This window comes from Streptomyces virginiae, from assembly GCF_040638905.1.
In the GTDB taxonomy this organism is placed as follows: Bacteria; Actinomycetota; Actinomycetes; order Streptomycetales; family Streptomycetaceae; genus Streptomyces; species Streptomyces virginiae_B.
Window position 1 is genome coordinate 113,627 of sequence record NZ_JBEZYV010000003.1, and the last position, 228,267, is coordinate 341,893.

199 protein-coding genes, 5 tRNA genes, 2 pseudogenes and 1 riboswitch (2 of these 207 only partly in view) are annotated in these 228,267 nt (G+C 71.8%); of the genes and pseudogenes, 70 read left to right on the forward strand and 136 right to left on the reverse strand.

Features of this window, described 5'->3' with window-relative positions:
- From AB0F82_RS06395 to nsdA, 3 genes are all read right to left on the reverse strand, one after another.
- On the reverse strand, nt 1-149 hold the 5' end (the start) of the coding sequence (locus AB0F82_RS06395) for a P-II family nitrogen regulator (protein WP_030844530.1). Its footprint begins 190 nt before the window's first position; only the first 149 of its 339 coding nucleotides appear in the window; it begins with the start codon at nt 147-149; its stop codon lies beyond the left edge, outside the window.
- Nucleotides 146-1,489 carry an ammonium transporter gene (locus AB0F82_RS06400; protein ID WP_362624587.1) on the reverse strand — a complete coding sequence of 448 codons (1,344 nt, stop codon included), beginning with the start codon at nt 1,487-1,489 and terminating at the stop codon, nt 146-148. The genes AB0F82_RS06395 and AB0F82_RS06400 overlap by 4 nt, the downstream gene beginning before the upstream one ends.
- A 355-nt stretch (nt 1,490-1,844) precedes the next feature.
- Nucleotides 1,845-3,335, reverse strand: a complete 1,491-nt coding sequence (nsdA, locus tag AB0F82_RS06405) for a transcriptional repressor NsdA (protein ID WP_356810534.1) — start codon at nt 3,333-3,335, stop codon at nt 1,845-1,847.
- A gap of 441 nt (nt 3,336-3,776) precedes the next feature.
- Here nsdA and AB0F82_RS06410 point away from each other — a divergent pair, with 441 nt between their 5' ends.
- Nucleotides 3,777-4,445, forward strand: a complete 669-nt coding sequence (locus AB0F82_RS06410; RefSeq protein ID WP_362624590.1) for a bifunctional DNA primase/polymerase — start codon at nt 3,777-3,779, stop codon at nt 4,443-4,445.
- 70 nt (nt 4,446-4,515) lie between these two features.
- Here the strand turns inward: AB0F82_RS06410 and ftsY are convergent, their stop codons facing one another.
- Entirely contained in the window at nt 4,516-5,730 is a 1,215-nt protein-coding gene (ftsY, locus tag AB0F82_RS06415) for a signal recognition particle-docking protein FtsY (RefSeq protein WP_362624592.1), read from the reverse strand.
- 63 nt (nt 5,731-5,793) lie between these two features.
- On the opposite strand from ftsY, the gene AB0F82_RS06420 reads away from it, so the two are divergent.
- On the forward strand, nt 5,794-5,928 hold the full coding sequence (locus AB0F82_RS06420; protein WP_362624594.1) for a hypothetical protein: 135 nt from the start codon (nt 5,794-5,796) through the stop codon (nt 5,926-5,928).
- A 62-nt stretch (nt 5,929-5,990) separates the two neighbouring features.
- The gene (locus tag AB0F82_RS06425; RefSeq protein ID WP_362624596.1) at nt 5,991-6,977 is read left to right on the forward strand and encodes an LLM class flavin-dependent oxidoreductase; all 987 of its coding nucleotides are present in this window, start codon (nt 5,991-5,993) and stop codon (nt 6,975-6,977) included.
- A gap of 42 nt (nt 6,978-7,019) precedes the next feature.
- Here AB0F82_RS06425 and AB0F82_RS06430 read toward each other — a convergent pair whose 3' ends face one another.
- From AB0F82_RS06430 to AB0F82_RS06445, 4 genes are all read right to left on the reverse strand, one after another.
- A complete protein-coding gene (locus AB0F82_RS06430; RefSeq protein ID WP_356810539.1) occupies nt 7,020-8,453 on the reverse strand; it encodes a sugar porter family MFS transporter in 1,434 nt (477 codons plus the stop codon).
- A 181-nt stretch (nt 8,454-8,634) separates the two neighbouring features.
- The gene (locus tag AB0F82_RS06435) at nt 8,635-12,609 is read right to left on the reverse strand and encodes an AAA family ATPase (protein ID WP_362624598.1); all 3,975 of its coding nucleotides are present in this window, start codon (nt 12,607-12,609) and stop codon (nt 8,635-8,637) included.
- A gap of 186 nt (nt 12,610-12,795) precedes the next feature.
- Nucleotides 12,796-13,014 carry a hypothetical protein gene (locus AB0F82_RS06440; RefSeq protein ID WP_030032603.1) on the reverse strand — a complete coding sequence of 73 codons (219 nt, stop codon included), beginning with the start codon at nt 13,012-13,014 and terminating at the stop codon, nt 12,796-12,798.
- Nucleotides 13,015-13,362: 348 nt separating this feature from the next.
- Nucleotides 13,363-13,644 (reverse strand): acylphosphatase, encoded by a 282-nt coding sequence (locus tag AB0F82_RS06445; protein ID WP_030032600.1) that lies wholly within the window; start codon nt 13,642-13,644, stop codon nt 13,363-13,365.
- A 138-nt stretch (nt 13,645-13,782) separates the two neighbouring features.
- Here AB0F82_RS06445 and AB0F82_RS06450 point away from each other — a divergent pair, with 138 nt between their 5' ends.
- Nucleotides 13,783-14,739, forward strand: a complete 957-nt coding sequence (locus tag AB0F82_RS06450; RefSeq protein WP_362624601.1) for a CAP domain-containing protein — start codon at nt 13,783-13,785, stop codon at nt 14,737-14,739.
- Nucleotides 14,740-14,884: 145 nt separating this feature from the next.
- On the opposite strand, the gene AB0F82_RS06455 is transcribed toward AB0F82_RS06450, so the two are convergent.
- Nucleotides 14,885-15,496: a flavodoxin family protein gene (locus tag AB0F82_RS06455; protein WP_362624603.1), complete on the reverse strand. Its 612-nt coding sequence runs from the start codon at nt 15,494-15,496 to the stop codon at nt 14,885-14,887.
- A 126-nt stretch (nt 15,497-15,622) separates the two neighbouring features.
- On the opposite strand from AB0F82_RS06455, the gene AB0F82_RS06460 reads away from it, so the two are divergent.
- On the forward strand, nt 15,623-16,027 hold the full coding sequence (locus tag AB0F82_RS06460) for a winged helix-turn-helix transcriptional regulator (RefSeq protein ID WP_356810543.1): 405 nt from the start codon (nt 15,623-15,625) through the stop codon (nt 16,025-16,027).
- On the opposite strand, the gene mutM is transcribed toward AB0F82_RS06460, so the two are convergent.
- From mutM to AB0F82_RS06505, 9 genes are all read right to left on the reverse strand, one after another.
- Nucleotides 16,000-16,869, reverse strand: a complete 870-nt coding sequence (gene mutM, locus AB0F82_RS06465; RefSeq protein ID WP_362624606.1) for a bifunctional DNA-formamidopyrimidine glycosylase/DNA-(apurinic or apyrimidinic site) lyase — start codon at nt 16,867-16,869, stop codon at nt 16,000-16,002. The genes AB0F82_RS06460 and mutM overlap by 28 nt on opposite strands.
- Nucleotides 16,870-16,983: 114 nt before the next feature.
- The gene (gene rnc, locus AB0F82_RS06470; RefSeq protein WP_362624608.1) at nt 16,984-17,829 is read right to left on the reverse strand and encodes a ribonuclease III; all 846 of its coding nucleotides are present in this window, start codon (nt 17,827-17,829) and stop codon (nt 16,984-16,986) included.
- Nucleotides 17,830-17,848: 19 nt separating this feature from the next.
- The gene (gene rpmF, locus AB0F82_RS06475) at nt 17,849-18,022 is read right to left on the reverse strand and encodes a 50S ribosomal protein L32 (protein WP_003965982.1); all 174 of its coding nucleotides are present in this window, start codon (nt 18,020-18,022) and stop codon (nt 17,849-17,851) included.
- A gap of 2 nt (nt 18,023-18,024) precedes the next feature.
- Nucleotides 18,025-18,672 (reverse strand): YceD family protein, encoded by a 648-nt coding sequence (locus tag AB0F82_RS06480; RefSeq protein ID WP_356810608.1) that lies wholly within the window; start codon nt 18,670-18,672, stop codon nt 18,025-18,027.
- A 139-nt stretch (nt 18,673-18,811) separates the two neighbouring features.
- Nucleotides 18,812-19,900, reverse strand: a complete 1,089-nt coding sequence (locus AB0F82_RS06485) for a cell division initiation protein (RefSeq protein WP_362624610.1) — start codon at nt 19,898-19,900, stop codon at nt 18,812-18,814.
- Nucleotides 19,901-20,003: 103 nt separating this feature from the next.
- Nucleotides 20,004-20,483 (reverse strand): pantetheine-phosphate adenylyltransferase, encoded by a 480-nt coding sequence (gene coaD / locus AB0F82_RS06490; protein ID WP_356810609.1) that lies wholly within the window; start codon nt 20,481-20,483, stop codon nt 20,004-20,006.
- Between the two features lie 14 nt (nt 20,484-20,497).
- The gene (gene rsmD, locus AB0F82_RS06495) at nt 20,498-21,076 is read right to left on the reverse strand and encodes a 16S rRNA (guanine(966)-N(2))-methyltransferase RsmD (RefSeq protein ID WP_356810547.1); all 579 of its coding nucleotides are present in this window, start codon (nt 21,074-21,076) and stop codon (nt 20,498-20,500) included.
- A gap of 73 nt (nt 21,077-21,149) precedes the next feature.
- On the reverse strand, nt 21,150-23,342 hold the full coding sequence (gene recG / locus AB0F82_RS06500; protein ID WP_362624613.1) for an ATP-dependent DNA helicase RecG: 2,193 nt from the start codon (nt 23,340-23,342) through the stop codon (nt 21,150-21,152).
- A gap of 26 nt (nt 23,343-23,368) precedes the next feature.
- Nucleotides 23,369-25,105 carry a DAK2 domain-containing protein gene (locus AB0F82_RS06505; RefSeq protein ID WP_362624615.1) on the reverse strand — a complete coding sequence of 579 codons (1,737 nt, stop codon included), beginning with the start codon at nt 25,103-25,105 and terminating at the stop codon, nt 23,369-23,371.
- Between the two features lie 243 nt (nt 25,106-25,348).
- Between AB0F82_RS06505 and rpmB the strand changes: the two genes are divergently transcribed.
- On the forward strand, nt 25,349-25,534 hold the full coding sequence (gene rpmB / locus AB0F82_RS06510; RefSeq protein WP_007266795.1) for a 50S ribosomal protein L28: 186 nt from the start codon (nt 25,349-25,351) through the stop codon (nt 25,532-25,534).
- A gap of 103 nt (nt 25,535-25,637) precedes the next feature.
- Here the strand turns inward: rpmB and thiD are convergent, their stop codons facing one another.
- Nucleotides 25,638-26,438 (reverse strand): bifunctional hydroxymethylpyrimidine kinase/phosphomethylpyrimidine kinase, encoded by an 801-nt coding sequence (gene thiD, locus AB0F82_RS06515; protein ID WP_362624913.1) that lies wholly within the window; start codon nt 26,436-26,438, stop codon nt 25,638-25,640.
- 20 nt (nt 26,439-26,458) lie between these two features.
- Nucleotides 26,459-27,442 (reverse strand): thiamine-phosphate kinase, encoded by a 984-nt coding sequence (locus AB0F82_RS06520; protein ID WP_356810551.1) that lies wholly within the window; start codon nt 27,440-27,442, stop codon nt 26,459-26,461.
- Between the two features lie 245 nt (nt 27,443-27,687).
- On the opposite strand from AB0F82_RS06520, the gene AB0F82_RS06525 reads away from it, so the two are divergent.
- Nucleotides 27,688-27,921 carry an Lrp/AsnC family transcriptional regulator gene (locus AB0F82_RS06525; protein ID WP_030028650.1) on the forward strand — a complete coding sequence of 78 codons (234 nt, stop codon included), beginning with the start codon at nt 27,688-27,690 and terminating at the stop codon, nt 27,919-27,921.
- Between the two features lie 23 nt (nt 27,922-27,944).
- Complete coding sequence (locus AB0F82_RS06530; protein ID WP_362624618.1) at nt 27,945-28,442, forward strand: DUF3515 family protein; 498 nt, start codon at nt 27,945-27,947, stop codon at nt 28,440-28,442.
- A gap of 71 nt (nt 28,443-28,513) precedes the next feature.
- Here AB0F82_RS06530 and AB0F82_RS06535 read toward each other — a convergent pair whose 3' ends face one another.
- From AB0F82_RS06535 to AB0F82_RS06545, 3 genes are read right to left on the reverse strand one after another with little or no spacing between them, the layout of a single operon-like run.
- On the reverse strand, nt 28,514-29,671 hold the full coding sequence (locus tag AB0F82_RS06535) for a D-alanine--D-alanine ligase family protein (RefSeq protein ID WP_362624620.1): 1,158 nt from the start codon (nt 29,669-29,671) through the stop codon (nt 28,514-28,516).
- Between the two features lie 39 nt (nt 29,672-29,710).
- Nucleotides 29,711-30,721 (reverse strand): NAD(P)H-dependent glycerol-3-phosphate dehydrogenase, encoded by a 1,011-nt coding sequence (locus AB0F82_RS06540; protein WP_356810554.1) that lies wholly within the window; start codon nt 30,719-30,721, stop codon nt 29,711-29,713.
- Nucleotides 30,718-31,470: a lysophospholipid acyltransferase family protein gene (locus AB0F82_RS06545; RefSeq protein WP_362624623.1), complete on the reverse strand. Its 753-nt coding sequence runs from the start codon at nt 31,468-31,470 to the stop codon at nt 30,718-30,720. Before AB0F82_RS06545 ends, AB0F82_RS06540 begins: the two co-directional genes overlap by 4 nt.
- Nucleotides 31,471-31,713: 243 nt before the next feature.
- On the opposite strand from AB0F82_RS06545, the pseudogene cofC reads away from it, so the two are divergent.
- Nucleotides 31,714-32,319, forward strand: a pseudogene (cofC, locus tag AB0F82_RS06550) (2-phospho-L-lactate guanylyltransferase); the annotation flags it as partial.
- A gap of 305 nt (nt 32,320-32,624) precedes the next feature.
- On the opposite strand, the gene AB0F82_RS06555 reads toward cofC, so the two are convergent.
- From AB0F82_RS06555 to leuC, 4 genes are all read right to left on the reverse strand, one after another.
- Entirely contained in the window at nt 32,625-33,299 is a 675-nt protein-coding gene (locus tag AB0F82_RS06555; protein ID WP_362624627.1) for an HU family DNA-binding protein, read from the reverse strand.
- 144 nt (nt 33,300-33,443) lie between these two features.
- Complete coding sequence (locus AB0F82_RS06560; RefSeq protein ID WP_033222859.1) at nt 33,444-33,671, reverse strand: hypothetical protein; 228 nt, start codon at nt 33,669-33,671, stop codon at nt 33,444-33,446.
- A 137-nt stretch (nt 33,672-33,808) separates the two neighbouring features.
- On the reverse strand, nt 33,809-34,402 hold the full coding sequence (gene leuD, locus AB0F82_RS06565; protein WP_356810557.1) for a 3-isopropylmalate dehydratase small subunit: 594 nt from the start codon (nt 34,400-34,402) through the stop codon (nt 33,809-33,811).
- A gap of 3 nt (nt 34,403-34,405) precedes the next feature.
- The gene (leuC, locus tag AB0F82_RS06570; protein WP_356810558.1) at nt 34,406-35,830 is read right to left on the reverse strand and encodes a 3-isopropylmalate dehydratase large subunit; all 1,425 of its coding nucleotides are present in this window, start codon (nt 35,828-35,830) and stop codon (nt 34,406-34,408) included.
- 183 nt (nt 35,831-36,013) lie between these two features.
- Here leuC and ndgR point away from each other — a divergent pair, with 183 nt between their 5' ends.
- Nucleotides 36,014-36,730: an IclR family transcriptional regulator NdgR gene (ndgR, locus tag AB0F82_RS06575; RefSeq protein WP_007266782.1), complete on the forward strand. Its 717-nt coding sequence runs from the start codon at nt 36,014-36,016 to the stop codon at nt 36,728-36,730.
- A 170-nt stretch (nt 36,731-36,900) separates the two neighbouring features.
- Here ndgR and AB0F82_RS06580 read toward each other — a convergent pair.
- From AB0F82_RS06580 to AB0F82_RS06620, 9 genes are all read right to left on the reverse strand, one after another.
- A tRNA-Glu gene (locus AB0F82_RS06580) sits at nt 36,901-36,973 on the reverse strand.
- Between the two features lie 14 nt (nt 36,974-36,987).
- Nucleotides 36,988-37,059: transfer RNA gene (locus AB0F82_RS06585), tRNA-Gln, on the reverse strand.
- 21 nt (nt 37,060-37,080) lie between these two features.
- Nucleotides 37,081-37,153 (reverse strand) — tRNA-Glu (locus AB0F82_RS06590).
- 63 nt (nt 37,154-37,216) lie between these two features.
- A tRNA-Glu gene (locus AB0F82_RS06595) sits at nt 37,217-37,289 on the reverse strand.
- A 27-nt stretch (nt 37,290-37,316) separates the two neighbouring features.
- A tRNA-Gln gene (locus AB0F82_RS06600) sits at nt 37,317-37,388 on the reverse strand.
- Nucleotides 37,389-37,473: 85 nt separating this feature from the next.
- Nucleotides 37,474-38,202 (reverse strand): HAD family hydrolase, encoded by a 729-nt coding sequence (locus tag AB0F82_RS06605; RefSeq protein ID WP_356810559.1) that lies wholly within the window; start codon nt 38,200-38,202, stop codon nt 37,474-37,476.
- Between the two features lie 257 nt (nt 38,203-38,459).
- Nucleotides 38,460-39,974: a glutamate--tRNA ligase gene (gene gltX / locus AB0F82_RS06610; RefSeq protein WP_362624632.1), complete on the reverse strand. Its 1,515-nt coding sequence runs from the start codon at nt 39,972-39,974 to the stop codon at nt 38,460-38,462.
- Complete coding sequence (locus AB0F82_RS06615) at nt 39,967-40,755, reverse strand: fumarylacetoacetate hydrolase family protein (RefSeq protein WP_356810561.1); 789 nt, start codon at nt 40,753-40,755, stop codon at nt 39,967-39,969. The genes gltX and AB0F82_RS06615 overlap by 8 nt, the downstream gene beginning before the upstream one ends.
- Nucleotides 40,756-40,850: 95 nt before the next feature.
- Nucleotides 40,851-41,039: a hypothetical protein gene (locus AB0F82_RS06620; protein WP_030029864.1), complete on the reverse strand. Its 189-nt coding sequence runs from the start codon at nt 41,037-41,039 to the stop codon at nt 40,851-40,853.
- A 577-nt stretch (nt 41,040-41,616) separates the two neighbouring features.
- Between AB0F82_RS06620 and AB0F82_RS06625 the strand changes: the two genes are divergently transcribed.
- The 8 genes from AB0F82_RS06625 (at nt 41,617) to AB0F82_RS06660 (ending at nt 51,910) form a co-directional block, all read left to right on the forward strand.
- Nucleotides 41,617-45,267 carry a nitrate- and nitrite sensing domain-containing protein gene (locus AB0F82_RS06625; RefSeq protein ID WP_362624635.1) on the forward strand — a complete coding sequence of 1,217 codons (3,651 nt, stop codon included), beginning with the start codon at nt 41,617-41,619 and terminating at the stop codon, nt 45,265-45,267.
- Nucleotides 45,268-45,276: 9 nt separating this feature from the next.
- The gene (locus AB0F82_RS06630; protein ID WP_030846990.1) at nt 45,277-45,690 is read left to right on the forward strand and encodes a roadblock/LC7 domain-containing protein; all 414 of its coding nucleotides are present in this window, start codon (nt 45,277-45,279) and stop codon (nt 45,688-45,690) included.
- A 152-nt stretch (nt 45,691-45,842) separates the two neighbouring features.
- On the forward strand, nt 45,843-46,235 hold the full coding sequence (locus tag AB0F82_RS06635; RefSeq protein WP_030037344.1) for a DUF742 domain-containing protein: 393 nt from the start codon (nt 45,843-45,845) through the stop codon (nt 46,233-46,235).
- Complete coding sequence (locus tag AB0F82_RS06640; RefSeq protein ID WP_046776286.1) at nt 46,216-46,797, forward strand: GTP-binding protein; 582 nt, start codon at nt 46,216-46,218, stop codon at nt 46,795-46,797. The genes AB0F82_RS06635 and AB0F82_RS06640 overlap by 20 nt, the downstream gene beginning before the upstream one ends.
- Nucleotides 46,798-47,093: 296 nt before the next feature.
- A complete protein-coding gene (locus AB0F82_RS06645) occupies nt 47,094-50,285 on the forward strand; it encodes a nitrate- and nitrite sensing domain-containing protein (protein ID WP_362624638.1) in 3,192 nt (1,063 codons plus the stop codon).
- A gap of 10 nt (nt 50,286-50,295) precedes the next feature.
- The gene (locus AB0F82_RS06650) at nt 50,296-50,709 is read left to right on the forward strand and encodes a roadblock/LC7 domain-containing protein (protein ID WP_030037347.1); all 414 of its coding nucleotides are present in this window, start codon (nt 50,296-50,298) and stop codon (nt 50,707-50,709) included.
- Between the two features lie 93 nt (nt 50,710-50,802).
- Nucleotides 50,803-51,345, forward strand: a complete 543-nt coding sequence (locus AB0F82_RS06655; RefSeq protein ID WP_356810564.1) for a DUF742 domain-containing protein — start codon at nt 50,803-50,805, stop codon at nt 51,343-51,345.
- Nucleotides 51,326-51,910 carry a GTP-binding protein gene (locus tag AB0F82_RS06660; RefSeq protein ID WP_007266770.1) on the forward strand — a complete coding sequence of 195 codons (585 nt, stop codon included), beginning with the start codon at nt 51,326-51,328 and terminating at the stop codon, nt 51,908-51,910. The genes AB0F82_RS06655 and AB0F82_RS06660 overlap by 20 nt, the downstream gene beginning before the upstream one ends.
- Nucleotides 51,911-52,084: 174 nt before the next feature.
- On the opposite strand, the gene AB0F82_RS06665 is transcribed toward AB0F82_RS06660, so the two are convergent.
- Nucleotides 52,085-52,285 carry an acyl-CoA carboxylase subunit epsilon gene (locus AB0F82_RS06665; protein WP_362624640.1) on the reverse strand — a complete coding sequence of 67 codons (201 nt, stop codon included), beginning with the start codon at nt 52,283-52,285 and terminating at the stop codon, nt 52,085-52,087.
- A 23-nt stretch (nt 52,286-52,308) separates the two neighbouring features.
- Nucleotides 52,309-53,892, reverse strand: coding sequence for an acyl-CoA carboxylase subunit beta (locus AB0F82_RS06670; RefSeq protein WP_356810566.1), 1,584 nt, complete (start codon nt 53,890-53,892; stop codon nt 52,309-52,311).
- 274 nt (nt 53,893-54,166) lie between these two features.
- Here AB0F82_RS06670 and AB0F82_RS06675 point away from each other — a divergent pair, with 274 nt between their 5' ends.
- Entirely contained in the window at nt 54,167-54,772 is a 606-nt protein-coding gene (locus AB0F82_RS06675; RefSeq protein WP_362624642.1) for a YceI family protein, read from the forward strand.
- Between the two features lie 43 nt (nt 54,773-54,815).
- On the opposite strand, the gene AB0F82_RS06680 is transcribed toward AB0F82_RS06675, so the two are convergent.
- The 6 genes from AB0F82_RS06680 to ureA all read right to left on the reverse strand — a co-directional run bounded on the left by AB0F82_RS06680 (nt 54,816) and on the right by ureA (nt 62,525).
- A complete protein-coding gene (locus AB0F82_RS06680) occupies nt 54,816-56,159 on the reverse strand; it encodes a hypothetical protein (protein ID WP_362624644.1) in 1,344 nt (447 codons plus the stop codon).
- 208 nt (nt 56,160-56,367) lie between these two features.
- A complete protein-coding gene (cimA, locus tag AB0F82_RS06685; protein WP_356810569.1) occupies nt 56,368-57,996 on the reverse strand; it encodes a citramalate synthase in 1,629 nt (542 codons plus the stop codon).
- Nucleotides 57,997-58,338: 342 nt separating this feature from the next.
- On the reverse strand, nt 58,339-58,962 hold the full coding sequence (locus AB0F82_RS06690; RefSeq protein WP_362624646.1) for a TetR/AcrR family transcriptional regulator: 624 nt from the start codon (nt 58,960-58,962) through the stop codon (nt 58,339-58,341).
- Nucleotides 58,963-58,992: 30 nt separating this feature from the next.
- A complete protein-coding gene (locus AB0F82_RS06695) occupies nt 58,993-60,042 on the reverse strand; it encodes an agmatine deiminase family protein (protein WP_356810571.1) in 1,050 nt (349 codons plus the stop codon).
- Nucleotides 60,043-60,072: 30 nt separating this feature from the next.
- Nucleotides 60,073-61,815, reverse strand: coding sequence for an urease subunit alpha (locus AB0F82_RS06700; protein WP_362624648.1), 1,743 nt, complete (start codon nt 61,813-61,815; stop codon nt 60,073-60,075).
- The gene (ureA, locus tag AB0F82_RS06705) at nt 61,812-62,525 is read right to left on the reverse strand and encodes an urease subunit gamma (RefSeq protein ID WP_362624650.1); all 714 of its coding nucleotides are present in this window, start codon (nt 62,523-62,525) and stop codon (nt 61,812-61,814) included. The genes AB0F82_RS06700 and ureA overlap by 4 nt, the downstream gene beginning before the upstream one ends.
- 147 nt (nt 62,526-62,672) lie before the next feature.
- Between ureA and AB0F82_RS06710 the strand changes: the two genes are divergently transcribed.
- Complete coding sequence (locus AB0F82_RS06710) at nt 62,673-64,097, forward strand: cytosine permease (protein WP_362624652.1); 1,425 nt, start codon at nt 62,673-62,675, stop codon at nt 64,095-64,097.
- Nucleotides 64,098-64,172: 75 nt separating this feature from the next.
- Here the strand turns inward: AB0F82_RS06710 and AB0F82_RS06715 are convergent, their stop codons facing one another.
- The 4 genes from AB0F82_RS06715 to AB0F82_RS06730 all read right to left on the reverse strand — a co-directional run bounded on the left by AB0F82_RS06715 (nt 64,173) and on the right by AB0F82_RS06730 (nt 67,878).
- The gene (locus AB0F82_RS06715; RefSeq protein ID WP_362624654.1) at nt 64,173-65,258 is read right to left on the reverse strand and encodes a branched-chain amino acid aminotransferase; all 1,086 of its coding nucleotides are present in this window, start codon (nt 65,256-65,258) and stop codon (nt 64,173-64,175) included.
- A 225-nt stretch (nt 65,259-65,483) separates the two neighbouring features.
- Entirely contained in the window at nt 65,484-66,524 is a 1,041-nt protein-coding gene (locus AB0F82_RS06720) for a 3-isopropylmalate dehydrogenase (protein ID WP_356810576.1), read from the reverse strand.
- Between the two features lie 81 nt (nt 66,525-66,605).
- The gene (locus AB0F82_RS06725) at nt 66,606-66,734 is read right to left on the reverse strand and encodes a hypothetical protein (RefSeq protein ID WP_356810577.1); all 129 of its coding nucleotides are present in this window, start codon (nt 66,732-66,734) and stop codon (nt 66,606-66,608) included.
- 211 nt (nt 66,735-66,945) lie between these two features.
- Entirely contained in the window at nt 66,946-67,878 is a 933-nt protein-coding gene (locus AB0F82_RS06730) for a LysR family transcriptional regulator (RefSeq protein ID WP_362624656.1), read from the reverse strand.
- Between the two features lie 100 nt (nt 67,879-67,978).
- Here AB0F82_RS06730 and AB0F82_RS06735 point away from each other — a divergent pair, with 100 nt between their 5' ends.
- Complete coding sequence (locus tag AB0F82_RS06735) at nt 67,979-68,992, forward strand: NADP-dependent oxidoreductase (RefSeq protein WP_362624658.1); 1,014 nt, start codon at nt 67,979-67,981, stop codon at nt 68,990-68,992.
- Nucleotides 68,993-69,159: 167 nt separating this feature from the next.
- Here the strand turns inward: AB0F82_RS06735 and AB0F82_RS06740 are convergent, their stop codons facing one another.
- Both AB0F82_RS06740 and AB0F82_RS06745 read right to left on the reverse strand, forming a co-directional pair.
- Entirely contained in the window at nt 69,160-69,696 is a 537-nt protein-coding gene (locus AB0F82_RS06740) for a GNAT family N-acetyltransferase (RefSeq protein ID WP_362624660.1), read from the reverse strand.
- A gap of 46 nt (nt 69,697-69,742) precedes the next feature.
- Nucleotides 69,743-69,838: pseudogene (locus AB0F82_RS06745) on the reverse strand (SMI1/KNR4 family protein); the annotation flags it as partial.
- A gap of 197 nt (nt 69,839-70,035) precedes the next feature.
- Here AB0F82_RS06745 and AB0F82_RS06750 point away from each other — a divergent pair.
- Entirely contained in the window at nt 70,036-70,737 is a 702-nt protein-coding gene (locus AB0F82_RS06750; protein ID WP_362624662.1) for a nitroreductase family protein, read from the forward strand.
- A gap of 88 nt (nt 70,738-70,825) precedes the next feature.
- Here the strand turns inward: AB0F82_RS06750 and AB0F82_RS06755 are convergent, their stop codons facing one another.
- The 3 genes from AB0F82_RS06755 to AB0F82_RS06765 form a co-directional block, all read right to left on the reverse strand.
- On the reverse strand, nt 70,826-71,218 hold the full coding sequence (locus AB0F82_RS06755) for a hypothetical protein (RefSeq protein ID WP_362624664.1): 393 nt from the start codon (nt 71,216-71,218) through the stop codon (nt 70,826-70,828).
- A 255-nt stretch (nt 71,219-71,473) separates the two neighbouring features.
- Complete coding sequence (pruA, locus tag AB0F82_RS06760; RefSeq protein WP_356810582.1) at nt 71,474-73,105, reverse strand: L-glutamate gamma-semialdehyde dehydrogenase; 1,632 nt, start codon at nt 73,103-73,105, stop codon at nt 71,474-71,476.
- Between the two features lie 31 nt (nt 73,106-73,136).
- On the reverse strand, nt 73,137-74,063 hold the full coding sequence (locus AB0F82_RS06765) for a proline dehydrogenase family protein (protein WP_362624666.1): 927 nt from the start codon (nt 74,061-74,063) through the stop codon (nt 73,137-73,139).
- A 159-nt stretch (nt 74,064-74,222) separates the two neighbouring features.
- Between AB0F82_RS06765 and AB0F82_RS06770 the strand changes: the two genes are divergently transcribed.
- Nucleotides 74,223-75,560: a PucR family transcriptional regulator gene (locus tag AB0F82_RS06770; protein ID WP_362624668.1), complete on the forward strand. Its 1,338-nt coding sequence runs from the start codon at nt 74,223-74,225 to the stop codon at nt 75,558-75,560.
- A gap of 133 nt (nt 75,561-75,693) precedes the next feature.
- Nucleotides 75,694-76,668 (forward strand): NAD(P)-dependent alcohol dehydrogenase, encoded by a 975-nt coding sequence (locus AB0F82_RS06775; RefSeq protein WP_362624670.1) that lies wholly within the window; start codon nt 75,694-75,696, stop codon nt 76,666-76,668.
- 131 nt (nt 76,669-76,799) lie between these two features.
- Here AB0F82_RS06775 and AB0F82_RS06780 read toward each other — a convergent pair whose 3' ends face one another.
- Nucleotides 76,800-77,378, reverse strand: coding sequence for a TetR/AcrR family transcriptional regulator (locus AB0F82_RS06780; protein WP_356810586.1), 579 nt, complete (start codon nt 77,376-77,378; stop codon nt 76,800-76,802).
- Between the two features lie 102 nt (nt 77,379-77,480).
- On the opposite strand from AB0F82_RS06780, the gene AB0F82_RS06785 reads away from it, so the two are divergent.
- Complete coding sequence (locus AB0F82_RS06785) at nt 77,481-79,037, forward strand: MFS transporter (RefSeq protein ID WP_362624672.1); 1,557 nt, start codon at nt 77,481-77,483, stop codon at nt 79,035-79,037.
- Between the two features lie 125 nt (nt 79,038-79,162).
- On the opposite strand, the gene serA is transcribed toward AB0F82_RS06785, so the two are convergent.
- From serA to AB0F82_RS06815, 6 genes are all read right to left on the reverse strand, one after another.
- Nucleotides 79,163-80,752, reverse strand: a complete 1,590-nt coding sequence (gene serA / locus AB0F82_RS06790) for a phosphoglycerate dehydrogenase (RefSeq protein WP_362624674.1) — start codon at nt 80,750-80,752, stop codon at nt 79,163-79,165.
- A gap of 309 nt (nt 80,753-81,061) precedes the next feature.
- On the reverse strand, nt 81,062-82,063 hold the full coding sequence (gene ilvC / locus AB0F82_RS06795; protein ID WP_030664757.1) for a ketol-acid reductoisomerase: 1,002 nt from the start codon (nt 82,061-82,063) through the stop codon (nt 81,062-81,064).
- A gap of 142 nt (nt 82,064-82,205) precedes the next feature.
- Nucleotides 82,206-82,730, reverse strand: coding sequence for an acetolactate synthase small subunit (gene ilvN, locus AB0F82_RS06800; protein WP_069922074.1), 525 nt, complete (start codon nt 82,728-82,730; stop codon nt 82,206-82,208).
- A 32-nt stretch (nt 82,731-82,762) separates the two neighbouring features.
- Nucleotides 82,763-84,649, reverse strand: a complete 1,887-nt coding sequence (locus AB0F82_RS06805; RefSeq protein ID WP_356810589.1) for an acetolactate synthase large subunit — start codon at nt 84,647-84,649, stop codon at nt 82,763-82,765.
- Nucleotides 84,650-84,853: 204 nt separating this feature from the next.
- Nucleotides 84,854-87,742 (reverse strand): putative bifunctional diguanylate cyclase/phosphodiesterase, encoded by a 2,889-nt coding sequence (locus AB0F82_RS06810; RefSeq protein ID WP_436842047.1) that lies wholly within the window; start codon nt 87,740-87,742, stop codon nt 84,854-84,856.
- 282 nt (nt 87,743-88,024) lie between these two features.
- Nucleotides 88,025-88,972, reverse strand: a complete 948-nt coding sequence (locus tag AB0F82_RS06815; RefSeq protein ID WP_362624676.1) for a 2-hydroxyacid dehydrogenase — start codon at nt 88,970-88,972, stop codon at nt 88,025-88,027.
- Nucleotides 88,973-89,044: 72 nt separating this feature from the next.
- On the opposite strand from AB0F82_RS06815, the gene AB0F82_RS06820 reads away from it, so the two are divergent.
- From AB0F82_RS06820 to AB0F82_RS06830, 3 genes are all read left to right on the forward strand, one after another.
- Nucleotides 89,045-90,052, forward strand: coding sequence for an aldo/keto reductase (locus tag AB0F82_RS06820; RefSeq protein WP_362624678.1), 1,008 nt, complete (start codon nt 89,045-89,047; stop codon nt 90,050-90,052).
- A gap of 109 nt (nt 90,053-90,161) precedes the next feature.
- Nucleotides 90,162-91,397, forward strand: a complete 1,236-nt coding sequence (locus AB0F82_RS06825; protein WP_356810592.1) for a PQQ-dependent sugar dehydrogenase — start codon at nt 90,162-90,164, stop codon at nt 91,395-91,397.
- 39 nt (nt 91,398-91,436) lie between these two features.
- Complete coding sequence (locus tag AB0F82_RS06830; RefSeq protein ID WP_362624918.1) at nt 91,437-91,616, forward strand: DUF6191 domain-containing protein; 180 nt, start codon at nt 91,437-91,439, stop codon at nt 91,614-91,616.
- On the opposite strand, the gene AB0F82_RS06835 is transcribed toward AB0F82_RS06830, so the two are convergent.
- From AB0F82_RS06835 to AB0F82_RS06860, 6 genes are all read right to left on the reverse strand, one after another.
- Entirely contained in the window at nt 91,579-94,659 is a 3,081-nt protein-coding gene (locus AB0F82_RS06835; protein WP_362624681.1) for a helix-turn-helix transcriptional regulator, read from the reverse strand. The two genes, AB0F82_RS06830 and AB0F82_RS06835, sit on opposite strands and share 38 nt — an antisense overlap.
- Nucleotides 94,660-94,718: 59 nt before the next feature.
- Complete coding sequence (locus AB0F82_RS06840; protein ID WP_362624683.1) at nt 94,719-94,949, reverse strand: hypothetical protein; 231 nt, start codon at nt 94,947-94,949, stop codon at nt 94,719-94,721.
- A gap of 115 nt (nt 94,950-95,064) precedes the next feature.
- Nucleotides 95,065-95,655, reverse strand: coding sequence for a hypothetical protein (locus tag AB0F82_RS06845; protein WP_362624685.1), 591 nt, complete (start codon nt 95,653-95,655; stop codon nt 95,065-95,067).
- 97 nt (nt 95,656-95,752) lie between these two features.
- The gene (locus AB0F82_RS06850) at nt 95,753-96,307 is read right to left on the reverse strand and encodes a GNAT family N-acetyltransferase (protein WP_356810596.1); all 555 of its coding nucleotides are present in this window, start codon (nt 96,305-96,307) and stop codon (nt 95,753-95,755) included.
- 39 nt (nt 96,308-96,346) lie between these two features.
- Nucleotides 96,347-98,596, reverse strand: coding sequence for an MMPL family transporter (locus AB0F82_RS06855; protein WP_362624687.1), 2,250 nt, complete (start codon nt 98,594-98,596; stop codon nt 96,347-96,349).
- Between the two features lie 207 nt (nt 98,597-98,803).
- Complete coding sequence (locus AB0F82_RS06860) at nt 98,804-99,235, reverse strand: signal peptidase I (RefSeq protein WP_356810598.1); 432 nt, start codon at nt 99,233-99,235, stop codon at nt 98,804-98,806.
- Between the two features lie 55 nt (nt 99,236-99,290).
- Here AB0F82_RS06860 and AB0F82_RS06865 point away from each other — a divergent pair, with 55 nt between their 5' ends.
- Both AB0F82_RS06865 and AB0F82_RS06870 read left to right on the forward strand, forming a co-directional pair.
- A complete protein-coding gene (locus tag AB0F82_RS06865; RefSeq protein ID WP_362624689.1) occupies nt 99,291-100,130 on the forward strand; it encodes a GNAT family N-acetyltransferase in 840 nt (279 codons plus the stop codon).
- A gap of 62 nt (nt 100,131-100,192) precedes the next feature.
- On the forward strand, nt 100,193-100,693 hold the full coding sequence (locus AB0F82_RS06870) for a DinB family protein (protein WP_390076098.1): 501 nt from the start codon (nt 100,193-100,195) through the stop codon (nt 100,691-100,693).
- Between the two features lie 235 nt (nt 100,694-100,928).
- Here the strand turns inward: AB0F82_RS06870 and AB0F82_RS06875 are convergent, their stop codons facing one another.
- Nucleotides 100,929-101,663, reverse strand: coding sequence for a siderophore-interacting protein (locus AB0F82_RS06875; RefSeq protein ID WP_362624693.1), 735 nt, complete (start codon nt 101,661-101,663; stop codon nt 100,929-100,931).
- A gap of 179 nt (nt 101,664-101,842) precedes the next feature.
- Between AB0F82_RS06875 and AB0F82_RS06880 the strand changes: the two genes are divergently transcribed.
- A complete protein-coding gene (locus AB0F82_RS06880) occupies nt 101,843-103,939 on the forward strand; it encodes a penicillin acylase family protein (RefSeq protein ID WP_362624920.1) in 2,097 nt (698 codons plus the stop codon).
- The gene (locus AB0F82_RS06885; RefSeq protein ID WP_362624695.1) at nt 103,936-104,553 is read left to right on the forward strand and encodes a GNAT family N-acetyltransferase; all 618 of its coding nucleotides are present in this window, start codon (nt 103,936-103,938) and stop codon (nt 104,551-104,553) included. Before AB0F82_RS06880 ends, AB0F82_RS06885 begins: the two co-directional genes overlap by 4 nt.
- On the opposite strand, the gene AB0F82_RS06890 is transcribed toward AB0F82_RS06885, so the two are convergent.
- Nucleotides 104,519-105,322, reverse strand: coding sequence for an alpha/beta fold hydrolase (locus AB0F82_RS06890; protein ID WP_362624697.1), 804 nt, complete (start codon nt 105,320-105,322; stop codon nt 104,519-104,521). The two genes, AB0F82_RS06885 and AB0F82_RS06890, sit on opposite strands and share 35 nt — an antisense overlap.
- 214 nt (nt 105,323-105,536) lie before the next feature.
- Here AB0F82_RS06890 and AB0F82_RS06895 point away from each other — a divergent pair, with 214 nt between their 5' ends.
- Nucleotides 105,537-107,426: a protein kinase domain-containing protein gene (locus tag AB0F82_RS06895; RefSeq protein ID WP_362624699.1), complete on the forward strand. Its 1,890-nt coding sequence runs from the start codon at nt 105,537-105,539 to the stop codon at nt 107,424-107,426.
- Here AB0F82_RS06895 and AB0F82_RS06900 read toward each other — a convergent pair.
- From AB0F82_RS06900 to AB0F82_RS06955, 12 genes are all read right to left on the reverse strand, one after another.
- On the reverse strand, nt 107,416-107,955 hold the full coding sequence (locus AB0F82_RS06900; RefSeq protein ID WP_362624701.1) for a hypothetical protein: 540 nt from the start codon (nt 107,953-107,955) through the stop codon (nt 107,416-107,418). The genes AB0F82_RS06895 and AB0F82_RS06900 overlap by 11 nt on opposite strands.
- 115 nt (nt 107,956-108,070) lie before the next feature.
- Entirely contained in the window at nt 108,071-109,585 is a 1,515-nt protein-coding gene (gatB, locus tag AB0F82_RS06905; RefSeq protein WP_356810693.1) for an Asp-tRNA(Asn)/Glu-tRNA(Gln) amidotransferase subunit GatB, read from the reverse strand.
- Nucleotides 109,586-109,601: 16 nt separating this feature from the next.
- Nucleotides 109,602-109,847: a hypothetical protein gene (locus AB0F82_RS06910; protein WP_030961279.1), complete on the reverse strand. Its 246-nt coding sequence runs from the start codon at nt 109,845-109,847 to the stop codon at nt 109,602-109,604.
- A complete protein-coding gene (gene gatA, locus AB0F82_RS06915; protein ID WP_362624704.1) occupies nt 109,844-111,337 on the reverse strand; it encodes an Asp-tRNA(Asn)/Glu-tRNA(Gln) amidotransferase subunit GatA in 1,494 nt (497 codons plus the stop codon). The genes AB0F82_RS06910 and gatA overlap by 4 nt, the downstream gene beginning before the upstream one ends.
- A 5-nt stretch (nt 111,338-111,342) precedes the next feature.
- Entirely contained in the window at nt 111,343-111,639 is a 297-nt protein-coding gene (gene gatC, locus AB0F82_RS06920) for an Asp-tRNA(Asn)/Glu-tRNA(Gln) amidotransferase subunit GatC (protein WP_030030671.1), read from the reverse strand.
- A 235-nt stretch (nt 111,640-111,874) separates the two neighbouring features.
- On the reverse strand, nt 111,875-114,055 hold the full coding sequence (locus tag AB0F82_RS06925) for a putative bifunctional diguanylate cyclase/phosphodiesterase (RefSeq protein WP_436842048.1): 2,181 nt from the start codon (nt 114,053-114,055) through the stop codon (nt 111,875-111,877).
- A gap of 386 nt (nt 114,056-114,441) precedes the next feature.
- Nucleotides 114,442-116,643 carry an NAD-dependent DNA ligase LigA gene (ligA, locus tag AB0F82_RS06930; protein ID WP_362624706.1) on the reverse strand — a complete coding sequence of 734 codons (2,202 nt, stop codon included), beginning with the start codon at nt 116,641-116,643 and terminating at the stop codon, nt 114,442-114,444.
- Between the two features lie 30 nt (nt 116,644-116,673).
- The gene (locus tag AB0F82_RS06935; protein ID WP_356810690.1) at nt 116,674-117,657 is read right to left on the reverse strand and encodes a methionine synthase; all 984 of its coding nucleotides are present in this window, start codon (nt 117,655-117,657) and stop codon (nt 116,674-116,676) included.
- Nucleotides 117,654-118,343, reverse strand: a complete 690-nt coding sequence (locus AB0F82_RS06940; RefSeq protein ID WP_362624708.1) for an SDR family oxidoreductase — start codon at nt 118,341-118,343, stop codon at nt 117,654-117,656. Before AB0F82_RS06940 ends, AB0F82_RS06935 begins: the two co-directional genes overlap by 4 nt.
- A gap of 190 nt (nt 118,344-118,533) precedes the next feature.
- Nucleotides 118,534-119,484 carry a hypothetical protein gene (locus AB0F82_RS06945; RefSeq protein ID WP_362624710.1) on the reverse strand — a complete coding sequence of 317 codons (951 nt, stop codon included), beginning with the start codon at nt 119,482-119,484 and terminating at the stop codon, nt 118,534-118,536.
- Nucleotides 119,484-119,828: a DUF1330 domain-containing protein gene (locus AB0F82_RS06950; RefSeq protein ID WP_356810687.1), complete on the reverse strand. Its 345-nt coding sequence runs from the start codon at nt 119,826-119,828 to the stop codon at nt 119,484-119,486. Before AB0F82_RS06950 ends, AB0F82_RS06945 begins: the two co-directional genes overlap by 1 nt.
- 94 nt (nt 119,829-119,922) lie before the next feature.
- Nucleotides 119,923-120,951: a GlxA family transcriptional regulator gene (locus AB0F82_RS06955; RefSeq protein ID WP_362624712.1), complete on the reverse strand. Its 1,029-nt coding sequence runs from the start codon at nt 120,949-120,951 to the stop codon at nt 119,923-119,925.
- 127 nt (nt 120,952-121,078) lie between these two features.
- On the opposite strand from AB0F82_RS06955, the gene AB0F82_RS06960 reads away from it, so the two are divergent.
- Complete coding sequence (locus AB0F82_RS06960; protein WP_362624714.1) at nt 121,079-122,002, forward strand: NADP-dependent oxidoreductase; 924 nt, start codon at nt 121,079-121,081, stop codon at nt 122,000-122,002.
- Between the two features lie 24 nt (nt 122,003-122,026).
- On the opposite strand, the gene mnmA is transcribed toward AB0F82_RS06960, so the two are convergent.
- The gene (mnmA, locus tag AB0F82_RS06965; protein ID WP_356810684.1) at nt 122,027-123,163 is read right to left on the reverse strand and encodes a tRNA 2-thiouridine(34) synthase MnmA; all 1,137 of its coding nucleotides are present in this window, start codon (nt 123,161-123,163) and stop codon (nt 122,027-122,029) included.
- Between the two features lie 69 nt (nt 123,164-123,232).
- Between mnmA and AB0F82_RS06970 the strand changes: the two genes are divergently transcribed.
- Complete coding sequence (locus tag AB0F82_RS06970; protein WP_362624717.1) at nt 123,233-123,898, forward strand: N-acetylmuramoyl-L-alanine amidase; 666 nt, start codon at nt 123,233-123,235, stop codon at nt 123,896-123,898.
- A 13-nt stretch (nt 123,899-123,911) separates the two neighbouring features.
- Here the strand turns inward: AB0F82_RS06970 and AB0F82_RS06975 are convergent, their stop codons facing one another.
- The 11 genes from AB0F82_RS06975 to AB0F82_RS07025 form a co-directional block, all read right to left on the reverse strand.
- Nucleotides 123,912-125,075, reverse strand: a complete 1,164-nt coding sequence (locus AB0F82_RS06975; protein ID WP_362624719.1) for a cysteine desulfurase family protein — start codon at nt 125,073-125,075, stop codon at nt 123,912-123,914.
- A 112-nt stretch (nt 125,076-125,187) separates the two neighbouring features.
- Entirely contained in the window at nt 125,188-126,042 is an 855-nt protein-coding gene (locus AB0F82_RS06980) for a thioesterase family protein (RefSeq protein WP_356810681.1), read from the reverse strand.
- A gap of 46 nt (nt 126,043-126,088) precedes the next feature.
- Entirely contained in the window at nt 126,089-126,745 is a 657-nt protein-coding gene (locus tag AB0F82_RS06985; protein WP_356810680.1) for a trimeric intracellular cation channel family protein, read from the reverse strand.
- A 188-nt stretch (nt 126,746-126,933) separates the two neighbouring features.
- Complete coding sequence (locus AB0F82_RS06990; protein ID WP_356810679.1) at nt 126,934-128,040, reverse strand: ABC transporter ATP-binding protein; 1,107 nt, start codon at nt 128,038-128,040, stop codon at nt 126,934-126,936.
- On the reverse strand, nt 128,037-129,161 hold the full coding sequence (locus AB0F82_RS06995) for an ABC transporter ATP-binding protein (RefSeq protein WP_356810678.1): 1,125 nt from the start codon (nt 129,159-129,161) through the stop codon (nt 128,037-128,039). Before AB0F82_RS06995 ends, AB0F82_RS06990 begins: the two co-directional genes overlap by 4 nt.
- Nucleotides 129,158-130,156 carry an ABC transporter permease gene (locus AB0F82_RS07000; RefSeq protein ID WP_356810677.1) on the reverse strand — a complete coding sequence of 333 codons (999 nt, stop codon included), beginning with the start codon at nt 130,154-130,156 and terminating at the stop codon, nt 129,158-129,160. The genes AB0F82_RS06995 and AB0F82_RS07000 overlap by 4 nt, the downstream gene beginning before the upstream one ends.
- Before the next feature lie 132 nt (nt 130,157-130,288).
- The gene (locus tag AB0F82_RS07005) at nt 130,289-132,067 is read right to left on the reverse strand and encodes an ABC transporter substrate-binding protein (protein WP_356810676.1); all 1,779 of its coding nucleotides are present in this window, start codon (nt 132,065-132,067) and stop codon (nt 130,289-130,291) included.
- A gap of 74 nt (nt 132,068-132,141) precedes the next feature.
- Entirely contained in the window at nt 132,142-133,137 is a 996-nt protein-coding gene (locus AB0F82_RS07010) for an ABC transporter permease (protein ID WP_356810675.1), read from the reverse strand.
- 462 nt (nt 133,138-133,599) lie between these two features.
- Nucleotides 133,600-134,340: an enhanced serine sensitivity protein SseB C-terminal domain-containing protein gene (locus AB0F82_RS07015; RefSeq protein WP_030826595.1), complete on the reverse strand. Its 741-nt coding sequence runs from the start codon at nt 134,338-134,340 to the stop codon at nt 133,600-133,602.
- 96 nt (nt 134,341-134,436) lie between these two features.
- On the reverse strand, nt 134,437-135,171 hold the full coding sequence (locus AB0F82_RS07020; protein WP_362624724.1) for an enhanced serine sensitivity protein SseB: 735 nt from the start codon (nt 135,169-135,171) through the stop codon (nt 134,437-134,439).
- 88 nt (nt 135,172-135,259) lie between these two features.
- A complete protein-coding gene (locus AB0F82_RS07025) occupies nt 135,260-135,919 on the reverse strand; it encodes an AAA family ATPase (protein WP_436842049.1) in 660 nt (219 codons plus the stop codon).
- Between the two features lie 206 nt (nt 135,920-136,125).
- A riboswitch (glycine riboswitch) is annotated at nt 136,126-136,229 on the forward strand.
- A gap of 171 nt (nt 136,230-136,400) precedes the next feature.
- Here AB0F82_RS07025 and gcvT point away from each other — a divergent pair.
- The 4 genes from gcvT (at nt 136,401) to AB0F82_RS07045 (ending at nt 140,907) form a co-directional block, all read left to right on the forward strand.
- Nucleotides 136,401-137,516 carry a glycine cleavage system aminomethyltransferase GcvT gene (gcvT, locus tag AB0F82_RS07030; protein ID WP_362624726.1) on the forward strand — a complete coding sequence of 372 codons (1,116 nt, stop codon included), beginning with the start codon at nt 136,401-136,403 and terminating at the stop codon, nt 137,514-137,516.
- A gap of 103 nt (nt 137,517-137,619) precedes the next feature.
- Nucleotides 137,620-138,000 (forward strand): glycine cleavage system protein GcvH, encoded by a 381-nt coding sequence (gene gcvH, locus AB0F82_RS07035; RefSeq protein ID WP_030655701.1) that lies wholly within the window; start codon nt 137,620-137,622, stop codon nt 137,998-138,000.
- A 15-nt stretch (nt 138,001-138,015) separates the two neighbouring features.
- Nucleotides 138,016-139,272 carry a serine hydroxymethyltransferase gene (gene glyA, locus AB0F82_RS07040; protein ID WP_356810672.1) on the forward strand — a complete coding sequence of 419 codons (1,257 nt, stop codon included), beginning with the start codon at nt 138,016-138,018 and terminating at the stop codon, nt 139,270-139,272.
- Nucleotides 139,273-139,524: 252 nt separating this feature from the next.
- Nucleotides 139,525-140,907, forward strand: coding sequence for an L-serine ammonia-lyase (locus tag AB0F82_RS07045; protein WP_030826603.1), 1,383 nt, complete (start codon nt 139,525-139,527; stop codon nt 140,905-140,907).
- Nucleotides 140,908-141,019: 112 nt separating this feature from the next.
- Here the strand turns inward: AB0F82_RS07045 and AB0F82_RS07050 are convergent, their stop codons facing one another.
- Nucleotides 141,020-141,487 (reverse strand): hypothetical protein, encoded by a 468-nt coding sequence (locus AB0F82_RS07050; RefSeq protein ID WP_362624729.1) that lies wholly within the window; start codon nt 141,485-141,487, stop codon nt 141,020-141,022.
- Between the two features lie 383 nt (nt 141,488-141,870).
- Between AB0F82_RS07050 and AB0F82_RS07055 the strand changes: the two genes are divergently transcribed.
- On the forward strand, nt 141,871-142,383 hold the full coding sequence (locus tag AB0F82_RS07055) for an AMIN-like domain-containing (lipo)protein (RefSeq protein ID WP_362624731.1): 513 nt from the start codon (nt 141,871-141,873) through the stop codon (nt 142,381-142,383).
- A 72-nt stretch (nt 142,384-142,455) separates the two neighbouring features.
- Here AB0F82_RS07055 and AB0F82_RS07060 read toward each other — a convergent pair whose 3' ends face one another.
- Together AB0F82_RS07060 and AB0F82_RS07065 are read right to left on the reverse strand one after the other, a co-directional pair.
- Nucleotides 142,456-143,100, reverse strand: a complete 645-nt coding sequence (locus AB0F82_RS07060) for a dihydrofolate reductase family protein (RefSeq protein WP_362624733.1) — start codon at nt 143,098-143,100, stop codon at nt 142,456-142,458.
- 52 nt (nt 143,101-143,152) lie between these two features.
- Nucleotides 143,153-143,884: a flavodoxin family protein gene (locus AB0F82_RS07065; protein WP_030826618.1), complete on the reverse strand. Its 732-nt coding sequence runs from the start codon at nt 143,882-143,884 to the stop codon at nt 143,153-143,155.
- 111 nt (nt 143,885-143,995) lie between these two features.
- On the opposite strand from AB0F82_RS07065, the gene AB0F82_RS07070 reads away from it, so the two are divergent.
- Complete coding sequence (locus AB0F82_RS07070) at nt 143,996-144,544, forward strand: PadR family transcriptional regulator (protein WP_356810667.1); 549 nt, start codon at nt 143,996-143,998, stop codon at nt 144,542-144,544.
- 79 nt (nt 144,545-144,623) lie between these two features.
- Here the strand turns inward: AB0F82_RS07070 and AB0F82_RS07075 are convergent, their stop codons facing one another.
- The 10 genes from AB0F82_RS07075 to AB0F82_RS07120 all read right to left on the reverse strand — a co-directional run bounded on the left by AB0F82_RS07075 (nt 144,624) and on the right by AB0F82_RS07120 (nt 154,657).
- Nucleotides 144,624-144,836, reverse strand: coding sequence for an EF-hand domain-containing protein (locus AB0F82_RS07075; protein WP_356810666.1), 213 nt, complete (start codon nt 144,834-144,836; stop codon nt 144,624-144,626).
- A 121-nt stretch (nt 144,837-144,957) separates the two neighbouring features.
- Entirely contained in the window at nt 144,958-146,145 is a 1,188-nt protein-coding gene (locus AB0F82_RS07080) for a YncE family protein (protein ID WP_362624736.1), read from the reverse strand.
- On the reverse strand, nt 146,142-146,954 hold the full coding sequence (locus AB0F82_RS07085; protein WP_436842050.1) for a polysaccharide deacetylase family protein: 813 nt from the start codon (nt 146,952-146,954) through the stop codon (nt 146,142-146,144). Before AB0F82_RS07085 ends, AB0F82_RS07080 begins: the two co-directional genes overlap by 4 nt.
- Nucleotides 146,955-147,317: 363 nt before the next feature.
- Nucleotides 147,318-147,830 (reverse strand): ATP-binding protein, encoded by a 513-nt coding sequence (locus AB0F82_RS07090; RefSeq protein ID WP_362624738.1) that lies wholly within the window; start codon nt 147,828-147,830, stop codon nt 147,318-147,320.
- A gap of 246 nt (nt 147,831-148,076) precedes the next feature.
- Nucleotides 148,077-148,844 (reverse strand): enoyl-CoA hydratase/isomerase family protein, encoded by a 768-nt coding sequence (locus AB0F82_RS07095; protein ID WP_030826632.1) that lies wholly within the window; start codon nt 148,842-148,844, stop codon nt 148,077-148,079.
- An 87-nt stretch (nt 148,845-148,931) separates the two neighbouring features.
- A complete protein-coding gene (locus tag AB0F82_RS07100) occupies nt 148,932-150,173 on the reverse strand; it encodes a L,D-transpeptidase (protein ID WP_436842051.1) in 1,242 nt (413 codons plus the stop codon).
- A 123-nt stretch (nt 150,174-150,296) separates the two neighbouring features.
- Nucleotides 150,297-151,004 (reverse strand): L,D-transpeptidase family protein, encoded by a 708-nt coding sequence (locus tag AB0F82_RS07105; protein ID WP_362624741.1) that lies wholly within the window; start codon nt 151,002-151,004, stop codon nt 150,297-150,299.
- A gap of 96 nt (nt 151,005-151,100) precedes the next feature.
- On the reverse strand, nt 151,101-151,970 hold the full coding sequence (locus tag AB0F82_RS07110) for an MSCRAMM family protein (RefSeq protein ID WP_362624743.1): 870 nt from the start codon (nt 151,968-151,970) through the stop codon (nt 151,101-151,103).
- 83 nt (nt 151,971-152,053) lie between these two features.
- The gene (locus AB0F82_RS07115; protein WP_362624745.1) at nt 152,054-153,298 is read right to left on the reverse strand and encodes an MSCRAMM family protein; all 1,245 of its coding nucleotides are present in this window, start codon (nt 153,296-153,298) and stop codon (nt 152,054-152,056) included.
- 138 nt (nt 153,299-153,436) lie between these two features.
- Nucleotides 153,437-154,657: a L,D-transpeptidase gene (locus AB0F82_RS07120; protein ID WP_436842052.1), complete on the reverse strand. Its 1,221-nt coding sequence runs from the start codon at nt 154,655-154,657 to the stop codon at nt 153,437-153,439.
- Between the two features lie 357 nt (nt 154,658-155,014).
- Between AB0F82_RS07120 and glgX the strand changes: the two genes are divergently transcribed.
- Nucleotides 155,015-157,210, forward strand: a complete 2,196-nt coding sequence (gene glgX, locus AB0F82_RS07125; RefSeq protein ID WP_362624928.1) for a glycogen debranching protein GlgX — start codon at nt 155,015-155,017, stop codon at nt 157,208-157,210.
- Here glgX and AB0F82_RS07130 read toward each other — a convergent pair.
- Complete coding sequence (locus AB0F82_RS07130) at nt 157,176-157,766, reverse strand: MarR family winged helix-turn-helix transcriptional regulator (RefSeq protein WP_362624749.1); 591 nt, start codon at nt 157,764-157,766, stop codon at nt 157,176-157,178. The genes glgX and AB0F82_RS07130 overlap by 35 nt on opposite strands.
- 94 nt (nt 157,767-157,860) lie before the next feature.
- Between AB0F82_RS07130 and AB0F82_RS07135 the strand changes: the two genes are divergently transcribed.
- Both AB0F82_RS07135 and AB0F82_RS07140 read left to right on the forward strand, forming a co-directional pair.
- On the forward strand, nt 157,861-159,063 hold the full coding sequence (locus tag AB0F82_RS07135; protein WP_362624751.1) for an MFS transporter: 1,203 nt from the start codon (nt 157,861-157,863) through the stop codon (nt 159,061-159,063).
- Nucleotides 159,064-159,097: 34 nt separating this feature from the next.
- Entirely contained in the window at nt 159,098-159,820 is a 723-nt protein-coding gene (locus tag AB0F82_RS07140; protein WP_362624753.1) for a CDP-alcohol phosphatidyltransferase family protein, read from the forward strand.
- Here AB0F82_RS07140 and AB0F82_RS07145 read toward each other — a convergent pair.
- Nucleotides 159,801-160,289, reverse strand: coding sequence for an adenylyltransferase/cytidyltransferase family protein (locus tag AB0F82_RS07145; RefSeq protein ID WP_356810656.1), 489 nt, complete (start codon nt 160,287-160,289; stop codon nt 159,801-159,803). The genes AB0F82_RS07140 and AB0F82_RS07145 overlap by 20 nt on opposite strands.
- Nucleotides 160,290-160,455: 166 nt before the next feature.
- Here AB0F82_RS07145 and AB0F82_RS07150 point away from each other — a divergent pair, with 166 nt between their 5' ends.
- Genes AB0F82_RS07150 through AB0F82_RS07160 form a run of 3 tightly spaced genes read left to right on the forward strand, consistent with a single transcriptional unit; the run spans nt 160,456 to nt 164,647 of the window.
- Nucleotides 160,456-161,667 carry a glycosyltransferase family 4 protein gene (locus tag AB0F82_RS07150; protein WP_356810702.1) on the forward strand — a complete coding sequence of 404 codons (1,212 nt, stop codon included), beginning with the start codon at nt 160,456-160,458 and terminating at the stop codon, nt 161,665-161,667.
- The gene (locus tag AB0F82_RS07155; protein WP_362624756.1) at nt 161,664-163,418 is read left to right on the forward strand and encodes a lipopolysaccharide biosynthesis protein; all 1,755 of its coding nucleotides are present in this window, start codon (nt 161,664-161,666) and stop codon (nt 163,416-163,418) included. The genes AB0F82_RS07150 and AB0F82_RS07155 overlap by 4 nt, the downstream gene beginning before the upstream one ends.
- Nucleotides 163,415-164,647 carry a hypothetical protein gene (locus tag AB0F82_RS07160; RefSeq protein ID WP_362624758.1) on the forward strand — a complete coding sequence of 411 codons (1,233 nt, stop codon included), beginning with the start codon at nt 163,415-163,417 and terminating at the stop codon, nt 164,645-164,647. Before AB0F82_RS07155 ends, AB0F82_RS07160 begins: the two co-directional genes overlap by 4 nt.
- Before the next feature lie 151 nt (nt 164,648-164,798).
- Here AB0F82_RS07160 and AB0F82_RS07165 read toward each other — a convergent pair whose 3' ends face one another.
- Nucleotides 164,799-166,322: a hypothetical protein gene (locus AB0F82_RS07165; protein WP_390076059.1), complete on the reverse strand. Its 1,524-nt coding sequence runs from the start codon at nt 166,320-166,322 to the stop codon at nt 164,799-164,801.
- Between the two features lie 96 nt (nt 166,323-166,418).
- On the opposite strand from AB0F82_RS07165, the gene AB0F82_RS07170 reads away from it, so the two are divergent.
- Both AB0F82_RS07170 and AB0F82_RS07175 read left to right on the forward strand, forming a co-directional pair.
- On the forward strand, nt 166,419-166,958 hold the full coding sequence (locus AB0F82_RS07170; protein ID WP_362624760.1) for a WcaF family extracellular polysaccharide biosynthesis acetyltransferase: 540 nt from the start codon (nt 166,419-166,421) through the stop codon (nt 166,956-166,958).
- A gap of 8 nt (nt 166,959-166,966) precedes the next feature.
- The gene (locus tag AB0F82_RS07175) at nt 166,967-168,082 is read left to right on the forward strand and encodes a glycosyltransferase (RefSeq protein WP_362624930.1); all 1,116 of its coding nucleotides are present in this window, start codon (nt 166,967-166,969) and stop codon (nt 168,080-168,082) included.
- A 51-nt stretch (nt 168,083-168,133) separates the two neighbouring features.
- On the opposite strand, the gene AB0F82_RS07180 is transcribed toward AB0F82_RS07175, so the two are convergent.
- The 4 genes from AB0F82_RS07180 to gmd all read right to left on the reverse strand — a co-directional run bounded on the left by AB0F82_RS07180 (nt 168,134) and on the right by gmd (nt 173,287).
- Nucleotides 168,134-168,349, reverse strand: coding sequence for a DUF6458 family protein (locus tag AB0F82_RS07180; RefSeq protein ID WP_030026053.1), 216 nt, complete (start codon nt 168,347-168,349; stop codon nt 168,134-168,136).
- Between the two features lie 131 nt (nt 168,350-168,480).
- Nucleotides 168,481-169,155: a hypothetical protein gene (locus tag AB0F82_RS07185; protein WP_356810653.1), complete on the reverse strand. Its 675-nt coding sequence runs from the start codon at nt 169,153-169,155 to the stop codon at nt 168,481-168,483.
- Nucleotides 169,156-169,250: 95 nt separating this feature from the next.
- Nucleotides 169,251-171,920: a DNRLRE domain-containing protein gene (locus tag AB0F82_RS07190; RefSeq protein WP_356810652.1), complete on the reverse strand. Its 2,670-nt coding sequence runs from the start codon at nt 171,918-171,920 to the stop codon at nt 169,251-169,253.
- A gap of 353 nt (nt 171,921-172,273) precedes the next feature.
- The gene (gene gmd / locus AB0F82_RS07195; RefSeq protein WP_356810651.1) at nt 172,274-173,287 is read right to left on the reverse strand and encodes a GDP-mannose 4,6-dehydratase; all 1,014 of its coding nucleotides are present in this window, start codon (nt 173,285-173,287) and stop codon (nt 172,274-172,276) included.
- Between the two features lie 378 nt (nt 173,288-173,665).
- Here gmd and AB0F82_RS07200 point away from each other — a divergent pair, with 378 nt between their 5' ends.
- Nucleotides 173,666-174,610 carry a GDP-L-fucose synthase family protein gene (locus AB0F82_RS07200; RefSeq protein ID WP_356810650.1) on the forward strand — a complete coding sequence of 315 codons (945 nt, stop codon included), beginning with the start codon at nt 173,666-173,668 and terminating at the stop codon, nt 174,608-174,610.
- Between the two features lie 22 nt (nt 174,611-174,632).
- On the opposite strand, the gene AB0F82_RS07205 is transcribed toward AB0F82_RS07200, so the two are convergent.
- Entirely contained in the window at nt 174,633-176,108 is a 1,476-nt protein-coding gene (locus tag AB0F82_RS07205; RefSeq protein WP_362624763.1) for a sugar transferase, read from the reverse strand.
- A gap of 381 nt (nt 176,109-176,489) precedes the next feature.
- Here AB0F82_RS07205 and AB0F82_RS07210 point away from each other — a divergent pair, with 381 nt between their 5' ends.
- Nucleotides 176,490-178,757: a M4 family metallopeptidase gene (locus AB0F82_RS07210; RefSeq protein ID WP_356810648.1), complete on the forward strand. Its 2,268-nt coding sequence runs from the start codon at nt 176,490-176,492 to the stop codon at nt 178,755-178,757.
- A gap of 294 nt (nt 178,758-179,051) precedes the next feature.
- On the opposite strand, the gene AB0F82_RS07215 is transcribed toward AB0F82_RS07210, so the two are convergent.
- Together AB0F82_RS07215 and glgP are read right to left on the reverse strand one after the other, a co-directional pair.
- On the reverse strand, nt 179,052-179,330 hold the full coding sequence (locus AB0F82_RS07215) for a hypothetical protein (protein ID WP_362624766.1): 279 nt from the start codon (nt 179,328-179,330) through the stop codon (nt 179,052-179,054).
- A 602-nt stretch (nt 179,331-179,932) separates the two neighbouring features.
- Nucleotides 179,933-182,569 (reverse strand): alpha-glucan family phosphorylase, encoded by a 2,637-nt coding sequence (gene glgP / locus AB0F82_RS07220; RefSeq protein ID WP_362624768.1) that lies wholly within the window; start codon nt 182,567-182,569, stop codon nt 179,933-179,935.
- 1,537 nt (nt 182,570-184,106) lie between these two features.
- On the opposite strand from glgP, the gene AB0F82_RS07225 reads away from it, so the two are divergent.
- From AB0F82_RS07225 to glgB, 4 genes are all read left to right on the forward strand, one after another.
- Nucleotides 184,107-186,101, forward strand: a complete 1,995-nt coding sequence (locus AB0F82_RS07225; protein ID WP_362624770.1) for an alpha-1,4-glucan--maltose-1-phosphate maltosyltransferase — start codon at nt 184,107-184,109, stop codon at nt 186,099-186,101.
- Complete coding sequence (gene treS, locus AB0F82_RS07230; RefSeq protein ID WP_356810644.1) at nt 186,098-187,816, forward strand: maltose alpha-D-glucosyltransferase; 1,719 nt, start codon at nt 186,098-186,100, stop codon at nt 187,814-187,816. Before AB0F82_RS07225 ends, treS begins: the two co-directional genes overlap by 4 nt.
- Before the next feature lie 177 nt (nt 187,817-187,993).
- Complete coding sequence (locus AB0F82_RS07235; protein ID WP_362624772.1) at nt 187,994-189,430, forward strand: maltokinase N-terminal cap-like domain-containing protein; 1,437 nt, start codon at nt 187,994-187,996, stop codon at nt 189,428-189,430.
- Nucleotides 189,427-191,715: a 1,4-alpha-glucan branching enzyme gene (gene glgB, locus AB0F82_RS07240; protein ID WP_356810642.1), complete on the forward strand. Its 2,289-nt coding sequence runs from the start codon at nt 189,427-189,429 to the stop codon at nt 191,713-191,715. Before AB0F82_RS07235 ends, glgB begins: the two co-directional genes overlap by 4 nt.
- On the opposite strand, the gene trxA is transcribed toward glgB, so the two are convergent.
- A complete protein-coding gene (gene trxA / locus AB0F82_RS07245; protein WP_356810641.1) occupies nt 191,705-192,049 on the reverse strand; it encodes a thioredoxin in 345 nt (114 codons plus the stop codon). The genes glgB and trxA overlap by 11 nt on opposite strands.
- 22 nt (nt 192,050-192,071) lie before the next feature.
- Complete coding sequence (locus AB0F82_RS07250) at nt 192,072-192,464, reverse strand: MerR family transcriptional regulator (RefSeq protein ID WP_362624775.1); 393 nt, start codon at nt 192,462-192,464, stop codon at nt 192,072-192,074.
- A gap of 386 nt (nt 192,465-192,850) precedes the next feature.
- On the opposite strand from AB0F82_RS07250, the gene AB0F82_RS07255 reads away from it, so the two are divergent.
- Entirely contained in the window at nt 192,851-193,474 is a 624-nt protein-coding gene (locus AB0F82_RS07255; protein ID WP_436842053.1) for a helix-turn-helix domain-containing protein, read from the forward strand.
- 24 nt (nt 193,475-193,498) lie between these two features.
- Here AB0F82_RS07255 and AB0F82_RS07260 read toward each other — a convergent pair whose 3' ends face one another.
- The 3 genes from AB0F82_RS07260 to AB0F82_RS07270 all read right to left on the reverse strand — a co-directional run bounded on the left by AB0F82_RS07260 (nt 193,499) and on the right by AB0F82_RS07270 (nt 196,796).
- Nucleotides 193,499-193,720 carry a hypothetical protein gene (locus AB0F82_RS07260; RefSeq protein ID WP_362624779.1) on the reverse strand — a complete coding sequence of 74 codons (222 nt, stop codon included), beginning with the start codon at nt 193,718-193,720 and terminating at the stop codon, nt 193,499-193,501.
- A complete protein-coding gene (locus AB0F82_RS07265; RefSeq protein ID WP_362624781.1) occupies nt 193,630-195,516 on the reverse strand; it encodes a hypothetical protein in 1,887 nt (628 codons plus the stop codon). The genes AB0F82_RS07260 and AB0F82_RS07265 overlap by 91 nt, the downstream gene beginning before the upstream one ends.
- A gap of 254 nt (nt 195,517-195,770) precedes the next feature.
- Nucleotides 195,771-196,796, reverse strand: coding sequence for an ATP-dependent 6-phosphofructokinase (locus AB0F82_RS07270; RefSeq protein ID WP_362624783.1), 1,026 nt, complete (start codon nt 196,794-196,796; stop codon nt 195,771-195,773).
- Between the two features lie 273 nt (nt 196,797-197,069).
- Here AB0F82_RS07270 and pta point away from each other — a divergent pair, with 273 nt between their 5' ends.
- The 3 genes from pta to pyk all read left to right on the forward strand — a co-directional run bounded on the left by pta (nt 197,070) and on the right by pyk (nt 201,922).
- Complete coding sequence (gene pta, locus AB0F82_RS07275) at nt 197,070-199,160, forward strand: phosphate acetyltransferase (protein ID WP_362624785.1); 2,091 nt, start codon at nt 197,070-197,072, stop codon at nt 199,158-199,160.
- A 55-nt stretch (nt 199,161-199,215) separates the two neighbouring features.
- Complete coding sequence (locus tag AB0F82_RS07280; RefSeq protein WP_362624787.1) at nt 199,216-200,430, forward strand: acetate/propionate family kinase; 1,215 nt, start codon at nt 199,216-199,218, stop codon at nt 200,428-200,430.
- A 61-nt stretch (nt 200,431-200,491) separates the two neighbouring features.
- Nucleotides 200,492-201,922, forward strand: coding sequence for a pyruvate kinase (pyk, locus tag AB0F82_RS07285; RefSeq protein WP_356810635.1), 1,431 nt, complete (start codon nt 200,492-200,494; stop codon nt 201,920-201,922).
- 98 nt (nt 201,923-202,020) lie between these two features.
- Here pyk and AB0F82_RS07290 read toward each other — a convergent pair whose 3' ends face one another.
- The 4 genes from AB0F82_RS07290 to AB0F82_RS07305 all read right to left on the reverse strand — a co-directional run bounded on the left by AB0F82_RS07290 (nt 202,021) and on the right by AB0F82_RS07305 (nt 206,205).
- Nucleotides 202,021-203,268 carry a hypothetical protein gene (locus AB0F82_RS07290; RefSeq protein ID WP_362624789.1) on the reverse strand — a complete coding sequence of 416 codons (1,248 nt, stop codon included), beginning with the start codon at nt 203,266-203,268 and terminating at the stop codon, nt 202,021-202,023.
- The gene (locus tag AB0F82_RS07295; RefSeq protein WP_356810633.1) at nt 203,258-203,830 is read right to left on the reverse strand and encodes a DUF6114 domain-containing protein; all 573 of its coding nucleotides are present in this window, start codon (nt 203,828-203,830) and stop codon (nt 203,258-203,260) included. Before AB0F82_RS07295 ends, AB0F82_RS07290 begins: the two co-directional genes overlap by 11 nt.
- A gap of 108 nt (nt 203,831-203,938) precedes the next feature.
- Nucleotides 203,939-204,580, reverse strand: a complete 642-nt coding sequence (locus tag AB0F82_RS07300; RefSeq protein ID WP_356810632.1) for a DUF6230 family protein — start codon at nt 204,578-204,580, stop codon at nt 203,939-203,941.
- A gap of 626 nt (nt 204,581-205,206) precedes the next feature.
- Nucleotides 205,207-206,205: a tetratricopeptide repeat protein gene (locus tag AB0F82_RS07305; protein WP_362624792.1), complete on the reverse strand. Its 999-nt coding sequence runs from the start codon at nt 206,203-206,205 to the stop codon at nt 205,207-205,209.
- A 240-nt stretch (nt 206,206-206,445) separates the two neighbouring features.
- Here AB0F82_RS07305 and AB0F82_RS07310 point away from each other — a divergent pair, with 240 nt between their 5' ends.
- Nucleotides 206,446-207,069, forward strand: a complete 624-nt coding sequence (locus tag AB0F82_RS07310; RefSeq protein ID WP_362624794.1) for a TetR/AcrR family transcriptional regulator — start codon at nt 206,446-206,448, stop codon at nt 207,067-207,069.
- Nucleotides 207,070-207,109: 40 nt separating this feature from the next.
- Here the strand turns inward: AB0F82_RS07310 and AB0F82_RS07315 are convergent, their stop codons facing one another.
- The 5 genes from AB0F82_RS07315 to AB0F82_RS07335 all read right to left on the reverse strand — a co-directional run bounded on the left by AB0F82_RS07315 (nt 207,110) and on the right by AB0F82_RS07335 (nt 211,690).
- Nucleotides 207,110-207,580, reverse strand: a complete 471-nt coding sequence (locus AB0F82_RS07315) for a hypothetical protein (protein ID WP_362624796.1) — start codon at nt 207,578-207,580, stop codon at nt 207,110-207,112.
- 56 nt (nt 207,581-207,636) lie between these two features.
- Nucleotides 207,637-209,337 (reverse strand): acyl-CoA mutase large subunit family protein, encoded by a 1,701-nt coding sequence (locus tag AB0F82_RS07320; protein ID WP_356810628.1) that lies wholly within the window; start codon nt 209,335-209,337, stop codon nt 207,637-207,639.
- An 87-nt stretch (nt 209,338-209,424) separates the two neighbouring features.
- Nucleotides 209,425-209,754: a DUF3817 domain-containing protein gene (locus AB0F82_RS07325; protein WP_356810627.1), complete on the reverse strand. Its 330-nt coding sequence runs from the start codon at nt 209,752-209,754 to the stop codon at nt 209,425-209,427.
- Nucleotides 209,755-209,905: 151 nt separating this feature from the next.
- Nucleotides 209,906-210,415: a MarR family winged helix-turn-helix transcriptional regulator gene (locus AB0F82_RS07330; RefSeq protein WP_362624798.1), complete on the reverse strand. Its 510-nt coding sequence runs from the start codon at nt 210,413-210,415 to the stop codon at nt 209,906-209,908.
- A 21-nt stretch (nt 210,416-210,436) separates the two neighbouring features.
- Nucleotides 210,437-211,690 carry an MFS transporter gene (locus tag AB0F82_RS07335; RefSeq protein WP_362624800.1) on the reverse strand — a complete coding sequence of 418 codons (1,254 nt, stop codon included), beginning with the start codon at nt 211,688-211,690 and terminating at the stop codon, nt 210,437-210,439.
- 93 nt (nt 211,691-211,783) lie between these two features.
- On the opposite strand from AB0F82_RS07335, the gene AB0F82_RS07340 reads away from it, so the two are divergent.
- On the forward strand, nt 211,784-212,779 hold the full coding sequence (locus AB0F82_RS07340) for an ArsR/SmtB family transcription factor (RefSeq protein WP_362624802.1): 996 nt from the start codon (nt 211,784-211,786) through the stop codon (nt 212,777-212,779).
- A gap of 98 nt (nt 212,780-212,877) precedes the next feature.
- Nucleotides 212,878-213,927, forward strand: a complete 1,050-nt coding sequence (locus AB0F82_RS07345; RefSeq protein WP_362624804.1) for a glycoside hydrolase family 6 protein — start codon at nt 212,878-212,880, stop codon at nt 213,925-213,927.
- 15 nt (nt 213,928-213,942) lie between these two features.
- Here AB0F82_RS07345 and AB0F82_RS07350 read toward each other — a convergent pair whose 3' ends face one another.
- The 5 genes from AB0F82_RS07350 to AB0F82_RS07370 form a co-directional block, all read right to left on the reverse strand.
- Nucleotides 213,943-214,575: a TetR/AcrR family transcriptional regulator gene (locus tag AB0F82_RS07350; protein ID WP_362624806.1), complete on the reverse strand. Its 633-nt coding sequence runs from the start codon at nt 214,573-214,575 to the stop codon at nt 213,943-213,945.
- Complete coding sequence (locus AB0F82_RS07355) at nt 214,572-215,252, reverse strand: DUF4166 domain-containing protein (protein ID WP_356810621.1); 681 nt, start codon at nt 215,250-215,252, stop codon at nt 214,572-214,574. Before AB0F82_RS07355 ends, AB0F82_RS07350 begins: the two co-directional genes overlap by 4 nt.
- The gene (locus AB0F82_RS07360) at nt 215,249-215,947 is read right to left on the reverse strand and encodes a hypothetical protein (RefSeq protein ID WP_362624808.1); all 699 of its coding nucleotides are present in this window, start codon (nt 215,945-215,947) and stop codon (nt 215,249-215,251) included. The genes AB0F82_RS07355 and AB0F82_RS07360 overlap by 4 nt, the downstream gene beginning before the upstream one ends.
- A 204-nt stretch (nt 215,948-216,151) precedes the next feature.
- A complete protein-coding gene (locus tag AB0F82_RS07365; RefSeq protein WP_362624810.1) occupies nt 216,152-216,448 on the reverse strand; it encodes an MTH1187 family thiamine-binding protein in 297 nt (98 codons plus the stop codon).
- The gene (locus AB0F82_RS07370; protein WP_356810618.1) at nt 216,445-216,789 is read right to left on the reverse strand and encodes a DUF3817 domain-containing protein; all 345 of its coding nucleotides are present in this window, start codon (nt 216,787-216,789) and stop codon (nt 216,445-216,447) included. Before AB0F82_RS07370 ends, AB0F82_RS07365 begins: the two co-directional genes overlap by 4 nt.
- 186 nt (nt 216,790-216,975) lie before the next feature.
- Between AB0F82_RS07370 and AB0F82_RS07375 the strand changes: the two genes are divergently transcribed.
- From AB0F82_RS07375 to AB0F82_RS07395, 5 genes are all read left to right on the forward strand, one after another.
- Nucleotides 216,976-217,614: an AIM24 family protein gene (locus AB0F82_RS07375; protein WP_356810617.1), complete on the forward strand. Its 639-nt coding sequence runs from the start codon at nt 216,976-216,978 to the stop codon at nt 217,612-217,614.
- The gene (locus AB0F82_RS07380; RefSeq protein WP_030768970.1) at nt 217,614-218,264 is read left to right on the forward strand and encodes an AIM24 family protein; all 651 of its coding nucleotides are present in this window, start codon (nt 217,614-217,616) and stop codon (nt 218,262-218,264) included. The genes AB0F82_RS07375 and AB0F82_RS07380 overlap by 1 nt, the downstream gene beginning before the upstream one ends.
- A 14-nt stretch (nt 218,265-218,278) precedes the next feature.
- The gene (locus AB0F82_RS07385) at nt 218,279-219,079 is read left to right on the forward strand and encodes an AIM24 family protein (RefSeq protein WP_362624932.1); all 801 of its coding nucleotides are present in this window, start codon (nt 218,279-218,281) and stop codon (nt 219,077-219,079) included.
- Between the two features lie 68 nt (nt 219,080-219,147).
- Entirely contained in the window at nt 219,148-219,624 is a 477-nt protein-coding gene (locus AB0F82_RS07390; protein WP_030660375.1) for a MarR family winged helix-turn-helix transcriptional regulator, read from the forward strand.
- A gap of 115 nt (nt 219,625-219,739) precedes the next feature.
- Entirely contained in the window at nt 219,740-220,309 is a 570-nt protein-coding gene (locus AB0F82_RS07395) for a PepSY domain-containing protein (protein WP_356810615.1), read from the forward strand.
- A 74-nt stretch (nt 220,310-220,383) separates the two neighbouring features.
- Here AB0F82_RS07395 and meaB read toward each other — a convergent pair whose 3' ends face one another.
- Nucleotides 220,384-221,346 carry a methylmalonyl Co-A mutase-associated GTPase MeaB gene (gene meaB, locus AB0F82_RS07400; RefSeq protein ID WP_356810614.1) on the reverse strand — a complete coding sequence of 321 codons (963 nt, stop codon included), beginning with the start codon at nt 221,344-221,346 and terminating at the stop codon, nt 220,384-220,386.
- Between the two features lie 129 nt (nt 221,347-221,475).
- Entirely contained in the window at nt 221,476-222,675 is a 1,200-nt protein-coding gene (locus AB0F82_RS07405) for an acetyl-CoA C-acetyltransferase (protein WP_356815990.1), read from the reverse strand.
- Between the two features lie 135 nt (nt 222,676-222,810).
- Between AB0F82_RS07405 and mce the strand changes: the two genes are divergently transcribed.
- The 3 genes from mce to AB0F82_RS07420 form a co-directional block, all read left to right on the forward strand.
- Nucleotides 222,811-223,239, forward strand: a complete 429-nt coding sequence (mce, locus tag AB0F82_RS07410) for a methylmalonyl-CoA epimerase (protein ID WP_030030807.1) — start codon at nt 222,811-222,813, stop codon at nt 223,237-223,239.
- 179 nt (nt 223,240-223,418) lie between these two features.
- The gene (gene scy / locus AB0F82_RS07415; RefSeq protein WP_362624815.1) at nt 223,419-227,975 is read left to right on the forward strand and encodes a polarized growth protein Scy; all 4,557 of its coding nucleotides are present in this window, start codon (nt 223,419-223,421) and stop codon (nt 227,973-227,975) included.
- 196 nt (nt 227,976-228,171) lie between these two features.
- Nucleotides 228,172-228,267, forward strand: partial view of a cellulose-binding protein gene (locus AB0F82_RS07420; RefSeq protein ID WP_356815651.1) — the 5' end (the start) only. It continues 843 nt past the right edge of the window; 96 of the gene's 939 nt are visible here — the first part of the coding sequence; it begins with the start codon at nt 228,172-228,174; the stop codon falls past the right edge of the window.

Below are 228,267 nucleotides of genomic sequence, written 5' to 3' on the forward strand. Positions count from 1 at the left end.
TCGGCGCCCCGGTAGACCTCGGTGTGGCCGCGCTGGCGGCCGTAGCCGCTGGCCTCGCTGACCGTGAGGCCCTGCACTCCGAAGGCCTGGAGGGCTTCCTTGATCTCGTCCAGCTTGTGCGGCTTGACGATCGCGGTGATCAGCTTCATGCGTCAACCTTCTTGCTCGCGGCGGAGGGGAGGGGGGCGGCGGTGCTCCGCGCGGCGGCTCCGCCACCGGCGCCGCTGAAGTCGTATGCGGTCTCGGCGTGTTCGCTCTGGTCGATGCCGGCGACCTCGACGTCTTCGGCGACGCGCATCCCGATCGTCTTGTCGAGCAGGAAGGCGAGCCCCGCGGATGCCACCAGAGAGTAGGCGAGGACCGAGAAGACTCCGATGGCCTGCTTGCCGAGCTGCTCCAGGCCGCCGCCGTAGAAGAGGCCGGCCACGTCGGACTGGACCCCGCCGGTGGCGAAGAGGCCGACGAGCAGGGAGCCGGCGATGCCGCCGACGAGGTGGACGCCGACGACGTCGAGGGAGTCGTCGTAGCCGAACTTGTACTTGAGGCCCACCGCCATGGCGCACAGCACACCGGCGATGGCGCCGACGGCGATCGCGCCGAGCGGGCTGACGGCGCCGCCGGCCGGGGTGATGGCGACGAGGCCGGCGACCGCGCCGGAGGCGGCGCCGAGGGTGGTGAAGGAGCCGTGCCGCAGCTTCTCGTAGGCCAGCCAGGCCAGCATGGCGGCGGCGGTGGCGACCTGGGTGTTGACGAACATGACCGCGCCGACGCCGTCGTCGTTGCCGAGCCAGGAGCCCGCGTTGAATCCGAACCAGCCGAACCAGAGGAGACCGGCGCCCAGCATCACGAGGGGCAGGCTGTGGGGGCGCATCGGGTCCTTCTTGAAGCCGACGCGCTTGCCGATGACGAGGATCACGCCGAGGGCGGCGGCGCCGGCGTTGATGTGGACGGCGGTGCCGCCGGCGAAGTCGATGACGCCCAGCTCGAAGAGCCAGCCGCCGGCGCCCCATACCCAGTGGGCGACGGGGAAGTAGACCACGGTGACCCACAGCGCGGTGAAGAGGACCCAGGCGCTGAACTTCACGCGGTCGGCGAGGGCGCCGCTGATCAGGGCCGGGGTGATGACGGCGAACATCAGCTGGAAGACGGCGAAGACGTAGACCGGGATGGTGTAGCCGTCCCAGAGCTCGGTGATGCCGATGCCGCTGAGGCCCACGTAGTCGGAGTTCCAGCCGATGAGGGAGCCGGAGTCGGTGCCGAAGGCGAGGCTGAAGCCGTAGAGCACCCAGAGGATCGTGACGATCCCGAGGCTGATGAAGCTCATCATCAGCATGTTGAGGCTGCTCTTGACGCGGACCATGCCTCCGTAGAAGAAGGCGAGTCCCGGGGTCATCAGCATGACCAGGGCGGAGCAGATGAGCATGAACCCGGTGTTCGCGGCAGACAGCGTCGGGGCGTCTGCAGCGAGGGTCGTGATGGCTGATGCCATCGGCGTCTCCTCGTCGTCGGTACGTTCGCGTGCGGGCGATCGTGAAAGCCTGAGCGGCGGCAGAAGGAACTGGCCGGTTATTGGCCATGAGATTCGCGCAGGCCGGTTTCCGGCGGCGCCGCCCGATGTTTCGCGCCCGTGACGAAGAGGTCCGTGCTGTTACGCGGCGATGAACACCGCGGCGATCGATTGGGCAACCACGACGGCGGGCGACCGCCTCCGCGAGGCGGCGGCGGAGCGGCCGCGAAGAACAGCCGGCCGCGGCAGCACCCGGGCGTCCTGGCTGGGGGAGCCTGATCGGGCTTCTCGGGGTGACTGCCGCGGCCGGGGCCTCGGGAACGGCCTTACAGGGCCGTCAGACGGCCTCCGCGGCTTCGGGGAGCCGGGAGGCGAGGTGATCGGTGAGCCGGACCACCTCGGCGACGTCGCCGTATTCACGGGCGGCGCTGTCCACGGTCTTGCGCAGGCGGGTGTTCACCCGTTCGGAGCGAACCTTTCCCGCCACGTCGAGGGCCCGGCCGACGAGGGAGGCAGCCTGCTCGGGCTCGCGCTGGAGCAGGTGGACGGTGGCCATGCCGATGAGGTTCAGGGCGTAGGAACGCTGGTGCTCCTGGTCCTTCTCGAAGAGCTCGACGGCCCGCTCCATGACGGGTTCGGCGAGGGACGCGTACATGGGGCTGCGCCCGGCGACGTAGGCCAGGTCCCGGTACGAGTGGGAGTTCTCGCCGTTCAGCTCGGCCTCGGAGAAGAAGCGGATCCAGTCCGGCTCCGGCTCGTCGGCGAAGCCGACGTCGGAGAAGGTGTCCTCGGCCATCCGCACGGCCCGCTTGCAGCGGCTGGGCTGGCCCATGTTGGCGTAGGCGCGGGCCTCCATCGCATACAGCATGGCCTGGGTCCGCGGGCCGGCGCAGTCGCGGCTGCCGTACTGCGCGAGGTGGACGAGTTCGAGGGCGTCCTCGGGCCGGCCCAGGTGGATCATCTGGCGGCTCATCCCGGAGAGGATGTAGGAGCCGAGCGGCTTGTCCCCGGCCTCCTTGGCGGCGTGCAGCGCGAGGACGAAGTACTTCTGCGCGGTGGGGTGCAGGCCGATGTCGTAGCTCATCCAGCCGGCCAGTTCGGCCAGTTCCGCGGCGACCTTGAAGAGCCGCTTCATGACGGGGGCGGGGTGGTTCTCCTGGAGCAGGTCGGTGACCTCGTGGAGCTGGCCCACGACGGCCTTGCGGCGCAGGCCGCCCCCGCACTGGGCGTCCCACTGGCGGAACATCACGGTGGTGGCGTCGAGGAGGTCGAGTTCCGGTTCGGAGAGCCGGGGCGGGCGGTGGCCGCCGAGGGCCCCCGTCGGCCCCGCCCCGCGCGGTCCCGGGTCGGCGGCCGGGGCGGGAACGAGCCAGCGCTGCATGGGCTCGATGAGGGCGGGGCCGGCGGAGAGGGCGAGGGAGGTCCCGAGGAAGCCGCGGCGGGCCAGCATCAGGTCGCTGCGGGAGAACTCGCCGAGGAGCTCGACGGTCTGCGGGCCGGCCCAGGGCAGGTCGACCCCGGAGACGGAGGGGGTCTGGTGGGCGGTGCGCAGGCCGAGCTGTTCGATGGCGACGACGGAGCCGAAACGCTCGGAGAACAGCTCGGACAGGATGCGCGGGACGGGCTCACGGGGCTGTTCGCCGTCCAGCCAGCGGCGCACCCGGGAGGTGTCGGTGCTGATGTGGTGGGCGCCCATCTGCCGGGCCCTGCGGTTGACCTGCCGGGCGAGCTCGCCCTTCGACCATCCGCTGCGGACGAACCACGAGGTCAGCTGGTCGTTGCGCGCAGCAGCATCCTCGATCGTTCCGCTTGCGCCGTTGCCGCTCACTGGAACGCCCCCATCCGCTCAGCCTCTTCCATACGAAACCCTGGCCGGTAGGCCCAGCGTCACCACGGACCTTCACAGGTCCTTCACGCATTGCCTCCGGCATACCCACGCACGGGCCCGCCTCAGGGTTCGTGTACCGAAAGTAATCCTACGATCACCCCTGCGGCGAGGTTGTTTCCAGAAACGCCACCATTCGCCACCCCTTCGAATGAACCCGCCACCGGCCAGGCGCGATTCACTTGACACCAAGGTGAAACGGACCGGTTGGACTGGAGTGCGCTTGGGGCGCGCGCGGCGAGGAGTGCGCCGGGCAGCAACGGCGGGCACTCCCCGGCGACCCCGCGGCCGACCGCCGTGCGGCCCCGGCGGCGGACTCCGCCGACGTCCTCACCAAGGCGTCGTAACCACCGGCGCGTCCGACCCGTTGGAGGGGGCATGGGCATGGGCTTCACGATCGGCGGCAGCCGCGGTACCAGGGAGTTCCGTTCCGGCACCCGGCGCCGCGGCCGGACCTCGGAGTGCACGGCGGTGGCGGAGTACACCGGGCTGTGGGGCTGGGACGTGGTCCCCGGGGCCCGCGCCGCGGCCCCCTCGCGCGACTGCTCCTGCGGGGACGCCCGGTGCGCCGCGCCCGGCGCGCACCCCGTGGCCTTCGCCCCGACGGTCCCGGCCGGAGCCACCCTCGACGAGGTCACCGAGGCCTGGGGCCGCTACCCGGGCGCCGCGGTCCTGCTCCCGGTGGGCCGCGCCTTCGACGTCATCGAGGTCTCCGAGGAGGCCGGGCGGCGCGCACTGGTGCGACTGGAGCGGATGGGGCTGCCGCTCGGCCCCGTCATCGTCACCGCGGACGGCCGGGCGCAGTTCTTCGTGGCTCCCGGCGCGGCGGCGGAGCTGCCGCAGCTGCTGTACCGGATGGGCTGGGACGACGCCGATCTGGACCTGCGCGCCCTGGGGCCGGGAACCTTCGTGACGGCCCCGCCCCCGGACCGGTCCGGGCTCGGCCAGGTCGGCTGGCTGCGGCCGCCCGCGCTCGACTCCGCCGGGGGTCCGCCGCAGGCCCGGCTGCTGCTGGGCACCCTGGCGTACATCTGCCACCGTTTCCGTCGCTGAGCGGTGCACACGCCGGTGCCCCCGCGTTCCGTTCGGAAGGCGGGGGCACCGGCGTGTGCGCGGGCCGTGCTCAGTCGCCGATCAGGGCGTCCACGAACGCCTCGGGCTCGAACGGGGCCAGGTCGTCGGCGCCCTCCCCGAGTCCGATGAGCTTGACCGGGACGCCCAGCTCGCGCTGGACGGCGACGACGATGCCGCCCTTGGCCGTGCCGTCGAGCTTGGTCAGCACGATGCCGGTGATGTCCACGACCTCGGCGAAGACGCGCGCCTGGGCCAGGCCGTTCTGCCCGGTGGTGGCGTCCAGGACCAGCAGGATCTCGTCCAGCGGGCCGTGCTTCTCGACGACGCGCTTGACCTTTCCGAGCTCGTCCATGAGGCCGGTCTTGGTGTGCAGGCGGCCGGCGGTGTCGATGAGCACGACGTCGGCGCCCTCGGCGATGCCCTCCTTGACCGCGTCGTAGGCGATCGAGGCCGGGTCGCCGCCCTCGGGGCCGCGCACGGTGCGGGCGCCGACGCGCTCGCCCCACGTCTGCAGCTGGTCGGCGGCGGCGGCGCGGAAGGTGTCGGCCGCCCCGAGCACCACGCTGCGGCCGTCGGCGACGAGCACCCGCGCCAGCTTGCCGGTGGTTGTGGTCTTGCCGGTGCCGTTGACGCCGACGACCATGATCACGCCGGGGGTGTCCTCGCCGCTCTCCGTCTTCACGGCGCGGTCGAAGTCGGTGCCGACCAGGGTCAGCAGCTCCTCCTTGAGCAGGGTGCGCAGGTCCGCCGGGGTACGGGTGCCGAGGACCTTGACCCGCTCCCGGAGGCGCTCGACGAGCTCCTGGGTCGGCACGACGCCGACATCGGCGATGAGGAGGGTCTCCTCGATCTCCTCCCAGGTGTCCTCGTCGAGGTGCTCGCGCGAGAGCAGCGTGAGCAGCCCCTTGCCGAGGGAGTTCTGCGACCGGGCGAGGCGGGCGCGCAGCCGGACCAGGCGGCCGGCGGTGGGCTCGGGCACCTCGATCTCGGGGGCGGCCGGGACCTCGGGCTCGATGACGACGGGCGCCGCGGCGGGAGCCTCGGCCTCCGGGAGTCCGACCTCCTCGATCGTGCGGCGCGGCTCTTCCGCCGTCTCTACGGCGTCCTCCCCCACCTGCGGCTCGGCAGGCGGGGCAGTGATGGTCGGCGTACTCGGCGGTGCCGGGGGCGGCAGCTGCTTCTTCTTGCGGCTGCTGACCACGAGCCCGCTGATCGCACCGACCGCGACCAGGGCGATGACTACAGCAAGGATGAGGATGTCCATAACCCCACCAGTATCGGCTACGGCCACCCCGGAGCCGCTGAACCCGGGCGTTCGGACCGGGACGTGAGCCTGTGGATCGGCGTCTTCGGCGTGGACGTGCCGCGCCGGCTGTACGCCGTACCGCCGCGCACGGCGCCCGCCGGGCCGGCTCCCGCGCCGGAGCAGGAGCCCGAGCTCGCCGGACCACTGTCCAACTGACGTCGCGTCAGCTAACGTCCCCCTTCGCCAGCCCACCCCATCCGGCGAAGGGGGACTTCTCCATGCCCATCACCGTGGCCCGGTTCAATCTCGTCGACCCCGGCGGCACCCCCGAGTCCCTCTCCGCCCGCTACAAGGCGGCACTGGAGATGGCGCGCTACGCCGACGGCCGGGGGATCGACACCGTCCAGACCGAGGAGCACCACGGCACGGACAACAACTGGCTGCCCTCCCCCTTCGCCTTCGCGGGCGCGGTCTTCGGCGCGACCCGCCGGATCACCGTCACCGTCTCGGCGATCATCGGTCCGCTGTACGACCCGCTGAAGGTCGCCGAGGACATCGCCGTCCTCGACCTGCTGAGCGGCGGGCGCCTGGTCACGGTCGCGGGGATCGGCTACCGGCCCGAGGAGTACGAGCAGCACGGCGTGGAGTGGGGCCGGCGCGGCCGGCTCCAGGACGAGCTGCTGGAGACCCTGCTGAAGGCGTGGACCGGCGAGCCCTTCGAGTTCCGCGGCCGCACGGTACGGGTCACCCCGACGCCCTTCACCCGGCCGCACCCGCTGCTGCTGGTGGGTGGCAGCTCCGAGGCGGCAGCGCGCCGCGCCGCCCGGCTCGGGCTGCCCTTCTTCCCCAGCGCGCACCTGCCGGAGCTGGAGGCGTACTACACGGCGCGGCTGGCGGAGTACGGCACGGAGGGCTTCTGCATGATGCCCGCGGCCGAGACCCCCCTGCTGCACATCGCGGAGGACCCCGACCGGGTCTGGGCGCAGTACGGGGAGCACTTCCTGCACGAGGCGGGGATGTACGCGTCCTGGCAGTCCAAGGACATCCGCAGCGCCGTACGGTCGGCCGCGCGGTCGGTGGCGGAGCTGCGCGCGGAGGGCGTCTACCGGGTCCTCACTCCGGACGAGGCGGTCGCGTACGGGCGGAGGGCCGGCGAGGCGGGGAACCTGGTGCTGCACCCGCTGTGCGGCGGGATGCCGCTGGACGAGGGCTGGCGCAGCCTGCACCTGCTGTGCGAACAGGTACTGCCCCGGCTCAAGGGCTGAGCCGGGGCAGTACCGAGGAGAAGGGGTGGTGGCGGGGAGGGGTTACCCCATCTCCTCCAGCGCCTTGCCCTTGGTCTCCGGCACCCACTTGAGGACGAACGGGATCGAGAGCAGTGCGAAGACGGTGTAGATCACGTATGCGCCGGACAGGCTCCAGTCCGAGAGGGACGGGAACGAGACGGTGATGACCCAGTTGGCGATCCACTGTGCCGAGGCGGCGACGCCGAGCGCCGCGGCACGGATGCGGTTCGGGAACATCTCGCCGAGCAGCACCCAGACCACCACGCCCCAGGACAGGGCGAAGAAGAGCACGAAGGTGTGCGCGGCGACCAGGGCCACCGCGGCCTGGGCGTCGGGCATGGTGATGTCGTCGCCGGTGCCGGAGGTGAAGGAGAACGCCCACGCGCACAGGCCGAGGGAGACGGCCATGCCCGCCGAGCCGATGAGGGCGAGCGGCTTGCGGCCGATCCGGTCGACGAAGATCATCGCGATCACCGTGCCGACGATGTTGATGATCGACGTGGTGAAGGAGTAGAGGAACGAGCTGGACGGGTCGATGCCGACGGACTGCCACAGCGAGGAGCTGTAGTAGAAGATCACGTTGATGCCGACGAGCTGCTGGAAGACCGAGAGGCCGATACCGATCCAGACGATCGGCAGGAAGCCGAAGCGGCCGCCGAGCAGGTCCTTGAAGGTGGACTTGTGCTCGGAGTGCATCGCGTGCTCGATATCGCGGACGCGCCCGTCCAGGTCGACCTTGGAGCCCTCGACCTCGGCCAGCACCTTCTTGGCCTCGTCGGTGCGGCCGACGGAGACCAGGAAGCGCGGGGACTCCGGGATGACGAAGGACAGCAGCCCGTAGAGGACGGCCGGGACGACCATGACGCCCAGCATCCACTGCCAGGCCTCCAGGCCGCCGATCTCGCCGCGCTGGTCGCCGTCGGCGAGGTTGAGGATGCCCCAGTTGACGAGCTGGGAGACGGCGATGCCGATGACGATGGCGGCCTGCTGGAAGGAGGCGAGCCGGCCGCGGTAGGCGGGCGGGGACACCTCGGCGATGTAGGCGGGGCCGATGACGGAGGCCATGCCGATGCCGAAGCCGCCGATCACGCGCCACATGGCGAGGTCCCAGAGGGCGAACGGCAGCGCCGAACCGATGGCGCTGGCGGTGAAGAGGACGGCCGCGATCTGCATGCAGCGGATGCGGCCGATCCGGTCGGCCAGCCGGCCCGCGGTGGCGGCGCCGATGGCGCAGCCGATCAGCGCGGCGGCGATCACCTGGGCGAGTGCCTCGGAGCCGACGTGGAACCGCTCGCGGATCGCGACGACGGCTCCGTTGATGACGGAGCTGTCGTACCCGAAGAGGAAGCCGCCCATGGCAGCGGCCGCCGTGATGAAGATGACGTGGCCGAGGTGGTCGGGCTGGGGCGAGGCTCCGCCGCCGGGCGCCGAGGCCCGCGATGTGCTGCTGGTCAAGGTGTGCTCCGTGGGGTTTCGTCCGTCTTCACAGTGGCGCACAGTTCAAGATCGGGCACCACTCGAAGCCGGGAGACAGCGGAGCGAGCCTATGCGTTCAGTTTCTGAAGTCAAGACCTGACGCGAAGGTCACATACCGCAGAGTCGGGCACCTTTGAATTCACTTCTTGAATTTATGCGCTCAGCGGAGACGTTGGCTGATGACCTTCGATACCCCGTCGCCCTGCATGGAAACGCCATAGAGGGCGTCCGCGACCTCCATGGTCCGCTTCTGGTGCGTGATCACGATCAGCTGCGAACTCTCCTGGAGCTCCTCCATGATCCGGATCAGCCGCTGCAGGTTGGTGTCGTCGAGCGCGGCCTCGACCTCGTCCATCACGTAGAACGGGCTGGGGCGCGCCTTGAAGATGGACACCAGCATGGCCACGGCGGTCAGCGAGCGCTCGCCGCCCGACAGCAGCGACAGCCGCTTGACCTTCTTGCCCGGCGGGCGGGCTTCGACGTCGACGCCGGTGGTCAGCATGTTGTCCGGGTCGGTCAGGACCAGCCGGCCCTCGCCGCCGGGGAACAGGCGCGCGAAGACACCCTCGAACTCCCGGGCCGTGTCCCGGTACGCCTCGGTGAACACCTGCTCGACGCGCTGGTCGACCTCCTTCACCACTTGAAGGAGATCGGCCCGGGTCTTGCGGAGGTCCTCCAGCTGCTCGCTGAGGAACTTGTGGCGCTCTTCGAGCGCTGCGAACTCCTCCAGGGCGAGCGGATTGACCTTCCCGAGCTGCTGGTAGGCCCGTTCGGCCGCCTTGAACCGCTTCTCCTGCTGCGCCCGTACGAAGGGCCCGGGCCGGTTGCGCGGGTGCTCGGGGTCCTGCGGCAGCTCCTCGCCGTCGGCCGGCGGGGACGGCGGCACCGGCTGCTCCGGCCCGTACTCGGCGACGAGCGCACGGGGCTCCATGCCGAACTCCTCCAGGGCCCTGGCCTCCAGGGCCTCGATGCGCAGCCGCTGTTCGGCGCCGAGCACCTCGCCGCGGTGGACGGAGTCGGTGAGCTTGTCGAGCTCCCCCTTCAGGTCGCGGCCGCTGTTGCGCGCGTCGGCGAGCTCGCGCTCGCGCAGCCCCTTGGCCCGTTCGGCCAGGATGCGTTCCTCGTCGGCCCGAAGGAGGGAGACCTCCACGTGGGCCAGGAGCTGGCGGGACCCGTCGGCCACCGCGCGGGCCACGTCCGCCTCGTGGCGCCGACGTGTCCGGCGGCGTTCGGCGCGGGCCCGGGCCTCGCGTTCCGCCCGGGCCGCCCGGTCGAGGGAATCCGCTCGTCCGGCCAGCCCCTTGACCCGCTCCTCGTGGGTCCGCAGCTGGAGCCGGGCCTCCATCTCGGTCTGGCGGGCGTTGGCCCCGTCGGCCGCGAGCCGGTCGCGGCGCGAACTGTCCGGCTCCTCCTCCACCGGCATCTCCTCGGCGGTGGCGAGCCGCTCCGCGCACTCCTCGACCTCGGCCAGCGCCTGCTCCAGGGCCTCCTGGGCCCTGGCCGCGGCGGCGGCGGCGCGCTCGGCCTCGCCGACGGCCCCCTTCGCCTGTCCGGCGAGCCGGCCGAGCTGCTGGGCGACCCCGGCCCGGGCCTGCTCCGCGGCGCGCCGGCGCTCGGCGAGTTCCTCCACCAGGGCGGCCGCGTCCTGCCGGCGGGCCTGTGCGGTCCCCTGCGCCTGCGCGAGCTCCTCGCACCGCGCACCGAGCCGGGTCAGCTCCGCCGCGGCCTCGTCGACGGCGGCCTGCACCTCGATCAGGCTGGGCGCCCCGGCGGATCCGCCGTGCGCGAGGTGTGCGCCGAGGACATCGCCCCCGACGGTCACGGCCACCGCGTCGGGGCGCCGCGCGACGAGCGCCTCTGCCTCGTCGAGGGTGGCGACGACGACGTGGTCGCGCAGCACCCACGCCAGGGCCCGGAGCACCTCGCCGTCCCCGGCCACCAGCGCGACGACGGGCACGGGCAGGGCCATCCCGTCCGAAGCGGGGGCCGGGTGGGGCACGCCTCCCCCGGCCGGCACGGACACCCGCTCGCCACCGCCGCCGACGGAGGTCCCGGAGACAAGCCCAGCGTCCCACCCCTCGGCGACGGCGTCTGCCGGAGCGATGCCGGGTTCGGCACACGGACCGGGTGCTGCCGGTCCGCCCGCAGGCCGGGCCCGCCAGTCAGCGCCGGCGTCCGGCGCGAGCCCGGACGCCGGCTCGGCACCCCGGCCCGGCTGGGCCCCGTCCGCCGGAGCGGCGTCAGCGCCGAGCCCCTGACCCGGCAGCGCGACCGATCCGCCCGCGTCCGGGGCGTGACCTGCGCCGGCGGCGTCCGGCGCGGACGCCGGCTCCGGCGCCGGGTGCACCGGAACGGCTCCCGGCTCGGAACCCTGCCTCGGCAGGACAGCCGAACCGCACGCACCCCCGCCCGACAGGGCAGCCGGCGGGGTGATCAGGAGCGTTGCCCGGCCGGCGTCCGCTTCGCGCAGGTGGCGGATGGCGTCGGCCGCCGCCGCCGGGGAAGACACCGCCAGCGCGTCCGCCGCCGAGCCCAGGCCGGCGGCCACGGCGGCTTCGTAGCCGGGGGTCACCGACAGCCGTTCCGCCGCCGGTCCGAGCACACCGGCCAGCCGTTCGCGGGCCGCGAGCAGCGCTCCCGTACCGTCCTTGCGGCGCAGCCCCATCGCCAGCGCGTCCCTGCGGGCCGACACCGCCGCCCGCGCGCGCTCCGCCGCCGCCAGCTCCTCCCGCGCGGCACCGAGGCCGGCTTCGGCCTCCTTCAGCTCCACCCGCGCGGCCTCGTGGTCCGTCTCCGCCGACGGGTCGTCGAACCCGCCGACCTCCTCCGCCAGTGCCTCGTACTCGGCCTGCGCGGCCTCGGCCCGGGTCCGCGCCTCGTCCCGCGCCAGGGCGAGCCGGTCGATCTCCGCCTGGGCCGCACCTGCGCGGGAGCGGGCCGCGCCGAGCCGGCCCGTCAGCCGGGCCAGTCCCTCGCGCCGGTCGGCGATGGCCCGCGCGGCGTCCCGCAGCCTCCGTTCCTCCTCGGCCAGTTCCCGCTCCAGCTCCGCGCGGTGCCCGGTGGTGTCCTCCAGGGCGCGGGAGGCCGCCTCCAGGGCGGCCGTCAGCTCGGCCTCCTGCTCGCGGATCCGCTCGGCCTCCCGCTCCATGTCCTCGGGGTCGCGGCCCCGGCGCTCCTCCTCGACGGGGGCCGTCGCGCTCTTGACCCGCGCGTCCGCCAGGGAGGCTGTGCCCCGTACCCGCTCGGCGAGCTGCGACAGCTCGTACCAGGTCTGCTGCGCCCGCTGGAGCCGCGGCGCGAGTTCCCGTACCGCTTCCTCCAGCTCGGCCTCGCGCCGCAGCGCGGCGGCGAGCTGGGCCTCGGCGGCCTCCTTGCGTTCCTTCAGCGCGGCCTCGTCGGCGATCTCCGTGTCGAGCGCACGCCGCAAAACGACCAGGTCGTCGGCGAGCAGGCGCAGCCGGGCGTCGCGCAGGTCGGCCTGGATCACGGCCGCCCGCCGGGCGACCGCGGCCTGCCGGCCCAGGGGCTTGAGCTGCCGGCGCAGTTCGTCGCCGAGGTCCTGCACGCGGGCGAGGTTGGCCTGCATCGCGTCGAGCTTCCGCAGCGCCTTCTCCTTGCGCTTGCGGTGCTTCAGGACGCCGGCGGCCTCCTCGATGAAGGCGCGGCGGCCCATGGGGTCGGCGTGCAGGACGGAGTCCAGCTGGCCCTGCCCGACGATGACGTGCATCTCACGGCCGATGCCGGAGTCGGAGAGCAGTTCCTGGATGTCGAGCAGCCGGCAGGTGTCACCGTTGATCTGGTACTCGCTGCTGCCGCCGCGGAACATGATCCTGGTGATGGTGACTTCGGCGTAGTCGATGGGCAGCGCGCCGTCGGCGTTGTCGATGGTCAGGGAGACCTCGGCGCGCCCGAGCGGCGGGCGTCCGGTGGTCCCGGCGAAGATGACGTCTTCCATCTTCCCGCCGCGCAGGGACTTGGCCCCTTGTTCGCCCATGACCCAGGACAGCGCGTCGACGACGTTGGACTTGCCCGAGCCGTTGGGACCCACGACGCAGGTGATGCCGGGTTCGAAGCGCAGGGTGGTGGCGGAGGCGAAGGACTTGAAGCCACGCAGGGTCAGGGACTTGAGGTGCACGCCGCCGGACTCTACCTTTCACGTTCGGTTTCACCCGTGAAGGTGCAGGGCACGAGTGACGTCAAAGGCATCAAGCACCCCACCCGGCCCTGGGGCCCCTGATGCGGAGTCCAAAGAAAGAAGGGACGCCGGAGCGTCCCTTGCAGATCATGCGGTGCTGGATTCGAGCGACGAGTGAGCGCGTGATCAGGTGAGCGCAGGCTCCGCCTGGGGTACGTCGATGTCGATGCTGTCCAGCAGCGAGTCTCCGTCGTGCTGAGCGGCGGCCGCGTTCAGCGCGTCATTTTCGGACTGAATCCGTACGAGCTCGGACTCGAGGTCCTGGACGCGCTGCTGAAGCCGTCGCATCTCGGCGAGGAGTCGCGGATCGGAACCGCCGACGTAACCGAGAAGCGCCTTTGCCATGATGGATGGTCCTCCACACTGAGTGACCGACCGAAGCGGTGTGGGTCGTGAGGGAATCGCACCCGCGGATGTCCGGCAGCGACTGTCAGTCACTGCGCTTACTACTGCCAGCACTGCCAAACAGCTCAGGTGCGCGGGGCTTCCAGCGTCTCACCAAAAAGTTTGACGGTCAACACGATCACGCCCCGTATCGGCGGGCACCCCGGCCCCCGCGAGGGGCGTGGAGATCATCCTCATCTCCGAGCCTTCCACGAATCGTCCGCGGCGGCAACGCGTCGGCGACGAATGCCCAGTTCCGACCGGGTCCGGGCGATCAGAGATGTGATGAGTCCATGATCAGTCGATCGCTCACCGCATCCCGAACCCCTCGTAGCCACCGCGCGGTGTCCCCCAGATCTCTGTCACCCCGTCCACCCGGCCGGGCGTGTCGGCGGACCGCAGCCAGTCGAGCAGCCGGTGGCAATTCTCACGTTGACCTTCGGCGACCACCTGTACTCGCCCGTCGTCGAGGTTGAGCGCGAAGCCGACCACCCCGCCGATCTCCAAGGCGTTCTCCCTGGTGAACCAGCGGAAGCCCACTCCCTGCACACGGCCGCGCACCCAGGCGGTCAGACGGACGTCTTCGTTCATGCGTGAACGCTAACCGGGCGGCCACTTTCCGGTCACATCGCCCCAGGGCCCCATGGCGTACAGTCGCCGCACCAATGAACTCACCCATTTTGGGTGGGTTAGGGATGATCTTGATCCGGTCAGGAAGGCACGACACCGATGGGACGTCACCGACTCCCCGCCCCGCCGCGCCGCGGCGGCTCGCACGGCACCGCCCTGCGCACCGGCCTGCTCGGGGTCTCGGTGGCCGTCGCCCTCGGCACCGCGGCCCTCACCACCGGCATGGTGCCGGTCGGCGATTCGTTCCCCTATGTGGGCGTCAGCGCTACGGACACGACCGCCGCCACGGCCCGGGCCAAGGCCAAGCCCGGCCCCGACGATTCCGTCCTCCAGAAGCAGGGCGGCCTCGCGAGCCTGTCTGGCCGCGGCTCCGCCACGACCGGTACGCCGAGCGCCTCCGCGACCCCGCCGGCCTCGCCGACCCCGTCGGTTGCGCCGACCCCGCCGGCCTCGCCCACCCCGTCGGGCTCCCCCGCGCCGTCGGCTTCGCCGACCCCCTCCGCGCCGCCCGCCCCGCCGAAGGCGAAGCCGAAGCCGAAGCCGAGCACCGAGCGCCCGGTCCCGGCCGCACCCTCCCCCTCCCCCTCCCCCTCCCCCGAGGTCCCGGAGAAGACCCGGCCCCCGGCCCCGTCCACGCCGGCTCCCACCGCCACGGCGACCCGGCCGAGCCTGGACGGCCACTCCGCGCAGGAGGCGGCCGTGGTCACCCTGGTGAACCAGGAGCGCGCCCGGGCGGGCTGCGGCCCGATCCGCGCCAACCCGCCGCTGGCCGCGCTGGCCGGCGCCTTCAGCAAGGACATGGCCACCCGCGGCTTCTTCGGCCACGACGACCCCGACGGCAACACCCCCTGGGACCGCGCCGCGAGGGCCGGCCTCTCGGGCCTCGGCGGCGAGAACATCGCCCGCGGCCAGGGCGACGCCGGGTCCGTGATGAAGGCCTGGATGAACAGTCCCGGCCACAAGGCGAACATCCTCCACTGCGAGTTCCGCACCCTGGGCGTCGGCGCCCACTTCGCCGCTGGCGGCCCCTGGTGGACCCAGGACTTCGGCTTCTGACGTCCCCGCAGGTCAGAGCGTTGACCGCGCACAGGCCGCAGCGCTCAACGCCCGGAAGGGGCCGGGTCACCAGACCCGGCCCCTTCTTCGGCTTCCGGCATCGCCCTGCGGGCGATGCCGCGATACCGGCCAGACCCCCGGGGGATCAGACCGCTGCGGTCGCCAGGGCGGCGCGGCCCGCGACGATGACGCGGGTGTGCTCCGCGACGCGGCGGCCGAGGTGCTCCGCCGTCGCGATGTCGGCCTTGTGGACCGCGTCCGCACCCTCGTCGGAGTTGGACTGGGCGGCGGCGCCGGAGAAGAAGCCGAGGCGGTTGAGGTCGTTCTCGGAGGCCGTGCTGGAGTTCCAGCCCGGCTTCAGCCCCAGGTTGACCCAGTTCATGCCGTGCTGCGCGGCCAGGACCTGGAAGAACTGCAGCGTGTGCAGCTTGTCGCCGCTCTTCGAGGCGGAGTTGGTGAAGCCGGCCGCGACCTTGTCCTGCCAGGCGTCGCCGAACCAGCGCTTCGAGGAGGCCTCGGCGAAGACGTGGAAGGCGCCCGAGGCGGTGCCCATGTACGTCGGGGAGCCGAAGACGATCGCGTCGGAGGCGTCGAGCAGCTCCCACTGGGCGTCGTCGATCTCGTCGACCTTGATCAGGTGGACGGTCGCCCCGGCGTCCACGGCGCCGCTGCGGACGGCCTCGGCGACGACGGCGGTGTGGCCGTAGCCGGAGTGGTAGGCGATCGAGACGACGGGGCTGTGCGTGATACCGGACAAGGCTGATCTCTCCCTCGGGAAGACTCCCGCCGCAGCACGGAGCGTGGTGCGACGAGGAAAAGAGAACCACTAACTTTTCGAAAGCGCAAGCTTCGAGTTAGCGCTGCCTCGGAGTACGCTTGTCCTATGGAGACACCCGTCTGTACCGATGCCTGCGATTCCGAGCAGCCGTTCGACGTCTTCGCGCGCGCCTGCCCGTCCCGCGAGACGCTGGAGCACGTCACCGGCCGCTGGGGCAGCCTCACGGTGGGCGCCCTGCGCGAGGGCCCGTGCCGGTTCAACGAGCTGCGCCGCCGGGTGGAGGGCGTGAGCGAGAAGATGCTCTCCCAGACCCTGCACGCGCTGGAGCGCGACGGCATCGTCAACCGTGAGGCGCAGCCGACCAACCCGCCGCGCGTCGACTACGAACTGACCCCGCTCGGCGTCGAGGTCGCGGACCGGCTCCTCGCGCTGATCCATTACCTGGAGGGGAACATGTCGGCGGTCCTGACCGCCCGGGAGACCTACGACGGCACGCGCGGCGGCCGCTGACAGCGCGGGCAGAAGTAGCTCGACCTGTTCATCCAAGGCCGGCGCCGCATCGGCGTGCCACAGCGCCGGCAGGGCTCGTCCTCGCGCCCGTACGCGTCGAGCGACCGGTCGAAGTATCCCGACTCCCCGTTCACGTTGACGTACAGGCTGTCGAAGCTCGTGCCGCCCACGGCGAGGGCCGCGTTCATGACGTCCCGGACATGGCCGAGGAGTTCCGCGCTCCGGGGACGCGTGAGGTTGCCCGTGGGGCGCTCGTAGTGCAGCTTGGCGCGCCACAGGGCCTCGTCGGCGTAGATGTTGCCGACCCCGCTGATCAGGGACTGGTCGAGCAGCGCCCGCTTGACGGTGGTCCGCTTGGCGCGCAGCGCCAGGTGGTAGGCCGCCTCGTCGAACAGCGGGTCCAGGGGGTCCCGTGCGATGTGCGCGATGACGTCGGGCAGTCCTTCGGCGCTGCCGGCCACGGTCTCGTGCAGCGAGAGCCCGCCGAAGGTCCGCTGGTCCACGAAGCGCAGCTCCGTCCCGGCGTCGTCCCCGAAGCGCACCCGGATCCGCAGGTGCTTCTCGTCGGGGGCGTCCTCGGGCTGCACGAGCAGCTGCCCGCTCATGCCCAGGTGCCCGAGCACCGACAGGTCCCGTCCCGCCACGGGCAGCCACAGGTACTTCCCGCGCCGCTGCGGCACCCCGAGGGTCTCTCCCCGCAGCCGTGCCGCGAAGTCGGCCCCGCCGCCCGGATGGCGCCTCACCGCACGCGGGTGCAGGACCTCGACGGCCTCGACGGTCCGTCCGGCGACCCAGCGCTCCAGCCCCCGCCGTACGACTTCGACTTCGGGCAGCTCGGGCACGGGGTACCTCCGTGGGGTGCGGATCTGGGCGTTGCCGCGAGCGTACCGGCCGCCCGGAAACGGCATCGCCCGCCCCTGCGGTGCAGGGGCGGGCGAAGGGATACCGAAGGAAGGTCAGGCGTCCGGCGCCGATTCGGCGGGCGTCGGCACCCCGCCGTCCACGGCCTCGGCCGAAGCCGGGACCTCTGCCGGAGCGGCCGCCGCTGCCGCCGCCGCCGCGGTCCGCTCGTCCGCCGCGGCGCGGATCCCGCGCCATGCGGACTCCGCGGCCTGCTGTTCCGCTTCCTTCTTGCTGCGGCCGGTGCCGGTGCCGTACGAGACACCACCGACGCGGGCGGCAGCAGTGAAGGTCTTCTCGTGGTCCGGACCGGTCTCGGTGACCAGGTATTCCGGTACGCCAAGACCTTCGGCCGCCGTGAGCTCCTGGAGACTGGTCTTCCAGTCCAGGCCGGCCCCGAGGTTCGAGGACTTCTCGATGAGCGGGTCGAAGAGCCGGTGGACCAGCTCCGAGGCCGCGTCGAGGCCCTGGTCGAGGTAGACCGCACCGATCACCGCTTCAAGGGTGTCGGCGAGGATGGAGGCCTTGTCCCGGCCGCCCGTGCCCTCTTCGCCCCGGCCGAGCCGGATGAAGGAGCCGAGGTCGAGGCCGCGTCCGACCTCCGCCAGTGCGCGCGAGTTGACCACCGCGGCCCGAAGCTTGGCCAGCTGGCCTTCGGGAAGATCGGGGTGGGTCGTGTACAGCGTGTCCGTGACCACCAGGCCCAGCACGGAGTCCCCGAGGAACTCCAGGCGTTCGTTGGTGGGCAGACCGCCGTTCTCGTACGCGTACGAGCGGTGGGTCAGCGCACGCACCAGAAGGGCGGACTCGAGTCGGTACCCGAGCCGCCCTTCCAGAAGCGTGTGGGACGAGGCCGCGTTGTTACTGTCTGCCTGCTTCTCAGCGTTGGACAGCTCAGACATTGCGCCTCTCACCAGCCGCTCAGACCTCGAGGACCTGGCGCTTGTTGTAGGTGCCGCAGCTCGGGCACGCGATGTGCTGGAGCTTCGGCTCCTGGCAACGCTCACACGAAACCAGGGTGGGGACCGCAGCCTTCCACTGCGACCGGCGGTGGCGCGTGTTGCTGCGCGACATCTTCCGCTTCGGAACAGCCACGGCTACTTCTCCTGCTTCTCGGCGGCGCTCTGAACTCCGTCAGACGCAGTGCCGCTCATGTTGTCCTTCTCATCGCCCTGATCGGTGACGAGTCCCTGCAATGCCGCCCAACGGATGTCGACGGCGTCGTGGTGGTGGTCCGGGTCGTCGTTCAGGCCGGCCCCGCATTCAGGGCACAGTCCCAGACAGTCCTCCCGGCACACCGGCTGCATCGGCAGTGCGAGCACCACCGCATCCCGCAGCACGGGTTCGAGGTCGAACAAACCGTCCTCGAGGAAGAGCGTGTCCTCGTCGTCCTCGGCGTCGTCGGCCGGCTCCGCTTTGCCGCGGCCCCGGTCGTCGGCGTCAGGGTACGAGAACATCTCCTGGAAGTCCGCCTTGAGCTCACGCCGGACGGCCTCCAGACACCTTACGCACTCCCCCTCGGCCGACGCACGGACGGTGCCTGTGACAAGCACCCCTTCCATGACCGACTCCAGGCGGAGGTTGAGCTTCACCGGGGCGCCTTCCGGCACCCCGATCACGCCGGCGAGACCGAGGTCCGCCGGTGCGTCGATCTCGCGGGACAGCCGCTGCATGGCACCAGGACGCCGACCCAGCTCGTGCGTGTCGAACACGAGGGGGTTGCGGTGGTCGAGGCGGGTGTTCAGGGCCGTTCCTGCTTTCACAGATCGCTGAAGATCGAAAATGCTGCGTAGATCCCGCACGTACGGGCAGCACGGATCGCGGTGCATACGCGCGACCGAAGAGCCAGGATACCCGGCGCTTCGCTCTGAGCCCAATCCGGCCCTAGCGCCCCTGTTCGTACTGGCGCAGCTGGTCCAGGTTGATCATGCTCGTGTCGAAGAAGCTGGTCTCGTCGAGCGAGGGCTGCTGCGCGTGCTGCGGGTGCTGGGCCTGCGTCGGCTGCTGCGGCTGCTGCTGATATGCGGCGTAGGGATCGGGCTGCTGCGCGTCGTAGTGCGCGGCGTAGGCCGCTCCGGTGGAGCCGCCCGCACCGGCGTACGGGTCCGGCTGCTGCTCGTAGCCCCCGTACGGGTCGTGGTACGCATAGGCGTCCTGCCGCTGGGCGGCGGGCTGCTGGTAGGCGTACGAGTCGTACAGGGGTTCCGGCCGGGCCGGGACCGGCGCCGGCGCGTGCGGGGGCTCCGGCTCCGCCAGGCCCGCCAGGAAGTCCGAGTCGCTCGCCGAGCGGGAGGTCTGGCCCGCGGCCGCGTCCTGGGCCGCCATGTGCACGCCCAGGTCGTCCGTCGGGACCCGGCCGAGCAGCTTCTGGCGGCCGCGCCCCACGGCTTCGAGGGTCTTGGACAGCACTGCCTCGAAGGTCGCGAGCTTGGTGTCCACGTACGCGTCCGCCTGCTGGCGCTGCGTCTCGGGGTCGTGGCTGCGCTCGGGGGCGTCCGCGTCCGGGTAGCCGTCCTCGTCCAGCCCCGGGCCGCGTCCCAGCAGCTTCTCCCGGCCCCGGTCCACCGAGCCGATCGTCTTGGTCAGCACGACCTCGAAGTTCGCGAGCTTGCTGTCGACGTAGTCGTCGGCCTCGGCCCGGATCTCCTCGGCCTCCCGGCGGGCCTCCTCCAGGATCCGGTCCGCCTCGGCCTGGGAGCGCCGCGCGATCTCGGTGTCGGCGATCAGCGAACCGCGCTGGTCGTGGGCGGCACCGATGATCCGCTCCGCCTCCCGGCGGGCGTCCTCGACCATCTGCTCCCGGCCGCCGATGAGCTCCTGAGCCTGGGCGAGCGAGCCGGGGAGCGCCTGGCGGACCTCTTCGAGCTGGGCGAGCAGCTCGGCGCGGTTGATCACGCAGGAGGCCGACATGGGCATGGACCGGGCGCCGCCGACGGCCGCGACGATCTCGTCGAGCTTCTTCTGCACGTCCATGGGGGCTCGCACTCTCTCGGCCTCGGGCGGTTCCTGAGACGGACGGGACGACTGTAAGGCCACCGGGCGGGCGCCCGACACCGCCTGATGCCCTGTCAGCCGGTCAGCGGTTGCGCAGCCGCTCCAGGAGCGCCGCGTGGACGTGCTCCGGCAGCAGGTGGGCGACGTCGCCGCCCCAGGTCGCGACCTCCTTGACCAGCGAGGAGGACAGGAAGCTGTAGGTGGGGATGGTCGGGACGAACAGCGTCTCGACGCCCGACAGGCCCAGGTTCATCTGGGCCATCTGCAGCTCGTAGTCGAAGTCGCTGACCGCGCGCAGGCCCTTGACGATGGCCGGGATGTCCCGCTGCTTGCAGAAGTCGACGAGCAGGCCGTGGAAGGCCTCGACCTTGATGTTGCCGTAGTCGGCCGTCGCCTCGCGGATCAGCTCGACCCGCTCCTCGACGGTGAACAGGCTCTGCTTCGACTTGTTGATCATCACGGCGACGTGCACGACGTCGTACAGCCTGGAGGCGCGTCCGATGATGTCGAGGTGTCCGTTGTGGATGGGATCGAAGGACCCCGGACAGACGGCGCGGCGCAACTGAACTCCCTCGTTCATGAGTCTTCGCTTCGGCTGGCGGCGCGGCCGTACCAAAGGGTGCCCTCGCCGTACTTGCGCGATCGGAGCGGCTCGAAGCCCTCGGGCCACGGGAAGGCGCCGCTCCTGGTGCTGCGCTCCACGGTGACGAGCGCATCGTCCGTGATCCAGCCATTGGACCGGAGTGTGAGGAGGATCTCCCGCAGGTCCGCACTGTCCACGGCGTACGGCGGGTCCAGGAAGACGACGTCGTACGGGTCCCCGGCGGCGCGGGCGGCCACGATCTGCTCGGCCTTGCCGGCGCGGAACTCGGCTCCGGGCAGGCCCAGGGTCCGGATGTTGTCCCGGATCGCCTTGGCGGCCTTGGCGTCGGCCTCGACGAGCAGGGCGTGGGACGCGCCCCGGGAGAGGGCCTCCAGACCGACGGCGCCGGAGCCGCCGTACAGGTCGAGTACCCGGGCTCCTTCGACCCCGTGCAGGGACTCCCAGGTGGAGAAGAGGCCTTCGCGCATCCGGTCCGAGGTCGGCCGGGTGCCGGTGCCGGGGGGCACGGCCAGCCGTCGCCCGCCGGCGCTGCCGGCGATCACGCGGGTCATCTGGGTCCTTCGGTACGGCGGTAGGGGGCGTGCGGCGGGGCTGCCGCGGCACTCCAACGATAGGTCGTGCCGCTCAGCCCTTCTCCAGGTACTGCTCGCGCTCGCTGTCGAGCAGGGCGTCCAGCGCGGTCCGCAGGCCCGGCAGCCGCTCCAGCGCCGGGTCCTCGGCCACGACGCGGGTGGCCTCCTCCCGGGCCTGGGCGATGACCTCCTCGTCCTCGATGACGGCGAGCATGCGCAGCGAGGAGCGCACTCCGGACTGGGCCTGGCCCAGGACGTCGCCCTCGCGGCGCTGTTCCAGGTCGATCCGGGAGAGCTCGAAGCCGTCGAGGGTGGCGGCGACGGCGGCCAGCCGGGCCCGGGCGGGGCTGGCCTCATGCATCTCGCTGACCAGCAGGCACAGGCCGGGGGCAGAGCCTCGGCCGACGCGGCCGCGCAGCTGGTGGAGCTGGGAGACGCCGAACCGGTCCGCGTCCATGATCACCATGACGGTGGAGTTCGGAACGTTCACACCGACCTCGATGACGGTGGTGGCGACCAGCACCTTGACCTCGCCGGCCGCGAACCGGCGCATGACGTCGTCCTTGTCGGCGGGGTCCATCCGGCCGTGCAGCACCTCGACGCTCAACCCGGCCAGTGGTCCGCGGCCGAGCTGCTCGGCGATCTCCAGGACCGCGAGCGGCGGCCGCTTGTCGGCGTCGTCCGCGGCCTGCTTCTTCTTCGGGTCGTCCTCCCCGTCGCCGATGCGCGGGCAGACCACGTACGCCTGGTGGCCCTTCTCCACCTCCTCGCGGACCCGCTCCCAGGCCCGGGCGAGGAAGTGCGGCTTGTCCTTGGCCGGCACCACGTGGGTGGCGATCGGCGAGCGGCCCGCGGGCAGCTGGTCGAGGACGGAGGTCTCCAGGTCGCCGAAGACGGTCATGGCGACGGTGCGCGGGATCGGGGTGGCGGTCATCACCAGCAGGTGCGGGGGCTGCTTGCCCTTGGAGCGCAGTGCGTCGCGCTGCTCCACGCCGAAGCGGTGCTGTTCGTCGACGACGACCAGGCCGAGGTCGTGGAACTGCACCTTGTCCTCGATGAGCGCGTGCGTGCCGATGACGATCCCGGCCTCACCGGTGACCAGGTCGAGCAGGGCCTGGCGGCGCGCGGGCATCCCCATCGACCCGGTGAGCAGCACGACCTTGGTGCCCTGGTCGGATCCGCCGAGCATGCCGCCCTCGGCCAGCTCGCCCATCATCTCGACGACGGAGCGGTGGTGCTGTTGTGCGAGCACCTCGGTGGGCGCGAGCATCGCCGCCTGACCGCCGGAGTCCACGACGGCCAGCATCGCCCGCAGGGCCACCATCGTCTTCCCGCTTCCGACCTCGCCCTGGAGGAGACGGTGCATGGGGTGGCTGGTGGCGAGGTCGTCGAAGATCTCCTTCGACACGGTCCGCTGGCCGTCGGTGAGGGTGAAGGGCAGCTTGGCGTCGAAGGCGTCGAGCAGGCCGCCGGGGGCGGGGCGGCGCGGGACGGCCGGGAGCTGGGCGTCGGCGTGGCGGCGGCGGGCCAGGGCGACCTGGAGGACGAAGGCCTCGTCCCACTTCAGGCGCTGCCGGGCGTCCTCGATGTCGGCCTTGGTGGCCGGCCGGTGGATCTTCAGCAGGGCCTCGGTGAGCGGGACGAGGCCGCGGCCCTCGCGCAGGGCGGGCGGCAGCGGGTCCACGGCCTCCCGGGCGCTGGGCAGCACGGCGTCCACGCACTTGGCGATCTTCCAGGACTCCAGCTTCGCGCAGGCCGGGTAGATCGGGATCAGCTGGTTCGCGAAGGCGGTGGCGGCGTCCCGGTCGGAGGCGTCGCCGCCGAGCGGCTCGTACGCCGGGTGCGCGAGCTGGAGCTTGTGGTTGAACTTGGAGACCTTGCCGGCGAACATCGCGCGGCTGCCGGGGAGCAGTTCCTTGTGCGGTTTGTGTACGCCGGCCCCGAAGAAGACCAGCTGGAGCCGGCCGCTGCCGTCGGTGATGGTCACCTCCAGCCGCTTGCCCCGGCCCCCGTTGAAGGTCAGGACGCGGGCGTCGGCGACCTGGGCGACGACGGTGACGTGCTCGTCGATCTGGTCGGCGAGCTCGGCCAGCGAGGTCAGCTCGCCGCGCTCGGCGTACCGCCTCGGGTAGTGGTGGAGCAGGTCCAGGGCCGTGTGCAGGCCGAGCTGCTCGGCCAGCACCTTGGCGGTGGCGGGACCGAGCGTCTTCTTGAGGTCTTCGTCGAGCGCGGGCACGTGTTCCATTGCACACCATGGCGCTGACAAGCCCGCTATTCCACCCCGATGAGGAGCGGCGCCGAGTACCGGCCGCCCCGGTAGGTGACGGTGTCCACGGCCAGGTGGCCGGACTGGACGTACGCCTCCAGGCGTTCGGCGACGGCGTCCGGCACCTCCGGTCCGAGGACCAGGGTGACGAGTTCGCCGCCGGAGCCCAGCATCCGGTCCAGCACGGCCTCCGCGGTCTCGGGCAGCCCCGCGCCGATCAGGGCGACATCGCCGTCGATGAGGCCGAGCACGTCGCCGGCCTGGCAGATGCCGGCCGAGGTGAAGGACTGGCGTTCGGCGACGGCCAGTTCCCCGTACCGGGTGGCGCCGGCCGCGGCGGTCATGGCCACCACGTCCTCGTCGAAGCTGCCGTCCGGGTCGTGGACGGCGAGGGCTGCCAGGCCCTGGACCGCGGACCGGGTGGGGATCACGGCCACCCGCACGCCCTCGGCGCGGGCCTGTTCGGCCGCGGTGGCCGCGGCGGCACGCAGCTCGGTGCCGCCCGGCAGGAGCACCACCTCGCGGGCGTGGGCGCGGCGGACGGCGTCGAGGAGTTCGGCGGTGGCCGGGACCTCGCCGGGGCGCACGAGCACGGTGGTCGCGCCGGCCTCGGCGCACAGGCCCGCCAGTCCCTCGCCGGGGACCACCGCGACCACGCCCCGCTGGGCGCGTTCGCCGCGGCCCCGGCGGCGCTCGTCGCCGAAGTGCGTGATCCGGATCCGGTACGGCCGCCCGGCGACGACACCCGCCTCCACGGCCGCGCCGGGGTCGTCGACGTGGACGTGGACGTTCCACAGCCCGTCGCCGCCGACCACGACCAGGGAGTCGCCGAGTCCGTCGAGGTGCGCGCGCAGTTCCGCGACCGCCGCCTCGGAGGCCTCCAGCAGGTAGATCACCTCGTACGCGGGGCCGTCCTCGTGCTGCTCGCAGGGGTCCGCGGGCCCCGGCGCCGGGGTCGCGGCCCGGCCCGTGGGCGGTTGGGCGGCCGGCTCCTGGCCGGACAGTGCCTGCCAGAGGGCGCCGAGTACGGCGACCAGCCCGCAGCCGCCGGCGTCGACCACCCCGGCCCGCCCCAGCGCGGCGAGCTGCCCGGGGGTCTCGGCGAGTGCGGCGCGGGCGCCGTCGTAGGCGGCGCGGGCCACGTCGGCCGCGGTGCCCGCCGCCGACGAGGCCGCTTCCGCGGCCCGCGCGGCGGCGCCCGCGACGGTGAGCATGGTGCCCTCCACCGGGTGCGCGACGGCAGCGTAGGCCTCTTCCGCGGCCCGGGTGAGGGCGTGTGCCAGCAGCCCGCCGGGGCCGGTCTGCCGGCCGTCGGGCTCGGCGCCGAGTACGTCGGCCACTCCGCGCAGCAGCTGCGCGAGGATCGTGCCGGAGTTGCCGCGGGCGCCGACGAGCGCGCCGTGCGCCCAGGCCCGTACGGCCTCGGCCAGGGAGGTGGGCTGCGCGGCGCCGGTCACGTCCGCGGTGCCGCTCCCGGCAGCGGCACCGGTCCCGGCACGGGCCCCGGCCCCTGCCCCGGTGGAGCGGGCGGCGTTCTCGAAGGTCTCGGTGAGGGCGCGGTCGGCGGACTCTGCGGTGAGGTAGAGGTTGGTGCCGGTGTCCGCGTCGGCGACCGGGTACACGTTGATCGCGTCGATGTCGTAGCGGGCCCGTCCCAGTGCGGCGAGGGCGAGCGAGCTCCAGGTGCGCACGGCCTCGGCGTCGAGCTCGTCGGCGGGCTGCGGCTGAGCCTCGTGCGGCACCGGGCGTTCCTCCTTGTGCGGGCCAGGGTTCACCGCAGGGTAACGAAGGACCGCGCCCCCGGGGTCCGGACCGCGGAGCGGGGCCGCCGGGCGCCATGGTAGTTTTCTAGGGCGGGCGCAGACGTTGTATGCTGCTCCGGTTGCCCGATGAAAGTCGGGCCTTTTCCCCGGCAAACCACCTCAGATCTCTGAACCGGTGCGCCGGTTTCACTGTAAGTGCATCTGAAGTCTTTGGAGTGACCTGTGGCTGCCAACTGCGACGTTTGCGCCAAGGGGCCGAGCTTCGGCAACAACATCTCCCACTCGCACCGCCGCACCTCGCGTCGCTGGAACCCGAACATCCAGCGCGTCCGTGCCGTGGTCAATGGGACGCCGAAGCGCCTCAACGCCTGCACCTCGTGCATCAAGGCCGGCAAGGTCTCGCGCTGACGCCCGTCGTAGCGCAGCCCCTTCCGGTTGCCAAGAAGGCCGGTCCACCTCTGGTGGACCGGCCTTTTGCCTTGTCCGGGGAATCCCGGGGGTCCGGGCGGGGTCAGCGCTGACGCCAGGCGTGGTCCACGGGGCCGATGCCCCCGCCGAGCGCGAAGCCGGCGGCGATGCCGCCCGTCACGTACTCCTTGGCGGCTGTGACGGCCTCCGGGACGTCCAGCCCCTTGGCCAGGCCCGCCGTGATCGCGCTGGCGAGGGTGCAGCCGGTGCCGTGGGTGTGCCGGTTGGAGTGGCGCGGGGCGCGCAGCCACCGCTCCTCGGTGCCGTCGGTGAGCAGGTCCACGGCCTCGTCGCCGTGCGCCGCGAGGTGCCCGCCCTTGATCAGCGCCCAGCGGGGTCCGTGGCCGAGGATCGCGTCGGCGGCCCGGCGCATGTCGTCCTCGTTCTCCACGACGACTCCGGTGAGCTGGGCGACCTCGTCCAGGTTGGGCGTGGCCACCGTGGCCCGCGGCAGCAGTTCGCCGCGTACGGCGTCCAGCGCCGAGGCGGCGAGCAGCGCGTCCCCGTGCTTGGAGACGCCGACGGGGTCCACGACGGTCGGCGCGGCCGTGTCGGCGAGCAGCGCGGCGACGGTCTCCACCAGTGCGGCGGAGGACAGCATGCCGGTCTTCACGGCGTGCACGCCGATGTCGTCCACGACGGCCCGGTACTGGGCCGTGACGGCCTCGGGGGACAGCTCCCAGGCTCCCCGTACCCCGAGCGAGTTCTGAGCGGTCACGGCGGTCACCACGCTCATGCCGTGCACGCCGAGGGCCAGCATGGTCTTGAGGTCGGCCTGGATGCCCGCGCCGCCGCCGGAGTCCGATCCGGCGACGGTCAGGCACAGCGGCGGTGCGGTGTTCACTGCGTGCCGTGGTGCGGTGTTCACTGCGTGCCGTCCTGGGCGGCCGGGTCGGCCCCGAAGTGGTCCCAGCCGCCGGTGCTGGTCCAGGGTGCGCCGTCCACGGTCACCTGGGGCAGCGCGGAGCGGTTCAGCACCTCGCCGATGACCTTCCAGCGGGCGGGGAGCTTCACGTCGGGCGGGAAGGTCGCCACGATCGCGTGGTCCTCTCCCCCGGTGAGCACCCACTGGAGCGGGTCCACGCCGACGGCCTGCCCGATGTCGTGCATCTGCGTCGGGATGTCGACGGCCGCCGAGCGCAGGTCGATGCGGACCTTGCTGGCCTCGGCGATGTGTCCGAGGTCGGCGATCAGGCCGTCGCTGACGTCGGTCATGGCGGTGGCGCCGAGCCCGGCCGCCGCGGGACCCGCGTGGTACGGCGGCTCGGGGCGCCGGTGGGCCTCCACGAACGCCCGCGGGGAGCGGAAGCCGCGCGAGAGCACGGCGAAGCCGGCCGCGGACCAGCCGAGCCAGCCGGTGACGGCGACGACGTCGCCGGGCTGGGCCCCGGAGCGCAGTACGGGCTCGTGGTTGCGCAGGTCGCCGAGGGCGGTGATGGAGACGGTGATGGTGTCTCCGCGGACGACGTCGCCGCCGACCACGGCGGCGCCGGCGACCTGGCACTCGTCACGGATGCCGTCCATCAGCTCGGTGGGCCAGGTGACCGGGAGTTCGGCCGGCACGACGAGGCCGAGGAGCAGTGCGGTCGGCACGGCTCCCATGGCCGCGATGTCCGCCAGGTTCTGCGCGGCGGCCTTGCGGCCGACGTCGTAGGCCGTGGACCAGTCGCGCCGGAAGTGCCGGCCCTCCAGCAGGATGTCGGTGCTCGCCACGACCCGCCGGTCGGGGGCCGACACCACCGCGGCGTCGTCGCCGGGTCCGAGCCGGACCGCCGGGGTGGTGGTGAGCCGTGAGGTGAGCTCCCTGATCAGCCCGAACTCCCCCAGCTCGCCGACAGTGCCCTTCATCGCTGTGCCCCTTCTTGCCCAGTCCGCTTGCGGTCGCGAGCCGTCACAGCTCTGGGTACCGTCAACAGATACGTCAACTTCTGCTCTCCGTACGCCCCGCTGTGCGTGGCGCCGGGCCCGCAGGTCTCCCCGTGGCGCACGGCGACGCGGTACCGTGGCGTCCCTTCTTCCCCCGGCCCTGTCCATCGTGTGGGGTCCACCCGAAGATTAGGGGAAATGACCCTCGTGGCCGCCCTGGAGGTTCCGTGGTACAGGCGTACATCCTCATCCAGACCGAAGTGGGCAAGGCGTCGTTCGTCGCCGAGTCCATCGGCCAGATCCCGGGGGTGATCCAGGCCGAGGACGTGACAGGTCCGTACGACGTGATCGTGCGCGCCCAGGCCGACACCGTGGACGAGCTCGGCCGCATGGTCGTCGCCAAGGTCCAGCAGGTGGAGGGGATCACCCGCACCCTGACCTGTCCGGTGGTCCATCTGTAGCCCCCGTCTACTCTTGGCCGGTGATGTCCCTCCACCGCCGGCCCCTCCGTGTCCTGGCCCTGCCCGTCGCCCTCGCCGTGTCCGCCGCCGCCCTGGCGGCGTGCTCCCCGGGCGGTTCCGGGGCCCGGGTGGAACCGCCGCCCGCGCCGCCGACCGACGTCGCTGGGTTCTGTGCGGCACTGCACAAGGAGCTCCCGGAGACGGTGGCCGGCCTGGCGCGGACCCGGACCGAACCGGAGTCCGACCTGACCGCCTCGTGGGGCGGCTCGGCGATCGTACTGCGGTGCGGTATCGCCAAACCCCCCGAGATGCTGGATCCGAAGCAGGAGGGCGTCCATGTGAACGGCGTGGCCTGGCTGCTCCAGAAGGTCGGCGACGGCGGATTCCGTTTCACCACCGGTATGCGGCTGGCTTACACGGAGGTCCGGGTCGACAAGGAGCATGCCACGGACGCGGGGATGCTCGTCGGTCTGTCCGCGGCGATCGCCGCGACCGTGCCCGAGGGCTTCTCCTCCTACTGAGCTCCGGCACACCGCCGCCCGCCGGCCGCCCCCGTTGGAGGGCGGCCGGCGGGCGGCGGCTGTAGGTGGTGCTAGCGCAGCCCCGTGGAGCGGCGCAGGGCGGCCTGGATCAGGCGGTCCACCAGCTCCGGGTAGGCGATGCCCGTCTTCTCCCACATCAGCGGGTACATCGAGATCGGCGTGAAACCGGGCATCGTGTTGATCTCGTTGATGACGAACTCGCCGTCCTCGGTGAGGAAGAAGTCGGCGCGCACGAGGCCCTCGCACGACGCCGCCTCGAAGGCCTCGATCGCGAGCCGCTGGACCTCGGCGGTCTGCTCCGCGGTGAGCGGGGCGGGCACGATCCCGGAGGCGGAGTCGATGTACTTCGCCTCGAAGTCGTAGAAGTCGTGGCTGGAGACCGGCGGGATCTCGGCGGGCACGCTGGCCCGCGGTCCGTCCTCGAACTCCAGGACGCCGCACTCGATCTCGCGGCCGCGCAGCAGCGCCTCCACGATGAACTTCGGGTCGTGGCGGCGGGCCTCCTTGACGGCGGCCTCCAGGCCGGAGGCGTCGTCGACCTTGGTGATGCCGATCGAGGAGCCGGCCCGGGCGGGCTTCACGAAGAGCGGCCAGCCGTGCTCGGCGGCGAAGTCCAGGATCTTGGCGGTGGCGGCGTCCCGGTCGGCTTCCCATTCGCGGGGGCGGATGGTCACGTACGGGCCGACGCTCAGCCCGAAGGACGTGAACACGCGCTTCATGTAGTCCTTGTCCTGCCCGACGGCCGAGGCGAGGACGCCCGAGCCGACGTACGGGATGCCGGAGAGCTCCAGGAGGCCCTGGAGGGTGCCGTCCTCGCCGTAGGGGCCGTGCAGCACGGGGAAGACGACGTCGACCTCGCCCAGGGCCTTCGGGACGGCGCCCGGCTCGGTGTAGACGACCTGGCGGCTGGCCGGGTCGACCGAGAGCACGACGGCGCCGTCCTCGGACTCGGCGAGCTCCTCGACGCTCGGGAGCCTGCGGTCTGCGATGGCCATCCGCGCGGGCTCGTCGGCGGTCAGCGCCCACCGGCCGTCCGTGGTGATGCCGATGGGCAGCACCTCGTACTTGGACCGGTCGATGGAGCGCAGTACGGCGCCCGCCGTGACGACCGAGATGGCGTGTTCCGAGCTGCGGCCGCCGAACACGACGGCCACGCGGGGCTTGCGGCCCTGCTGCTCAGGGGTCTGGGGGAGGTTCTCGCTGCTCATATCGGCATGAGAGTACCCGCTCATGCGTCCGGAAAGGAGTTAGCGACGTTCCGGTTTGGCGCTGCGGCTCATCAGTTCCTTCAGGGCCACGAGGGTCGGCTTGCCGTGGTGGACGATGTCCACCACGGTCTCGGTGATCGGCATGTCCACCCCGTGCCGGCCCGCCAGATCGGCCACCGACTGACAGGACTTGACTCCCTCGGCGGTCTGCTTGGTGACCGCGATGGTCTCCTCCAGGGTCATCCCGCGGCCGAGGTTGGTGCCGAAGGTGTGGTTCCGGGAGAGCGGCGAGGAGCAGGTCGCGACGAGGTCGCCGAGGCCCGCGAGGCCGGAGAAGGTGAGCGGGTCGGCGCCCATGGCCACGCCGAGGCGGGTCGCTTCGGCGAGGCCGCGGGTGATCAGCGAGCCCTTGGTGTTGTCGCCGAGGCCCATGCCGTCCGCGATGCCGACGGCGAGGCCGATGACATTCTTGACGGCGCCGCCGAGCTCGCATCCGATGACGTCGGTGCTGGTGTACGGGCGGAAGTACGGGGTGTGGCAGGCGGCCTGGAGGCGCTGGGCCACAGCCTCGTCCACGCACGCGACGACGGAGGCCGCGGGCTGGCGGGCGGCGATCTCGGCGGCCAGGTTGGGCCCGGTGACGACGGCGATCCGCTCCGCGGGGACCTTGGCCACCTCCTCGATGACCTCGCTCATCCGCTTGGCGGTGCCGAGTTCGATGCCCTTCATCAGGGAGACGAGCACCGTGTCGGGGGCCAGCAGCGGGGCCCAGGCGGCGAGGTTGTCGCGCAGGGTCTGGGAGGGGACGGCCAGGACGGTGAAGTCGGCGCCCGCGGCGGCCTCGGCCGGGTCGTGGGTGGCCCGGATGTTCCCGGGGAGTTCGACGTCCGGGAAGTAGTCCGGGTTGGTCCGGCCGGTGTTGATGGCGTCGACGACCTCGCGGCGGCGGCCCCAGAGGGTCACCTCGCAGCCGGCGTCGGCGAGCACGATGGCGAAGGCCGTGCCCCAGGAGCCTGTTCCGAAGACGGTCGCCTTCATGGGACGTGTCACTTCAAGCCCTCCCCTGCGGCCTTGCGCCGCTGTTCCGCCCTGGCGTTGCGATGGTCGTACGGCTGCTCGGGCGCGGTCTCCCCCCGCACCTCCTCCAGGAGGCCGGTGACGGCCGCCATGATGGCCTCGGTGGCCTCCTTGAGGATGTCCGGGGTGGGTTCCCGGTCGTAGAAGGGCGAGAGGTCGACGGGCGGTCCGGCGAGCACCTGGAGGGTCTTGCGCGGGAAGAGCCGGACCTTGTTCTCCTTGGCGTACGGCGGCATCGCGAGGTTGGCGCCCCACTGGGCCACCGGAATGACCGGCGCCTTGGTGATCAGCGCGACGCGGGCGACACCGGTCTTGCCGGCCATCGGCCACATGTCGGGGTCCCTGGTCAGGGTGCCCTCGGGGTAAAAGGCGACGCATTCGCCGCGCTCGATGGCGTCGACTGCGGCCCGGAATGCGTCCAGGGCGTTGGTGCTCTCCCGGTAGACGGGGATCTGCCCGCTGCCGCGGAGGATCGACCCGACAAAGGGGACCTTGAAGAGGGCGGCCTTGGCGAGCAATCGGGGCACCCGGCCGGTGTTGTACTGGAAGTGCGCGTAGGAGAGCGGGTCCAGATACGAGTTGTGATTGACGGCCGTGATAAAGCCGCCGTCGGCCGGAATGTGCTCCATTCCCCGCCAGTCCCGCTTGAACAGCACTACCAGCGGCGGTTTTGCGATGACCGCCGCCAGGCGGTACCAGAAGCCGATTCTGCGGCGGGACACTCGGACACCTTCCTCTAGGACCGGAGCGCGGCTGGGGCACCTCGTCGTCGGCCGGACAAGTGTCGCCCCGGGCCCCGTCTCTGTCGAGAACACCGTACGCCCCGCTCAGGACGCCGGACTCCCGGGCTGCCCGGGCGGGGGCGACAATGGGGCGACACATGACCCGGCCGTGACCCGGCCTCGGCCCGGGGAGGGGCCGGAGCGCACCGGAGGGAAGGGGTCGTCACGAACGCCGTCTGGAGTCTGGTGGTCCCCCTGAAACCCCTGGCGGTGGCCAAGAGCCGTCTTGCCGCTGCCGTGGGGGCCTCCCGGCCGGGGCTCGCCCTGGCCTTCGCCCAGGACACCGTCGCGGGGGCGCTGGCCTGCGCCGCGGTCGCGGATGTGGTGGTCGTCACGGACGACTCGGGGGCCGGTGCGGAACTGGCCAGGCTGGGGGCGCGGATCGTCCCGGACGCCCCGGCGGCCGGGCTCAACGCGGCGCTGGCGCACGGCGCGCGGGCGGCGCGCGAGGGGCGGCCCGGCACCGCGGTCGCGGCGATGAACGCCGACCTGCCGGCCTTGCGGCCCCCCGAATTGCTACGCGTGCTCGAAAACGCCTCGGCATTTCCACGGGCATTTCTGGCGGATGCGGCCGGAATCGGGACGACCTTGCTTTCCGCCGCACCGGACGTCGAATTGGCCCCGTCCTTCGGAGGGCCGTCGCGGGCCAGGCATTCCGCCTCGGGAGCGGTGGAAATCGCACTGGCGGGCGTGGACAGCGTGCGCCGGGACGTGGACACCGCGGCCGACCTGCGCAGGGCCTTCGCCCTCGGTGTGGGTCGTCACACGGCCCGATACAGTGCGGGTATGCAGGCGACCGCGTACACGTACGACTCCCAGACCCGCAGCGGCAGTGTGCTGCTGGACGACGGCACCCCGGTGTCCTTCGACGCCCCGGCGTTCGACGCGGGCGGCCTGCGGCTGCTGCGGCCGGGGCAGCGGGTCCGGATCGAGACGGACGGCAAGGGCGCGGAGCTGCGGATCACCCTGATCACGCTCCAGACCTTCTGAACCGGTCGGCCGCGGCGCCCAAGGGGCGGCCGGCGGCCCGGGAACGCACCGCGGGCCGGCTTCCCCGGAGGGGGAAGCCGGCCCGGCGTGTGTGACTCGTGCCCTTACTTCTTGCGGGCGGTGGTCTTCTTCGCGGTGGCCTTGCGGGTCGCCGTCTTCTTGGCCGGCGCCTTCGTCGCTGCGGTGGTCTTCTTGGCCGCCGGGGCGGTCTTCTTCGCGGCGGCGGTGGTCTTCGCCGCGGTCGTGGCCTTCTTGGCGGGGGTGGCCTTCTTGGCGGTGGACGTCGCCTTCTTCGCCGTGGCCGTGCTCTTCACGGCCGACTTCTTGGCGGTGGCGGTGGTCCTCTTCGCCGGGGCCTGCTTCGCGGCCGTGGTCTTCGCCGCGGACTTCTTGGCGGTGGTGGCCTTCTTCGCCGCGGCCTTCTTGACCGTCGCGGAGGCACCGCCGGTGAGGCTGCCCTTCGGCGCCTTCTTCACCGACACCTCGCCGCCCTTGGGCAGCTTCTTGGTGCCGCTGACCAGGTCCTTGAAGCCCTGGCCGGCGCGGAAACGAGGCACGGAGGTCTTCTTGACCCGGACGCGCTCACCCGTCTGCGGGTTGCGGGCGTAACGGGCCGGACGGTCGACCTTCTCGAACGAGCCGAAGCCCGTGACCGAGACCCGGTCGCCCGCGACGGTAGCGCGGACGATCGCGTCCAGTACCGCGTCGACAGCGTCCGCGGCCTGCTGGCGGCCGCCCAGCTTGTCGGCAATCGCTTCTACGAGCTGCGCCTTGTTCACGTCTTCCCCTTCGGAGACATCGCCAGAACGAATGTGTTCAAGCTTATTTCGCACGTTAGGCGGATATATACCGCAAATCAAACACGAAACGGGCTAATCACCCTAGTGCCGCAACGCCGGAGGCGGTTACGGAGTTCCTTCGCATCAGTCGCCTTCAGGGAATCGACCCTCGTCGAGGTCCTTCATCAACCTGTCCAGGCGCCTTGCCGCATCGGCGAGATCATGCTTCGTCGCGGCCGTGACGACCAACAGCTTCCGGGACAGCGCCATCCTTACGCCCTCCGGGACTTGCAGTGAGCGCACCCGTGTGTGTGCTTCTTTCAGCCGGTCCGCGACGAGTTCGTAGAGCTCGAGTTGACTGTCGCGTTCCATGCACAGATTGTGCCATCTGGGGCGAGTTGTCGCCTCACGGGGCCTCAACAAACGGCTGTGCCCCCCGCCGGAGAGCGGGGGGCACAGTGTTGGTGATGTGATCACCCGAGGGTGAATAAGCGCTGATCAGGCAGGAATCAGGCCTGAATCGTGCGCGGCTTGAAGGCCGGGCGGGCGCTTTCGTAGGTGGCGATGTCCGCTTCGTTCTGAAGGGTGAGCGAGATGTCGTCCAGGCCTTCCAGCAGACGCCAGCGTGCGTTGTCGTCGAGTTCGAACTCGGCCACCACGCCTTGCGCTCGCACCTGGCGGTCGACCAGGTCGACGGTGATCTCGGCGGTGGGGTCGGCCTCGGTGAGCTTCCACAGCTGCTCGACGGTCGCCTGCGGGAGCACGACGGTCAGCAGGCCGTTCTTCAGCGAGTTCCCGCGGAAGATGTCGGCGAAGCGGGAGGAGATGACCGTCTTGAAGCCGAAGTTCTGCAGGGCCCAGACGGCGTGCTCGCGCGAGGAGCCGGTGCCGAAGTCGGGGCCTGCGACGAGCACCGTCGCGCCGGCGCGCTCGGGGCGGTTCGTGACGAACTCCGGGTCCTTGCGCCAGGCCTCGAACAGCCCGTCCTCGAACCCGTCGCGGGTGATCTTCTTGAGCCAGTGGGCCGGAATGATCTGGTCGGTGTCGACGTTGCTGCGGCGCAGCGGGACGGCCCGGCCGGTGTGGACGGTGAAGGCTTCCATGGTTCAGACTCCGGCGGTCGCGTCGGCGGCGGACAGGTCGGCGGGCGAGGCCAGATGGCCCAGCACCGCGGTGGCGGCGGCCACCTGCGGGGAGACCAGGTGGGTGCGCCCGCCCTTGCCCTGCCGGCCCTCGAAGTTGCGGTTGGAGGTGGACGCGGAGCGCTCACCGGGCGCGAGTTGGTCGGGGTTCATGCCCAGGCACATCGAACAGCCCGCGTGCCGCCACTCGGCGCCGGCCTCCTTGAAGACCTTGTCCAGGCCCTCTTCCACGGCCTGGAGGGCGACACGGACCGAGCCCGGGACGACCAGCATCCGTACGCCGTCGGCGACTTTGCGGCCGTCGATGATCCCGGCGACGGCGCGCAGGTCCTCGATCCGGCCGTTGGTGCAGGAACCTACGAAGACGGTGTCGACCTTGATGTCGCGCAGCGGCTGCCCGGCGGTCAACCCCATGTACTCCAGGGCCTTTTCGGCCGCGAGGCGCTCCGAAGGGTCCTCGTACGAAGCCGGGTCGGGGACCTCCGCCGACAGCGGCGCGCCCTGGCCCGGGTTGGTGCCCCAGGTGACGAACGGCGACAGCCCGGCGCCGTCGATGACGACCTCGGCGTCGAAGACCGCGTCCTCGTCGGTGCGCAGGGTCTTCCAGTACGCGACGGCCGCGTCCCAGTCCTCGCCCACGGGGGCGTGGTCGCGGCCGCGGAGGTAGTCGAAGGTGGTCTGGTCGGGGGCGATCATGCCCGCCCGGGCGCCGGCCTCGATCGACATGTTGCAGATGGTCATGCGGGCTTCCATCGAGAGCTGCTCGATGGCCTCGCCTCGGTACTCCAGGATGTAGCCCTGGCCGCCGCCGGTACCGATCTTGGCGATGATCGCCAGGATCAGGTCCTTCGCGGTGACCCCCTCGGCCAGCTCGCCGGTGACGGTGATCGCCATCGTCTTCGGGCGGGCCAGCGGCAGGGTCTGGGTGGCCAGCACGTGCTCGACCTGGCTGGTGCCGATGCCGAAGGCCAGCGCGCCGAAGGCGCCGTGCGTGGAGGTGTGCGAGTCACCGCAGACCACGGTGGTGCCGGGCTGGGTCAGGCCCAGCTGCGGTCCCACGACGTGGACGACACCCTGCTCGACGTCGCCCAGCGAGTGCAGGCGCACGCCGAACTCGGCGCAGTTCGCCCGCAGCGTCTCCAGCTGGGCCCGGGAGACGGGGTCCGCGATCGGCTTGTCAATGTCGAGGGTGGGGGTGTTGTGGTCCTCGGTCGCAATGGTGAGGTCGAGGCGTCGGACCTTGCGGCCGGCCTGGCGCAGTCCTTCGAAGGCCTGCGGGCTGGTCACCTCGTGCAGCAGGTGCAGATCGATGAAGAGGAGGTCGGGCTCGCCTTCGGCGCGCCGGACGACATGGTCGTCCCAGACCTTCTCCGCGAGTGTCCTACCCATCGCTTTCCCTCCGGCCGGCGGGTTGTGCCGGCGCTTCATAGAGATCTCGTGCGCCGGACGCCCGTACCCCACGTCCCGGACGACGGCTCGGACCCAGTGGTTCGTGGACCCGCACATACAGACTCGCTGGTTCTTGGAAAAATTGAACTTGCGTTTCACAGTGTGAGACGCGAATATCGTTTCATGGACAACTCTAGCGGCGTCGGCGTTCTCGACAAGGCAGCTCTGGTATTGAGCGCACTGGAGTCCGGTCCGGCCACCCTCGCCGGGCTGGTCGCGGCGACAGGGCTCGCACGACCCACGGCACATCGCCTCGCCGTGGCACTGGAACACCACCGGATGGTGGCGAGGGACATGCAGGGCCGGTTCATCCTCGGTCCGCGGCTGGCGGAGCTCGCCGCCGCGGCCGGCGAGGACCGCCTGCTGGCCACGGCAGGACCGGTACTCACCCACCTCCGTGACGTGACGGGCGAGAGCGCGCAGCTCTACCGCCGTCAGGGAGACATGCGCATCTGCGTGGCGGCCGCGGAGCGGCTGTCCGGCCTCCGGGACACCGTCCCGGTGGGCTCGACCCTGCCGATGAAGGCCGGTTCGGCCGCGCAGATCCTGATGGCCTGGGAGGAGCCCGAGCGGCTCCACCGCGGCCTTCAGGGGGCGCGCTTCACGGCGACGGCGCTCTCGGGCGTACGGCGCCGCGGCTGGGCGCAGTCGATCGGCGAGCGGGAGCCCGGCGTGGCGTCCGTCTCGGCGCCGGTGCGCGGGCCGTCGAACCGCGTGGTGGCCTCCGTGTCGGTCTCCGGGCCGATCGAGCGGCTGACCCGCCACCCGGGCCGCATGCACGCACAGGCCGTCATCGACGCGGCCGCCCGGCTCACGGAGGCGCTGCGCCGCTCCGGCTGACGCCCGACCCCATCCGTTCACCCCCGGGTCCGGGGGCGCGTTCGACGCCGCACACGTCCGAACACGCGCCTCCGGGCCCGTACTTACGTCACGTACGTCCGCGCGGGGAGAGCCGCCGGCGCACAGCGAAGAGGCCCTCCGCGATGAACGCGAAGGGCCTCTTCGATGCGTACCCCCGACCGGATTCGAACCGGCGCTACCGCCTTGAGAGGGCGGCGTGCTAGGCCGCTACACAACGGGGGCTTGCTTGTACTGCGCTGGGCTACCAGGACTCGAACCTAGAACAAAGGAACCAGAAACCTTCGTGTTGCCAATTACACCATAGCCCAATGTGGTCTATACCAGACCAGTACCCCCGACCGGATTCGAACCGGCGCTACCGCCTTGAGAGGGCGGCGTGCTAGGCCGCTACACAACGGGGGCCCTAGCGATCCTGCATCAAGACGTCCGGGAGCTACCCAATGAAGATCTTGCGGGAAGGATCTGTACCCCCGACCGGATTCGAACCGGCGCTACCGCCTTGAGAGGGCGGCGTGCTAGGCCGCTACACAACGGGGGCAAAGCACTGCGTCACTACTGCACTGCGCTGGGGTACCAGGACTCGAACCTAGAATAAGGGAACCAGAAACCCTCGTGTTGCCAATTACACTATACCCCACCAAAAGTCAAGCCCTTGTGGACTTTTCTTTCGAGTGGCGCCTCCGTCCGGCCTTTCGGCCCGCTCCGGCGGCGCAGAAAGAACATTACCGGATGCCTGACCGTGCTCCAAAACGGGTATCCCGTCCCAGCAGCTCCGGCAGCCGGTCAAGGCCTTCGATCCGGTGCGCGCCCTCGGGACCGGCCCCTCGGCGGCCGTCCCGGTCGATCCAGACGGCCAGCAGCCCAGCGTCACGGGCGCCGCGCGCGTCGATCTCGGGCTGGTCCCCCACGTACGCCACCTCCTCGGCCGGCAGTCCCAGGGCCTCGCAGGCGGCGAGGAACGCCTCCGCCTCGGGCTTGCTGACGCCGAGCTCCACGGCGCAGACCAGCACCTCGAAGCGCTCGCGCAGCCCGAGGTGGCGCAGTTTGGGGTCCTGGTTGGCGGTGGAGGAGTTGGAGAGCACCCCGTGCCGGTAGTCGGCCGCGAGGGCGTCGAGCGCCGGCACCACGTCGGGGAAGACGGCCCAGGCGGCCTTGTAGTGCTCGACGTACTGGTCGAACCAGGCGTCCGCCTCGGCCGCGGTCATGCGGGGCTCGTCGAGGAACTCCCGTACCCGCTCCTGCCGCTGCCCCTGGAAGGTGCCCACCCCGGCCGCGAAGCGCGCCCAGTGCCGGTCGGTGATCTCCCGCCAGCGCGCGAGGGCCTGCGCGGGGGTGCCGTACCGTTCCGCGAGCCGGACGGCCTCCAATTGCGCCGCGAGTCCGGCCGCGTCGGCCCCCGTGTAGTCGAAGAGGGTGTCGTCGATGTCCCACAGCACGGCGCGGATCGGCATGTGCCAGAGCCTACGCCGCGGGCACCCGCTCGGTGGGCACGACGAGGAAGTCCGCCAGGAAACAGGTGACCCGCCACACGAAGGGGTCGCGGGCCACGACCCGGCCCGTGGGCGGCGTCACCCGGCCGATCCCGGGGAGGCGCGGGGTGCTCGGTTCCGCCGGAGCCTGTGGGACGCCGCCGACAACGCCGCAGGGGGCGGCTGCCCGGAGGTACGGGCAGCCGCCCCCTGCGGGACGTGCGGGTCGTGCGGGCCGGTCAGCCGGCCAGCTTGGCCAGGGCGGAGTCGATGCGGGCCAGCGAGCGCTCCTTGCCCAGGATCTCCAGGGACTCGAAGAGCGGCAGGCCGACCGTGCGGCCGGTGACGGCGACGCGTACCGGGGCCTGGGCCTTGCCGAGCTTGAGGCCGTGGGCCTCGCCGGCGGCCAGGACGGCCTGCTTGAGGGACTCGGGGTCCGACCAGTCGGCGTCGGCGAGCTTCTCGCGGGCGCTGGTCAGCAGGGCCGCCGGCTCCCCCTTCATCGCCTTGTCCCAGGAGGCCTGGTCCTCGACGGGCTCCTTGCGGAACAGGAAGTCGACGTTGGCGGTGATCTCCGACAGGACGCCCACGCGGGTCTGGGCGTACGGCGCGATGCGCTCCCAGGCCTCGGTGTCGAAGTCCTCGGGCGCCCAGTTGGCGTGCGGGGCCTGCAGCCACGGGGCGCAGCGGTCCGCGAAGACCTTCGGGTCGAGCAGGCGGATGTGGTCGCCGTTGATCGACTCGGCCTTCTTCAGGTCGAAGCGCGCCGGGTTGGCGTTCACGCCGTCGATGTCGAACCTCTGGACCATCTCCTCGATCGAGAAGACGTCCTGGTCCTTGGAGAAGGACCAGCCGAGGAGGGAGAGGTAGTTCAGCAGGCCCTCGGGGAGGAAGCCGCGCTCGCGGTACAGGTTGAGCGAGGCCTCGGGGTCGCGCTTGGAGAGCTTCTTGTTGCCCTCCCCCATCACGTACGGCAGGTGGCCGAAGGCGGGGGTGCTCTTGGCGACACCCAGCTCGATCAGCGCCTTGTAGAGGGCGATCTGGCGGGGGGTCGACGAGAGGAGGTCCTCGCCGCGGAGCACGTGCGTGATCTCCATCAGCGCGTCGTCGACCGGGTTGACCAGGGTGTAGAGCGGGGCGCCGTTGGCCCGGACGATGCCGAAGTCCGGCACGTTGTCCGGGGTGAAGGTCAGCTCGCCGCGGACCAGGTCGGTGAAGGTGATGGGCTCGTCCGGCATCCGGAAGCGGACGATCGCGGGGCGGTGCTCGCCCTGGTACGCCTCGATCTGCACGCGGGTGAGCTCGCGGCAGTGGCCGTCGTAGCCGGAGGGCTTGCCGGCGGCACGGGCGGCGGCGCGGCGCGCGTCCAGTTCCTCGGTGCTGCAGTAGCAGTGGTAGGCGTAGCCGCCGTCGAGGAGCTTCTGCGCGACGTCCTTGTAGATGTCCATGCGCTCGGACTGGCGGTACGGGGCGTGCGGGCCGCCGACCTCGGGGCCCTCGTCCCAGGTGAAGCCGAGCCACCGCAGCGAGTCGAGCAGCTGCTCGTAGGACTCCTCGGAGTCGCGCGCCGCGTCGGTGTCCTCGATGCGGAAGACGAACGTACCGCCGTGGTGGCGGGCGAACGCCCAGTTGAAGAGGGCGGTGCGGACCAGGCCCACGTGGGGGTTGCCGGTCGGGGAGGGACAGAAACGTACGCGAGGGGGTACCCCCTGCTCCAGCGGAGCCGAGAGCTTGGGGGAGGGTCCGTTAGCCACGCTTGATCACCTTGTTGGTGAGAGTGCCGATGCCTTCGATGGTGACGGCGACCTCGTCGCCGACGTTGAGGGGGCCGACTCCGGCCGGGGTCCCCGTGAGGATGACGTCGCCGGGGAGCAGCGTCATGGCCTCGGTGATGTGGACGATGAGGTCCTCGATGGAGCGCACCATGTCACTGGTGCGGCCCAGCTGGCGCTGCTGGCCGTTGACCGTGCACTGGATGGTCAGGTCCGCCGGGTCCAGGTCGGTCTCGATCCAGGGGCCGAGGGGGCAGGAGCTGTCGAAGCCCTTGGCCCGGGCCCACTGCTTCTCCCGCTGCTGGACGTCACGGGCCGTGACGTCGTTGGCGCAGGTGTAGCCGAGGATGACGTCCTTGACGCGCTCCTTGGGGACCTCGCGGCACATGCGGCCGATGACCACGGCGAGCTCCGCCTCGTGGTGGAGGTCCTGGGAGAAGGAGGGGTAGGTGATCGGGTCACCCGGGCCGACCACGGAGGTGGACGGCTTGAAGAAGGTGATCGGGGCGTCCGGGACCTCGTTGCCGAGCTCCGCCGCGTGCTCCGCGTAGTTGCGGCCGATGGCCACGACCTTGTTCGGGAGCACGGGCGGCAGCAGCCGGACCTTGCTCAGCGGGACCTTCGTACCGGAGAGCTCGAAGTCCGCGAACGGGATGCCCTTGATGATGTCGAGCACGAGCGACGCTTCGTTGCCGGGGGCGGCGTCGCCCTCGACCGCGCCGAACGCGACATTGCCGTCGATCGAGAACCTGGCGATGCGCACGTGTTGCGTCTGCCCCTCTGTTTCCGCTGGCTGGAGTCTGCGTTCCCCAGGCTAACGCGGCCGGCGGCGGCGCTTGACGTTCCGTGCGGGGCGGATTACTGCGCGGCGGCGGCGACCGGCGCGTCCATCAGGACCGTGCGCCGGGGGTTGGCGGTCTGCGTCGGCAGCTCGACGGCGTGCTCCGGGGTGGCCGGTGCCGCCTGCAGCTCCTCGGCGTCCTTGAGGTGCGCGAGGGTGGTGCGGCGGGGGTTGGCTATGTTGCGGAACATCGTCGTCGTCTTCATCGGAGTTCGGGGTCCTCGGTTCGGTCTGTGGATGTCGGCCGGCGCCCGCACCAGCCCTGGCGCCAACCCTTTAAGGGGCAAGGCTAAACATCTGAATCCCCTGCCGAACCAGGAAGTAATGGCCACGGCTATGTGAGTTTGCTCACCCGTGACCAGACATTTCCGCCATAATGGACAGTCAATCAGACGCAACGAAACGGACATTGCGCCACTGAATGCGCCATTCCGCTCCTGATCATCTCGACTGGGACACCTTGCCAGCCGTGTTGTTTACATGGCGTAAGTCCGATTTCGACCGAATGCGGTCGCACATCGCGTAATGGGTCGGTCACAAGTCGTGACCGACTCTCCGGGGTGACACACGCACCTTGTTGGAGATCCGCCACTGTGCTGGAATTCGCGGGACCGCCGCGGGACTCAGTCCGGCGCGCAGGTGGCGCGACTCAGCGCCGTGCGGCGGAGAGAAAGGGAGACGCGCCGGTCACCGACGACCACCATGGGGCCGAAAGTGCCCCACGACTCGACACCGTTCCGCCGGTCGCCCGGCGGGACGCCTGGTCCAGAGGTTGCGACGCTAGTGCAGGGACGATTCAAGAGGGATGGCAGCGCTGCGGCGGAGCAGGAGCCGCGCGGCGGGACCGACCGTGGCTCCTCGCCCCAGCACGCCCAGAACCGCGGGCCGGCTGTCGAAGGCGCAGGCCCCGACGCCTCCGCCGCGGTGAAGGCGAAGGGCCGCGCGAGGAGCCTGAAGGCCAAGTCCAAGGACGGCAGGTCCAAGGAGAAGGCGGCCGGGTCGGCTGAGCAGGACGTGGCGATACCGAAGGCCCCCAGTGGGCCCGGATCCCGCCTCGCCTTGCAGAACTGGCGCATCAGCACGCGACTCGTGTCGCTGCTGACCCTGCCGGTCGTCGCCGCCACCACGCTCGGCGGCTTCCGCATCAACGACTCGCTCAACGACATCGCGCAGCTCGAGCACATGCAGCTGCTGACGACGATGACGCGACAGGCCACCAACCTGGCCGCCATGCTCCAGGAGGAGCGCGACCTCTCCGCAGGTCCGCTCTCGATCTCCCAGGGCAAGAGCAACAGCCAGGTCGACAGTGCCCGCGCGCAGACCGATGTCGCCGCCAAGGCCTTCACCGCCGCGACCGACCGGGTCGACAGCACGGGCAAGAAGGACGACACCCTCAAGTCGATCCGCAACAACGTGCTGCAGATCGGCCGTCAAATCGCGAACATCGAGACGGTCCGCAACAAGGCGTACACCACCGGCGCCCAGCAGACCGTCAGCGAGTACAACGCGATGATCGTCTCGCTGCTCTCGCTCTCCCAGGACATGGCGCAGGCCACCTCCAACCCGGAGATGATCAAGCGTACGCGTGCCCTGGCCGCGTTCTCCGCCGCCAAGGAGTACGCCTCCATCCAGCGCGCGATCATCGCCGCCTCGCTTCCCGACACCAACGAGAAGCAGGGCAAGCTGCAGGAGAACGACCGGCTCTACGCCCTCTCCGCGCAGAAGGGCGAGCAGCAGGCGAAGACCACCTTCGAGCTCGTCTACCAGGGCCGCACCGAGGAACTCCTCGCGGGTCTGGGCGACAGCAACTCGGAGATCTCCAGCGCCGACCACTACGCACGCCGCGTGCTGACCAGCCAGGACGCCTTCCTCCGCGAGAAGAACCGGTCCTGGCTGGACTGGTACGACGCGGACGGCACCAAGCTCCAGGCGATGAAGGTCATCGAGCTGACCCTGCTCGAGGAGATGGAGCAGAAGGCCCGCGAGCTGAAGAGCGAGGCCCAGCAGGACGCCATCATCAACGGTGCGCTGATCCTCCTCGTCCTCGGTGTCTCCCTCGTCGGCGCCTTCGTCATGGCCCGGTCCATGATCCGCTCGCTGCGCCGCCTGCAGGACACCGCGACGCGCGTCGCCCAGGACCGCCTGCCCGAGCTCGTCAAGCAGCTGTCCGAGTCCGACCCGCAGGACGTCGACACCTCCGTGGAGTCGGTCGGTGTGCATACCCGCGACGAGATCGGCCAGGTGGCCGCGGCGTTCGACGACGTGCACCGCGAGGCGGTCCGCCTCGCCGCCGAGCAGGCCCTCCTGCGAGGCAACGTCAACGCGATGTTCACCAACCTCTCGCGCCGCTCGCAGGGCCTCATCCAGCGTCAGCTGTCGCTCATCTCCGAACTGGAGTCGCGCGAGGCCGACCCGGACCAGCTCTCCTCCCTGTTCAAGCTCGACCACCTCGCGACCCGCATGCGCCGTAACGGCGAAAACCTCCTCGTCCTCGCGGGCGAGGAGCCGGGCCGCCGGTGGACCCGCCCCGTCCCGCTGGTCGACGTGCTCCGCGCCGCCGCGTCCGAGGTGGAGCAGTACGAGCGCGTCGAACTGGCCTCGGTTCCCGGCACCGACGTCGCCGGCCGTGTCGTCAACGACCTCGTGCACGTCCTCGCCGAGCTGCTGGAGAACGCCACCTCGTTCTCCTCCCCGCAGACCAAGGTCAAGGTCACCGGTCACGCGCTGCCCGACGGCCGCGTGCTCGTCGAGATCCACGACACCGGCATCGGTCTCTCCCCGGAGGACCTCGCCGCGATCAACGAGCGGCTCGCGTCGCCGCCCACCGTGGACGTCTCCGTCTCCCGCCGCATGGGTCTGTTCGTGGTCGGCCGCCTGTCCCTGCGACACGGCATCCGCATCCAGCTGCGCCCCTCCGACTCGGGTGGTACGACGGCACTCGTCATGCTGCCGGTGGACGTCGCCCAGGGCGGCAAGAAGCCGGGCCCGACGCCGGGCCAGGGCGGTCCGGGCGGCGCCCAGGGCGCTCCCGGTGCCCAGGCCTCGGTGCCCGGTCCGGGCGGACGTCCCTCCGTGGGCACCGGCCCGCAGCGCGGTCAGGTCGCGGGGGGTGGCCAGCGCGCCGCCCTGCCGGGACGCGACGGCGCGCCCGGTCAGCAGCGTCCGCAGGGCGGACGGCCCCAGGGCGGCCCCGGTACTCCCGGTGCTCCCGGTGCCCGTCCGCAGCAGGGCGGTCCGACCACCGCGGGCCAGGGTCAGGGCGCCTTCGGCGCCGGCGGCCCGCTGCCGAACCGCGGTCCGGTACCCAGCGTCGGCTTCGGCGGTGGCCCGCAGGGCCGTCCCGCGTCCGGCCAGCCCGGGTTCCCGCAGGGCAACGGCTTCGAGCGTCCGCAGCAGCAGGCTCAGCAGCCCCAGCCACAGCAGGCTCAGCAGGCTCAGCAGGCTCAGCAGCAGCCGACCGGTCCCCGGCCGCAGCTGCCGCCGCGCGGTGGCGCCGGCGCCCGTCCGGAGCTGCCCGGCCCGCAGGCCACCAGCTGGGGTTCGGACCAGGCCCGTGGCCACGACGAGCTCTCGGGCCCCGGCTCGACGGCCGAGTTCGCGCGCCCGGACTTCAACGCGCCGATGCCCCAGGGCGACGGCGTGGGCAGCACCACCGGCCAGTTCGAGCGTCCGGACGTACGGGGCCCCGTCGACCCGTCCGCCACGGGCCAGTTCGAGCGCCCGGGCTACCAGCCCCAGCGGCCCGGCGGCCCCGGTGTCGGCGGGTTCGCCCGCCAGCCGCAGGCCCCCCAGCAGCCTCAGCCGCAGCACATGCAGCCGCAGGCTCCGCAGCCGGGCGGCGAGTACGCACCCGTGCCGCCCGCGCGCCCCGAGGCGCCGCGGCTGCCGCAGGGCCACCGGCCCGAGGCGCTGCCGCCGGCCCAGAACTCCGGCGACGCCCGCAGCCCGATCTTCGACACCCTGGAGTCGAACTGGTTCCGCGAGGAGGGGCAGCAGCCCCCCGCGCAGGGCCCGGCCGTACCCCAGCAGCCGCAGCAGTCCTCCCCGGCCCCGCAGCAGCAGCTGCCGCAGCGCGGCCAGGAGCAGGCGGCCGAGCCCGCCGCAGCGACGACCGGTGCCATGCCGACCGTCAGCTGGAAGTCCTCGCCGAACGACGAGCTGATGCGGCAGGCCGAGCGCGTGCGCCAGCCCGCCGCCGGCGGCATCACGACGTCGGGGCTGCCCCGCCGGGTACCGCGGGCGAACCTCGTGGCCGGCACTGCGCAGCAGCAGGCCGACGCGCAGGCGGGACCGCAGGTCTCGCGGGCGCCGGACGACGTCCGCGGCCGTCTGACCAACCTCCGACGCGGTATCCAGCAGGGCCGTCAGGCTGGCAACAACAGCCAGACGACCGGCAGTTACCACATCGACCCCACTTACCAGCAGGAGCGATAGTTGAGTTCGATGAGCCAGGCGGCACAGAACCTGAACTGGTTGATCACCAACTTCGTGGACAACACCCCAGGGGTGTCGCACACGGTGGTGGTCTCCGCCGACGGCCTCCTTCTGGCGATGTCCGACGGGTTCCCCCGCGACCGCGCCGATCAGCTGGCGGCCGTGGCCTCCGGACTGACCTCGCTGACCGCCGGTGCCTCCCGCATCTTCGAGGGTGGCGCCGTCAACCAGACCGTGGTCGAGATGGACCGGGGATTCCTCTTCCTCATGTCCGTCTCGGACGGATCCTCGCTGGCCGTGCTGGCGCACCCGGAGTGCGACATCGGCCTCGTGGGCTACGAGATGGCTCTTCTGGTGGATCGCGCGGGCAGTGTCCTGACCCCGGACCTGCGCGCCGAACTGCAGGGAAGCCTGCTCGGCTGACTTCCCAGCTCCCGGCCGGACGGTACTACCGGCCGGGAGACCGGGGCCCGCGCCCCGGAATCCAGTACCACCGCCAGGCCGTCATACCGTTCCCCCCACCGGCCGCCCCGTCAGACGGCACGCTGACCACTGCTGTCCAGCCCGGAGGATCAATGACCCCGCCCCCCGCCTATCCCGATGCGTACGGAGATTCGTACTCGGAAGGCGATCAGCCGCTGGTGCGTCCCTACGCGATGACCGGCGGCCGGACCCGGCCCCGCTACCAGCTCGCCATCGAGGCGCTGGTCAGCACCACCGCCGATCCGATGCACCTGTCCGGCCTGCTCCCGGAGCACCAGCGCATCTGCACCCTGTGCCGCGAGGTCAAGTCGGTCGCCGAGGTCTCCGCGCTGCTTTCCATGCCGCTCGGCGTGGCACGCATCCTCGTCGCCGACCTGGCGGAGGCCGGCATGGTGGCCATCCACCAGCCGGGCAATGGAGAGGCCGGCGGCACGCCGGATGTAACGCTGCTCGAAAGGGTGCTCAGTGGCCTTCGGAACATCTAGCGGAGCGGCCCCCCGCTCCACCACCTCCGCGAAGATCGTGGTGGCGGGCGGCTTCGGCGTGGGCAAGACCACGTTCGTCGGAGCCGTGTCCGAGATCAACCCGCTGCGCACCGAAGCCGTCATGACCAGCGCCTCCGCCGGTATCGACGACCTCACGCACACCGGTGACAAGACGACCACCACGGTCGCCATGGACTTCGGTCGCATCACGCTGGACCAGGACCTGATCCTGTACCTCTTCGGTACGCCGGGCCAGGACCGCTTCTGGTTCATGTGGGACGACCTGGTCCGCGGCGCGATCGGTGCGATCGTGCTCGTCGACACGCGCCGTCTCGCCGACTGCTTCCCCGCCGTCGACTACTTCGAGAACAGCGGCCTGCCCTTCGTCGTGGCGCTCAACGGCTTCGAGGGACACCAGCCGTACACGCCGGAGGAAGTCCGCGAGGCGCTGCAGATCGGTCCGGGCGCTCCCATCATCACCACGGACGCCCGCCACCGCGCGGACGCCAAGAGCGCGCTCATCACGCTCGTCGAGCACGCCCTGATGGCGCGGCTCAAGTAGCGGAGCGGCTCCAACTGCCGCACGGGACGGGCGGGCTGTGTCGTATGACACGGCCCGCCCCTGTCGTTCATAACGTTTCGACAGAGAATTGAAGCCGGTTGGCAACGGGTTGCGTTCGGTCGGTACCGCTGCGCTCACAACCGCCCCGGTTTTTGCAGCGGGACGCTCTTTTTGTCCGATTTATGTGAGGCATAAGTCTCTAGGAACGGCGGATTTCAACTGTTTGGAACAGGGCCGTCAACCGTGCTGGAATTCAACGAACTAGCTAGTAGCACCGCCGAGAGGTTGTTGGTCGAGTGAGGCGAAGCAACGCAAGCCCCGCGGATGAACCCGCGCGCGGCAACTTCACCCCGCCGCCGCGAGCGGCCGCGTCGCCCGCCGACGTGCCCGTGGAACCGCCTGTGAAGAGTGGGAGCACCAGCCGGTTCTCCCCCCGCAACTGGCGCGTGCCGACCCGCCTGAACGCCATCCTGCTCGTGCCGGCCCTCGTGGGCCTGGTCATGGGCGGCTTCCAGGTGAAGGGCTCCATCGACACGTGGAACGAGGCCCAGGACGCCGAGCAGATAGCCCGGGTCGTTCAGGCGGCCTCGGAATACAGCCAGGCACTGCTCAACGAGCGTGACCTCACGGCCGAGCCGCTCCTGAACGGCCTGACCAAGGACGACAAGGTCAGCAAGGCCTACGCGGCGACCACCGCCGCGAAGGAGAAGTTCGACAAGGTCGTCCAGGACATGCCCAAGAACCAGGGCATGGAACGGCGTCTGGAGCTCTTCCGTACGGAGGAGCCCAAGCTGACGGACGTCCGCCAGACCGCGTACCAGGCGGGGATCGAGAGCCCCAAGAAGAACCCGCCCACCTCCTTCGGTCCCATCCCGACCGAAGAGGGCTACGTAACGGTCCAGCACTACCTCATGCAGTTCGCCAACGAGCTCGGTCTCGGCACCGGCAACGTGACCTCGTACGGCCGCATGGTCTACGCGATCCAGCTCGCCAAGGCGGCGAACTCGCTCCAGCGCTCCGTCGGCACGCACCTCCTGGTGCGCCCGAGCGCCGACGAGAACACCCGCAAGGCCCAGCTCGTCGCCTTCTCCTCCTACGCCTACCTCGAGGAAATCGCCATCGGCGAGTACGTCGCGGCGGGTACCGAGGAGGACGTGGCCCGTCTGAAGACGGTCATGGGCAAGAAGGCCGAAGAGGGCGCCGCCAAGCTCGCCGAGGCCAAGGGCGCCGCCGAGCAGGCCGGCACCCCCTTCAAGTCCCCGCCTGTCTCGCCGATCAACAAGTCGATCCTCACCGGCATGACCGAGGCCATCGCCAGCGGCGACCCCAAGAAGAAGGTCATCGAGGGCGGCACCACGCCGACGGCCTGGCAGTACGCCGCCACCGCGAAGTTCGACGGCTACGACGAGATCGAGAAGGAACTCCTCGAGAAGGCCGTCAACGACGCCGTCGCGGTCTCCGACGACGCCCGCACCGACGCCATCACCAACGGCGCCATCGTGGTCGTGGCCCTGCTCGCCGCGTTCATCCTGGCCGGCATGATGGCCCGCCAGATGGGCCGTGCGATGAGCCGCCTGCGCAGCGCCGCCTTCGACATCGCCGAGCAGCGCCTGCCGTCGCTCGTCGACCAGCTCTCGCGCACCGACCCGGGCAAGGTCGACACCCGCGTCCACCCGATCCCGATCGACTCCCAGGACGAGATCGGCGAGGTCGCGCGCGCGTTCGACCAGGTCCACCGGGAAGCGGTCCGGCTCGCAGCCGAGCAGGCGCTCCTGCGAGGGAACGTCAACGCGATCTTCACGAACCTCTCCATGCGCAACCAGTCGCTGATCGAGGGCCAGCTGACCCTCATCACCGACCTGGAGAACAACGAGGCCGATCCGGACCAGCTGGAGAACCTCTTCCGCCTGGACCACCTGGCCACCCGTATGCGCCGCAACGGCGAGAACCTCCTCATCCTCGCGGGTGAGGAGCCGGGCCGCCGCTGGGACCAGCCCGTGCCCCTCGTGGACGTGCTCCGCGCCGCCTCCTCCGAGGTGGAGCAGTACGAGCGCATCGAGCTCTCCGGCGTCTCCGAGGCCGAGATCCACGGCCAGGCCGTGACCGACCTCGTGCACCTGCTCGCCGAGCTGCTGGAGAACGCCACCACGTTCTCCTCCCCGCAGACCAAGGTGCGCGTCAACGCCACGCGTCTGCCCGACGGCCGCGTCATGGTCGAGATCCACGACAAGGGCATCGGCCTCACCGCCGAGGACTTCGCGGACATCAACCACAAGCTCGCCAACCCGCCGACCGTGGACGCCGCGATCTCGCAGCGCATGGGTCTGTTCGTGGTCGGCCGGCTGGCGGACCGCCACAACATCCGCGTCCAGCTGCGCCCGTCGGGCGAGGCGGCCGGCACCACGTCGCTGATCATGCTTCCCGACGCCATCACGCACGGTGGCGGTGGCGAGGGCATCCCGGACGACGACTTCACGGTCTCCCAGATCATCCCGGAGCAGAAGGCCCAGCAGGCCGCCCCGATGCGCACGGCGGCGGAGCTCGGCTTCGACGACTCGCGCTACGAGCAGGGCGGCGAGGGGCCCGGCCTGGACCCCGTGGTCCGTTCCCTCGGCCGCGAGGAGCGCCGCGCGGCCCTGGAGGCCCAGGTCGGCTTCCCGCAGGAGCAGCAGGGCTACGCCGACCAGGGCGGCCAGGATTATCCGGAACCTCAGCCTGAGCACGGCTACCAGCCGTACCAGGGCTACGAGCAGCAGTCCGAGCAGGGTTACGAACCCTCGTACGACGGACAGCGCACGGAGCAGGGGTACGAGGCGTACCCGCAGCAGGACTACGCCTATACGGAAGACGGCTACCCGGACCAGCAGTCGAGCACTCAGGGCTACGACGGCGGGTACGACGCCCGGTCGGGGCAGGCCGAGTGGCCCGAACAGAACACGTATCCGGCTGCCTACCAGCAGGATTACGGGACTGAATCGGAATCCCAGGCCGTCCCCGAACCGGCCGCGGAGCGCGTAGGCTTCGACCGTCCGGGCGCCGCTGCCGACACCGGTCACCACATGACCGGAGCGGGCCTGCCGCGACGCGGCAGCCAGCAGCAGTGGCAGCCGGCACAGCAGGAAGCGGAGTCCTCCGGGTCCCTCTTCGAGCAGCGGCCGCAGCGTCAGCGGCAGGACGCGGCGCCGAAGCAGGACCAGGACCAGGACGGTGGCACGGCGTGGCGCTCGGGCAACGACGAGCGCTGGCAGCAGGCCGCCAAACTCCGTGAGCCGAAGGCGGGCGGGGTCACCCCGTCCGGTCTCCCTCGGCGCGTGCCCAAGGCCAACCTGGTCGAGGGCGCAGCGGAGACGACCCCGCAGGGCGGCCCCCAGGTCTCCCGCGCTCCGGAGGACGTCCGCGGCAGGTTGAGCAACCTGCGGCGAGGTGTCCAGCAGGGACGCAGCGCGGGTACTGAGCAGTCAAGTAACAGCTATGACCAGGAGCGTTAGTGTGAGCCCGATGAGCCAGGCGGCACAGAACCTGAACTGGTTGATCACCAACTTCGTGGACAACACCCCAGGGGTGTCGCACACGGTGGTGGTCTCCGCCGACGGCCTTCTTCTGGCGATGTCCGACGGATTTCCGCGCGACCGCGCCGATCAGCTGGCGGCCGTGGCCTCCGGACTGACCTCGCTGACCGCCGGTGCCTCCCGCATCTTCGAGGGTGGCGCCGTCAATCAGACCGTGGTCGAGATGGACCGGGGATTCCTGTTCCTGATGTCCGTCTCGGACGGATCGTCCCTCGCGGTGTTGGCGCACCCGGAGTGCGACATCGGCCTCGTGGGTTACGAGATGGCTCTTCTGGTGGATCGTGCGGGCAGTGTCCTGACCCCGGACCTGCGCGCCGAACTGCAGGGAAGCCTTCTCAACTAGCAAACAGGCAGTGCGTTTCGCGCCATCGCACCGTAGGGTGCGGTGGCGCGGTTCCACAGGGAGTACTGCGTTCTTGGAGTCGGAGGAGGAAACGTGACAACACCCGGAGGACATCCTTATGGCGGCGCGCAGCAGCCGCAGGGTGGGCACGACCAGAACCGCTTCAACTTCCCCTCCGCGCCAAGCCGGCCCGTGCCGGAGCAGAACCATTACCAGCAGTACGGCCAGCCCCAGCAGCCCCAGATGCCTCCGCAGCCGCCTCCGCGCGCCGCGCGGCAGCCGGCCCCGAAGGCCCACAACCCGCTGGTGCGCCCGTACGCGATGACCGGCGGCCGTACTCGGCCGCGCTACCAGCTCGCCATCGAGGCGCTGGTCAGTACCACGGCGGATCCCGCGCGCATGCAAGGGCAGTTGCCCGAGCACCAGCGCATCTGCCGCCTGTGCCAGGAGATCAAATCCGTCGCGGAGATCTCGGCACTCCTCTCCATTCCTCTTGGTGTCGCCCGCATCCTCGTCGCCGACCTGGCGGAGGCGGGCCTTGTCGCCATTCACCAGCCCGGCGGCGACGAGTCTGCCGGTGGCCAGCCAGACGTGACACTGCTCGAAAGGGTGCTCAGTGGACTTCGCAAGCTCTAACGGCGGAGCGGCTCCCCGCTCCACCACCTCCGCGAAGATCGTGGTGGCGGGCGGCTTCGGCGTGGGCAAGACCACGTTCGTCGGAGCCGTGTCCGAGATCAACCCGCTGCGCACCGAAGCCGTCATGACGTCCGCGAGCGCGGGCATCGACGACCTCACCCACACCGGTGACAAGACGACCACCACGGTCGCCATGGACTTCGGTCGCATCACGCTCGACCAGGACCTGATCCTGTACCTCTTCGGCACCCCCGGCCAGGACCGCTTCTGGTTCATGTGGGACGACCTGGTCCGCGGCGCCATCGGCGCCGTCGTGCTCGTCGACACGCGCCGTCTCGCCGACTGCTTCCCCGCCGTCGACTACTTCGAGAACAGCGGCCTGCCCTTCGTCATCGCCCTCAACGGCTTCGACGGGCACCAGCCCTACACGCCGGAGGAAGTCCGCGAGGCCCTGCAGATCGGCCCCGACGCCCCCATCATCACCACGGACGCCCGCCACCGCGCGGACGCCAAGAGCGCGCTCATCACGCTCGTCGAGCACGCCCTGATGGCGCGCCTGCGGTAGGACCGCCGCCGCGGCCGCATCGGACAGGCCCCTGTGTCCACGACGCGGGGGCCTTCGCCTTGGGCGGGTACGGTCCGGGCGTTGTCCGCGGCGGTACGTACGAACGGCAGTACGCGGAAGGCCCCGCACCCTGGACGGGTGCGGGGCCTTCCGGTCTTCCGGGAGCTACGGGGCTCAGCCCTGCCAGCTGTGCGGGGCGCGGAAGCCCGGGGTGCGCTCCAGGCGGCGCCAGCCGGCCTGGCGCGGCAGGCGGACCGGGGTCTCCTCGGGCGCGGCAGCGGCGCGGGCGAGCAGGATCGCGGTGATCGCGGCCAGCTCCTCGGGCTCGGCATTGCCCTTCTCGACGCGGAGCAGGGTGTCAGAGGCGTGGGTCATGGGGTGGCAGATCTCCTTCGCGGTTACTGCGGCGGGTTGCCGTGCTTGCGGGACGGCAGATCGGCGTGCTTGTTGCGGAGCATCGAGAGGGCGCTGACGAGCACCTCGCGGGTCTCGGCAGGGTCGATGACGTCGTCGACGAGGCCGCGCTCGGCCGCGTAGTACGGGTGCATCAGCTCGGCCTTGTACTCCTTGACCATGCGCACGCGCATGGCCTCGGGGTCCTCGGCGTCCGCGATCTGCTTGCGGAAGATGACGTTGGCCGCGCCCTCGGCGCCCATCACGGCGATCTCATTGGTGGGCCAGGCGTAGGTGAGGTCGGCACCGATGGACTGGGAGTCCATGACGATGTACGCGCCGCCGTAGGCCTTGCGCAGGATCAGCGAGATCCGCGGGACGGTGGCGTTGCAGTACGCGTACAGCAGCTTGGCGCCGTGGCGGATGATGCCGCCGTGTTCCTGGTCGACGCCCGGCAGGAAGCCGGGGACGTCCAGCAGCGTGATGATCGGGATGTTGAAGGCGTCGCACATCTGGACGAAGCGCGCGGACTTCTCGGAGGCCTCGATGTCGAGGACGCCGGCGAGGTGGGCGGGCTGGTTGGCGACGATGCCGACGACCTGGCCGTCCATGCGCGCCAGGGCGCAGATGATGTTGCGGGCCCATCGCTCGTGGATCTCCAGGACGTCGCCGTCGTCGACGAGCTCCTCGATGACCTTGTGCATGTCGTACGGGCGGTTGCCGTCCGCGGGGACCAGGTCCAGGAGGACCTCGCTGCGGCGGTCCGCCGGGTCGCTCGTCTCGTGGACGGGCGGGTTCTCGCGGTTGTTGGAGGGCAGCATCGAGATGAGGTAGCGCACCTCGGAGATGCAGGTCTCCTCGTCGTCGTACGCGAAGTGCGCGACACCAGAGGTCTCGGCGTGCACGTCGGCGCCGCCGAGGCCGTTCTGGGTGATCTCCTCGCCGGTCACCGCACGGACCACGTCCGGGCCGGTGATGAACATCTGCGAAGTGTCTCGGACCATGAAGACGAAGTCCGTGAGGGCCGGGGAGTACGCGGCTCCGCCGGCGCACGGGCCGAGCATCACGGAGATCTGCGGGATGACGCCCGAGGCCCTGGTGTTGCGCTGGAAGATGCCGCCGTAGCCGGCGAGGGCGGAGACGCCCTCCTGGATACGGGCGCCGGCGCCGTCGTTGAGGGAGACCAGCGGGGCCCCGGCCGCGATGGCCATGTCCATGATCTTGTGGATCTTCGTGGCGTGGGCCTCGCCCAGGGCGCCGCCGAAGATCCGGAAGTCGTGCGCGTAGACGAAGACCGTGCGGCCCTCGACCGTGCCCCAGCCGGTGATGACACCGTCGGTGTACGGCTTCTTGCTTTCGAGGCCGAAGCCGGTCGCACGGTGGCGGCGCAGCTGCTCGACCTCCTTGAAGGAACCCTCGTCGAGGAGCAGTGCGATGCGCTCGCGCGCCGTCAGCTTGCCCTTCGCGTGCTGGGCCTCGGTCGCACGGTCACTCGGTCCACGCCGCGCCTGCTCGCGCAGGGAGTGCAGCTCGGCCACGCGCCCACGGGCGTCCGTCGGCTCGCTCGGGATCTGGTCCACAACGGTCATGTACCGACCTTACGAAGATCGTGATGAAAAACCTCCGTTCATTCCGCACAGTCTCGGGAGTCTTCCGCTGTCCGGCCCGCACAGAACCACCAGTGGAAGTAAGGACTCCGCCAGATGGGGCCATCTCCGGTTGTAGGACCTTCACAGAAACCGCAGGCGCGTCCCCCAGTGGTTGAAATTTGAACAGAATGGCTCTAGTGTCTGTGGCGTCGAAGTCGTTGAACGTTCAACAGCTACGGCGCCCCCACACAGACCCACTAGCAAGGAGTAAGTCATGGGCCTCTTCAACCGCCGGACCCAGGAGAACACCGCCGTCGCCACCCTGGACGTGGACCCGGCTCTCGCCGCGCTCACGGGCGACTACGTTATTGACGCCGCCCACAGCCGCATCGGCTTCACCGTCCGCCACGCCATGGTCACCAACGTCCGCGGCGCCTTCGAGGAGCACGAGGGCACCCTGCACCTGGACGGTGCCGACCCGGCCCGCTCCGCGGCCTCGATCGACGTGAAGATCGCCTCCGTGGACACCGGCATCGCCGACCGCGACGGCCACCTGCGCAGCGGCGACTTCTTCGACGCCGAGGCCTTCCCGCTGATGACCTTCCGCTCCACCGAGGCCGCGTTCCTCGGCGGGGACACCTACCGGATCACCGGCGACCTCACCATCAAGGACGTCACCCGGCCGCTCTCCATCGACCTTGAGTTCAACGGCTCCGCCACCGACCCGTACGGCAACCAGCGCGTCGGCTTCGAGGGCAGCGCCGACATCCTTCGCTCGGACTGGGGCCTGACCTGGAACGCGGCCCTGGAGACCGGCGGCGTCGTGGTCAGCGACAAGGTGAAGCTGACCTTCGACATCTCCGCCATCAAGCAGGCCTGACCGGCCGCACGGCGACCGGGGGCGGCCCGCTCGAGAACACCGCCTAGAAGCCGCCCCCGTCGAAACCACCGCCGTCGAATCCCCCTCCGCCGCCGAAGTCCCCGCCGCCGAAGTCGGACGGGTTGAAGTCGGCCCCGGAGACGTCCCCGCCGTCGTAGCCGCCGCCGTAGTCCGCGGCGTAGGCGGGGGTCGACATCATCGAACCGAGCATCGTGCCCATGAGCAGGCCGGGCAGGATGCCGCCGCCGAAGTAGCCGCCGGCCCAGGGACCGTACGCCGGGCCGGCGTCGTAGTACGGCCGCGGTCCGCGCTCGGTGTCGACCGTACGGACCGCCGGGTCGAGTCCGTCGCGCAGCCGCACGGCGTCCGCCGTACAGACGGGCACGGTACGCGCCGCACCCGATGCCGGGGCCCAGCTCGCGTCCTGCGCACTCGGACCGTGGCGCGGGTCGAAGAAGCAGGGCGCGCGGCGCTCCGGCACGGGCCGGCCCTGCCGGCGCGCGTCCAGACAGGCCAGGGCGTACCGGCCGTCCTCCAGGGCCCGGGTCACCCCGGTGACCTCTTCCGGGTACCGCACGGAGGCCATGATCTGCTTGGCCTTCTCGTACGAGTCGAGCCCGCGCTCGTAGTCCTCGCGCATCGCGTCGTCGGCGCCGGGCTCGCCGGGGTGGAAGTCCAGGCGCTCCAGTTCCTCGCCGAAGGCCGTGATGTCCTCGTCGACGACCACGCCGAGCCGCTCGACGGCCTCGCGCCGGGCCTCTTCCTTCTTCTGGCGGTTCCTGCGGACCAGCGCGTACGCACCGCCGCCGCCGATCACGGCCACGGCACCGAGGGTGATCAGCCCGCCGACCGGGACGCCGTCGTCGGCGCCGGTGGTGCCCCAGGAGGCGGGGGCACTGCCCCTGGTCCGGGGCAGCGCCTGATCCACGAAGTTGTTGAGCTGGGTGCTCGCGTCGACCGGGGCGCCGGTCTTGACCGCCTCGGTGAGGTTGCGTACGGCGTTGGCCGGCATGACCGCCCGGTCGGCGCCGGCGTTGAAGCCGTCGCCGAGCCGGATGGCGTAGAGCCCGGTGACGCCGGTCTCCGCACGGACGGCGGCGAGCACCTTGTCCTGCGGGAACTCGGCGGTGGCCGGGAGCACGGCGACGAAGACCGGCTTTCCGGCGTCCTTGATCTTCTTGGCGAGTGCGTCGGCCTCGGCCTTCGGCAGCTGCGCCTCGGCCCGGGGGTCGACGTACACGGGACCCTCCTTGAGGGCCTCTCCCACGGCGGCGACTCCGGTGGCGGCCACTGCCTGCGGAGCGGCCGTCAGGGCCGTCGCGGACAGGGCCAGCAGCAGACCGGACAGCAGCGATCCCCAACGTACGGATGTCAGCCTGGTCCTCATATCCATGACGCTACCCGAACCGGCACTTTCCCGTGTAAGCAGGACATAAGGGCATCTTCTGCCGGTTCGGGCCCCGCCGCGTCCGGGCGTGCCGGCGTTCGCCACGGAGGACCTCGACGGCCTGCCGGCCGGCGAGGTGGGGGCGGAGGGCAGGGCCATGTCCCGGACGGAGCCCCGCCGGCCCGCCGGGGTCTCGTGCTGACGGCGGCTACTCGGCCGGTTCGACGCCCGCGTGGAGGAGACCGTAGGTGAACGCGTCCTCCAGGGCCTGCCAGGAAGCGGCGATCACGTTCGGGGCGACTCCGACCGTCGACCACTCGCGGACCCCGTCCGTCGTGGCGACGAGCACGCGGGTCGTGGACGCCGTACCGTGCGTGCCCTCCAGGATGCGGACCTTGTAGTCGACCAGCTCGAACTTGGCGAGCTGCGGGTAGAACCGCTCCAGCGCCACCCGCAGGGCCCGGTCGAGCGCGTTGACCGGGCCGTTGCCCTCGGCCGTCGCGACGATCCGCTCGCCCTTGGCCCACAGCTTGACCGTGGCCTCGTTGGCGTGGGTGCCGTCCGGGCGGTCCTCGACGATCGCCCGCCATGACTCGATGCGGAAGTACTTGCGGGCCCGCCCCTCCGCCTCGGCGCGCAGCAGCAGCTCGAAGGAGGCGTCGGCCGCCTCGTAGGTGTAGCCCTGGAGCTCGCGCTCCTTGACCCGCTCCACGACCCGGGAGATCAGCGCGCGGTCCCCGCCGAGTTCGACGCCGAGCTCCTTGCCCTTGAGCTCGATGGAGGCGCGGCCGGCCATGTCGGAGACCAGCATCCGCATGGTGTTGCCGACCCGCTCGGGGTCGATGTGCTGGTAGAGGTCCGGGTCGACCTTGATCGCCGAGGCGTGCAGGCCGGCCTTGTGCGCGAAGGCGGAGACGCCGACGTACGGCTGGTGGGTGGAGGGCGTGAGGTTGACGACCTCGGCGATGGCGTGCGAGATCCGGGTCATCTCGGCGAGCGCGCCGTCGGGGAGCACCTTGCGCCCGTACTTGATCTCCAGTGCGGCGACGACGGGGAACAGGTTGGCGTTGCCGACGCGCTCGCCGTAGCCGTTCGCGGTGCACTGGACGTGGGTGGCGCCGGCGTCGACGGCGGCCAGGGTGTTGGCGACGGCGCAGCCGGTGTCGTCCTGGGCGTGGATGCCGAGGCGGGCGCCGGTGTCGGCGAGGACGGTGGCGACGGTGGCCGACACCTGGGCGGGCAGCATGCCGCCGTTGGTGTCGCAGAGGATGACGACGTCGGCGCCGGCCTCGTGGGCGGTGCGTACGACGGACTTCGCGTACTCGGCGTTGGCACGGTAGCCGTCGAAGAAGTGCTCGCAGTCGACGAAGACCCGGCGGCCCTTGGCCACGAGGTGGGAGACGGTGTCCCGGACCATCTCCAGGTTCTCGTCCAGGGTGGTGCGCAGGGCGAGCTCGACGTGGCGGTCGTGGGACTTGGCGACGAGCGTGATGACCGGGGCGCCGGACTCCAGCAGGGCCCGCACCTGCGGGTCCTGGTCGGCCGAGCCGCCGGCCCGGCGGGTGGCGCCGAAGGCGACCAGCTGGGCGTTCTTGAAGTCGATCTCCGCGCGGGCGCGGGCGAAGAACTCGGTGTCGCGGGGGTTGGCGCCGGGCCAGCCGCCCTCGATGAAGCCCACTCCGAAGTCGTCCAGGTGGCGCGCGATCGTCAGCTTGTCGGCGACCGTGAGGTTGATGCCCTCACGCTGGGCGCCGTCGCGCAGGGTGGTGTCGAAGACGTGGAAGCAGTCGTCCAGGCCCCCGGACAGCACAGTTGCCGCCTCTGGTGTCGTCGTCATGCTGATCTGACTCCTGTCGGATGAGTGGTTCCGGAAACCCGCCAATGGGGAAGGCCGCCGTCACTGCCCCCATCATCGCGCGCAGTCCGGTCCCGGCAGGGATGGGCCGGGAAACGAAAAAACCTCTCGCGGGTAGCGAGAGGTCTGCACGCGGGTCCGAGGCACGGTGGCCGCGTCCGCGAAGTTCTTCCACGGTTCAGCGGCCACTGGGGACCGGCGCGCTGCTGGCGATAATCATGAGCTGAGCAGGCACGGTCGCAGTGTGGCACACCGTTCGCCGCGGATGGACAGGCGTCTCACCATACGGGCGCTGCCCGTCCGTCCGGGGCGGACCGCCGCGCCTCAGTCGGCGGCGGGGCTGAGGGTGTCGGTGAGGAACTCGCGGACGTGGGCCAGGATGGCCGGCCGGTCGAGCGTGGGCAGGCCCACCGCCAGCTGGATGCTGAAGCCGTCGAGGAGGGCACGGATGCGGGTCGCGACGCGTTCGGCGTCCACCGGGCGGAACTCACCGCGGGAGATGCCCTCGGCCAGCAACGCCACCAGGTCGCGGTGCCAGGCTCCCTCGATGGCCGCCTGCCGGTCGCGTTCCTGGGGGCCGGCGTTCTGGGAGCGGTTCCACACCTCCAGCCACAGCGTCCAGTGCGGGTCGCGGGCCTGCGTGGGGACGTACAGGTCCACGTACGCCCGCAGGCGCTCGGCCACCGGACCGCGGCGGGCCAGCAGGGCCCGCCGCGCGCTGCCCAGTTCGGCCTCGCTCCACTCCAGGGTCTGCAGCAGGAGCTCGTCCTTGCTGCGGAAGTAGTAGAGGAGGTGGCCGCTGCTCATGCCGACCTCGCGGCCCAGGCCGGCCATGGTCAGGCCTTCGAGCCCGCGCTCGGCGATCGTGGCCATGGCGGCGACGAGTACGTCCTCGCGCGGGGGCGCGTTCTTGCGCGCCGCCCGTACCGGTACTCCACCCGCCGCCATGGGCCACTCCTTCGTGAGGTCCGCCGTTGGTCAGACCTTCGGCTGCTGCTGGGTGATGCAGTGGATACCGCCACCCCCGGCGAAAATCGTACGTGCGTCAACGAGGGTCACGGTCCGTTCGGGGAACAGACCGCGGAAGATCTCCGCTGCCTCCTCGTCGCGGGGGTCGTCGAAGGAGCACAGCACCACGCCGCCGTTGCACAGGTAGTGGTTGATGTACGAGTAGTCCACCCACTCGCCGTCCTCCTCCAGCACGGTCGGCGCCGGGATCTCCACGACCTCCAGCTGCCGGCCCCTGGCGTCGGTGGACGCGCGGAGGATCGCCGCGATGGTCTTGCAGCGTTCGTGGTCCGGGTGGGACGGGTCGGGCTGGGTGTGCACCATGACCACGCCCGGGCGGGCGAAGGCCGCGACGATGTCGACGTGGCCCTGGGTGCCGTAGGTGCCGTAGTCGCCGGCCAGGCCGTACGGCAGCCAGATCGCCTTGGTGGTCCCGAGGTGGGCGTGGATCTCGGCCTCGACCTGCTCGCGGGTCCAGTCGGGGTTGCGGCCCTTGCCCAGCTGGACGGTGTCGGTGAGCAGCACGGTGCCCTCGCCGTCGACGTGGACCGCCCCGCCCTCGTTGACCAGCGGGGTGCTGAACGTGCGGGTGCCGAGCACGTCCGAGACCTGCCGGGCGATCTTCGAGTCGTGGTCCCAGCGGGCCCACTCCTGGGCGCCCCAGCCGTTGAACGTCCAGTCGACCGCGGCCAGCTCGCCCGTGTCGTTGGTGACGAAGGTCGGGCCGATGTCGCGCATCCAGGCGTCGTCGAGTTCGCGCTCGACCACGTCGAGTGCGTGGCCGTCGCCCGCGCCGGCGATCGCGCGGGCGCTGTCCGCATCGCCCGGGGAGACGACGAGGGTCACGGGCTCGTACCCGCGGACCGCTCGGGCGACGGCGCCCCACGCCTCGCGGGCCTCGGCGAGCTCCTGCTCGTTGGTGAAGGTCGGGTTCGGGCTGGGCCAGGCCATCCAGGTGCGCTCGTGGGGCGTCCACTCGGCGGGCATCCGGAATCCGTTGTGCACGGGCTTGGTGGTCATGGCAGGCAGGTCCTTCCGGGCTGTGCTGACTTACAGGAAGTACAGGCGGTTGAGGGAGACCGATGCGGCGGCTTCGGAGCGCAGGGGTTCGCCGTCGAGGGAGACGAGCCCGCTGCGCGCGTCCACGTCGACCGCGCCCACCCGGGAGTTGAGGAGCAGGTCGCCGGGGCCGATGCCGCGGGTGCCGCGGACGGCGACGCGACGCCGGCGGGTCGGCATCTCGTCGCCGCCCAGGGCCGCTGCGGCGGCCGAGACGAAGGCGACGGAGATGTCGGCCGCGGTGGCGCCGTACGAGCCGAACTGCGGTCCGAGGACGAGGGGTTCGCAGGTGTCGGTGGCGGCGTTGGGGTCGCCGGTGACGCCGTGGGCGGGGAAACCGGACTTCAGGACGAGCTGCGGTTTCGCGCCGAAGAACTGCGGCCGCCAGAGCACGATGTCGGCGAGCTTGCCGACCTCGATCGAACCGATCTCGTGCGCCAGACCGTGCGCGATCGCCGGATTGATCGTCAGCTTCGCCATGTAGCGCAGCACCCGGGCGTTGTCGTCGCCGTCGCCGTCTCCCTCCAGCGGGCCGAGTTCGCCCTTCATCTTCGCCGCCATCGCGAAGGTGCGCCGGATCGTCTCCCCGGCCCGTCCCATGCCCTGGGCGTCGGAGGAGGTGATCCCGATCGCGCCCAGGTCGTGCAGGACATCCTCGGCGCCCATCGTCCCGGCCCGGATCCGGTCGCGCGCCATCGCGGCATCACCCGGCAGGTCCGGCTTGAGGTCGTGGACGGAGACGATCATCCCGTAGTGCTCGGCGACCGCGTCCCGCCCGAACGGCAGCGTCGGATTGGTCGAGGAGCCGATCACGTTCGGCACGCCCGCCATCTTCAGCACGTTCGGGACGTGTCCGCCGCCGCAGCCCTCGATGTGGAAGGCATGGATCGTGCGGCCCTCCAGCACCCGCAGCGTGTCCTCCACCGACAGGCACTCGTTCAGGCCGTCGGAGTGCAGGGCGACCTGCACGTCGTACTCCTCGGCCACCCGCAGCGCGGTGTCCAGGGCCCGGGTGTGCGCGCCCATGTCCTCGTGCACCTTGAAGCCCGAGGCGCCGCCCTCGGCGAGGGCCTCGACCAGCGGGGCCGCGTCGGAGGAGGAACCGCGGGCGAGGAAGCCGATGTTCACCGGCCACGCGTCGAAGGCGTTGAAGGCGTGCTTCAGGGCCCAGGGGGAGTTGACGCCGACGCCCCAGACCGGGCCGAACTCCTGGCCGATGACGGTGGTGACCCCCGCGGCGAGGGAGGCCTCCATGATGCGCGGGGACAGCAGGTGGACGTGGGTGTCCACGGCGCCGGCGGTGGCGATCAGGCCCTCGCCGGAGACGATCGAGGTTCCGGTGCCGACGACGACGTCGACGCCGTCGAGGGTGTCGGGGTTGCCGGCCCGGCCGATCGCGTGGATACGGCCCTCGCGGATGCCGATGGAGACCTTGCGGATACCGAGGACGGCGTCGATGACCAGGACATTGCTGATCACGACGTCGCAGGTGTCGCGGACCGCGGCCCCCTTCAGGTGCAGGCCGTCGCGGGCCGTCTTGCCGAAGCCCGCCAGGAACTCGTCCCCCGGCTTCTGCGCGTCCGACTCCACCCGCACCGTCAGCCCGGAATCGCCCAGCCGCACCCGGTCACCCGCCCGGGGACCGAACACGGCCGCGTACTCGTGCGGATCGATGTGCCGGCTGCCCGGCGCGCAGTGCGCACTGTGATCGGTGTGCGGGGTCTGCCTGCTCATGCCGTCGCCCCTTCCGGGCGGCCGTCTCCGCGTACGCCCAGGTAGCCGCAGGCCGCCGCGCGGCGCAGGGCCTCCTCCTTCGCACCGGGGGCGTCGAGCGGGCCGTCGACCAGACCCGCGAAACCGATCGCGATCCGGTCGCCCCCGACGGGGACGAGGCAGACGTCGCCCTCGCCGTGCGGGTCGAACCGCACGGACGAGCCCGCCGGCACGCACAGCCTCATGCCGTAGGCCGCGGCGCGGTCGAAGTCCAGGCGCGGGTTCGCCTCGAAGAAGTGGAAGTGCGAGGTGACGCTCACGGGCACGTCGGCGGTGTTGCGCACGTGCAGGTGCAGCACCGGTTCCGGCTGCGGTACGCCGGGGCCGGGGACGACGGCGCCAGGGGCGTCGTCGCCGAGCGGCACCGCGCCCCGGACGGGGGACGAGACCACGGCGAGGCGGGATCCGTCGTCGAACACGGCCTCCACGTGCACCTCGGTGACGACGTCGGCGACGCCGGGCAGGACGTCGTCCGGCCCGAGCACACTGCGGGCCTCCTCGATGGCCTCGGCGAGCCGTTTGCCGTCACGCGCGGCCTCGCAGACCGTGTCCGCGATCAGCGCGGTGGCCTCCGGGACGTTGAGTTTCAGGCCACGGGCCCGCCGGGCCCTGGCCAGTTCCGCAGCGCTGCGGAGCAGCAGCCGGTCGCGCTCCGTAGGGGTCAGCCGCACGCCGATCCACCACCTCTTGAGTCGATAGGTTAGAGCATCACTCTAACTCTTCAATTCGTTGCGGGGAATCATTGACCTGGACGCAAGGCGTGAGCCACATTGAGTGTCGCTCAAACACCACCCCCCGCCCTGCCAAGGGAGTCCCCCATGCCCATCGAACAGCGCGGAGTCGACACCATCCCCGAGGAGGAGCGGACCAGCGGTCCCCGTGACCTGATATCGATCCTCCTCGGCTCCAACCTGTGCCTCGGTGTGATCGTCTTCGGCTGGCTGCCCCCCTCCTTCGGGCTGGGCCTGTGGCCCTCGGTCACGGCCATCGTGACCGGCACCCTCGTCGGCATCGCCTTCACCGCGCCGCTGGCGCTCGTCTCCCTGCGCACCGCGACCAACCTCTCCACCTCCAGCGGTGCGCAGTTCGGCGTGCGCGGACGCCTCGTGGGATCGGTGGTGGGGCTGTTGCTCTCGCTCGGCTACACCGCCCTCACGCTGTGGATCGGCGGCGACGTCATGGTCGGCACCCTCGCGCGGCTCACCGGGCTCCCGAACACCGGCCTCTCCCGGGCCGTGATGTACGGCCTGCTCGCCGCGTGTACCGTCGTCACGGCCGTCTTCGGCTACCGGCTGCTGCTGCGCATGAGCAAGGTGCTGTCCATCGGCATGGTGGTGCTGCTGGCGGTCGGCGTCGTCGCCTACGCCCCGGACTTCACCACGGCCGCGCCGCCCGAGACCTCGTACCTGCTCGGCTCCTTCTGGCCGACGTGGCTGCTGGCCGCCGTCGCCGCCGGGCTCAGCGGGCCCGTCGCCTTCATCACCCTGCTGGGCGACTACACGCGCTACATCTCCCCGCGCCGCCACGGCTCGCGCAAGGTCCTGTGGGCCACCGCGTTCGGTCTGCTGATCGGCCTGCTGATCCCGCAGCTCTTCGGCACGTACACGGCGCTGGCCGCCCGGGCGGGCCTGGACTACGCCGGTCCGCTCGTCGAGGCGGCGCCGCTGTGGTACCTGGTGCCGCTGCTGGCCGCCGCCGCGGCCGGCTCGGTCGGCAACGCCGGGCTGATGCTCTACTCCATGGGCCTGGACCTCGACGCGATCGTCCCCCGCGCGACCCGCACCACGGCGACCGTGATCGCCGCGGTCGTCGCCACCGCCTTCGTCTTCTTCGGGTCCTTCGAGTGGGACGTGCAGTCCGCGATGACCTCCTTCGTGCTGGTGCTGACCGCGATCGGCACCCCGTGGGCCGTGATCACCCTGATCGGCCACGTGCGCCGCCGGGGGCTCTACGACGCCGACGCGCTGCAGGTCTTCAACCGCCGCTCGGTGGGCGGGGTCTACTGGTACCGCTCCGGCTGGAACGTCGCGGCCACCGCTTCCTGGGCGGTCGGCGCGGCCGTCGGCCTGCTGGCCGTGACCACCCCCTTCTACGAGGGCCCGCTGCTGGCCCTCACCGGCGGCGTGGACTGCTCCTTCGTCCTCTCCGGCCTCACCGGCGGGCTCGTCCACACCGCGCTCACCGCCCGCCGCGCGCCCGCCCCGGCCCCGGTGGCCGCCGCCGAGGAGCCCGCGAACGCCTGAGCCCTCCCCCGTACGCGAGCGGGCCCGCACCCCGGGGGTTTCCGGAGTGCGGGCCCGTTCGTGTACGGGGGAGGGTCAGCCCAGGGGGTGCATCCAGCCGTGGGTGTCGGCGGCGTGGCCGGTCTGGAGCTCCAGCAGCGCCTTGCGCAGCCGCATGGTGACGGAGCCGGGCTCGCCGTCGCCCTGGATCCAGTTGGCGCCCTCGGACTTGACCGAGCCGACCGGGGTGATCACGGCGGCCGTACCGCAGGCGAACACCTCGGTGAGGGTGCCGTTGGCGTTGTCGCGCTGCCAGTCCTCGGTGGTCAGGCGGCCCTCCTCGGCGGTGTAGCCGAGGTCGCGGGCGATGGTGAGGAGGGAGTCGCGGGTGATGCCGGGAAGGAGCGAGCCGGTGAGTTCGGGGGTGACGATGCGGTCGCCGTACACGAAGTACAGGTTCATCCCGCCCATCTCCTCGATCCAGCGGTGCTCGACGGCGTCGAGCCAGACCACCTGGTCGCAGCCGTGCGAGGCGGCCTGAGCCTGGGCGACGAGCGAGGCCGCGTAGTTGCCGCCGGTCTTGGCCGCACCGGTGCCGCCCTTGACGGCGCGCACGTACTCCTCGGAGAGCCAGACGGAGACGGGCTTGACGCCACCGGGGAAGTACGCGCCGGCGGGCGAGGCGATGACGATGAAGAGGAACTCGTTGGCCGGGCGGACGCCGAGGCCGACCTCGGAGGCGAACATGAACGGGCGCAGGTAGAGGGAAGCCTCGCCGGAGTCCGGCACCCAGGCGCGGTCCTGCTTGATCAGGGCGTCGCAGGCCTCGATGAAGAGCTCGACCGGCAGCTCCGGCATCGCCATGCGGCGCGCCGAGGCCTGGAAGCGCTCGGCATTGGCCTCGGGACGGAAGGTGGCGACGGTGCCGTCGGGCTGGCGGTAGGCCTTGAGGCCCTCGAAGATCGTCTGCGCGTAGTGCAGGGTCATGTTCGCCGGGTCGATCGAGAGCGGCGCGTACGGGACCAGTTCGGCGTCGTGCCAGCCGCGTCCCTCGGTCCACTTGATCGTCACCATGTGGTCGGTGAAGTGGCGGCCGAAGCCGGGGCTGGCCAGGATCGCCTCGCGCTCCGCGTCGGACAGCGGGTTCGAGGAGGGCTTGAGCTCGATCGTGGGCGTCGTCATGAGTGCTTGTCCTTCACCGGTTGTGTATGGCGGACCGCGCTCACGGCGTACTAGGACGTCCGAGCTTCCCCGCATTCCGCGGCCTCGCGTTCGATTATCGCCCGCGGGCAGGCTTCGGAGAAGCGGGGGATTGCGGCCCAGGGAGATGGTGGCACCCGGGGCCGCACAGGAAAAGCCGCCAGGTCCCATTGTGACCCGGCGGCTTCCTGAGGTGGAGCGGCCGGGTCAGCCGGCTACTCGCGCGGCGAGGGCGTCGCCGATCGCGTCGGTGGAGCGGAAGGTCCCGTCGCGTTCCGCGAGGTCGGCGCAGACCGCGTCCTCGATCCGGACGGCCTCGGCCTCGTGGCCCAGGTGCCGCAGCAGGAGGGCGACGGAGAGGATCGTCGCGGTGGGGTCGGCCTTGCCGGTGCCGGCGATGTCCGGGGCCGAGCCGTGGACGGGCTCGAACATGGACGGGAAGGCGCCGGTCGGGTTGATGTTCCCGGAGGCGGCGAGGCCGATTCCGCCGGTGACGGCGGCGGCCAGGTCGGTGAGGATGTCACCGAAGAGGTTGTCCGTGACGATGACGTCGAAGCGCTCCGGCTGGGTGACGAAGAAGATCGTCGCCGCGTCGACGTGCAGGTAGTCGGTGGTGACCTCGGGGTACTCCTGGCCGACCTTGTCGAAGATGCTCTTCCACAGGTGACCCGCGTACACGAGGACGTTGTTCTTGTGGACCAGCGTCAGCTTCTTGCGGGGGCGGGAGTTGGCCCGCTCGTACGCGTCACGGACGACGCGCTCGACACCGTACGCGGTGTTGACGCTGACCTCGGTGGCCACCTCTGCGGGCGTACCGGTGCGCAGGCTGCCGCCGTTGCCGGTGTACGGGCCCTCGGTGCCCTCGCGGACGACGACGAAGTCGATGTCCGGGCGGCCCGCCAGCGGGGTGGCGGTGTTGGGGAACAGCTTCGACGGGCGCAGGTTGATGAAGTGGTCGAAGGCGAAGCGCAGCTTCAGCAGCAGGCCGCGCTCCAGCACGCCGGACGGGACCGAGGGGTCGCCGATGGCGCCCAGCAGGATCGCGTCGTGGTGCTTGAGGGCTTCGAGCTCCGCGTCCGGGAGGGTCTCGCCGGTGCGGTGCCAGCGCTGGGCGCCGAGATCGTATTGCCTGGTCTCCAGCTTCACATCCTGGGGCAGGACCGCGGTAAGGACCTTGAGTCCCTGAGCCACGACTTCCTGGCCGATGCCATCACCGGGGATCACTGCGAGATTGATGCTGGTCGACATGGCGAAACCGTACTCCGTGTCCAGCCCTCAGACATTTCACGTCCACCATGTGGACGTGAAATGTCCCGGACCTGCGTTGTCTCAGTGGCCGGTCGAGCCGCCGTTGTCACGGCGGTCGAGGGCTCGCTGCAGGGCCGCGGCGGCGTTCTTGCGCTCGTCGGCCGAGGCGGAGGCGTGGCGGACGCGGCGGGCGGCGGTGGTTGCGGTCATGGTGATCGACTCCTTGAGATCACGGCGTGGCGGGGCCACGGATGAGGGGTTCCTTCAAGGCGCCGGAAGAGGCGGGGAGCAGTGCGCCGCAGGGGTTGCCTGCCAGGGGCGCGCGCTCTCGACCGCCATTCGCCTGATCGGCGAGACGTTCGGCTTCTACAAAGCTAGGCCAGGTCCAGCTGTATGTCTCGGCAATTACTCGGACTTCCTACTATCTGAGACGGGAATCCCCGCGAAACGCGTCGCCCCGAGGCTCCGTTTCCCCCCCCTCGGAGCGGAGTTCCCTGATCAGAGCCCTGACGATGTGGGTTGCGGCGGCTTCCGCCGTAGTGACGTATCCCACCTGCCTCACCGGCCCCTCCGGGCCCAGACCGGTGATTTCCACCGCCTCGGTCGCATCCCGCAGGGACAGCTCCGGCATGATCGCCATGCCGAGGCCGCGGCCGACCATGGTCAGCACCATCGCGTCGTCCTCCGCCTTGACCGTGGCCCGGGGGATCCAGTCCTGGGCCCGCCACCAGGCACGGGTGTAGGAGCCGCAGTTCTCGTCCCAGTCCATGAGGGGCAGCGACCTCGGGTCGGGGTGCCCGGCCGGGTGGACCAGGTGGTACGCCTCCCGTGCGAGCACTCCGGTCAGCAGGCCGGGCGGCGCCGCGTCCTGCGGGCCGCCCAGGGTGGCGATGCCCAGGTCCGCACGGCCCGCCGCCACTTCCCCGGCCGTGCCGGCGCCGATCTCGCGCACCACGCGAACCTCGGGACGGATCCCCGGGTGGCGGGCGGTCAGCCGTTCCAGGGCGGGTGGCAGCAGGTGCAGGGCGGCACTGCGGAAGGCCGCGATCCGCAGCACGCCCCGGAGCGTGTCGCGGCCCCCGGCCCGGCCCGCGCCGCGCGCCTCCGCGCGCATGGCCTCGTACATCCGCAGGATGCGGCGGGCGTGGCCTACCGCCCGCTCCCCCGCCGGCGTGGGCAGGGCCCCGGAGCGCCCCCGCTCGAAGAGCACCGCGCCGAGCTTGGCCTCGCTGCCGCGCACCGAGTGGGACACGGCCGACTGGGTGAGGCCGAGCGCCGCGGCGGCGGCGGAGAAGCCGCCGGCTTCGGCGACGGCGACCAGGATCCGCAGTTCCTGCGGGAGGAGATCGGACACCGGGGCCCCCACCTCGTTGTATGAGTGTCGTTCATGGATGAGTGACTTCCATGAACCCAACTCCCTGCCCGGCCCGGTGATTCCTTCCTAGCGTCGGGCCATGACCACGCACACCGCTCACGCCGTCCACCAGATCGCCCGCCCCGACGGCTTCCCCGCCGCCACCGACTTCGCCCACGTCTCCTCCCCGGTCCCCGAGCCGGGGCCCGGCACCGCCCTGGTGGAGAACCTGCTGCTCTCCGTGGACCCGTACCACCGCGGCCTGATGGACGGCGGCGAGGGCGGCTTCGAGCTGAACACCCCGCTGGAGGGCCGCTCGGTGGGCCGCGTGATCGCCTCCCGCGACCCGGGGTTGCGCGAGGGCGACCTGGTCTTCCACCGCGAGGGATGGCGCACGCACGCCCTCGTCACCCTCGGCGAGGCCGGTACCCGCAAGCTGCGCGGCCACGCGGGCGTCCCGCTGGAGGCATACCTCTCGATCCTCGGCGGCACCGGCCTGACGGCGTACGCCGCCCTGACGCGGACCGCGGCGCTCCGGGAGGGCGAGGACCTGTTCGTCTCCGCCGCCGCGGGCGGGGTGGGCACCGCCACGGGGCACATCGCGCGGCTGCTGGGCGCCCGGCGGATCGTCGGCAGCGCCGGCTCGGCGGCGAAGGTCCGCCACCTCACCGAAGTCCTCGGCTTCGACGCGGCGTTCGACTACCACGACGGCCCGGTCGGCGGGCAGCTCGCGAAGGCCGCCCCCGAGGGCATCGACGTCTACGTGGACAACGTGGGCGGCGAGCACCTGGAGGGCGCGATCGGCGCACTGCGCGAGTTCGGGCGGATCGCCTGGGTCGGCGCCGTCTCGACCTACAACGGCGACCGCTCCCCCGCCGCGCCCCGCAACCTCTTCGAGGTCGTGCACAAGTCGCTGCGCCTGGAGGGTGTACTGGTCCGCCATCACACCGATCTGCAGGACGAGTTGGAGGACTTCCTCGTCCCGCATCTGCGCAGTGGCCGGATCGGTACCGACACCACCATTGTGCAGGGGTTCGAGCACACGGTGGATGCCTTCCGGGGCATGCTCCGCGGGGACAACGTGGGCAAGATGCTGGTGCGGATCGGCGTCTGATTCCGACCACCCCGAAGTTCACGGTGGAGCCCGGTACCGGCAAGGCGGCCATCTGGTTCAAGATGACGGACTCCTCCGCCTCGCCCGTGGCCTTCACGATCCTGGCCCGCCTCCGACGGCACCTGGTCGCGCCGCTGCACGAGCCACATCGAGACGGCCCGGGTGTCCTAGAGGACGTCCCCGTCGCGCCAGTCGAAGTCGAGCGGTGCGGCGGGGTCCAGCCGGACGCCGCCGGGCGGTGTCCACACATAGGTGGAGCCCTCCTCCTCGGGCAGCCGCACCGGCCCGGCCGGCGAGAGCGCGCCCACCCGGCCCGGCCACACCGACCAGCCGCGGGCGAGGTAGAGCCCGGCCCCCTCCTCGGACGCCGAGAGCGCGCCGAGCTCGTAGGCGCCCGCGACGACCTCCTCCAGGCGGGCCATCACCCGCCCGCCGAGGCCCTGGCGTCGCAGGTCGGCCCGTACGGCCACGGCCTCGACGTACCCGGTGCGCAGGGCGCGTCCGCGGTGCACTACCCGCCGCTGCACGACGCTGCCGTGGGCGACGAGCCGGCCGTCGACGCCGATCACCACGTGCATCCCGCCGAGCGCGTGCTCGAAGTCCTCGTCGGCGAAGTCCCCTTCGAAGGCGTCGTCGAGCAGGGACCTGATCGCCCGGAGCTCGTCCGCGGTCAGTTGCGAGGTGTGCGCGGTCAGCGTGTCCATCAATGCTCCAGCCAGTCGGTGTACCAGGGGGTCCGGAGCCGTCGCCGACCGCCGTGACGAACGTCCGGTACTCCTCGGGCAGCCGGATGCCGTGCTCCGTCTCGAAGGCCCGGATCTCCGCCTCCGGCAGCGGCGGCCGCAGTGCGTAGCGGAAGGCTCTTCGCCCGCAGCCGTGCCCTCACCACGTCCGCGCCCGCGCCCCCGCCCGCGCCCGCGCCCCAGTCGCTCATCCCGCGACCGTACCAAGGACCGCATTGCGGACGCCGAACGCCGAACACCGGCCGCCATCGGCCGAAGCGGCTCTAGCGGTCTGGACCAATCCGTCGGCAGACTCGGCCCATGTCGCCCGATACCCAGCAGTGGACCCCCACCCACGGCCAGCCGTACCGCCCCACCGCCTACCGGCCCGAGCGGCTGCCGCAGCACGAATCGCTCGCGCGGGCCGCCGAGTTGCGGGCCAGGATGGAGGAGCGGCGGACCGTACGCCACTTCTCCCCCGACCCGGTGCCCGAGCAGGTCGTCCGGGACGCCATCGCGTGCGCGGCGACGGCGCCGTCCGGGGCGCACCAGCAGCCGTGGACCTTCGTCCTGGTCAAGGACCCGGCCGTTCGCGGGCAGATCCGCGCGGCGGCGGAACAGGAGGAGGAGCTCTCCTACGACGGCCGCCTCGGCGACGAATGGCTGGCGGCCCTGCGCCCGCTCGGCACGGACGCCGTGAAGACCCACCTGACCGACGCCCCCGCGCTGATCGTGGTCTTCCAGCAGCGGTACTGGCTCGGCCCGGACGGCACCAAGCGCAAGCACTACTACGTGGACGAGTCGGTCGGCATCGCGGTCGGCATGCTCCTGTCCGCCCTGCACCTGAGCGGCCTCGCCGCGCTGATCCACACGCCGAGCCCGATGCGCTTTCTGGGGCACGTCCTGGACCGCCCGGCGAACGAGAAGGCCTTCGCGGTCATCCCGGTCGGCTACCCGGCGGACGACTGCGTGGTCCCGGACCTGGTGCGCAAGTCCCTCGACCAGGTCATCGTGGAGGTGTGACGCCCTCCCCGGCGGGCTGCTCCGGGGGCGGCCCGGACGGCCCGCCGCCGAGGGCTTCCGCGTACCGCGGCCCTCCCCCGCAGGTGGGTCAGGGCCAGCTGCGCCCCGCCGGGACGATGCGCAGCCCTGGCACCCCGCGGAGTCCGCCGTAGTACTCGTCGATGCGAGGCAGCACCGTGGAGAGGACCCGGTCCGCCATGGCCGGGTGCAGGCCGAGGGACAGTCCGGTCCGGGCCGGCCGGGCGGAGGTGAAGCCGAAAAGGGCCCCGTCGCGGCGCTCGCTCTCAGGGAGCCCGTCGGCGAGCTCGGCCACCAGAAGCGACTCCAGAAGGCGCTGCGCTTCGTCCTCGGCATCCGGGACGGGTTGCCGGTAGTCGATCAGCCCCGCTTCGGCCCAGCCGAGGCACGTGCGGTGCGGCAGTCCGGTGGCTGCGCGGCAGATGGTCGCGGCGCGGTGGTGGTTGTCCGTACGCCTGGACATACGTCTCCCCGGGCGCCGGTCCCGGTACGGGCGCGTAGAGGTTGCGTATCTCCCAGCGGTCTGTCCCACCCCGTACGGGAACTCGTCAGAGCCCTTGGCTCCCCCAGGTCACCGGGACCGGGTATCGGAGCTGGTCGCCGTACGCGACAACTGGGCCCAGGCTGGCAGGAGTTGCCCGGCCGGGAAATGGATACCGCCCCCGCTCCGGACTTGGGGGTACCGGAACGGGGGCGGGGTTCAGCAGGGGGCCGGAGGTCAGCCCATGTGGGGGTAGCCGTACTCGGTCGGCGGGACCAGGGTCTCCTTGATGGAGCGGGTCGAGGTCCAGCGGAGCAGGTTGGACGCGGCGCCGGCCTTGTCGTTGGTGCCCGAGGCGCGGCCGCCGCCGAAGGGCTGCTGGCCGACGACGGCGCCGGTGGACTTGTCGTTGATGTAGAAGTTGCCCGCCGCGAAGCGGAGCTTCTCCATCGCGTCCGCCGCCGCGTAGCGGTCCGCGGCGATGATCGAGCCGGTCAGGGCGTACGCCGAGACGGACTCCATCTGCGCCAGCATGGCCTCGTAGTTGTCGTCCTCGTAGACGTGGATCGCCAGGATCGGGCCGAAGTACTCGGTCGTGAACACCTCGTTCTCCGGGTCGCTGCACACGATGACGGTCGGGCGGACGAAGTAGCCCTCCGAGTCGTCGTAGGTGCCGCCGGCGACGATCTCGCAGGTCGGGTCGGCCTTGGCGCGGTCGATCGCGGCCTTGTTCTTCGCGAAGGACCGGTCGTCGATGACGGCGCCGATGAAGTTGGTCAGGTCGGTGACCGGGCCCATGGTGATGCCGTCGACCTCGGCCGCGAAGGCCTCCTTGAAGCCGTCGTTCCAGATCGAGGCCGGGACGTAGGCGCGCGAGGACGCCGAGCACTTCTGGCCCTGGAACTCGAAGGAGCCGCGGGTCAGGGCGGTCTTCAGGATCGCGCGGTCCGCGGACGGGTGCGCGACGACGAAGTCCTTGCCGCCGGTCTCGCCGACCAGGCGCGGGTAGGACTTGTACTTCTCGATGTTGTTGCCGACCGTCTTCCACAGGTGCTGGAAGGTCTTGGTCGAGCCGGTGAAGTGGATGCCGGCCAGCTCGGGGTGGTTCAGGGCCACCTCGGAGACGGCGATGCCGTCGCCCGTCACCAGGTTGATGACGCCCTTGGGCAGGCCGGCCTCCTCCAGGAGCTCCATGAGGAGGACCGCGGAGTGGGTCTGCGTCGGGGACGGCTTCCACAGGACCACGTTGCCCATCAGGGCGGGAGCGGTCGGCAGGTTGCCGGCGATGGCCGTGAAGTTGAACGGCGTGATCGCGTAGACGAAGCCCTCGAGCGGGCGGTGGTCGCTGCGGTTCCACACGCCGGCGGAGTTCGCGACCGGCTGCTCGGCCAGGATCTGGCGGGCGAAGTGGACGTTGAAGCGCCAGAAGTCGACGAGCTCGCACGGGGTGTCGATCTCCGCCTGCTGGGCGGTCTTCGACTGGCCCAGCATGGTGGAGGCGGCGAGCTTCTCGCGCCACGGGCCGGACAGCAGCTCGGCGGCGCGCAGGATGATCGCGGCGCGGTCGTCGAAGGACATGGCGCGCCAGGCCGGGGCGGCGGCCAGGGCGGCGTCGATCGCCTCCTGCGCGTCGGCCTCGGTGGCGTTGGCGTAGGTGCCGAGCACGGACTTGTGGTCGTGCGGCTGGACCACGTCGAAACGCTCGCCGCCGCCCATCCGCTTGACGCCGTTGATCGTCATCGGAAGGTCGATCGGGTTCTCGGACAGCTGCTTGAGCTGCTCTTCGAGGCGCGTGCGCTCCGGGGTGCCGGGGGCGTACGAGTGGACCGGCTCGTTGACCGGAGCGGGGACCTGGGTCACAGCATCCATGGGGGTGGTAACTCCTTGACCTGGTTCTTGGCTAGTTCTTGGTGATCATCGAGCGGACGAAGAAGAGCAGGTTGGCCGGCTTCTCCGCGAGGCGGCGCATGAAGTAGCCGTACCAGTCCGTCCCGTACGCGGTGTAGACGCGCATGCGGTGGCCCTCGGCGGCGAGCCGCAGGTGCTCCTCGCTGCGGATGCCGTACAGCATCTGGAATTCGTACTCGTCCAGTTTGCGCCCGGCCTTGCGGGCGAGCTCCTGGCCGATGGCGATGAGGCGCGGGTCGTGGGACCCGATCATCGGGTAGCCCTCGCCATCCATCAGGATCTTCAGGATGCGGACGTACGCCTTGTCGATCTCCGCCTTGTCCTGGTAGGCGACCTCGGCGGGCTCCTTGTAGGCGCCCTTGACGATGCGCACGCGGCTGCCGTCGGCGGCCAGGCGGCGGGCGTCGGCCTCGGTGCGGAAGAGGTACGCCTGGATCACGCAGCCGGTCTGCGGGAAGTCCTTGCGCAGCTCCTCGTGGATGGCGAACATCGAGTCGAGGGTGGTGTGGTCCTCGGCGTCCAGCGTCACGGTCGTGCCGATGGCGGCGGCCGCCTCGACGACCGGGCGGACGTTGGCGAGGGCCAGCTCGTGGCCGCCCTCCAGCGCCTGGCCGAACATGGACAGCTTCACGGACATCTCGGCCTTATCGCCGAGGCCGAGCTCCGCGAGGCGCTCGATGAGCTGGAGGTAGGCGTCACGGGCGGCGTGCGACTGCGCCACCTCGGTGATGTCCTCGCCCACGACGTCGAGGGTGACCTCCAGGCCCTTGCCCGTGAGGTCCTCGACGATCGGGATGACCTGGTCGACGGTCTCGCCGGGGATGAACCGGTTCACCACGGGCTTGGTCACCGGGGCGGCCGAGACGATACGACGCATCTTGTCGCTGCGCGAAGCGGCGAGGATCACGGGACCCAGCACGGGGCACCTCCAGCGGGTGGCAGAAGAAAAGCGCAAGTAAAACCACCGTGAAACCTAAGGATCGCTTTGATCCTCTGCCATCGACAGCTGTCACGCATCCGTGTCCGCGATCTCATACATCTGTCTGAAGAGCGGGGCCGCGGGTGGGAGAATGGCCGGGTGAAGGGCGATTACCAGGACCTGGTGGACGAAATCTCGGCGCTCCTCGGCGCCCCGGCGACCCTGGAGAACCGGGACTTCCGCCTCATCGCCTTCGGTGCCCACGACAGCGACGACGATCTCGCGATGGACCCGGTCCGCACCCGATCGATCCTGACCCGGCAGTCGACGGCGGACGTCCGGTCCTGGTTCGAGGGCTTCGGCATCGCCCGCGCCACCGGCCCCGTCCGCATCCCGGCGGCCCCCGACGCCGGGGTGTTCCGGGGGCGGATCTGCCTGCCGGTGCGCCACCGGGGCATCGTGCAGGGCTACGTGTGGCTGCTCGACCAGGAGCCCGGCGCGCCGGGTCCGGAGCCGGCGGCGCTGGACGCGGCCATGGACGTGGCCCAGCGGATCGGGGTGCTGCTCGCCGAGGAGGCGAAAGCGGGGGCGGACCTGTCGCGGGAGTTCCGGGCGGTGCTCACTGCCGGGCGGGGGTGGCAGCAGGACATGGCGGTGGCGGCGCTGCGGGCCGCCCTCGGGCCGGGCGGGGACGGCCTGCACGCGGCGGTGTGCGTGGCGCCGTGGCCCGGCGAGGCTCCGGCGTCCGTGCCGGGCGCGGCGGCCGTGTGCCTCGTGCCCCGGCGTGGCGGCGCGGGCGAGCCGGGCGACGCGCCGGGTGCCGGACCGGCGGGCGCGGGCCCGGCCCTGGCGGTACTGCTCCGGCTGCGGTCGACGGACGCACTGGCTCCGGCACTGACGGCGGTGGCACGGCTGCTGCCGCGCACGGCGGAACCGGCGGCGGCCACGGCGGCCGGCGCGGGCACCGCGGGATCGCGGGCGCAGGGGGCGGCCGGCGCGGGAGCGGCTACGCGGGCAGCGGGGTCGGGGGGCTCGGCGGGCTCGGCGGGCGCCGCTCCGGCCGGGCGCCCGGGCGGCGCGCACCGGATGACCGCGGGGGTCGCCGACCCCGTCCGCGGCCTCGCAGAACTGCCCGCCGCCTGGGAGCAGGCCGTCGCCGCGGCCCGCGCGGCCGTCGCCGAACCGCGGCTCGGCCCGGTCGCCCAGTGGTCGCAGATCGGCCCGTACCGGCTGCTGGCGAGCCTGGCCTCCGACCCGGTGGACGACCCGGCGGCCCGGACCCTGCTCTCCCCGGCCCACCGCGAACTCGCCCGCACCGCCGAGGTGTTCCTGGACTGCGCCGGCCAGGCGGGCCGCGCCGCCGCCGCTCTCGGCATCCACCGCCAGACCCTCTACTACCGCCTCGGCCGCGTGGAGCAGCTCACCGGCCTCGACCTGGACGCGGGCGAGGACCGCCTGCTGCTCCACATGGCCCTCAAGGCCTCCCGCCTGGCCTGAGGGTAATCCCCGAGCCCGTCTCGGGGCTGTCCCCGATGCCCCGGTGGCCGCCGGCCCCCTACCGTCGCGAACAGCGCCGGCCGCCCGGTCCGCGGACCCCGTCCGCACCGGCCGGTGCGCTACGGAGGCCCCGATGAAGGCGATCGTCCAGGACCGGTACGGCTCCCCCGCCGTACTGGAGTTGAGGGAGGTCGAGCGGCCCCCGGTCGGCGACCGGGAGGTGCTCGTACGGGTCCACGCGGCCGCGGTCAACGCGCGCGACTGGCACCTCATGCGGGGGGACCCGTACCTGGCCCGGCCGGCGCTGGGCCTGCGCGGCCCGAAGGTGCGCATCAGGGGCACCGACTTCGCGGGCCGGGTGGAGGCGGTGGGCAGGGACGTGACCCGGCTGCGCCCGGGCGACGAGGTGTTCGGCGAGGCCGAGGGGGCCTTCGCCGAGTACGTGTGCGCCCCGGAGGACGCGGTGGAGCCGATGCCCGCGAACCTTTCGTTCGAGCAGGCGGCCGCGGTCCCGCTGGCGGGGAACACCGCCCTCATGGGGCTGCGCGACCTGGGGCGCGTGCGGCCGGGCCAGCGGGTCCTGGTCAACGGTGCGTCAGGCGGGGTCGGAACCTTCGCCGTTCAGATCGCCAAGGCGTTCGGGGCGGAGGTGACCGGCGTGTGCGGCACGAGGAACACGGAGCTGGTGCGTTCCCTGGGCGCCGACCACGTCGTCGACTACGCCCGGGAGGACTTCACCCGCGCCGGCCGGCGCTACGACCTCGTCTTCGACCTGGTGGGCAACCGGTCGCTCGCCGAGTGCCGCCGAGCCCTGACGACCGGGGGCACGCTGGTGCTCTCGGGCGGAGGCGTGTCCGAAGGGGGCACTCTGGTGGGGCCGATGGCCCTGCTGGTGAAGGGCCGGGCGCTCGCCCCCTTCGTCCGCCACCGACTGCTCGTCCTCACGGCGACGCCGGACCACCGGAACCTGGCGGTGCTCCGCGAGCTCATCGAGTCCGGCCGCCTCACCCCGGCCGTGGACCGCACCCACCCCCTGCACGAGGTGCCCGAGGCCATCAGGTACCTGGAGGTCGAACACGCCCGCGCGAAGGTGGTCATCACGCTGTAGCCGAAGACGTGCGGGTCCGGCCGCGGCTCCGGGCCAGGGCCGGATCCGGAGCCGGGGCGCTGTCACATCCGGGGGCGCGGCCAGATCGGGGGCCGCTGTCAGGTCCGGGGCCGCGTCCGGGTCGGCTGCGGCTACGTCCGCGGGCGGGTCATCGCCTCGGCGGCCCGGCGCATGCCCTCGGTGAACTCCTCGGCCGTGGCCGCCGACTCCGGGTCGAAGAGCCACTGGATCATCAGCCCGTTGAGCAGCGCCTGGTAGAAGGAGCCCAGGGTCCGCACGTCCCGCTCGTCGAGCTGGTCCTCCGGGGTGCCGGTCAGCATCGAGATCAACCCGCGGCGCCCCTCGGCCTGTGATGCCGCGAGCATCGCCCGCAGCTCGGGCCGCTGGTCCCGGCCGAGCGCGACCTCCAGGCCGGCCGCCCAGACGGGCGCGGACTTCTCGTGCTGCCCGAGGACCCCTTCCCAGAGCGCGCGGAAACGCTCCAGCGACCCGCCCTCACCGTCCAGGCCGTCGTGGAAGACCGCCCCCCACTCCTCCATGAGGCCGATGAAGGCCTCGGTGAGCAGCGCGTCCTTCGAACCGTAGTGGTAGCCGATGGACGCCAGGTTCGTCCCCGACGCGCTGACGATGTCGCGCGCGGTGGTGCGTACGAACCCCTTCTCCACCAGGCACTTCTTGGCGCCTTCGAGCAGATCTTCGCGATGTCCCATGGCCACACCGTAGCAAGACAACCGTCCCATACGTCAGTCCAAGACATCTGTTCCATACGGCTGTCATAGACAAGCGTTTTATACGTGTGTATGTTTCTCGGCATGACGAACCCCGCCGCCACAGCGCGACTCGCCGGCCGCCGCGAATGGACCGCCTTCACCGTCCTGCTGCTGCCCCTGCTCCTGGTCTCGATGGACGTCTCGGTCCTCTACTTCGCCATCCCGGCGATCACCGAGCAGCTCGACCCGAGCGCCACTCAGCAGCTCTGGATCTTCGACAGCTACGCCTTCGCCCTCTCCGGCCTGCTGATCACGATGGGCTCGCTCGGCGACCGGATCGGCCGCCGCAGGCTGCTGCTGATCGGCGCCGGCGCCTTCGGCCTCGCCTCGGTGGGCGCCGCCTACGCCACCAGCGCCGAGATGCTCATCGCGGCCCGTGTCCTGCTCGGCGTCGGCGGCGCGACCCTGATGCCGTCCACGCTCGCCCTCGTCCGCAACCTCTTCCAGGACGCCAAGCAGCGCGGCAAGGCCATCGCCATCTGGTCCGGAGCCATGACCGGCGGCATCGCCCTCGGCTCCGTGCTGAGCGGCGTGATGCTGAACCACTTCTGGTGGGGCTCCGTCTTCCTGATCAACGTGCCCGCGATGGTGCTGCTGCTGGCCCTGGTCCCGGTCCTGGTCCCGGAGTTCAAGGACCCCGCCCCCGGCCGCTTCGACCTGTGGTCCGTCCCGCTGTCCATGGCCGCCGTGCTGCCGGTCGTGTACGGCCTCAAGGAGATCGCCGCCGAGGGGTTCGAGCCCCTCCACCTGGCCTGCCTCGCCGTCGGACTGCTCTTCGGGTACGTCTTCGTCCGCCGCCAGCGCAGCCGTGACGACGCCATGGTCAGCCGCTCGCTGTTCCGGGGCCGCGGCTTCGGCGCAGGCATCGCCCTGAACACCCTCGCCGCCTTCGCCATGCTCGGCTCGGCCTACTTCACCACCCAGTACCTCCAGTCGGTGCTCGGCATGGGCACCCTGGAAGCCGCCCTGTGGAGCCTCGCCCCCTCGGTGGTCATCGGCGCGGCGGCCCCGGTCTCCGCGGCCCTGGCCCAGAAGACGGACCGGGCCTACGTCGTCGCCGGCGGGTTCGTCCTCGCCGCCGCCGGCTTCACGCTGATCGGCCTGGTGGACACCGACTCGCTGTGGCTGATCCTGGCCGGCGCCGGAGTCCTGGCCTCGGGCATCGTCACCGTGATGTCCCTGGTCTCCGACCTGGCCCTGGGCGCGGCCCCCGCCGAGAAGGCCGGTTCCGCCGCCTCCCTGCTGGAGACCGGTACGGAGTTCGGCGGCGCCCTGGGCATGGCGGTCCTCGGCAGCCTGGGCACCGCGGTCTACCGCAGCGACCTGGCGGACGCCGAGCCCGCCGCACGGGAGACCCTCGGCGGCGCCGTCGCCGCCGCCCACCAGATCGGCGGGGCTGCCGGCGAGCAGGTCCTGGCCCTGGCTCGCGAAGCCTTCGTGCACGGCATGCAGTACGCGGCCTGGGGCGGTACGGCGCTGCTGCTCGGGGCGGCCGTGCTCGCCGCCGCGCTGCTGCGGGGCATCGGCGCCCCCGCCCCGGCCGCGGCGGAGCCCGCCGGAGCCACCGGGGCGCGGGCCCACGAAACGGCGTACAACTGACCGGTAAGACACGGCACGACGCGACATGGCGCGAAACGGCGGGGCGCAGCGCGGCGCAGCCGGCGGAACGCGGAAGGGCCCGGGGTCTCCCCCGGGCCCTTCCGCATGTCACTGCCGTGGCGGCGTCAGGCGAGGCTGACGGTGCGCGCCGAGGCGGCGCCGATCTCGGAGGCGATGTCGGCGAGGACGCCCGCCGGCACCTCGGCGTCGACGGTGAGGACCGCGAGGGCCTCGCCGTGCTCCTCCGCGCGGGCGACCTGCATGCCCGCGATGTTCAGGCCACCCTCGCCGAGGACGCGGCCGACGGTGCCGACCACGCCGGGGCGGTCGGTGTAGCGCAGCACGACCATGTAGTCGGCGAGCGCCAGGTCCACGTCGTACTCGCCGATGCCCACGATCTTCTGAAGGTGCTTCGGGCCCGCGAGCGTGCCGGAGACCGACACCTCCTGACCGTCCGACAGGGTGCCGCGGACGGTCACCACGTTGCGGTGGTCCGGGGACTCCGAGCTGGTGGTCAGACGGACCTCGACGCCGCGCTCCTGCGCGAACAGCGGGGCGTTGACGTAGGAGACCGTCTCGTCGACGACGTCCTCGAAGACACCCTTGAGCGCGGACAGTTCGAGCACCTTGACGTCGTGCTGGGTGATCTCGCCGCACACCTCGACGTCGAGGCGGACCGCGACCTCGCCCGCGAGGGCGGTGAAGATGCGGCCGAGCTTCTCGGCGAGCGGCAGCCCCGGACGGACGTCCTCGGCGATGACGCCGCCCTGGACGTTGACGGCGTCCGGTACGAGCTCACCGGCGAGGGCCAGGCGCACCGACTTGGCGACCGAGACACCGGCCTTCTCCTGGGCCTCGTCCGTGGACGCACCGAGGTGCGGGGTGCAGACGACCTGGTCGAGCTCGAAGAGCGGGGAGTCCGTGCAGGGCTCCTTCGCGTACACGTCGAGGCCGGCGCCGGCGACGCGGCCCTCCTTGATGGCCGAGTACAGGGCGGCCTCGTCGACGATGCCGCCGCGCGCGGCGTTGACGATGCGGACCGACGGCCTGACCTTGCGCAGGGCCTCGTCCCCGATGAGACCGAGGGTCTCGGGGGTCTTGGGCAGGTGCACTGTGATGAAGTCGGCGACCTCCAGGAGCTCGTCCAGCGTCAGCATCTTGACGCCCATCTGGGCGGCGCGCGCGGGCTGGACGTAGGGGTCGTACGCGACGATCTTCATACCGAAGGCCGACATGCGCTGCGCGACGAGTACGCCGATGCGGCCGAGGCCGACGACGCCGAGGGTCTTCTCGCTGAGCTCGACGCCCGTGTACTTGTTCCGCTTCCACTCGCCGTTCTTCAGGGCGGTGTTGGCCTGCGGGATGTTGCGGGCGGTGGCGACGAGCAGACCGCAGGCGAGTTCGGCCGCGGTCACGATGTTCGAGGTCGGGGCGTTGACGACCATCACGCCGGCCTTGGTGGCGGCGGAGACGTCGACGTTGTCCAGACCGACGCCGGCGCGGGCGACGACCCTCAGCTTCTTCGCCGCGGCGATGGCCTCGGCGTCGACCTTGGTGGCGGAGCGGACGAGGATCGCGTCGACGTCGGCGATCGCGGGGAGCAGCTCGGCGCGGTCGGCGCCGTTGCAGTGGCGGATCTCGAAGTCCGGGCCGAGCGCCTCGACGGTGGCGGGCGACAGCTCTTCGGCGATGAGTACGACAGGTTTCGAGCTCACGTGGGTCATCCTCACAAGTCCAGTGCGGACGGCCGTCCCGACGGCCGCAGGCGGTGGAGGGGGTAGCCGCGTGGAAGACGCACGACACTGTGGGCCTGACGCGTATGTGTTGAGCAGTGTAGTGGCGCTGACGGACCGGTTTTCCGCCTGTACGGAAGGATCACTCTTCCGTGGTTGGCCGGGTTGGACAAGCCATGCCCGTGAGGGCCCCGTTCCCGGCACTCCGGCCACCGGCGCGGCATGTGCCGTACCGCCCGGTGATGCGCGGCGGGGCCGTGACTCGACCGTCCCGGCCCCACCGCCGCGAGATCAGCTCTCGTCGTTGTCCACCCAGCTCATCAGCTTGCGCAGCTTCTTGCCGGTGGTCTCCAGCAGGTGCTCCGAGTCGGCCTTCTTGTACTCGTTGTACTTGGGCAGACCGGCCTTGTACTCGGCCATCCACTCCTCGGCGAACTTGCCGCTCTGGATCTCCTCGAGGACCTTCTTCATCTCGGCCTTGGTGGCGTCGGTGATGACGCGCGGGCCGGTGATGTAGTCGCCCCACTCGGCGGTCTCGGAGACCGACCAGCGCATCTTCTCCAGACCGCCCTCGTACATGAGGTCGACGATGAGCTTCAGCTCGTGCAGGCACTCGAAGTAGGCGATCTCCGGCTGGTAGCCCGCCTCGGTCAGGGTCTCGAAACCGGCCTTGACCAGCGCGGACGCACCACCGCAGAGGACGGCCTGCTCACCGAACAGGTCGGTCTCGGTCTCCTCGGTGAAGGTGGTCTTGATGACGCCGGCGCGGGTGCCGCCGATGCCGGCCGCGTAGGAGAGCGCCAGGTCGAAGGCCTTGCCGGTGGCGTCCTGCTCGACGGCGGCGATGCACGGGACGCCGCGGCCCTCCTCGTACTGGCGGCGGACCAGGTGGCCCGGGCCCTTCGGCGCGACCAGGGCGACGTCCACGTTGGTGGGGGGCTTGATGAAGCCGTAGCGGACGTTGAAGCCGTGGCCGAAGAAGAGCGCGTCGCCCTCCTTGAGGTGGTCCTTGATGGACTCCTCGTAGATCTCGGCCTGCAGCGGGTCCGGGGTGAGGATCATGATGACGTTCGCCCACTCGGCGGCCTCGGCCACGGGGACGACCTTCAGGCCCTGCTCCTCGGCCTTGGCCTTGGACTTCGAGCCCTCCTTCAGGCCGACGACGACGTCGACGCCGGAGTCACGGAGCGACAGCGCGTGGGCGTGGCCCTGGCTGCCGTAACCGATGACCGCGACCTTGCGGCCCTGGATGATGGACAGGTCGGCGTCGTTCTCGTAGAACAGCTCGGCCACTGGGATATCTCCTTGGTGCGCTGGTGTTGCTCCCACCGTACGGCGGGGAACGGAATCTGAGTCTGTCGGTCTCGCTATGCGGGCCGAGCGTGTCTGCCGGGGCCCGGGGCGCCGCCGTGGCGCGGCCGCCGGGCCGGCCGGGTCAGGCGCTGCGGTCGAGCGCGCGCAGGCTGCGGTCCGTGATGGACCGTCCGCCGCGCCCTATGGCGATCGTGCCGGACTGCACGAGCTCCTTGATGCCGAAGGGCTCCAGCATCTTGAGCATCGCGCCGAGTTTGTCGGTACCGCCGGTCGCCTCGATGGTGACGGCCTCGGGGGAGACGTCGACGGTCTTGGCGCGGAACAGCTGGACGATCTCGACGATCTGCGAGCGGGTCTCGTTGTCGGCGCGGACCTTCACCAGGACGAGTTCGCGCTCGATGGCGTTGTGCGGCTCCAGCTCGACGATCTTGAGGACGTTGACCAGCTTGTTCAGCTGCTTGGTCACCTGCTCCAGCGGGAGGTCCTCGACGTTGACGACGATGGTGATGCGGGAGATGTCGGGGTGCTCGGTGACGCCGACCGCGAGGGAGTCGATGTTGAACCCGCGGCGGGAGAACAGGGCGGCGATCCGGGCGAGGATGCCGGGCGTGTTCTCGACCAGGACGGAGAGCGTGTGCTTGGACATGTGAGGCGTTCTCTCTCTCGGGCTCTCTCGGCTCAGTCGTCTTCGTTGTCGCCGAAGTCGGGACGGACGCCCCGGGCTGCCATGACCTCGTCGTTGGAGGTGCCGGCGGCGACCATCGGCCACACCATGGCGTCCTCGTGGACGATGAAGTCGATGACGACGGTACGGTCGTTGATCGCGTTGGCCTCGGCGATGACCTTGTCGAGGTCGGCCGGGTCCTCACAGCGCAGCGCCACGCAGCCCATGGCCTCCGAGAGCTTGACGAAGTCCGGGACGCGCGTGCCCTTGCGGGGGGCGATGGACTCGCCGAGCTGGGAGCCGACGGTGTCGTGACCGGTCTCGTCGGCGTGCAGGACGGTGTTGGAGTACCGCTGGTTGTAGAACAGCGTCTGCCACTGGCGCACCATGCCCAGCGCACCGTTGTTGATGATCGCGACCTTGATCGGGATGTTGTTCAGGGCGCAGGTGACCAGTTCCTGATTGGTCATCTGGAAGCAGCCGTCGCCGTCGATCGCCCAGACCGTGCGCTCGGGCATGCCGACCTTGGCGCCCATCGCGGCGGGCACCGCGTAGCCCATCGTTCCGGCGCCGCCGGAGTTCAGCCAGGTGCGGGGCTCCTCGTACTTGACGAAGTGCGAGGCCCACATCTGGTGCTGGCCGACACCGGCCGCGAAGACCGTGCCCTTCGGCGCGAGCGCGCCGATCCGCTCGATGACCTGCTGCGGCGAGAGGCTGCCGTCCGCGGGCAGGTCGTAGCCCAGCGGGTAGGTCTCGCGCCAGCGGTTGAGGTCGTTCCACCAGGCGGTGTAGTCGCCGGCGTTGCCTTCGGTGTGCTCGGCCTGGACCGCCTGGATCAGGTCGGCGATGACCTCGCGGGCGTCACCGACGATCGGGACGTCGACGGCGCGGTTCTTGCCGATCTCGGCCGGGTCGATGTCCGCGTGGATGATCTTGGCGAAGGGGGCGAAGCTGTCCAGCTTGCCGGTGACGCGGTCGTCGAAGCGGGTGCCCAGCGCGATCAGCAGGTCCGACTTCTGCAGCGCGGTGACGCCGGTGACGCTGCCGTGCATGCCGGGCATGCCGACGTGCAGCGGGTGGCTGTCGGGGAAGGAGCCGAGGGCCATCAGGGTGGTGCAGACCGGGACGCCGGTCAGCTCGGCCAGGACCTTCAGCTCGGCGGTGGCGCCGGACTTCATGACGCCGCCGCCGACGTACAGCACCGGGCGCTTGGCCTGGCAGATGAGCTTGGCGGCCTCGCGGATCTGCTTGGCGTGCGGCTTGGTGACCGGCCGGTAGCCGGGGAGGTCCTGGGAGGGCGGCCACGAGAAGGTCGTCTTCGCCTGCAGGGCGTCCTTGGCGATGTCGACGAGGACCGGGCCGGGACGGCCGGTGGCGGCGATGTGGAACGCCTCGGCGATCGTCTTCGGGATGTCCGCGGCCTTGGTGACCAGGAAGTTGTGCTTGGTGATCGGCATGGTGATGCCGACGATGTCCGCCTCCTGGAAGGCGTCGGTGCCGATCGCCTTGGAGGAGACCTGGCCGGTGATCGCGACGAGCGGGACGGAGTCCATGTGGGCGTCGGCGATCGGGGTGACCAGGTTGGTGGCGCCCGGGCCGGACGTGGCCATACAGACGCCGACCTTGCCGGTGGCCTGGGCGTAGCCGGTGGCGGCGTGGCCGGCTCCCTGCTCGTGGCGGACCAGGATGTGACGGACCTTCTTCGAGTCCATCATCGGGTCGTACGCGGGGAGGATGGCACCTCCCGGAATCCCGAAGACGGTGTCGCACCCCACCTCTTCGAGAGAGCGGATGAGGGACTGCGCACCCGTGACGTGCTCAACTGCGGCGGACTGCTGTCCGCCGGAACGGGGCCGCGGCTGCGGATGGTGGGCCCCGGTGGCCTGCTCGGTCATCGGCATTCTCTTCTCGAAGCTGAGGGTTTTACGCGGATTCGACTCTGTGCCAGTGCAACAAAAAACCCCTCGTGCCAGGAGGCAAGCGAGGGGAGCGCGTCGGGTGTGTTGAGCGGGGACATGCAGGTCCCAGCTTCAGCCGACGCGCTTTCCAAGTACGAGAATTCGGGTGCGCATGGCATTGACCCTCCCTCTGGCGGGAGGGTGATGTCAAGTAGGTGGGACGGGCGTCTCATTATGTGAGCCTCTGCGGATGACCATGGAGCCCCCGGAGGAGCCGCCCGCCAGTGCGGGCTGGGCCGCTCCCCCTGGTACTGGGAACGTACCGCGCACCAGCGCACGGCGCAGCCTGTACTCGTCGAGGGGGCCGGAAAAGGCCACCCCCTGGCCGTGTGTGCACCCCATCGCGCGCAGCGCGGCCACCTGCTCGGGCAGGTCCACCCCGTCGGCCACGGACCGCATGCCGAGGTCGTTTGCGATCCGCAAGAGACCCGCTGTGATCTTGTGCAGCCGGGCGGACTCGACCACCCCCTCCACCAGGCCCCGGTCCAGCTTGAGCATGTCCACGGGCAGGCGGCGCAGGGCGCTGATCGCGGCGTAGCCGCTGCCGAAGCCGTCCAGGGAGATCCCCACCCCGAGCCGGTGCAGGGCCGCCAAGCGGCGCTCCAGGTCGTCGAAGGGGACCCTTGGGTCGGACACGGCGAGCTCCAGCACCAGGGCCCCGGAGGGCAGGCCGTGCCGGTTGAGCAGGGCTTCCACGCTGCCGAGCGGCATGGCACTGTCCAGGAGCCGCTGGGCGGTCATCCGCACCGCCACGGGCACGTCGTGCCCGGCCCGGTGACGGTCGGCGGCCTGCTCGACGGCCTCCTCCAGCAGCCAGCGGCCCAGCTCGGCGGTGCGCGAGGCGTCGGGACCGGAGCCGGAGCCGCCGCCAGCCACGCCCTCGCTGTACTCGGCCACCCGGAGGAATTCCGCCGGCGTGAAGAGGATCCCCTGGGCCGAACGCCACCGGGCCTGCGCGGCGACGGCCGCGATCTCGCCGGTGGCCAGCGAGACCACGGGCTGGTGCAGCAGGGCGAACTCGCCCTCGTGCAGTGCGGTGCGCAGCCGGCCGGCCAGCTCGGCCCTTTGGACCACCTCGGCCTGCATCTGCGGGGCGTACGTCTCGACGCGGTCCTTGCCGCCCGCCTTGGCCCGGTACATCGCCAGGTCCGCGTTGCGCATCAGGTCCGAGGGGGTGATTCCGGGGTCGGCGAAGGCCACGCCGATGCTGGCGGCCACCCGTACCTCGCTGCCGCCGATCCGGTACGGCTGGGAGAGCCTGGTGCGCAGCCGGTCGGCGATCTCGCGGACCTGGTACTCGCGGGCGCTGCGGTCGCGGTTGCCGTCGCCCAGGATCAGCGCGGCGAACTCGTCGCCGCCGAGCCGGGCGGCGGTGTCCCCGGCGCGGACCGAGTCCTGGAGCCTGCGCGCGGCCTCGATGAGCAGCTCGTCGCCGGCCTGGTGGCCGATGGTGTCGTTGACCGCCTTGAAGCCGTCGAGGTCGATGAAGAGCACGGCGGTGCTGTGGTCGCCGGCGCGCCGGCCGGTCAGGGCCTGGCGGACGCGGCGGGTGAACAGAGCCCGGTTGGGCAGGTCGGTCAGCGGGTCGTGCTCGGCGCTGTGCTGGAGCTGGGCCTGGAGCCGGACGCGCTCGGTGACGTCGCGGCTGTTGAGGATGAGCCCGCCCTGGTGGCGGTTGACGGTGGACTCCACGTTGAGCCACTCGCCGCCGCCCGACCTGAAGCGGCATTCGATGCGGGTGGTGGGCTCCTCGGTGGGCGGTGCGGCGAGGAAGCGGCGCACCTCGTGGACCACCCGGCCGAGGTCGTCGGGGTGGATCAAGGTGGCCAGTTCGGTGCCGACCAGCTCCTCCGCCTCGCGGCCGTACACCCCGGCGGCGGCCGGGCTCACGTAGCGCAGGGTCCCGGTGGGTGCGGCGATCATGATGACGTCGCTGGAGCCCTGGACGAGGGAGCGGAAGTGGTTCTCCTTCTGGGCCAGTTCCTGCGTCAGGGCGATGTTGTCGAGGAGCATGATGCCCTGCCGGATGACGAGGGCGAGCACGACGGTGCAGCCGGTGAACACGACCATCCGATCGACCTTCCGGCCGTCCACGACGTTGTAGAGGATGCCGAGGGTGCACACGGCGGCCGCGAGGTACGGCGTGAGGGCCGGCAGGGATCCGGTGATCGGGCGGCTGTGCGGGCGGTCTCTGCGCGGGTGCCCGTGCGGCACCTGGGCCTGGTGCATGCGCCGGGCGCCCCAGGGGGCGTACGCGAGCAGCAGCGAGCCGGCGAACCAGCCGGCGTCGAGCAGCTGCCCGGACTGGTACTCGGCGCTCAGCAGGGGCGAGGTGAACAGGGCGTCGCTGAGGACGGTCAGCGCCAGCGCCGCGATGGCGGTGTTGACGGCGGAGCGGTTGGTCTCGCTCCGCCGGAAGTGCAGCACGAGGACCATCGAGACGAGCGCGATGTCCAGCAGCGGGTAGGCGAGGGAGAGCGCGGCGCGCGGGACGCTGCCGGGGGCGCCGGACTGCGCGGTCCGCGCCGCGTGGGCCAGGGCCAGGCTCCATGACAGGGTCAGCAGGGAGCCGCCGATGAGCCAGGAGTCGAGTCCCAGGCACACCCAGCCGGCGCGGGTGACCGGCCGTTTGGCGAGGACGAGGAGGCCCACGATGGCGGGCGGGGCGAAGCAGAGGAAGGCGAAGTCGGCGAGCGAGGGCTTCGGCACGTCCTGGCCGAGGACCACCTCGTACCAGCCCCAGACGGCGTTGCCGCAGGCGCCCATGAGGGAGGAGAAGGCGAAGAGCAGCCAGGCGGGGCGTTCCCGGCTGTCGATCGTGCGCGCGTAGGTGTAGCAGGAGACGGCGGCGAGCAGTCCTGCGGCGCTGAGTCCGAAGTCGCCCATGATCTCAGCGACTTCCTCGGACCCCCAGTTGAGGGCGGCGCCGACGGCGTACCCGCCGCTGACGACCGCGAGGATCAGCTGCATCGCCAGGCCCCTGCCTCCGCCCGAGACGGACGGCCGGTCCAGGAGCGCCGCCCCCGGCGTGCTCACCGGTCCCCCTCGCCGGCCGGTTCCGGCGCGGCCCAGTCTCGGCAGCGCCGCCTCCGGCGGCTGTGCCGCGTCGGATCCTTCGTCCATTGGCCGTGCATCGCCCGTCGCCCCCCAAAGTGTCCGATCACTCCCCAGCGCCAGACGTTCGTGGCGCAGCCCCTTCTTCCGGACGATACACCACTTTCGTCACTCAGGGACATAGTTGTTCTACGCTGCGTTACCGAGCAGGGAGTTGGGGCAACCGATCGCATTCGGATGGCTGCGGAGCGTACAGGGCAAGGTCTATTCGGTGATCAGCACCGTGTGTTCCACGGGCTCTCCGGCGGCGAAGCGGGTGAGCTGGCGGGCCACCAGGCGCCTGGCGCGGGGCTCGAACGCAGAACTGCTGCCGCCGACGTGAGGCGTGATCAGGACGTTCGGGGCGTGCCAGAGCGGATGGCCGGCGGGCAGCGGTTCCGGGTCGGTGACGTCGAGCGCCGCGCGCAGCCGGCCCGACTCCACCTCCGCCAGCAGGGACTTGATGTCCACGACGGGGCCGCGCGAGACGTTCACGAGCAGGGCCCCGTCCTTCATCCGGCCGAGGAACCCGGCGCCCACCAGACCCCGGGTGGCATCGGTCAGGGGCGTCACGAGGATGACCACGTCCGCCTGCGGCAGGAGCCGGGGCAGGTCGGCGATGGCGTGCACCGGCCCGCGTGCCGTGGTCCGCGCCGAACGCGCGACGCGTTCGATCCGCTCGCACTCGAAGGGTACGAGGCGGTCCTCGATGGCGGAGCCGATGGATCCGTAGCCGATGATCAGAACTGACTTGTCAGCGAGGGCGTCGTAGAAGCCGGAACGCCATTCCTCGCGGTCCTGCCCGCGGACCATGCCGGGGATGCCGCGCAGGGACGCGAGGGTCAGCGTGAGGGCCAGTTCGGCGGTGCTGGCCGTGTGGACCCCCACTGCGTTGCACAGCCGTACGCCCGGAGGCAGGTCTCCGAGGCGGCCCAGCACGTCGTCGATGCCGGCCGTCAGGGTCTGGACGACCCGTACGGCGGACATCGCGGCCAGCGGGCGCACGGTGACCTCGGCGGACTTCATGTAGGGGGCCACGTAGAAGACGCAGTCGGCCGGATCGGCCGGGAAGGCGTCCTCACCGTCCCACTGGCGGTACCGGAAGGAGTCGGGGAGGCCGGCGACCTCTTCGGCGGGGAAGGGGAGCCAGACGTCCCGTGGCGTTGCAGTCATGATCACGAGGCTATGCCAAGCCGTCTTGATCAAGCCGTTAGTTTGGTTGCCGGAGCGGAGGGGGACGCAGGGGTGGAGCGCAGGTCGATCGGGGCGGGGGCGCTGAGCGTGGGCGCCGTCGGCCTCGGCTGTATGCCGATGAGCTGGGCGTACACGCCTTCGCGGCGGCGGGGGCACGAGTCGCTGGCCGCCGTGCACGCCGCGTTGGACCTGGGGTCGAACCTGCTGGACACGGCCGATGTGTACGGGCCGTTCACCAACGAACTGCTGCTGGGGCGGGTGCTGCGGGAGCGGCGGTCCGACGCGTTCGTGTCGGCGAAGGTCGGGCTGCGGGCGGGCGACCAGCACGTGGTGGCCGACGGCCGGCCCGGCTACCTGAGGCGGGCGTGCGACGCCTCGCTGCGGCGCCTGCGCACCGATGTCATAGACCTCTACCAGCTGCACCGGGTGGACCCCGAGGTTCCGGTGGAGGAGACCTGGGGTGCCATGGCGGAGCTGGTGGGCGCGGGAAAGGTGCGGGCCCTCGGCTTCTGCGCACTGGGGGCGAGCGCCGGCCCCGGTGCCGGGCGGCGCGGTGACCGCGGGTACCGGACGACGCTGCGGCACCTGGAGCGGCTGCAGCAGGTCTTCCCGGTGAGCGCCGTGCAGGCGGAGCTGTCGGTGTGGTCGCCGGAAGCGGCGTGGCAGCTGCTGCCGTGGTGCGCGGCGCGCGGGGTGGGCTTCCTGGCGGCGATGCCGCTGGGCAGCGGGTTCCTGACGGGGACGCTCACGCCGGGCGAGGGCTTCGAGCCGCAGGACGTCCGGGCCAGGCACCCGCGGTTCACGGCGGAGGCGATGGCCTCGAACCAGGTGCTGGTGGCGGGGCTGCGGCGGGTGGCGCGGCGGTACGGGCCCGAGGTCACGGTCGCGCAGGTGGCCCTGGCCTGGGTGCTGGCCCAGGGGCCGCAGGTGGTTCCGGTGCCCGGGGCGGACCGCGCGCACTGGGCGGTGGAGAACGCCGGTGCGGCGCGGCTGCGGCTCACGGCCGCGGACCTGGCCGAGATCGCGGGCCTTCCGGTCGACGTGGGAGCCTGGGACTGACCCGCCCACGACCACTCGATCGGGTGTACGAGTGGTGGAACTTCGGCAACTGCCCCGGCTGTTGAGACAGGTGAAGGGCAGGATCGGAGGACCGGAAGGGAGCAGGGCGATGCGATACGGAAGTTCTCCCGGGCAGGTGGGGTACGAGGGGCCGGCCGCGCGGCGCCGGAGCGTGCTGGCGGCGGTCGCGCTGGCCGGGTGCGGTGCGCTGCTGGTCGCGGGGTGCTCGCCGGAGGGCGGCCCGGACACCGGGCGGGGCGGTTCCCCACCGGGCGCGACGGCGGCGGGGTCCGGGTCACCGGGCCCTTCGGGGAGCGGGGCCGCTTCGCCGCCGGCGTCGGGCCCGCCCGCGAAGGGGGCGGTGACCGTCGCCGGCGAGGCCGCCAAGGACCTGGAGTCGCCCTGGGGCGTGGCACCGCTGCCCGGAGGGGACCTGCTGGTCGCCTCCCGGGACAAGGGGACGATCAGCCGGGTCGCGGCGGGGTCGGGTGCGGTGACGCGGATCGGCGAGGTGCCGGGCGTGGATCCGGGCGGCGAGGGCGGGCTGCTGGGCCTCGCGCTGTCGCCGGCCTTCGCCTCGGACCGGCTGGTGTACGTCTACTTCACGACCGCGTCGGACAACCGGATCGCACGGTTGCGCTACGACGAGCAGAGACCGCCCGGGCAGCAACTGGGCGCGCCCGACACCGTGTTCCGCGGGATCCCCAAGGGGTTGATCCACAACGGCGGGCGGATCGCCTTCGGCCCGGACAAGATGCTGTATGCGGGGACGGGCGAGACGGGTGTCACCGGGCTCGCGCAGGACAAGAAGTCGCTCGGTGGCAAGATCCTGCGGATGACTCCGGACGGGGATCCGGTGCACGGCAATCCGGAGGCCGATTCCGTCGTCTACTCCTACGGGCACCGCAATGTGCAGGGCCTTGCCTGGGACAAGGACAAACGGCTGTGGGCGGCCGAGTTCGGCCAGAACACCTGGGACGAGCTGAATCTGATCGAGCCCGGCGCGAACTACGGCTGGCCCGAGGCCGAGGGGAAGGCGGGCAAGCCGGGTCTGCGGGATCCGGTGGCCGTGTGGCGGACCGACGAGGCCTCGCCGAGTGGGATCGCCTGGGCGGAGGGGTCGGTGTGGATGGCCGGGCTGAAGGGCGCGCGGCTGTGGCGGATCCCTTTGGCAGGGGCGGAGCCGGTGGCCGAGCCCGAGGCCTTCCTGGAGGGCGAGTACGGCCGGCTGCGGACGGTGATCGCTCTCGGCGGTGACCGGCTGCTGCTGGTCACGAGCGAGACGGACGGGCGCGGGTCGCCGGAGGCGGGCGACGACAGGATCCTGACACTGACGGTGCGATGACCGGCATGCCCCCGGCGGGGCGGAGGGTGCGTGGACACGGTGTTCAACATGATCGAGGAGCTGTTCAACCCGGGACGCAAGCACTCGAACGACGAGAAGAAGCGGTTGGAGCTGTCCCGGACCGACGTGGGTGACAGCGATCCGGGACGGGGTCCGATAGACCTCGACTCCGGCAGGGTGCTCATACGCCTGGACGAGGAGCCCGCGGAGGAGCGCTGACCGCAGGCGCGCCGGGTGGGCCGACCGGGCCGGTCGGGGTGAACAGCCGCAGCCGGTGGGCGAGGGCGGCCGCCTCCCCGCGGCCGGCGACGCCCAGCTTGGCCAGGATGTTCGAGACGTGCACGCTCGCTGTCTTCGGGGAGATGAAGAGCTCCTCGGCGATCTTGCGGTTGGTGCTGCCGGCCGCCACCAGGCGCAGTACGTCCCGCTCGCGGCTGGTCAGGCCGAGGGCCTCGGCCGGCTCCGGCTCGGGGGCGTGCGGAAGTGTGTCGTGAGCGGTCAGCGGGATCCGGGCGCGCCGGGAGAGCAGGGCCAGGTCCTCACGCAGCCGGCGTGAGCCGATCCGGTCGGCGGTGGCGTGGGCCTCGCGGAGCAGGGCGGCCGCGGGCTCGCGGTCGCCGAGGGCCAGCAGGGCCTCGGCGAGCCGGTGACGGGCCCGGGCCAGCAGGTACGGGCGCTCCAGGGGGCGGACGGACTCCTCCACGGCAGTCCACTCGGCGATGCTGTCCCGGCCCTCGGCGCGCAGCAGTTCGGCCCGCAGGAATTCGGCGTGCGCGCTCCACACCGGGGCCGGGGTGGCGAGGGTCCGGGCGGCGGCGCGCAGAACACCCAGGGCGGCGGCACGGCCGGCTTCGGCGGCGGGGAGCCCCCGGGCGTCCGCCTCGGCAGAGGCGGACGCGAGCAGCAGCGGCCAGGCGTAGCGGTGCTGCCCGAGCGGGAAGCCGTGGTCCACGGCGGCGGCCGTCTCGGTGCGGACGTCGGCGATGCGGCCCTCCCCCGTGGCGATCCCGATCGCCAGGCGGTGCAGCGGGATCCGGTGCTGGGGCTGGGTCTCGTGCGCGGCGAAGTGGGTGTGGGCGGCGGCGAGCTGTTGGGTCGCCTCGGTCAGCTCGCCCCGCGCCAGGGCCAGCTGGGCGAGCCGTGCGGAGGCGGAGCCGCGCGGGGCGGCGCTCTGGCCGACCAGCAGGGTGCGCCGTGCCGCTTCGGCGGCCTCGTCCCAGCGGCCGAGGCTGTAGAGGCTCTCGGCCATGTTTCCGAAGAGCCAGGCCTCGGTGTCCAGCAGCCGGGATCTCCGGGCCAGTTCGGCCCCTTGTTCGGACAGTTCCACCGCCTCGTGGGACCGTCCCAGGCTTTCCAGTTGAGAGGTGAGGTTGATATGCGCACGTCCTGCAAGCAGCGCGAGGCCGAGCTCCGTGGCCCGTTCCCTGACCGCGTGCATCTCGGCGAGGCCGCCCGGGCCGTCGCCGGCGTCGGTGAGCAGTGCGCCGACCGTGATCCGGGCGTTGAGCTCGGTCTCGGCCGCCCCGACCATCCGCGCGTACTCGACGGCGCGTTCGGCGGCGGCGAGGTTTCCGGGGCCCGGCTTGTGGAGCATGCCCCAGCTCGCGGCCCGGACCAGGACCTCGGCGTGCACCTGGGACGGGGGCAGCCCCCGGACGAGGTCCTGCGCCCTGGCTATCTCCTCCCAGCCGTCGCCGCGGCCGAGGCCGGCGATCAGGCGGGAGCGTTCGGTCCAGAACCACGCGGCGCGCAGCGGGTCGCCGTGCTCCTCCAGCAGGCGCAGCGCCGTCTTCGTGATCTTCAGGGCGCGTTCGCGTTCCCCTCCGTAGCGTGCTGCGACGGTCGCCTCGGCCAGCAGGTCGAGGCGCTGGAGCGGGGTGGTGGCGGGGTCGCATCCGCAGGGCGGGTACACGTCGGTGTAGTCGGCGGGGCGAAGCGCGTCGCGGACGTCCTGCGGGGCGCTGTCCCACAGGTCCAGTGCCCGCTCCAGCAGGTTCAGCTGCTCGGAGTAGGCGTGGCGGCGGCGGGCGGCGACGGAGGCGGCCAGTACGGCGGGCAGCGCCTTGGCGGGGTCGTTCGCGTGGTACCAGTAGCTGGCCAGCCGGATGACCCGTTCCTCGGCGCGGATCAGGTGGGCGTCGGCCTCCACGGCCTCGGCGTAGCGGCGGTTGACGCGGGCGCGCTCGCCGGGCAGCAGGTCGTCGCTGACGGCCTCGCGGACGAGCGAGTGCCGGAAGCGGTAGCCGTCGCCGTCGGGGGTGGCGAGCAGGATGTTGGCGCCGACCGCGGCTCTCAGCGCCTCGATCAACTCGTCCTCGATGAGCCCGGCGACGGCTCGCAGCAGCGGGTACTCGACGGTGGACCCGCCCTCGGCGACGATGCGCACCAGGCGCTGGGTCTCGTCGGGGAGGACCTCGACGCGGACGAGGAGGAGGTCGCGGAGGGATTCCGTGAGTCCGGTGCGGCAGCCTCTCTCCTGGGAGGCGACGAGTTCCTCGACGAAGAAGGCGTTGCCGTCGGACCGGTCGAAGACCGTGTCCACGAAGTCCTCGTCGGGCTGGGCGGCGAGGATGCCGGCGAGCTGACGGCGTACCTCCGCGCGGTTGAAGCGGGACAGCTCGATCTTCCGGACGGTGCGGAGCCGGTCGAGTTCGGCGAGGAGGGGGCGCAACGGGTGTCGGCGGTGGACGTCGTCCGACCGGTAGGTGGCGACGACGACGAGCCGGCCGCTGCCGAGGGTGCGGAAGAGGTAGGAGAGCAGGTGCCGGGTGGAGGTGTCCGCCCAGTGCAGGTCCTCCAGGACGAGGACGACGGTGCGGTCGGCCGCGAGCCGCTCCAGCATCCGGGCCGTCAGTTCGAAGAGCCGGGCGGTGCTCTCCTCGTCGTGCGGGCCCCGCGGGGTGTCGCCGAGTTCGGGGAGGATCCGGGCGAGTTCGTCCTCCTGGCCCGCGGCCGCCGCGGCCAACTCCTGCGGGAGCAGCCGGTGCAGGGTGCGCAGCGCCGTCGAGAACGGGGCGAAGGGAAGCCCCTCCGCCCCTATCTCCACGCAGCCGCCGACGGCGACGACGGCGCCTCGCCGGTCCGCCTCGCAGAGGAACTCCTCGGTGAGGCGGGTCTTGCCGACCCCGGCCTCGCCCCCGATGAGCATCGCCTGGGGCTCGCGGCCCGTGGCGCGGGTCAGGGCGTCGGTGAGTACGGCCAGTTCGTCGGCGCGGCCGACGAACACCGGGCTGACAGGTCTGGTCTCCACGTCGCCGAGCATCGCACAGGGGCCCTGGCCTGCGGCACCCGTTATGGGCGCGCTCCCGGTCACGCGCGGGTTCAGGCGGGCCGGGGCGCGGAGCGGGCGCCGCGGGTCCCGGGTCCTGTCACCCGCTCCCGGGGTTCCTGGCCGCGCAAGGAGGCGCGGCGCGCCTTCCGGGCCTCGCCGGCCGTCCGGTACGCGGCGGCCTCCCGGAGGAGGTCCGTGGTGCGGGCGGCCGCGGCGATTTCGTGCTCGAACATCTCGTACTCCTGGTCGCTGTTCTCGGCACCTCGTTCGGTGTGGTCCAAGATTCGCGTCCCAGGGGGTACCGGCACATCGGGCGCATGCCGCATCCGCCGGGCGACGGGGGCCTTAGTCCGGGGTGGTGCGCCCGGGAGGGGCCTCGGGCGCCTAAGGCACCGCTCAGGCCGCTGCCTTCGGGATGGCCAGGAGGAGGTCGAAGTACATGAGGACGAAGAGCAGTACGCCGAGGGCGCCCAGGCCGATGCCCGCCCAGGAGACGGACCGCACCCAGGTGGGGAGGGTGCGCTCGGGGGTGCTGAAGGCGGGGAGGGCCAGCACGAAGGTGGCGATGATCAGGGCGAGGGCGGAGAAGACGCCGTTCACCATGGCGGTGGTGTGCCACGGGTCGACGAACTGGGCGGCGATCTGCGCGTTGGCGTCGGCGGCCTGGCTCAGTTCCAGACGGGCGGCGATGCTCGCGCGCTCGGACACGATGCCGGCGACCCAGCTCCCGCTGAGGGCGACGACGGAAAGACCGGCGGAGACGATCGCGAAGGCCGCGGAGCCGACGTGGCTCGGCTGCTCCTCGTCGGCCAGGTCCTCGGCGAAGGCGTCGTCGTCGAGGTCCGCGTCGGCCGCGGCGTCCAGGTCGGCCTCGGTCTTGGCCTGGTCCTCGGCCGCGGCGTCCTGGGGGGTCTCGGTCTTCTCGAGGGCGACCGGGGTGGTGTCCGCCTCGGCGGCGTTCGGGGCGGGGGTCTTCGTGGTGTCCATGCGGGGCACCGTAGGGGCCGCGTCTGAGAGTTCTCTGAGAATCCCGTGGTCATGGCCGTATCGGGCCCCGGGATCGGCGGGGCCCGGACGGCGTGCCTCAGGAGGTGCGGGCGGCCGCCCACTCGGGGGCGAGGATCGACCAGACCTCGGTGTCCTGGCGGACGCCGCGGTGGAAGTAGTTCTCCCGCATGACGCCCTCGCGGGTCATGCCGAGGCGTTCGGCGACGGCGAGGCTCTTCTTGTTGCCGGTGGCGGCGTGCCATTCGACGCGGTGCATGCCGCGCTCGCCGAAGGCGTAGTCGATCAGGACCTGGCAGGCCCTGGTCACCAGGCCGCGGCCGGCCGCGGCGGGCTCCAGCCAGCAGCCGATCTCGCAATTGCCGCCGTCGGCGTCGAAGTTGGGGAAGAGGACGCCGCCCACCAGGGTGCCGTCGAGGCGGATGCCGAAGAAGCGGGCGCCGTCCTCACCGGCCTTCACGGCGTACTTGGCCAGGAAGGCCCTGGCGGAGTCCACGTCCGGGGACCGGTCCGGGAAGCCGACGTACTGGCCGATGAACTCGCGTCCGCGTTCGATGTGCGCGAAGAACTCCTCGGCGTGCCGGGCTTCCAGCGGGAACAGCTGGGCGCCTTCGGCGAGGTCTATCGAGAACATGCGGCTTCTTCCTTGGATCTCGTGCGGCGGTCGGCCGGATCACCGGGAGGCTGTGGCGGGCTCGGCGTCGTCCTCACTCGTGGTGGGGACCGCGCCGGACCCCTGTGCCGGAAGTTTCGCATGCGGGCGGTGTTCGGGCCGCTCGATGCTGATCCTGGGGAGCCGCCGGTCGAGCCAGGCGGGCAGCCACCAGTTGGCGCCGCCGAGCATGTGCATCAGGGCCGGGACGAGGAGGGTGCGCAGCACGAAGGCGTCGAGGGCCACGGCCGCGGCGAGCGCGATGCCGAACATCGCGATGATCCGGTCGCCGCTGAGGACGAAGGCGAGGAAGACGGAGATCATGATGATGGCGGCCGAGTTGATGACCCGGCTGGTCTCGGCGAGGCCGACGCGCACGGCCCGCCGGTTGTCGCCGGTCTCCAGCCACTCCTCGTACATCCGGCTGACGAGGAAGACCTGGTAGTCCATCGACAGCCCGAAGAGGACGGACACCATGATCACGGGCAGGAAGGGTTCGATGGGGCCGGCGCTGCCCAGGCCCAGCCGTTCGCTGCCCCAGCCCCACTGGAAGACCGCGACCACGACGCCGAAGGAGGAGGCGACGGCGGCGACGTTCATGGCCGCCGCCTTCAGCGGGATGCCGATGGACCGGAAGGCCAGCAGCAGGAGCACGCAGCCGAGGGCGACGACCACGGCGACGAAGAGCGGCAGCTTCCCGATGATGACCTCGGCGAAGTCGTCGTAGGCGGCCGTCACCCCGCCGACGTGGACCTCCATGGAGTTGCCCTGGCCGGCGCGCGGGATGACGTCCTGGCGGAGCGTGTCGACGAGGCCGCTCGTGGCCCGGGACTGCGGGGCGGAGTCCGGTACGACGGTCAGGACGGCCGTGTCGCCGCTGCGGTTGAGGACGGCGGGGCCGGTGGAGGCGACGCCCGGGGTCGTACGGAGCGCCTGCGCCAGCTGGTCCACGGCGAGCCGGTCCCCGGCGCCGTCCAGGCGGGCGACGACGGCGAGCGGGCCGTTCGCGCCGGGCCCGAAGCCCTCCGCGAGCAGGTCGTAGGCCTGCCGGGTGGTGGAGGTGGCGGGGTTGTTGCCCTGGTCGGAGGTGCCCAGGTGGAGGGAGAGGGTGGGCAGGGCCAGTACCACCATGACGGCGGTGGCGACGGCACCGAGCAGCTTGGGGTGGCGTTCCACGAAGGCGGACCAGCGGGCGGCGAAGCCGGAGGTCCGCTCGGGCTGCGGGCCCTCGGTGGCGAGCCTGCGGCGCTCGCGGCGGGAGAGGGCGCGCATGCCGATGTAGGAGAGGAGCGCGGGCAGCAGGGTGGCGGAGGCCGCGACGGTCAGGACGACGGTCACGCAGGCGGCTATCGCGACGCCGTTGAGGAAGTTCAGCCGCAGCACGAGCATGCCGAGCAGGGCGATGCAGACGGTGGCGCCGGCGAACACGACGGCCCGACCGGTGGTGGCGACGGCCCCGGCGGCGGCCTCTTCCACCGGGAGGCCCCGCGCGAGGTTCTTGCGGTGCCGGGTGACGATGAACAGCGCGTAGTCGATGCCGACGCCGAGGCCGATGAGTGTGCCCAGCATGGGGGCGAAGTCGGCGACCGGCATCGCGTGCCCGAGCAGGGTGATGCCGAAATAGGCGGTGCCCACGCTGACGAGGGCGGTCGCGATGGGCAGCAGGCTCGCGGCGAGGGAGCCGAAGGCGAGGAAGAGGACGAGGGCCGCGACGGCCACGCCTATGGCTTCGGCGAGGTGCGCGGTGGGTGCCTCGGTGAGCTGGATGGCACGGCCGCCCAGTTCGACCTGGAGTCCGCCGGCCTCGGTGGTGGGGTTCTTCGCGGCGTCGACGACCGCCCTCGCCTGGGCCTTGGGCACGGAGTCGGCCGGCTGGTCGAAGGTCACCACGGCATAGGCGGTGCGTCCGTCGGGGCTGATGCGCGCGGCGCTGTCGGGGCCGGGGCCGTAGGGTCCGGCGACCGATCCGACACCGGGCAGTGCGGCGACGGTGTCGAGCGCACGGGTCATGCGCTGCTCGATGTCCGGGGTGCGTGCGCTCTGATGGTCCGGGGCCCGCCACACGATGGTGTCGGTGTCGCCGCCCTGGCCGTGGAAGCCTTCGCGCAGGAGGTCGTTGGCCTTGCCGGACTCGGTGCCGGGGACCTCGTAGTTGTTGGAGAACGCCGTTCCGGCGGTCACTGCGGCCGCCGCGGTCCCGCCGAGGGTGAGCAGCCAGATCAGGACGGCGAGGAGGCGGTGGCGCATGCACCACCGCGCGAAGACTGCCAACGGACGTGCTCCCTGGTGGGTTCGGATCTTTACCGGGAGACAGCCCGTCGCAAAGAACGCGTTGAACTCGTGAAGGCCCGGCCGAGGCCCGGGGGATGCCCCGCGATTCGGCCCAGATGGTCTGCAACCTCCACGATCCCAGCGTTTCGTGATCGTTGGCCCGTTTCGTGTGCATCATCACAGGAGGACCGGGAGGTGTTCGGGAACTCAGGCCCCGGCGGGGGTCCGGCCGGGAGTCCCCGAGGAGAGGGCTCCGACCCGGTCTTCGGGCTCGTCCACCCGGTATCCGGGGATCGAGGGCCAGCGGACGGTGAGTACGACCGCGTCCTCCTCCGCGTACCAGGAGTGGTCGACGCCGCGGCCCCAGAGGACGTAGTCGCCCTGCTCGGCGAGGACGACGGTCCGCCCCGGGAACTCCAGCCGGAAGCGTCCGCTGATCAGGACCAGCAGTGCGGTGCGCTTCTCCGCGGTGGCCCAGCGCTCCCGTTCGTCGCCCTTCGGGTGGACACCCCATTTGATCTCCACGTCCTCGCTGTGACGGGGATCGGCCGGGTCCTTGAAGTGGCCGAGGAGCCAGCCTCGGTCGGCGGCGGCGTCGGGGGCGGCCTTGCCGGTGTAGATGGTGAGGTCGTCGTTCACGGGGGTGAGGCTAATGCAGTTGTGCGGGCCGCTCCGACACTGGTGAGCTGGCCCGATGACGATAGATCCTGATGAGCTGCTGAAGGTGCGCGCCCGGTACGACGCCGAGGTGCGCGAGGGTGCGCAACCGGACGGCGCGGACGCACTCGTGGAGCGGGTGGGCCGGGTCGTCCGGCAGAGCGTGCCCGGCCTCGGGTGGAACGGCGTCCTCTGGTCGGACCTCGACGAGGATACGGCGGACGCGCAGATCGCGGCGCAGGTGGCGTTCTTCGCGGAGCGCGGCTGCCCGGACTTCGAGTGGAAGCTGTACCGGCACGACCGGCCGGCGGACCTCGGGGACCGGCTGCGGGCGGCGGGGTTCGTACCGGAGCCGCCGGAGACGCTGATGGTGGGGCGGGTGGCGGAGCTCGCGCAGCTTCCGGTGGAGCCGCCGCAGGGCATCACCCTGCGCGTGGTGACCGACGAGGCCGGCGTCGACCTGATGATGCGGGTCCACGCGGGGGCCTTCGGCACGGAGCGGCCCCGCATCCGGGAGGCGCTGCTGAGCCGGCTGCGCGACGAGCCGGAGACCGTCGCCGCGGTCGTCGCGATGGCGGGCGACACCCCCGTGAGCGCGGCCCGGATGGAGATGCGGCCGGGCACGGCCTTCGCGGGCCTGTGGGGCGGCGGCACGCTCCCGCAGTGGCGCGGCCGGGGCATCTACCGCCTGCTGGTCGCGCACCGGGCCCGCATCGCGGCGGAGCTCGGCATCCCCTACCTCCAGGTGGACGCCTCGGACGACAGCCGTCCGATCCTGGAGCGGCTGGGCTTCGGGGTGATGGGTGTGACGGTGCCGTACATCTGGACACGGCCGCAGGAGCCGACGCCACAGGAGTCGACGCCGGCCCGGCAGTAGGGGGTGCTTCGCCTCCCGAGGCGGGGTTCCGCCGACGGGGGCGGCGCGGCATGATCACCGGCATGGAACGCATCAGCCCGCCCCTGACCGGCGATGAGCGCGAGACCCTCCGGGCCTACCTCGACTACCACCGCGCCACCCTCGCCTGGAAGTGCGAGGGCCTCGACGACGAGCAGCTGCGGCGCGCCTCCATGCCTCCGTCCACCCTGTCCCTGCTGGGGCTGGTCCGGCACATGGGCGAGGTCGAGCGGCACTGGTTCCGGCGCGTCCTGGGCGGCGAGGAGCTCCCGCACCTGTGGTCGCAAACCCACGACTTCCAGGCCGCCTACGACGCCTCCGGGTCCACCCGTGCCGAGGCCTTCACCGCCTGGCGGGAGGAGGTCGCGCACGCCCGCCGCATCGAGGCGGCGGCCGAGTCCCTGGAGGTGACGGCGTACGTGCCGAGCTGGAAGGAGAATGTCTCGCTGCGCCTCGTCATGCTGCACCTCATCCACGAGTACGCCCGGCACAACGGCCACGCCGACTTCCTGCGCGAGGCGATCGACGGCGCCACCGGCGCCTAGGGAGTGTCGTCAAAGTGGCGTCGGCCGCCCGAAGGGCGGGGCCGGCCAGGCGGGCTTTGACGACAAGGCCTAAGGGCTGTCTTTCGGATCCTGCGGGGCCCGCGCTGCCCGGCACCGGGCCTCGCCGCGCTGTCGGGGCGCCCGAGTGCGTCCGGTACACGGGCAGCTCCTCCGCCTTGCGGAGCACGGCACCGGACAACGCGGGCTCGGCCGACAAGATCCGGAAGGGACGGCCTCAGGCGTCCGCCCGCCAATAGCCCAGGCCGTTCACCCGCTGCTTCGGCAGGCCGAGGTCCTTGCGCAGGTAGGCCGTCAGGTCGCGCGTCGTGGCGGTGTCGCAGGCCAGCCAGACGTACGCCGATGCCGGGTCCCCGAGCAGATCGGGCAGTTCGGCCCGGACCCGGTCGGCCAGTGCCGTGCCGTCCCGCCGCACCCGGCGGATGTCGTGCCGGTCCGCGTCCAGGCGTACGGGCAGCTCCGTGTCCGAGGTGTGCTGGGTCTCGAACCAGATGGTGGCGGGCGTGGCGGGGAAGGCGTCCAGGAGCGAGTTGATCGCCGGGAGGGACGCGGGGTCGCCGATGACCAGCAGGCGTTCCGGGGCCGGCGCCGGGGCGGTGAAGCCCGTGCCCTGCACGGTGGCCTCGATGGTGTCGCCCGGCTGCGCGGCGCGCGCCCAGGCGCTGGCGACGCCGTCGTGCAGCGCGAACTCGAAGCAGAAGGTGCCGGTCTCCGGATCCGGGTCGACCAGTGTGTACGCCCGCTGGTGCGGCCGGTCCGCGTTCTGGAACCAGACCCGCACCCACATCGTCGGGTGCAGCGACGCGCCGGCAGCGGCCAGCAGTCCGCCGTCGGTGAAGTACACCCGGCGGTAGTGCTCCGTGACGTCTTCCGCCCCGGTCACCGTGAACGTGAAGTCCTTGCCCCGCAGGAGCTTGAGGACCACGCCTTCCCAACCCTTGCCGACCGCCATGTTCGAACCCTCCCCTGACACCTCTATAGTTAGGGCAGCCTAACCTAAATGCGCGTCGGGAAGAGAGCAGCGTGAGCAGTGTGAGCAGCGGAAGCGACCCGGAGTCGAACACGGGCGCCCAGGGCGAGTCCCACGGGCAGACCCCGGAATCCTACGACGTCTTCCGCGACCCCTGGGGCATCCCCCACCTGCGCGCTTCGGACGAACTGGGGCTCGCCCACGCCCAGGGCCGGGTCACCGCCTTCGACCGCGCCTGGCAGCTGGAGGTCGAACGGCACCGCGCCGACGGCTCCAGCGCCTCCTTCCTCGGCCCGGACTCCGTCGTCTGGGACCGTTTCGCCCGCCAGAGCCGCCTCGCCGACACCGCCCGCCTCTGCTACGGGGCCATGGAGGCCGACGATCCCGCGACCGCCGCCTGGGTGCGCGCCTACGTCGACGGCGTCAACGCGGGCCTGGCCGCCGGCGCCGCCCGCGACGAGCGCTTCGCCCGCACCGGTCTCGCCCCCTCCCCGTGGGAGCCGTGGGTGCCGCTGGCGATCTGGATCGCGACGCACATCCTCTTCGCCGGCTTCCCGACCAAACTGTGGCGCGAGCGCGTGGCCCGCGCCCTCGGCGACGAGACGCTCACCCTCTTCGCGACCGACGGCCCCCGCATCGCCGGCAGCAACGGCTGGATGGTCCCGGGCGACCGCACCACCACCGGTGCGGCGATCATCGCGGGCGACCCGCACCGGTTCATCGAGGACCCGGGCGTCTACCAGCAGATCCGCCTGGCCTGCCCGGACTACGACGTCCTGGGTCTCGCCGTCCCGGGCGTACCCGGCCTCGCCCACTTCGGGCACACCGGCTCCGCCGCCTGGGCCATCACCAATGCGATGTCCGACTACCAGGACCTGTACGTGGAGCAGCTGCGCCGCGGCGAGGGCGAGGGCGGCGCCGCCGTCGTCGAGGCGCTCGGCCCGGACGGTGTCTGGGAGCCCGTCGCTCGCCACACGGAGACCATCACCGTGGCGGGCGGCGACGACGTCGAGGTGGAGGTCCTGGAGACCGCCCGCGGCCCGGTGATCGTGCACGCGGACGGCGACCCCGGCGCACAGCCCGGCACCGACGCCAGTGCCTACCCGGCCGGTGCCGACGGCAGCACGCAGACCCTCTCCCTGCGCTACCCGCCCCGCGTCCGGCGCGACCTCGGCTTCGCCGCCCTCCCCGCCCTGCTGCGCGCCCGTACCGTCGCCGACATCGACCGCGCCCTCGACGGATGGGCGGAGCCGGTCAACGTCGTCCACGCGGCCGACACCGAAGGCGGCCTGCTGCACCGCGTCGCGGGCGCCGTTCCGCTGCGCCACCCCGCCAACCGGCTGCGTCCGGTGCCCGCGTGGGACCCGGAGCACGCATGGCAGGGCTGGGCGCCGACCCCCGCCGAGCCGGTGCAGGGCTTCGCCGTGATGGCGAACGCGCGCGGCATCGCCTCCCCGCTGGGCGTGGAGTTCGCGCCCCCGCACCGAGCCGACCGCATCCGCGAGCTGCTCAGCGGCTCGGCGGACTGGTCCCCGAAGGCGATGGCCGACGTACACCGGGACACGTACCTGGCCTCGGCCGAGCCGCTGCTCGCCCTGCTGCCCGGCTTCGAGGAGCTGACGCCCGCCGCGCGGGAGCTGCGCACCCGACTGCTGGCCTGGGACCGGCGGATGGAGGCCGAGAGCACCGACGCCACCGTCTTCGCGGCCTTCCGGACCGCGACCGTACGGCGCTTCGCCGCCGACCCCGTCTTCGCGGACCTCGCGGGGGCTCCGGCCGGACCGGCGGTGTTCCACCCGTGGCTGTACCTCCTTCCCAAGATCGGTTACGCGCTCGAAGGCCTGCTCACCACGTCCCTCGTACCGGAGCTGGACCGCGCCGCGCACGTCCGCGCCGCCCTGGAGGAGACGGCCGCGGCGGCCACCCCCGACACCCCGTGGTCGCAGGTCCACCGTCTGACCCCCTGGCAGGCGGTCCCCGACCCGGACGCCCCCGAGTGGCCCGGCCTCGGCGGCGACCACGACTGCGTGAACGCCACCTCCTCCGTACCCGGCTTCACCGACCTCACCGCCCGCGCGTCGGCCGCCCGCTACGTCTGGGACCTGGCCCACCGCGAGGACAGCCTCTGGGCGGTCCCGCTGGGCGCGGACGGTGTCACGGGAACCCCGCACCACCGCGACCAGCTCCTCCTGTGGGCACGCTGCGAACTCGTCCCGGTCGTCACCGACTGGGCCCGGCTCACCAAGGAATCGATATGACCTCCGCCGTATCCCCCGCCCCCCGACGGCCCGTCCACACGCACTTCGTGGAGGGATTCGGCACCGTCACCGTCACCCCGGTCGACCCGGCCGCCGACGCCGGACTGATCCACGGCTGGGTCACGCAGGCGCGGGCCCGCTTCTGGGGCATGGGCGGGGCCAGTCTCGAACGGGTCCGGGAGATCTACGAGGACGTCGACCGCCGCACCACGCACCACGCCTTCATCGGGGCCCTGGAGGGTGTGCCGGTCGCGCTGTTCCAGACGTACGAGTGCGAGGCGGACCGGGTCAGCGAGTGCTACGACGTCCAGCCCGGCGACGTCGGTGTGCACCTGCTGATCGGCCCCAGCGAGGGCGCGCCCCGGCCCGGCTTCAGCGGGGCCCTGATGACGGCCTTCCTCTCCTTCGCGTTCTCCGACCCGGCCGCCCGGCGCCTGGTCGCCGAGCCGGACGCCCGCAACACCAAGGCCATCGCGCGGCTGGAGCGCACCGGGTTCGTGCTCGGCCCGCAGGTCGTGCTCCCGGAGGTCGACCTGCCGGAGGTCCACCTCCCGGCCAAGCCGGCCCGCCTGGCCTTCCTCAGCGCTCCGGCGTCGCCCGCAGGAAGTCGCTGACCAGCGCCGCCCATTCGGCCGGGCGCTCGGCGAACGGAAGGTGCCCGGTGGGCAGTTCCGCGAGCCGGGCACCCGGCAGCGCGTCCGCGAGCTCCCGCTGGAGCGGGAGCGGCACGAGGAGGTCCTCGGTGGTCGCGATGACGAGAGACGGCACGTCGAGCGTCGCGATCTCGGAACGCAGGTCCGCGCCTTCGAGCAGTGCGACCTGGTCCGGGGTACCGGGCGGCACGGACTCGGCGGTGTCCCGCACCAGTCGGTCCACCTGGGCGGGGGTGAGCTCCTCCAGGACCGCCGGGTTCACCGCGAGGGACACCAGCAGCGAGGCCATCGGCTCCCGCTCGTCGCGTTCGGCGAGCTGCCTCCAGAGGCCGCCCACCAGCTCCAGCCGGTTGTCGGCCCGTGCGAAGGTGGCGGTGAGCACGAGTGCGGTGACCCGCTCCGGGTGGCGGGAGGCGATCCGCACGGCGACGTTCCCCCCGAGCGAGTAGCCGAGTACGGCGAACTCCTCCAGCCCCTCCGCGTCGGCGGCGGCCACCAGCTGGTCGGCCAGCTCGTCCAGCCGGAGCGGCTCGTCGGCGCGCGGGGTGCCCCCGGTGCCGGGGTAGTCGACGCCGACGACGCTGAAGCGGCTGGCCAACGCGTCCAGGACCGTTCCGAAGTTGGTCTCGACGGAGCCCCCCGCCCCGTGGGCGAGCAGCAGCCCGGGGCCGCCGCTCTCGGTGCGGACGGTACGGGCGTAGGGGGCGGTGGTCGTCTCGACGACGGGCATGGCGAAACCTCGGCCTTTCTGTAGGGGTCGTTACGGATTGAACGGTACACAGATTCTTTAGCGGACGCTACATAAATTCGCCCGCCCGCCCGGCGAACGCCCGCCCGCCCGGCGAACGGCCGCCCGGCAACGGCAAACCGACCATTCCGATTGACCGCGTGATTCCGGTCACGAAAGACTGATGGCCATTCACCTACCCGGTGCTGGGGGGAAATTGACCAGCCAGAATCTGCACATCGGTCCGGACGCGGCAGCGGACCGCTATCGCCTGCTCAGGTCGATCGGGCGCGGCGGGGAGGCCGTGCTCTACCTCGCGGAGATCGAACTCGCGGGCGGGTCGGAGCCCGTCGTCGTCAAGGTGCTCGACTCCAAGACGACCATCACGCCCGAGGTCTTCGACCGCATCAGCCAGAAGTGGAACGAACAGGCCGAACTGCTGAGGTTCGTCCACCGGCCCGGCGTCGTGGGAGTGCGGGAGCACTTCGAGGGCCCGCCCATCCACCGGCCCGGGGAGTCGTCCACCCTGACCGGGCGGGCGCTCGTCCTCGTCATGAACCACATCGACGGGCTCGACCTGCGGGACTGGCGGGCCGAGCGCACGCTCACCACCGCCCCCGAGCGGCGTGAGGTCATGCGGACCCTGGAGCAGCTGGCCGAGGTACTGGACTGGCTGCACTCGGGCAAGGCCACGCCCTCCGGGCGCCAGGTCGTCCACGGCGACCTCTCGCCCGGCAACGTGATGGTCGACGCGCACGGCCAGGCCACGCTGGTGGACTTCGGCCTCAGCAAGCTGACCGCCGACCACCAGACGGCCGAGGTCTGGTTCACCCCGGGCTACGCGGCGCCCGAGGTGTTCGAGGGCAAGCGGACGCCGGGCACCGACCGGTACGCCTTCGGGGCGATCGCGTACTTCCTCCTCAGCGGGGAGTCGCCGCCCGCCTCTCCCCAGCAGCTGGCCCGGGCGATGGCCGAGCTGCCGCAGATCGCGGTACTGGACGCCGAGCAGCGGTCCCGGATCACCGCCCTCTACGCGGAGGAGCCCTCCCGGCGGCCGGTGAACCTGGCCGGGTGGATGAAGGACCTGCGCCACGCGGTGGTGTCCACGACGACGTCCACGACCTCGCAGCGGGCCTTGCAGGATTCCCCGCCGAAGCCCGTGACGCCTCCGCCGCCCGTCGTGCCGCCCCGGCCGGCCGAGCTGCCGGTCCGGCCCGCCGAGGCTCCGTCCCAGCCGCCGCCGTACGTGGCGACCGCGCCGACGACCCCGCCGGTGACAGCGCCCGACCCGGCCCCGGCCGCGGCGCCCGCACCGGCCACGCCGCCGTCCGCCACCGTTCCCGACGCGGTGCCCGCCGGCTACGGCCCTGCGGCGCACCACCCGGGCCCGGGCGTCCCGGCGACGGCGAGCGCCCCGGAGCCGCCGCCCGCCGGGAAGGCGAAGAAGAAGCGGACCGCGCTGGTCCTGGGCTCGGCGGCCGCCGTGGTGGTCCTGGCCGTGCTCGCGGTGCTCGGTGTACAGCTCCTGGGGAACAAGGAGAAGGCCGACGCCGCCAAGGCCGGCGGGGCGGGCAAGGCCGGCGGGGACGGCACCCCGGCGGCCACGGCGCCCGCATCACCCGCGCCGCCGCAACCGGGGGCGACGAACGAGTCCACGCCCGAGGCCTCCGCGAGCCCCGAGGCCTCCGCCGGCCCGCACGCCCCGGGGGCGGTCAAGGACAGCAACGTCGCCGACCTGACCGTGCTGGCCTCGGTGGGCGACGTCGACAACTTCGAGGTCGGCTCCGCCAAGCTGAACACCACGGAGTACGGGGCGGCGCTCCTCGGCAGCTGCTACTACGGTGCGGCCATCGAGTACGACGTCAACAGGGCCTGGTCCACGCTGGAGTTCACCGCCGGGATCGACGACGGCTCGACCGTGGAACAGGCGCGGCTGACCATCTCGGTGGACGACAAGCCCGCGACCTTCTCCGAACTGGTCCACCTGGGCAAGCCGGTCACCAAGTCCCTGGACATCAAGGGCGCCCTGCGGCTGCGCATCAAGGTGGAAGAGGGCTGCAAGGGCCGCGGCAACGCCGTCCTGGCGGCCCCCGTCCTCAAGCGCTGACGCCCCCCGACCCGTCCGACACCCCGAGGTCGGCCCGCATGGCCGCGCGCATCTCCCGGAGCAGGGCCCAGATCTCCTGCTGCTCCCGGGAGACCGCGGCCATCGTCTCGCCTTCCTCGGGGGTGCCCCGCTCCAGGCGCTTGACCTGGCCGTACACCCTGCTCAGGGCGTGGTTGACGGCGCTCGCGGGCCCGAGCACGGCGTCCGGGGCGATCATCTGCGCCTCGGAGTAGCGGTCGCGCTGGGCGTTCTTCGCCTCGTCGAGCGCCTCCCGGTCCGCGTCCTCGATCGTGCGCTCCCGCATGACGTGCAGATGGCGGTTGAGGGCGGTGGTGAACTGCCGTGCTTCCCGGTTGAGGTCCGCGTAGCAGGCCCGCCGCAGCGTCAGGTAGTCGCGGATCTCCTCGTGCGCGCGTACGAGTTCCACCTCCCGGCGTTTCGCCCGCTCCGCGCCGCGTTGGGTGAGCAGCGCCGCGCCCAGGGTGCCCGCAACGCCCGCGACCGCGATGACCATCGCCCCGATCTCCACCCTCAACTCCCCCTGTCCGTCGGCATCCTCGATCGTCCAGTGTGCGGGAGACGGCCGAGGCCCCGCACCAACCGGTGCGGGGCCTCGGGTCGTTCAGTCGCTCAGGGTGAGGGGCTCAGCCCTCGGAGACGCCCAGGCGCTCCAGGATGAGCTCCTTGACGCGCGCCGCGTCGGCCTGGCCGCGGGTGGTCTTCATGACCGCGCCGACCAGGGCGCCGACCGCGGCGATCTTGCCGCCGCGGATCTTGTCGGCGATGGCCGCGTTGCCCGCGATGGCCTCGTCGACGGCCGCGCCGAGCGCGCCCTCGTCCGAGACGACCTTCAGGCCGCGCTTCTCCACGACCTCGTCCGGGGTGCCCTCGCCGGCGAGGACGCCCTCGATGACCTGGCGGGCCAGCTTGTCGTTCAGGTCACCCGCCGCGACCAGGGCCGCGACCCGGGCCACCTGCGCCGGGGTGATCGGCAGCTCGTCGACGACGACGCCCTGCTCGTTGGCGTTGCGGGCCAGCTCGCCCATCCACCACTTGCGGGCGGCGGCCGAGTCGGCACCCTCCTCGATGGTGGCGACGATGGAGTCCACCGCGCCCGCGTTGAGGATCGACTGCATGTCGTGCTCGCTGACGCCCCACTCCTCGCGGAGGCGGTTGCGGCGCACGCGCGGCATCTCGGGCAGGCCGCCGCGCAGCTCCTCGACCCACTCGCGGGCCGGGGCGACGGGGACCAGGTCGGGCTCCGGGAAGTACCGGTAGTCCTCGGCGTTGTCCTTGATGCGGCCGGCCGTGGTGGAGCCGTCCTCCTCGTGGAAGTGCCGGGTCTCCTGCACGATCGTGCCGCCCGACGAGAGCACCGCCGCGTGGCGCTGGATCTCGAAGCGGGCCGCGCGCTCGACGGAGCGCAGCGAGTTGACGTTCTTGGTCTCGCTGCGGGTGCCGAACTCGGATTCGGGAGTGGGGCGCAGCGACAGGTTCACGTCGCAGCGCATCTGGCCCTTGTCCATGCGGGCCTCGGAGACGCCGAGCGCCTTGATGACCTCGCGCAGCTCGGCGACGTACGCCTTGGCGACCTCGGGGGCCCGCTCGCCCGCGCCCTCGATGGGCTTGGTGACGATCTCGATGAGCGGGATGCCGGCGCGGTTGTAGTCCAGCAGGGAGTGGGACGCGCCGTGGATACGGCCGGTGGCACCGCCGACGTGCAGCGACTTGCCGGTGTCCTCCTCCATGTGGGCGCGCTCGATCTCCACGCGGAAGATCTCGCCGTCCTCCAGCTGGACGTCGAGGTAGCCGTTGAAGGCGATGGGCTCGTCGTACTGGGAGGTCTGGAAGTTCTTCGGCATGTCCGGATAGAAGTAGTTCTTCCGGGCGAAGCGGCACCACTCGGCGATCTCGCAGTTCAGCGCGAGACCGATCTTGATGGCGGACTCGACGCCGATCGCGTTGACGACCGGGAGGGAGCCGGGCAGGCCGAGGCAGGTGGGGCAGGTCTGCGAGTTGGGCTCGGCGCCGAGCTCGGTCGAGCAGCCGCAGAACATCTTGGTCCTGGTGCCGAGCTCGACATGGACCTCGAGGCCCATGACGGGGTCGTACGACGCCAGGGCGTCCTCGTACGACAGCAGTTCGGTGAAGGTGGTCACGGTGAAACTTTCCCTCTCAGCCCAGCAGGACGTCGTCGTCGCCCAGGCGCTTGAGCTCGCGGTACAGGATCGCGAGGCCGGTGACGATGGCGGCGGCGGACACGGCGGCGTCGACCAGCTTCAGCATGTCGTTCTCGCTGCGGGCCTTCTTGACCTGCTTGATCACGCTGATGGCGCCGAAGGCGGTGGTGCCGATCGACAGGTAGGTGCCGGTCTTGGACTTCTTGAAGCCCTTGGCCTTGGACAGTGCACTGGTGCTCACAGCGACGGTGCCTCCTCAAGCAGCGGGTGACCCCAGCGCGCGACGAAGGCGGCCTCGACGGCCGCGCCGACCTTGTAGAGGCGGTCGTCCTTCATGGCGGGGGCGATGATCTGCAGCCCGACCGGGAGGCCGTCCTCCGGTGCCAGGCCGCAGGGGAGCGACATGGCGGAGTTGCCGGCCAGGTTGGTCGGGATGGTGCACAGGTCCGCGAGGTACATGGCGAGCGGGTCGTCGGTGCGCTCGCCGATGGGGAAGGCGGTGGTCGGGGTCGTCGGGGAGACGATCACGTCGACCTGCTCGAAGGACTTCTCGAAGTCCTGCGAGATGAGCGTGCGGACCTTCTGGGCGGAGCCGTAGTACGCGTCGTAGTAGCCGGAGCTGAGCGCGTACGTGCCGAGGATGACGCGGCGCTTGACCTCGTCGCCGAAGCCGGCTTCGCGGGTCAGGGCGGTGACGTCCTCGGCGGACTTGGTGCCGTCGTCGCCGACGCGCAGGCCGTAGCGCATGGCGTCGAAGCGGGCCAGGTTGGAGGAGCACTCGGACGGCGCGATCAGGTAGTACGCGGCCATCGCGAGGTCGAAGGACGGGCAGTCCAGCTCGACGATCTCGGCGCCGAGCTCCTTGAGGAGCTCCACCGACTCGTTGAAGCGCTGGACGACGCCGGCCTGGTAGCCCTCACCGGCGAACTGCTTGACGACGCCGACGCGCATGCCGGCGACGGAGCCGTTGCGGGCGGCCTCGACGACCGGCGGGACCGGGGCGTCGATGGAGGTGGAGTCGAGCGGGTCGTGCCCGGCGATCACCTCGTGCAGCAGGGCCGCGTCCAGGACCGTGCGGGCGCAGGGCCCGCCCTGGTCGAGGGAGGAGGAGAAGGCGACCATGCCGTAGCGCGAGACGCCGCCGTACGTGGGCTTGACGCCGACCGTGCCGGTGACGGCGGCGGGCTGGCGGATGGAGCCGCCGGTGTCCGTCCCGATGGCGAGCGGGGCCTGGAAGGCGGCGAGCGCCGCCGCGGAGCCGCCGCCGGAGCCGCCGGGGATGCGGGTGAGGTCCCAGGGGTTGCCGGTGGGGCCGTAGGCGCTGTTCTCGGTGGAGGACCCCATGGCGAACTCGTCCATGTTGGTCTTGCCGAGGATGACGACGTCGGCTTCCTTGAGCTTGCGCGTCAGGGTGGCGTCGTAGGGCGGGATCCAGCCTTCGAGGATCTTCGAGCCGACGGTGGTCGGGACCCCGACGGTGGTGAAGATGTCCTTGAGGGCGAGGGGCACGCCGGCCAGCGGGCCGAGCTTCTCGCCGGCTTCCCGCTTGGCGTCGACGACGCGGGCCTGGGCGAGGGCGCCTTCGCGGTCGACGTGCAGGAAGGCGTGGACCTTCTCGTCGGTCGCGTCGATGCGGGCCAGGTGGGCCTCGGTCACCTCGACGGCCGTGAGCTCGCCGGAGGCGATCTTCTCGGCGGTCTCGGCGGCCGTGAGCTTGATGATGTCGACCATGGCTGTTAGTCCTCCCCCAGGATCTGCGGCACCTTGAAACGCTGCTGCTCCTGGGCGGGAGCACCGGAGAGCGCCTGCTCGGGGGTGAGCGACGGACGGACCTCGTCCGCACGCATGACGTTGGTCAGCGGCAGCGGGTGGGAGGTCGGCGGGACGTCTTGGTCGGCGACCTCGGAGACACGGGCGACCGCGCCGATGATGTCGTCGAGCTGTCCGGCGAAGTGATCCAGCTCGTTGCTGGACAGCTCAAGGCGCGCCAGCCGTGCGAGGTGGACGACCTCCTCGCGCGTAATGCCAGGCATGCAGCGATCCTCTGGGGGTGGGTGGATGTGTAGGTTCGGGCTCAATCCTATGGGGCCCGGTGCCCGGCCTGCGAAACGGTTTGGCCCGGGCCGCCGCCCGGAGCCGTCCGGCGGCGCCGGTAGAGGTGGCTCGGACGCCGGCGCGACGAAGAACGGGGCTCCGCCCCGGACCCGCCGCCCCGCACGCCGGCGGGGCCCGGGTCCGCGGCGGAGCCCCGGCGACCGCGCCGCAGGATCAGACCGCGTCGGCCTCGGCCGCCGCCAGTTCCGCCGTGATGTCCGCCGGGCGGCGCCAGCCGCGTTCACCGCGGGCCAGCAACCAGGCGGTGGCCTCCTGCGGCGGCATCGCGGCGGCCACCAGCCATCCCTGTACGGCGTCGCAGCCCAGGTCCCGCAGCCTCTCCCAGGTCTCGTCGTCCTCGACGCCCTCCGCCACGACGAGCAGGCCGAGCGAATGGGCGAGGTCCACGGTGCAGCGGACGATCTCCGCGTCCTGCGTGTCGACCGCCAGCCGGCCCACGAACGACCGGTCGATCTTCAGCTCGCTGACCGGCAGGCGGCGCAGGTGGACGAGTGAGGAGTAGCCGGTGCCGAAGTCGTCCAGGGACATCTTCACTCCGTGCCCCGTGAGGCCGGCCATGGTGTCCGCCGCCCGCTGGGGGTCCTCCAGCAGGACGTGTTCCGTTATCTCCAGCTGCAGGCCGCTGGCCGGGACCCCGTGGCGGGCCAGCCGCGCGGCCACCGCGCCGGCGAAGCCCGGGGTGTGGACGTCGCGCGGCGAGACGTTGACGGCGACCGGGACCTTGAGGCCCTGCGCCCGCCAGCGGGCCACCTGGGCCAGGGCGGTCTCCAGCACGTACTCCGTCAGGTGCGGCATCAGCCCGGAGGTCTCGGCGATCGCGATGAACTCGTCCGGAGGCACCCGTCCGCGCTCCGGGTGGACCCAGCGGACCAGCGCTTCGAGTCCTGCGACCTGTCCGTCGAAGCGGACCTTCGGCTGGTAGTGCAGTTCCACTTCGCCTGCGTCGAGGGCCCTGCGCAGGTCGCCGAGGAGGCCCAGGCGGTCGGGGGTGTTGCTGTCGCGCTTGGACTCGTACACCTCCACACCCGTGCGGTCCCGCTTGGCCTGGTACATCGCCACGTCCGCGCGGCGCAGCAGTCCCTCCGCGTCCAGCGCGTGGTCGGGGAAGACGGCGAGGCCGGCGCTGGCCTCCAGGACGAGCGTGAGGCCGTCCAGGTCGAGGGGGGAGCTGAGCTCCGCGACCAGGTGGCGGGCGACGCGCTGGGCGCTGGTGGTGGAGTCGGTGACGGGGAGCAGGACGGCGAACTCGTCGCCGCCGAGGCGGGCGGCCTCCGCCTCGTCGGGCAGGGCCTGCCGCAGCCGGTCGGCGATCTGGAGGAGCAGCCGGTCGCCCGCCAGGTGGCCCAGGGTGTCGTTGACCGCCCGGAAGCGGTCCAGGTCGATCAGCACGAGGGCCGCCCGGGTGCCCAGGCGTTCAGCCTCGTCCAGGGCGGACCAGGCCCGCTCCAGCAGCCACTGCCGGTTCGGCAGCCCGGTCAGGGGGTCCCGCAGCTGCTCCTCGGCGCGCGCCCGGGCGATCCAGAGGGTGGAGTCCAGTGCGATCAGCGGTACGGCGAACAGCGGCAGCAGCACCGGCTGGCTGACCGCGACGACACAGATGAGGGGGGCGATGCCGAGCAGCGCGACCGCCACTAAGGCCTGTCGGAGCAGGGCGGTCCGGGCCACGGTGGGCAGCCCGCCGCCGCGCGGGGCCAGGGCGATCCAGAGCAGGAACCGGGTGGCCAGCAGGTAGGCGACGGCGACCAGGGCGATCTCCGGTACGGCGTCCAGCCCCCAGGTGGCGGGCGGCCAGGGGGTTTCGACGGAGGGCGTCTCGCCGAAGGCGGCGAGGACGAGGGCCCCGGCCCCGATGCCGAGGATGTCGACGGAGCCGTGGAGCACCCCCTGCCGCCAGCGGTGCCGGCGTGCGGCCCCGACCAGGGAGACCACGGCCAGCGAGACCAGTCCGGCGGGCACCCAGCCGTAGAGGATGAGCACGCCGAGGGTGAGGGCGGCGCCCGATCCGGTACCGCCCCACCAGCGGTCGCGGCCGAGGGCGACCAGGTGGCCGACGATGATGCCGGTGAGCAGGGCCAGCGCCCAGCCGACCGGCCCGCCGGGGAACAGGGCGTGACGGCCGCTCAGGGCGGTCGCGACGCCGGCGGTGAGGACCGCGACCGCGAGACCCACGACGAGGAAGGGCAGCACACCGCGCCGCCCCTGCCCGCCCTCACCGGTGTCGACCGGTCGGGTCTCCGCCGTCCTGGCACCCAGGACGCCGAGCCTGCCCGCCCGCATGGACGGGATGTCCCCGCCGAATTCAGGTGACGGGTCGGCGCTTTCGGTGGGTTTCATGCCCGTACCTCTCACAGCCGGCGATGCCGATGTCACGCGATGGCCCCGATGTCGTGCCACCACGGCCGGAATCGCATCCCGCAGCCGTGCACGACAGGCGCACACCTCAACAGTAGGACGCGCGAGGCTCCCAGGGGCAGCGGTCGGCAGTGGTTGCCCGAATGCGACCCAGCCATCCTCATCAGTACGGTATCCGCCGAACGGGTGAGTTTGGACCGGGGCCCCCAGTCACCCGTCCGATGATCCGACAGGTCACCGCCCCGCGACCAGCCTTGTACCGGCCGATTACCACCGTCCGCCGCGCCTGGCGTGCGCCCGCCCGTACGGCCGCACGCCACGCATCCGTTCGCCTTCGCTACTCCCCCTCGGGGATTGCCCTATGGGTACTACTCCCCTTCGGGGGCGCCGTCCAGCGGGAGCGCGGCTTCGCGTGCCGCGTCCGGGCCCTGCTCCAGCAGCACGGCGAAACCGGCGTCGTCGAGGACGGGCAGCTTCAACTGGACGGCCTTGTCGTACTTCGAGCCGGGGTTGTCACCGACCACGACGAAGGAGGTCTTCTTGGAGACGGATCCGGTCACCTTGGCGCCGCGCCTCTGCAGGGCCTCCTTGGCACCGTCCCGCGTATGGCTCTGCAAAGTGCCGGTGACGACGACGGTCAGGCCCTCCAGGGGCCGCGGCCCCTCCTCCTCGGCGGAACCTTCCTCCTCCATCCGGACCCCCGCCTCCCGCCACTTGCGCAGGATCTCCCGGTGCCAGTCGACCGCGAACCACTCCTTGAGGGAGGCGGCGATGATCGCGCCGACCCCGTCGGTGGCGGTCAGCTGTTCCTCGGTCGCCGCCTCGATCGCCGCGATGGACCGGAACTCGCGGGCGAGCGCTTCGGCCGCGACCGGCCCTACGTGGCGGATGGACAGGCCGTTGATGATCCGGGCGAGCGGGCGCTCCTTGGCCGCGGCGATGTTCTCCAGCATGGCCAGGGCGTTCTTCTTGGGCTCGCCCTTCTGGTTGGCGAAGACCCTGACGATCTTCTCCTCGCCCGTCTTCGGGTCGCGCTTGGGCAGGCCGCTGTCCTGGTCCAGGACGTACGCCTTGATGGGCAGCAGCTGCTCGATGGTCAGGTCGAAGAGGTCGCCCTCGTCGAGCAGGGGCGGCTGCGCCGGCTCCAGCGGGCCGGTGAGCGCGGCGGCGGCGACCATGCCGAAGTTCTCGATGTCCAGGGACTGCCGGCCGGCCAGGTAGAAGAGCCGCTCGCGCAACTGGGCCGGGCACGTCTGGGCGTTGGGGCACCGGACGTCGATGTCCCCCTCCTTCATGGGCCGCAGCGCGGTCCCGCAGGCGGGGCACTCGGCCGGCATCTCGAACTCCCGCTCGGTGCCGTCCCGCAGGTCCACCACCGGCCCGAGGATCTCGGGGATGACGTCGCCCGCCTTGCGCAGTACCACGGTGTCCCCGATGAGCACGCCCTTGGCCTTGACGACCTCCTGGTTGTGCAGGGTGGCGAACTCGACCTCGGAGCCCGCCACCGTCACCGGCTCCACCTGCGCGTAGGGGGTCACGCGGCCGGTGCGCCCGACGCCGACCTTGATGTCGATCAGCTTGGTGTTGACCTCTTCGGGCGCGTACTTCCAGGCGATGGCCCAGCGCGGGGCGCGGGCGGTGGACCCGAGGCGCCCCTGGAGGGCGATCTCGTCGAGCTTGACGACGACGCCGTCGATCTCGTGCTCCACCGAGTGCCGGTTCTCGCCGAACTCCGTGATGAACGCCCGGACCTCGGCCAGGGAGGAGAGCACCTTGTTGTGCCGGGCGGTGGGCAGGCCCCACTCGCGCAGCAGCTCGTACGCCTGCGACTGGCGCTCGATCTCGAAGCCCTCGCGGGCGCCGATGCCGTGGACGACCATGTGCAGGGGGCGGCTCGCCGTGACCTTCGGGTCCTTCTGGCGCAGCGAACCTGCCGCGGCGTTGCGCGGGTTGGCGAAGGGCTTGCCCTCGGCCGCGACGAGTCTCGCGTTGAGCTCCTCGAACTTCTCCATCGGGAAGTAGACCTCGCCGCGGATCTCGACGAGGGCCGGGATCCGGTCGCCGGACAGGCGGTCGGGGATGTCGGCGATGGTGCGGACGTTGGGCGTGATGTCCTCACCGGTGCGGCCGTCGCCGCGGGTGGCCGCCCGGGTGAGGCGGCCGTTCTCGTAGGTGAGGTTGACGGCGAGGCCGTCCACCTTCAGCTCGCACAGGTAGTGGTAGTCGGAGGTGCCCGTGTCCCGCGCCACCCGCTCGGCCCAGGCGGACAGTTCCTCGTCGTCGAAGGCGTTGTCGAGGGAGAGCATGCGCTCGCGGTGCTCGACGGAGGCGAAGTCCGTCTCGTACGCCCCGGCCACCTTCTGGGTGGGCGAGTCGGGCGTGCGCAGCTCCGAATACTGCTCCTCCAGTGCCTCCAGCGAACGCAGCAGCTGGTCGAACTCGGCGTCGCTGACGACCGGCTGGTCGTTCACGTAGTACCGGAAGCGGTGCTCCTCGACCTGCTCGGCCAGCAGCTGGTGCTGTTCGCGCACCGCCGCCGGTACTGCCGTGTCCTGCTGTTCGGCTGCCATGCCGTGTCCTCCCGTGGCCCGTCTCGACCGTCACTCAGGGTTGTCGGCGAGCGACCTCGCCGCTCTGGCGCAATGCGCCTGGACCGCGCGGGCGTAGGCGGGCGAGGCGCCCGCCAGACCGCACGAGGGGGTGACCACGACGGACTCCGCCAGAGTCCCCGGGGCCAGCCCCAGCCTGCGCCAGAGCTTCCTGACACCCATGACGCTACCGCCCGGGTCCGACAACGGGCCGTCGGTGCCGGGCACCACTCCGGCGAACAGCTTCGTACCGCCTTCGACGGCCTCGCCGACCGCGTCGTCCTCGCGCTCCGTGAGCAGCGAGAAATCGAACGACACGCCCGTGGCGCCGGCCCGCCGCAGCAGGCCGAAGGGGACCTCGGGCGCGCAGGAGTGGACGATCACCTCACCGTCGTGGACGGCGAACAGGTCGCGCAGCGTGCCCTCGACGACCTGCCGGTCCACGGCGCGGTAGGTGCGGTAGCCGCTCGCGGAGCGGACCCGGCCGAGCAGCACGGCCGTCAGGGACGGCTCGTCGAGCTGGAGCACGATGTCGGCGCCGGGAATCCGCCTGCGCACGTCGGCCAGGTGCTCGCGCAGGCCCTCGGCGAGGGATCCTGCCAGGTCCCGGCAGGCGCCGGCGTCCTGCAGCATCGCCTCGCCGCCGTGCAACTCCAGGGCGGAGGCCAGCGTCCACGGCCCGACCGCCTGGACCTTGAGCCTGCCGGTGTAGCCCTGGGTGAACTCCTCCAGGGCGTCCAGGTCCTCGCCCAGCCAGGACCGGGCCCGGCGCGTGTCGCGTCCGGGACGGTCGCTGATCCGCCAGCCGCTGGGCTCCACGTGCGCGTACATGTCGACGAGCAGCCCGGCCGAGCGGCCGATCATGTCCGCGCCGGGACCGCGGGCGGGCAGCTCGGGCAGGTACGGGAAGTCCTCGAAGGAGCCGGTCGCGGTCCTGGCGGCCTCGCGGGCGTCGCCGCCGGGCAGCGAGCCGACGCCGGTCGCACCCGCGCTCATCGGCCCGGCCTCACGGACAGGTCGTTGACCTCGGCGTCGCGGGGCAGGTCGACGGCCATCACGATGGTGGTCGCCACCGACTCGGGGTCGATCCAGTCGGCGGGGTCGTACTCCTTGCCCTCCTGGGAGTGCACCTTGGCCTGCATGGGGCTGGCGGTGCGGCCGGGGTAGACGGAGGTGACGCGGATGCCGTTGGCCCGCTCCTCGCCGCGCAGGGAGTCGGCGAGCGCCTTCAGCCCGTGCTTGGACGCGGCGTACGCGCTCCAGTCGGCGTGGGCGGTGAGGCCCGCTCCGGAGTTCACGAAGACGATGGTGGCCTTGGAGGCGCGCAGCGTGGGCAGCAGCAGCCGGGTCACCTCGGCGGGGGCGACCAGGTTCACATTGAGCTGCTGGTGCCAGGTCTTGGGGCGCAGCTCCCCCACCGGTCCGAGGTCGACGATCCCTGCGATGTGCAGCAGCGAGTCGATGCGCTCGGGGATCGCCTGCTTGGAGAAGGCCCAGGAGAGCCGGTCGGGATCGGCGAGGTCGCCCACGAGGACCCGGGAGCCGGGGTAGCGCTCGACGAGCTGCTTGCCGCGGCCGGCGTCGCGGGCCAGGAGGACGAGGTCGTCGCCGCGGGCGTGCAGGCGGGTCGCGACGGCGGCGCCGATGCCGGAACCGGCACCGGTGATCAAGTGAGTAGCCATACCGCCCATGCTCGCAGGTCGCGCGGGCCGCAGAGGGCGAAGCCCGGCTCCGGACGGCTCAACCCTCTGTGGCGGCCCGGCGGGACCGTGCGACGACCGACGGCGCCAGGGCCGCCCGCTGCGCGGTGACGGCGGGCGGGAACCCGGTGCCGACGACCGTCCGCTGGGGCGCGGGGCCCGAAGGCCGAGGTCAGGTGCCGACGGCAGCCGCGTATGCCCGCTCCACGGCGGCGCGGGCGGCGGCCGCCTGCTCCGCCGTGACGGCGGGGGCGAAGCCATGGCCGATCGTGGCGTGCGGGAGCGCGGCGACGAGCCGTGCCCGCGTGTCCGCCCGCGGCGCGGCCCACCGCCGGAGCGCCTGCGCCCGTACGTCGGCCAGCGCGGCGGCACGGTCCGGCGCGGGCGGGGCGAAGCGGCCGCCGGAGGCCCGTTCGTGCTCCGCCCAGCGGTCCTCCCAGAACTCCACCGCCCAGCCGGGCCACCGCTGCTCGACGGTGCGGGCGTGGGCCCGGGCCGTGTTCAGCCACCAGCCGACCTGGCGCCGGGACGGGTCGACGTGGATCCCGGCATCCGCCCGCAGCCGGTATCGGCCGTGGCCGGGGGCGTCCCGGAGCCGGTCCAGCAGGGCGGGGCCCTCCTCGACCGGGTGGTCGTTGATGTCGGCGAGGGCGTGACAGCGGTCGGGACCGACAGTGACCACGGCGACCAGCGGATCGGGATCGGCCAGCTCCTCGTCGTCCGGCTCCGGCGCCGGGCCGGGGTACACGTCGGCGCCGGGCTCCGGCTGGGCGAGGCCGAGGTGGGCGCGCGGCCCGCTCTGGCCCTCGTAGAGCCAGCGCACCTCCCAGCCGGGCCAGGCGAGCCGCAGCAGCTCCATGCCGGCGGCCCGGGTGCGCAGTGAGGCGGCGGGCCCCTCCCCCGCGAAGACCAACAAGAGCCTGCGGAAGGGGTCGGCGAGGACGCCCGCCTCAACCATGTCGTCCGGGTACCAGCTGTCGTCGGGCGCGTGGGCGCGCAGGTACGGGATCACCACCTCGGGCCCGGCCGGCAGGTCGAGGTCCAGGGCCACCGCGCCGTAGGAGGAGCGGTGGCGGGTGTGTCCTTCGGGGCCCGCGATCACGAAGGTGGCCCGGTTGCCCATCAGAAGCCGGCTTCGGCGCGCAGTCGGGCAGCCGTCTCGGAGGCGTCGTAGTCGGCCGGGACGCCTTCGACCAGGACGGCCTCGCCCGCGATGTGATCGGTGCGCAGCGGGAGGACGGCCTGGTAGGCGTCGGAGGCGTACCAGGCGCGGGCACGCTCGATGTCGGGGAAGCCGATGACGACGACGGTGCCGGGGAAGGGCCCTTCAAGGACCTCGACCTCCTTGCCGTGCACGAGGAACCGGCCGCCGAAGGGGTCCATCGTCGACTGGATGGCCTCGATGTAGGTGAGGACGTCCTCGTTCATCGTCTCGGGGCGGAGGTGGGCGATGGCGTACGCGGTCATGGTCTGCTCCCCTGTCGGTCCCGACCGGTCCGCCGGTGCGGGCCGTTGATCCGATCCTCGCAGCGTGCGACCGGGGTGGCGATTACCTCTCAGGTCATGCCGGGGCGGCGGGCTGGAAGGTGCGCCGGTAGGCGATCGGGGAGACGCCGAGGGACGCGCGCATGTGCTGGCGCAGGGAGTTGGCGGAGCCGAAGCCGGACCGGTGGGCCACCAGGTCGACGGGGAGGTCGCTGGACTCCAGCAGGTGCCGGGCCGCCTCCAGGCGTTGTGCGGTGAGCCACTGGACGGGGGTCATGCCGACCTCGTCGCGGAAGCGCCGGGTGAAGGTGCGCAGGCTCATCCGGGCATGGGCGGCGAGTTCGGCGAGGCTGACCGGTTCGGCGAGGCGTTCCAGGGCCCAGGCACGGGTGGCGGTGGTGGTGGCGACGGTGGGTTCGGGGACCGGGCGGTCGATGAACTGGGCCTGGCCGCCGTCGCGCCAGGGCGGTACGACGCACATGCGCGCGGCCCGGTTGGTGACGGCCACGCCGTGGTCGCGCCGGATCAGGTGCAGGCAGAGGTCTACTCCGGCGGAGACCCCGGCAGAGGTCAGGACGTCGCCGTCGTCGACGAAGAGGACGTCCTCGTCGATGCGGACCCGGGGGTAGGCGCGGCGGAACTCGTCGGCGAGGTTCCAGTGGGTGGTCGCGGGGCGGTCGTCGAGGAGTCCGGCGGCCGCGAGCACGTAGGAGCCGGAGCAGATCGACACCAGGCGGGTGCCGGGTCGGATGCCGGCGATGGCCTCGGCGACGGCGGGGGGCAGCGGTCCGCCGTCGGCCAGCCCGGGCATGGCGTGGGTGGGCGGGACGATCACGGTGTCGGCGGCGGCGAGGGCCTCGGGCCCGGCGGCGGGCTGGAGGGTGAAGCCGGAGTCGCTGGGCACGGGGGCGCCGTCGGCGGTGCAGACGACGACCTCGTAGAGCGCTTCGCCGTCGTCGTCCACGGCGCTGCCGAAGACGCGGGAGGGGATGCCCAGCTCGAACGGGGGGAAGCCGGGCAGGGCCAGCACCGCGACCAGGTGCCGGCCGTCCGCTCCGTTCCCGCGGAGGGTCGCGTCCCCGGTGTGCTGCTCGATTTCACCCATGGCCAGATCCTGTCACATAGTGGCCAAACGGCCAACACCATGAGGATGCGCGGGGCCCGAATCTGGAACACGTCGCCGGGAAACAGCCCGGTACCTGACGCAAACGGATGGAATGAGGCGGACTGAGATGCGCGCGATCGTCGTCAACGAGTGGGGCGGCCCGGGGAACCTGGTCGAGCGGGAGATCGAGCGGCCCGAGCCGGGTCTGGGCGAGGTCCTCGTCCGGGTCCACGCGGCGGGCGTCAACCCGGTCGACTGGAAGACCCGCGCCAGCGGCGCCCTCATCGCCTGGGGCGAGACCCCGATCGTGGGCTGGGACGTCTCCGGCACCGTCGAGGCGGTCGGCCCCGGCGTGACCCTCTACGCCCCCGGCGACGAGGTGTACGGCATGCCGCACTTCCCGCGGCAGGCGGGCGGCTACGCGGAGTACGTGGCGGCCCCGGCGCGGCACTTCGCCCGCAAGCCCGCCTCCCTCGACCACGTGCAGGCGGCGGCGCTGCCGCTGGCGGCGCTCACCGCGTGGCAGGCGCTGGTGGACACGGCCGGCATCACGGCCGGGCAGCGGGTGCTCGTGCACGCGGCGGCCGGCGGCGTCGGGCACCTGGCGGTGCAGATCGCCAAGGCGCGCGGCGCGTACGTGATCGGCACGGCCAGCGCGGCCAAGCACGACGTGCTGCGCGAGCTGGGCGCCGACGAGCTGATCGACTACCGCTCGGTGGACTTCGCCGAGGCGGTCTCGGACGTCGACGTCGTACTGGACGCGCTGGGCGGCGAGACCGCCGAGCGCAGCCTGAAGGTCCTCAAGCCCGGCGGGCACCTGGTGTCCCTGCCCGGCCCGGACTCCGTCCCGGCGGACGCCGACGGGGTGAACGCGTCCTGGGTCCTGGTCGACCCCGACCTCAAGGGCCTGGAGGCCATCGCGGACCTCGCGGACAAGGGGCTGCTGAAGCCGCTGGTGGAGACGGTGCTGCCGCTCGCGCAGGCCGCCCGTGCCCACGAGATCGGCGAGCAGGGCCGCACCACCGGCAAGATCGTCCTGACGGTGGTCTGACCGTCGCCGGCCGCCGCCGCCCCGTCAGGCGGTGGCGGGGGCCGCGGCGCGCGTCGTCGTCGCGATGGTGGCGGAGCCGACCACGCGGGTGCCGTCGTAGAGCACGATCGCCTGGCCGGGGGCCACGCCCCGGACGGGCTCGGTGAAGGAGACGCGCAGCTCGCCGTCCACGACCTCGGCGAAGACCTCGGTCTCGCCGCCGTGGGCGCGCAGCTGGGCGGTGTAGGTGCCCGGTGCGGCCGCCTCGGCGCCGCACCAGCGGGGCCGGATCGCGGTGAGGGCGCTGACGTCGAGGGCCTCGACGGGGCCGACGGTGACGGTGTTGTTCACCGGGGAGATGTCCAGGACGTAGCGCGGCTTGCCGTCGGGGGCCGGGTGGCCGATCCGCAGGCCCTTGCGCTGGCCGATGGTGAAGCCGAAGGCTCCCTCGTGGGTGCCGACCTTCTCGCCGGACTCGTCGACGATGTCGCCCTCGGCCTTGCCGAGGCGGTGGGCGAGGAAGCCCTGGGTGTCGCCGTCCGCGATGAAGCAGATGTCGTGGCTGTCGGGCTTCTTCGCGACGGCCAGGCCCCGGGCTTCCGCCTCGGCGCGGATCTCGTCCTTGGTGGTGAGGGTGTCGCCGAGCGGGAAGAGGGCGTGGGCCAGCTGCTTCTCGTCGAGGACGCCGAGGACGTACGACTGGTCCTTGGCCATGTCGGAGGCGCGGTGCAGCTCGCGGGAGCCGTCCTCCTTGAGTACGACGGTGGCGTAGTGGCCGGTGCAGACGGCGTCGAAGCCGAGGGCGAGGGCCTTGTCGAGGAGGGCCGCGAACTTGATCTTCTCGTTGCAGCGCAGGCACGGATTCGGGGTGCGGCCGGCTTCGTACTCGGAGATGAAGTCCTCGACGACGTCCTCGCGGAAGCGCTCGGCGAGGTCCCACACGTAGAAGGGGATGCCGATGACGTCGGCGGCGCGGCGGGCGTCGCGGGAGTCCTCGATGGTGCAGCAGCCGCGGGCGCCGGTCCGGAAGGACTGCGGGTTCGCGGAGAGCGCGAGGTGGACGCCGGTCACGTCGTGCCCGGCTTCGACGGCACGGGCGGCGGCGACGGCGGAGTCCACTCCGCCGGACATGGCGGCCAGGACGCGAAGGGGGCGGTCGGTGCGCGGCAGGTTCTCAGTCATAGCACCGTCCAGGGTACGGGGGAACCGAGCGGGGTCACAGCGCGTTGTCGGTTCAGGGGGGTGGATCACATGACCGAGCAGGGGAACGCGAGATCGAAGCCGCGGAGCCGCACGCGCAGGGCCGTGCTGTTCGGCGGCCTCGGGGTGGTCGCCGCGGCGGCCGTCGCGGGGCGGGACGAGATCAGCCGCGCCTGGTGGCTGATGCCCGGGGTGTCCAAGCCGCGCAAGGAGGGCGAGATCGACCACGTGGGCGCGGGGTGGACCGCCGCCTCCCCGGCGAACTGGCGGATGGCGGACCGGCCCGACGACTACCGGGTGGACCGGATCGTCGTGCACGTCACACAGGGCGGCTTCCAGTCGTCGGTGGACGCCTTCAAGAACCCGTGGCACAAGGCGTCGGCGCACTACATAGTCCGCGGTGACGGACATGTGGAGCAGATGGTGCGCGAGCTGGACGTGGCCTTCCACGCCGGCAACCGCTCGATGAACGAGCGCAGCGTCGGCATCGAGCACGTCGGCTTCGTGGACCGCCCGAAGGACTTCACGGACGCCATGTACACGGCCTCGGCGCGACTGGCGGCCGCCGTCTGCCGCCGGTACGACTTCCCGGCGGACCGCACCCACATCGTCGGGCACTCCGAGGTGCCGGGGGCCGATCACACGGACCCGGGCGACCACTGGGACTGGGACCGCTACATACGCATGGTCCGGGAGGCCCTGGCCGCTTCGGCCTGACCCTCCCGGACGCTCAGCTGAGGCCTGCCGTCCGGGCGCGCTCCACCGCGGGACCGATGGCCGCGGCCAGGGCGGCGACGTCCTGCTTGGTGGAGGTGTGGCCCAGGGAGAAGCGCAGGGTGCCGCGGGCCAGCTGCGGGTCGGTTCCGGCCGCCAGCAGGACGTGGCTGGGCTGGGCGACGCCCGCGGTGCAGGCCGAGCCGGTGGAGCACTCGATGCCCTGGGCGTCGAGCAGGAGCAGCAGGGAGTCGCCTTCGCAGCCGGGGAAACTGAAGTGCGCGTTGGCCGGGAGCCGCTCTTCGGGATCTCCTCCGAGGACTGCGTCGGGCACGGCCGCGAGGACGGCGGCGACCAGTTCGTCGCGCAGGGCGCCGATCTCGGTGGCGAACTGCTCGCGCCGCTCGGCGGCGAGTACGGCGGCCACCGCGAAGGCGGCGACGGCGGGCACGTCGAGGGTGCCGGAGCGGACGTGCCGCTCCTGCCCGCCTCCGTGCAGGACGGGTACGGGGCTCTGGTCCCGGCCGAGGAGCAGCGCTCCGATGCCGTAGGGGCCGCCGATCTTGTGACCGCTGACGGTCATGGCGGCGAGGCCGCTGTCGCCGAAGTGGACGTCGAGCTGCCCGAAGGCCTGGACGGCGTCGGAGTGCAGCGGGATGCCGGCCTCACGGGCGAGGGCGGCCAGTTCGGCGACCGGCATGACGGTGCCGATCTCGTTGTTGGCCCACATCACGGTGGCCAGGGCGACGTCGTCGGGGTTGCGCTCGACGGCTTCGCGGAAGGCGTCCGGGTGCACGCGCCCGTAGCGGTCCACGGGCAGGTAGTCGACCTGGGCGCCCTCGTGCTCGGCGAGCCAGTGCACGGCGTCGAGGACGGCGTGGTGCTCGACGGGGCTGGCGATGACCCGGGTCCGGGCGGGGTCGGCGTCGCGCCGGGCCCAGTAGAGGCCCTTGACGGCGAGGTTGTCGGCCTCCGTGCCGCCGGCGGTGAAGACCACCTCGCTGGGACGGGCGCCGATCGCCTCGGCGAAGGCCTCGCGGGCCTCCTCGACGGTACGGCGGGCCCGGCGGCCGGCGGCGTGCAGGGAGGAGGCGTTCCCCGTGGCGGCGAACTGCGCGGTCATCGCCGCGGCGGCCTCCGGCAGCATGGGGGTGGTGGCGGCGTGGTCGAGGTAGGCCATGATCCCCCGATTCTACGAGCCCGCCCGTGCCCCTCCGCCCGGCGGGACCCCATCCGGCCGGGGCGTCGGGGCCCGGCCGAGCCGCCCGGCCGCTCACCGGCCGGGCGGCTCGTCACATGCGCAGGGCTCGCGCCAGCTGGCGGGACTGCGCGACCAGGTGGTCGGTGGAGTCCCAGACCTCGGCGTCCTCCTCCAGGAAGCCGCCGGCGAGGTTGCGGGTGGTGATGGAGATCCGCAGCGGGCCCGGGGCCGGGCGGCGGCGGATGTGCGTGGTGAGCTCCACGGTGGGCGTCCAGGCCACCAGGCCGAGGTCGAAGGCCGTCGGCGGCAGCGCGTCCACCGCGAGGAGCATGGAGAGCGGGTCGGCGTCGCGGCCGTCGGCCAGTTCGAACCAGGCACGCATCTCGCCCTTGCCGGAGGGCGCGCCGACGGCCCAGCCCGCGGTCGCCGGGTCCAGGCGCAGCCGCAGCCGGTCCACGATGGCGGAGCTGCCGGGGATCGGCGCGGGGCCGGCCTCCGGGCCGACGCAGTTCTCGTAGGAGGGCATGAGCGGCGGCACCGCGACCGTCCGCACGTCGTCGGGCAGGGCGGCGAGGTCGCCGTAGGAGGCGAGGACGCGGATCCGCTCGACCTCGTTGCCGTGCTCGTCGTACTGCAAGAGCGAGGCCTGGCCGGTGGAGAGGGTGCGCCCGACCCGGACCACCTCGGTGCGGATCACGGCGGGGCCGGGCACGGAGGAGGTCAGGTAGTGCGCGGACACCGTGAAGGGGTCCGGGTGCGGAAGGGTCGCCGACAGGGCCCGGCCGACCAGGGCCAGCAGGTATCCGCCGTTGACAGCGGCGATGATCGTCCAGCCGGCGGAGAGTTCCGCGTCGTAGACGCCGGGTTCGCCCGCGCGCTCGGTGATGGCGGTGTCGCGGTCGAACTCGCTGTCGCCGATGGATGCCTGGGCAGCTGCATATGACATGGAACGACGGTACACCTGCTTGCTACTAAGCGGTAGCTTTCTATTGTTACGGCTCTTCGGCCACCGAAGAGCGACGGTTCCAGGCCAGCGGCGCCCGCCAGTGGTAGCGCATCGCGAGCAGCCTGAGGACGAACGTGGTGACGATCGCCAGAGCGGTGGTGGCGGCGTTGAGGGAGTCCAGGGCGATGGAGACGGCGACCATCGCGGCGCCGACGGTGGCGGGCACGGCGTACATCTCGCGGTCGCGCAGCAGCGAGGGCACCTCGTTGACCAGCACGTCGCGCAGTACGCCGCCGCCGACGGCCGTGGCCAGGCCCAGCGCGGCGGACGCGGTCAGGCCGAGGCCGTACTCGTAGGCCTTGGTCGTGCCGGTCACGCAGAACAGCGCGAGGCCGGCGGCGTCGAAGACGTTGATGGCCCGGTTGATCCGCTGGACCTCGGGGTGCAGGAAGAAGACGAGCGCGGCGGCGATCAGCGGGGTGACGAAGAAGCTGAGCTCGCCGAAGGCGGCCGGCGGGACGGCGCCGATGACCAGGTCGCGGAAGAGGCCGCCGCCGAGGGCCGTGACGAGGGCGAGGACGGCGATGCCGAAGACGTCGAAGTTCTTGCGTACGGCGAGCAGGGCGCCCGAGGTGGCGAAGACGAAGATGCCGGCGAGGTCCAAGGCATGCTGGACCCCGGGCGGGAAGAGATCATGGAGCACGGGGCCATTGTCGCCTGCCGCGCCGCCTGCGACGGGCTCGGCGGAATGCGGGGCTCCACCGCCGCGGCCGGGTGCGGGTCGGGAACCGGGGCTCCGCCCCGGACCCCGCGCCTCGAACGCCGGCGAGGCTGGATTCGCCCGGCGGTGCCGGAACCGCGCCCAGGGCGGTTCCGGCACCGTGGAGCCTCTTACTCCGAGGCCGTCGTCACCGCGTCCGCCGCGCCGGGGAGGGGCTTGTCGCCCGGGGCCTGGTCGGGGGCGTTCTCCGGGTGGTGGCAGGCCACCTGGTGGCCGGTCTTCAGCGCCAGCAGCGGCGGTTCCTGCGTGGCGCAGATCTGCGTCGCCTTCCAGCACCGCGTGTGGAAGCGGCAGCCGGTCGGCGGCGAGATCGGGGACGGCACGTCGCCCTTGAGCAGGATGCGGCCGCTCTTGGCGCCCCGCCGCCTCGGGTCCGGCACCGGCACCGCCGACATCAGGGCCGTCGTGTACGGGTGCATCGGCTCCCCGTACAGCGACTTGTTGTCGGCGAGCTCGACGATCTTGCCGAGGTACATCACCGCGATGCGGTCCGAGACGTGCCGGATGACCGACAGGTCGTGCGCGATGATCACGTAGGTGAGGCCCAGCTCCTCCTGGAGGTCGTCCAGCAGGTTGACCACCTGGGCCTGGATCGAGACGTCCAGCGCCGAGACGGGCTCGTCCGCGACCACCAGCTTCGGCTTCAGCGCCAGGGCCCGCGCGATGCCTATGCGCTGGCGCTGGCCGCCCGAGAACTCGTGCGGGTAGCGGTTGTAGTGCTCGGGGTTGAGGCCGACGAGCGACAGCAGCCGCTGGACCTCCGCCTTGAGCCCGCCCTCCGGGGTGACGTTCTGCAGCTTGAACGGGGCGCTGACGATGGTGCCCACCGTGTGGCGCGGGTTCAGCGAGCCGTAGGGGTCCTGGAAGATCATCTGCACGTCGCGGCGCAGCGGGCGCATGCCCGCCACCCCCAGGTGCGTGATGTCCTTGCCCTCGAACTCGATCGTGCCGCCGGTCGGTTCGAGCAGCCGCGTGATCAGCCGGCCCATGGTCGACTTGCCGCAGCCGGACTCGCCGACGATGCCGAGGGTCTCACCGCGCCGGACGTCGAAGTCGAGGCCGTCGACGGCCTTGACCGCGCCGGACTGCCTGCGCAGCAGCCCCTTGGTGATGGGGAAGTGCTTCGTCAGGCCGGTGACCTTGAGCAGCGGCTCGGGAGAGTCCGTGGCCTGCGCCGGAAGGGTGACGGCCGGATCCGTCTTCTTGGTGTCGGTCACAGCTTCGGCGCAATCTCTTCGGTCCAGATCCGGGTCCGCTCCTCCTGCGACATGTGGCAGGCGGACCAGTGGCGGGTGCCCTCGGGCCCGATGTCGTCCGGCGCCGTGAGCTCGGGGCGCACGGTGCGGGTGACGTTGCCCTTGGGCACGTCGGCGTAGGGGCAGCGCGGGTTGAAGGCACAGCCGCTCGGGATGTTGATGAGGCTGGGCGGCGAGCCCTTGACCGGGATGAGGCGCTCGGTCTGCTCGCGGTCGATGCGCGGCATCGAGCCCAGCAGGCCCCAGGTGTACGGGTGGCGGGGCTCGTAGAAGACCTTCTCGGCGGTGCCCCGCTCGACGCACCGGCCGCCGTACATCACGAGGAGTTCGTCGGCCATCTCGGCGACCACGCCGAGGTCGTGCGTGATCATGATGACCGCGGAGCCGAACTCCTTCTGGAGGTCCCGGATCAGGTCGAGGATCTGGGCCTGGACGGTGACGTCCAGGGCGGTCGTCGGCTCGTCCGCGATGAGCAGTTCGGGGTTGTTGACGAGCGCCATCGCGATCATCGCGCGCTGGCGCATGCCGCCGGAGAACTCGTGCGGGTAACTGTCGAACCGCTTGTGCGGCTCGGGGATGCCGACGCGGTCGAGGAGTTCGACGGCCCGCTTGCGGGCGGCCTTCTTGTCGACCTTGTGGTGGACCCGGTACGCCTCGGCGATCTGCTTGCCGACGGTGAAGTACGGGTGCATCGCGGACAGCGGGTCCTGGAAGATCATCGCGATCTCCCGGCCGCGGAGCCTGCGCACCTCGTCCTCGTCCGCGGAGAGCAGCTCCTTGCCGTCGAGCCAGATCTCGCCCGAGATCCGGGCCCGCTGACGGCCGTACTGGCCCACGCGGTGCAGGCCCATGATGCCCAGCGAGGTGACCGACTTGCCGGATCCGGACTCGCCCACGATGCCGAGGGTCTTGCCCTTCTCCAGCGTGAAGGAGAGCCCGTCGACCGACTTGACCAGGCCGTCCTCGGTCGGGAAGTGCACCTTGAGGTCGCGGACCTCCAGGAAGGCGGTGGAGGGCGCTGACCCGTCGTAGGGCTGGTTCGGCGCTACGGTCTCTCCGGTCTTGGTCGTCCGGTCGGTCATGACAGCCTCACTCGGGGGTCGATCACCGCGTACAGGAGGTCAACGATGAGGTTCGCGGCGACGACGAAGAACGCGGAGATCAGGGTGATGCCCAGGATGACCGGGAGGTCGTGCTCGCTGATGGCGCGCACCGCGCTGTAGCCCAGGCCGTGCAGCGAGAACGTGTACTCGGTCAGGACCGCGCCGCCCATGAGGGCGCCGAGGTCGAGACCTAGGACGGTCAGGATCGGCGTCATCGTCGAGCGCATGGCGTGCTTGCCGATGACGACGGGTTCCGTCAGGCCCTTGGCCCGGGCGGTGCGGATGTAGTCCTCGTTGAGGACTTCGAGCATGGTCGCGCGTGTGAGCCGCGCGTACATCGCCGCGTAGAGGAAGGCGAGCGAGACCCACGGCAGGATCATGCCGTTGAACCATCTGCCCGGATCCTCGGCGAAGGTCGCCTCCGGCCGTCCGAACCAGCCCAGCTGGTCGGAGAAGAGGGCGATGACGAGCATGCCCGTGAAGTAGATGGGGAGGGAGACGCCGGCGAGGGCGACGCCCATCGCCGAGCGGTCCAGGACGGTCCCGCGCTTGAGGGCGGAGACCACGCCGGTGGCGACACCGCCGGCCACCCAGAGCACCACGGCGCCCAGGGCGAGGGAGAGGGTGACCGGGAACCAGTCCAGCAGCAGCGGCCAGACCTCCTGCTCGGTCTTGAAGGAGTATCCGAAGCAGGGCGCGGCGCATTGCGTGACGTCGGGGCCGTTGGCGTACGTGCGACCCGCCACCAGCCCGACGACGAACTTGCCGAACTGGACGAGGATCGGGTCGTCGAGACCCATCTTCTGCCGGATGCCTTCGATGGCGATGGGGTCGGACTGCTTGCCCACGAAGTACAGGGCCGGGTCCGTCCCGATCAGCTTCGGGAACAGGAAGAAGATTCCGAAGGTCACCAGCGTGATGACCAGCAGCATGACGAGGACGGCGAAGATCCGTCGGATGAGGTATGCAAGCACTGCGCTCGGCCTGGCTGCGGCCCGGGGGCGCCCTCTTCTGGAGAGCGCCCCCAAGCCGTAACCGCGGCCATCACCTGCCCTTCGTGCCTAGCGGGTGTGGCACTGGAACACTGGAACTGGACTGATGGACCGTTACTTCACGACACCGAGGGACGCGTAGTCGTAGCGGCCGTTGTAGGCGTCGGTGGTGTAGGCGTTCGTCAGCCGGGTGCTGCGCCAGGTGATCGTCTTGTCGTAGACGAAGGGCAGGTAGACGGCGGCCTCGGAGACCTTCTGGTTCATCTGCTTGTAGATGTCGCCGGCCTTGGCCGGGTCGGTCTCCGCGATGGCCTCGTCGAACAGCTTGTTGATCGCCGGGTCGTTCAGCTCGGAGTAGTTGTTGTTGCCGCTCTGGAGGATGAAGCGACCGTCGACCAGCGGCTGGGAGAAGCCCTGACCGGTCGGGAAGTCGGCGCCCCAGCCCATGATGATGATGCCGTAGCCCTTCTCCTTGACGACCTTCGGCGAACCGATGATCCCGGAGTGCTGGGCGCCGTCGAACTGGTCGACGTCGGCCTCGATGCCGACCTGCTTCAGGGCGTTCTGCAGCGAGACGGCCGTGGCGACCTCGACCGGCTTGTTGTTGCGGACCGCGATGGTGGTCTTGAAGCCGCTCTCCTTGCCGCAGGCCTTGAGGGCCTCCTTGGCCTTCTCGAGGTTCGGCTTGCCGTCGTTCTTCAGGACCTCGTACGGGTCGTACTTGGCGTCCGAGCCCTTGATGCCGAGCGGGAGCATGTTGGGGGCGATGTCGCCACCGGCCTGCGGGCCGCCGCGGGCGGTCTGCAGGGACTTCTTGTCGGCCGCGTAGATGACGGCCTTGCGGCACTCGATGTTGTCGAACGGCGCGACGGTCTGCGGCATGACCGCGTACCGGATGAAGCCGGTCTGGCCGTTGTCGAGGTTGCCCTTGTGGTCCTTCAGCGCGGTGGCGCGGGCCGCCTGGCCGATGCCGGTCGCGTTGATGTCGACGTCGAACTCGCCGTTCATCAGGCGCTTGTCCATGTCGTCCGCGTTCGCCATGAACGTGACCGAGATGGTGTCCGGGAGCGCCTTGCGGATGGTGTCCGACTCGGGCTTGTAGTTCTCGTTGCGCGAGAGCTTCATGCTCTTGTTGGGCTCGTACGAGTCGATCTTGTACGGGCCGTTCGAGAACGGCTTGAGGCCGTACTTGGCGGCCGTGTCCTTGTCCTGCTTGACCGGGCTCGCCGCGGGCATCGCCAGCATCTGCTCGAAGTCGCCGTTGGGCGTCGGGAGCTTGAAGATGATGGTCTTCGCGTCCGGGGTCTCGATGGCCTTCAGGCCGAGCTTGTCCGGAGCGGTGTCCTTGTACGGGCCGGGGTACTCGGCCTTCGGGTCGAGGACCTGCTGGATGTAGACCGGGCCGCCGGAGATGACGTCCTGCGCCCAGGTGCGCTCGATGCCGTACTTGATGTCCTGGGCGGTGACGGGCGAGCCGTCCTCCCAGGTCACGTTGTCCTTGAGGGTGTACTTGTAGGTCTTGCCGCCGTCGCTGATCTCGGCCTTGGCGGTGGCGAGGTCCGGGACGAGCTCGGTGCTGTCCTTGCCGGGCGCGGGCTTGAAGCTGATCAGCTGGCGCGTGTAGTAGCGGGAGAAGTCCCACATGAAGCCGTAGTAGCCGCGCTGCGGGTCCCACGAGTCGGCGTCCTGGGTACCGACGAACTTCAGCTCGCCGCCCTTCTTGTCCGACGCGTTGGCGACCTTCTCGATGCCCGCGTTGAAGCCACCGCCCGAGGCGGCGCCCTTGTCGTCCTTCTTGTCGGCCCCGCCACAGGCGGTCGCGGTGAGCATGGCCGCGAGCACGACGGCCGTGCCGGCGGCAAGTCTGCGCTTCGACGTGCGATGGGTAGTCACGATGCTCGCAACCCTCCGTTGTAGTTCCGGTGTACGTACGGCACGAGGCCGGTCCTTGGTTTGCCCTGCGGTGGCTAGCGGGAGCCCTTCGGGTCGAGGGCGTCACGGACGCCGTCGCCGAAGAGGTTGAAGGCCAGCACGGTGATGAAGATCGCTACGCCGGGGAAGATCATGAAGAGCGGATCGTCCTCGTAGGTCCGCACGGCCGTGGCGAGGGTCTCCCCCCAGGACGGCGTGGGCGGCTTGACGCCGACTCCGAGGAAGCTGAGGGCCGCCTCGGTCAGCACGTTGGTGGGGATCATCAGCGTCGCGTAGACCGTGATGGGCGCCACCAGGTTCGGGAGCAGTTCGCGGAAGAGGATGTAGAAGCGGCCCGCGCCGAGGCTGCGCGCGGCCTCGACGTACTCGCGCTCGCGCAGCGAGAGGGTCTGGCCGCGGACGATGCGGCCGATGTAGGGCCAGCCGAAGAAGCCGATCACCAGCACCAGGACGGCGATGCGCAGGCCCGAACCCTCGAAGCCCCAGAGTTTGTTGGGGATGACCGAGATCAGCGCGATGATGAAGAGCAGCTGCGGGAAGGCCAGCAGCAGGTCCATGACCCGGCTGATGGCTGCGTCGACCCAGCCGCCGAAGTAGCCGGCGACGATGCCGAAGAAGGTGCCCAGCGACACCGCCACGAAGGCGGACAAGAAGGCCACCAGCAGCGAGATCCGGGCGCCGTAGACGATGCGGCTGAAGACGTCGCGGCCGTTGACCGGCTCGACGCCGAGCAGGAAGTCGCCGCTCATGCCGCCCCAGTCGCCGAGCGGGAGGCCCAGCAGCGGGTCGAGCAGGTCCTCGTGGAGCTCCTCCGGCGGGTGCCCGAACGCCTTGACGATCAGCGGCGCGAAGATCGCGACGACGATCAGCAGGAGCACGATGACACCGCCGGCCAGCGCGACCTTGTCGCGCTTCAGGCGCAGCCAGGCGATCTGCCACGGCGAGCGCCCCTCGATCGCCTTCTGCGGAACTTCGGGGGCGGCCACGGCTGCGGGCTCGGCCGCGCCGGTGTCGTGCAGTGGTGCCGTCATCGTGGTGGGGACCCCTCTCGGCCGACGGTGGCCGGCCCATGCCCGCCGCTGTGGCGGCTTGGTTCAATCGGCGTCGCTGGTGGTGCGATTGGCGAGAAATGTGCCGGAAGTGCACGTGAAGAGCTGGTGCTTGCGAGATGGACCGGCCTTCGGTGGGGGGAGTCTTCAACGCCCTCTCAACCAGCCGCCAGACCCCCCGGGGATGTGATGCGCAACCGTGATCTGGGCCTACACCTTCCGTTATCCGAACCGCCAGACCTGTTGAGCGGTGAAACACCGCATGTTCGGCGCGGAACGGACATCCGTCCCAACTGCCCTTTCGGACACGGATCTTGGATGTATTCAGCGGATATGCCGAAGGCCGCACCGATGGGTCCGGTGCGGCCTTCGAGACGGATGTCTCGATATGCGGATGTGGTGCCGGAGGTCGCTGCAGGTCTGCGGCACGCCCGGCGGGCCGGGTCAGTACGCCGGCGCCTGGCCCTCGCGGTCGTAGAAGGGACGGGTCTGCGCCCGCAGCCACATCGCCACGGGATCGTGCTCGTCCGCCAGCGCGACCGTGCACACCGGGACGCCCTCGGGGACCGCCCCGACCGACTGGCGCATCATCTCCCGTACGGATTCCAGCGCGGGCGCGGAGGCGTCGTACAGGTCGAGCCCGACGGCGAGGTACGGCGACCCGAGCGCCGGCTGCACCCAGGCGCGGCGCAGCGACCGTACGGCCGGGGTGCGGTGCGCGTGCTGGGTCAGCAGCCCGTAGAACTGCGGGAGCTCGATGCTGGGCTCGGACAGCCGCAGCGGGCCCGCCGGCATCCGGTCCAGGCCGGTAGCGATGCGGCGCAGGTCCGCCCACGGGACGCCGAGGCCGCCGCCCTGGGCGTGCGGGTTGAGCCACAGGCCCCAGCGGTCCGGGTAGAGGGCGCGGGCGATGTCCCGCCCGGTGACCACCTCGTAGCCCCGGTTCCAGCCGCTCGCGGCCAGCTCCTGGGGGGAGGTGACGCAGGGCGCGTAGCCGAGGCCGTCGACCTCCATGCCGCCGTACTGGGCGTCCGGGGACCCCGGCTGCCCCTGCCAGAGCAGCATCCACAGCCGGCCCTCGGAGAGGGCGTGCAGCAGTGACTCGTAGCTCTCGTAGCGCCCGGGGGTCACCTGGCGCATCATGTGCTCGACCTGCCCGGCCGCGGCCGTGCCTGACGCACTCACCCGGTACCCCTCTTCGTCCGCCCGTCGCTCCACGCGTGCCTCACCCGGGCCGGCGCTCATGCGTGCGGCCTGGAGATGTAACCAGCTTAAGCGGCCCTAGGCGAGGTAGAAGGGGCGTACGCGCTCACGAATCCAGTCCGTGACCGGGTCCTGGACCGCGTCGAGGAGGATCAACTGCACGGGCCACGGCGCCGGAACGCGGGTCAGCACCCGCCCGAGCGCCTCCATCGGGGCCTCGCGCATCTGCGGCTCCCATCCCACCAGGCGGACACCGATGAACAGTTCCGGGGCCCCTCCCTCGACGCTGGCGAGGCAGCGGTGCGCCGCTGCGACCACGCCGGTGGCCCGGAACTCCTCGCCGGCGGCGGCCAGGAAGTCCACCGGGTCGTCCTGCCAGTCGGGCTCGAAGAGCCGCACGCGGCCGCCGGTGGCGGGGCCGTCGAGCGGGCTGCGGCCGGCCCGGCAGAGCTCCGCGACGGCGGGCGGGGGCAGCGGGACGCCGACGGCGCCCTCCGGATTGAGCGCGATGCCGAGCTGCGGGGGCAGCCCCCGGGCGAACTCGACCGCCGGGGCCACCGCGAAGTCCATGCCGGGGCCGACGCAGGCGAGGAACTGGGCCTCGGAGCTGTAGACGGGGACGTACGCCGCCCCGCCGATGTCCATGGTGGGCAGGTCCAGACCGGCCGCGTCGGGACCGCCGCCGCCGGGCAGGGGCACCCACACCTGGCTGCGCCCGAGCACTTCCAGGATCCGGCCGCCCGCGTCCGGCTGCCCGAGCGCCGCCCCGAGCACCTGCTCCAGCTCATTCCCCGGCCAGCCGCTGCCCTGCATCTGCCCCTGCCTCCGTCTGGTCCCGCGCGTGTCGCCCCGCAGGCTACCGGCACCGGGGCGGGCACCGCCGCAGGGGCCCGGCGTGCGGTCAGCCCTGGAAGCCGATCCCCGTCACGGCGGCCGCCGAACGGCGGTCCAGGAGGGTTGCCGAGGCACAGCCGGCGGGCGGGCGGCCCGCCTCGGCGTCGCGCAGCAGGCGGCCCACGGCGCCGCGGTGGCGGGCGAAGGCGTAGGCGGACACCCGGCGGCCCCGGGCCTGCTGGCCGGACAGGGCTTCCTGCGGGCTGCTGTCCAGGAGGAGGAGGTGCAGCGCCCGGCCCCGGCGGCGCGCGGCCGCGGCGAGCAGCCCGCGCACCCAGGCCTGGGTGCCGCAGTCGTGGACGACGACGGAGGCGCCGGAGCGCAGGATCCGGTAGAGCCCCCAGTAGTGCGCGGCGCGCACCAGCGGGCGGTACAGCGCGTACGGCAGGGCGGCGGGCATCCGGCGCTCCCAGCGCTCGCGGGTGTCCTGGGAGTCGACGGCCCCGCCCTCGGGCGCGGCCCGCTTGATCAGCGTGCTCTTGCCGCCGCCGGGGAGGCCGGAGACCACGACGATGTCGCCCTCGGCGAAGCCGAGCCGCCGCGGTCCGCGCAGCGCCGGGCCGCGCAGGTCGCGTACGAGGCCGAGGCCGCCGTCCGCCGCCTTCCTGCGCTCACGGGCGCCGCGCCGCTGCGCCGGCACCGCGTCCACGGTTCCCGTCGTCGCCACCACTCCGAATCTCCGCACAGTGTTCGCCTCCCCCCGAATCGGGTCACCGGGACCCTTGCCCACTGAGTGTAAAGAGACGGTAATCGGCATGTCCGGTTCCGTTCCGCCCGCTCGGATGGGCGTACGAACTTTCGGGCCCCCACCCCCGATCTCGGACACGGCGTGCAATGATGTGCGCCATCTGGACCAACTGCATACCGGCCGCTTGAATCCGCGCGGGAGAGTCCCGGCACGCCGCAAGGCCGTGCGCGGGCGCCGAAGGAGCAAGAACCTCCCTTGAATCTCTCAGGCCCCGTACCGCGTGGATGAGGCAGATCTGAAAAGCGAGCTGCCCGGCAGCTCCACCCAAGGTGCAAGTCGCGGACACCGGCGATCGATGGATCGGCGGAACTCTCGGCGAACCTCTCAGGTTCCGATGACAGATGGGGAGGAACGTCCTCGTCATGTCATGTCGATGCCCTGGGACCCGGGAGCCACACCCATGAGCACTGCCCCCCGCCTGACCGCCCTCGATGCGCTGCACCGCTCGCTCGGTGCGACCATGACCGACTTCGCGGGCTGGGACATGCCGCTTCGGTACGCCAGCGAGCGCGACGAACACAACGCCGTACGCACCAAGGCCGGCCTCTTCGACCTCTCGCACATGGGCGAGATCACGCTGACCGGCCCGGAGGCCGTCAAGGCCCTGGACTACGCGCTGGTCGGCAACATCTCGACCGTCGGCGTCGGCCGCGCCCGCTACACGCACATCTGCCAGGAGGACGGCGGGATCCTCGACGACCTGATCGTCTACCGCCTCGGCGAGACCGAGTACATGGTCGTCGCCAACGCCTCCAACGCCCAGGTCGTCCTCGACGCCCTGACCGAGCGCGCCGCCGGCTTCGACACCGAGGTCCGCGACGACCGCGACGCCTACGCGCTGATCGCGGTGCAGGGTCCGGAGTCCCCCGGCATCCTGGCGTCCCTCACCGACGCCGACCTGGACGGCCTCAAGTACTACGCCGGCCTGCCGGGCACCGTCGCGGGCGTGCCCGCGCTGATCGCGCGTACGGGCTACACCGGCGAGGACGGCTTCGAGCTGTTCGTCGCCCCCGAGCACGCCGTGGAGCTCTGGCAGGCGCTGACCAAGGCCGGTGAGAGCGTCGGCCTGGTCCCGGCCGGCCTGTCCTGCCGCGACACCCTGCGCCTGGAAGCGGGCATGCCGCTGTACGGGCACGAGCTGACCACCGCCCTGACCCCGTTCGACGCGGGTCTGGGCCGGGTCGTGAAGTTCGAGAAGGAGGGGGACTTCGTCGGCCGCGCCGCCCTGGAGGCCGCCGCCGAGAAGGCCGCGACCAAGGCGCCGCGCAAGCTGGTCGGCCTGATCGCCGAGGGCCGCCGCGTCCCGCGCGCCGGCTTCCCCGTCACCTTCGGCGGAGAGGTGATCGGCGAGGTCACCTCGGGCGCCCCGTCCCCGACGCTGGGCAAGCCGATCGCCATGGCGTACGTGGACGCGGAGCACGCCGCGCCCGGCGCCTCCGGCGTCGGCGTCGACATTCGCGGTACGCATGAGCCGTACGAGGTCGTGGCGCTGCCGTTCTACAAGCGGCAGAAGTAGCCCTCCGCGCACGACGTCCGCCGTCCGGCTACCGGAACGGCGCCGTCTCAGTACCCAAGACCGTAGTTCGTATCCACTCCCCCGCATCCAGGAGAATCAGGCCATGAGCACCCCCGAGAATCTGCGTTACACCAAGGAGCACGAGTGGCTGTCCGACGTCGTGGACGGCGTCGCGACGGTCGGCATCACGGAGTTCGCGGCCAACGCGCTCGGTGACGTCGTCTACGCCCAGCTCCCCGCGGTCGGCGACACCGTGACCGAGGGCGAGACCTGTGGCGAGCTGGAGTCGACCAAGTCGGTCTCCGACCTCTACTCCCCGGTCTCCGGCGAGATCGTCGAGGCCAACCAGGACGTCGTGGACGACCCGGCGCTCGTGAACACCGCCCCGTTCGAGGGCGGCTGGCTGTTCAAGGTGCGCATCTCGGAGGAGCCCAAGGACGTGCTCTCCGCCGAGGAGTACACCAAGCTCACCGCCGGTAACTGACCCCAGGGGATCCTGATGTCCGTACTGAACACCCCTCTCCACGAACTCGACCCCGACGTCGCCGCAGCCGTCGACGCCGAGCTCGTGCGCCAGCAGTCCACCCTGGAGATGATCGCCTCGGAGAACTTCGCTCCGGTCGCCGTCATGGAGGCCCAGGGCTCGGTCCTCACCAACAAGTACGCCGAGGGCTACCCGGGCCGCCGCTACTACGGCGGTTGCGAGCACGTCGACGTGGTCGAGCAGATCGCGATCGACCGCATCAAGGCGCTGTTCGGCGCCGAGGCCGCGAACGTCCAGCCCCACTCCGGTGCGCAGGCGAACGCCGCCGCGATGTTCGCGCTGCTCAAGCCGGGCGACACGATCATGGGCCTGAACCTGGCCCACGGCGGTCACCTGACCCACGGCATGAAGATCAACTTCTCCGGCAAGCTCTACAACGTGGTCCCGTACCACGTCGACGAGACCGGTGAGGTCGACATGGCCGAGGTCGAGCGCCTCGCCAAGGAGTCCAAGCCGCAGCTGATCGTCGCCGGCTGGTCCGCCTACCCGCGCCAGCTGGACTTCGCCGCCTTCCGCCGCATCGCGGACGAGGTCGGCGCGTACCTGATGGTCGACATGGCGCACTTCGCCGGCCTGGTCGCCGCGGGCCTGCACCCGAACCCGGTCCCGCACGCCCACGTCGTGACGACCACCACGCACAAGACCCTCGGCGGTCCGCGCGGCGGTGTCATCCTGTCGACGCAGGAGCTGGCCAAGAAGATCAACTCCGCGGTCTTCCCGGGCCAGCAGGGCGGCCCGCTGGAGCACGTGATCGCGGCCAAGGCCGTCTCCTTCAAGGTCGCGGCCTCGCCCGAGTTCAAGGAGCGCCAGGAGCGCACCCTGGAGGGCGCGAAGATCCTCGCCGCCCGCCTGGTCCAGGACGACGTCAAGGCCGTGGGTGTGGACGTCCTCACCGGCGGCACCGACGTGCACCTGGTCCTGGTCGACCTGCGCAACTCCGAGCTGGACGGCCAGCAGGCCGAGGACCGCCTCCACGAGGTCGGCATCACGGTCAACCGCAACGCCATCCCGAACGACCCGCGGCCGCCGATGGTCACCTCGGGCCTGCGGATCGGTACGCCGGCCCTCGCCACCCGCGGTTTCGACGCCGAGGCCTTCACCGAGGTCGCCGAGATCATCGCGCAGGCGCTGAAGCCGACGTACGACGCCGAGGGCCTCAAGGCGCGCGTCTCGGCGCTCGCCGCGAAGTTCCCGCTGTACCCGTCGCTCTAGCGGTGGCGTGGAAGGGCCCGGCCCCGTCTGTGCACGGGCCGGGCCCTTCCCATGCCCCTCCGCCTCCCCCCTCCCCGGCGCCCCGGGGGGGCAGGGCGACACCTGCCCGACCCGTCCGCGTAATCCTTCCCACGTCGGTCGGCAGCCAGGACGTTCACCGGACCGCGCTAAGCTCGTCTGTCGGACAAAATCTGAACAATCCACCTCTCCTGCCCCCTCCCACCCCACGAGCAGACAAGGGAGTCCGCCACCGTGGCCATCTCCGTCTTCGATCTCTTCTCCATCGGCATCGGTCCCTCCTCCTCCCACACGGTCGGTCCGATGCGCGCAGCGCGCATGTTCGTGACGCGGCTGAAGAAGGACGGCGTGCTCGCCCAGACGGCCTCCGTGCGGGCCGAGCTCTTCGGGTCCCTCGGCGCGACCGGCCACGGCCACGGCACCCCCAAGGCGGTGCTGCTGGGCCTGGAGGGCCACTCCCCCCGCACCGTCAACGTGGAGACGGCGGACGACGAGGTGGAGCGCATCCGCAAGAGCGGTCGCCTGCGGCTGCTGGGCGCGGAGATAGGTGATGGCCACGAGATCGCCTTCGACGAGCCGAACCAGCTGATCCTGCACCGCCGGCGCTCCCTGCCTTACCACGCGAACGGCATGACGCTCTTCGCGTACGACGAGGCCGGCACCCCGCTGCTGGAGAAGACCTACTACTCGGTCGGCGGCGGCTTCGTCGTGGACGAGGACGCGGTCGGCGAGGACCGGATCAAGCTCGACGACACCGTGCTGAAGTACCCCTTCCGCTCCGGTGACGAGATGCTGCGCCTGGCGAACGAGACCGGCCTGTCGATCTCCTCGCTGATGCTGGAGAACGAGAAGGCCTGGCGCACGGAGGAGGAGATCCGCGAGGGCCTCCTGGAGATCTGGCGCGTCATGCAGTCCTGCGTCTCGCGCGGCATGTCCCGCGAGGGCATCCTCCCGGGCGGCCTGCGGGTCAAGCGCCGCGCCGCCTCCACGGCGCGCCAGCTGCGCACCGAGGGCGACCCGATGATGCACCGCAGCGAGTGGACGACGATCTACGCGATGGCGGTCAATGAGGAGAACGCCGCCGGCGGCCGTGTCGTCACCGCGCCCACCAACGGCGCGGCGGGCGTCCTCCCGGCCGTCCTGCACTACTACATGAACTTCGTCCCGGGCGCGGACGAGGACGGCGTGGTGCGCTTCCTGCTGGCGGCGGGCGCGATCGGCATGCTGTTCAAGGAGAACGCGTCGATCTCCGGCGCCGAGGTCGGCTGCCAGGGCGAGGTCGGCTCGGCCTGCTCGATGGCGGCCGGCGCCCTCGCCGAGGTCCTGGGCGGCACCCCGGAGCAGGTCGAGAACGCCGCCGAGATCGGCATGGAGCACAACCTGGGCCTGACCTGCGACCCGGTCGGCGGCCTGGTCCAGATCCCCTGCATCGAGCGCAACGGCATGGCCGCGGTCAAGGCCGTCACCGCCGCCAAGATGGCGATGCGCGGCGACGGCACGCACAAGGTCTCCCTCGACAAGGTCATCAAGACCATGAAGGAGACCGGCGCCGACATGAAGGTCAAGTACAAGGAGACCGCCCGCGGCGGCCTCGCGGTCAACGTCATCGAGTGCTGACCTGACCGACGCCTCCGGGCGGCGGCAGACCAAAGGCCCCGCACCTTGCTCCAGCAAGGTGGGGGCCTTTTTCGCGGGGCCGCCCTGGCCCAACGGATTCAGACGGACAGGATCACTCGGAGTGGTTCAGAAATTCCGAGATCTTGCTCTTCTGGAACTCGATGGTGGCGACGCACTTGCCGTTTGCCGCCTCCGACTCCAAGGTCCACTCGGGGATTTCCTCCCGGTCGAGGATTCCCTCATAGCAGAACGAAAGCACGCCATAGAGAACTTCGCCCGTCAACCCTTCGGGAGCGTCGCTGCACCCCAGGACCGCAGACAGGAGATGCGAGGTGCCCGACTCGTCTGCGTTTTCGTCGACCTCCCCGAACTCTTCGAGCATCTCGTCCGGGAGTTCAAGCCTCTCGTGGTGAGCAGCCACTCCGTCCCGCCCGATGCGCAGGGCGGCCTCGATGTACTCCCGAACGTCGTCCGCTTCGATCGAACCGAACGACTCGAAAGTCCAATCCAGGACATCGACGGCCATTTCCAGCCTTCGAGTCGGCCGAATCTCCTCCAGCCGCGCCTCGAAGGACTCCATCTCCTGATCCCACAGCAACACTTCAATCTCCCATCTGCCAACCGGTACCGACTCCCTGGTGGGCGTCTTGAACTTCGCGGCGACGGCCGGGCCGACATCGTCATGATCTACAACTACGCGGCCGGCGACACCAGGGCCTTCACCCTGACCAGCCGACCCGACGGCGGCTTCGACGGCGTCCGCGCCTCCTGGTACGCCGCACCCGGCATGTGGTAGCCGACAGCTGCGGCTGAGAAGCGAGGGGCTCCGGTCCCCGGCCTGGGCCGGGGACCGGAGCCCCTCGCCGTGCCCGGCCCCCTCGGCCAAGGTGCGGAACCAAAGAATCCGGCCTGGCGTCCTAGGGTGTGCCACCTGTCCCCGTCTCTCGGAATCGAGGGGACGTCATGATCAACGTCCGTCTACGGCAGTCCGTGGCCCTGGCAACCGGCGTTCTGCTCGCCGCCTGCCTGTCCTTCGCCGCGCCCGCCTCGGCCTCCACCCTCACCTCGGCCGCCGCCGACACCCAGGCCCCGACCCCGCTCGTCGTGAACGCCCGCTGGGGCGGGCACGCCACGTACGACCGGATCGTCATCGACCTGCAGGGGTACACCCCCACGGTGACCGTCACGCCCGTCGCGCAGCTCGTCCACGACGGCTCCGGAAAGCCCGTCCCGCTGGCCGGGAAGCACTTCCTGGAGATCCGCCTCAACCCCGCCGCCGCGCACGACGACGCCGGCGGGAGCGTCTACCACGGCCCCAAGCTCCAGAGGATCTACCTCAGTAAGCTCAAGGGCCTCGCCATGACCGGCGACTACGAGGGGTACGTGACCTTCGGCGCCGCCTTCGACACCGTCCCCTACTACCGCGCCTACAGCCTGCACTCGCCCGAGCGGTTCGTCGTGGACATCGCTCACTGAACCGCCCGAACCGCCCGACCGCCGAGCCGGCGGCGGGGGTGCCGGCGTGGCCGCGCACCCCCGCCGCGTGCGTCACCTGCGCCAGAACAGGTGGTGCGTCACCCCGCTCGGGCTGGGCACGACCTCCAGGTGGAACCGGTCGAGCAGTTCCTCGGGCGACTTCCAGAGCCTCACCCCGGAGCCGAGGTCCACGGGCGCGACCGCCACGTGCAGGGTGTCGACGAGACCGGCGTCGAGAAACCCGCGGATGGTGGTGGCTCCGCCGCCGAGCCGGACGTCCTTGCCCTGCGCCGCCTCCCTGGCCGTTTCGAGGACCGTCGCCGGGTCGCCGCCCACGAAGTGGAAGGTGGTGTCGGAGAGCGTGAACGAGGGACGCGGGTGGTGGGTCATGACGAAGACCGGGGTGTGGAACGGGGGTTCCTCGCCCCACCAGCCGCGCCACTCGTGGTCGGCCCAGGGCCCGCGCTGGGGGCCGAACTTGTTGCGGCCCATGATCTCGGCGCCGATGTTGTGCGCGAAGTCGCGCGTGAAGTAGTCGTCCAGGCCCCGGGTGCCGCCGGGGTCGGTGCGGTTCGGCCAGCTCGCGGTGGCGCCGGCCCACGCGAACATGGCACCGGGATCGGCGTGGCCGAACGGCCGCTCCAGGCTCTGGGGCTCGCCGGCGCCGAACCCGTCGCGCGAGACGGTGAAGTTCTGGACTCTCAGCAGCTGCTCCACGGGCTTCCTCCAGTCGTGTCGTCCCTCATGGGACCGTCCGGGCGCGGAGAACTCATCGGTGCTCGGGGTTGGGGAAGTCGAAGCGGCAGCCTGCGTCCCACAGGGAGCGCTGGTTGCCGTGGGCCGGGATGCCGCCGGAGCGCTTGAGCAGGCCGGCCAGGTGCATGAGGTTCCAGGACATGAAGGCGGTGTTGCGGTTGGTGAAGTCGTTCTCGGGGCCGCCGGAGCCGGGGTCGAGGTAGGAGGGGCCGGGGCCGGCCTCGCCGATCCATCCCGCGTCGGCCTGGGGCGGGATCGCGTAGCCGAGGTGCTGGAGGCTGTAGAGGACGTTCATGGCGCAGTGTTTGACGCCGTCCTCGTTGCCGGTGATCAGCGCGCCGCCGACCCGGCCGTAGTAGGCGTACTGGCCGTGCTCGTTCAGCAGGGAGGAGCAGGCGTAGAGCCGCTCGATGACCTTCTTCATCACGGAGCTGTTGTCGCCGAGCCAGATCGGCCCGCACAGCACGAGGATGTCGGCGTCCATGATCTGGCTGTAGAGGACCGGCCACTGGTCGCTCTCCCAGCCGTGCTCGGTCATGTCCGGCCAGACGCCCGTCGCGATGTCGTGGTCGACGGCGCGGATGAGGGAGGTACGGGCGCCTGCGGACTCCATGACCGCGCGGCTCTTGTCGATCAGGCCCTCGGTGTTGCTGGTCTCGGGCGAGCGCTTGAGCGTGCAGTTCACGTAGAGGGCGGTGAGGTCGGCGTAGGGCGCGGGGGTCGCGGTGTTCTCGTCGGCAGCCACACACCCCAGCCTGTGCAGTGCGCGGGGCGGCCGCCACCGGGCCTGGCCCGTCCGGGGCGGCCGTGGGGAGGTGATCGCGGCGCCGGGCCGCGGCAAACCTAGGATGGCGGCATGTCCCTGCCGCACGCCATCCTCACCGCCCTGCTCGAGAAGCCCTCGTCCGGGCTGGAGCTGACCCGGCGGTTCGACAAGTCGATCGGGTACTTCTGGTCGGCGACGCACCAGCAGATCTACCGCGAGCTGGGGCGGCTGGAGGAGGCCGGGCTGATCCGGGCGCTGCCCAGCGAAGTGCCCGTGCGGGGGCAGAAGAAGGAGTACGAGGTGCTGCCCGCGGGCGGTACGGAGCTGGCCCGGTGGGTCGCGGAGAGCCAGGACCCCAAGCCGATGCGCGATCCGCTGCTGCTGCGGATCCGGGCGGCGGGCGTCGTGGGGCCGCAGGGGCTGGGCCCTGAGCTGCGGCGCCATCTGGAACTGCACCGGCGCCAGCTGGCGCAGTACGAGGCGATCGAGGAGAAGGACTTCCCGCCGGGGCGCGACGCCGTGGAGGACCGGCTGCGCCGGCTCGTCCTGCACGGCGGGATCGCCCTGGAGACGTTCTGGCTGACCTGGCTGGAGGAGGCCCTCGCCGAGGTCGAGGACATGTCCGGCCCGGGGGCCTGAAACGGCGGGGGCCACTGCCGTACGGTGCACGGCGCCGCCCCCGCCCGGGCGGACCGGGGCGGGGGCGGCGGCGGAGGGACTACTTGTCCAGGGAGGCCCAGAACTCGTCGAAGCTCAGCAGCTTGTCGCCGTTGGCGTCCTTGGAGGCGACGACGGAGTCCGCGACGGCCGGGCTGACGTGCGCGTCGCCCATGGCGCGCATCGCGGCGCTGTACTCGTCGGCCGTGATGAAGCCGTCACCGTTCACGTCGAACCTGTTGAACGTAGCTCGTGCGCTCTCGATGTCCGCCACTGGGTCCACCCCTTCTTGGTGCTTGTTGACCGGCCCAGGGTAGCGGCACCCGGGGCGGGCGGACCCCCCGGGGCCCGGCCCCGCGGGCGCCGCGACCCCGGCATGATCGGCAAGACGCCCTCTAGCGGAAGATCCCGGTGTGGCCGAGCGAGTAGCGGCCGGGCTGCGGGTACACGGCGAGTCCGTGCGGGCCGCCGCCCACCGGGATCCGGGCGAGCTGCTTGCCGGTCACGGTGTCGACGGCGTACACCTCGGAGTTGTAGCGGCCGGAGAGCCACAGCACCTTGCCGTCGGCGGAGACACCGCCCATGTCGGGGCTGCCGCCGTCCGGCAGCGTCCACTTCTTGGTGAGCTTCTTCTGCGGGAAGTTGTAGACCGAGATGGTGCCCTCGCCGCGGTTGGAGACGTACATCTCCTTGGAGTCGCGGCTCACGTAGAGGCCGTGGCAGCCCTTCCCGGTGGGCAGCAGCTTGGGGGTCTCGAAGCTGTCGCCGCTGAGCACCCACATGCCGTGCGCCATCATGTCGGCGACGTAGAAGGTCTTGCCGTCCGGGGAGACCTTGACGTCCTGCGGCATCGCGCCCTCGAACGGCAGCTTCTGCTGGCCGACGACCTCCATCTTCTCGGTGTCCACCTTGAGGAGTTCGCCGGAGAACTCGCAGCTGACGATGAAGTAGCGGCCGTCGGCGGAGAAGTCGGCGTGGTTGACGCCGAAGCAGGTCACCGGGACGGTCTTCACGCGGTCCATGGTGTGCGGGTCGCGGAAGACCAGCTCCTTGTCCAGCGAGGCCATGACGACCGCGTACTTCCCGTTGGGTGTGAAGTACAGGTTGTACGGGTCGTGGACCTCGACGGGCTTGCCGGCCTCGCCGGTGGCGGGGTTGATCGGGGTGAGCGTGTGGCCCCGGTTGTTGTTGACCCACAGGGTCTTCAGGTCCCAGGAGGGGACGACGTGCTGGGGTTGGACCCCGACCGGGATGGTGTCGATGACCTGGTAGGTCTCCGGGTCGATGACGGACACCGTGTTGGAGCTGGTGTTCGGCACGTAGACGCGGGACGGGAAGTCCTTGACCACCGGGGACAGCTTGCCCGGCCGGTCCGCCGCGTAGACGTCGTTCGGATCCAGCAGGGGCGGCATGCCGGGCAGCCCGGGCGGCGCGGCCGGTACGGCCTTGACGGGCTTGGCCGGGCCCTTGGTGCCGAGCGCCTCGGCGGGCCCCTTTCCGGCCGATCCGCAGCCGGCCAGGGCGGCGAGGACCAGACCGGCCAGCAGTACGCCGGCATTCCGGGGAAGGCGGGTGGTCTTCATGGCGTCAGCAGCTCCGTGGTGGTCACCGCGCGCAGGTTGCGGCGCGCGAGTTCTTCGAGGAGGGGAGGCATCGCGTCGACCGTGTCCGCGTAGCCGAAGTGCAGGCTCACCACGGATCCGGGCCGGATCGTCCCGGTGACGTTGCGGATGACGGCCGCGGCGCCGGGCGAGGTGAAGTCGAGGGAGTCGACGTCGTACGAGAGGACGTGCGGATAGCCCGCCCGCTGGGCCAGCTTCCGGACGAGGGGTGTCGCGTACTGCGTCCGGGAGGGCCGGAACCAGGTGCCGATGGAGCCGGTGAGCCGCTTGAGGCGCTGGGCGCAGCCGGTGATCTCGGCGTAGGCCTCCGCCTCGGTCATGTCGTTGATCGCGAGGTGGCGCTGGGTGTGGTTGCCGAGCTCGTGGCCGCCGTCGAGAATCCGACGGGCCATGTCCGGGTGGGCGTCGAGCCAGGCGCCGATCGCCAGGACGGTGACCCGCGCGCCGCCCTTCTCCGCGGCGGCCAGTGCCGCGCGGGCGAGGGCGGGCTGCCCGTTGCCGTGGAAGGTGAGGGCGACCCGGTCGCGGTCGCGGGGACCGTGGCCGATCTCGACGGGCTGTCCGGCGAACCGGCGCGGGGCGGCGGCCGGGGCCGGCTGCGCGGGCTCGGCCGGGCGGGCGGGGCCCGGGGGCGGGGCGGAGGGCCCGTTGTGCGGGCGGCTCGGGCCGCAGCCGGCGGTGAGACCGGCCGTCGCGGCGCCGGCCACCCCTAGACCGGCCGTACGCAGAGCCGCACGCAGGGCCGCGCGGCGGCCTGGATGTGAGAGCACTTGCCCATTTAAGAGGTGGATGACCCGGAAGGTAATGATTGACCCATTTCGGGCGTTCGCCGAAGCGGGTGAATCAGGCGGCCCATCCGCCACGTGATCAACGATTTACTCAGAGCAATCGATAGTTATTCATCGATTGCCAGGTCAGTGGTCCACCTCACCTAGGATTTAGCTAGAAAGTCTTACGATTTACACACTTATGTCCAAGTAGGGACTTTTGGCGTTCGAGCCCTCGTCTGTCATAGTCGAAACCACGACTTCCCATTGACCCGAGCGAAGTCGCCACGCCGAGGATCACACCCCCTTCGATCCTCGGCGCACCCATGAAGCCCCCACACCGCCCCACACGGCGAGCCGGGGGCTTCAGGCGTTCTGGCGGTCGGCGACCCGCATCTCGAACCAGGTGATCTTCCCCCGGGGCAGCAAGTCGGCGCCCCAGCGGTCGGACAGCTTGTCGACGAGGAAGAGGCCGCGGCCGGTGGTGTCCAGTTCATGGACCGGCATCAGACAGGGCAGCCCGCGTGAGGGGTCGCGCACCTCCGCCCGGATCCAACCGCGCCGCCGCAGCATCCGTAAGCCGAAGGAGCGGGCGCCGGTGTGGCGGACGGCGTTGCCGACGAGTTCGGAGACCAGCAGGACGGCGTGCTCGGAGATCTGCGGCGAGAGGCCCCAGAGGCGGACCACCACGCACTGGGTGAGCCGGCGGGCGGTACCGGCCGACTCCGGCATGGACGGCAACGTCACTTCCGCCTCGGCCGGGTTCCCGTACAACTCCAGCGCCTTGAGGCCCTGCTCCTCTTCGACCGCCGCCGTGAGCCGTACCGCCGAAGCACCGCCGCGCTGCCGCGGCTGTTCCACACCCTCCAGGCCCGCCATGCACCCATCATGGACGGCCCGCCTGCCGCTCCGGGCCGTTCCGCAGGAAAACACCCCCTGGATTCAACGAATCCAAGGGGGTCTCCGGTCATATGCGGGAGGCAACAAGGGGACCTCGAAACGGGGCCTGACCTGGCGTGACGCACCGCACAGAAGTGATCACAGCGAGTTGATCACCGATGCGCCTTAAGGTTGCCTTAAGGCCTGGCTAATCCACCCCCAGGGAGGACCGCCCGGCCGGGGCCGTCAGACGAACTTCGCCTTGCCCGGGCCCTCTTCGACGAAACTGCGCATGCCGCGCTCGCGGTCCTCGGTGGCGAACAGGCCCGCGAACCAGTTGCGTTCGATGGTGAGCCCGGTGTCGATGTCGGCTTCCAGGCCCGCGTCCACGCACTCCTTGGCGGCGCGCAGCGCGATCGCCGGACCCTGCGCGAGCTTGGCCGCCCAGGCGTGGGCCTGCTCGTACACCTCGGCGGCGGGCACCACCCGGTCGACCAGGCCCAGGGTCAGCGCCTCATCGGCCTTGACCATGCGGCCGGTGAAGATCAGGTCCTTGGCCCGGGAGGGGCCGACCAGCCGGGACAGCCGCTGGGTGCCGCCCGCACCGGGGATCAGGCCGAGCAGGATCTCGGGCTGGCCGAGCTTGGCGTTGTCGGCGGCGATCCGGTAGTCGGCGCACAGCGCGAGCTCGCAACCGCCGCCCAGCGCATAGCCGGTGACGGCCGCGACGACGGGCTTGGGGATGCGGGCGACGGCGGTGAAGGCGTCCTGCAGCGCACGGGACCGGACGACCATCGCCGCGTGGTCCATCGTCTGCATCTCCTTGATGTCCGCGCCCGCCGCGAACACCTTCTCGCCGCCGTAGATGACGACCGCGCGGACGTCGGCCCGGTCGGTCGCCTCCACCGCGAGCTCGCGCAGCCGGTCCTGGGTGGCGATGTCCAGGGCGTTCATGGGCGGCCGGTCCAGGCGGAGGGTGCCGACGCCTTCGGAGACTTCGAGAGAGATGGTCATACGGGTCAGGTTAGCGGCGGTTAACGCGAGGTGGCCCGGTGCTGTGTGTCACAGCACCGGGCCACCTCTACCGCGTACGGGACGGATCTACTTGATCCACTCCGCCCAGTCCATGTTCCAGCCGTTGAGGCCGTTGTCCGGGGCGATCTGCTTGTCCTTGGAGTTCTTCACGATGACCACGTCGCCGATCAGCGACTCGTCGAAGAACCAGGCCGCGGGCTGCTTGGAGTCGCCCGCGCCGCGGACGTCCTTGAGGCCGATGCAGCCGTGGCTGACGTTGGCCGAGCCGAAGGTGCCCGAAGAGGCCCAGTAGTTGCCGTGCACGAAGGTGCCCGAGTTCGACAGCCGCATCGCGTGCGGGACGTCGGAGATGTCGTACTCGCCGCCGAAGCCGACGGTCGCGCCGTTCATCCGCGTGACCTTGTACTTCTCGCTGATGACCATCTGACCGTTGTAGGTCGTGGTCGACGGGGCGCCCGCGGTGATCGGGACGTCCTTGAAGACCTGGCCGTCCCGGACGACCTGCATCGTGTGCGCGGCCGCGTCGACCGTGGAGACCTGCGAGCGGCCGATCTTGAAGGTGACCGTACGGGTCTGCTTGCCGTAGACCCCCGGGCGGCCCTCGACCCCGTCCAGGGCGAGCTTCACGGTGACCGTCGTGCCCGCGGCCCAGTACTTCTCGGGGCGGAAGTCGAGGCGGTCGTTGCCGAACCAGTGGCCCTCGACCGGGACGGCCGGCTCGGCCGTCACCGTGATGGCCTTCTCGACGGCTTCGGGGTTGGTGATGCCACGGGAGAAGTTGATCGAGACCGGCATGCCGACGCCGACGGTCGCGCCGTCCTCGGGCGTGTAGTGGCCCACGAAGGTGTTCGTCGGGGTCAGGGTCGTGAAGGAGGTGTCCTTGGCGGACTCCCGGCCGGCCTCGTCCTTGGCGACCGCGTGCACTTTGTACTCGGTGGCCGAGGCCAGGTGGCGGGCCGGCTCCCAGCTCGCGCCGTCCTCGGAGAGCTTGCCCTCGACCGCGTTGCCCTTGGTGTCGGCGACGGTCACCGTGCTGAGCTTGCCGCCGGTGCTCGTTATCTTCAGGACGCCGCTGGTCGCGACCTCCTTGGCCCCGTCGTCGGGCTTGACGCTGACGACGGCCTTCGAGGCCTCGGTACCGGTCTTGCCGCCGCCCCCGGCGTTGTCGCTTCCGCTGCCGTTGCTGTTGCCGCCGCCACCGCCACTGCAGGCGGTGGTGAACAGCAGGGCCGCTCCCAGCAGAAGGGCCGACAGGCCGGTCCGGGCGCGGCCGCGTATCGGCTGCACGTTCACTCGTGTTCTCCCCATGTCCCCCGCGCACGGACAGTCGCGCGCATGTCGACAGGAAATCACACGGGAGGATCACGATGAGCCACGGTCTTGTCACCGTTCCGTCCCAACTGCCGCGACACGGCGGGAACGGCTTGCCGGTCAGTCCTCGGTGCCCGGCTTGGTGCCCCAGACGTAGACGGCGTCGCCCTCGGCCAGCAGCTCCCACAGACGCTTGGCGTCCGGTTCGGTGAGGTTGACGCAGCCGGCGGAACCGCCTCCCTCGTAGAGGGTGCCGGGAGAGCCGTGCAGGGCCTGGCCCCCGTCGAAGAACTGGGCGTACGGCATGGGCGATCCGTACAGCGTGGAGACGTGGTCCTTGCTGCGCCAGTACACATCGTGCCAGCCGGTCCGGGTCTCCTGGACGTCGCGGCCGGTGCGGATGGGCACGGGCCGGAAGACGACGGCGCCGCCCTTCTGCACCCACAGCAGCTGGCGGTCCAGGTCGACGCAGGTGACGCGGTGTTCACGGTCGGGGCAGTCGCCCGCGGCGTTGGGGTCGGGGCGGGCCGTCACGACGAGCATCGTGCGGTAGGTGGCGACGCCCGCGTAGCCGTCGGCGGGGCTGACGCCGTTCTTGCGCTGGAAGTCGCGGACCGCGCGGCAGTCCGCCGAGGACTGCACCCCGTCGACCGGCCGTCCCACGTGGTGCTCCAGCTCCCGCTGGTAGGGGCCGGTGCCCGCCACGCACGCGCTCTCCGGTTCCGCCGGGGCGGCCGCGGCGAGGGACGGGTACGGGCCCGCGAGTGCGAGCAGGGCGCCGATCACGGCCGCCCGGGCCACCGGGCCTCTTCCCTGACGTGTGGCCATGCGGGCCTCCTCGGTCTGCGAGCGCGACGGTCGTACCCCAGCCAAGCCGTGTGGCCGGGGTACGGCTCGCGCTGCTGCGCCGCCGGAGTGAGGCGCTCACTCCACCGGCGCACCCGGCCCTGCGGTCCGGGCCCGGCGGCCGTCCTCCTGGGCGCCCGCGTCCGCGTCCTGGCCCTTCCGATCCAGGGGGATCGGCTCGGCGCGCTTGTTGTGGACGGTGAGCACGAGCTGCCGGCCGATCTGGGCGTCCAGCCGATAGGGGCCGGTCACCGGGCTCTTCGGCAGGACGTAGCCCTCGGGGACGTCCTTCTCGACCAGGAAGTACCCGCCGTCGGCGAGCCCGTCGAACTCGCAGGTGCCGTCGGCGTCGGTGGCGCAGCCCGGCCTGACGCGCTGGTCGGCGTCGACGCCCCCGGTCGTGAGGCCGGGGGTGCCGTTGGTCTCCTTCCACAGCTCGAACACCGCGCCGTGCAGCGGGGAGCCGGTCTTGGCGTCCTTCTTCCGGACCCGGATCCAGCCGGTGTACGCGGCGTCCGGGCGCCGGTTCGGGATGCCCACGACGAGACCGTCCCGGGCGGCGGCCCCGCCCAGGTCGAATCCGGTGGACGCCTCGTCCGCCCACACGTATCCGGCGGGGACCGCGACCTGGAGCGCGTAGTAGGTCTCGCCGGTCAGGAGCTCCACCGTGCAGACGCCCTTCGCCTCGGTCACGCAGACGCCGTCGTGCTGCCTTTCGTCGGCACCCTGACCGCTGCTCTGCAGCCCTGCCCGGTCATTCGTCTCGCGCCACAGCTCGAACCGGGCCCCGGGCAGCGGCGCGCCGGTGTCCAGGTCGGTGCTGCGCAGCACGACCTTGGCGCTGCCGGGTGGTGCAGGGGGCGGTGCGGCCAGGGCCGGCGCCGCCGCGGTGAGCACCACCGCGGCGGCGAGGCCGATGGGCCACATCCTCGTCGTCCTGGCTGTCATGCCGCTCCGTCCGTCGTAAGGGGCCGGGGATCGGATCTGGGATCAGATCCGGAGGTCAGATCCGGAAGGTCAGGCCCGGAAGGTCAGGCCCGAGGACCCTTCGCGTCCTTCGGGTGCCCGGGGTGGCCGCCCTTGCCGTGGCCGTGGTCTCCCGTGCCGTGGCCGTGGTCTTTCTTGCCCTTGCCGTGGCCGTCGCGCTCGTTCCGGAGCGTGACCACGAGCCGTCGGTCCGGGGTGGCGGAGTCCAGCCTCAGCGGTCCGGTCACCCGGTCCGCGGGCAGCGCGTAGCCCTCGGGCACGGCCGTCTCGACCAGGTAGTAGGAGCCTTCGGGGAGCGGGCCGAAGTCGCAGACCCCGCCGCGGTCCGTGGCGCAGCCGTCCGCCGCCCGGCGGTCGGCGTTGATGCCGCGCGTCTGGAGGCCGGCGGTGCCGTTGGTCTCCCGCCACACCTCGAACACCGCGCCGCGCAGCGGCCGCCGGGTCTTGGCGTCCTGCTTGAGGACCCGGATGGCGGCCTCGTACCGCTCGCTCCTGGTGTTCGGTACGGCGACGACGATGCCGTCCGCCACGTCGCCCTCGGCCAGGTCGAAGCGCGTGACCGGGTCCGCCGGCGGTTCGTATCCGGCCGGGACCGCGGCCTCCCGCCAGTAGTAGGTGCGGCCGGCCGGCAGCTCCACCGTGCAGGTGCCCCGGGCGTCGGTCACGCAGGCGCCTTCCAGCCGGGTGTCACGGGCCGAGGCGGCGGTCTGCAGCCCGGCCGTGCCGTTGCTCTCCCGCCACAGCTCGAACTCCGCGCCGGCCAGCGGCAGTCCCGTCGCGCCGTCCGTCTTGCGCAGCACCACCCGGGCGCCGACCGGCGGCTCGGGGTTCCGCCGGTTGTCCGCCTCGTACCGGACGCCGGCCTGGGCGTCCTCGGCGGTCAGCGTCAGCGCGTGCACCGGCTGGGGCGGGAGCACGTACCCGGGGGGCGCCTGGGTCTCGCGCCAGTAGTACGTGCCGAGCCCGGTCGTCGCCGCGTCCCGCTTGAGGACGGAGACCGAGCCGGTCACCGGGACCGGGCCGCCGCAGTCGGGGAGGTCTCCGTTGAAGGGGTAGGCGATGCCGTTGTCCCGGCCGCGCAGGACGCCGTCGCTGTTGACCGGCGGGTACGGATCGGGACAGCGGCCCGGGACGCACGGACCCAGTCCGTCGGGCAGCGCGGCCCGGGCCGCCACCGGCCGGTCGGCGCCGGGTCCGGCGGCGGCCGCGGGTCCGGCGGCGGCCGCGGGGGCGGCGGCGGCCAGCACGGCACCGATCGCGAGCCCGAGGGTCCAGTTCCTTGCCGACATGACGCTCCGTCCGTTTCCCCTGCTGCCCTCGTGTGCCCTGACAGGCTGGGGGCAGGGGTCGGCGGTGCGGGCCGCGGACACTCTCCGCTACGGCATTCCGATCACACAAGTCACTCCTGCGGGGGGACGGTGGGCCGGTCAGGCGATGGCGGATCCGGCCACCCAGTCCGCCCAGGACATGTTCCAGCCGCCCAGCCCGTTGTCGGCGGCGACCGTCTTGTCCTGCGAGTTCACGACCTCCACCACGTCCCCGATCAGGGTCCGGTCGAAGAACCAGCCCGCCGGGGTGTCGGAGCCGCCGCCCTTGTCGTCGCGCAGGCCCACGCAGCCGTGGCTGACGTTCGTGGTGCCGAAGGTGTCGGGGCTGGACCAGTAGTTCCCGTGCAGGAAGGTCCCGGAGTTGGTGAGCCGCATGGCGTGCGGGACGTCGGGGATGTCGTACTCGCCGCCGAACCCCACGGTCTGGCCGTTCATCCGGGTGACGTCGAAGAGCTCCATCACCACCATTTTTCCGTTGTAGGTGGTGGTCTTGGGCGCTCCGGCGCTGATCGGCACGGTCGACAGCAGCTCGCCGTCCCGGCGGACCTCCATGGTGTGGGCGGCCGCGTCCACGGTGGAGATCTGGGAGCGCCCGACGGTGAAGGTGATGGTCTTGGACTGGATCCCGTACGAGCCGGGCGCGCCCTCGACGTCGCGCAGGTCCATCCGCACGGTGACCTTGGTCCCCGGCTTCCAGTACTGCTTGGGCCGGAAGTCGAGGCGTTCCTTGCCGAACCAGTGGCCGACGACCTCCACGGCCGGCTCGGAGGTGATCCGGATGGCGCGCTCCACCTCGGCGCGGCGTTCGACGGCCCGGCTGAACTTGAAGGAGACGATCATGCCGGTGCCGACGGTCGAGCGGTTCTCCGGCTTGAAGTAGCCGATGAACCGCTCCTCGGGAACGTAGGTGGTGAAGGTGGTGTGCCGGGCCTGGCGGCGGTTGTGCCCGTCGAGGGCGACCGCGTCCACGGTGTACTTGGCCGCGAGGGCGAGGCGGCCGGCCTGCGGGGTGGGGCTCCAGCTGAGCCCGTCGGCGGCGATGGCGCCGGGGACCTCCTCCGCTTGCGCGTCCTCCACCTTGGTCACCACCACCCGCTCCAGCCGCCCTTCGGGCACGGTGACCGCCAGCCGCCCGTCCGCCGGGACGTCCTTGGCGTTGTCGTCGGGGGTGATGCGGATGGCTTCGTCCGGCGAGCGGACTCTGCCGGGGAGCTGGATCTCGACGGGTGGTTTGCCGTCCTGGGTGCAGCCGGCCAGCCCGCCCAGCAGGCCCGCCCATGCCGCCACGGCGGCCAAGCCCGCCCCTGCCCGCCTCGTCAGAAGTGTCACGATCCCTCCAACGACCGGAGGCCTCCGGGGGAAACGTGAGGGCGGGCGACGTTCCGGGCAGAACAGTCCGGGCAGAACAGTGGGAAGGACCAGACGGGGGCGGGCCCGGGCCGGGACGCCGGGGCCACACACTCCCCTCCCCCCGCCGGTACCCAGGAGCCGTGGAGGCGGGCAGTGTCGAGCGCAGCCGAGCAGGAGGCGGTGGAAGCCGTCAGCAACGCCGTCGGAGCGGTACGGAGCGGACAGGCCGCGCCCGTACCGCAGGTCGACGGCCAACCGGGCGGCCCACTGGGCCATCAGTCGAACGGACGGCCGGACGGCCGGACGAACGGGCAGGTCAAGGGGCAGGTGTTACGGGCACACGCGCGCCCGGCCCCGGCAGTGTGGCCGGGGTCCTCGCATCCCCTGGGAGCCCGCTTCCACCACGGTCCGGACGGGACCGCGGGTACCAACTTCGCCGTGTGGGCGCAGGGCGCGGAGTCGGTGGAGGTGTGCCTGTTCGACGAGGCCGGGGCCGAGACCCGCTGCGTCCTGACGGAGCTCACGCACGAGATCTGGCACGGTTTCGTGCCGGGCGTGCGCCCGGGGCAGCGCTACGGCTTCCGGGTCCACGGCCGCTGGGACCCCTGGACGGGTGTCCGGCACAATCCGGCGAAACTGCTGCTGGACCCGTACGCGCGGGCCGTCGACGGGGAGTTCGCCCTGCCGCCGGAGGTGTACGGGCACGTCCGGGACTGGCCGCAGCAGTACATCGCGGACACCGTGCGCGACGACCGGGACTCCGCGCCGTTCGTCCCCAAGGGCGTGGTCGTGCACGATGACGACGACTGGGCGGACGACGTCCGGCCGAAGACGCCCTGGGCCGATTCGGTGATCTACGAGCTGCACGTGCGCGGCTTCACGATGCGCCATCCGGGTGTTCCCGAGGAGCTGCGCGGCACCTATGCGGGCCTGGCCCATCCGGCGGCGGTCGAGCACCTGGTGAAGCTGGGCGTGACGGCGGTCGAGCTGCTGCCGGTGCACCAGTTCGCGCACGAGGACCACCTGCTGCGCAGGGGGCTGCGCAACTACTGGGGGTACAACTCGGTCGGCTACTTCGCCCCGCACGCCGGGTACTCGTCGAGCGGTACGGCAGGGCAGCAGGTCGGCGAGTTCAAGCGGATGGTCAGGGCGCTGCACGCGGCGGGGATCGAGGTCATCCTCGACGTGGTCTACAACCACACGGCGGAGGCGGGCGAACTGGGGCCCACGCTGTCGCTGCGCGGTTTCGACAACCGGGGCTACTACCGGCTCCAGTCCGACCAGCGGCGGTACGCCGACTACACGGGCTGCGGGAACACCCTGCACGCCGGGCGTCCGCACGTGCTGCGGCTCATCACGGACTCGCTGCGCTACTGGGTCACGGAGATGGGGGTGGACGGCTTCCGCTTCGACCTGGCGGCGGCGCTGGCCCGTTCGATGCACGACGTGGACATGCTGTCGCCGTTCCTGGCGGTGATCGCCCAGGACCCGGTGCTGCGGCGGGTGAAGCTGATCGCCGAGCCGTGGGACGTGGGGTCGGGCGGCTACCAGGTGGGGGCGTTCCCGCCGCTGTGGACGGAGTGGAACGACCGCTACCGGGATGCCGTGCGGGACTTCTGGCGGGGTGCGCTGCCAGACGTACGCGATCTGGGGTACCGGCTGTCGGGGTCGAGCGACCTGTACGCGTGGGGTGGGCGGCGGCCGTACGCCTCGGTGAACTTCGTGACCGCGCACGACGGTTTCACCCTGCGGGACCTGGTGTCCTACGAGCGCAAGCGCAACGACGCGAACGGGGAGGCGGGCCGGGACGGGACCAACGACAACCGGTCGTGGAACTGCGGGGCGGAGGGCGAGACGGACGACGTGCGCGTCGGGGTGCTGCGCCGCCGCCAGCTGCGAAACCTGCTGACCACCCTGCTGCTGTCGACCGGGGTGCCGATGCTCGTCGCGGGCGACGAGTTCGGGCGTACCCAGGGCGGCAACAACAACGCCTACTGCCAGGACAACGAGACGGGGTGGGTGGACTGGTCGCTGCTGGAGGATCCGGCGTGGCGGTCGCTGTTCGCCCTGACGGCCCGGCTTATCTCGCTGCGCCACGCCCATCCGGTGCTGCGGCGGCGGGCGTTCTTCTCGGGCCGACCGCAAGGGGCGGACGGGCTGCGGGACCTGGCCTGGTTCACGCCGGCGGGCATGGAGATGACGGAGCGGGACTGGTACGCCCCGGCGGCCGCGCTGGGAATGTACCTGTCGGGGCGGGACATCCCGGGTCGTGACGAGCGGGGCCGGCAGGTGACGGACGACAGTTTCCTGGTGTTGCTCCACACCGGGGACCGGCCGGCGGCGTGGGTGCTGCCGGGGGCGCCGTGGGCGCAGGAGTACGAGCTGGTCCTGGACACCTCCCTGGAGGAGCAGGCCGTCGTCCCCGGCACCCTGCACCGCGCCGGGGAGACCCTGACCGTGCCGGCCCGCTCGGTGCTCCTGCTGCGGGTCAGCGGGTCTCGACCGCCAACAGCATCCGCTTGAGGAGGGCGGCGAGCGCGGCGCGTTCGGCGTCGTCGAGGGGCTCGATCATCTCGTCCTCGGCGACGCCGCGCCAGCGCATGGCGTCCAGCCACCGCCGGTGGCCCTCCTCGGTGAGCTCCACGTCGACCCGGCGGCGGTCGGCGGCGGCTCGCAGCCTGCGGACCAGCCCGGACTTCTCCAGGGTGTCGAGGCGGCCGGTCATCCCGGCCGGGGAGAGGAGCAGTTCCGCGGCGAGCTCGGCGGAGGGGGCCCGCCAGGGTGCGCCGCGGGAGGCGAGCCGGTGCATCGTTTCGAACTCGAAGGCCTGGAGCCCGGTCTCGGCGAGCGCCCGCTCCTTGCCGTGCGACACGTGCTTGGCGAGGAGCTGGATGCGGGTGATGACGGCCTCGGTGGGCACGTCGAAGGGCACTTTGCCGCTCCAGCGGGCGATGTGGCGGTCGACGGAGTCCTCGGCGGAGTTATCGGCGGAGTTATCGGCGTGTTCCGTTCCCGCCGCCGCCCCGGTGGCCCGTCCTTGCGCGCTCCGCGCCCGGCCTTCGCCCGCCTGTCTGCCCATGTCCGCATTATGTCCCGTCCTCCGCCCGTCCTCCGCCCGTCCCGAACCCGATACTTCGTTGACGAATGATTCGCCGGCGAAATAATCTCCGGGCATGATCTCGCCGATACCGCGGCTGGTCGTCGGCCGCACCTCCGCCGCCTTCGCCTCCGCCCTCGTGCCCACCACCCTGACCCTGGCCCTCCTGCGGGCCGGCTCCTCTGGCGATCTGGGCCTCGTACTCGCATGCGAGCTGCTGCCCATGCTGCTCCTGCTGCCCGTCGCCGGGGTGGCCGCCGACCGGTTCCCCGCCCGGCGTGTGGTCCTCGTCGCCGACCTCGTGCGGGCGTCCGCCCAACTGGCGACCGGGGCCCTGCTCCTGACCGGACTCGACGGCCGCGTCCCCGAGCTGGCCGCGCTCGCCGCCGTGACCGGCGCCGCGGTGGCCTTCGGCACGCCTGCGGTACGCACGCTCGTGGCGGCCGCGGTTCCCGAGGAGGGGCGGCTGCGCGTCAACACCCGGCTCGGGGTGGCCACCGGACTCGCGAACGTCGCGGCTCCGGCGGCCGCCGGCTCGTTGTCGCTGACCGTGGGCGGCGGCTGGGCCTCGCTGCTCACCGGGGCGCTCTTCGTCCTCTCCGCGCTCACCCTCGGCGGCCTGCGCACCAGCCCGGTCCGGCGTACCGCGCCGCGCGCCGCCTTCGGCGCCGAACTGCGCGCCGGCTGGGCAGAGACCAGGCGCCACCCGTGGTTCCTCGCCAACGTACTGGCCCACGGGGTGTGGCACCTGGCGGCCGGACTGCTCCTCACCCTGGGCCCGGTGATCGCCATGGAGGACCTGGGCGGCGAGGGCTCCTGGGTGGTGATCGCCCAGGTCGGCACGGTCGGCATGCTCGCCGGCGTCTGGACGGCCGGCCGGCTGCCGCTGCGCCGGCCGCTGTACGGGGTGGCCTTCGGGGCCGCCGCACAGGCACTGCCGCTCACCGCCTTCGCGCTGCGGCTGCCGCTGCCGGCAACCGCGGCCGCGTTCTGCTGCGCCATGTTCGGCCTGGGGGTGCTGAGCCCGCTGTGGGAGACGGAGATGCAGCGCCGCATCCCGCTGGAGACCCTGGGCCGGGTCGGGTCCTTCGACACCCTCATCTCGTTCGCCGCGCGGCCCCTGGGGCTGGCGGTGGCCGCGCCGCTGGCCGCCGCGGTCGGGGCCACGGCCCCGCTGCTGGTCGCGGCCGTCCTCAGCGCCACCGCGAACCTGTCCGTGCTGCTGCTTCCGGACGTCCGCAGACATCCGGAACCGACTCGCTCACCTGTCCTGCGATGATGTGTTCGACATCATCGCTGAGGGGAGCCCTTGCATGGGCAGAGTCGGTACCGCGCTGCGGGAACTGCGCGGGGCGCAGAAGTCGGCGAAGGGGGTGTCGCTCTACTCCCGGTTCGTGAACCGGCCCACCGGGCGCTACCTGGCGGCCGGTTCGTACGCGCTCGGGCTCACACCGAACCAGGTGACGCTGATCAGCGCCGCCTTCAGCTTCGCCGCGGTGGCCGCGGTCGCGCTGACCGGGCCCTCCTGGGCGCTGGGGGCCGCCGTGTGGGCCGCGCTCGCCGTCGGTTTCGCCTTCGACTCCGCCGACGGGCAGCTGGCCCGGCTGCGCGGCGGCGGCAGTGCGGCCGGCGAGTGGCTGGACCACGTCGTGGACGCCGCCAAGCTGACGGCCCTGCACTCGTGCGTACTGATCGCCTTCTACCGGTTCCCCGAGGAGTACGGGACGACGGCCGACGGCTGGCTGCTGGTGCCGCTGGGCTTCCAGTTCGCCGCGGTCGTCACCTTCTTCGGCGGACTGCTGACCGAGAAGCTCAAGCCCAAGCCGGCCCCCGGAAGCCCCGCCGCCGCGCCGTCGACCGCGCGCGCGGTGGCGCTGCTGCCCGTGGACTACGGGGTGTTCTGCCTGGTGTTCCTGCTCCTCGGCGGCGGGAAGCTGTTCGCCTGGGCCTACGCCGGACTGGGCGCGGTCGCCGCGCTGTTCCTGGTGGCCTTCCTCGCCAAGTGGTTCCGGGAGCTCAGCGCCGTTCGCCGGTGACCTGCGCCGGCCCCGCGGCCGGTTCGGCGAGCGCGTCCAGCGCCCGGCGCAGCTGGGTGCTGGAGGTGTGGACGGTGTAGGGGAAGTAGACGACGTCGACACCGTGGGCGGCGAAGTCCTTCTCCAGCTTGGCGCCCTTGGGGGTGCCCCGCCAGTCGTCGCCCTTGAATATGACGTCGAAGCGGACCTGCTTCCAGGTCTCCACCTTGTCGGGCACCGTCTCGACGAAGGCGGCGTCCACGTACTTCACGCTGCGCACGATCTCCAGCCGCTCGACGAGCGGGATCATCGGGCGGCGGCCCTTGGCGAATTCGGCCATCTCGTCGGAGACCACTCCGGCGACGAGGTAGTCGCACTGACTCCGGGCGTGCCGAAGGATGTTGAGATGTCCGATGTGGAACAGATCGTAGGCGCCCGGCGCGTAACCGACTCGATACGGTCGACGCGAAGGCGCACCAATGTCCGACATGTACCGCTCCGTCATCTCTTTGTCCCCAGCGGCCACACCCCCCGGTGTAGCGGATTAGCAGACAATAGCGTGCACGTTCCGCAGCACGCGGGTGAACGAATAGGGTGACGTGCGCATCATCCAGGGGAAGAGGGGACGCTCGGTGTCCAGATCCGGTCAGCGGCGCATGCTGCTGGTTTCCACCAATTACGCTCCGGAGCACGCGGGTATCGGCCCGTATGCCACGCAGATCGCGGAGCACTGGGCGGATCTCGGCCACGAGACACACGTCCTCGCCGGCATGCCGCACTACCCCGCGTGGTCGCTCGAACCGGAGTACAAGGGGGCGCTCCGGCGCACGGAGCAGCGCGCGGGAGTCACCGTGCACCGGCGTGCGCACACCGTGCCGCCGCGCCAGACCGCCGTGAAGCGGGCCCTGTTCGAAGGATCGATTCTCCTGCACGGCGCCGTGGCCCCGCCGCGGATGCCCAAGCCGGACGCGGTGCTCGCCCAGATGCCCAGCCTGGCGGGCGGAGTGCTCGCCGCCCGGCTCGCGGCACGCTGGAAGGTCCCCTACGTCCCGGTCGTCCAGGACCTCATGGGCGCCGCCGCCGCGCAGAGCGGGATCAGCGGCGGCGACAAGGCGGCCGCGATCGCCGGCCGCGCAGAGGCGTACGCCCTCAAGCGGGCCACCCTCGTCGGCGTCATCCACGAGACCTTCGTGGAGCGGGTCGTCGGCATGGGCGTGGACCCCGGCCGGATCCGCCTCGTCCCCAACTGGTCGCACGTGCCCAAGCCCACCAAGCCGCGCGGCGAGACCCGCCGCCACCTGGGCTGGGGCCCCGGCGAGACCGTCGTCCTGCACTCCGGGAACATGGGCCTCAAGCAGGGGCTCGAAGTCCTCGTGGGCGCCGCACGGCTGGACCCGAAGGTCCGTTTCGTCCTGATGGGCGACGGCAGTCAGCGCTCCGCGCTCGCCGACCTGTCCGCGGACGTGCCGAATCTGGACATCATCCCCCCTGCCGCTGACGGCGAGTTCCCGGATATCCTCGCGGCGGCGGACGTTCTCGCCGTCACACAGCACGCCGCCGTGCTGGACATGAGCGTCCCGTCGAAGCTCACCTCCTACTTCCAGACCGGCCGGCCCGTCGTCGCCTCAGTGGCTGCGGAGGGCGGGACCGCCCAGGAGGTGGAACGCTCGGGCGCAGGGGTGCTCGTACCGCCGGAGGACCCCGAGGCCCTGCTGAAGGCCGTGCGGGCCCTGGCGGAGGACCCCGAGGGCGCGGACGCACTGGGAGCGGCCGGACCCCGCCACGTGGCGGCGCACCTGAGCCGTGAAGCGGGCCTGGCCCGCATCGACGCACTGATGGACGAAGCACTTGGGGGAACCCGGCCGTGATCGAGACGAACCGCCCGGCAGCGGCACCGGCCGACGACGAACCCGACCTCCTGAGGGACCAGTTCCGCCAGCTCCTGCGCTACCGCAGGCTGATCGGCGCGGGCATCGGAGTCGGCCTGCTGGGCGGCGTCTACCTCGGCATATCCACCGCCGACACCTATGTCGCCACCGCCGACGTGGTGCTGCGCGCGCCCACCGACGACCCGTTCAACCCGAGCCTGGCCCCGGACAAGGCGATCAACATCGGCTCCGAGCGCCAGGTCGCGCTCAGCTCCTCCATCGCCAACGAGGCGGCGAAGAAGCTCGGGGTGTCCGCCAAGGACTTCGCCGCCCTGCGCTCCGGCCTGCAGGTGACCAACCCGCCGCAGACCATGGTGCTGCGCTTCACCTACACCGCGGACTCCCCCAAGGAAGCCGCCAAGCGCGCCAACGCGATGACCGAGGCGTACCTGCTCAAGCGGCAGGAGTCCCTCGACGCCACCCGCGACAAGATGGTCAAGGGCTACAAGGAGCAGCGCGACCCGATCGCCAAGCAGCTCGACGAGTTGTCCAAGGAGATCGCCCGGATGCCCGCCGGCGCCGGACGCGACGCCGCCAGCTCCGCCAAGACCGACCTGCAGAGCGAGGTCGGCGGCTACAACACCAAGATCACCAAGCTTGAGGCCCTGGACATGACCCCGGGCCGCGTCACCAGCGCCGCGACCGCGCCCACCGCGACCGACGGCCCCGGCATCCTCATGTCCCTGGCGCTCGGCGCGGCCGTGGGCCTCGCGCTCGGCCTGCTGGCCGCATGGGTCCGGCTGGTCTTCGACCCGGCGCCCCGCTCCGAGGGCGACGTGGCCCGGGCCCTGCGCGCTCCCGTACTGGGCTACCTGCCGCGGGACCGCACGGGCGGCGGGCCGCTGCTCGCCGCCGGCGAGGCCGACCCCCGGCTCGCCGAGGAGTACCGCTCCGTGGCCTTCCGCCTCGCCTACGACTCCCGCTTCGCCGACCGGCGCCGGCTCCTCGTCGTCGCGCCGCGCGGCAGCAGCGAGACCGCGGCCGCGGTGGCCGTGAACATGGCCGCCTCCTTCGCGGAGACCGGCAAGGACGTGCTGCTCATCGAGGCCGACCTGCGCACCCCGGTGCTGGCCAGCCAGCTGCCGACCGACGCCGGCGCCCGGCCCCGCTGGAGCCAGGGCCAGGGCGCCGCTCCCGCGCCCGGGCGGCACGCGGACTCCGAGTGGCCGGACGGACGCCAGCTCGTCGTGGACGCCGGGGAGTCCGGCTCCTTCGACCTCATCCCGGGCGACCGGGCGCGCAACGTGCCGCGCGCTCTGACCTCCGCCCGCGCCACCCGGCTGATCTCCGAGGCCGACGCCCCCAACTCCACCGTCGTCGTACTCGCACCGCCCGTGCTCTCCTACGCCGACGCCCTCGCCCTCGTCGACCGTGTCGACGGCGTCCTGGTCGTCTGCGACCCGCGCGCCATCCACCGCACCGACCTCATCCGGATCCGCGAACTCATCAGCGGCGCCGGCGGCACGGTGCTCGGCGCGGTGCTGCACGCGCCGCTGCCCGGCGAGAAGCGCGGCAAGGGCAAGGACAAGGACGGCCCGGCCGCCGCCGGCCCGGCGGCCCCCACGAAGCCGGGGAAGGCCGCGCCGCAGCCCCAGCCGATCCCGTACGAGGTGGCCGAGCCCGAGCAGCACATCCCGGGTGACGGCACCGACACCGTCGCGCTGCGCACCGTACGCATGGGCCGCAGATGAGCCGACGCGGCCTCGCCGCCGTCGCCTCGGTCCTGGACCAGGCTGCCTCCAGCGCCACCAACATCCTGGTGCTGGTGCTGGCCGCCCGGCTGTCCTCGGCCTCCGGGTTCGCCGACTTCTCGATGGTGTACGTGGCCTTCAGCGTGCTCCTCGGGCTGAACATGGCCTACGTCGGCCAGAGCCTGGTCCTGGAGAAGGGCGACGGGCTCGGTGCGGCCTGCCGCTCGGCGGCCGGCTTCACCTCGGCCGCCTCGGCCGCCGTGGGCGTGCTGCTCGCGGTGGTGGGCCTCGCGCTCCCCGGGGCCGTCGGGCGGGCCTTCCTCGCGCTGGGCCTCGTCCTGCCGCTGGTGCTCCTCCAGGACGGGCTGCGCTACTGCTTCTCCGCGCTGCGCGCCCCCGAGCGGGCGCTGGCCGCGGACGCCCTGCGGCTGGTGTGCGTGGTCGCCGCGCTGGCCCTGCAGCCCGAAGGGGCTTCGGCCGGGCGGCTGGTGCTGGTGTGGGGGCTGTCCGCGCTGCCCGCGCTGGCGGTGGGCCTGTGGCTGCTGCGGCCGTACGTCCGCGGCTCCCGCGCCGACCTGCGGCCGTACCTGCGGCGGGGTCACCTGGGGCAGCGGTTCGTGGTCGAGTTCGCGGTGGGCAACGGCTCCAGCCAGCTCGCCGTGCTGGGCCTCGGCGTCTTCGCGACGCCGCTGGCCGTCGGTGCGCTGCGGGGTGCGACCACCCTTTTCGGGCCGCTGAACGTGCTGTTCAACTCCGCGAACGCGTTCGGGCCGCCGGTGCTCGGGCGGCTCGGCGGCAAGCGGGCCACGGTGCGGGCGACGGCGGCGCTGGGCCTGGTGCTGGCGGCGGTGGGCGCGGGCTGGGCGACGGCCCTGTACCTGCTGCCGGACCGGTTGGGCCGGGAACTGCTGGGCGACACGTGGGCGGCCGCGTCCGCGCTGCTGCCGGCGACGGGTGCGCAGTACGCCGTGATGGGGCTCGGGACGTGTGCGCTGCTGACTCTGCGGGTGCTCGCCCCGAAGGCCACGCTGTCCCTGCAGGTGGTCTTCTCGCTGCTGTCGGTGGCCCTGCTGCTGGGGGGCTACGCGGTGTTCGGGGTGGCGGGCGCCGCGTGGGGCCTGGCGGCCGGCTCGGCCCTCAAGGCCCTGGCCGCCTGGTGGCGGGTCGCCCGCCTTCCGGTTGCCGGTGCCCGGCTGGACAGCGAGCCCCTGCCGGCCTCCGCGGCCTGACCGCTGCGCGGAGCCTCTCTCCCCGCCCCGCCCTTTCGCCGTTCCCCGGGCTCCGCCCGGACCCGCGCCTGAAACGCCGGCGAGGCTGGATGTGCCCCCGCCGGCTCCCATGCCGGGTCGGCGGGCCGGGTGTTGCAGCCTCGGTGCCGCGTCAGCGGAGGGTGGTGGACCTGTCCGTGCGGTGGGTCGCCACCAGCGCGAGGCAGAGGGCCGCGATCGCGACGCGCCCCGACGCCTGGAGCAGCGGCCCGCGCAGCAGGATGAAGGAGTAGCCCGCGACCAGCGGTACGACCACCGAGATCAGGCTGCCCGGTGGTGAACTCCGCGTGGCCCGTTTCGCGTAGCGCCGGTCGACGCGGGCCGAGGCGTACCCCATGCCCAGGAGCCCGGCTCCCATGCCCAGCGGCCCGAAGTCGAGCCACAGCTCCGCCCAGACCGGGGAGGACAGGTTGGTGTTGACCGTGCCCATCCACTGCCCGACCATCACGCCCGTGTCCCTCGGCTTGCCCTCCCAGACCGAGCGGGGCACCGCGAAGAAGATCGATCCGGCCAGCTGGCGGCCGTAGAAGTGGCCGGGGCCCGACTCCGAGAAGGTGATGGTGTTCGCGAACATGCCGATCTGGTCGTAGTCCTTGAGCGCCATCGGCTCCAGGAAGGACGTGGTCTCGACCGGCCGGTAGTTCTTCTCGTCGTACCGGAAGCGGTCCGCGAACGGGAAGATCAGGAGGGCGACGACCACGGCCATCGACAGCGCCACCCGGTACATCGCCGCGCTCACCGGGAAGACGGTGAACAGCAGCGCGAACATGACCGTCAGGAACCAGTACCGCGGGTTCGAGATCGGGTTGTTGACGATCAGGTTGAGGCCGGCGAGCGCCCCCCACGTGACGATGATCGACACCTTGCGGCGGGCGAACTTCGAGGTGATCAGCCAGCGCGTGTAGAGGAGCAGCGCGAGCAGGGCCGGCACGGTGCCGAAGCCGCGCAGCAGGGCCTGGCCGGCCTGGCCGTCGCCGTTGGAGACGCCCGCCTCCTCGATGCCGGCGATGATCTCCTGGCGGCTGGAGAAGAAGACCGCGGGGCCGCCCAGCTTCATGATGAAGGCGGCGCTGCACAGGAACGACAGGGCCGTCAGCACCTGGAGCCGGCGCCGGTGCGCCATGACGGGCCTGGACTCCTTCTGGGAGCCGCCCGCGCGCCCGGCCGGGCGGTGCCGTGCCAGTAGCACGCCCACGTCGAAGGCCGTGCAGCCGAGCAGCACCAGCCCGATGGCGACGGTCAGGTCGGAGCGCGGGCCGACGACCGGCGTCGGGACCTGGCCGAGGACGGCCTGCGCGAGGGGTGCCACGCCCATCGCCATGTAGACGAAGAGCCAGAAGGAGCCCTGTAGCAGCTTGCGGCGGCTGGTGAGCACCATCGCTGAGAGCCGGGCGCCCGCGTACATGGTGAGCAGCAGCTGCAGCCAGAAGGCCGCGTCGCGGGCGCCGGCGCCCGTCTGGACGGCGACGAACAGCGGCAGGAAGACGGTGAATCCGAGCGCGAGCGGTACGGACAGCGCACGGGAGAGCAGGGTGCGCGGCAGGGTTTCCCGGCCCCATATGCTCTCGTCCTCGAAGGGGGACGGGACGACCGGCCCGGCGGGTGGTGCGGAGGGCTTGCGTATGTCCGTCGTCACTGCCGCCCCCACCCGATGTGCCTGGTCCGCGCGCAGTCTAGTCTGAGCGGGCCGCGCCCGGGGAGGCCGTGGCCGAGAGCACGATGGGGGCTTCTTTTGCGTGATCTTCCTTCCTTCACGCTGGCCGGGTACGACAAGGGGCGCGGGCTGCTGACGCAGGCGCTCTGGTTCGCCGTGATGAACACGGTCTTCATGGCCTGGTTCTGCCCGGCCCGGCTGCGGGTCTCGCTGTTGCGGGCCTTCGGGGCGAAGATCGGTGAGGGCGTGCTGATCCGGCACAAGGTCCGGGTGCTGTGGCCGTGGAAGCTCACCGTCGGGGACCACGCCTGGATCGGCGAGGGCGTCTGGGTGCTGAACCTGGAGCCGGTGACCATCGGTTCGCACGTGTGCCTCTCGCAGGAGGCGATGCTGTGCACCGGCTCGCACGACCACCGGACCGCGGACTTCCGCTACCGCAACGCGCCGATCACCGTCGAGGACGGCGCCTGGGTGGCGGTACGGGCGACCGTGCTGGCCGGGGTGACCGTCGGCCGGTGCGCCGTCGCGGGCGCGGGGGCCGTCGTGCACAAGGACCTGCCCGAACTGACCCTGCAGACGCAGGACGGGCGGCGCCGCCCGGTGGAGGAACCCAAGTGAGTGCCGCCATGAGAGTCCTGCACGCCGTCACCCTGCACTCCCCCACGCACGCCTTCGGCGGGCCGGTGCGGGTCGCGCTGAACCTGGCGAAGGGGCTGCGGGCCCGCGGCCACGAGGCGCGGCTGCTCGCGCTGGGCGAAGGTTTCGACGAGTGGCCCACCTGCGTGGAGGGCGTACCGGCGAAGCTGTTCCCGGCCCGCCGGCTGCTGCCGCTCGGCTTCAGCGGGATGACCTCGCCGGCCCTGCTGGCCTCGGCGGGACGCCTGGTGCGCGACGCCGACGTGGTGCACGTCCACCTGGCGCGCGACCTGGTGACCCTGCCGGTGGCGCTGGCGGCCCTGCGCGCGGGCAAGCCGCTGGTGCTCCAGACCCACGGCATGGTGGACCCGAGCGAGAAGCTCCTGGCGAAGGCGCTGGACGCGGTGGCGGTACGCCGGCTGCTGCGCGGCGCGGACGCCGTGCTGTACCTGACCCCGCACGAGCGGGAGGGCCTGGACGCGGTGGTCGGCGCACCGCTGGCGAACACGGTCCGGCTGGTGAACGGGACCCCGGCGCAGGAGGAGCGGCCGGCGCCGGAGGGGGCGCCCCGCATCCTGTACTCCGCGCGCCTGCAGGCCCGTAAGCGGCCGGTGGACTTCGTGGACGCGGCCCCGGCGGTGCTGGCGGAGCACCCGGAGGCGCACTTCGTCGTCGCGGGCCCGGACGAGGGCGAACTGGGTGCCGTACGCGCCCGGATCGGGGCCCTGGGCCTCACGGACCGGTTCACGGTCCCAGGGGCGCTGTCCGGCGAGCAGGTGCTGGCGGAGCTGCGCCGGGCCCACGTCTACGTACTGCCCTCGGTGGACGAGCCGTTCCCGATGTCCGTCCTGGAGGCCCTCGCCGTGGGCGTCCCCTCGGTGGTGACGCACTCCAACGGCCTGGCGCGGGACATCGCGAGGGCCGGAGCGGGCCGCGCGGTCGACCCCGGACCGGCCGGGGTGGCAGCGGCGGTCCTGGAACTGCTGGACCCGCTCGCGGGCCGCGAGGCCTCGCTCGCGGCGCGGAAGCTGGCCGACGGCTCCTTCTCCATGGACGCGGTCCTGGACACGCTGCTGCCGGTGTACGGGGCCGCGCTGCGCGGGTGATGCGTCGCCGTCGGGCCCGCCGGCGGGCCCACCATCGGGCTCGCCCCCGGGTCAGATGACGTCCCGGCGGTGCTCCTCCACCACGGGGATCGCGCCCGCCGCCCGGCGCCGCTTGTAGATGCTGGTGTAGACGGCGAGGCCGATCCCGCCCACCGCCATCATGATCAGACCGACCAGGTCGAGGTTGACGCTCTCCATCTCCCAGTCGCTGGCGAAGGTGAGGATGGCGCCCACCACGATCAGGCCTATGCATCCGCCGATGCCCATGGGTCCGCCTTCCGGTGTGGTGACTGTGACCGCGCGGGTACCCGGGTATCGGCGACGAAAACGCCCCGCAGGGCCGGAAGTCCGGTCCTGCGGGGCGTTTTTCGCGCTTGCGGCGCTGCGCGGTGCGGGTGTTACGCGGGGATCCAGGCGTAGCAGCCGGAGGAGTTGAACTCCGCGGTGCCCGCCGGGATGGTGGCCGTGATCTTGTCGCCGGCCTTGGGCGGGGCCTCGGGGCCCGAGGCGAGGACCGAGCCGTCCTTGCCCTTGGCCTCCCAGGTGCAGTTCGTGGCCTGGGTCAGCGCCCGGTAGTTGCCCGCGGCGGGCGACTGCCGGGGGCCCTCGGGGAAGCCCTTCTCCGCCGCGGCGAGGATCGGCTTCTGGTCCGGGCACAGGTGGGTGATCGCGTCCTTGGCGCCGGCGATCTCGCCGGTGATGACGGCTCCCGTCGCCGCGTCCTTGTCGCGCTTGGCCGTGCGCGCCACCCGCTGACAGGCCTCCTGGCCGGTCTGCAGGACGGCCGCCGGGTCCATCTTCTCCGGGACGCGCCCGCTCAGGTACTTCTTCTCCTCCGCCGTGAAGCTGCCCGTCTTCGGGGTGAGCTTGGCGTCGGGCAGGACCGGGCCGGTCGGCTTGGCGTCGGCGGCGGGCGCCGACGGGGCCGGGGTGTCCGCCGGGTCGGGGGCCGCCGACGAGGCCGGGGGCTTCGCCTTGGCATCGGCGTCGGCGTCGTCTCCGCCCGAACTGCAGGCGGTCAGCGTCAGGGCGGCGGCGAGCAGAACGGCGGCCGCTGCGGAGCGTCGGTACATCGGATGGCTCCCGTACTCAAAAGGATCTGCACAGGAATGCGGGGCCCGGCCACGCAGCCGGGCCCCGCATCCGTCAGGCGGTTGCTTCGGTGGTACTACTTCGCGCCGAAGGTGAGGACCAGCTGCGGAGTGCCCTCCGCGGCCGTGGACTCCGAGGACCAGATCCACAGCGGGTCGGTGCCGCTGCTCGTCAGGCCCAGGCTGTAGCTGCTGCCCAGCACCGCGGTGACCGCGGCGGTGTCCAGCCCGACGTTGTGCACCGCCGAGCCCTCCGGTACGCCCGCGATGGTGCCGAGCGGGGTGGTACCGAGGGTGGGCTTGGTGTTGAACGACGTGCTCGCGCCGCTCCAGTTGCCGGTGACCGGGACCACGGAGACGGTGTCGGCGGTGCCGGCACTGGCCTGGGTGCTGGTCTTGAACTGCAGCGAGGCGGACTTCAGGACCTGGCCGGCCGGGGCGGCCGGCAGGTCGAAGCGCATGTACGCCTGGTACAGCGAGCCGCTGCCGCGCACGGCCAGCGAGGTGGCGGTGCCGTAGGCGGTGCTCGGGGCGCCCTGGTTGATGTAGGTGTCCTCGGTCGTCTTGACCGTGGAGACCGTGTCGGTGGGGGCCTTGGCCAGGTCGAAGTGGTTCTTGACCTGGGCCTGGGTGAGCGTCGTCGGGTACACGGCGGTCTCGTCGAGCTGACCGGCGAAGAAGTTGCTCGTCGGGCGGGTCGGCCAACCGGAGAGGTTGTCACCGCCGGCGTGCCAGTAGCCCGCGTAGGCGCTGTTGCTGGTCGCGTTCAGCGAGCCCTTGCTCTGGCCGTCGACGTACAGCGTGATGCCGCCGGGGCCCTGGGTGCCGACCACGTGGTGCCACTTGTTGTCGTTGTACGTCTCGAACAGGCCGGTGGAGACCGTCCGGGTCGAGCCGTTGTAGACGCCGAACACCAGGCGACCGGTGTTGGTCATGTAGATGTGGCGGTCGTTCGACCCGCTGCTGCGCGTGGTGTTGTTGCCGAATCCGATCAGCTTGCCGCCGCGCGTGGTGTTGGTCTTGAACCAGGTCTCGATGGTGAAGGTGTTGCCGACCGACTGGCGGCGGTCGCTGTGCACCTGCTGGCTGGTCCCGTTGAAGCCCATCGCCGTGCTGCCGGGGACGGCGCCGGGCGACTGCTTCAGGGCGGGGGCGTTGACCTGGACGCCGCTGCGGTTGCCGGACACCGAGGAGTCGGCGGTGTACGGGGTGACCGCGTCGTCGTAGCGCCAGTACAGCTCGGCGCCGTCGGTGCGGACCTGGTTCGGGTAGGGCTGGACCGCGGTCGGGACGGTCACCGAGGTGGTGGCCGACAGGGCGCTGGTGTTGCCCGCGGCGTCGGTCGCGGTCACCCGGTATGTGTACGACTGTCCGGCCTTGACCGTGGTGTCGTTCCAGGAGGCCTGCGGGCGCTCCCACTCCAGCGAGCTCGCGGTGACGGTGGCGGCCGGGGTGGCCGAGCCGTTGCGGTAGATGCGGTACGTCAGCTTGCTGTCGTCCGCGTCGTAGCTGGTGCGCCAGCGGACCTGGACCTCGCCGGGCTTGACGCTGGAGGCGCTGGCGACCGGGGTGGTCGGGGCTCCGACGTCGCCGGTGGAGGCGAAGCGGGTCAGACCCTGCTGGGCCTTGCCGTTGATGAGGGTGAACTCACCGCCGACCCACATGTACTTGACGTCGTTCTTCTCGGCCACGGCCATGACGCGCGGGCCGATGCCCTCGCCGAGACCGTCGTTGGCCGTGGGGTGCCAGCCGAGCTTGGCCGGGCCGCGGACGAAACCGTCCACGGGCGCGGGGGCGGCGCCTTCGTGGTTGGTCGGCTGGGCCAGCAGGAAGTGCCGCTTGCCGTCGGGGAACTCCAGCTCGGTGGAGCAGTCGTGCGCGTGCGAGGAGCTGTAGAGGACGCCCTCGTAGGGCAGGACGAACTGGGTGGCGCCGAGGCAGCGGTCGCGCCACTTCTCGGTGAAGTCGCTCAGGCGCAGGCCGATGCGACCGTCGAAGACACCGCCGCCGGAGCCCTCGTGGCCCGTGTAGAAGCCGGTGCCGTCGGTGGAGATGTCCTTGACGACCGAGTTCGACGGGATGTTGGTGTAGGTCTTCTTCACGGCGCCGGACGCGGCGTCCACGACGGCCAGCGCGTGGCTGTTGGCGTTGTTGACCGTGAAGAAGTCGCCGCCGAGCAGCACGTTCTTGCCGTCGGGGGTGACCTCGACCGCCCGGCCCGGCTCGTCGACGTTGGCGACGAAGGGCTTGAGCGCACCGGAGGACGCGTCCACGGCGGCGAACCGCTCGCGGGTCTGGCCCTCGACGGTGGTGAAGTCACCGGCCGCGTACAGGGTGTCGTCCGTGACCGCGAGTCCGCGCACGGTGGCGGGGAAGCCCGGGTGGAACGCTGCCTTGGGGGTGCAGCTCGCGATGTCGATGGCCGCGAGGCTGGAGACCGGGGTCCCGTTGACGGCGCCGAAGTAGCCGCCCGCGTAGAGGGTCTTCTGATCCTTCGAGACGACCAGCGTGCGCACCGTCGCGGTGCCTTCGCCGATGGTGAAGGCCAGCTTGCAGGAGGTGGGGTTGCCCGTCGCGGCGTCGAGCGCAACGAAGTTCACGGCCTCCCGCTCGGCGCCCGCCACGCCCTCGGGCGGGCGGACGGCGGAGAAGGTGCCGCCGGCGAAGACGGTGCCATTGGCCTGGGCCATCGCCCAGACGATGCCGTCCGGCTGCCAGGTCGGCAGCTCGTCGGCGGTGAATGCCACTGGTGCCGTGATGGCGGACGCCTGCGGCATCAACACCAGGCCTATACCGGTACCCGCACCGGCCAGTGACAGTACGAGGGCGGCAGTCAGCCCTCTGGATCTACGCATGAGCCCCCCAGGGCAATCGCCCGGTTTGATGGCTGGAACTATCCGAACAGCCATATGTATCTGGCGCAGACTAGGGCTCACGCGGGGGCCTGGTCACCTCCCTTGACCCATTGCATACCAACTTGGAATCAAAGGTTCAGCATGGAGGGTGCACTAGGGACATACGGCACGTTTGCCCCGGTCACGCTGGCGCAGAACCGCCTGCATGACCGGAACACGGCAAATCGTAGGGGAAATATAAGGCCTCAGCGATCGATACGGACGGTCGCGCCCGCCAGTTGGTCCTCGACCTGGCGGATGTCGGCGTCGACCATGATCCGCGCCAATTCGGCCACCAGGACGGACGGCTTCCAGCCGAGCAGGTCATGGGCCTTGGAGGCGTCGCCGATGAGGGCGTCGACCTCGCTGGGGCGCTCGTACTTGGCGTCGTACCGCACGTGCTCGGTCCAGTCGAGACCGGCGTGCGAGAAGGACGACTCGACGAACTCGCGCACGGTCGCGGCCACTCCGGTGGCGACGACGTAGTCGGTGGGCTCGTCCTGCTGGAGCATCCGCCACATGGCGTCGACGTACTCGGGGGCGTAGCCCCAGTCGCGCACCGCGTCGAGGTTGCCGAGGTAGAGGTGGTCCTGCAGACCGGCCTTGATGCGGGCGACCGCGCGGGTGATCTTGCGGGTCACGAAGGTCTCGCCGCGTCGGGGGGACTCGTGGTTGAAGAGGATCCCGTTGACGGCGAACATGTCGTAGGCCTCGCGGTAGTTCACCGTGGTCCAGTACGCGAAGACCTTGGCGGCGCCGTACGGGCTGCGCGGGTGGAACGGGGTCTGCTCGTTCTGCGGCGGCGGGGTGGAGCCGAACATCTCGGAGGACGAGGCCTGGTAGATGCGGGTGTCGACACCGCTGGCCCGGATGGCCTCCAGCAGCCGCAGCGCGCCGAGGCCGGTCACGTCGCCCGTGTAGAGCGGGGCGTCGAAGGAGACGCGGACGTGGGACTGCGCGCCGAGGTTGTAGACCTCGTCGGGGCGTATGTCGCGGAGCAGGTTCACGAGCGCGACGCCGTCGGAGAGGTCGGCGTGGTGCAGGACGAAGGACCGGTTGGCCGTCTGCGGGTCCTGGTAGATGTGGTCGACCCGCTCCGTGTTGAAGCTGGAGGACCGCCGCACGAGACCGTGCACCGTGTAGCCCTTGGAGAGCAGGAGCTCGGCGAGGTACGAGCCGTCCTGTCCGGTGACTCCGGTGATCAGTGCGGTCTTGCCCATGGGGTCCCCTTGCTGGTGGTTGCTGTGTGTCGTGGTGAGGCGTTGCCTCGGGGTGGGTGTGGAGCGGGCCCTGCGGGGCGGCGCGCCGAGCGGTCGGGCCGCGGCCAGGCGGCTGGATGCGTACCGTACACGCCGGTCGGTGGGCACCCCCTGCGGGGCGCCCGCCGTCTGGTGGTCCTGACGTCGGCCGGCACGCTGCCGGTTCCTGAAGCCGACCGCACCGGCCGCGCCCGGAACGGCAGCCGGGCCGTACGCGGCCGGGAGCGAACCGCCGCCCGGGGCCGTGAGGTCCGCCGGGGCCGGGGCCGCTGCGGGGGCGCGGTCCCGGGCCGTGGACCACTGCCGCCCCCGCAGGAGCGGACTGGCATCATCGGCGGTATGACAAGTTCGCTGCCGCTCCTGCCCCCGAACGCCCGCGTCTTCGTCGCGGGCCACCGCGGCCTCGTGGGGTCCGCGGTCGCCCGCCGGCTCACCGCCGACGGCCATGAGGTGCTCACCCGGGGCCGTGCCGACCTCGACCTGCGCGACGCCGCGGCCACCGGGGCGTACCTGAAGGACGTCCGCCCCGACGCCGTCGTGCTGGCCGCCGCCAAGGTGGGCGGGATCATGGCCAACAGCACCTACCCGGTGCAGTTCCTGGAGGAGAACCTGCAGATCCAGCTCAGCGTGATCGCCGGCGCCCACGCCGCCGGCGTGGGCCGGCTGCTGTTCCTCGGTTCGTCCTGCATCTACCCGAAGCTGGCGCCGCAGCCGATCCATGAGGACGCCCTGCTGACCGGCCCGCTGGAGCCGACCAACGAGGCCTACGCCCTCGCGAAGATCGCCGGCATCGTCCAGGTCCAGTCGTACCGCAAGCAGTACGGGGCCTCGTACATCTCGGCCATGCCGACGAACCTCTACGGGCCGGGCGACAACTTCGACCTGGAGTCCTCGCACGTCCTGCCCGCCCTCGTCCGGCGCTTCCACGAGGCCGCCGCCGAGGGCCGCGAGGAGGTCACCCTGTGGGGCTCCGGCACCCCGCGGCGGGAGTTCCTGCACGTGGACGACCTGGCCGCGGCCTGCGCCGTGCTGCTGAACAGCTATGACGGCGACGAGCCGGTCAACATCGGCTGCGGCGAGGACCTGACGATCCGCGAGCTGGCCGAGACGGTCGCCGAAGTGACCGGCTTCCGGGGCCGGCTCGCCTGGGACACCTCCAAGCCCGACGGAACACCGCGCAAGCTGCTGGACGTCGGCCGCCTGACCGCGCTCGGCTGGAAGCCCGGCATCCCGCTGCGGGACGGCATCGCCTCCACGTACCGGTGGTGGCGCGAGCAGAGCTGATCGCACAGGCGGCCTCGGCCCCTCAGTAGGCTCCGCGACCGTCGACGACGGCGCGGAGCGTACGGCCCATCACGTCGACGTCACTGGTGAAGGACCAGTTGTCGACGTACTGCAGGTCCAGCTGGATCGTCTCGTCCCACGACAGGTCCGACCTGCCGCTGATCTGCCACAGCCCCGTCATCCCGGGCCGCACGGTGAGCCGCCGCAGCTCGACCTCGTCGTACTGGGCCACCTCGTCCGGGAGCGGCGGGCGCGGGCCGACCAGCGACATGTCGCCGATGAGCACGTTGACCAACTGCGGCAGCTCGTCCAGGGAGGTGCGGCGCAGGAGCCGGCCCACCCGGGTGACCCGGGGGTCGCGCCGCATCTTGAACATCAGGCCGTCGTTCTCGTTGGCCCCGGCCAACTCGGCCTTGCGGGCGTCTGCGTCCACCACCATCGTGCGGAACTTCCACATGACGAAGGGGACCCCGTCGCGGCCGATGCGCCGCTGGCGGTAGAAGGCGGGGCCTGGCGAGCCGAAGCGGATGGCGAGCACGAGCCCGAGGAAGAGCGGGGAGAGCAGCAGCAGTCCGGCCGCGGCGCCCACCCGGTCCAGGGCGGACTTCAGCAGCGTCTGCACACCGCGGCTGACCGGCGGCGCGACGCGGAGCACGGCGAGCCCGCCGGCGGACAGGGTCTCCAGCCGCTTGACGGAGACCTCCACCAGGCCGGGGAAGATGGCGAGCTCCAGTCCCGCGTCGTGCAGGGCCCAGGCGACGCGGCGCAGCCGCTCCCCCGTGATCCGCACGCCGGGGGCCACCAGCACCAGGTCGGCGTGGTGGCTGAGGACCGCGCCGAGCACGGCGGCGGAGTCGACGCCGGGGGCCTCGGGGGTGTCGGCGTCGAGCCGTGCCGCCACGGGGACCCCGCTGGCGAGCGGGCCGGTGCCGACGGGGACGACGCCGACGACCACATACGGGTGGTCGGTGCGGGCGGCGAGGTGCGCGATGACGTCTTCGGCCGCGTCGGGCTCCCCTATGACGAGGACGCGGCTCACGGCCTGGGCCTCGCGGCGGGCGGCCGAGAGGTGACGGTAGGTCAGCTTGTGGCAGGCGACCGTGATCAGCAGGGCGGGCAGCAGGGCGCCGAGGGCGGACAGCCGGGGCGTGTCCTCCTCCGTCACCACGCGCGCCACGGCCAGGACACCGATCAGAATCAGCCAGTCATGGAGGACCGGCAGCACTCCGCGGGACTCTCCGAGTGCCCGCGTGGCGTAACGGCGGCGCAGCGCCTGTATGCCGGTCCACGCCACGGCGGCGGCCAGCGCGCAGTAGACGGGTCGGACCTGCTGAGCGGCGTCGAAGACGAGTCCGACGGGGACGGCTGCGCCGAAGAAGTCGGCGGCCACCGCGGCCGGACGGTACCACCGGGCCTTGTCCCCGAGGCGTCGTACGGGCGCCAGTGACTCATGGGCCGCCCTGGCCACTCTTTGCGCAGGAAAATGAACATGCCTCATGGGCCCCCCTGGCACGTGGTCTATGACATTGGCAAGTGTCCATGGCTTCCCCTGGCAACGGACATCGCCGCACCGGCAAACAGTACGACAAACACCCGTACGGTAAATGCCGTTTCGGTCAACCCAGCCTCTTGTTGCGCAAGTGTTAGCAACCGGTAGCTGACGTTCCGAATCCTGTACGCCGCGCGACGCACACGAAGGTGAATGGTCCGGATATCGGATACGCATCTTCGGACAACGAACCGTTTCCGGCCAACCTTTTGACGCGGCCCTGACATTCAACGCGCCAAGTGGCAATCTTCGACCGTTCATCGCACCGCACCTGCTCTGCCCGGAGGCCCACCCAGCCATCCGGAACCCCCCTTGCAGAAGGAGTCTGCGTTGAGGTCCACCCCCCAGAGGCGTGCCACCGCGGCGGGCGCGCTCGTTGCCGCGGCAGCCCTGCTCGCCGTAGGTATACAGACCGGAACCGCCACCGCCGACGCCACCGCGTCACAGGCACCCAAGGCCGCCCAGTCCAATCCGGGCGCGGCCAACCGCGTACTCAGCGCATCGGAGCGTGCGACGCTCCTCGCCGAAGCCAACTCGACCACCGCGCAGGCCGCCAAGGCGCTCGGCCTCGGCAGTGGCGAGAAGCTCGTCGTCCGCGATGTCGTCCAGGATGCGGACGGCACCACGCACACCACGTACGAGCGGACCTACGACGGTCTGCCCGTGCTCGGTGGCGACCTCACCGTTCACGCCAAGAACGGCGTCACCAAGAGTGTGACGAAGGCGACCAACCACGAGATCAAGGTCGCGACCACCGAGGCCTCGGTCACCCCGGCTGCCGCCGAGAGCCAGGCTGTCGCCGCCGCCGGCGCCGAGGGCTCCAAGGAGGCCAAACCCTCCAAGAACGCCCGCAAGGTGATCTGGGCGGCCGAGGGCGCTCCGGTGCTCGCGTTCGAGACGGTCGTCGGCGGCCTCCAGCACGACGGCACGCCGAACGAGCTGCACGTGGTGACCGACGCCAGGACCGGCGCCAAGATCACCGAATGGCAGGCCGTCGAGACCGGCACCGGCAACACGATGTACAGCGGCCAGGTGACCCTCGGCACCACGCAGTCGGGCAGCACCTGGAACCTGACCGACGCGGCGCGAGGCAACCACAAGACGTACAACCTCAACCGCGGTACGTCCGGCACCGGCACGCTGTTCTCCGGCCCGGACGACACCTGGGGCAACGGCCTGCCCTCCAACCTGGAAACGGCCGGCGCGGACGCCCACTACGGCGCCGCGGTCACGTGGGACTACTACAAGAACGTGCACGGCCGCAACGGCCTGCGCAACGACGGCGTGGCCCCGTACACCCGCGTCCACTACGGCAACGCGTACGTCAACGCCTTCTGGCAGGACTCCTGCTTCTGCATGACCTACGGCGACGGCGAGGGCAACAACAAGCCCCTCACTTCCACCGACGTGGCCGCGCACGAGATGACCCACGGCCTGACCTCGGTCACCGGCAACATGACCTACAGCGGTGAGCCCGGCGGCCTGAACGAGGCGACCTCCGACATCTTCGCGGCGGCGGTCGAGTTCTACGCCAACAACCCGCAGGACGTCGGCGACTACCTGGTCGGCGAGAAGATCGACATCCGCGGCAACGGCACCCCGCTGCGCTACATGGACAAGCCGAGCAAGGACGGCTCGTCCAAGGACGCCTGGTACTCGGGCATCGGCTCGATCGACGTCCACTACTCCTCGGGCCCGGCCAACCACTGGTACTACCTGGCCTCCGAGGGCTCCGGCGCCAAGGTCGTCAACGGCGTGAGCTACGACTCGCCGACCTCCGACGGTCTGCCCGTCACAGCGATCGGCCGCGACGCCGCCTCGAAGATCTGGTTCCGCGCGCTGACCACCGGTCTGTTCAAGTCGAACACCAACTACGCGGCCGCCCGTACGGCGACCCTGCAGGCGGCGGCCGACCTGTACGGCGCAGGCTCGACCACCTACAACAACGCGGCGAACGCCTGGGCGGCCATCAACGTCGGCCCGCGCATCGTGAGCGGCGTCTCGGTCACCCCGATCGCCAACCAGAACACCCAGGTCAACACCGCCGTGAGCCTGCAGGTCCAGGCCACGAGCACCAACCCGGGTGCGCTGAGCTACGCGGCGACCGGCCTGCCGGCCGGCCTGTCGATCAACTCCTCGACCGGTCTGATCTCCGGTACGGCCACCACCGCGGGCACGTCCAACGTGACCGTCACCGTGACCGACTCGCAGGGCAAGACCGGCACGGCGTCCTTCACCTGGACCGTCGGCACCGGCCAGCAGAACGTCTTCGAGAACACGGCCGACTACCAGATCACGGACAACGCCACGGTCGAGTCCCCGATCAACGTCACCCGCACCGGCAACGCCCCGAGCACGCTGAAGGTGGACGTGAACATCGTCCACACCTACGTCGGTGACCTCGTGGTCGACCTGGTCGCCCCGGACGGCAGCGTCTACAACCTGCGCAACCGCAGCGGCGGCAGCGCGGACAACATCGTCCAGACCTTCACCGTGAACGCCTCCACCGAGGTCGCCAACGGCACCTGGAAGCTCCGCGTCCGCGACGCTGCCAGCCTGGACACCGGCTACATCAACAGCTGGAAGCTCACCTTCTGACCCCGTCGGGGTAGCGTGAGCCACAGCCGCACGGATAGATAGACACGGGGCCGCCCGGGAGAAGACCTCCCCGGGCGGCCCTGTCCCATTGCCCCTCCCCCGCGGGACGTTCCTGCGCACGGGCGGGGACCTTCGGCGCCGCGTGGAGCCGCCGCTGGTGGATCCGCAAGGACCTGTCGTCCCTGTCGGCGCTCTCGCCGGACGGGTCGTCCTGGACGGCGGCGGACGTCGTACGGTGGCTCGCGCCGGGGGCCCGGACGGCGCGGCGGGACTGACGGCGGCAGGTGCTGCCGGTCAGCCGACGGCCCGGAGGACCATCGCGACGAAGTCCTCCTCCGATGCGTCCGCCTCTTCCACTTCCTCCACCTCTTCCGCGTCGCCCTGGTCGCCGCGGCCCTGGCCCTGCCCGCCGTCGCCCCAGTCGCCGCGGCCCTCCTCCTGGTCCGCGCCGTCGCTCCCGTTGCCGCGGCCCTCCTCCTGGTCGCCGCCGTCGTTCCCGTCACCGCGGCCGGGGCCCTGACCGGCTTCGTCCGCCGGCTCGAAGAAGGCCGCCACGACCTCCACGTCCGACACCGACCCGTCCGGCCCCAGCGTCGCGACGGCTCTGCCGCCGCAGCCGGGGTTGTCGAACAGCAGGGCCCGCGAGCGCGTCCGGTTGGTGACCTCGACGGCGGGCTCGCGCGGCGGGACGTGCCCGTGAGCAGGTAGCAGGTGCCGTCGTCCGCGGGCCGGATCCGGCCCTGCCGCTCGCGGCCGGAGTCGTCGAAGTACCGGTACGACAGCGTGCCGAGGCGGTCACCGTGGTCGTCGGCGGGTGCTGGGCCGGCGGTCGGCAGGGCGAGCGCGAGGGCGCTGGCGAACACGGCGGCGGTGGTGCCAAGACGCATGGGGGAGAGTCCGTTCCTCGGGTTCCTCGGGTTCCGCGGATGCCGGATCCGGTGGCATCCGCGGGCAGCGTAGGAGCGGGGAAGGGCGCCGAAACGATTCGGCATACCGGGCGCGTACGCAGGTTCACCCAGGAGGTCCCCCGTCGTGCACACCTCTCCGAGGCGGCGGGCGGCGGACGGCGGACAGCGAGCGGCGAGCCCGCGGGCGGCGAGCGGCGAGCCCGCGGGCGGCGAGCGGCGAGCCCGCGGGCGGCGGATGGACCCGCCGCCCGCGCGCTCGGCCCCTGGCTAGCGCAGCAGTACCCCGCCGCCGTTGTCCGTGTCCGCGGGGGCCGCGACCAGCCCCAGTTCGGCCGGGGTCGCCAGCAGCGGATGCGTCGGCAGGATGCGGACGGTGTAGCCGAAGGCCCCGGTGCGGTCGAGGGCGAGCGGCCCCTCGTACACCCAGCGGCCCTCCATGTCGGGACCGGCGGCCGGCTTGAGCGGGAAGGTCCGCCCGTCCCGGATCACGTCCTGCGGGTCCACCCGGCCCGCGACCGCCTGCACCTCCACGTCCTCGGGCGCGAGCGATTCCAGGGACACCTGCACCCGCAGGGTGAGGGTGGACCCCAGCTGGGCGGTGCCGTTCACGGGAGCCGCGGCCAGCGCCTCCACGTGCTCGACGCCGACCCGCGGCCACGCCGCCCGGACCCGGCCCTTCCACCAGGCGAGGTCCCGCGCTGCGTCGGCGGTGAGGGCGCGGTGGGCGAGCGCGGCCGGCGCGTACAGCCGCTCCACGTACTCGCGCACCATCCGTCCTGCGAGCACCTTCGGCCCCAGTGACACGAGCGTGCGCCGGACCATCTCGATCCACCGCACCGGGAGCCCGGCGCGCCCGGCCCGGTCGTAGAAGCGGGGTGCGACCCGGCCCTCGATCAACTCGTAGAGGGCGCTCGCCTCCAGGTGGTCCCGGCGGTCCTCGTCCGCGCCGAGCCCGTCGGCGGTCGGGATGGCCCAGCCGAAGTCCGGCTCGAACCACTCGTCCCACCACCCGTCCAGCACGGACAGGTTGAGACAGCCGTTCAGCGCGGCCTTCATCCCGCTCGTACCGCACGCCTCCAGCGGGCGCAGCGGGTTGTTCAGCCAGACGTCACAGCCCGGGTAGAGCTTCTGCGCCATGGCCATGCCGTAGTCGGGCAGGAAGACGATCCGGTGGCGCACCCGCGGGTCGTCCGCGAAGCGCACCAGCTCCTGCACGAGCCGCTTCCCGCCGTCGTCGGCCGGGTGCGCCTTGCCCGCCACGACGATCTGCACGGGCCGCTCCGGGTCCAGCAGCAGCCTGCGCAGCCGGTCCGGGTCGCGCAGCATCAGTGTCAGCCGCTTGTACGAGGGGACGCGCCGGGCGAAGCCGATGGTCAGCACGTCGGGGTCGAGTACGGAGTCCACCCAGCCCAGTTCGGCGGCGGCGGCCCCGCGCTGGAGCCACGAGGCCCGCAGCCGGTCCCGTACCTCCTGCACCAGCTGCTCGCGGAGCACCCGGCGCAGGTCCCATACGTCTTGGTCGGGGATGTCGGCGACCGCGTCCCAGCGCCGGGAGCCGCCGACCGACAGGGCGTCCTCGGTGCGGCCGGCACCGATCTGGCGGGCGCCGAGCCGGACGACCTCGGGGGCGACCCAGGTCGGGGCGTGGACGCCGTTGGTCACGGAGGTGATGGGCACGTCGGCCGGGTCGAAGCCGGGCCACAGGCCGGCGAACATCTCCCGGCTGACCGCGCCGTGCAGGGTGGACACGCCGTTGGCCCGCTGGGCCAGCCGCAGCCCCATCACCGCCATGTTGAACACCCCGGGGTCGCCGCCGGGGAAGGACTCGGCGCCCAGTTCCAGGATCCGCTCGACCGGTACCCCGGCCAGCTCCCCGCCCTCGCCGAAGTGCCGGGCGACCAGACTCCGCTCGAAGCGGTCGATCCCGGCCGGGACGGGGGTGTGCGTGGTGAACACGGTCCCGGCGCGCACCGCCTCGACGGCGGCGTCGAAGCCGAGGCCCTGCTCCCGCTCCAGTTCCCTTATGCGCTCCAGCCCCAGGAAGCCGGCGTGGCCCTCGTTGGTGTGGAAGACCTCGGGCTCGGGGTGGCCGGTGATCCCGCAGTACGCGCGGACCGCGCGCACCCCGCCGATGCCGAGCAGCATCTCCTGGAGGAGCCGGTGGTCGCTGCCGCCGCCGTAGAGCCGGTCGGTCACCTCGCGGGCGGCGGCGTCGTTGTCCTCGACGTCGGAGTCCAGGAGCAGCAGGGGTACGCGCCCGACGCGCGCCTGCCAGACGTGGGCGTGCAGGGCGCGGCCGCCGGGCAGGGTCAGCGAGATGCGGGCGGGGGTGCCGTCGTCCTGGCGGAGCAGGCCGAGCGGGAGTTCGTTGGGGTCGAGGACGGGATAGTGCTCCTGCTGCCAGCCGTCGCGGGAGAGCGACTGGCGGAAGTAGCCGTGCCGGTAGAGGAGTCCCACGCCGATGAGCGGGACTCCGAGGTCGCTGGCGGCCTTCAGGTGGTCCCCGGCGAGGATGCCGAGGCCGCCGGAGTACTGGGGCAGGGCGGCGGTGATCCCGAATTCGGGGGAGAAGTAGGCGATGGCGGCAGGCAGTTCCCCGCCGTTCTCCCGGCTCTGGTACCACCTCCCGCCGTTCACGTAGTCATCGAGGTCGGCGGCGGCGACGGCGAGGCGCCGCAGGAAGCGGCGGTCTCCGGCCAGTTCCTCAAGCCTGGCGGCGGAGACCGTGCCGAGCAGCCGGACGGGATCTCCGCCGGCGGCCTGCCAGCCCTCGGGGTCGACGGATTGGAAGAGTTCGCGGGTCTCGGTATGCCACGACCAGCGCAGGTTGCGCGCGAGATCGGTGAGCGGCAGCAGAGACTCCGGGAGGACGGGGCGCACGGTGAATCGACGGATAGCCTTCACACGTTCCACCTTCGCAGGGGATTGCGGATCGGAGCGGCCGCACCACGCTGTGCACCCGCGCATCACCCCGGGAAGGCTAGCGACGCCCCCGCGTTCCGGCCATAACGCCTGTGGCGGGCGGCATGGTCCCGGGGGGCGTGCGGACCGGGGGAGCGGCGCATGACGCCATGGGGCCTCCCAGGCCCGCAGGGCCGGGGGGAAGCATCGCAAGACGGACGGGGGAGGCGACGCCGAGCGTCGTCGAGCGAGGACAACGCGGCGAGGCGCGGCGGCAGGCGCCGCGAACCCTGCACACGGCGGACCCGTTCGCGGTGGCCGGGGTGGCCGTCCCCGAGGACCTGGCGGCGCTGGACGCGCGCGCCGGACGGGGCGTTCCCCACCTCGTACGGCACGGGCCGGCGCCGGCGCCCGAGCAGCGAAGGCGCTGCGCCGGTTCGCGAAGTCCCTGCCTCCGCCAGGAGGGGGCGCGGCCCGCTCCCCCGGCGCCGGTGGACGAGGACCACCCTGCCGGCCCCGGCGGGGCGCTCATGCGCATGGCCCGGAACCGCACCCTCAGCCGGCCGGCGACGGCCAAGGCCTTCCTGCCGCTCACGGGCCGGTGCCGGGCCGCCTCCACCCAATGGCTGTCCCGTGGTCCCCCGGGGGGTCAGCGCGCGGCGTCGGATGCGGTGCACCGCAAGGCGGAGGAGCGTCCTGATACCGGCAGTACCCGGGCGTTCCGACAACGCGGCGAGGTGCCGTAGCTGTCGTCGTGCGGCCGCCGGGGATGACGGGACAGCCCTGACGGACAGGTGGGCCGCGGCAGCAAGCCGCTGACCCCGGAGCTCGTGGCCGACTTCTCGACCGTGCTCGGCGTCCCGGCCGGCACGCCGACGGCGCTGAAGGGCGTCGCGCCGCCCCCCCGCCGCCGCGGAGCCGGAGCCTTCCGTCCGCGGCGTGGCCGAGCTCGTCCGGGACGTCCGCCGGCTCACGGACGACCGGTTCGGACAGATCCTCGACCTCGCGGAGACCATGCCGGGGAGACCCTGCCGCACTGATGCGGGGGCGCAGGGACCATCTTCGGCCAGATCTCCCAAGCCCCCCTGCAACAGCGGTCACTCGCGCCCCGCGACGGAGTAAACGGTCGTTGCGCGTACCCCCGCGCGGGTGGTTCCCAGGGGGTTCCGGAGGCCTGTGTGACCGGTGATCCGTGCTCCTACGGCACCTGGTCCCGGCCGACTTGACGGAGCCTCGCCGGATGTCGAGTGGGGCCTTGGTACTGCCCGTGCCACTACGTACGAGTAGTTAACCAAGTGCGCGGATTGGGCGGGGGGAGAGTGGGAAGGGCTCCCCGGGTACACGTCGTACACGCACGGCGCACCCGCCCACAAACCCTCTCCCCGCCACCCGAGTGAACGCGGACAGGAGCGGCCATGCCCGCAGCCCAGCCGTCTCTTGAGCGGCTAGAAACAGAGCGAACAGAGCGTGCACTACCAGTCGTGATACCGGCTGGCCTGTTGTCACCGAGCCCCGCGAACTGCCCCCAGGTGATCCCATCATGATCGGTCGCATTCCCGTGCTGGACGTCCGCCCCGCCGTCGACTGCGGCGCCAGACCCGCCAAGGCGGTCGTGGACGAGGTCTTCGAGATCTCCGCCACCGTGTTCCGCGAAGGACACGACGCCCTTGCCGCCCACGTCGTCCTGCGTGATCCGAAGGGGCGACTGCGGCCCCCCGTGCCGCTGAGCGAACTCGCTCCCGGCACCGACCGGTGGGGCGCCCGGGTCTCCGCCGAGGTCGAGGGGAGGTGGACGTACACCGTCGAGGCGTGGAGCGACCCGGTCGGCACCTGGCGGGCCCATGCCGCGATCAAGATCCCCGCCGGCATCGACACCGGGCTGGTGCTGCTGGAGGGCGCGGAGCTCTACGAGCGGGCCGCGGCCCGGATCCCCAAGCGCGACGGCCGCGAGGCCGTCCTGGCCGCCGCCGACGCCATGCGGGACGAGGACCGGCCGGCCGCCGAGCGGTACGAGGCCGCACTCGCCCCCGCCGTGACCGCCGCGCTGGCCAGGCGCCCCTACCGGGAACTGGTCACCGCGTCCAAGCCGCTGCCCGTGCTCGTCGAGCGCAAGCGGGCCCTCTTCGGCTCCTGGTACGAGATGTTCCCGCGCTCCGAGGGAGCGGTGCTGGAGCCCGGCGAGGCTCCGGTCAGCGGCACCTTCCGGACCGCCGCCGAGCGGCTGCCCGCGATCGCCGCGATGGGCTTCGACGTGGTCTACCTGCCGCCCATCCACCCGATCGGCAGCACCTATCGGAAGGGGCCGAACAACACCCTTTCCGCCGGGAGTTGGGACCCCGGCGTGCCGTGGGCCATCGGCTCCACCGAGGGCGGCCACGAGGCGGTCCACCCCGAACTGGGCACCATCGAGGACTTCGACGCCTTCGTCGCGCGCGCCCGCGAACTGCGCATGGAGATCGCGCTGGACTTCGCCCTCCAGTGCTCCCCCGACCACCCGTGGGTGGAGAAGCACCCGGAGTGGTTCCGCCACCGGGCCGACGGGACGATCGCGTACGCCGAGAACCCGCCGAAGAAGTACCAGGACATCTACCCGGTCCACTTCGACACCGACATGGCCGGCATCGTCGAGGAGACCTGCCGGATCCTGCGGCACTGGATGGACCACGGGGTGCGCATCTTCCGCGTCGACAACCCGCACACCAAGCCGGTCGTCTTCTGGCAGAAGGTGATCGCGGACATCAACAAGTCCGATCCGGACGTGATCTTCCTGGCGGAGGCCTTCACCCGGCCCGCGATGGTGCGCGCGCTCGCCGCCGTCGGCTTCCAGCAGTCGTACACGTACTTCACCTGGCGCAACACCAAGGCCGAGCTGACCGAGTACCTGACCGAGCTGTCCGACACCGCGTCCGCCTCGGTGATGCGGCCGAACTTCTTCGTCAACACGCCCGACATCCTGCACGAGTACCTCCAGAAGGGCGGCCGTCCCGCCTTCGAGGTGCGCGCGGTCCTCGCCGCCACCATGTCGCCCACCTGGGGGATCTACTCCGGCTACGAGCTCTGCGAGAACACCCCGGTGCGCGAGGGCAGCGAGGAGTACCTGAACTCCGAGAAGTACGAGTTCCGGCCGCGCGACTGGGCCGCCGCCGAGCGCGAGGGCCGCACCATCGCCCCGCTGATCACCGCCCTGAACCGGCTGCGCCGGCGCAACCCCGCGCTCCAGCAGCTGCGCGACATCCACTTCCACCCGACCGACAACGAACAGGTGATCGCCTATTCGAAGCACGCGGGCCCCAATTCCGTACTGGTGGTCGTCAACCTCGATCCGCACCACACCCAGGAGGCGACGGTGTCGTTGAACATGCCGGTACTCGGCCTCGACTGGCACGGGTCCCTCGCGGTGCGCGACGAGCTCACCGGCGAGACCTATCACTGGGGCAGGGCGAACTACGTGCGCCTAGAGCCGGGCCGCACGCCCGCGCACGTACTGGCCGCTCTGCGACCGTCCCCGCCCACCGGAGGGTCACCCACCACATGATGATCAACGACCCCGTCCACGACACCTTCGAGGACACCCCCGCCAAGGACCGCGATCCCGACTGGTTCAAGCGGGCCGTCTTCTACGAGGTCCTCGTCCGCTCCTTCCACGACAGCAACGGCGACGGCGTGGGGGACCTCAAGGGCCTCACCGCCAAACTGGACTACCTCCAGTGGCTCGGCGTCGACTGCCTGTGGCTGCCGCCGTTCTTCGCATCGCCCCTGCGCGACGGGGGCTACGACGTCTCCGACTACACCTCGGTACTGCCCGAGTTCGGCGACCTCGCCGACTTCGTGGAGTTCGTGGACGCCGCGCACACCCGCGGCATGCGGGTGATCATCGACTTCGTCATGAACCACACGAGCGACCAGCACGAGTGGTTCCAGCAGTCGCGCAAGGACCCGGAGGGCCCCTACGGCGACTACTACATGTGGGCCGACAACGACAAGCAGTACCAGGACGCCCGGATCATCTTCGTCGACACCGAGACCTCGAACTGGACGTACGACCCGGTACGCAAGCAGTACTACTGGCACCGCTTCTTCTCCCACCAGCCGGACCTCAACTTCGAGAACCCGGCTGTCCAGGAGGAGATCATCTCCGCCCTCCGGTTCTGGCTGGACCTCGGCATCGACGGCTTCCGTCTCGACGCCGTGCCCTACCTGTACGCCGAGGAGGGCACCAACTGCGAGAACCTCCCGCGCACCCACCAGCTGCTGAAGAGAGTCCGGGCGGAGATCGACGCGCACTACCCGGACACCGTGCTGCTCGCCGAGGCCAACCAGTGGCCCGAGGACGTCGTCGACTACTTCGGGGACTTCGCCAGGGGCGGCGACGAGTGCCACATGGCGTTCCACTTCCCCGTCATGCCGCGCATCTTCATGGCGGTGCGAAGAGAGTCGCGCTACCCGGTCTCCGAGATCCTGGCCAAGACCCCGGCCATCCCGAAGAACTGCCAGTGGGGCATCTTCCTGCGCAACCACGACGAGCTCACCCTCGAAATGGTCACGGACGAAGAGCGCGACTACATGTACGCCGAGTACGCCAAGGACCCGCGGATGCGGGCCAACATCGGCATCCGGCGCCGCCTCGCCCCGCTCCTGGACAACGACCGCAACCAGATGGAGCTGTTCACGGCCCTGCTGCTGTCGCTGCCCGGCTCGCCGGTCCTCTACTACGGCGACGAGATCGGCATGGGCGACAACATCTGGCTGGGCGACCGCGACGGCGTCCGCACCCCCATGCAGTGGACCCCGGACCGCAACGCCGGTTTCTCCTCGTGCGATCCGGGCAGGCTGAACCTGCCGGTCATCATGGACCCGGTCTACGGGTACCAGGTCACCAGTGTCGAGGCGGCCATGGCGTCGCCCTCCTCGCTGCTGCACTGGACCCGCCGGCTGATCGAGGTCCGCAAGGCGAACCCCGCCTTCGGCCTCGGCTCGTACACCGAACTGCAGTCGTCCAACCCGGCGGTGCTCGCGTTCCTGCGCGAGTACGGGGACGACCTGGTGCTGTGCGTGCACAACTTCTCGCGCTTCGCGCAGCCCACCGAGCTGGACCTGCAGTCGTTCAACGGGCGGGTGCCGGTGGAGCTCACGGGTGATGTGCGGTTCCCGCCGATCGGCGAGTGGCCCTACCTGCTGACCCTGGCGGGACACGGCTTCTACTGGTTCCGGCTGCGTGCCGAACAGCGCGGTGACCGCCGCGCCGAATAGCCGGCACGGTCACAGGCGGACACGCCCCAAGCAAGGGGCGGGCGGCTCGAATGGGTCAATCGCCCGCCCCTGTACGGATCATCCTGACCCGACACTCGCACATGCCGGAGAAGCAACTGCCGCGCATCCGGGACACTCTGCGCATTCTGTGACGGCCCGGGGAAAGGACGCGACGCCATGTCGGAGGCTGCATCCGCCCGGAGCCGGCTCACTGCCGACCGGGCCGCCGGGATCGCCCCGCTGGAACCGATGCTGCGGGCCTGGCTGCCCGCGCAACGCTGGTTCGCGGGCAAGGGCCGGACCATCAGCAGACTCACGACCGTCTCGGCGGCCGACCTGCTGCCGCCCGGGTCCACCCCCGGACTTCTGCACGTGCTCCTCGACGTGGACGGGGACTGCTACCAGCTGCTGCTGGGCATCCGCCCGTCCCTGCCGCCCGCACTCGCGCCCACCCTCATCGGCCACGCCGAGGACGGGCCGTACGCCGGCCGGGTCGTCTACGAGGCGCTGGGCGACCCCCGGCTCGCGGCCATGCTGCTGGAGCGGCTGCGCTCCCCCGGCACGCTCGGCCCGCTGCGCTTCGACCGGGACCCGGCCACGCCGATCCCGGCAGGGCTCCAGCCCCGGCCGCTGTCCGGGGAGCAGACGAACTCCTCTCTGATCTACGGAGATTCGTTCATCCTGAAGGTCTTCCGCCGGGTCGGCCCCGGCGTCAACCCGGACCTGGAGCTGCCCAGGGCACTGGCCGCCGCCGGCTGCGCGCGGGTACCGGCGCCCGTCGCCTGGTACGAGGCCGAGCCACCAGGCGGTGAACCGCTGACCCTGGGTGTGCTCCAGCCGTACCTGCGGGGCTCCGACGACGGCTGGCAGCTCGCGCTGCGCCGGCTCGGCGCCGGCGAGGACTTCACCGCCGAGGCGCACGCGCTCGGCCGGGCCACCGCCGAGGTGCACAGCGCGCTCGCCACGGCCCTGCCCACCGTCGCGCTCGGCCCAGAGCAGACCGCCCGGCTGGCCGCCGGGATGACGGCCCGGCTGGCGGCCACCGCCCGGGAGGTGGCGGCGCTGCGGCCCTACGAGGCCGGGCTGCGGGGTGCCTTCGACGCCCTGGCCGCGTCCCGCGGGACGGGAGTGGCGGCTCAGCGGATCCACGGCGACCTCCATCTGGGCCAGACCCTGCGAACCCTCGACGGCAGCTGGTCGTTGATCGACTTCGAGGGCGAGCCGGCCCGGCCCCTGGCCGACCGGCGCCGTCCCGAACCGGCGGTGCGCGACATCGCCGGGATGCTGCGTTCCTTCGACTACGCCGCCCGCTCGCACCGGCCGTTCGCCCCCGCCTGGGCGGACGACTGCCGGGCCGCGTTCTGCGAGGGCTACGCCCGCACCACCGGCCGGGACCCGCGCGAGGATCCCGTACTGCTGCGGGCGTACGAGACCGACAAGGCGGTGTACGAGGCCCGTTACGAGTCCCGGCACCGTCCCGACTGGCTGCACGTCCCGATGGCCGCGATCCGGCGGCTCTCGGAGCCCGCGCGGCCCGCCCACCGCATGCCGCCGACCCCGCCCGCCCTCTCCCCCCATCCGCACCCGAAGCCCCCGAGGAGGCCGCTCGCGTGAGCGCCGCACGACAGCCGTCACCGACCGTCAGCGACGATGCCGCACCCGCCCCGGCGGCGGCCAAGAAGCCCCGCACTCCCCGGGCCCGCCGTGCCGCCCCTCCGCACGGGGTCCGGCCGGCGCCGGCGCTCGGCCCCGAGGAACGGGCCCGGCTGCTGGAGGGCCGTCACCACGACCCGCACGCCGTGCTGGGCGCCCACACCCAGCGCGGCGGGGTGGCCTTCCGGGTGCTGCGCCCCTATGCCAAGGCGGTCACGGTTATCGCCAAGGGGCTGCGGGCCGAGCTCCACGACGACGGCGACGGGCTGTTCTCCGGGCTGCTGCCGCTGACGGCGGTGCCGGACTACCGGCTGCTGGTGGCTTACGACGGCACCGAGATCGAGGTCCACGACCCCTACCGGTTCCTGCCCGCCCTCGGCGAGCTGGACCTGCACCTGATCGGCGAGGGCCGCCACGAGCAGCTGTGGACGGCGCTGGGCGCCCAGCCGATGGAGCACCAGGGCGTGGCGGGGACCCGGTTCACCGTGTGGGCGCCGAACGCGCAGGGGGTGCGGGTCACCGGGGACTTCTCGTACTGGGACTCCGTCGCCCAGCCGATGCGCTCGCTCGGCGCGAGCGGCGTCTGGGAGCTGTTCCTGCCCGGGGTGGGCGCCGGGACGCTCTACAAGTTCGACATCACGCGCCCGGACGGCAGCCACACGCTGCGCGCCGACCCGATGGCCCGGTCCGCGGAGGTCCCGCCGGCGACCGCCTCGGTGGTCACGGCGACGCAGTACGAGTGGCAGGACGCGGAGTGGATGGCGCGGCGCGGGTCCCGCCCTCTGCACCAGGCCCCCTTCTCGGTGTACGAGCTGCACCTGGCGTCCTGGCGGCCGGGGCTCTCCTACCGGCAGCTCGCCGAGCAGCTCCCCGCGTACGTCAAGGAGCTGGGCTTCACGCACGTGGAGATGATGCCGGTCGCCGAGCACCCCTTCGGCGGCTCGTGGGGCTACCAGGTCACCGGTTTCTACGCGCCGACCTCGCGGATGGGCACGCCGGACGACTTCCGCTTCCTCGTGGACTCGCTGCACCGGGCCGGGATCGGCGTGATCGTCGACTGGGTGCCGGCGCACTTCCCGCGGGACGAGTGGGCTCTCGCGGAGTTCGACGGGCGGCCGCTGTACGAGCACCAGGACCCGCGGCGGGCCGCGCACCCGGACTGGGGGACGCTGGAGTTCGACTACGGGCGCAAGGAGGTCCGCAACTTCCTCGTCGCCAACGCCGTGTACTGGTGCGAGGAGTTCCACGTGGACGGGCTGCGCGTGGACGCGGTGGCCTCGATGCTCTACCTGGACTACTCCCGGAACGAGGGCGAGTGGTCGCCCAACGAGCACGGCGGCCGGGAGAACCTGGATGCGGTGGCGTTCCTGCAGGAGATGAACGCCACCGTGTACCGGCGCTGCCCGGGAGTGGTGACCATCGCGGAGGAGTCCACCGCCTGGAACGGCGTGACCCGCCCGACCGACGGAGGCGGGCTGGGCTTCGGGCTGAAGTGGAACATGGGCTGGATGCACGACACCCTGCGCTACATGTCGAAGGAGTCGGTGCACCGCAAGTACCACCACCACGACATGACCTTCGGGATGATCTACGCCTTCAGCGAGAACTACGTGCTGCCGATCTCGCACGACGAGGTGGTGCACGGCAAGCGCTCGCTCGTGTCGAAGATCCCGGGGGGCGACTGGTGGCAGCAGCGGGCCGCGCACCGGGCGTACCTGGGCTTCATGTGGGCCCACCCCGGTAAGCAACTGCTGTTCATGGGACAGGAGTTCGCGCAGGGGTCGGAGTGGTCGGAGGGCCACGGGCCGGACTGGTGGCTGCTGGACTCCTCCTACGCGGCGGCCGGCGACCACCGGGGCGTGCGCGACCTCGTGCGCGACCTGAACCACACCTACGCGGCGACGCCTGCGCTCTGGGAGCGCGACACCGTGCCGGAAGGCTTCGCCTGGGTGGAGGCGGACGCGGCGGAGGACAACGTCTTCGCCTTCCTGCGGTACGCGCAGGACGGCTCGCAGCTGCTGGCGGTGTCCAACTTCTCGCCCGTGGTCCGGCACGGCTACCGGATCGGGGTGCCGGAGGAGGTGCCCCAGTGGCGTGAGGTCCTCAACACCGACATGGAGGCGTACGGCGGCAGCGGGGTGCACCACAGGCAGCCGCTGCGTCCCGAGCCGGTGCCGGCCCAGGGCCGCCCGGCGAGCCTGCGGATGACGCTGCCGCCGCTGGCGACGATCTGGCTCAGGCCGTAGCGAGCTGGTCCGCCAGTTCCTGCAGGAGGCGGCGCTTGGGCCGGGCGCCGACCATCTGGCGGACGGGTTCGCCGTCGCGGAAGACGAGCAGGGTCGGCATGGACAGCACCCCGTACCGGGCCACGGCCGCGGGGTTGCGGTCCGCGTCGATCTGCACGACCTTCAGGCGGTCGGCCTCCTCGGCGGCGATCGCGGACAGCACCGGGGCGAGCTGGCGGCAGGGGCCGCACCAGTCCGCCGTGAACTCGACGAGGACCGTCCTGCCGCGCTCGGCGAGCACCTCGGCCTCGAAGTCCGCGTCGGTCACCTCGGCCACTCCGTGGGCGTGCACCATGTCGTTTCCTCTCTCGTGTGGGTCAGGGCGTCATCTCGCAGCGCGGGGCGGCGGCCTCGCCGGCCGCCTCCTCGGCGCCGGCGAGCTGCCGCGCGACCTGGTCCCGTACGTCCGCGAGCCGGCCGATCAGGTCGTCCAGCTCGGCGAGCTTGCGCCGGTAGACGGCGAGCGATGCGGGGCAGGAGTCCCCGGCCGGGTGGCCGGCCCGCAGGCACGCGAGGAACGGCCGGGTCTCTTCCAGTTCGAAGCCGAAGTCCTGGAGGGTGCGGATCTCCCGCAGCAGCCGCAGGTCGTCCTCGTCGTAGGTCCGGTGGCCGTTGTCCGCACGCCGCGCGGGCAGCAGCCCGCGCGCCTCGTAGTACCTGAGCGTCCGGGTGCTGGTCCCGGCCCGTTCCGCCAGTTCGCCGATGCGCATGGCACGACCGTATGCGTTGACGCCGACGTCAAGGCAAGGGGTGCGGAGGGCGGGGCCCTCGCCACCCCCGTATGCGAGGGCCCCACAGGAACCACGTACGGGAGGGGGTTCCGGTTCACATTCCGTGGAGGCCGTGTGAGGGGACTTGCGTCGCGGGGAGTTGGCTGGAACCGTACCCAGTACTGGATCTTCGAGAGCACCGATTACCGGACAGTCGCCGGAAAACTCGCCAAAAGCCCCTTACTTCATAGGACGTTCCTACGAGGTATGGGCTTGTTTGTTTGGTCTGTAGGCGGCGCAGCCCGGCCACTTCTACGGTGTGCGGTGTGCACTCCAGCCCACCATTCAATGCCCCCGCCGCGCGGCGCCTGCGCGCGGCCCTGGGCATGGCTCCCGGACATGTCGCCTACGGCCTGCGTGCCCAGTACGGACTCGTCGTCGCGCCCGAGACGGTGATGGCCTGGGAGCGCGGGGAGATATCGCCGTCGTCCGCCGAGCTCACCGCGCTCGCGGGCGTGCTGTGGTGTGCGCCGGGCGAACTGCTCGCCGAGCCGGTCACCTTGCGGGAGCACCGGATGGCCCGGGGGCTGGGCGCGGACGAACTGGCCCGGCGGATCGGCCTGGAGACGAGCTCCTACCAGAAGATGGAGGACACCGGGCGCTGGAAGGGCAACGAGCGGCAGTCCGCCGCCCTCGCCACGGTGCTCGGGCTGACCCTGGCCCAGTTCGTGACGGCGACCGGCAAGCAGGAGGAGCTGGCCGAGCTGCTGCGCAGCGCGGTCACCACCCGCTGGCAGGCGTACGTGAAGCCGCTCGGCAAGCTGCTGCCGATCCCCAAGCACCACCTGGAGCGGGTGGTGGAGCAGCTGCACGGGGACTACCAGTCGCGGATGGTGGCGACGCTCAGCTGGGGCGGCGGCCAGGGCGAGGCCGCCAGCGGGGACGCGGGCCGCGAGTTCCTCACGGGCATCGTGGACCGCTTCTGGCAGCTCGCGGGCGGCGCGGCGTAGCCGGCGTCCGCCCGGAGCGTGCCCCTACGGCAGGGGCGCGTCGACCACTGTGGCGGCGATGCCCCCGGCCGCCAGATCGTGCCTGATCCGGTCGGCGGTCCTCCGGTCGCCCACGAGGACGGTGGGCGGGGCCGGGCACGAGGCGATCGCGGTCTTCAGGTGGCCCAGCGAAGCCTGGTACTCCTTCTCGTCGACCGCGACGGGTCCGCCGACCTTGACGTAGAAGACCTCGTACAGCCCGACCATGCCGCCCCCTGCTTGGTGAGGATCTGGGCGAGGAAGGTCGACCTGAGGTTGAGGTAGGCGTCGTTGCTGTAGAGGGCGATGACCGGCGACGTGGCCCCGTGCAGGTCGCGCTCGGTGAGGGCGGCGGCGGGCCGGGCGATGTCTGCGCTCCTGGCCTCGCCCCGGGCCCACTTGAGCATGGGGCTGTCGTACCAGCCCGAGGGGTGGCCCCAGCCGGAGGGCACGCCCCACTGGACGCCGCCGAACAGCGCCAGCGCCGCCGCCGTCGCGAGGCCGGAGCGCAGCAGCAGGTCCGCCCGGCGGCGCAGCGCGGTTCCCGCGGTGCTCGCGGCGGCGGGCAGCATCAGCCCAATCAGGCCGAGCGAGAGCAGGGCGATCACCAGCCCGGCGGCGGTCAGCTTCTCGAAGTAGTACGAGTAGTAGCCGATGGTGGCCTTCTGCCAGGCGCCGAAGACGCCGATCACCGCGGCCGCGCCGAGCACGACGGCCAGCACCGTCTGCCCGGTGCCCGTCCGGCGGTTCACCGGGAGGGTGGCGGCGACCAGCGCCAGCAGTCCGAGCCCGATGAACACCGGGCGGTCGGGTATGACCATCGGGCCGGCCAGGTTCGAGGTCTTGGCGACGTCCAGTTTCGTGAGGACGGAGAAGACGCTGGGCAGTCCCGCCACGGCGGCGGCGCCGGCGAGTGCCGCGAGGACCGGGGCCCAGCGTCCGGTGAACCGGCGCCGGTGGACGAGCAGCACCGCGGTCAGGGCGAGGCCGACGAGGGCGCCGTAGAGGCTGTAGACGTAGGTGACGGCGATCAGCCCGGCCGCCGCGACGAGGACGAACTCGGCCCTGCCCGTCGCGGGGCGTATCAGCAGGGCCAGGGCCAGGGCCAGGAACAGCAGGCCGATGGTCTCGGAGTCGAAGCCCCGCTCGATCAGCTCCGCCATCGACCCGGACACCACCACTGCGGCGACCGTGGCGCAGACCGCGGCCGCGCGCCAGCCGCGCAGGCGCGGGCCGCCGATCCAGCGGGCGGCCCAGACCAGCGCCCCGCAGAACAGCGCGTAGGCGGCCAGGACGTAGAGGAAGTACCGGTGCGTCATGGCGAGGGCGGAGCCCGCCTGGACCGAGGACGTCACCAGCGCGTCGACCCAGGCCAGCAGGAAGTGGGAGCCCTGCGGGTACACCGCCTCGGACGGGGTCATCATGTACGTCCGGGCGGCGTCCTGGTGCAGGAAGGCGTAGCCGCCGACCTGCCGGATGCCGGTGAAGTACGAGAAGTGCCCCATCCGGTCCTCGGACGTGACGAAGTAGGGCAGCCGGTCGGCGGCGGACTTGCCGGCCACCGGGTGGTGGACGTAGTGCCAGACCACGGCCACGGTGCCGGCGACCAGCGCGTCCGAGCCGCGCAGCCGCAGCGGGATGCGGGGTCGGCGGCGGGCCAGCCAGCCGGAGAGGGAGGCGGTCGTCAGCAGCAGGCCGGCGCCGGGCACGGGGGCCAGGCCCCACGGCCAGACGGAGAAGAGCAGGCCGAGGCCCATCACGGCGCCGCAGAGCAGGAAGGCCGCGACCACGAGGCGGTCGAGCAGCCCGCCGCCCACCCGGATCAGGGCGGCGGTCGTCAGGATCAGGACGGGGAGGAGCAGTACGTCGAGGGCGACCGCGTGGAGCAGCAGCGGCACCGCCCAGGACGCGGCGAGGGCCGCGGCGAGGACGGACGGACTCCGCCGTGGGGCGGGGCCGGTGACCGCGGGTTCAGGTCTGGTCAGGACCGGTTCGGGGGTCAGGACGGCAGAGCTGGTCGCCACGGGAGTGGGTCGCCTTTCCATCGAGTGCGTGCGAACGGAGGACGAGCCCCGGACATGCGGGCCCTCAACGTGCACACGACTCAGCTGACCCATCCCCCCGCCGGGAATGATATCCAGCGGGCCCGGAGCACTCGGCGGGGCCCGTGGCGGCGTGTCGGGGGCCGTCCGCGGCGGGCAGGAAGGACCGACGTCCCGTCCGGGCGGGCGGGCGGGACGGGACGGACGGGCGGGCGGGGCAGGCGGGGCCGCGCGGGTCAGAAGACCGACTCGGCCTCGTAGATGCGGTCCTCGGGGACCGTTTTCAGCTCGGTGACCGCGTGGGCGAGGGGGGCCATCACGATGTCGGTGCCCCGCAGGGCGGTCATGTTGCCGAATTCACCGCGGTGGACGGCCTCCACGGCGTGCCAGCCGAAGCGGGTCGCGAGGACGCGGTCGTAGGCGGTGGGGGTGCCGCCGCGCTGGACGTGGCCGAGGATGACCGGGCGGGCCTCCTTGCCCAAGCGGTGCTCCAGCTCGATGGCGAGGCGGTTGCCGATGCCGGCGAAGCGCTCGTGGCCGTAGGCGTCGATCGCGCCCTTCTCGTACGGCATGGAGCCCGCGGCCGGGTGCGCGCCCTCGGCGACGCAGACGACGGCGAACTTCTTGCCGCGGGCGAAGCGTTCTTCGACCATCTTGACCAGGGCGTCCACCTCGAAGGGGCGCTCCGGCAGGCAGATCCCGTGGGCGCCTCCGGCCATGCCGGACTCCAGGGCGATCCAGCCCGCGTGGCGGCCCATGACCTCGACGACCATCACGCGCTGGTGCGACTCGGCAGTGGTCTTGAGGCGGTCGATGGCCTCGGTGGCGACCATGACGGCGGTGTCGAAGCCGAAGGTGCGGTCGGTGGAGGAGATGTCGTTGTCGATGGTCTTCGGTACGCCGACGACCGGCATCCCGGCGTCCGACAGCATCCGGGAGGCGGTCAGGGTGCCTTCGCCGCCGATCGGGATGAGGGCGTCGATGCCGTAGCGGGTGGCCAGCTCCTGCGCGTTCTCGGCGGCCTCGTGGAGCCGGGCCCGCTCCATGCGGGCCGAGCCGAGGATCGTGCCGCCGCGGGCGAGGATGCCGCTGACGGCGTTGATGTCGAGGGCGCGGAAGTGGCCGTCGAGGAGGCCCTTGAAGCCGTCCTCGAAGCCGATGACCTCGTCGCCGTGCCCGACCACCGCGCGGTGTACGACCGACCGGATGACAGCGTTGAGGCCCGGACAGTCGCCGCCCGCGGTGAGAACTCCGATACGCATCGTGCTGTGTCTCCTGCTCCTGGTCGCACCCGGCCGTGTGGGAGGGTGCCTGCTCCGGCCCGTGCACATGTCGGGCGTATTGGTGCCGCCTGTCCGATTGTTCCACGGTCGCCGGGCGGGGCGCGCTCCGCACGACTCGCCCCGGAGGGCCTCCCGGCCCGCCGGACCGGGCCTTGGTTCCGTCGGGCGCCCTACCCATTGGCGGAGGTATTGTCAAGAGGTCAAGGCATCCCAACGGGGTCGATCGACTACACCAAGAGACGGAGAGCACGCGTGACGCGCAGCGTGTACGTGACCGGTATCGAGCGGGGGGACGGCCGACAGGTCGTCGAACTCGGGATCATGGAACTCCTGACCCGGCAGACGGGCCGGGTCGGCGTCTACCGACCGCTGCTCCACGACGCACCCGACCGCCTCTTCGACCTCCTCAGGGCCCGCTACCGGATCGACCAGGACGCCTCGACGGCCTACGGGATGGAGTACCGCGAGGCCTCGGCGATCCTGGCCGAGAAGGGCACCGACGAGCTGGTCTCCCAGCTGGTCGACCGCTACCACCGGCTGGCCCGCGACTACGAGGTCGTGCTCGTCCTCGGCACCGACTACGCCGACACCAACCTTCCCGACGAACTGGCGCTCAACGCACGCCTCGCCAACGAGCTGGGTGCGGTCGTCGTCCCCGTGGTGGGCGGCACCAAGCACCCCGCCGAGGCCGTGCGCGCCGAGGCCCGCAACGCCTACCGCGCGTACGAGAGCCTGGGCTGCCACGTCGTCGCGATGGTCGTGAACCGGGTGGCCGCGGAGGACCGCGACCTGATAGCCGAGCGGCTGGCCGCCCGCCTCCCCGTACCCTGCTACGTGCTGCCGGACGACAAGTCGCTGTCCGCCCCGACCGTCGCCCAGATCACCCGGGCCCTCGGCGGCGAGGTGCTCCTCGGCGACGAGGCGGGCCTGGCCCGCGACGCCCTGGACTTCGTCTTCGGCGGCGCCATGCTGCCGAACTTCCTGAACGCCCTGACCCCCGGCTGCCTGGTGGTGACCCCCGGCGACCGCTCCGACCTCGTCGTCGGCGCGCTGGCCGCGCACACCTCGGGCACCCCGCCGATCGCCGGCGTGCTGCTCACCCTGAACGAGCGCCCGAGCAAGGACGTCCTGACGCTGGCCTCGAAGCTGGCGCCGGGCACGCCCGTGGTGTCGGTGGCCGGCAACAGCTTCCCGACCGCCGCCGAACTGTTCTCGCTGCAGAGCCGGTTGAACTCGGCGACCCCGCGCAAGCTGGAGACGGCGCTCGGCCTCTTCGAGCGGCACGTGGACACCGGCGAGCTGCGCGGGCTGCTCTCGGTGACCCGTTCGGAGCGCGTCACCCCGATGATGTTCGAGCACGAGCTGCTGGAGCGGGCCCGGTCCGAGCGCCGCCGCGTCGTGCTGCCCGAGGGCGCCGAGGAGCGCGTGCTGCGCGCCGCGGACGTGGTGCTGCGCCGGGGCGTCTGCGACCTGACCCTGCTGGGCGACGAGCAGGCGATCCTGAAGAAGGCCGGCGACCTCGGCGTCGACATCTCGGCCGCGCAGCTCATCGACCCGGCGACCTCCGCGCTGCGGGAAGGGTTCGCCGAGTACTACGCGCAGGTCCGGGCCCACAAGGGCATGACCGTCGAGCTGGCCCACGACGTGGTCACCGACGTCAACTACTTCGGCACCCTGATGGTCCAGCGCGGCCTGGCCGACGGCATGGTCTCCGGCTCGGTGCACTCCACCGCCGCGACGATCCGCCCGGCCTTCGAGATCATCAAGACTAAGCCGGAGGCGTCCATCGTCTCCTCGGTCTTCTTCATGTGCCTGGCCGACCGGGTCCTCGTCTACGGCGACTGCGCGGTCAACCCGGACCCGAACGCCGAGCAACTCGCGGACATCGCCGTCCAGTCGGCCGCGACCGCCGCCGCCTTCGGCGTCGAGCCGCGGATCGCGATGCTCTCGTACTCGACCGGCACCTCCGGTTCGGGTGCGGACGTCGACAAGGTGCGCAAGGCCACCGAGATCGTCCGCGAGCAGCGCCCCGACCTGGCCGTCGAGGGCCCGATCCAGTACGACGCGGCCGTGGAGCCCTCGGTGGCCGCGACGAAGCTGCCGGGGTCGCAGGTGGCCGGCCGGGCGACGGTGCTGATCTTCCCCGACCTCAACACCGGCAACAACACCTACAAGGCCGTACAGCGGTCGGCGGGCGCGGTCGCGGTCGGCCCGGTGCTCCAGGGCCTGCGCAAGCCCGTCAACGACCTCTCGCGCGGCGCGCTCGTCCAGGACATCGTCACCACCGTGGCCATCACCGCCATCCAGGCGCAGGGCGCGCCGGGTCCGGCCGCCACCGCCTGACCCCCTCTCCTCTCCCTCCCCTCCCCTCCGCCCGTGACAAGGAAAGACCCGCACTGTGACCGCATCGCGCGTACTCGTCCTCAACTCCGGCTCCTCGTCCGTCAAGTACCAGCTCCTGGACATGGTGGACCGGTCGCGTCTGGCCGTCGGCCTGGTCGAGCGCATCGGCGAGGAGACCTCCCGGCTGGCGCACGAGCCGCTCACCGGCCCGGCGGCGGCCGGCGGCAAGCGCGAGCGGACCGGCCCGATCGCGGACCACGGGGCCGCGCTGAAGGCCGTGGCCGCCGAGCTCGCGGCCGACGGGACGGGCCTGGACTCCCCCGAGCTGGCCGCGGTGGGGCACCGGGTGGTGCACGGCGGGACGAGGTTCACCCGGCCGACGGTGATCGACGACGAGGTGCTCGCGGAGATCCGGAACCTGATCCCCCTGGCGCCGCTGCACAATCCGGCGAACGTCACGGGCATCGAGGTGGCGCGCTCGCTGCGCGCGGACATCCCCCAGATCGCCGTCTTCGACACCGCCTTCCACTCGACGATGCCGGAGTACGTGGCGCGGTACGCGATCGACGCCGCGACCGCGGAGGCGTACTCCATCCGGCGGTACGGCTTCCACGGCACCTCCCACGCCTACGTCTCCCGGGCGACGGCGGAGCTGCTCGGCAGGCCGGTGGAGGACGTGAACGTGATCGTGCTGCACCTGGGCAACGGCGCCTCCGCCTCGGCCGTGCGCGCAGGGGTCTGCGTGGAGACGTCCATGGGCATGACCCCGCTGGAGGGGCTGGTCATGGGCACCCGCTCGGGCGACCTCGACCCGGCGGTCGTCTTCCACCTGGCGCGGGTGGGCGGCCTCTCGGTGGATGAGATCGATTCGCTCCTGAACAAGAAGAGCGGTCTGCTGGGCATGTGCGGCGACAACGACATGCGCGAGGTGCTGCGGCGGGCCGGCGAGGGCGACGAGACGGCGCGCCTGGCCTTCGACGCGTACGTCCACCGGCTGAAGAAGTACATCGGCGCCTACTCGGCGGTGCTCGGGCGGGTGGATGCGGTGGCGTTCACGGCCGGGGTCGGCGAGAACGCCCACCAGGTCCGGGAGGCCGCGGTCGACGGCCTGGCCGAGCTGGGCCTGGAGCTGGATCTCGAAGCCAATGCGGCGCGTTCCCCGCAGCCGCGGCTGGTTTCGCCGGATTATGCCCGGGTGGCCGTGGCGGTGGTCCCGACAGATGAGGAACTGGAGATCGCCACCCAGGCGTACGCGCTGGTTACCGAGTAGTCACTTGGACTTTCCACCAGCCGGAATATTCCGCTACGAAACAAACCGATAGGATCCAGTCATGCGCCGTTCCAAAATCGTCTGCACGCTGGGCCCCGCCGTCGACTCGTATGAGCAGCTGAAAGCGCTCATCGAGGCAGGTATGAACGTGGCCCGATTCAACTTCAGCCACGGATCCCAGGCAGAACACCAGGAGCGGTACGACCGCGTCCGGCAGGTCTCCGAGGACACCGGGCGCGCCGTCGGCGTCCTTGCCGACCTCCAGGGCCCGAAGATCCGTCTGGAGACCTTCGCCGAGGGTCCCGTCGAGTTGGTGCGCGGTGACGAGTTCACCATCACCACCGAGGACGTCCCGGGCGACAAGTCCATCTGCGGCACCACCTACAAGGGCCTCCCGGGCGACGTCGCCAAGGGTGACCAGATCCTGATCAACGACGGCAACGTCGAGCTCCGGGTGACGGAGGTCGAGGGCCCGCGGGTCAGGACCATCGTCATCGAGGGCGGTGTCATCTCGGACCACAAGGGCATCAACCTGCCGGGTGCCGCCGTGAACGTCCCCGCCCTGTCGGAGAAGGACGTCGACGATCTCCGCTTCGCCCTGCGGATGGGCTGCGACATGGTCGCCCTGTCCTTCGTCCGCGACGCCAACGACGTCAAGGACGTCCACAAGGTGATGGACGAGGAGGGCCGCCGCGTCCCCGTCATCGCCAAGGTGGAGAAGCCCCAGGCCGTCGAGAACATGGAGGCCGTGGTCGCCGCCTTCGACGCGGTCATGGTGGCCCGCGGCGACCTGGCCGTCGAGTACCCGCTCGAGAAGGTCCCGATGGTCCAGAAGCGGCTCATCGAGATGTGCCGCCGCAACGCCAAGCCGGTGATCGTCGCGACCCAGATGATGGAGTCGATGATCACCAACTCCCGCCCGACGCGCGCGGAGGCGTCCGACGTCGCCAACGCGATCCTCGACGGCGCGGACGCGGTCATGCTCTCGGCCGAGTCCTCGGTCGGCGCCTACCCGATCGAGACCGTCAAGACGATGTCCAAGATCGTCGCGGCGGCCGAGGAGGAGCTCCTCTCCAAGGGCCTCCAGCCGCTGGTCCCGGGCAAGAAGCCGCGCACCCAGGGCGGCTCCGTCGCCCGCGCGGCGTGCGAGATCGCGGACTTCCTGGACGGCCAGGCGCTCATCGCCTTCACCCAGTCCGGGGACACCGCCCGCCGCCTGTCGCGCTACCGCGCCACGCAGCAGATCCTGGCCTTCACCACCGACGTCAACACCCGCAACCAGCTCACACTGAGCTGGGGCGTCGAGTCGTACATCGTCCCGCACGTGGACACCACCGACGCGATGGTCGACCTGGTGGACGGCGAGCTGCTCAAGCTGGGCCGCTACAACGACGGCGACACCATGATCATCACGGCCGGCTCGCCCCCCGGCGTCCCGGGCACCACCAACATGGTCCGGGTCCACCACCTGGGCGGCGTCGCCCGCGACTGACGTCGCCGCGCCGCACCCGACTCTGCCGCACAGAGACCGAGGGCGGCACCCCGCAGTGATGCGGGGTGCCGCCCTCGGTGCGTGCGGCGGTGCGGGGACTACTCCGGCGGTCCGATGTAGTTCTTCAGGCCCGGGACCGTGAGCGTCCCGCCGAACTGCGCCGCCTGGACGACCTGGACGTCCGTGAAGAAGGCGAACGGGACGTTCAGCGGCGGCGGGCTGTTCGGGGTGAACTCGATCGGGATCAGACCGAACAGCTTCCCCTTGAGGCTCTCGGTGTACATCGTCACCGTGCCGCCGCGGATCTTGGACGTGGAGCCCGGACGGGACTTCAGGTGGGCGACGTTCCCGTCCTTGCCGACCGTCTGGTAGAGGTCCTTGATGTCCAGCGAGTCCGCCGTGAACTTCAAGACCTTCTTGATCTTGCCGCTGGCGGTCTTCACCTCGACGATGCCGTGGTAGTCCAGGCCGTAGAGGGTCAGCAGGGAGCTGTCGAGGTACCAGGGCTGGTCCGGCAGGAGCGGGATGCCCTTCTCCAGCTCGGCGTTGGCGAGGGCCTCGGCGTCGTAGGTCGGGCAGGGGAAGGGTTCCTTCCCGTCCGGGTCCTTCTTCGCCTCGTCCTTGCCGGCCTTGTCCTCGTCGCCCTCGTCCTTGGGCGTCTCGTCCTTGGGCTTCCCGACGGTGTCCTTGACCGCGTCGGGCAGTTCCTCGACCTTGGCACCCGCCTGCTTGGCGGCCTCCCGGATCGCGTCCGCGGCCGGGTCGGGAGCCGGAGTCGGCTCGGCCGTCGTGGACGGCGCGGCCGTGGGTGCCGGGGTCGCCCCGGTGTCCTTGAGCGGCTGGCCGAGCCCGTCGACGAGGTCCTTGAGCTTGTCTCCCACGCCCAGCGGGTCCAGCGGGTTCGCGGACGTGGTCGGCGCCGGCGTGGTGGCCGCCGGGGCCGGGGCGTTCGCCGACGGGGACTTGGCCGCCTCCGGGGAGGCGCTCGGCTTCGGCTTCGCGGCCGTGGACGGTGCGGGCGACGCGCTGGGCGAGGCGCTCGGCGAGGCCGTCTTCGAGGGCGTGGGGGACGGGGACTTCGACTCGGTCTCCGCCGGCTCGTCGGACCGCGTCACACACGGTCCGGGCGCGAAGGGGATCTCCTTGTCGTCGGCCACGGCCAGTTTGGGCGCCATGCCCATCCCGACGAACACGGCCGTCGGCATCGCCGCCAGCGCCATGGTCTTGCCGACGGGTATCTGGATCTTGTTCAGCAGCGACTTTCTGGGCGCCGCGTGGCGCGGGCCCTTCCTCTCACGGGAATCTGCGCCCGGGGCCACTGCCCGCTGCGTCTCGTCACCCCGCACTGTTCCTCCCGCCATCGGCGTGGGCAGTCGTCTCGCTCGCGTGTGCCGTCTCCGTCTCGCGGGGGCCCGGGATACCCGGGAAACCCGCCATCGCCTCCGACTTGGACAGGGCGACGGCGGCCGGCGGCTGGTCCGCCGGCTCCTCGTCCACCGGCTGTCCGGGGGCCCACGACAGCGCCAGGGCGCCGCCGATGAGGGAGCAGATGAAGCCCATCCCGAATCCGCCGAGGTTGGAGACCGGCAGGGACACCAGCGCCAGCAGGATCGAGGCGACGCCGGCGAAGACGCGGATGGTCTGCTGGAACCAGAGGGCCAGGCCCAGCGTGATGAGCAGTACACCGATGATCAGTGCGCCCGCGCCGCCGGTGGTGGCCATGGCGAGACTGACGTTGCCCAACCGGAGGTCCGCATACGGGAAGTACGCGATCGGGAAGCCACCGAGGAGCGTGAACAGCCCGGCCCAGAAGGGACGGCGACCGCGCCAGGCGCGGAAGTGGTAGTACACCACGGTGAGCCAGGCGTCGTCTTCTGCGCGAACGTAAACCGGGGCCTGGGGGTTCATGGACAACAGCTCCCTGGAAACGGTGGTACGGAGAACTCTGTGGAGCCCGGACGGGCGGGCGGCAGCGGCCGCCGACGCCCGCCCGTCCGGTCATTCACCGGGACGGACTCAGTCCTTGCTGTCCTGGTAGCACGGCTTGTCGCCGCCGAGCAGACGCAGCTTCAGGTCGGGCAGCTTGAACGTGCCGGCCGTGGTCGCCCACGCCTTCTGGCGCACGTTGGTCAGGATCGCCTTGTCGGCGCGCTGCGAGAACGCGTACGGGCTGGCGACCGTGCCGGCCTGCGGCTTGGTCTTGTGGTTCGGGTCGCCGACCGCGACACCGATGTCCAGGTTCTTGAACTCGGCGTCGGTGTCGAGCTCCGCAACATCCAGGTAGATGTTGTCGGCGACGGCCGGCTTGCCCTTGTGGCCGGTGCGCAGCTGCAGCGTGATGTTGCCCATCGGCGTCGGGGTCACCAGCGACTGGCACATGTTGGTGATCTCGGCGTGGCTGAACCCGGAGATCGTCACCGGGTGGTGCTGCGCATTGCCCTTGAGGTCGTGCCCCTCGGCGATGCCGCCGTACTGGATGAGGTTGTCACCGTCGAGCTTGTCGGCCGAGACCTTGAAGTCCTGGCCGGAGACGCTGAAGGACGCCGCGAGGGCACCCTGCGCCAGACCCACACCGACCGCGGCCGTGGCCGCGATGCTCGGCACCATGACGAGCGCGAAGCGCTTCCATCTGGTCCCGCCACGAACCTGAGAACTCATTTCGTTCCTCCTTCTCGGACGTACATCTCCGGTCCGGGCCGTGCCCGTCCTGGGATGGGAGAAGTGCTACGTCCTCGGGAAGGAGCGCAGGCGGCCGGGCCGCGGCCGTGCCACGTCCGATACACCGGCGTTCACCCCCGAGCGACAACCACTTGGCCACGCGTTCGCGCAACCTGGAGGACAGGCTCCGCCGTGTGGCAGAGACCCCCCTGTCCCACGGCCGGTGCCACTGCCACCGGCCGGCCCGGTGGGGACCCTCCACCGCGGCTCCGAGTGAGCGGCTCTGCGGGAAGGACCGAGCGTCGCCGATCGTGGTCCATTCCCGGCCGGGACACAAGGGGGTTCGTTACTGGCGGGTAACGGCCAGATAACCTGAATGCTGCCTGTAACCGTCCGTCGGCAACACAGGGTGCCACGAGGGGCCCTGACAGAACGGCGAAATGGTGAACACACCGGACAGTTCACGGGGTTCGATTTACTGCGAGTAACAGCGGCCGCGATTGCCAAGTTTTGGCAAAGTGCGGCCGCTGTTTATCTGCGTGTCAACAATCGGCGGCGGCCCGACGACGTCCGGAACCCTTCGCGGGACCGGCACGGAGCGGCTGCGGAGCCGGTCCGGAGCCGGTCTAGAAGAGCACGCGCGCCAGCGCCGTCCGCGCCGCCGCCACCCTCGGATCGTCGGCGCCGATGACCTCGAACAGTTCCAGCAGCCGCAGCCGCACCGCATCCCGATCGTCACCGAACGTGACCTTCACGGCGTCCACCAGACGGCCGAAGGCGTCCTCCACGTGGCCGCCGACCAGGTCGAGGTCGGCCGCGGCGATCTGCGCCGCCGGATCGCGCGGGTTCTCGGCCGCGGCGGTGCGCACCTCCTGCGGGTTCATGTGCTGGACCCGGGCGAGCAGCTCGGCCTGGGCGAGGCCCAGCTTGGCCTCGGTGTTGCCCGGGTCGTCCGCGAGTACGTTCTTGTACGCCTGCACCGCGCCGCCCAGGTCACCGGCGTCCAGTGCGACGACGGCCGCTTCCAGCAACGCGTCGTACGGACCGGCCGGGACCTCGGTCTCGACGGGCCCGGCGGCCCCTTCGGCGCTCGGGTCCACCTCGATACCGATGATCCCGAAGCGCTCCTCGGCGACCTGGACCAGCTGGGCGAGGGTTTCGCGGATCTGCTGCTCGGGGGCGACGCCCTGGAACAGCGGCAGCACCTGACCGGCGACCACGGCGAAGACGGCCGGGATGCCCTGGATCTGGAACTGCTGCATCAGCATCTGGTTGGCGTCGACGTCCACCTTGGCCAGCACTAGGCGGCCGTTCGCCTCGGTGACCAGGCGCTCCAGGAGCGGGCTGAGCTGCTTGCACGGCTGGCACCACTCGGCCCAGAAGTCCAGGACGACCGGGACTTCCGCGGAGAGTTGGAGCACATCACGTTCGAAGCCGGCCTCGTCTACGTCGACGACGAGCGCGGACGGCGGAACGGCGCCGGCGGACGGGGCGGCCCCGCCGCCCTGGCTCGCCTGACGGGCCGCCTCGGCACGGGCCTGCTCGGCCTTGGCCTTGGCCTCGCCGGCCGCCTTCACCGCGGCGAGGTCGACGACGCCGCTCATGGACATGTTTCTGGGCTGCATGCGTACATCCTCCCCCGTGTGCGCGCGCCGACGAAAAAGATCGCCTGAATTGGCCGTGCCGTCGTACCGTCGTGCCGGTCGGCGCCGGGTCCCCACCTGGCGCCTGTAGCTCTTCGCGTGGTTGTCGCTCTTACGCTACGAGCCGTAGCGTAACTCCCCCGGAGGCCCGGCGCGCCCCTGCCGCGTGCGTGATCTGAACCACAGCGGCCCGTTCGGCTACCGACGGGTATGGTCTCGGCCATGCGCAACCCCAGCCCCGGCCGCACCGGTCGCCCCCGCAGCGCGGCCGCGGATGCCGCCATCCTCGCCGCCACCCGGGCCGCGCTGGTCGAGCTGGGCTGGTCGAAGCTGACGATGGGCGACGTCTCGGCCCGCGCGGGCGTCGCCAAGACCACCCTGTACCGGCGCTGGGCGGGCAAGAGCGAGCTGGTCGTGGACGCCGTCGCGGAACTCTTCGACTCCCTGGAACTTCCGGACCGGGGCTCCCTGGAAGCCGACATCGAGTACGTGGTCCTGCGCTTCGCGGAGCTGCTGCGGCGCCCGGAGGCCCGTACGGCCCTGATGGCGGTCGTCTCCGAGTCCACCCGGGACGAGGCCCTGCGTGACCGGATCCGGTCGGCGATCGTCGACCGGCAGAAACGTCTCGTCGTACTGGGTCGCGAACGGGCCCAGGCCCGCGGCGAACTCCCCTACGAGGAGGACGAGTTCCTGGCGAGCCGCACCACGGACCTGATCTTCGACGTGATCGCGGGCACCGTCGTGCACCGCGCCCTGGTGAGCTCGGAACCGGTGGACGAGCTCTGGGTGGCCGCCTTCACCGCGCTGCTGATGCACGGCCTCCGCGGGCCGTCCGCCGTCGTCTGAGCCGCCGCCCCGAAACCCGCGCGCCCCTGCCGCCGCGCCGTCAGAAGGTCCATTCCCCTGCGCGGCGCCGGGATTCCAGGACCTGTGCCGCCAGCGCGGCCGCCCGCGGGTTCTCCCCCGGCCAGGGCCGCCGGCGGCCGGGCCAGCTCGCCCAGCGCAGCGCGTCGGCCTCCTCCTCGGGCCGCAGGCCGGCCGCGACGAGCGCGCCGCGGGCCACTTGGGCTCCGGCCGTGCGGTACCCGATGTCCCGGGCGTCCGGCCAGTACACGCCGCCGCCGGTGATCAGGACCGCTGCCTCGACCCCGTCCAGTCCGAGCTCGATCCCGTCCCGCACCGCCGCGAGGAACTCGGCGGGCAGCCTCTCCTGCGGAGCCAGGTTCAGGATCTCCGTACCGGCGGGCCCCGGCGGCTCGAAGTCGGCCACGACGTAGGCGTAATGGCCGCCGCAGCCTCCCCTGTTCATCACCACGCGCGCGCTCACGCCCCGTACGGGCACAGGAAGGCCGGTCACGCCCCCACCGTAAGGGGGTTGGCGCGACCGGCCTCCACGGACCCGGAGGTCCCGGGTCAGAAGCCCGGGGGCTCGGTGTAGACGCCCCACTCGTCGCGCAGCGCGTTGCAGATCTCGCCCAGCGTGGCTTCGGCGCGCACCGCGTCCAGCATGGCGGGGATCATGTTCGACCCGTCACGGGCGGCGTCCAGCATGGCCTTCAGGGCCGCGGTGACCTCGGCGTCGTCGCGGCGCTCCTTGCGGTCGGCGAGCACGCGGACCTGCTCGCGCTCCACCTCGTGGCTGACCCGCAGGATCTCCAGGTCACCGGTGACCGACCCGTGGTGGACGTTGACGCCGACGACCCGCTTGTCGCCCTTCTCCAGCGAGCGCTGGTACTGGAAGGCCGACTCGGCGATCTCGCCGGTGAACCAGCCGTCCTCGATGCCGCGCAGGATGCCCGAGGTGATCGGCCCGATCGGGTGCCGGCCGTCCGGGTGGGCGCGCAGGCCGCGCTCCTTGATCTGCTCGAAGATCTTCTCGGCGTCGGCCTCGATGCGGTCGGTGAGCTGCTCCACGAACCAGGAGCCGCCCAGCGGGTCCGCCACGTTGGCGACGCCGGTCTCCTCCATCAGCACCTGCTGGGTGCGCAGGGCGATCTCGGCGGCCTGCTCGCTCGGCAGCGCGAGCGTCTCGTCGAGGGCGTTGGTGTGCAGCGAGTTGGTGCCGCCGAGGACGGCCGCGAGGGCCTCCACGGCGGTGCGTACGACGTTGTTGTAGGGCTGCTGCGCGGTGAGGGAGACGCCGGCGGTCTGCGTGTGGAACCGCAGCCACATCGACTTCTCGCTCTTGGCCCCGTAGACCTCCTTCATCCAGCGCGCCCAGATCCGGCGGGCCGCGCGGAACTTGGCGATCTCCTCGAAGAAGTCGAGGTGCGCGTCGAAGAAGAAGGACAGGCCGGAGGCGAAGTGGTCCACGTCCAGGCCGCGGGAGAGGCCCAGCTCCACGTAGCCGAAGCCGTCGGCGAGGGTGTAGGCGAGCTCCTGCGCGGCCGTGGCCCCGGCCTCGCGGATGTGGTAGCCGGAGACGGAGAGCGGCTTGTAGGCAGGGATGCCCCTCGCGCAGTACTCCATGAGGTCGCCGATGAGGCGAAGGTGCGGCTCGGGCTCGAAGAGCCACTCCTTCTGGGCGATGTACTCCTTGAAGATGTCCGTCTGAAGCGTGCCGTTCAGGACGGCGGGGTCCACGCCCTGGCGCTCGGCGGCGACGAGGTACATGCAGAAGGCGGGCACGGCGGGGCCCGAGATCGTCATCGACGTCGTGACGTCGCCGAGGGGGATGTCCTTGAAGAGGACCTCCATGTCGGCGGCCGAGTCGATGGCGACGCCGCAGTGGCCGACCTCGCCGAGCGAGCGGGGGTCGTCGGAGTCGCGCCCCATGAGGGTCGGCATGTCGAAGGCCACGGAGAGCCCGCCGCCGCCGGCGGCCAGGATCATCTTGTAGCGCTCGTTCGTCTGCTCGGCGTTGCCGAAGCCGGCGAACTGGCGGATGGTCCAGGTCCGGCCGCGGTAGCCGGTGGCGTGCAGACCGCGGGTGTACGGGTACTCCCCCGGCCAGCCGATCCGCTCGAAGCCCTCGTACGCGTCGCCGGGCCGGGGCCCGTAGACCGGCTCGACCTCGTCCCCGGAGAGCGTGGTGAAGTCTGCCTCGCGCTTGCGGGCCTTGTCATAACGGGCCTGCCAGCGACGGCGGCCCTCCTCGATGGCGTCAGCGTCCATACCCATGAATTTACTAGGACGTCCTAGTAAATGTCGATGGCAAACCCCCGGGGACTCGCCCCGGGGGTGGGTGACGCTCGCCTCGTATCAGGCCCGGGCGGTCGCGAGGGAGTCGCTGACCAGCGGCTCGACCTCGGCACGCACCTTGCGCTCGACGAAGAACGCGGCCAGCGGAATCGTGCCCGACACGAGCACCCAGAGCAGCTTCCCGAAGGTCCACTTGGCCTTGGACCCCAGGTCGAAGGCGAAGACCAGGTAGATCATGAAGAGCACACCGTGGGCCTGCGACACGAAGAAGGTCAGTTCGGCGCCGGTGCCGAAGCCGTACTTCGCCACCATGCAGGCGCAGAGGATCAGGAGCATGACCGCGGTCACGTAGGCCATGACGCGGTAGCGGGTCAGCACGCTTCGTTTCATGCGGACGAGCCTAACCGTCCGTTTTGCTCGATCTTGACGCGGCCCCGGGATCGCGGCACGGGCCCGATCGGCGACGCACGCGCCCAGGTCGTGTCGTCAAAGTCCCGCCCGGCCGGCCTTCGGGCGGCCGACGCTGCTGCGACGACACTCCCTAGGACTCCTCGAAGTCCGCGGCGGCCACCCGCAGCGGGCGGAGCAGGGCGAAGATCTCCCCGCACTCCTCGGCGTCGTACGCGCCCAGGCCGAAGTCGATGGCCATCAGGTCCTTCGTGGCGGCCTCGACGACCTCCCGGCCCTTCTCCGTGATGGAGGCGAGGGTGCCGCGGCCGTCGTTCGGGTTGGGCCGCTTGGCGACCAGCCCGGACTTCACCAGCCGGTCGACGGTGTTGGTCACCGAGGTCGGGTGGACCATCAGCCGCTCGCCGATCTTCGACATCGGCAGCTCGCCCGCCTTGGAGAAGGTGAGCAGCACCAGGGCCTCGTAGCGCGCGAAGGTCAGCCCGTACGGCTTGACGACCGCGTCGACCTCGCCGAGCAGGATCTGGTGGGCGCGCATGATCGAGGTGATCGCGGCCATCGACGGCACGGGCCCCCACCGCTGTCGCCAGAGCTCGTCTGCGCGGGCGATGGGGTCGAAGGGAAGGCTGAGCGGCTTGGGCACGCGTCCGACCCTACCGGGAGGTCACTTCCCGGCGCGGGGCGTCTCATCCCTCAGTCGCTCCTCCTGCCGGACGGCGGACCGCAGTTCGGCCAGGAGCGCCAGCACGACGGCGGTGCCGAGCACCCCGGAGCCGGTGACGACCACGTGCACCGGGAAGAACTCGGCCGCCAGCCCGGCCAGGGCCATGCCGACTCCCTGGAGGGTCATCAGGCCGGTGCTGAGCAGGGTCATCGCCCGGCCGCGCAGCTCGTCGGGGACGGCCTCCACGTACCACTGGTCCAGCCCCAGGGTGTGGGCGTGGGCCAGCCCGGCGAGCAGCAGCGCGAGCAGGGCGAGGGGCACGCCCGGCCGGCCGGCGTAGAGGAGCAACGGCAGCAGGCCGGCGGCGGCCAGCGGGGCGACGATCCGCGAACGCGTCCGGGCGCTGAGCGCGGAGCCCGCCCAGAGCTCGCCTGCGATGGTGCCGACGGGCATGGCGCACATCATCAGTCCGAGGACGGCGGTTCCGGCGCCGATGCCGTCGGCGTACGCGGCGAGCAGCGCCTCGGGGACGACGAGGAAGACGGGCGGTAGCCAGAACAGCAGGGTGAGCGCCCGCAGCCGGCGCCGGCCCAGGACGGCCCGCATTCCGGCGAGCGGTGAGGTGCGGACGGCCGCCCGTGCGGGGCGGCCGCGGGTGCCCAGCCACAGCAGGAGGGCCGAGCCGAGGAATCCGGCAGCGGTCAGCGCGAGGGCGCCGCGCGGGGCGAGCACGGTGAGCAGCAGCCCGCCGAGTCCGAAACCGATGAGCTGGGCGCTCTGGGCGACCAGGCGCAGCAGCGAGCGGCCCAGGACGTACGCCTCGCCCGCGCCGAGGATGTCGGGGAGGGAGGCGTTGCGCGTGCCCTGGAAGAGGGGTGCGACGAAGGCCATCGCGCAGCGCAGGACGAGGAGGGCGGCGACGGGGGTGGCGGGGAGCACCATGGCCGCGGCGCAAGCGGCGCAGACGAGGTCGCACGTGACGAGCACCCGCCGGGCGGGCAGGCGGTCGGCGATCCCGGCGAGCAGCGTGCCGCCGAGGACGTAGGGGAGGAAGCCGAGCGCGAAGGTGAGCGCGCTCATCAGGGGTGATCCGGTGAGGCGGTAGACGAGGACGGAGAGGGAGATCTCGGCGACGACCAGGCCGAGTACGGACATCAGGTGTGCGGCGAAGACGGCCGGGAATTCCGGGGTCCGCAACACGGTGCGGTAGCCGGCGGAGCCCGCTCGGGCCGTGGCCGGGGTGACGGTTGCCATGACGGCAGCGTCGGGGACCTAGGCTGGCCGGCGTAGAGATTCGGCCCGGAACGAATGTCGGGCGCAACGGTCGGCGGCGCGGGAGGGTGCGGCATGGGACTGCACCATCGTTTCGGGCACGAGGACCTGCTGAGGTGCCGGTTCGCGCTGTCGCCGGCGTGGGAGACGCAGGAGGCGATCCGGACCCTGAGCCGCCCGGACCGGCAGGGCTACCACCTGCCGTGGCTGCGGGGGATCCGGGCCGCCGCCGACGGGCTGGACCTGCGGCCGCTGTGGCTGCTGATGCCGCGCCGGGGGCACAGTACGGACTTCATCAGCCCGCCGCCGAGCGGGCCCGGCGTCTCCTTCGAGGAGGAGATCGCGGTGATCCGCGCGGCGGATCCGGCCGCGGCGTGCGAGGACATGCGCCGGTCGCTGGCCTGCACGCCGGGCGCTCTCGACAGTGACCTGGGGCGCTACCTGCTCGCTGATCCGGCGCGGGCGGTGCGCGAGCTGGCGGACCTGCTGGAGCGTGCCTGGGCCGTGCTGGTCGAGCCGCACTGGCCGCGGTTGAGGGCCCTGCTGGAGGCGGACGTCCTCTTCCACACGCGCCGCCTCGCCGCCGGCGGGCTGGAGGCCCTCTTCGACGGTCTGCACCCCGAACTCGCCTGGGACGCGGCCTCGCTCACCCTGACCATCGAGCGGCCCACCCACCACGACCGCGTCCTGGGCGGCCAAGGGCTGCTTCTCATGCCGAGCGCCTTCGTCTGGCCGCAGATCGCGGGCGGCTTCGACCCGCCGTGGCAGCCGACCGTCGTCTACCCGGCCCGTGGCGTGGGCGCCCTGTGGACGCCGGCGGGTGAGGACACGCCGACCGCGCTGGCCCGGCTGCTGGGCCGGGCCCGGGCGGACGTGCTGTGCGCGCTGGACGAACCGGCGTCCACCACGGCCCTGGCCCACCGCCTGGGCCTGGCTCCGTCCACCGTCTCGGCCCACCTGGGGGTCCTGCACGCGGCGGGTCTGCTCATCTCCGCCCGCCGGGGCCACCAGGTGCTCTACGAACGCACCCCGCTGGCCATCGCCCTCACCACGGGGGCCGCCGCGGGCTAGGTCGCGGCCGGTGTCGCACGGCCGAGCCGACGGTCCGTCATGTCACCATATTCCGGTCTTACGGTCTGCCGCCCGACCCTTCGTCCCGAGGAAACCGGATGCCACCCGTCGCTCCCAGGTCGTGTCCCGGGCCACGCCGTCCCCGGCCCGCCGCCGCCGTCCTCGGCCTGCTCCTGCTCCTCGCCGCGGCCCCCGCCTGCACCACGGCGCCGCAGCCCGGACCGCCCCCGCCCGCCGCCGGTCCCGCGGCCCCGGCCGCCGCCGACGGCGGGTCCGCCTTCTGGGTGGACCCCGGCAGCGACGCCGCCCGGCAGGTCGTGGCGTGGGAGGCGAGGGGCCGCTACGACGACGCCCAGGTGCTGCGCCGGATCGCGGACCGGCCGGTGGCCCTGTGGGGACGGCCGGGCGATCCCGGCCCCGGGATCCGCCGGGCCCGGGCGGGCGCGAAAGCCGCCGGGAGAGCCCTGGTGCTGGCCGCGCACAACATCCCGCACCGCGACTGCGGACGCCGGCCGGCCGGGGGCGCCGCCGACGCCCGGGCCTACCGCGGCTGGATCGGCGCCTTCGCCGACGCGATCGGCGACGCCAGAGCCCTCGTCGTGCTGGAACCGCACGCCGTCGCGAACGCCGTCGACGGCTGCGTGCGCGACGGGCAGCGCGCCGAGCGCTACCGGCTGCTTTCCGAGGCCGTCGACCGGCTCAAGCGGAACCGCAACACGAAGGTCTATCTGGACGCCGGTGATCCGGCGTGGATCCGCGATCCCGCGGACCTCGTCGGCCCCCTGCGCGAGGCGGGCCTCGACCGCGCCGACGGCTTCGCCCTCAACGTCTCCGGATTCCAGCCGGACGCGGCCGTCCGGGCTTACGGCGCCGAGCTCTCCCGGGCCACCAAGGGCCGGCACTTCGTCATCGACACCGGCCGCAACGGCGCCGGGCCGCTGCCGGGCGACCGCGCCCGGGCCTCCTGCAACCCGCCCGGCCGCGCCCTCGGCACACCGCCGACCGACCGGACCGGCGACCCGCTCGTCGACGCGTACCTGTGGGTGAAGCGGCCCGGCGAGTCCGACGGGACCTGCCGCGGCGGCCCGGCGGCCGGCACCTGGTGGCCCGAGCAGGCCCTCGGCCTGGCCCGCCGCGCCCGCGACTGAGCCGCCGCACACGGTTCAGCCGCGGGTGCCGCGGCGCAGTCCGTGGCGTACGGCGCGCTGGCTCAGGGGCCCCAGGCCCTCCAGTACCGCGGCCAGTCCGGCGAGCTGCTCCAGGGCGTCGAACGCGCTGCCGGCGCCCTGCGGGTCGACCGCCTCGTACAGCTCGATGCCGACGAAGGAGGCGGCGGTGGCCCGGGCGAGCCCCGCGGGGTCGGCGAACCCGTCCAGCGGGGTCGCTGCGAGCAGCCGGGTGAGCACGTCCTCCAGCTCCTCGATCCACAGGCCGAGTCCGGCGGCGGTGGCGGCCGCGAGGGCGGGCGAGCTCTGCCCGGCGGCCAGCAGCTGCCCGAGCATGGCGACGTGCCCGGCCTCCCGCTCCTCGGCGTGCATCGCGCGGGCGAACTCGACCAGTTCGGTGAGGCTGCCCAGCCCGGCGAGCCGGTCGCGGTAGCGGTCCACCCGCTGCTCGGCGCCGTACCGGCAGGCGGCGGCGAGCAGTTCGTCGACCGAGCCGAAGTGGTAGAAGATCAGGCCCTGGCCGACTCCGGCGGTGGCCGCGATGGTGCGGGCCGAGGCCTTGGCGATGCCCTGCTCGACGAGCGTGCGCAGGGCTCCTTCGAGGAGCTTGTCCTTGGTGGCCGCGCTCACGTCCGCGCCTCCTCACGGACCGGCCGCAGGTCTGATCGGACCCCGTGCGTGCGGACGTCCACGTACTGCGCGGTGAAGGAGCCCTCGTAGCCGAAGAGCGGTCCGAAGCGGCGGTTGACCACCCGTACCCGGATCCGGAAGCGGCCGGTGGCGTCGTCGAAGGACTCGCGCACCTCGGCGTCGCCGCCGATGAGGTCGGGGACGCGGACGTCGACGGGGCCCTCGCGGAAGCGGTGCTCACCGGAGCGGATGAGCAGCGAACCGTCCGCCTCGGCGCTCATGTGCAGGTCGCTGGCGAGGTGCTGGTGCGTGCCCAGGTAGTCGAGGACGCAGTCGCGTTCGGGGCTGTGGACCATCGTGGCGTCGAACCGGTGCGGCCCGCCGGGCAGCTGGAAGGTCCGTACGAAGGTGACGGTCTCGCGCCCGTAGGAGTCGAGGTACGGGAGGTTCTCGATGACGAAGGGGACGTCGCGGCCCTCGCGCGGCACCAGGATGTTGCGCATCCCGCCGAGCCGGAGGAAGGGCTTCACGAAGCTGCCGCCGTGCCATATCCGTTCCATGGTCCCCCGGCCGATGCAGCCCTCCCCGCTGTCCAGTCCGACCGAGAAGCGGCGCTGGATCTGCGGGTGCAGACGGTCGAAGCCGGCGCCCATGTGGGCCCGGAAGATGGAGGTCATGACGGCTCCAGGGTGCTGAGCAGAGGGGGTGCGGCGACGGGCGTGCGGCCGGGCGGCGTGCGCAGGCAGCGGCGCGCGGCCGGGGTTCCCGGCAGTGGCGGCAGCAGCAGCGCGGCGGCCAGGACGAGCAGGGCCACGGCGGCGGGGGCGTACAGCAGGGCGGCGGCGGACAGCAGGGCGCGCAGGGCGCTCTCGCCGACCGCCCGGGCGAGGGCGAGGCCGGGCGGGGTGCCGCGTTCGCACCACAGCCGCAGCCTGTCGAAGGACCAGGCGGTGGCCCAGCCCATGAGCGGCCGGAAGGCGAGCCGGTCGGCCAGGGCCCCGAAGCGGCCCCAGCGGGGCCGGTAGTCGTAGCCGGTGAGGAAGCGGATCCCGGCGCCGGCCGGAACGTAGCGCCAGTACCCGCTGCCCTCGGCGAGCAGCGAGAGCGGATGGTCCGAGGCGAACCGCAGGGCCGACACCCGGGTCCCGTCGGGCCGGCGGCGCTCCCCCGCGGAGACGCCGGTCCCGTCGACGGAGACGAAGGGCAGTACGCGGGTGGCGTACCGGAACCGCTGCGGCTCACCCTCGGACCGCGGGAGGTAGTGGATGGAGGTGAACCTCAGGTCCCACCGCTGGTGCTGGGCGGGATCCTGGCTGCGCTCCCACAGCTCGTCCATCCCGGCCCGGATCACCGTCTCGACGTACAGGCCCATGCCCGCCCCCCCCGGTTCCCGCTTTTGAGCGATCGCTCAACCCGGACCCTAGGCGCATTTGAGCGATCGCTCAAGAGTGAGCCCCGTCACACGGGTTGGGTTCCGGGCACGGCTCGGGCGCGGTCCGGGCGCGGACCGGGCACGCGAAAGCGCCCCCGGCCGGATGGGGCCGGGGGCGCCTGGGGCGTACGGGGGCGGGGGGGGTCAGCCCTGCCCGAGGTGGCGTTCCACCGTCTCGACCTTCGAGGTGATGCCGTCGGTGACGCCGGGTCGGATGTCGGCCTTGAGGACGAAGGAGACGCGGGGCGCCCGCTCCTCGACGGCGGCGACCGCGCGCCGGATCACGTCCATGACCTGGTCCCAGTCGCCTTCGATCGTCGTGAACATCGCGTCGGTGCGGTTGGGCAGGCCGGACTCGCGGACCACCCGGACCGCGTCGGCGACGTACTCCCCGACCTCTTCACCCACCCCGAGCGGGGTCACCGAGAACGCGGCGATCACGCCTGGGCCGCCTGACGGGCGCGGGCCGCCACCACGCTGTCGGCCTCTTCCCGCTTGAGCAGCTTGTCGCCGTAGAGGCCGCCGAAGGGCAGGACCGCGAGGACGAAGAACAACGCGACCTTCTTGACGGGCCACTTCGCCTTGTTCCACACGTCCAGCAGCAGGACCGCGTAGATGGTGAACAGGATCCCGTGCAGGATTCCCAGCGGCATCATCAGGTAGTCGATGTCCGAGACCCGGCTCAGCAGCGAGCCGAAGATCAGCAGGGCCGGGAACGACAGCGCCTCCGGTACGGAGACCAGGCGCAGGCGGTGCAGGGCGGAGGCGGTCTTGATGTCCACGTGGAACCTTCGGGGTGGAGGCCAGGGTCGCCTCCAGTGTCTCAGCCGCTTTGCGGGATCTTGACCCGGCCCCTCCCGCTCGGAGCGGGCCCGGATCGCACCGTTTTCACGCCCATACCGCCGAGGTGTGGCATATCTCGGCCACGGGCCCTGTTCGGGTCCGCCCGCTGCCGATAACGTCTCCCCGTGGCTCAGTTCCGACTCCAAGGCAGCAAGGTGCTGGCCGTCGACCTGACCGGGGACGCCGTGAAAGCGAAGAACGGCTCCATGGTCGCGTACGACGGGCAGATGGCCTTCAAGAAGATGACCGGCGGCGGCGAAGGCCTCCGCGGCATGGTGACCCGCCGGCTGACCGGCGAACAGATGACGGTGATGGAAGTGCAGGGGCACGGCACCTGCTTCTTCGCCGACCGCGCAAGTGAGATCAATCTGGTCGATCTGCGCGGCGAGAAGCTCTACGTCGAGTCCAGCAACCTGCTGTGCACCGACGCCGGTCTGCGGACCGGCACCACCTTCACCGGGCTGCGCGGAGCGTCGACGGGCAACGGCCTGTTCACCACGACGGTCGAGGGATCGGGCCAGGCGGCGATCGTCTCCGACGGTCCGGCCGTGGTACTGCGCGTGAGCGCCCAGTACCCGCTGTCCGTCGACCCGGGGGCGTACATCGCGCACACCGGCAACCTCCAACAGTCATTCCAGTCCGGTGTGACCTTCCGCACGCTGATCGGCGAGGGCTCCGGCGAGGCCTTCCAGATCCGCTTCGAGGGCGAGGGCCTGGTCTACGTGCAGCCCAGCGAGCGCAACACCATCGGGGGCGACGTCTGATGCCGTTCCGCGAGATCAACTCGAAGATGGTCGAGGCCCAGGTGGTCCCGGGCCAGAGGATGTTCAGCCAGCGCGGCGCCATGCTCGCGTACCGCGGCGACGTCTCCTTCACCCCCAGCCTGACGGGCGGTCAGGGCGGGGTCATGGGCATGATCGGGCGCCGCGTGGCGAACGAGCAGACCCCGCTGATGACGGTCGAGGGCAGCGGCACGGTGATGTTCGGCCACGGCGGCCACCACATCCAGGTGATCAACCTGACCGGCGAGACCCTCTACGTCGAGGCCGACCGGCTGCTCGCCTTCGACGGCACCCTCCAGCAGGGCACGATGTTCATGGGCTCGCAGGGCGGGGTCATGGGCATGGTCCGCGGCCAGGTGACCGGCCAGGGCCTGTTCACCACCACCCTCAAGGGCCACGGCTCGGTCGCCGTGATGGCCCACGGCGGGGTCATCGAACTCCCCATCACCCCGAACCGGCCGGTCCACGTGGACCCCCAGGCCTACGTGGCCCACCACGGGGACGTCAGGAACAAGCTCTCCACCGCCCTCGGCTGGCGGGACATGGTGGGGCGCGGCTCGGGCGAGGCGTTCCAGCTGGAACTGTCCGGCCAGGGCGCGGTGTACGTACAGGCCTCCGAGGAGAAGCTGTGAACTTTGGCCCCGTGATGGGCGGACCGGGCGGCCCGACGGTCTTCGACCCGTACACGCTGCCGTCCGACGACAACGTGAACGCGTACACCTTCTGCGTGGAGCTCAAGGGGAGCCAGTGGTTCCTGCAGAAGGGCAAGATGATCTCGTACTACGGGCGCATCGAGTTCAACGGCATCGGCAACGGGCGCTTCGACCGCCTGCTGCGCACCAGCTTCCACTCGCCGCTGCACGCCGGCGACTGGGTGGTCGCCGAGGGCCAGGGCAAGATGCTGCTGGCCGACCGCGCCTTCGACGTGAACTCGTACGACCTGGACAACGGCAACCTGACGATCCGCGCGGGCAACCTGCTGGCCTACCAGCCCTCGCTCGCCCTGAAGCAGTCGATCGTCCCGGGATTCCTGACGCTGATCGGGACCGGGAAGTTCGTGGCGGCCTCGAACGGGCCGGTGGTGTTCATGGAGCCGCCGCTGCGCGTGGACCCGCAGGCGCTCGTCGGCTGGGCGGACTGCCCCTCTCCCTGTCACCATTACGATCACGGCTACATGTCCGGCGTGATGGGCGGGCTGCGTTCGCTGGCCGGCATCGGCGGCGCCTCGGGCGAGGAGCACCAGTTCGAGTTCGTGGGAGCCGGCACTGTGCTCCTGCAGTCCTCGGAGATGCTGATGGCGGAGCAGTCGGTCGGCGCGGTGGGCGCCGGGGCGGCCACGGGCAACGCACAGGGCGTGCCTGGTGCCGGCCAGGGACCCCTGGGGCAGATGGGCGTGCCGCGGATGCCGGGACAGCTGGGTGATCTCCAGCGGCGCCTGGGACTGTGACGGCCGGCCGGGACTTTCGACCTTTGTTCGCAATTCAACTTTTTAGGTAGAGTTCATTCATGGAGACCATGGAGACCGAGACGGCCACGCGCTGGCTCACCGACGCGGAGCAGTGCGCCTGGCGCACCCACCTGGACGTCAGCAGGCTGCTCATGCACCAGCTGGAAAAGGATCTCCAGCCCTTCGGACTCACCAACAACGACTACGAGATCCTCGTGAACCTCTCGGAGTCGCAGGACCACCGGATGCGCATGAGCGATCTCGCGACCGCCACCCTGCAGTCCAAGAGCCGGCTGTCGCACCAGATCACGCGCATGGAGACGGCGGGCCTGGTCCGCCGGGTCAACTGCGAGTCCGACCGCCGCGGCCTGTACGCGGTGCTCACCGACGAGGGCATGGAGACCATGCGGAAGGTCGCCCCGCACCACGTGGCGTCCGTCCGCCAGCACTTCATCGACCTCCTGCCGCCGGAGGCCCTGGCGGCGCTGCGCGCCTCGCTGACGCCGGTGGCGGAGCACCTGCGCGGCACCCGCGGGAAGGTCTGAGGCTGACGCTCGGCGCGCCCCGCGGGGCGGCAGGCCGGACAATGGGCCGTATCCGCCCGCTGCCGGCCGCGCCGGGCAACCGTGAGCGCCATGGCCGGCCTGAGGAGGTCCCTCCATGAAGCGCACCCGGTACGTCTCTGCGGCCGCGTCCGTCGTCCTGATCGTCGGCGGTCCGGTGGCCGCCGCCGCCGCGGTGTCCTCCGACGCGGCGAGAACCGTCACCGCGGCCCCCGCCCTGCGCGTCGACGTGACGGCGCAGGGGGCTGCCGCGGCCGCCCTGAAGCACTACCCGGGTGTTGTCGAGTCCCTCGACAAGGACGGCTCCGTCTGGCACGTCGACGTGATCAGCAAGGACGGCAAGGGCCACGCCGAGCTGGACGTGTCCGCGAGCGGCGCCGTCACCGAGCAGAACCGGGACACCGACGAGAACGCCGCCGAGAACAAGGCCCTGGTCTCCGCCAAGGTCACCGCCGAGGAGGCGATGAAGGCGGCCCTGGCCGCCCACCCCGGGCAGGTCTGGTCCGTGCAGTGGGAGGACGGCGACGACGGAAAGGCCCCGTACTGGGAGGTCGAGGTCAAATCCTCCGACGGCAAGACCTGGAACGCCCACGTGGACCACGCCACGGGCAAGGTGACCCAGTCCGGCGCGGACTCCGATTCGGACGGCGACGACAACACCAACTGACATCACACCGGGCCGCCCGCCCGGTCGCCCCGGCGGCCGGGCCCGCTCACGGGCGACGGCCGCCGGGGTCCGGCTCAGGACTCCGTCAGGGTCGCCAGCAGGGCGTCGGCCGCCGCGTACGGGTCCATATCGCCCTCGGCGACCCTGGCGGCCAGCGCGCCCAGGTGCGCGTCCCCGTGGAGGTCCGCCATCCGTGCCCGCAGCGCCGTCACGGCGATCGTCTCGACCTCCCGAGCGGCCCGCGCCGCCCGCCGCTCGGCGAGCACCCCGCGCTCGTCCATCCACGCCCGGTGCTTCTCCAGCGCCTCGACGACCTCGTCGATGCCCTGGCCGCGGGCGGCGACGGTCTTCACGATCGGCGGCCGCCAGTCGTTGCGGCCGCGCGCCTCGCCCAGCCCAAGCATGTGGTTCAGCTCCCGGGCGGTCGCGTCCGCGCCGTCCCGGTCGGCCTTGTTGACCACGTACACGTCGCCGATCTCCAGGATGCCCGCCTTCGCGGCCTGGATGCCGTCGCCCATCCCGGGGGCCAGCAGCACCACCGAGGTGTCGGCCTGCGAGGCGATCTCCACCTCCGACTGCCCGACGCCGACCGTCTCGACCAGGACGACGTCGCAGCCGGCCGCGTCCAGCACCCGGATCGCCTGCGGGGCGGCCCACGCGAGGCCGCCCAGGTGGCCGCGGGTGGCCATGGAGCGGATGTAGACCCCCGGGTCCGAGGCGTGGTCCGACATCCGCACCCGGTCGCCGAGCAGCGCACCGCCCGAGAAGGGCGAGGAGGGGTCGACGGCGAGCACGCCGACCCGTTTGCCGGCCTTGCGGTAGGCGGACACCAGCGCCGAGGTCGAGGTCGACTTGCCCACGCCCGGCGAGCCCGTCAGACCCACCACGTACGCCCCGCCCGTCAGCGGGGCCAGCGCGGCCATCACCTCGCGCAGCTGCGGGGACGCCCCCTCGACCAGCGAGATCAGCCGGGCCACCGCTCTCGGCCGGCCCTCCCGCGCCTGGGCCACCAGCTGGGGGACGTCCACCGCCGTCATCTGTGCTGCGCTCCTCGGTTCTTCGTACGGGATGCGTGAGGGCCGCCAGGCCCGGGAGGGCGGGCCCGCGAGGGCCCGGAGATCGGGGCCGCCGCGGACCCGGTCCGGGTCCGCGGCGGCCTGCCGTGCCTACTTCGCGACGCGGACGATCAGCGCGTCACCCTGGCCGCCGCCACCGCACAGCGCGGCCGCGCCGACCCCGCCACCGCGGCGCTTCAGCTCCAGCGCCAGGTGCAGCACCACACGGGCGCCGGACATGCCGATCGGGTGGCCCAGGGCGATGGCGCCGCCGTTGACGTTCACCTTTTCCGGGGTCACGCCCAGATCCTTCATTGACTGCACCGCAACCGCGGCGAAGGCCTCGTTGATCTCGATGAGGTCCAGGTCGGAGACCTCCAGGCCCTCCTTCTTCAGGGCGTGCAGGATCGCGTTGGACGGCTGCGACTGGAGGGAGTTGTCCGGGCCGGCCACATTGCCGTGGGCGCCGATCTCGGCAATCCACTCCAGGCCGAGCTCCTGCGCCTTCGCCTTGCTCATCACGACCACGGCGGCCGCGCCGTCGCTGATCTGCGAGGAGGTGCCTGCGGTGATCGTGCCGTCCTTGGCGAAGGCGGGACGCAGCTTGCCGAGCGACTCCACCGTGGTCTCGGGGCGGATGCCCTCGTCGGTGGAGAAGACCACCGGGTCGCCCTTGCGCTGCGGGATCTCGACCGGGGTGATCTCGGCCTCGAAGACGCCGTTCTTCTGGGCGGCCGCGGCGCGCTGGTGGGAGGTCGCGGCGAACTCGTCCTGCGGAGCGCGCTCGATGCCGAGGCGGGTGTTGTGCTTCTCGGTGGACTCGCCCATCGCGATGTTCTCGAAGGCGTCCGTGAGGCCGTCGTAGGCCATCGCGTCCAGCATCTCGATCGCGCCGTACTTGTAGCCCTCGCGGGACTTGGGCAGCAGGTGCGGGGCGTTGGTCATCGACTCCTGGCCGCCCGCGACCACGATGTCGAACTCACCGGCGCGGATCAGCTGGTCGGCCAGCGCGATCGCGTCCAGGCCCGAGAGGCACACCTTGTTGATGGTCAGGGCGGGGACGTTCATCGGGATGCCGGCCTTGACCGCCGCCTGGCGGGCGGGGATCTGGCCCGCGCCGGCCTGGAGCACCTGGCCCATGATCACGTACTGGACCTGGTCGCCGGAGATCCCGGCCCGCTCCAGCGCGGACTTGATGGCGAAGCCGCCGAGGTCGGCGCCCGAGAAGGACTTCAGCGAGCCGAGCAGCCGCCCCATGGGCGTGCGAGCCCCGGCGACGATCACGGAAGTGGTGTTGTTCGATCCGGACATGAGGCACAGCCCCTTGGATGAGGAGTGAACGAGGGTTTACGTGAATGTACTGGGCGGTACCGCAGCGGTCACCGGGCTGCCGGTGTGATCGCGCGCACGTTGCGTGACGACCCCCTTCGGCGGTGCACTGTCCCCATGCTGACAAGAATCGACCACATCGGGATCGCCTGCTTCGACCTGGACAAGACTGTCGAGTTCTACCGTGCCACGTACGGCTTCGAGGTGTTCCACACCGAGGTCAACGAGGAGCAGGGCGTTCGCGAGGCCATGTTGAAGATCAACGAAACCTCCGACGGCGGGGCCTCCTACATCCAGCTCCTGGAGCCCACCCGCGAGGACTCCGCGGTGGGCAAGTGGCTCGCCAAGAACGGCGAGGGCGTGCACCACATCGCCTTCGGCACCGAGGACGTCCACGGCGACTCCGAGGCCATCCGCGGCAAGGGCGTCCGCGTCCTCTACGACCAGCCCCGCACCGGTTCCATGGGGTCCTCGATCACCTTCCTGCACCCCAAGGACTGCCACGGAGTCCTGACCGAACTGGTCACGTCAAACCCTGACCACTGATGCCCCGATTCCCCGGCCGGTAGAGTGGCCATGGCTCGGCCGGGGTTCGGTGCGGAGAGGGTCGGGGCCTGTGACCCCTGCCCCGGTATCTGACACCATTCCCCCGGGGGCGTCGTTCAGCGGGCGAGCGATGCTCATTGGGAGTGAGCTTGCGACCAGGGGACGGATGGGACCGCGCTGTGCGGGGCTACGAAAGCCAGGAGAGCCATCAGGCCGAGGCCGACCATCTCTCGCGCTTCGAGGCCGAGATGGAGCGGCTGAAGAAGGAACGCGGGAAGGCCGTCCAGCACGCTGAAGACCTGGGTTACCAGGTCGAGGTGCTGCGCGCCAAGCTCCACGAGGTACGCCGGGCCCTGGCGTCCCGTCCTGCCTACGACGGCGCGGACATGGGCTACCAGGCGGAGCAGCTGCTCCGCAATGCCCAGATCCAGGCCGACCAGATGCGCTCCGACGCCGAGCGCGAGCTGCGCGACGCCCGGGCGCAGACCCAGCGCATCCTCCAGGAGCACGCCGAGCACCAGGCGCGCCTGCAGGCCGAGCTGCACAGCGAGGCCGTCAACCGCCGCCAGCGGCTGGACCAGGAGCTCAACGAGCGCCGCCAGACCGTCGAGGCGCACGTCAACGAGAACGTGGCCTGGGCGGAGCAGCTGCGCGCCCGTACGGAGGCCCAGGCGCGCCGCCTCATGGAGGAGTCCCGCGCCGAGGCCGAGCAGTCGCTGAACGCGGCCCGCGCCGAGGCCGCCCGGGTCGCCGAGGAGACCCGGCGCCGGATGGCGGCCGACGCGGAGGCCGCCCGCGCGGAGGCCGAGTCCACGCTGCTGCGCGCCCGCAAGGAGGCCGAGCGACTGCTCACGGCCGCCTCCGCGCAGGCGCAGGAGGCCACCCAGCACGCCGAGCGGCTGCGCTCCACCACCTCCGCCGAGGCCGAGCAGACCCGGCAGCAGACCCTGGACCTCGGTCGGGTCGCCGAATCCCGCATGCAGGAGGCCGAGTCCGCGCTGCGCGAGGCCCGCGCCGAGGCCGAGAAGGTCCTCGCGGAGGCCAAGGAGAGCGCGTCGCGCCAGCTCGCGTCGGCGGAGTCCGTCAACGAGCAGCGCACCCGCACCGCCAAAGAGCAGGTCGCCCGGCTGGTCGGCGAGGCCACCAAGGAGGCCGAACTCCTCAAGGCCGAGGCCGAGCAGGCCCTGGCCGACGCCCGCGCGGACGCCGAGCGGGTACGCGCCGAGGCCGGCGACAGCGCCCGTACGGCCGCCGCCGAGGACATGGCGGCGCAGCTGGCGAAGGCCGCCCGCACGGCTGAGGACGTACTGAACAAGGCCTCGGAAGATGCCCGGGCCACCACCCGGGCCGCGTCCGAGGAGGCCGAGCGGATCCGCCGCGAGGCCGAGGCCGAGGCCGAGCGGCTGCGCCTCCAGGCCGCGGCGACCGCCGACGAGCTCAAGGGCGCCGCGAAGGACGACACCGAGGAGTACCGGGCCCGCACGGTCGAACTCCAGGAGGAGGCCCGCCGGCTGCGCGGCGAGGCCGAGCAGCTGCGCGCGGAGGCCGTCGCCGAGGGCGAGCGGATCCGCGGCGAGGCCCGCCGCGAGGCGGTCCAGCAGATCGAGGAGGCGGCCAAGACCGCCGAGGAACTGCTCGGCAAGGCCAAGGCGGACGCGGACGAGCTGCGCTCCGGGGCGACCGCCGAGAGCGAGCGGGTCCGCGCCGAGGCCGTCGAGCGGGCCGGAACCCTGCGCAAGCAGGCCGAGGAGACCCTGGAGCGGACCCGCGCCGAGGCCGAGCGGCTGCGCGGCGAGGCCGAGGAGCAGGCCGAGTCGGTCCGCGCCGAGGCGGACGCGGCGGCCCTCGCACGGCGCGAGGAGACCGAGCAGGCGCTGGCCGCGAAGCGGGCGGAGGCCGACGAGGAACTCGTACGGCTGCACACGGAGGCCGAGACCCGGCTGACCACGGCCGAGCAGACGCTGCGTGACGCCCGTACGGCGGCGGAGAACATCCGCCGCGAGACGAGCGAGGAGAACGACCGGCTGCGTGCCGAGGCGGCGGAACGCATCCGCACGCTGCAGACGCAGTCCGAGGCGGAGGCCGACCAGCTGCGCACGGAGGCGGCGCAGGACGCCGGCCGGGTGCGCGCCGAGGCCGAGCAGGTGGCCGTACGGCTGCGTGGCGAGGCCGAGGCCGAGGCCGAGCGCGTGCGCTCCGAGGCCCAGGAGACCGCGGACCGGCTGCGCTCCGAGGCCAAGGCGGCGGCCGAGCGGGTCGCCGAGGAGGCCGCCGAGGCCCTGGCCGCCGCCCAGGAGGAGGCCGCCCGGCGCCGCCGGGAGGCCGAGGAGACCCTGGCGTCGGCCCGGACCGACGCCGACCAGGAGCGGGCGCAGGCCCGCGAGCAGAGCGAGGAGCTGCTGGCCGCGGCCCGCCGCCGCTCGGAGGAGGCGCAGGCCGAGGCGGCCCGCCTGACCGAGGAGGCCGAACGCCGCGCGTCCGAGCTGGTGTCGGCGGCCGAGGCCACCGCCCAGCAGGTGCGCGACGCCGTGGCCGGCCTGCACGAGCAGGCCGAGGAGGAGATCTCCGGGCTGCGCAGCGCCGCCGAGCACGTGGCGGAACGTACGAGGACGGAGGCCGAGGAAGAGGCCGCCCGGGTCCGGGCCGACGCCTACGAGGAGCGGGAGCGGGCCACCGAGGACGCCAACCGCATCCGCACCGAGGCGCGCGCGGAGACGGACGCGGCGAAGGCCCTGGCGGAGCGGACCGTCGGCGAGGCGATCGCCGAGGCGGAACAACTGCGCACCGACACCGCCGAGTACGCGCAGCGGGTGCGGACCGAGGCCACGGACGCGCTGGCCGCGTCCGAGCGGGACGCCGCCCGTACCCGGGCCGACGCCCGCGACGACGCGAACCGCATCCGCGGCGAGGCGGCGGAGTCCCTGGAGGCCGCGCGCGCCGAGGGCGCCCGGATCACGGCCGAGGCCGCGGCGGAGGCCGAGCGGCTCACCGAGGAGACCCTCGCGGCGAACGCGGCCGCGGTCGCCCACGCCGAGCGGGAGGCCGAGCGGATCACCACCGAGGCGGCGGAGGCCGCAGAGGCCGCCCGCACCGAGGCGGCGGCCACGCTGGACGAGGCCCGGGCCGAGGGCAACCGGCTGCGTACCGAGGCCGCGGAGCAGGTCGACCGGCTCATCACCGAGGCCTCGGCGGAGGCGGACCGCCTCATCGAGGAGACCCGCACCGCGAACGCGGCCACCGTGGGCGAGGCGGCGGCGGAGGCCGAGCGCCTCACCACCCAGGCGGCGCGGCTGAAGTCCCAGGCGGCCGAGACCCTGGCGAGCGCCGAGCGGGACGCGGCGAAGATCATGGTCGACTCGCGTGCCGAGGGCGACCGGCTCATCGACGAGACCCGTGTGGCCAACGCGGCCACGGTCGGCGAGGCCGCGGCGGAGGCCGAGCGGCTGCGCGCCGAAGCGGCCCGGGTGCTGGACGACGCCCGCGCGGAGGGCGGCCGGATCATCGGCGAGGCCACCGCGGAGGCGGACCGCGTCACGGTCGCGGCCAACGAGACCCTGGCCGGGGCCGAGCGCGACGCCGAGCAGACGCTGGACGAGGCGCGCGCCGAGGCGAACCGGCTGCGCACCGAGGCGGCCGAGCAGGCGGACCGGCTCATCACGGAGGCGGCGTCCGAGGCCGACAAGCTCATCGAGCAGACCCGCAAGGACAACGAGCGCACGGTCGGCGAGGCGGCGTCCGAGGCCGAGCGGCTGCGCGCCGACGCCTCGGAGGCGCTGTCCTCGGCGCAGGAGCACGCGACCCGCACCCGGTCGGAGGCCGAGCGGATCAGGTCGGAGGCCGCCACCGCGGCGGAGCGCATCCGCGCGGAGGCCCGTACGGAGTCCGAGCGACTGCTGGACGAGGCCCGCGAGGAGGCGAACAAGCGCCGCAGCGAAGCCGCGGAGCAGGTCGACCGACTCATCACGGAGGCGGCGGCCGAGGCCGACAAGCTCACCGCCGACGCGCAGCAGCAGGCCCTCGCCGCCACCACGGCGGCCGAGGAGCAGGCCGACGCGATGGTCGACGCGGCCCGCAAGGAGGCGGCGCGGATCACCTCGGAGGCGACCGTCGAGGGCAACTCCCTGGTGGAGAAGGCCCGTACGGACGCCAACGAGCTGCTGGTCGGCGCGCGTACGGACGCCGCCGCCATAAGGGAACGGGCGGAGGAGCTGCGCGGCCGCGTCGAGGGCGAGGTCGAGGAGCTGCACGAGCGGGCCCGCCGGGAGTCGGCCGAGCAGATGAAGTCGGCCGGCGAGCGCGTGGACAAGCTGGTGCGCGCGGCGACCGAGCAGAGCGTCGAGGCCGAGGCGAAGGCGAAGGAGCTGCTGTCGGACGCGAGCAGCGAGGCGAGCAAGGTGCGCATCGCGGCGGTCCGCAAGGCGGAGGCGCTGCTCAAGGAGGCCGAGCAGAAGAAGGCCGAGGTGACCCGGCAGGCCGAGAAGGCGCTGGCGGAGGCCCAGGCGGAGGCCGAGCGCCTCGTCGAGGAGGGCCGTCGTGAGCTGGAGGTCCTGGTCCGCAGGCGGCAGGACATTCAGGGGGAGATCTCCCGTGTCCAGGACGTTCTTGAGGCGTTGGAATCATTCGAGGCGCCTTCGGGCGGCGGAAAGGCCGCGGTCGGCGGCCAGGGAGCGGGGGGCTCCAAGGCCGGAGTGACAGCGGGATCCACTCGTTCGGGTGGTAAGTCGTCGGAGGGCTAGCCAAGTGGCCGGGGATGTGTGCACCTGATGAAGGTTCAGGCGAACGGGTGACAAGCAATCCGCCGCCTTGCCACTCAAAAGGGGTCTCATTGTCCAGATCAAACGCGGATTGACTCGATGACACGCCGTCTGGGCGCCTAGGATTCCCCTTAACACCTCACGTAGCACCTCATCGGTCTCATTCGACAGGAACCCCATGAGCGACACTTCCTCCCCCTTCGGCTTCGAGCTCGTGCGGCGTGGTTATGACCGCGGTCAGGTGGACGACCGCATTACCAAGCTGGTCTCCGAC

Bases quoted from the DNA above. Each gene is read 5' to 3' on its own strand.
- AB0F82_RS06400 (WP_362624587.1), bottom strand. From the start codon at position 1,489: ATGGCATCAGCCATCACGACCCTCGCTGCAGACGCCCCGACGCTGTCT.
- AB0F82_RS06410 (WP_362624590.1), top strand. From the start codon at position 3,777: ATGGGCTTCACGATCGGCGGCAGCCGCGGTACCAGGGAGTTCCGTTCC.
- ftsY (WP_362624592.1), bottom strand. From the start codon at position 5,730: ATGGACATCCTCATCCTTGCTGTAGTCATCGCCCTGGTCGCGGTCGGT.
- AB0F82_RS06425 (WP_362624596.1), top strand. From the start codon at position 5,991: ATGCCCATCACCGTGGCCCGGTTCAATCTCGTCGACCCCGGCGGCACC.
- AB0F82_RS06440 (WP_030032603.1), bottom strand. From the start codon at position 13,014: ATGGCAAAGGCGCTTCTCGGTTACGTCGGCGGTTCCGATCCGCGACTC.
- AB0F82_RS06445 (WP_030032600.1), bottom strand. From the start codon at position 13,644: ATGAACGAAGACGTCCGTCTGACCGCCTGGGTGCGCGGCCGTGTGCAG.
- AB0F82_RS06450 (WP_362624601.1), top strand. From the start codon at position 13,783: ATGGGACGTCACCGACTCCCCGCCCCGCCGCGCCGCGGCGGCTCGCAC.
- AB0F82_RS06460 (WP_356810543.1), top strand. From the start codon at position 15,623: ATGGAGACACCCGTCTGTACCGATGCCTGCGATTCCGAGCAGCCGTTC.
- rnc (WP_362624608.1), bottom strand. From the start codon at position 17,829: ATGTCTGAGCTGTCCAACGCTGAGAAGCAGGCAGACAGTAACAACGCG.
- AB0F82_RS06485 (WP_362624610.1), bottom strand. From the start codon at position 19,900: ATGGACGTGCAGAAGAAGCTCGACGAGATCGTCGCGGCCGTCGGCGGC.
- rsmD (WP_356810547.1), bottom strand. From the start codon at position 21,076: ATGACCCGCGTGATCGCCGGCAGCGCCGGCGGGCGACGGCTGGCCGTG.
- recG (WP_362624613.1), bottom strand. From the start codon at position 23,342: ATGGAACACGTGCCCGCGCTCGACGAAGACCTCAAGAAGACGCTCGGT.
- AB0F82_RS06520 (WP_356810551.1), bottom strand. From the start codon at position 27,442: ATGAAGGGCACTGTCGGCGAGCTGGGGGAGTTCGGGCTGATCAGGGAG.
- AB0F82_RS06530 (WP_362624618.1), top strand. From the start codon at position 27,945: ATGTCCCTCCACCGCCGGCCCCTCCGTGTCCTGGCCCTGCCCGTCGCC.
- AB0F82_RS06535 (WP_362624620.1), bottom strand. From the start codon at position 29,671: ATGAGCAGCGAGAACCTCCCCCAGACCCCTGAGCAGCAGGGCCGCAAG.
- AB0F82_RS06560 (WP_033222859.1), bottom strand. From the start codon at position 33,671: ATGGAACGCGACAGTCAACTCGAGCTCTACGAACTCGTCGCGGACCGG.
- leuD (WP_356810557.1), bottom strand. From the start codon at position 34,402: ATGGAAGCCTTCACCGTCCACACCGGCCGGGCCGTCCCGCTGCGCCGC.
- leuC (WP_356810558.1), bottom strand. From the start codon at position 35,830: ATGGGTAGGACACTCGCGGAGAAGGTCTGGGACGACCATGTCGTCCGG.
- ndgR (WP_007266782.1), top strand. From the start codon at position 36,014: ATGGACAACTCTAGCGGCGTCGGCGTTCTCGACAAGGCAGCTCTGGTA.
- AB0F82_RS06605 (WP_356810559.1), bottom strand. From the start codon at position 38,202: ATGCCGATCCGCGCCGTGCTGTGGGACATCGACGACACCCTCTTCGAC.
- AB0F82_RS06620 (WP_030029864.1), bottom strand. From the start codon at position 41,039: ATGAAGACGACGACGATGTTCCGCAACATAGCCAACCCCCGCCGCACC.
- AB0F82_RS06630 (WP_030846990.1), top strand. From the start codon at position 45,277: ATGAGCCAGGCGGCACAGAACCTGAACTGGTTGATCACCAACTTCGTG.
- AB0F82_RS06635 (WP_030037344.1), top strand. From the start codon at position 45,843: ATGACCCCGCCCCCCGCCTATCCCGATGCGTACGGAGATTCGTACTCG.
- AB0F82_RS06650 (WP_030037347.1), top strand. From the start codon at position 50,296: ATGAGCCAGGCGGCACAGAACCTGAACTGGTTGATCACCAACTTCGTG.
- AB0F82_RS06665 (WP_362624640.1), bottom strand. From the start codon at position 52,285: ATGACCCACGCCTCTGACACCCTGCTCCGCGTCGAGAAGGGCAATGCC.
- AB0F82_RS06670 (WP_356810566.1), bottom strand. From the start codon at position 53,892: ATGACCGTTGTGGACCAGATCCCGAGCGAGCCGACGGACGCCCGTGGG.
- AB0F82_RS06675 (WP_362624642.1), top strand. From the start codon at position 54,167: ATGGGCCTCTTCAACCGCCGGACCCAGGAGAACACCGCCGTCGCCACC.
- AB0F82_RS06680 (WP_362624644.1), bottom strand. From the start codon at position 56,159: ATGAGGACCAGGCTGACATCCGTACGTTGGGGATCGCTGCTGTCCGGT.
- cimA (WP_356810569.1), bottom strand. From the start codon at position 57,996: ATGACGACGACACCAGAGGCGGCAACTGTGCTGTCCGGGGGCCTGGAC.
- AB0F82_RS06690 (WP_362624646.1), bottom strand. From the start codon at position 58,962: ATGGCGGCGGGTGGAGTACCGGTACGGGCGGCGCGCAAGAACGCGCCC.
- AB0F82_RS06695 (WP_356810571.1), bottom strand. From the start codon at position 60,042: ATGACCACCAAGCCCGTGCACAACGGATTCCGGATGCCCGCCGAGTGG.
- AB0F82_RS06700 (WP_362624648.1), bottom strand. From the start codon at position 61,815: ATGAGCAGGCAGACCCCGCACACCGATCACAGTGCGCACTGCGCGCCG.
- AB0F82_RS06710 (WP_362624652.1), top strand. From the start codon at position 62,673: ATGCCCATCGAACAGCGCGGAGTCGACACCATCCCCGAGGAGGAGCGG.
- AB0F82_RS06715 (WP_362624654.1), bottom strand. From the start codon at position 65,258: ATGACGACGCCCACGATCGAGCTCAAGCCCTCCTCGAACCCGCTGTCC.
- AB0F82_RS06720 (WP_356810576.1), bottom strand. From the start codon at position 66,524: ATGTCGACCAGCATCAATCTCGCAGTGATCCCCGGTGATGGCATCGGC.
- AB0F82_RS06725 (WP_356810577.1), bottom strand. From the start codon at position 66,734: ATGACCGCAACCACCGCCGCCCGCCGCGTCCGCCACGCCTCCGCCTCG.
- AB0F82_RS06735 (WP_362624658.1), top strand. From the start codon at position 67,979: ATGACCACGCACACCGCTCACGCCGTCCACCAGATCGCCCGCCCCGAC.
- AB0F82_RS06740 (WP_362624660.1), bottom strand. From the start codon at position 69,696: ATGGACACGCTGACCGCGCACACCTCGCAACTGACCGCGGACGAGCTC.
- AB0F82_RS06750 (WP_362624662.1), top strand. From the start codon at position 70,036: ATGTCGCCCGATACCCAGCAGTGGACCCCCACCCACGGCCAGCCGTAC.
- AB0F82_RS06755 (WP_362624664.1), bottom strand. From the start codon at position 71,218: ATGTCCAGGCGTACGGACAACCACCACCGCGCCGCGACCATCTGCCGC.
- pruA (WP_356810582.1), bottom strand. From the start codon at position 73,105: ATGGATGCTGTGACCCAGGTCCCCGCTCCGGTCAACGAGCCGGTCCAC.
- AB0F82_RS06775 (WP_362624670.1), top strand. From the start codon at position 75,694: ATGAAGGCGATCGTCCAGGACCGGTACGGCTCCCCCGCCGTACTGGAG.
- AB0F82_RS06780 (WP_356810586.1), bottom strand. From the start codon at position 77,378: ATGGGACATCGCGAAGATCTGCTCGAAGGCGCCAAGAAGTGCCTGGTG.
- AB0F82_RS06785 (WP_362624672.1), top strand. From the start codon at position 77,481: ATGACGAACCCCGCCGCCACAGCGCGACTCGCCGGCCGCCGCGAATGG.
- ilvN (WP_069922074.1), bottom strand. From the start codon at position 82,730: ATGTCCAAGCACACGCTCTCCGTCCTGGTCGAGAACACGCCCGGCATC.
- AB0F82_RS06805 (WP_356810589.1), bottom strand. From the start codon at position 84,649: ATGCCGATGACCGAGCAGGCCACCGGGGCCCACCATCCGCAGCCGCGG.
- AB0F82_RS06815 (WP_362624676.1), bottom strand. From the start codon at position 88,972: ATGACTGCAACGCCACGGGACGTCTGGCTCCCCTTCCCCGCCGAAGAG.
- AB0F82_RS06825 (WP_356810592.1), top strand. From the start codon at position 90,162: ATGCGATACGGAAGTTCTCCCGGGCAGGTGGGGTACGAGGGGCCGGCC.
- AB0F82_RS06835 (WP_362624681.1), bottom strand. From the start codon at position 94,659: ATGCTCGGCGACGTGGAGACCAGACCTGTCAGCCCGGTGTTCGTCGGC.
- AB0F82_RS06845 (WP_362624685.1), bottom strand. From the start codon at position 95,655: ATGGACACCACGAAGACCCCCGCCCCGAACGCCGCCGAGGCGGACACC.
- AB0F82_RS06850 (WP_356810596.1), bottom strand. From the start codon at position 96,307: ATGTTCTCGATAGACCTCGCCGAAGGCGCCCAGCTGTTCCCGCTGGAA.
- AB0F82_RS06865 (WP_362624689.1), top strand. From the start codon at position 99,291: ATGACGATAGATCCTGATGAGCTGCTGAAGGTGCGCGCCCGGTACGAC.
- AB0F82_RS06870 (WP_390076098.1), top strand. From the start codon at position 100,193: ATGGAACGCATCAGCCCGCCCCTGACCGGCGATGAGCGCGAGACCCTC.
- AB0F82_RS06875 (WP_362624693.1), bottom strand. From the start codon at position 101,663: ATGGCGGTCGGCAAGGGTTGGGAAGGCGTGGTCCTCAAGCTCCTGCGG.
- AB0F82_RS06885 (WP_362624695.1), top strand. From the start codon at position 103,936: ATGACCTCCGCCGTATCCCCCGCCCCCCGACGGCCCGTCCACACGCAC.
- AB0F82_RS06890 (WP_362624697.1), bottom strand. From the start codon at position 105,322: ATGCCCGTCGTCGAGACGACCACCGCCCCCTACGCCCGTACCGTCCGC.
- gatA (WP_362624704.1), bottom strand. From the start codon at position 111,337: ATGGTCGACATCATCAAGCTCACGGCCGCCGAGACCGCCGAGAAGATC.
- gatC (WP_030030671.1), bottom strand. From the start codon at position 111,639: ATGCCTGGCATTACGCGCGAGGAGGTCGTCCACCTCGCACGGCTGGCG.
- AB0F82_RS06925 (WP_436842048.1), bottom strand. From the start codon at position 114,055: ATGAAACCCACCGAAAGCGCCGACCCGTCACCTGAATTCGGCGGGGAC.
- ligA (WP_362624706.1), bottom strand. From the start codon at position 116,643: ATGGCAGCCGAACAGCAGGACACGGCAGTACCGGCGGCGGTGCGCGAA.
- AB0F82_RS06935 (WP_356810690.1), bottom strand. From the start codon at position 117,657: ATGAGCGCGGGTGCGACCGGCGTCGGCTCGCTGCCCGGCGGCGACGCC.
- AB0F82_RS06940 (WP_362624708.1), bottom strand. From the start codon at position 118,343: ATGGCTACTCACTTGATCACCGGTGCCGGTTCCGGCATCGGCGCCGCC.
- AB0F82_RS06945 (WP_362624710.1), bottom strand. From the start codon at position 119,484: ATGGGCAACCGGGCCACCTTCGTGATCGCGGGCCCCGAAGGACACACC.
- AB0F82_RS06950 (WP_356810687.1), bottom strand. From the start codon at position 119,828: ATGACCGCGTACGCCATCGCCCACCTCCGCCCCGAGACGATGAACGAG.
- AB0F82_RS06955 (WP_362624712.1), bottom strand. From the start codon at position 120,951: ATGGGTGAAATCGAGCAGCACACCGGGGACGCGACCCTCCGCGGGAAC.
- AB0F82_RS06960 (WP_362624714.1), top strand. From the start codon at position 121,079: ATGCGCGCGATCGTCGTCAACGAGTGGGGCGGCCCGGGGAACCTGGTC.
- mnmA (WP_356810684.1), bottom strand. From the start codon at position 123,163: ATGACTGAGAACCTGCCGCGCACCGACCGCCCCCTTCGCGTCCTGGCC.
- AB0F82_RS06970 (WP_362624717.1), top strand. From the start codon at position 123,233: ATGACCGAGCAGGGGAACGCGAGATCGAAGCCGCGGAGCCGCACGCGC.
- AB0F82_RS06975 (WP_362624719.1), bottom strand. From the start codon at position 125,075: ATGGCCTACCTCGACCACGCCGCCACCACCCCCATGCTGCCGGAGGCC.
- AB0F82_RS06980 (WP_356810681.1), bottom strand. From the start codon at position 126,042: ATGTCATATGCAGCTGCCCAGGCATCCATCGGCGACAGCGAGTTCGAC.
- AB0F82_RS06995 (WP_356810678.1), bottom strand. From the start codon at position 129,161: ATGACCGACCGGACGACCAAGACCGGAGAGACCGTAGCGCCGAACCAG.
- AB0F82_RS07010 (WP_356810675.1), bottom strand. From the start codon at position 133,137: ATGACGGCACCACTGCACGACACCGGCGCGGCCGAGCCCGCAGCCGTG.
- AB0F82_RS07020 (WP_362624724.1), bottom strand. From the start codon at position 135,171: ATGCAGGGCAGCGGCTGGCCGGGGAATGAGCTGGAGCAGGTGCTCGGG.
- gcvT (WP_362624726.1), top strand. From the start codon at position 136,401: ATGAGCACTGCCCCCCGCCTGACCGCCCTCGATGCGCTGCACCGCTCG.
- gcvH (WP_030655701.1), top strand. From the start codon at position 137,620: ATGAGCACCCCCGAGAATCTGCGTTACACCAAGGAGCACGAGTGGCTG.
- glyA (WP_356810672.1), top strand. From the start codon at position 138,016: ATGTCCGTACTGAACACCCCTCTCCACGAACTCGACCCCGACGTCGCC.
- AB0F82_RS07050 (WP_362624729.1), bottom strand. From the start codon at position 141,487: ATGGAGTCCTTCGAGGCGCGGCTGGAGGAGATTCGGCCGACTCGAAGG.
- AB0F82_RS07055 (WP_362624731.1), top strand. From the start codon at position 141,871: ATGATCAACGTCCGTCTACGGCAGTCCGTGGCCCTGGCAACCGGCGTT.
- AB0F82_RS07070 (WP_356810667.1), top strand. From the start codon at position 143,996: ATGTCCCTGCCGCACGCCATCCTCACCGCCCTGCTCGAGAAGCCCTCG.
- AB0F82_RS07080 (WP_362624736.1), bottom strand. From the start codon at position 146,145: ATGAAGACCACCCGCCTTCCCCGGAATGCCGGCGTACTGCTGGCCGGT.
- AB0F82_RS07090 (WP_362624738.1), bottom strand. From the start codon at position 147,830: ATGGCGGGCCTGGAGGGTGTGGAACAGCCGCGGCAGCGCGGCGGTGCT.
- AB0F82_RS07095 (WP_030826632.1), bottom strand. From the start codon at position 148,844: ATGACCATCTCTCTCGAAGTCTCCGAAGGCGTCGGCACCCTCCGCCTG.
- AB0F82_RS07100 (WP_436842051.1), bottom strand. From the start codon at position 150,173: ATGGGGAGAACACGAGTGAACGTGCAGCCGATACGCGGCCGCGCCCGG.
- AB0F82_RS07105 (WP_362624741.1), bottom strand. From the start codon at position 151,004: ATGGCCACACGTCAGGGAAGAGGCCCGGTGGCCCGGGCGGCCGTGATC.
- AB0F82_RS07110 (WP_362624743.1), bottom strand. From the start codon at position 151,970: ATGACAGCCAGGACGACGAGGATGTGGCCCATCGGCCTCGCCGCCGCG.
- AB0F82_RS07115 (WP_362624745.1), bottom strand. From the start codon at position 153,298: ATGTCGGCAAGGAACTGGACCCTCGGGCTCGCGATCGGTGCCGTGCTG.
- AB0F82_RS07130 (WP_362624749.1), bottom strand. From the start codon at position 157,766: ATGGGCAGACAGGCGGGCGAAGGCCGGGCGCGGAGCGCGCAAGGACGG.
- AB0F82_RS07135 (WP_362624751.1), top strand. From the start codon at position 157,861: ATGATCTCGCCGATACCGCGGCTGGTCGTCGGCCGCACCTCCGCCGCC.
- AB0F82_RS07140 (WP_362624753.1), top strand. From the start codon at position 159,098: ATGGGCAGAGTCGGTACCGCGCTGCGGGAACTGCGCGGGGCGCAGAAG.
- AB0F82_RS07145 (WP_356810656.1), bottom strand. From the start codon at position 160,289: ATGTCGGACATTGGTGCGCCTTCGCGTCGACCGTATCGAGTCGGTTAC.
- AB0F82_RS07150 (WP_356810702.1), top strand. From the start codon at position 160,456: ATGCTGCTGGTTTCCACCAATTACGCTCCGGAGCACGCGGGTATCGGC.
- AB0F82_RS07160 (WP_362624758.1), top strand. From the start codon at position 163,415: ATGAGCCGACGCGGCCTCGCCGCCGTCGCCTCGGTCCTGGACCAGGCT.
- AB0F82_RS07175 (WP_362624930.1), top strand. From the start codon at position 166,967: ATGAGAGTCCTGCACGCCGTCACCCTGCACTCCCCCACGCACGCCTTC.
- AB0F82_RS07180 (WP_030026053.1), bottom strand. From the start codon at position 168,349: ATGGGCATCGGCGGATGCATAGGCCTGATCGTGGTGGGCGCCATCCTC.
- AB0F82_RS07185 (WP_356810653.1), bottom strand. From the start codon at position 169,155: ATGTACCGACGCTCCGCAGCGGCCGCCGTTCTGCTCGCCGCCGCCCTG.
- gmd (WP_356810651.1), bottom strand. From the start codon at position 173,287: ATGGGCAAGACCGCACTGATCACCGGAGTCACCGGACAGGACGGCTCG.
- AB0F82_RS07200 (WP_356810650.1), top strand. From the start codon at position 173,666: ATGACAAGTTCGCTGCCGCTCCTGCCCCCGAACGCCCGCGTCTTCGTC.
- AB0F82_RS07205 (WP_362624763.1), bottom strand. From the start codon at position 176,108: ATGAGGCATGTTCATTTTCCTGCGCAAAGAGTGGCCAGGGCGGCCCAT.
- AB0F82_RS07225 (WP_362624770.1), top strand. From the start codon at position 184,107: ATGATCGGTCGCATTCCCGTGCTGGACGTCCGCCCCGCCGTCGACTGC.
- treS (WP_356810644.1), top strand. From the start codon at position 186,098: ATGATGATCAACGACCCCGTCCACGACACCTTCGAGGACACCCCCGCC.
- AB0F82_RS07235 (WP_362624772.1), top strand. From the start codon at position 187,994: ATGTCGGAGGCTGCATCCGCCCGGAGCCGGCTCACTGCCGACCGGGCC.
- trxA (WP_356810641.1), bottom strand. From the start codon at position 192,049: ATGGTGCACGCCCACGGAGTGGCCGAGGTGACCGACGCGGACTTCGAG.
- AB0F82_RS07250 (WP_362624775.1), bottom strand. From the start codon at position 192,464: ATGCGCATCGGCGAACTGGCGGAACGGGCCGGGACCAGCACCCGGACG.
- AB0F82_RS07255 (WP_436842053.1), top strand. From the start codon at position 192,851: ATGGCTCCCGGACATGTCGCCTACGGCCTGCGTGCCCAGTACGGACTC.
- AB0F82_RS07260 (WP_362624779.1), bottom strand. From the start codon at position 193,720: ATGGTCGGGCTGTACGAGGTCTTCTACGTCAAGGTCGGCGGACCCGTC.
- AB0F82_RS07270 (WP_362624783.1), bottom strand. From the start codon at position 196,796: ATGCGTATCGGAGTTCTCACCGCGGGCGGCGACTGTCCGGGCCTCAAC.
- pyk (WP_356810635.1), top strand. From the start codon at position 200,492: ATGCGCCGTTCCAAAATCGTCTGCACGCTGGGCCCCGCCGTCGACTCG.
- AB0F82_RS07295 (WP_356810633.1), bottom strand. From the start codon at position 203,830: ATGAACCCCCAGGCCCCGGTTTACGTTCGCGCAGAAGACGACGCCTGG.
- AB0F82_RS07300 (WP_356810632.1), bottom strand. From the start codon at position 204,580: ATGAGTTCTCAGGTTCGTGGCGGGACCAGATGGAAGCGCTTCGCGCTC.
- AB0F82_RS07305 (WP_362624792.1), bottom strand. From the start codon at position 206,205: ATGCAGCCCAGAAACATGTCCATGAGCGGCGTCGTCGACCTCGCCGCG.
- AB0F82_RS07310 (WP_362624794.1), top strand. From the start codon at position 206,446: ATGCGCAACCCCAGCCCCGGCCGCACCGGTCGCCCCCGCAGCGCGGCC.
- AB0F82_RS07320 (WP_356810628.1), bottom strand. From the start codon at position 209,337: ATGGACGCTGACGCCATCGAGGAGGGCCGCCGTCGCTGGCAGGCCCGT.
- AB0F82_RS07325 (WP_356810627.1), bottom strand. From the start codon at position 209,754: ATGAAACGAAGCGTGCTGACCCGCTACCGCGTCATGGCCTACGTGACC.
- AB0F82_RS07335 (WP_362624800.1), bottom strand. From the start codon at position 211,690: ATGGCAACCGTCACCCCGGCCACGGCCCGAGCGGGCTCCGCCGGCTAC.
- AB0F82_RS07340 (WP_362624802.1), top strand. From the start codon at position 211,784: ATGGGACTGCACCATCGTTTCGGGCACGAGGACCTGCTGAGGTGCCGG.
- AB0F82_RS07345 (WP_362624804.1), top strand. From the start codon at position 212,878: ATGCCACCCGTCGCTCCCAGGTCGTGTCCCGGGCCACGCCGTCCCCGG.
- AB0F82_RS07355 (WP_356810621.1), bottom strand. From the start codon at position 215,252: ATGACCTCCATCTTCCGGGCCCACATGGGCGCCGGCTTCGACCGTCTG.
- AB0F82_RS07360 (WP_362624808.1), bottom strand. From the start codon at position 215,947: ATGGGCCTGTACGTCGAGACGGTGATCCGGGCCGGGATGGACGAGCTG.
- AB0F82_RS07380 (WP_030768970.1), top strand. From the start codon at position 217,614: ATGCCGTTCCGCGAGATCAACTCGAAGATGGTCGAGGCCCAGGTGGTC.
- AB0F82_RS07385 (WP_362624932.1), top strand. From the start codon at position 218,279: ATGGGCGGACCGGGCGGCCCGACGGTCTTCGACCCGTACACGCTGCCG.
- AB0F82_RS07390 (WP_030660375.1), top strand. From the start codon at position 219,148: ATGGAGACCGAGACGGCCACGCGCTGGCTCACCGACGCGGAGCAGTGC.
- AB0F82_RS07395 (WP_356810615.1), top strand. From the start codon at position 219,740: ATGAAGCGCACCCGGTACGTCTCTGCGGCCGCGTCCGTCGTCCTGATC.
- meaB (WP_356810614.1), bottom strand. From the start codon at position 221,346: ATGACGGCGGTGGACGTCCCCCAGCTGGTGGCCCAGGCGCGGGAGGGC.
- AB0F82_RS07405 (WP_356815990.1), bottom strand. From the start codon at position 222,675: ATGTCCGGATCGAACAACACCACTTCCGTGATCGTCGCCGGGGCTCGC.
- mce (WP_030030807.1), top strand. From the start codon at position 222,811: ATGCTGACAAGAATCGACCACATCGGGATCGCCTGCTTCGACCTGGAC.